Below are 224,570 nucleotides of genomic sequence, written 5' to 3' on the forward strand. Positions count from 1 at the left end.
TCACCCCTGCGTCGGATCAGCTTCCCGGTTTTTGACATGACGCGATCCGGCAATCCGCGACGAGTTCTCGTGGCGGGTTTCCGACATGTCGTGGCGGTCCAGGGAAGCAGCGCCCTACGGTAAACGAAAGGTCGCTACATAAGGGAGTCGTCATGAAACGACGGGTCGGCGTTGTCGCCGCGGGTGCCATCGCAGCCGGGCTCCTGTTCGGATCGGCCGGTCTGGTCGCCCAGGCCGGTGGATCGTCCGTCCAAGCAGCCTGTACGGCGCCCGCCTGGGCCGAGGGTGTCGCGTACCCCGCGGGCGCAAAGGTGAGCTACCAGAGCCGGACCTACCAAGCCCGGTCCGCGCACACCGCGCCGCCCGGCTCCGGCTGGAACCCGGTCGCGGCCCCCTCGCTATGGCTCGACCTCGGCGCCTGCGACAGCACCCCGCCGACCGATCCGCCGACCACGCCGCCAACGACACCGCCGACGACTCCGCCCGGCAATGCCACCTGCGCGGTGAAGTCGCGACCGGCCGGCAAGGTCCTGCACGGCTACTGGGAGAACTGGGACGGCTCGTCGAACGGCGTCCATCCGCCCTTCGGCTGGACGCCGATCACCGACTCGCGGATCGGTCAGCACGGCTACAACGTGATCAACGCGGCGTTCCCGGTGATCCTCTCGGACGGCACCGTGAAGTGGGAGGACGGGATGGACGCGACCGTGAAGGTCGCGACTCCCGCCGAGATGTGCGCGGCGAAGGCGGCCGGTCAGACGATCCTGCTCTCGATCGGCGGTGCCACCGCCGGCATCGACCTGAGCTCGTCGACGGTCGCCGACCGGTTCGTGGCGACCGTCGTACCGATCCTGAAGCAGTACAACTTCGACGGGATCGACATCGACATCGAGACCGGGCTGACCGGGAGCGGCAACATCAATCAGCTGTCGACCTCACAGGCGAACCTGATCCGGATCATCGACGGTGTGCTCGCGCAGATGCCGTCGAACTTCGGGCTGACGATGGCGCCGGAGACGGCGTACGTGACCGGTGGCAGTGTCACCTACGGCTCGATCTGGGGTTCGTACCTCCCGATCATCAAGAAGTACGCCGACAACGGGCGGCTGTGGTGGCTGAACATGCAGTACTACAACGGCAGCATGTACGGCTGTTCCGGCGACTCGTACTCCGCCGGAACCGTGCAGGGCTTCGTCGCCCAGACCACCTGCCTGAACAACGGCCTGGTCATCCAGGGCGTCACCATCCGGGTCCCGTACGACAAGCAGGTCCCCGGACTGCCGGCCCAGAGCGGCGCCGGTGGCGGCTACATGTCGCCGTCCCTCGTCGCCCAGTCATGGAACAGCTTCAACGGCCAGCTCAAAGGCCTGATGACCTGGTCCATCAACTGGGACGGTTCGAAGAACTGGACCTTCGGCGACAACGTCAAGTCACTGCAGGGGCGTTAGCCGAACAGGCCGGGGTGGTCGGCCAGCCAGGTGGTGAAGCTGCGGGCGGTGTGTCCGGTCAGCAGCTCGACACCGGGCTCGATCGAGGCCGGTGTGCCGACGCGGGACGCCCAGTAGGCAAGGAGCGTTTCGCGCTGGCCCTCGTCGCGCATCTGCATCTCGGCGCGGGCCTGGTCGGGGGTGAGGTCGACGGCCTCGATCGGTACGCCGGTGGTCTCGGTGACGAGCGCGATCTGACGCCGGCGAGTCATCGACTCGGGACCGGTGAGCGGGTACGCACGACCGTCGTGGCCGTTGCCCGGTCCGTCGAGCAGCACCCGCAGTACGGCGTCCGCGATGTCCTGCTCGTGGATCGGCGCCTCCTCGGCATCGAGGTACGGCAGGCGGATCTGACCGGTCGCGCGGGCCTGATAGGCCCAGTACTTCGCATTGCTCATGAAGGCGCCTGGCTGCATCCGAGTGGTCGCGTAACCGCCGGATGCGATCACCTGCTCGGTCTTGGCGTGCGGATCCTCCGGTCCGCCGGCCGCGGACAGCGAGGAGAGCAGGACGACCTGCTTCACCCCAGCGGCGTCGGCAGCCGCCACGAAAGCCGGTGCGGAATGCGGGTCGGCGTACAGGAAGACCTGGCTGACGCCTTCGAGGGCGGGGGCCGGGTCGGCCGCGTCGTACGCGACGGTGTCGGGTCCGAGCGCGCCCGGCTCGCGGCTGGCGATCCGGACGTCTTGGCCGGCGGCGGACAAGCCGGTGCTGACGGCGCGGGCGATCGCGCCGCGGCCGCCGGTGACGAGGATGGTCATTGGTTCAACTCCAAACATGTAGCGACTACAAGATTGGGATCAGTAAACCAAGATGCTCTACGGTTGTCCAATGGAGCTCGGCCGGCGGGAGCGCAAGAAGCAGCAGACGAAGGCCGCGATCTCGGAGATCGCGACCCGGCTGTTCCTCGAGCGCGGGTTCGACGCGGTGACCGTGGCCGAGGTCGCGCGGGCCGCGGACGTCGCCGTGCAGACGGTCTTCAACCACTTTCCGGCGAAGGAGGATCTGTTCTTCGACGAGGAGGGCTGGTGGCTTGGCCCGGCGCGCGCGGTACGGGAGTCGTCCGGTGATCCGCTGGACGCGCTCGAAGCGCATTACCTGGCGTCGATCCGGGAGCGGGTCGCGGTGGGACACCTGGCGACCTGGAAGCAGTTCGTCGCCACGATCGAGGCCAGCCCGGCCTTGCTGGCACGCCGGCGGATGCAGATCGACGAGATGATCCGGACGGTGGCCGCGGCGCTCGACGAGCGATCGGATGAGCGGGTGCGCAACCGCCTGCTCGCCGCCCAGTACGCCGCCGCTCAGAACCTGCTCGAGGAGGAGCTGATGCGGATGCTGCCGGACGATGCCTCGCCCGGCGAGCTGGTCGCCGCTCAGGAGCAGCTGGAACAGGTCGTGGCCGAGGTGTTCGGCATCCTTCGAAACGGTTTAACGGCCCCACCGGGTTAGCGGGTAGGCTGCATTGTTGTGGCTGGACTGGATTTTGACGCCGAGCTCAAGCAGCTCGACGCGACGCTGACCTCGATCGAGAAGGTGCTCGATCTCCCCGCGATGCGCGCGGAGATCGCCGAACTCGGCGAGGCTGTCGCCGCGCCCGATCTGTGGGACGACCAGGCGAACGCGCAGAAGGTGACGTCACGGCTGTCCAGGCTGGAGGCCGACGTCGATCGCGTCACGGGGCTGCGGTCCCGGGTCGAGGACGTCGGTGTCCTGATCGAGCTCGCCCGCGAGGAGAACGACCCCGACGTCGTCGCGGAGGCGGAGAAGGAACTCGCCGCGGTCGCGAAGCTGATCCAGTCCCTCGAGGTCCGCACGCTGCTCTCGGGTGAGTACGACGAGCGCGACGCCCTGGTCACGATCCGTTCCGGCGCCGGTGGCGTCGATGCCGCGGACTTCGCCGAGATGCTGCAGCGGATGTACCTGCGCTGGGCCGAGCGGCACGGCTACGGCACCGAGGTCTACGACACGTCGTACGCCGAAGAGGCCGGGCTCAAGTCGACCACCTTCGCGGTCAAGGCGCCGTACGCGTACGGGACGCTGAGCGTGGAGTCCGGGACGCACCGGCTGGTCCGGATCTCGCCGTTCGACAACCAGGGCCGGCGGCAGACGTCGTTCGCGGCGGTCGAGGTGGTTCCGGTGCTCGAGCAGACCGACGAGATCGACGTACCGGACGAAGAGATCCGGGTCGACGTGTACCGGTCGTCCGGCCCGGGTGGTCAGAGCGTCAACACGACCGACTCCGCGGTTCGGCTCACGCACATCCCGACCGGCACCGTGGTCTCCTGCCAGAACGAGAAGTCGCAGCTGCAGAACAAGGCCTCGGCGATGGTCATCCTGAAGGCGAAGTTGCTCGCGCTGAAGAAGGCCGAGGAGCGCGCCCACCTCGATTCGCTGCGCGGCGACGTGCAGGGTTCGTGGGGCGACCAGATGCGTTCCTACGTCCTGCACCCGTACCAGATGGTGAAGGACCTGCGGACGCAGTTCGAGTCCGGGAACACCTCCGGCGTCTTCGACGGCGAGATCGACGACTTCGTCGAGGCCGGCATCCGCTGGCGCCGGACCGGCCAGACAGTTGCCGACCAGAACTGAGCTCCGCGCCGACTGCGGTAGTTGCTTCGGCCTCTGCTGTGTCGCACTGACGTTCAGCCGGTCGGCCGACTTCGCGATCGACAAACCGGCCGGCGAGGCCTGCCGGAATCTCGACGACGACTTTCGCTGTGGCATTCACACGCAGCTGCGGCCCAAGGGTTTCCAGGGCTGCACGGTCTACGACTGCTTCGGCGCCGGCCAGGAGATCTCCCGTCGCGCCGGCCGGAGCTGGCGGGAGCAGCCGGGTGCCGAGATGTTCGCCGCCCTGCCGATCCTCCGCCAGCTCCACGAACTCCGCTGGTACCTCACCGAAGCCCTGACCTACAAGGCCGCAGCGGCCCTCCACGCAGACCTCCGTACGGCGCTTACTCGCGTCGAGGAGGTCAGCCGTACGACCGATCTCACGACGGTCGACGTACCGGCCGAGCGAGCCCCCGTCAACGAGCTGCTCCTGCGGACCAGCAAGCTTGTCCGAGGCAACCAACCCAAGTCCAAGGAACGCCGAGGCGCCGACCTGATCGGCAAACGCCTCCGCGCCGCCGACCTGTCGAACGCCAATCTCCGCGGCGCCTACCTGATCGCCGCCGACCTGACCAACGCCAACCTCCGCGGCGCGGACCTCATCGGCGCCGACCTCCGAGACACCAACCTCCGCGGCGCCGACCTGACCGGCGCCCTCTTCCTCACCCAGCCCCAACTCAACGCCGCCCAAGGCGACACCCGAACCAAACTCCCAGCAGCCGTCACTCGGCCAGCGCACTGGTAGGCGCTCACCTGCGTACAGAAGGACTGGTGATGCGCTGCCTTGAACGCGTTGGTGGGCTTGCTTCCACGCTCAGGGTGCTCACGGCGATGCCCTGTACCAGTCCTTCTGTACGCCGACGTCAGGCGTGGGTCCGGCGGAGTTGGTTGGTGATGGGGGCCATCAGGATGGCGATGGCGGCCAGGGCGAAGGCGATGGCGGCTAGTGCGCCGCCGAAGCCCCAGGAGGTGGAGGTGAGGGCCAAGAACGCAGTGCCTACGGTGGCGGCGCCTAGGGCGAGGCAGGTTTGCTGACTGGTGAGGAGGATGCCGCTGCCGAGGCCGGCTTGGGCTGGTGGGACCTGGCTGACTACTACGCCGATCATGGGGACCATGACGAGTCCGCCGCCGAAGCCGATCACGGCCATCGGGAGTGCCAGGCGGAGGACGGTGATGTCGGGCCAGAGGGCGAGGGCTGCTACGGCGAGGAGGGCGTAGCCGGCGCCTTCGATGATCCAGCCCCAGACGATCATGGCGACGCCGTACCGGCGTTGGAGGGCAGGGCCCCAGATGCAGGTGATCAGGAAGCCGATGGCCAGCGGCAGCAGGCTCAGACCGCCTTCCAGGGCAGACATGTGGGCACCTGCCTGGGTAGCCAGCGCGAACACGAACATGAAGCCGCCGAAGCTGGTGAAGAAGCCGACTGCCATCAGCAGACCGATCCGCATCGCGCGGTGCTCCAGAACCGACGGCGGAATCAGCGGTGCGTGCCCCGCCTGCTCGGTCCGGTGCTGGTGCAGTGCGAGCAGACCAACAGCCGGTACGACGGCAATCAGGCTGATCCACGTCCAGAGCGGCCAGTGGAGCGCGCGACCCTCGGTGAGCGGCAGAAGCAGCAGCACCAGACTCAAAGCGAGCAGTGCCGCGCCAACGAGGTCCACCCGCTGTGCCACTGCGGCCTTGGTGTCAGGCACAGTCGCAGCAACCGCAATCAGTGCGATGAGCGCACCAAGCGCCAGGACAACGAACACCGACCGCCAGCCGAGCCCGAACGGGTTGGCATCAGTCAGCACCCCACCGAGGATCTGACCGAGTGCAGCGGAGATGCCGTTCGCGACACCGAACAGCGCCATCCCGCGAGCGCGGTGCTCGCCCGTCAGCAGACTGGTGATCGACGCGAGTACCTGCGGCGTGACGGCTGCGGCAGCGGCGCCCTGCACGACCCGGGCGATCAGCAGCACAACAACCGACGGTGCGATCGCACAGATCGCGGAGGCGATCAGAAACCCGGTCAGCCCGACGAGCAGCAGCCGGCGGCGGCCGAGGCCGTCACCGAGCCGGCCACCGACGACGAGCAGAGTCGCGGCCGCGATGCCGTACGCACCGACCACGAGCTGCAGGGAACCGGCGCTGGCGTGCAGATCGGCGCCGATCGCGGGGAGCGAGACGTTGACCATGAAGAACGAGAGCATCGGCAACAATGAGCCGAAGAGCAGTGCGGTGAGCGCAACCGGTGCCAGCGAAGTGGCCGGCGGCCGGGTGGCGGTGAGCTGGTCTGTCATGAGTACCAGGTTGCGCGGCTCCGGATCCTGGTGGTGAGAGCCTGGTTATCCTGGTATTCACAGCACCTGGCACCAGCTTGCGCGCCGGTGCACCATGAGAACATGACAGAGAGCCAGGACGCACGTCGCCGAGAGCTCGGGCTGTTCCTGCGCACCCGCCGGGAGCGGATCCAGCCCGGAGAAGTCGGCTTCGCTCCGGGACTCCGCCGCCGTACGCCGGGGTTGCGCCGCGAGGAGGTCGCGCTGCTCGCCGGAGTCGGCGTGACCTGGTACACCTGGCTCGAGCAGGGCCGCGACATCAACGTGTCGGCGCAGGTCCTGGAGGGGATTGCCCGCACGCTCCGTCTGGACCGGCTGGAGAGGAATCACCTCTACACCCTGGCCGGGCTGCAGATCGGCCCGACGCCGGGGGACTGCACGCTGCTGACTCCGGCGATCCAGAAGATGCTCGATGCGGTCACGCCGTACCCGGCGATCGTGATGAACGAGCGCTACGACATCCTCGCCTTCAACCAGGCCTACTGCCAGGTGGTGCTGGACCTGAACCAGATCGCGGTCGAGGAGCGCAACATCCTCTGGCTCAACTTCGTCTCCGACAAGTGGAACTGCACCTTCCTGGACGGCGAGTCGATCAGGCGCCACATGGTCGCCTCCTACCGCGCCGCGCTGGCCAGCCACTTGAGCGAACCGTCCTGGCAGGAGCTGACCCAGGGCCTGCTGGCCCGGTCCCCGGAGTTCGCGGCGATGTGGGAGCGGTACGACGTCGCCTCGCCGAGTACGCGGGTCAAGATGATCGATCATCCCGAGGTCGGGCTCATGCGGGTGGATCCGGCGATCCTGTGGCTGACCCAGGGCGGACAGTTCCGCGCGAACGTCTACACCGCCGCCGACGAGGAGACCGAGGCGAAGCTCCGGATGCTCGTCGACGATGCCCCGAAGGTCTCCGCCGGCCGCGGGGCGGTGCGGCCGGCGGAGGCTCGCGTGGGCCCGGGACAAAGCCCACGCGAGCAGGTCTTCAGCTGATCGGTCAGAGGCTGCGGTTGATGATGCGGTCGCGGATCCAGACGCCGGCCGGCTTCAGGTTCGCCGTGCCGGTGAAGCTGCTGCCCGCGCAGGTGCCGGACTTGAAGACGGCGCCGCTGCGCCAGTCGTCGGAGAAGTTCCAGTTGGTCCACCCGATCTGCTTGCTCTTCAGGAAGTCCAGGTACTTCTTCGACCAGGTGAAGTCGTTGGCGCCCTCACCCTCGTAGTTCTGGGTGCCGAACTCGGTGATGAACAGCGGGATCTTCGTCGACGCGCGGGACAGGGCGTCGAAGTACTCCTGGTGGTGGGAGGCCGCGTAGAAGTGGAACGTGTACATCAGGTTCGTGGCGTTGATCTTGTTGTTCACCACGTCGGACTCGTCGCTTTCCTCGGAGACTCCGAGCGACGACCAGCCCTTGGTGCCGACGAAGATCACGCTGTCGGGGTCGTTGGCGCGGATGGTCGGGATGACCTTCTCGGCGTACGACTTGATCGACGGCCAGTCGACGCCGTTCGGCTCGTTGGCGATGTCGTAGATGATGTTGTTCTTGTCCTTGTGCCGGCTGGCGATCTCGGCGAAGAACGTCTTGGCCTTCTCGGTGTAGATGTTCGGGTCGCCCGGGTCGAGCTGGTGCCAGTCGACCAGTGCGTACATGCCGCGCTTGGTGGCCTCCTCGATGTAGCCGTGCACCATGTCGGTGAACTTGCGCGGGTTGGTCTCGTAGCCGTCCTCCTTGGCCGCGACGTACATCGAGATGCGGAGGATGTCGGCCTTCCAGTCGTAGGCCAGCGCGTCGAGCGAGGCGGTCTTGATACAGCTCGAGTACCACTGAATGCCGTGCGTGCTCATGCCGCGGAGCTGGACCGGCTGGTTGTTCTGGTTGCAGAGCTTCAGGCCGCAGACGTGCAGCTGGCCGTTGCGCGAGACCGGGGTGTCGGCGGTCACCGCGGCGGGCGCGGAGTCCACCGGTACGGCGGTCGCCGGCAGGTTGGGGAGCAGAGCGGCCGCGGCGAGCAGAGCGCCGGCGGTCAGGGAGCGAATCATCGACTGCCTCCTGGAACATTGGGCGGGGGAGGGCTGGGAAGCGTTGGTGTCCTGCAACTAATAGGAAAGTTTCCTTATAGTTTCAGAGGAACCTAATATCGGCGCTGTGTGTTGTCAACAAGTCGCACAAAGTGATCGCCATTGATCACGCGGTAGTGCGCTCCGGCCAGGCTTGTTTGAGCGCTGAGAGCGTGACCACCAAGGCGGGACGGCGCGATGTGACGTTCCGCCAGACGGCATAGATCCGCCGGCTCGGCGCGGGCTGCAACGGTACGGCGACGACGCCGTCGGGCACCGGACCCCTGCCCAGCCTGGGAAGCAGCCCGATGCCGATGCCGCGGGCAAGCATTGCCAGCTGGGTCTGGTACTCAGCCACTGAATAGGCGACGTCGGGTTCGACGCCGGCCCGGCGCATCGTCCGCATCAGCCACTCGTGGCAGATCGATCCCGGAACCTGGCAGATCCAGCGCTCGCCGACCAGGTCCTCGGCGCGGACGAACTCCTTACCTGCCAGGCGATGCGACGCCGGCACCAGTACGTCGGCCGGATCGGAACCGAGCTTGACCCGGGACAGTCCCTCGGGCAGCGCCAGCGGGGTGTTGTGCCAGTCGTGCACCACTGCGAGCTGCGCATCACCACGGTTGACCGAGGCAACGGCTTCGAACGGATCGATCTCGCTCACCCGTACGTCGAGCGCCGGGTGATCCACGATCAGCCGGCTCAGCGCCGTCGGCAACAAGCCGCGAGCGGCGGTCGGAAACGCCGCGATCCGCAGCGTCCCGATCGCCTCGCCACGCTGCTCTTCCAGCGTCAGTTCGGCTTCCTCGACCAGCGCAAGCACGCGTTCCGCGGTCGCCGCGAGCTGCAAGGCCGCGTCGGTGAGGGCGATCCCACGACCTTGCCGCTCCACCAGGGTGGTTCGCGTTTCGCGCTCGAGCTTGGCCAACTGCTGCGAGACCGCGGAGGGCGTGTAGCCGAGCGCCTCGGCCGCCCGATTGACCGATCCGTACTGCGCGACGGCGTACAGGGCACGCAGGCGGCCGAGATCGATCATGTAGCACTCCTACAGAGATGGCGGTAGCAATCGGTGCTGGTCCTTAAGTCTAAACCGCCCGCAGACTGACGGTATGAAACCTCGTGACCTGCTGCTGGCGCTCGCCGTCGTCATCGCCTGGGGCGTGAACTTCGTCGTGATCGAGGTCGGCCTGGAGAATTTCCCGCCCTTGTTCTTCTCGGCGCTGCGATTCTTTTTCGCCGCCGTTCCGGCAATCTTCTTTCTCGGCCGGCCACGGGTCGCCTGGCGTTATGTCATCGGGGTCGGGCTGGCGCTCGGCGTCGCGAAGTTCGGGCTGCTGTTCATCGCCATGGATCACGGCGTACCGGCCGGACTCGCCTCGCTGGTTCTGCAGAGCCAGGTGATCTTCACGGTGCTGTTCGCGATCTCGGTCCTCCGGGAGCGGCCGCGGCCGGCGCAGCTCGCCGGGATCGCGATCGCCTGTGGCGGGATGCTGCTGATCGTGTTCGATCGCGGTCTGTCGGCGCCGCTCGGAGCGCTCGCGCTGGTGATCCTGGCCGGCGCGTGCTGGGGAGTCTCGAACACCATCACCCGGTACGCCAAGCCACGGGACACGCTGCGGTTCATGGTCTGGGTGAGCGCGGTCGCCGTCGTACCGCTGACGCTGTTGTCGCTGCTCACCGAAGGTCCGCGGGCCGACGTCGACGCGCTGCGGGGGATCGACCTCACGGGCATCGGCGCACTCGCCTACCTCGCGGCCGTGGCCACCCTGTTCGGCTTCGGAGTCTGGGGCTACCTGCTCCGCCAGTACGACGCCAGCACCGTGGCGCCGTTCTCGCTCCTGGTACCGATCGTCGGGATGGCCGCGGCCTGGGTCCTGCGCGGCGAAGCGGTCGGCCTGCAGCAGGCCATCGCCGCCGTCCTGGTGATCGGCGGGATGGCGTGCACGGTCATCCGATTCTCAAAGGCGGCATCTCCCAGCCCCGAGCCAGTGACGACTCGTACGCCGGTGCTCCCCCAGCGAAGTACTCGGTGAACTTCATGATCAGCGGGTCCCAGCGCAGCGGATCGATGTAGCGGTCGTTGCTCATCAGCAGGTCCTCGCTGACCTGCACCTGCTCGACCTTCATCGCGAGCGCACACAGATGATCCTCAGGCCCGCCGATCGCGTGGATCGCCTCGATGTGGCCCTCGAGCGTGATCGGGCTCTCCTCGACGAGGTCCAGCCCGGTCACCGCGCCCGGCGTCGGCGTCAGGCCGGCAGCGGTGAACTTGTCGGGCTCGAAGCGATAGCCGCGAGCGCGCTTCGCGTCCGACATCTGCTGCGAACCGGTCAGCAGCGCGATCCGGTCCAGGGCGGCGACCATGGCCGGGTCGACGAGGTTGAGGGCGATCTCGGGACGATCGACGAGGTTCTTGACCGTCTGCGAGCTCGTCCCCATCCCGAGCATGGCGTGGTAGCCCAGCCACCACGCGGACGACATCGGGGCGAGGTTGGTGGAGCCGTCCGCGTTCCGGGTGCTGATCAGGACAACCGGCGTACCGAAGTAGAGGACCTTGGGCTCGACTGTGCGCTTCATGGGGATGGAACGCGCGAGCCCGCGGATGTGTGAGGGCGGCCCTACTCGTACGGGTTGGCGGGCGCGGTGACCGTCTTGACCGTGTCGACCGTCAGGGCGGCGACGTCACCGTCGGCACGCTTGCTCGGCTCGGCCCACTCGCCGGTGACAGTGACCCACTGGTTCTTCGGCGGGGCGGCCTGTCCACGGGCCTCGACCATGAAGGCCGTCGCGTCGGCGACACAGCAGGTCAGCCCCATCCGGGTCACGTACCAGTTGCCGTTCTTGGCCGGGGTGACGAAGCCGGTGAGTGAGAAGGAGCGGCCCTTCATGCTCTCCTTCTCCCAGACGGCCCAGACCGCGTAGTCGCGGACCGCGAGATTGACCGGCCCGCCTTGCGGGTTGTCGGCCAGCCAGGAGTTGCTCTTCGGCTGGATCGGCTTCGACGCCACCGGTGACTGACGTGCGGCCGCTGCGGCGCCGAGCGCGGGCGGGTCGACGACCAGCAGCGCGAAGATCGGGATCAGCAGCAGCCAGGCGGCTCTGGGCAGGCCGTGGTGGCCGTGCCCGTCGTCGCTGTGGTCGTGTTCGTCCTTCTTGCGGGTGTCCATCAGTACGTCGGCCACCGCGAGCGCGATCAGGATCAGTCCGGCCGCGAGCAGCATCCACCGCATCCCGGGCTTCACGTACCGCAGGTAGGTGTTCGACACCGCGAGCTGAACCACCGCGGCCCCGACGAACACGATCACCAGCCCGGCCACATTGCGCTTCACAGCAACCACCACCCCACTCCGAGACTGGCCAGTACGGCGACCACGAACGTGGCCGGCGCGAACCGGACGGCGAACTTCGGGCCGAACGTTCCGGCCTGCAGAGCAATCAGCTTCACGTCGACGATCGGGCCGACCACCATGAACGCGAGCCGCGCGGTCAGCGAGAACTGCGTCAGGCTCGCGGCCACGAACGCGTCCGCCTCCGAGCAGATCGCGAGCAGTACGGCGAGCAGGCCGAGGACGAGCACCGACAGCAGCAGATTGCTGGCGACGTGGTCGAGCCAGGCCCGCGGGACGACGACGTTCAGCGTGGCCGCCGCGGCGGCGCCGACGACCAGGAAGCCGCCGGCGTGCAGGAAGTCGTGCAGCATCGACGAGCGGAACACCTCGAACTTGGGGGTGCCCTCGGCGTGCCGGGTCTTCGGCATCTTGAACCAGGCGCCGCCCTTACCGGTCAGCAGCCACAGCCAGCCGAGGATCATCGAGACCGCGATCGAGGTGACCGCGCGGGCCACCACCACCTTCGGCTGACCGGGAAACGCCACCGCGGTGGACGCCAGTACGACGGGGTTGATCGCCGGCGCGGAGAGCAGGAAGGCGATCGCCGCGGCCGGGGTGACGCCGCGCGCCATCAAGGCGGCCGACACCGGCACCGAGGCGCACTCACAGCCCGGCAGGATCACGCCGGAAGCACTCGCGACCGGTACGGCGAGGGCCGGGTGCTTCGGCAGTGCCTTCGCGAAGAACGACGCCGGGACGAACGCGGTCAGCGCGGCCGACAGCAGCACGCCGAGCACCAGGAACGGCAGCGCCTGCACGGTCACGCCGACGAACATCGTCGCCCAGGTGCGAACGCCCTCGTCGGTGAACGCCCCGGCGAAGATCCGGCGCCCGAACAGCGCCAGCCCGACCAGCAGGATGAGCGTCGCGGTGAACGCGATCGACGATCCAACCGGTTCTTTCGGCGGCTTCTCGGCCTTTTCGGCGACATCGGCGGGGGCGCTCATGGGCGGAATCCTGACACAACAGAGCGCGTTCGAACGAGGACTCCCTGCGCTTGCTTAATGAAAATCAGCGTCGTTCCGCCAAATACTGATCCTGCCTCAGGCTGGCCCTTACATGGCAAGGTGGAGGGTATGGATGCCGACGTCGTACGTGCAGTGAACGACCTCACCGGCCGCTGGGTGCGGAGCCTGCCGCCGGGCAACTCGGTCGTCTCCGGGCTCGGCCTGTGGCCGCTGCTGGCGATCCTCGCCACCGCCGCCGACGAACCCGGCCGGTCCGAGCTCGCCGGCGCCGCGGGTATCGCTGCGCCGGACGGTTCGCGCTTCGCCGTCCAGCTCATCGAAGCGCTGGGCGAGTCACCGGACCTGCACGCGGCCCTCGGCGTCTGGGTGCACGAGCAGCTCAAACTGGCCGAAACCTTCGGCGACGTCGTACCGGCTCCGCTGGTGGGGATGCTCACCGGCAAGCCGTCCATCGACAAGCCCAAACTCGATGCCTGGGCTGCCGAACACACCGACGACATGATCCGCGAGATGCCGGTCGACCTCGACCCTGACGTGATGCTGGTGCTCGCCTCCGCGCTCTGCCTGCGCACCACCTGGGCCCGGCCGTTCACCGAGCAGGTCAAGCACCTCGAGGGTTCGTGGGCCGGATCCTGGCGCTGGCTCGAGCGGACCGACACCGACCTCGACTCCGTCCGCCGGTACGGCGATCTGACCGTGATCACGGTGCGCGGAGACGCGGATGTCGACGTACTGCTCGGGATCGGGGCTGGGGATGTGATCGGCGGACTGCTGGACGCGGCGGCGCGGCCGGCGGACGGCGTACCGGGAAGTGAGTTGGTCGACGGCCGCCGCGAGGTCGCACCGGGAGTGCGGATCGGAAAGACGACGGCTCCGCGGCCTGATGTGTGGTTGTCGCTGCCGTCGTTCGAGGTCTCGTCGTCGCATGACCTGCTGGAGTTGTCGGAGGTATTCGGGCTGACGGCGGCGACGTCGAATTCTGGTTCGCAGGGGCACTTCAGCGCGATCAGCCCGGCGCCGCTCGCGATCGGGCAGGCCAAGCAGAAGGTGCTCGCGCGGTTCTTCGCGACCGGGTTCGAGGCCGCGGCGGTGACGTCGATGGCGATGACGCGGGCTGCGATGGTGACGAGCCAGGCGCCGCGGCTGGACGTCGTACTGGATCGGCCGTTCGCGTTTGCCGCTGTCCTGCGCGAGTCGCGGCTGCCGATCGTCGCAGGCTGGATCGAATCGCCTACCCAGGCAGGCTGAACAGCCGGTTGAGCAGTTTAGTTGCCTCGTCGACGTTTTTCCGGTCACCGGTCAGGAGCAGGTCGAAGAGGAGTCCGCGCGATGCTGCCAGGCCGAGGCGCGCGTAGTTCGGCGCCTCGGCCGCGGGGATGCCGGCTTTGATGCAGAGCTCGGTGAGCGGAGGCAGCCAGACGTTGATCAGGTCGGCCTTCAGTGCCGCGGTGTGTGGTTGATTCTGCATCGCATGCGCGGAAAGCTCGAAGAACAAGGGCCCATAGACCATCGTTGCCTCGGTCACCTTTCGCCAGAACTGCTCCGCCTGCTCGGCGACCGGCAGCTCGGTCAGCTCTTGGAGCAGATCGCGCTGCTGTTGCTCGACCGTCCGAACCACCTCCGCGAGCAACCCCTCGCGAGACCCGAAGTGGTAGATCAGCATCCGATGGCTGGTGCCGAGCTCCGTGGCGATCCCGCGCAGGCTGGTCTCACCGATCCCGTTCTTCGCGAAGTACTCGACCGCGTCGGTCAGCAGCGTTTCCTTGCTCACCGCTCCGCGAGCTCCTTCAACTTCTCGGTCTCGGTCGCGATGTAGCGTCGCGTCAGCCCGGCGTACAGCTTGCCGAACAGCCAGCCGAGCGGCCCCTCCTGAACGATCGTCGCCGTCGCGACCGTGCCTTCCGGCGTACTGGTGACGCGGTGACCGCCAGTCGTCCTGATCCCGGGCGCTGTCGACGTCCACTCGAAGTACTGACCCTCCTCGAGCCTCGTCACCTCCCACACCGCCACCGGAAGCTTCGGCTGCCGGATCCTGGTCCGCGAGCCCGGTCGGAGCGGTCCCTCGTCGAGCCGCTCCACACTCTCGACCGTCGGCGTCCACTCCGGCCACCGCTCGACATCACTGAACACCGCCCAGACCCGCTCGGCCGACGCCTGGATCGTCACCGCGTGCTCGAATCTCATGTACCAAATGGTACATGGACCGCCCCCACTCACCAACCTCGTCTCCGCCCGTCGTCGAGCCAGGTGCTGAGCGTGAAAGGCCGGCCCGAGAGGGAGTTGGTGAGTGTTGGCGGTCCGCCTTACCGGTACGCTCAGGAGCCATGGCAGACCAGAACCTCCCCGAGAACGAGCAGGACCCGGGCGCGAACACGCAGATGTTCAAGGCCTTCGTCAACGAGGGCGAGACCACCGCCCCCGCCAAGCCGAACGGCCGCATCATCGCGATCGCCGCCGCGGCCGTCCTGCTGGTCGTCGTGATCGTCCTCATCGCGGTCCTCTGACCCGTTGACCGACATCCCGGTCCACGTCGTCAAGGTCTTCACCGACCCCGACGGCGCCTTCGGCAACCCCTTGGGCATCGTCGACGGCCGCCTCGTCCCACCGGTGGCCCGCCAGCCCCTAGCCGCCCACCTCGGCTACAGCGAGACCGTGTACGTCGACGACGCGGCGACTGGCACGATCCGCATCTACACCCCCACCCGCGAAATGTCCTTCGCCGGCCACCCCACCGTCGGCGTCGCCTGGTGGCTCCGCTCCCAGGGCCACGCCGTACCGTCCCTGCAGTGCCCAGCCGGCGAAATCCCCGTCACCTTCTCCGGTGACCTGGTCTCCGTCCAGGCCGACTCCCGCTGGGGCAGCAGCTGGAACTGGACCGAGCTCCCCACCCCCGCCGACGTCCTGGCCGCCGACCCCGGCTCCTACCCGGCCGGCCACACCTACCTTTGGTCCTGGCTCTCCGAGCCCGACGGCGTCATCCGCTCCCGCGCCTTCGCCCCCGCCATGGGCATCGCCGAGGACGAAGCCACCGGCTCCGCCGCCACCCAACTGACGGCCTTGCTAGGCCGCGACCTGCACGTCATCCAAGGCCGCGGCTCGCACCTCCACACCACCCACCTGCCACCCACCCAAGCCACCGTCGGTGGCCGGGTTGTATGGGTCGAATAGGCCTCTGACCTGCGCGAACGCGGTTCCTGAGGACTTCACCAGGTACTTTCGCGAAGTCTGTCAGTTGCTGCAATTTTCTTGACCCGGCTCCGCGCCGACGGTCAGTCTTGCGCTGCCCTCGGCCGACCTCCGAGTGGCGCGCCTCGGGGGAGGTTCGCGTTTTCGGCGGTCTGAGTTCAGGGGTGAGGCATGTCGTCCAACAGGTGGTCTTTGCGCGCGTTCACGCGCTCGATCAGCGTTCTCTCGATCACATCGGTGCTGGCCGCGGGGCTGGCGGCGATTCCGGTGATCGCGCAGGCGAAGCCGGAGGTCGCGCCGTCGTCGGCGAAGACCGTGGCCGACGCCTCGCGACTGGCGGCCAAGTTCAACACCTCGGTGGAGGTGGAGGAGAAGACGACGCCGTACAGCCGAACCGTCGCCACACCGGCGGGTACGTTGAAGGCGGAGGTCTCGAACGAGCCCGTCCGGGTCCAGAAGAACGGCGCCTGGACCGCCATCGACACCACCCTGGCCGCGCGCGGCGACGGGATGATCGCCCCCAAGGCGTCGACCACGGACATCGCCTTCTCCGCCGGCGGCAACGGGCCGCTGGCGCGCTTCACCCGGGACGGTGGTTTCTTCGAGCTCAAGGCTCCTTGGTTGCTCCCGGCACCTACCTTGTCCGGCTCCAAGGCGACGTACGCCGCTGTCCTGCCCGGCGTCGACCTGGTCGTCGAGGCCACCGACAGCAGTTTCAGCTACAACCTGGTTGTCCAGAACCGTGAAGCCGCCTCGAACCCCGCGCTCCGCAGCCTGACCTTCCCGGTCACCACCAAGGACCTGCATCTCCGGACAACGCTGCCCGGCCGCCCGTCGTACGTGGACTCGAACGGCCGCCAGGTCATCACTGTCGGCGAACCGGTCATGTGGGACGCAGGTGGCACCAGCACGAAGACGAAGGTAGCCGCCACCGAGGCTGTCGAGCGCGGACCGTCCGGCAGGTCGAAGCGCGCCCTGATGGCCCTCTCCGGCACCGCCCGGGGTCTGACGGTGACGCCTGACCAGAAGTTGCTGACGGCAGCGGACACAGTCTTCCCGGTGGTCATCGACCCGACTACGAGCCTCGAGGTGACGCGCGATCGCAACGCCTGGACCGCTGTCTGGGAGCTGTACCCGACCACCTCGTTCTGGAAGACCACCCACAGCCTCGGCGTCGGCTACGAGGGTTTCGAGCAGAACAAGATCGTCCGCTCGTTCTTCCAGTTCGACGTCGCGGCCTTCACCAACAAGCACATCATCAAGGCCTCGTTGAAGACCTACGAGATCCACTCCGCGAGCTGCGCGGCGCGCTCGGTCACGGTGTCGCGCACCGGAGCGATCTCGACGGCCACGACCTGGAACAGCCAGCCCGCGGTCCAGGCCACCGTAGCCAGCGCGAACGTTGCCAAGGGCTACAACTCGACCTGCCCGGCCGGCGGTGTCGAGTTCCCGGTGACCAGCTCGGTTCAGGCGACCTCGAAAGCCAACGGCAAGATCGCGACCTTCCGGCTGAGCGCCACGAACGAGTCCGACGAGATCGCCTGGAAGCAGTTCAACAGCACCGGCCAGCTGATCGTCGAATACGTCGCCTACCCACTGCCGGCCTACGGGCTCGGCGTGGCGACGGACACCGATCTGCCGAGCCCGTGCGCTCCGTCCACCAATCCGACTATTGTGGCGTCCCTGCTGCCGCAGGTGTCCGCCAAAGGCCTGGTCGGGGCCGGCGAGCCGAGCGCGTCGATCTACGTTCAGTTCCAGCTGGTCACCCCGTCGCAGGTCGTGCAGGAGTTCCAGAACGCCGCTCCCGTCACTCCCAACGTCCTGGTCAAGCTGAAGCCGAGGACCGCACTGACGACCGGGATCATGTACACCTACCGGGCCCGGACGATCCGCGCAGTCCCCGGCCAGACGTTGGTATCAGCCTGGTCGCCGTCGTGCTACTTCAAGGTCGACACCACCCCGCCACCGGCGCCGGTCATCACCGCAAAGTACAACGGAGTGACCCTGACCGACTGCCTGACCAGTACGACGCCGGACGTCTGTCCCGAGGTGGTGCCGTTCGGCGCCAAGGTGACCTACACGATCTCGTCCGGCAGTGCGGACGTGGCTGCGCTGAGCTACGGCTTCAACGGCAAGATGACGCGCGTCAGCGGTCGATCGGTGACGGTCAACCTCCTCACCCCCGGCCAGACCCTGATGACGTTGGGGGCCGTCAGCCACGACGCCGCAGATCATACGAGTACGACGAAGTACCACCGGATCAACGTCGGCCCCGGCCTGCCGCCTTCGGGGGCCTGGAACCTCGACGAAGGATCCGGTACGACGGCTGCCGACTCCTCCGGTAAGGGTCACCCGCTGGCCGTGACCGGTGCGCAGTTCGACGACGCCGGGCGCGTCGGCGGATCGCTGACCTTCGACGGAAACAACTCCGGCAACAACCGGGCCACCGTGGCCGGCGCCGCGAGCGTCGTGGACACCTCGCAGAACTTCACCATCTCGGCCTGGGTCCGCCCGACCGCGGCGAAGGACGGCGGTGTCGTGGCAGTCACCGGAACGCAGGCGTACGGCGGCCTGCTGCGCTACTCCGCCCCGAACAACCGCTGGGCCTTCGTCCAGAACGTCTCCGACGCCAGCACCGCGGGCCAGGCCCGGGTGGATTCTCTCGCGGCACCCGTCCTGAACGTGTGGACACATCTGCTGGGCGTCTTCAACGTGACCGACAAGACGATCTCGCTCTACGTCAACGGGCGCCTGCAGGGGACTGCGGCCTTCACGCACACGCCGTGGAAGGCGAACGGCACGATCGAGGTGGGGTCGTACCAGACGGCGTCCAGCATCGGTGTCCTGTCCGGGGCGGTCGACGACGTGAAGATCTACCCCCGGGTGATGTCCGCGACCGAAGCCAACAAGGTGGCCGACCCGCGCATCGGTCCGTCCGGAAACGACGAGCCGATCGCCTCGCCGGCCGCGAAGTACCCCTTCGACAGCATGGTTGCGCAGAGCAACGGCCTCTGGACGACCGAGGACACCGTGTACGGCCAGAACCTGACCGTCTCCGGCTTCGCCGGTTCTCCGGACCAGTCGTCGGCGATCGTCGAGGATCCCGAGCGCGGCAACGTCCTGGCCACCACGGGCACGGCCTCCGAGCTCCTCGCCGTCAACCGGGCGCTGGTGGACTCCTCGGCCAGCTTCACCGTGACGTTGTGGGTGCGGATCCAGGATCCGACCAAGCGGCAGGTGTTCATCCGGCAGGTGGGGGCGAACCGCGACTCCTGGCGGATCGAGTACCGGCCGGGCGCGGACGACAGCGCCGACTGGGTCTTCAGCCGGGCCACGAGTGACACGACCACCGGCGCGTACACCGAGGTCACTCAATCGACCAATCAGACGACGGCGGGAGAGTGGACGGCTTTGGCGGCTCAGTACAACGCCGCCACCGACCAGGTGACGCTGCTGGTCGCCGACCGGTCCGGTGATGGCGGGGTCGCCTCCTTCAGCACCCCGTTCCAGGGCACCGCGAACGTTCTCTCCTGGGGTCCGCAGGGCGACACCACGTTCGCTCCGCTCAACGCCGCGCTGGACGACCTTCGCGTCTACACCGGCGTCGTACCGCAACGCCAGCTGTGCATCGAATTCGGTGGCGACCCGACGGAGTGCTCCTGATGAACCTCACCCTGAGAAAACGCGCCCTTCCGATCCTGCTCGCCCTGTCGCTGACCGCGACAGTGGCGGTCGTCGGACCCACCAGTTCGGCCGAAGCCGGCAGCCCGAACCGGCCGAAGCCGGTCAAGGCGAAGAGCGTCAAGGTCAAGGACGTCCCGCCGATCGCGCCGCCGGCGGAATCGGCGGACCTGAAGAAGGCGGTCGACAAGACCGCCGAGTTCGCGAGCCGTCCGGTGCACTGGCCGGCTCCCGGGCGCCAGAGCGTCGCGGTCAACGCGACGGGCAAGCCGGCCGGGCCGGTCGCCGTACGATCCGCGAAACGTACGGCGCCGGCCACGGTCGACCTCGACTTCCTCGACCAGGCGGCCAGTACGCGCGCCGGGGTGAGCGGCGTACTGGTCAAGGCGAGTACGGCGGCCAAGTCCGACGTACAGCTGACCTTCGACTACGCCGGCTACGAGAACGCGTACGGCGGGGACTGGGCCTCGCGACTCGAAGTCGTCGCGCTCCCGGCCTGCATCCTGACTACGCCCAAGGCGGCGGGCTGTTCGACCAGCACGCCGTTGCAGACAGCGAACGATCCGGCGGCGAAGACCGTGACCGCCACTGCGCCGCTCAGCGCGCAGCAGTCGGTCTTCGCGATCACTGCCGGTTCGGACTCGAGTGCCGGCGACTACTCGGCGACCAGCCTCTCGGCGTCCTCGAGCTGGGCGGGTGGCGGGTCGAGTGGTGACTTCACCTGGTCGTACCCGCTCCGCGTGCCACCCGCCGCGGCCGGCCCGTCGCCTACGCTGGCCTTCTCCTACTCGGCGCAGTCGGTCGACGGCCGGACCTCCGCCACCAACAACCAGGTCTCGTGGGTCGGCGAGGGATTCGACCTGACGGAGTCCTTCATCGAGCGCAAGTACACGAGCTGCGACGAGGACGGGAAGGCCGGCAAGTACGACCAGTGCTGGAAATACGACAACGCGACGCTGACGCTGAACGGCAAGTCCAACGAGCTCGTCCGGGCCTCCGGCGGCGCAATCGGCGCCAGCACCTGGAAGCTCAAGAACGACGATGGGTCGAAGGTCGAGAAGCTCATCGGCACCGACGACAACGGGGATGCCCTCAAGGAGTACTGGAAAGTCACCACCACCGACGGGACGCAGTACTTCTTCGGCAAGCACAAGCTGAAGCCAGGCCTGACCGCCGTCACGAACTCGGTCTTCACCGCCCCGGTCTACGGCGACGACGCGGGTGAGCCCTGCAACACCACGGCCACCGGCTGCAACCTGGGCTGGCGCTGGAATCTCGACTACGTGGTCGACCTGCACGGCAACGCGATGTCGTACTGGTACACCAAGGAGCTCAACAACTACGCCAAGAACGGCGTCGCCTCGCCCGGTACGTCGTACGTCCGCGGCGGCTACCTCAACCGGATCGACTACGGTCTGCGGGACGCGTCGCTGACCGACACCACCAAGGCGCCTCAGCAGGTTGTCTTCACCGCGGCCGAACGTTGTCTCGCGAACTGTTCGGTGCTCAATGCAACGACCAGGGCGAACTGGCCGGACGTACCGTTCGACCAGATCTGCGAAGGGACAGCGGCCTGCACGAACAAGGTCTCGCCGACCTTCTTCACCCGCAAGCGTCTGTATCAGATCCAGACCCAGGTGCTAAACGGCTCGACATACCAGGCGGTCGACTTCTGGCAGACCAACCTGACGTTCCCGACCCCGGGGAGCAGCAGCGACGGCAGGCCGATGTGGCTCAACGGCATCTCGCACAGCGGCAAGGTCGGTACGGCGCTGTCGGTGCCGGATGTGACCTTCAAGCCCGTCGGTCTGGCCAACCGGGTCGACACGACCTCGGACGGGCTACCGGGACTGGTGCGGTACCGGGTCGGCGAGATCAACACCGAGACCGGCGCCAAAGTGCTGGTCAACTACGCCGGCAAGGAATGCATGTCCGGCGAGCGGCCGGCCAAGGACTCCAACACCAAGCGCTGCTACCCCGTGAGATGGAAGCCACCGCTCGAGGTCGAGCGCGAGGACTGGTTCCACAAGTACGTCGTTGACAGCGTGGTGACGTCGGACCCGACGGGCAACGGTGCGACGATGATCACGCAGTACCTCTACTCCGGCGGCGGCGCTTGGCACTACCAGGAGTCGCCGATGCTGAAGGACGCCGACAAGACCTGGTCGGAGTGGCGAGGCTACAGCCTGGTCACGACCTACACCGGTGACGCTGCCGACACCACCTCCCCGCGCAGTCGCTCCGTCACGAAGTACTTCCGCGGCATGGACGGCGACAAGCGCGAAGGCACGACCGCCGTCAAGAACGTCGACGTCACCGACACCACCGGCGGCGTACGAGCCGACGCCGAGGCGCTGGCCGGTAGCCCGCGTGAGCAGATCACCTACCAGCATGCGACCTCCAATACCGAAGTCGCCGGCCTCATCACCGACTACATCATCACTCCCAAGGCCTCCTACGCCGTCCCGGGCGGAACACTGAGGTCGAACTTCGTCGGCTCCTCGGCGACGCAGAGCCGGATCGCCCGCGACGGCGGCCGCCCGGACCTGGTCAGTGCGACGTCGACGCAGTACGACGCGGACAACACACTGCCGACCAGGGTCACCGACCACGGTGACTCCGGCAAGTCCGGCGACGAGACGTGCACGGTCACGAACTACCTGAAGAAGCCGGCTCCCTGGCTGGTCGCGCTGCCGATCCGCAACGTGACCTCGACCGGAGCCTGCGATGCGGACTCTGCGAACCCACCCGAGGATCGGGTCCTGACCGACGTCCGGACCTTCTACGACGGCAGGCCGTACGGCGACGCCACCCTCGGCGACGCGACGCTGATCCAGCGACTGCACCACTACACCGACGGCCTTCCGGTGTACCAGAACACCGGGTCGAAGGGATACGACGCCCTCGGTCGGGTCACCTCGTCGGGTGACGCTCTCGGCCGGGTCACCACGACCGCCTACACGCCGGCTGCGATCGGCCCGTTGGCGCAGATGGTGGTCAAGCAGCCCACCGTCAACAACTTCAGCGGTACTCCGGTGAGCTTCACCTCGTCGACGACGTACAAGGCTGAATGGGGCGTGCCGTCGAAGACGACGGACGTGAACGGCAAGGTCACCGAACTGGCGTACGACGCGCTCGGCCGGCTGACCGGCGTTTGGCTCCCGAGCCAGGCACCGGCGTCGACCAACCTCGCCAACACCAAGTACACCTACACGATCTCCAACACAGGCCCGTCAACGATTCGCACCGATCAGCTGAACATCGAGGCGACCGGGTACACCACGTCGTACCAGCTGTTCGACTCGTTGCTGCGGGACCGCCAGAGCCAGGCGCCCGCGGCCGATGGCGGACGGGTGATCAGCGAGACGCGGTATGACTCGCGTGGTCAGCCGATCTACGCCAACAGCGATGTCTGGAACTCGGCAGCGCCGTCGGCCGCTCTCGTCGCGATTCCGAATTCCTCCGTGGCGAACCAGACGTACAACGAGTACGACGGCGTGGGCCGAACGGTCAAGTCGACGTTCATGAGCATGCTGCAGCCGCGGTGGTCGACCAGCACGGTCTACGGCGGTGACATCACCACGGTGCTGCCGCCGCAGGGGAGCCCGGCGACCGCGACAGTGACCGATGTCCATGGTCAGGTCACCGAGCGGCGCGAGTTCAAGGGCAACACCGCGACGGGTACACCGGACGTCACCAAGTACGCCTACGACATGGCCGGCCGGCCGACCCGGATGGAGGGTGCGGGTGGCGTCTGGACCTACAAGTACGACCTGCGCGGCCGCAGGATCGACAGCACCGATCCGGATGCGGGCAGGTCGATCTCGACGTACGACGAAGGCGACCGCCTGGTGTCGACCACGGATTCGGCGAACAACACCCTCATCACGACCTACGACGCCCTCGATCGCAAGACCGGGCTGTACAAGACGAGCGTTGCACCCGAGAACCTGCTGGCGGACTGGAGATACGACAAGACCGATCTGCTCGGGCAGGTCGCGGAGTCCGCGAGCTACACGGCGGGCAAGGCAGGACCGGCGTACCGCACGATGATCAACGACCGGAACGTGCTGTACAAGCCGACCCAGGTCACCAGAGTCATCCCGTCCGTCGAAGGGTTCGAGATCGACGGCAGCTACTGGACGAACTACGGGTACAAGCCGGACGCGAAGACCCTCGAGATGACCTCGTTGTCCGGGGGCGGTGGGCTCGGTGCCGAGGACGTCCACTACGAGTACAACGCGCTCGGTCTGCCGCTCAAGATGCACAGCGACCGGACCTATGTGAACGGAACCGAGTACAACCCGTTCGGTGATGTCACGAAGCTCATGCTCGGCTCGAGCTTCGACATGGAGATCAACAACATCTACGAGGACGGCACCCGGCGGCTGGCCCGGACCACCGCGGGCAAAGCGAAAATCTTCGCCGATCACCTGTACACGTACGACCCGACCGGCAACGTGATGAAGGACCACAACCTGGTCGATGGTGGCGACGCCCAGTGCTTCGACTACGACGGCCAGCGCCGCGTCACCGAGGCGTGGACTCCCGCCAGTGCCGACTGCACCCAGGCCCCGAGCTCACTCGGTCTCGGCGGAGTAGCGCCGTACTGGCAGTCGTGGACCTACACCCCGATCGGCCTGCGCAAGACCCAGGTCGACCACTCGACCGCCGGTGACGTCACCAGCACCTTCAACTACAACACCGCCCAGCCGCACACCCTGGCCAACGTCACCCAGACCGGCGCCCCGACCAAGACCTACGACTACGATGCCCGCGGCAATACCACGGTCCGCCCCGGCCAAACGCTGAACTGGAACCCCCAAGGCAGGCTGGAGAAACTGTCCGGTTCCACTGGAGACACGAATTACGTCTACGACGCCGAGGGGGCTCTGCTGGTCCGTCGTGGTCCGGCCGAGACCACGCTGTTCCTGGGCGAGCTCGAGCTCACCCTGGACAAGGCCACCCACAAGGTCTCCGGCAAGCGGCAGTACGCCTTTGCTGGCCAGACCATCGGCGTACGCTCGGCCAACGGCACCGCCGTCTCGGACATGTCTTGGCTGGTGACCGATTATCACGGCACCTCGCAGGTTGCCGTGGACGCCGACACCCAGATCGCCACCAAGCGCTACGCCAAACCCTTCGGCGACCCGCGAGGGTCGGCCCCAGCAGCCTGGCCCGACGACCACGGCTTCCTGAACAAACCCGAGGACAAGAACACCGGCCTGACGACTGTCGGCGCCCGTGAGTACGACCCGGCCATCGGTCGCTTCATCAGCGTCGACCCGATGCTGGATACCGGCGATCCCCAGCAGTTGCTCGGCTACACCTACGCCAACGACAACCCGGTCTCCGGCTCCGATGCGTCCGGCCTGATCAACGCCGACGATGGCGGCCGCGGCGGAGACGGCCGCGGCACCGTCATCGTCACGACCCCGGAGACTCCCGAAGCTTCCACCGGTGACAACGGCAATCAAGGCAACGACGGTGGCACCAACAACAACAACGACGACGGCCACAAGAAGAAGAGCGGCATCGGTGGCTGGTTCAAGAAGCGCGTCAGCGACGTGGCGGACAAGGTCGACGAAGCCCACGACTGGGCCAAGGACCACGCGTCCGACATCGGCAACGCCGTAGCCATCACCGTCGCCGTCGTGGGCGTAGCCGCCTTCTGCGGTGCCACTGCCGGTATCGGTTGCCTGATCGCGGCCGGAGCTGTCATGGGTGCCGCTGGCGCCAGCCTCGGCTACGGCGCCCGAATAGCCCTCGACGATCAAGAGTCCTTCAGCACCTCGAACTACGCGAAGGAAGTCGTCGGAGGTGCCGTCTCCGGCGCCGCAGGCAGCGCCCTGGGCATAGTCGCCGGTGCCGCCGCCGGGGCTGCCGCCGCAGGCATCGGCAAAGCTCTGGTCGGTAAGACAGCCGGCGAAGCTGCCGCCAAGACCCGCACCCTGTTTCGAGGCGATACCCGGGGCCCCGGCAAGCTTCACAATCCCACGGGCTTCGAGGCGAAGGGCGGCGATGCGAGCTATCGTGACTATGTGTTCGGCAAGGGCGACGGCAACTGGGTAGCGACCTCGAGGTCCGTCAGGGTCGCCAAGGATTTCTCGTCCAAGGACAAGACCAACGGGCGTCGTGGCTGGGTCTACGAGATCGCCGACCCCGGCAACGGAGTCGAGCCGCGCAAGCTCATCAAGCGGCTCCCATGGATCCTGCGGGTCGAGAAAGAGGTCAGCTTTGAGGGCGGTATTCCGGGCAAGTACATCAAATCCGCCAGACCTACCCGCTGGGGCGAGTGGGACGGCCCGGCGATCCAGAATCCGTACTTCCAGAAATGACCGACCAGGCTGAGTTCCACGGCGTGGAGCCGATCGCCGTCTCGATCGATGGAATCGAGACGGTGTGGTCCCTCGACCAGCGAGCGGATCAAGAGTCGCGGTGGACGCTGATCCTGACGGCGCCTGACGGTCGGTCGTGGACGGCCACCGCTCAAGGGCTGTGGAACGCGTTCACCGACCTCCGGCAGCAGACCGACCCGCTCGGTTACAAGCTCTGCTGCGCAGCTGCGAGAGTCGAGGCGGTCATGCGTAAAGGCCGCGATCGGAACAATGACGAGGTCTACCTCCTCACCCGCCGAACCCTCCTGGGACTGCCCCACAAGGCCTCGATGCTCGACCATGCTCCGGCGACCAAGATTGCCACCGTCGACGAGCAACAAGCCCGTTACGACCGCTGGCTCGCCACTCCCTGGTGGCGAGCCCTTCTCCCCGGCGATCCCGTCGGCTGAGCACCACCTCACCCCAGGCATCCGGGCTGCCACGAAGCGGCCCGGCTGCGAGGTATGCCAAAACATCCGTTGACTCTCCTGTGGCGCGGATGCAGGATGAGTGCTCGGCGACTCGGGAGGTTCTCGTGGCGGAGGTTGTGCGGGCGGCGTTGGTGCAGACTTCTTGGACTGGTGACAAGGAGTCGATGATCAAGGCGCATGAGGAGTACGCGCGGCAGGCGGCGGAGGCGGGGGCCAAGGTCATCTGTTTTCAGGAGCTGTTTTACGGGCCTTACTTCTGTCAGTTGCAGGATCCCAAGTTCTACGAGTACGCCGAGAGTGTGCCGGGACCGACGACTGAGCGGTTCCAGGAGCTCGCCAAAGAGCTCGGCATGGTGATGGTGTTGCCGATGTACGAGCAGGAGCAGCCGGGAGTGCTGTACAACACGGCTGCGGTGGTCGATGCTGACGGCAAGTATCTGGGGAAGTACCGGAAGAACCATATTCCGCAGGTGAAGGGGTTCTGGGAGAAGTTCTATTTCCGGCCTGGGAACCTTGGGTACCCGGTGTTCGACACCGCGGTGGGCCGCATCGGCGTGTACATCTGTTACGACCGGCACTTCCCGGAGGGGTGGCGGGCACTCGGCCTTGCCGGGGCGAAGATCGTGTTCAACCCGAGCGCGACGAGTCGCGGGCTGTCGGCGTACCTGTGGCAGCTGGAGCAGCCGGCGAGTGCGGTGGCGAACGAGTACTTCATCGGGGCGATCAACCGGGTGGGGATCGAGTCCGACTACGGGGACAACGACTTCTACGGTACGTCGTACTTCGTGGATCCGGAGGGGAAGTTCGTGGGGGAGGTCGGGCACGACCATGACCCGGAGCTGATCGTCAGGGATCTGGATCTCGGACTGCTGGACACGGTGCGGGACCGGTGGCAGTTCTACCGGGATCGCCGGCCGGATGCCTACGGGGATCTGACGAAGCCATGACGTTACTGGTCAAGGGCGGGACCGTTGTCGGACCGACCGGATCGCAGAAAGCCGATGTGCTGGTTCAGGGCGAGAAGATCGTGGCCCTGCTGGATCCGTTGTTCAGTACGACCATCACCCCGGACGAGGTGATCGATGCAGGAGGCAAGTATGTGATCCCGGGCGGGATCGACGCGCACACGCACATGGAACTGCCCTTCGGTGGTACGGCGGCCAGTGACACGTTCGACACGGGGACGCGGGCGGCGGCGTGGGGCGGGACGACGACGATCATCGACTTCGCCGTCCAGAAGACCGGCGATGTCGTGCAGGACGGGCTCGCGGCGTGGCATGCCAAGGCCGAGGGCAACTGTCATATCGACTATGCGTTCCACATGATTCTCGGTGGGGTCGACGACGATGCGCTGAAGGCGATGGATCAGCTCGTCACCGACGAGGGGATCACGAGTTTCAAGCTGTTCATGGCGTATCCGGGGGTGTTCTACTCCGATGACGGCAAGATCCTGCGCGCGATGCAGACCGCGCGGGAGAACGGCGCGATGATCATGATGCACGCCGAGAACGGCATCGCGATCGACGTCCTGGTGCAGCAGGCCTTGGCGCGGGGCGAGACGGATCCGATCTATCACGGGATCACGCGGCCGGCGGCGCTGGAGACCGAGGCGACGAGCCGGGCGATCACGCTGGCCGAGGTCGCGAAGGACTGCCCGCTCTACATCGTCCATCTGAGCGCGAGTGGCGCCCTCAAAGCGGTGGCGGAGTCGAGAGATGCTGGGCGCAACGTTTTCGCCGAGACGTGCCCGCAGTACCTGTATCTGACGCTCGAGGATCAGTTGGGCGCGCCGGGCTTCGAAGGCGCCAAGTGGGTTTGCTCAACACCCCTGCGCAGCAAGCACGAGAGCCACGCGAAGGATCTCTGGAAGGGTCTCCGGAGCAACGATCTGGCGATCGTCTCGACCGACCACTGCCCGTTCTGCATGAAGGACCAGAAGGAGCTCGGGCTCGGTGACTTCTCGAAGATCCCGAACGGGATCGGCGGGGTCGAGCACCGCGTCGACCTGATCTACCAAGGCGTCGTCGACGGGCAGCTGTCGCTGGAGCGCTGGGTGGAGACGATCGCGACCACGCCGGCCCGGATGTTCGGGCTGTACCCGCAGAAGGGGATCGTCGCGCCGGGCTCGGACGCGGACCTGGTGATCTACGACCCGAACGGTACGACGCGGATCGGCGTCGAGACGCATCACATGAACATGGACTACTCGGCGTACGAAGGGGTCGAGATCCAGGGCAAGGTGGACACCGTCGTCTCGCGCGGCGAGGTGATCGTGGCTGATGGCAACTACCATGGCCGGAAGGGCCGCGGCCGGTACCTCAAGCGCGGGCTGTCGTCGTACTTGGTCTAAGGGGTGGGCTGTGGACTTCGGAGTGGTGTTCCAGTGTGATCCGCCGGCGTCCGCGGTCGTGGAGCTGGCGGCCAAGGCGGAGGACGCCGGGTTCGACTACGTGTGGACGTTCGACTCGCACCTGCTGTGGCAGGAGCCGTTCGTCATCTACAGCCAGATCCTGGCGGCGACCCGGCGGGTGATCGTCGGCCCGATGGTGACGAATCCGGGCACGCGGGACTGGACGGTGATCGCGTCCCAGTTCGCGACGCTGAACGAGATGTTCGGCAATCGCACCGTGTGCGGGATCGGACGCGGCGACTCGGCCTTGCGCACGCTCGGTGCGCAGCCGGGCACGATCGCCGACATGGTGCAGTGTGTCGAGGTGGTTCGCTCGCTCGCGCGGGGCGAGACGGTCAAGCACCGCGGGCAGGAGTTGAAGCTCGGCTGGGTCAAGGACGGCGCCCTCGAGGTGTGGGTGGCGGCGTACGGGCCGCGGGCGCTCGCCGCGACCGGGCAGGTCGGCGACGGCTACATTTTGCAGCTGGCCGACCCGGACATCGCTGCCTGGATGATCGCCGCCGTACGGCGTTCTGCAGCGGAGGCCGGCCGGGATCCGGACGCCATCAAGTTCTGCGTGGCGGCCCCGGCGTACGTCGGCGACGATCTCGAGCACCAGCGTGAGCAGACCCGGTGGTTCGGCGGCATGGTCGGCAACCACGTGGCCGATATCGTCGCCCGGTACGGCGACAGTGGCGGCGTACCGAAGGCGCTCACCGACTACATCGAGGGCCGTAAGGGCTACGACTACAGCCAGCACGGCCGCGCCGGCAACACCCACACCGACTTCGTCCCGGACGAGGTGGTCGACCGCTTCTGCATCCTCGGCCCGGTCGAGAACCACCTTGCCCGCTTGGAAGAACTCAAGGCGCTCGGCGTCGACCAGTTCGCCGTCTACCTCCAGCACGACGCCAAGGAAGCCACCCTCGCCGCCTACGGCAAAGACATCATCCCGGCCTTCTCCTAGGGCTCCCAGCGGTAGCCGGCTGGGAGCAGCTCGGTGATGGGGGCCCAGCCCGGACCGTCGGGGCCGGGCAGGATCACGCGGATGTCGGGGTGATAGTCCAGCAATACTTGGCGATCCCGGCCGCAGGGAGCTTGGACGCCGCGGTTGTCGTTGCCTACGGCGACGATGGTCGTCAGCTCACGGGCGCCCGAGGCGCGAGCGTGGCCGAGGGCAACGAGTTCGGCGCAAGGACCGCCGGTGAAGTGGTAGAGGTTGATCCCGGCGAACACGCCGCCGTCGGCGCTCTGGACGGCCGCGCCCATCGTGTGGATGCCGTCCGGGCCGTCGGTGTTCTCGTCGACGGTACGGCGGGCCAGCTCGACGAGCGCGTGGTCGTCCGGAGTCAGCGGTCGCAGGTCCATCAGCCGTTGATCCGCTTGAGCTCGGCTTCGACGACTGCCTTGACGGCCTTGATCTCGGTGGCCGGGTCAGAGCCGCTGCGAATGATCCGGTTCAGGGCGTCGGAGTACGCCGTACCGGATTTGGGGGACCAGAGCAACGGTGTCTGGGCGTGGCCGTTCTCGTTGACGAACTTAGCGGCCTCGGCGGCGGGGCCGGACTTCAGTTTCTCGGCCTTCTCGACCAGGGATTTGCGGGCCGGGATGTGGAAGCCGTAGGACTGGGCGAAGTCGAGCTGCTTGTCGGTCTGGTCGACCCACAGCCACTTGACGAACTTCTTCGCGGCGTCGACGTTCTTCGACTTCGAGCTGACGCAGGAGGCGTAGGCGCCGACCGGGACGCTCGGGGCGCCGGTGGTGGCGTTGAGCTTCGGCCAGGGCAGGACACCGTAGTCGTCCTTGAACGCCTTCTCGATCGCGGGCAGCGTCCACAGGCCGGTGAGCTGCATCGCGGTCAGCCCCTGGGTGAACGCCGATGGGTCGGACCAGTCGGCGGGAGCACCGAGCAGCAGGGCCTTCGAGGTGAACAGCTCACGGAGCTTCTTCAGGGCCTCGGCCGCCAGCGGGTCGTCGAAGCCGAACTTGCCGTCGTCGGTCAGGTAGTCGAGCCCTGCCGACCACAGCGCCGGGCCGCCGAGGATGCCGACGCCGCCGTCGTTGCCGACGAAGAGGCCCTTCACCTTGTCGGTGGTGAGCTTCTTCGCCGCGTCGAGCAGTTCGTCGAAGGTCTGCGGCGGCTGGACGCCGGCCGCGCTGAGCAGGCTCTTGCGGTACACGAGCAACTGCATGTCGGAGACCTGCGGGATGCCGTAGAGCTTGCCCTCATACGTCATCCGGCTGATCAGCGCCGGCGTGAAGTCCGCCTTCGCATCGCCCGGTACGTCGCTCAGGTCGACCACCTGGCCGGCCTTGATCATGTCGATCGTCGGGCCGTTGCCGTACTCGAAGACGTCCGGACCCTGCTCGGTGAGCAGCGTGGTCGCGACCTTCTTGTCGTAGTCGCCGGGCGACCACTGGACCGTGACGGTCGCGTCCGGGTACTCCTTCGCGTACCGCTCGACCGCCTGCTGCGTGCCGGCCTCGCCGTACTGGTGGTACCACTGCGACAGCGTGGCCTTGGATCCGTCGCCGGTGCTCGACCGTCCGGTGTTGGAGCCGCACCCGGCCACGGCAAGCGCGGCCAGACCGCTGCCGAACCCCAGCACCTGCCGCCTGCTGAATCCACTCATCACGCCGCCTCCATAGCCATCTGGTTCCCCGAGCCTACGGCTCTCAGGGTCTTGCCGTAAGAAAATTTCAGGCGTCGGACAGCCGGGCGATGGTCGCGGAGGCGCGGCGGACGATGGGCACCGGACCGGCCGGCAGTACGTCGCCGATGAAGGTGTAGTGCTTGAGGATCTCGGGGTCGACGCCGCCGGGGCGGTGCCGGCTGTGGTCGCGCACCCAGTCGATGATGTCGCCCCAGCCGGGCGCGGCCAGCGAACCGCCGAAGTGCTGGACCGACAGCCCGGCGCACAGGTTGCCGAAGGCGAGGCGATGCGCCAGCGGCCAGCCGCGGAGCGTGCCGAGGACGAGCGAGGCGAGGAAGACGTCGCCCGCGCCGGTCGGGTCGTAGGACCGCACCGGAAGCGCCGGGATGTGCTCCTCCTCGCCGGTCGCGGAGTCGATCGCCAGTACGCCGTCCGCGCCGTTCGTGACGACTGCGAGCGGCACTCGGTCGGCGAGCTTGTGGAGCGCCTCCTTCGGCGTACCGGTGCGGGTGTAGGCCATCGCCTCGGCAGCATTCGGGGTGAAGGCGTGGAAGCCGTCCAGTACGTCGAGCACCGCCGGCGACCATGCGTCGGTCGGATCCCAGCCGACGTCGCCGAAGAGCAGCGCGCCGGACTGCTTCGCCTGCTGGACCCAGTCGGGCAGGTCGTCGGCGACCGGAACGATCGCGGACCGGGTGTTGAGGCCAGGACCGACCAGTTTGCTGGGGTCGCCGGGCGCCTCGTGGGCGTGCGTGACCATGGCGCGGTCCCGGTCGATCGACATCGACACGGTGACGGGGGAGTGCCAGTGGCCGATCCGGCGCGAGTGCGACAGGTCCACCTTCTCCTGGTCGGCCAGGGTCCGCCAGCAGAAGTCGGCGTACACGTCGTCACCGAAGACCGCGGCCAGGCCGCTGCGCAGCCCGAGCCGGCTGGCGGCGATCGCGAAGTTCGCCACCCCGCCGGGGCACGAGCCCATCCCTTCGGCGAAGATCTCGGTCCCGGTGGTCGGCGCGGACTCCAGTCCGGTGAGCACGATGTCCAGGAACACCGTCCCCTGGACGAACACGTCGTACGCCTCGGGCTCGTCGATCACGGTGACCTCGTTCCTTGTCATTCTGGGCCGACCGCGGGGGCGCGCAATTTGTCGGTGCGGGATGGAATGCTCCTACGTAACATCATCGACCGGTCAACACGGCAGAACTGGGGAGGAACCCGATGGTTTGGGGGGTGTGTCGGTGATTCCGAACTGGATGGTGGTCATCGGAGTGGTGATGACCGCTCTGAGCCCGTTGCTCGCGCTCGGCGGCGTCGCGCTGGGCGCCTACCTGACCCGCAAGTCCGATCGCGAGCTGGACACCTGGCGGCACCGCGAGGAGACGATGCGGATGGTGCGCTGGGCCGTCGAGCAGATCCTCGACGACGACGCGGCCGGCACGGACGCCGGTGTGGTCACGCTCCGCTCACTGATGAGATCGGAGCTGTTACAACCGGAGGACTACGACCTGGTCGCCGCGCTGACCGCCGCCGTGGCGATCGACCGCGTCGGCCCGGCCGCGTACGCTGAGATTGCAGACGCCGAGATCGAGGTCGTCGAGGGAGACGGTGAGCATGGCTGACAAGAAGACCGTCAAGGTCTCCCGGCAAGCCGTAGAGCTGGCCCGCTTGCACGTCGAGGCGGCCCGCCGCGCCGGCCGCAAGCCCGACGCGGGCGTGGCCCGCATCGCCGGCGCCCGCCCGGCCCCCGGCAACGGAACAGCACCCGCCCCGGCCTGATCCACAGCCGGAGCCCGGACTTCGCCGTACGCCGGGTATCGGACGCCGCTGGTCCGCGGCGCGCCGGGGACCACCTAGACTGACCGCGGCCGCCTTGGTGGCGTACGGTGCCCCTCGTGGTTACCGTCGCGTCGCTTCCTGTTCCCGACCACGGCCGGATGATCCCGTGATCCGCTTCGAGAATGTTTCCAAGACGTACGAGGGCCAGACCAAGGCCGCTCTGCTGAACGTCAACGTCGAGATCGAGAAGGGCGAGTTCGTCTTCCTGGTCGGTACCTCCGGGTCCGGCAAGTCGACGTTCCTGCGCCTGGTCCTGCGCGAGCACCGGACGTCCAAGGGCCACATCATGGTGGCCGGCAAGGACCTGAACCGGCTGGCGAGCTGGCGGATCCCGCAGATGCGGCGCCAGATCGGGACGGTCTTCCAGGACTTCCGGCTGCTGCCGAACAAGACGGTCGCCGAGAACGTCGCCTTCGCGCTGCAGGTGATCGGCAAGCCGCGCTCGCACATCCGCAAGACCGTGCCCGAGGTGCTGGAGCTGGTCGGGCTCGAGGGCAAGCAGGATCGGCTGCCCGACGAGTTGTCCGGTGGTGAGCAGCAGCGGGTGGCGATCGCGCGCGCGTTCGTGAACCGGCCGATGATCCTGATCGCCGACGAGCCGACCGGAAACCTGGACCCGGCCACGTCGGAGGGCATCATGAAGCTGCTCGACCGGATCAACCGGACCGGGACCACCGTGGTGATGGCCACCCACGACGTGTCGATCGTGAACCAGATGCGCAAGCGCGTGATCGAGCTGGAGAACGGTCATGTCGTCCGCGACGAGTCGCGCGGCGTCTACGGCTACCAGCACTGACCGCTGCCGACCGGGCCAAATACAGGGACTGACTGAACAATGCGTTTGAACTACATCCTCTCCGACCTCGGCATCGGCCTGAAGCGGAACCTGTCGATGACGATCGCGGTCGTCGTCACCATCTGGGTCTCGCTGGCACTGTTCGGCAGCGCGCTGCTGGCCAACGAGCAGGTCGGGCTGATGAAGGGCAACTGGTACGGGAAGATCCAGATCTCGGTCTTCATGTGCACCAAGGACACCGGCGGCCGCGGCTGCTCGGGTGCCGAGGTGACGCAGGACCAGAAGAACCGGATCCGCCAGGTGATCGAGTCGAACCCCGACACCGCCCCCGACGGCGTCTTCGGCGAGTCGAAGAAGGAAGCGTTCGCGCAGTTCCAGAAGCTCTACAAGGACTCGCCGATCGCCTCGACCGTCACCGTCGACCAGATGCAGGAGTCGTTCCGGGTCAAGCTCCGTGACCCCAAGCAGTACCAGAACCTGGTCAGCGCGGTCGCCGGCCTGCCCGGGGTCGACAACGTGCAGGACCTGCGGCAGTACCTCGATCCACTCTTCAAGGCTCTCGAAGGCGTCCAGTACGGCGCGTACATCTGTGCCGGTCTGCTGCTGATCGCCGCGCTGATGCAGATCTCGAACACGATCCGGCTGGCGGCGTACGCCCGACGGCGGGAGATCGGGATCATGCGGCTGGTCGGCGCCTCGAACTTCTACATCCAGCTGCCGTTCCTGCTGGAAGCGATCCTGGCCGCGCTGATCGGCGCGGTGCTTGCCTGCGGCACCTTGTGGCTCGGCGTGTACTTCGTCGTGATGCGACGCGCCCAGGAGACGTTCAAGGTCTGGCAGTGGGTCGGCGCCACCGAAACCTTCCGCGCCACGCTCATCATGGTCGTGGTCGGCCTGGTGCTCGCGGTGATCCCGACATTCCTGACGACGCGGAAATACCTCAAAGTCTGAGCCGGGTGACTTATCGTGCAGTAGAAGTACCTGCACGACACCTCAAACTCAAGACGCAAGGGGTCGACCTGTGGTCCCGCACTTCCCCGGTGCAGACCCGCGCGAGCGGGCGAGCATCCAGCGAGACGACAGCACCGGCACCCCGGCCACACCGCGCCCGCGGTCCCGCACGAGATCGCAGGGGCGGCAGACGGTCGTTGCCGCATGCTGCCTTGTCCTGTCCCTGTCCGCCGGAGTCCTGGCGGCGGTCCCGTCTGCCCAGGCGGACCCGCCCGATCCAGCCCAGAAGAAGAAGGAACTCGACGCCCAGATCGGCAAGTCCAAGGCCGACCTGGCCGAGGCCTCCGATCAGCTCAGCAAGTCGGTCACGGCGTACACGAACGCCGACGCCAAGCTGAAGGTCGTCCAGACCCGGTACGCCGCGGCCCAGGGCCGGCTCGCCGCCGCCAAGGCCGCCGATGCCGTTGCCGCGGGCAAACTCGCCCAGGCCGAGCGGGCACTGCGGGCGGCGATGGCCGATGTCGAGGCAGGACAGCGGGAGATCGCGGAGAAGCGCGCCCTTGCCGGCCGCGCCGTACGGTCGGCGTACCAGCAGCAGAACAGCCTCGTCGGGTTGAGCATCGCCCTGCAGGGAGCGTCGCCGAGTGATGTTGCCACCGGCATCCAGGTCCAGCGGAACGTGTTCGGCATCCAGGGCAACGCGATCACCAACCTGAACAACGCGCAGGCGCAACTGGCCAGCAAGCAGGTCAAGGTCGCCGCCGCCGAGCAGTCGGCGGCGGCCGCGCGCGCCGAGGCCGCCCGGACGGTCAAGGAAGTGACCGAGCTGACTCGGCAGGTCGCGGCGGATCGCGCCGAGGCGCAGGCGGTCACGACCGAGACGCAGATCCTCTACAAGCGGGCCGAGCGGGAGAAGATCTCCGAGCAGGGCCAGTACAACGCATTGCTTGCCGAGCGCAACCGGGTCGAGCAGATCCTGATCGCCCGGGCCCGCGCCGAGAAGGCCGCGGCCGCCCGCCGCAAGGCGGCTCGGGAGAAGGCCGAGCGTGACCGAGCCCGCCGCGAGCACCGACCGCCGCGCCCGGTCCCGAACGACCCGGACGAGGGCGGCGGCCGGCTGAGCAAGCCGATCGACACCTACATCACGTCGCCGTTCGGGATGCGGTTCCACCCGATCCTGCACTACTGGAAGCTGCACGACGGCACCGACTTCGGCGCCGGCTGCGGTACGCCGATCCGCGCCGCGGCCAGCGGCCGGGTGACCGACAAGTACTACAACGGCGGTTACGGGAACCGGCTCTTCATTTCACACGGAGTGATCGACGGCTCGTCCATCACCACCGTCTACAACCACCTGTCCCGCTACAAGGTGCGCGCCGGCGAGCGCGTCACCCGCGGCGAAATCATCGGGTACGTCGGTACGACGGGGTACTCGACCGGTTGTCACCTGCACTTCATGGTCTACCAGGACGGCCGGGTGGTTAATCCGATGAAGTGGTTATAGCGGTCTGAGATACTGGTCGGATGGTGAAACAGACCGGCCAGCAGAAGCCGATCGCGCAGAACCGGAAGGCGCGACACGACTACCACATCGAGGATGTCGTGGAGGCCGGCCTGGTGCTGACGGGGACCGAGGTGAAGTCCCTGCGGCAGGGCCGGGCCTCCCTCGTCGACGCGTTCGCCGCTGTCCGCGGCAGCGAGCTGTGGCTGCAGGGAATGCATATTCCGGAGTACAAGCACGGCACCTGGACCAACCACGAACCCCGCCGTACCCGCAAGCTGCTCCTGCACAAGGACGAGATGGCGAAGCTGGTGAAGGCGGTCGAGCAGCAGGGCGTCTCGCTGATCCCGCTCTCGCTGTATTTCAAGGACGGCTACGCCAAGGTCGAGCTGGCCACCGGCCGCGGTAAGAAGGACTACGACAAGCGGCACGCCCTGGCCGAGCGCCAGGCCGGTCGCGAGGCGCAGCGCGCGCTGTCGGAGCGCACCCGCCGCCGCGACTGACCCCGGGTCCGCTCAGGGGTTCATCCGGGGCGAACCCGATGGGGTGGAGGCCGTCCGGCGGAGACAGTGGACACATGTCCACTTCAGAGCTGCGGGTGACGACCGACCAGCGGGATCGCGCCGTCGAGATTCTCCAGGAAATGTACGCCGATGGCCGGGTCGACAAGTTCGAGTTCGACACCCGCCTCGAGCTGGCACTCAACGCGAAGACCCGGGCCGAGCTGAACGGCACGTTCGACGGCCTGCTGGCTCGTCCGGTCCCGACGCACGTCCCGGCGGCCTTCAGCCGGCCGATGCCGCTCCAGCGTCGCCCCACCGACGGCCGCGGTCTGGGCACGGTCGCGCACTGGCTCGGCTACCCGACCTCCTTCGTCGGCCCCGCGCTCGTCGTCGCCACCGCCGGTCAGAAGAACCCCGCCGTACGCCGGCATGCGGTCGAGGCGCTGAACTTCCAGCTGACCGCGTTCCTGGCCTTCGCCCTGCTCGGCGTCGCGACCGGCGTCGTCGGCTCGTTCCTCGGCTTCGCCTTCCCGATCCTCGGCGTGATGTGGTTCATCCTCACCGGCGTCGGCGGCCTCGCCACCGCGGCCGGCTCCGACTTCCGCTACCCGTTCACCCTGCGCCTGATCAAGTAGGGAATCCCAGGTGCGAGCAGCTTGTTGGACTTGGTAGTGTGGAGGCTCCACCGCGGCCCTCGGGCTGAGGTGGGAGTTTGACAACTCAACAGGGGGTGAACGGTTTCGACTTTGGACGTTAGTTTCAAGAGAAGCGAGCCGAGGATCCAGGGTTATCTCGTAAACGATCTCTGGAAAACAATAACTGCCAACGCTAACGCGCGCAGCAGCTTCGCTCTCGCCGCCTGACGGCCTGAGCACTTAAAGAAGCGGTCAGCCCGGGAGTGCTTCCGGCCCGGTTCCTGGCCTCAGCTAGGAAGCTTGCTTTGTTAACCCGGTCACGGGGTTAGCACGGGACATTTACAGTGACTGAGTCTGTCAGCGACATGTCTGTATGAGCGCTGGGACTGAGAAAACGACTTAACAGACTGCGCTCGGAGAAGTCTTGAGGCAACGCTGAAGGACGCGGGTTCGATTCCCGCCACCTCCACCCCTTGAAAAGACCGGCCCTTCGGGGCCGGTCTTTTGCTTTCTGCCCGCAAGGGTTGATGCGAGGTAGCGCCTCGCCTGCCCGCTCGAGGTCGACCAGGCAGGCCGCGATCTGCTCCTGCGACAGCTTCGCGAGCTGCCGGTGTTCTCGCAGGAGTGCGCCGAAGCCCTGGTGAACCACCTGCGCGGTGTTGGACGGCCAGTTCAGGGCAGGCGGTCGAGGAGGCGTCTGGTTTCGCTGAGGGAGGCGCCGATGTGGGCGCGGAGGAGTTTGGCCGCGTGGGTTGGTTTGCGCTGGTCGCGGAGGAGGAGGACCTCGGCGAGGGTGGCGTCGTCGGGGATCTGGTGCGGGGCGAGGGTGGTGCCGGCGATCGAGCGGGCCAGTTCGAGGCGGACCGGGTCGATGGTGGGTGGGGCCGAGCCGGTGAGCTGCTTCGCGGATCTGCCGGGGCCGAAGAGGCGGAAGGCGAGGGCGGAGAGGGCGATCAGGGCCACGGGGCCTACGGACAGGAGCAGGCCGAGCTCCGTGGTGCTCACAGTCGCTCGACTTGCGTCCGGTTGAGGTTCATCGCAGAACTTTAGCTGCCGTTGGGGGTGCAGAAGGTGGCGTTGACGAGGTTGGCGAGGGCCTTGGGGAACTCCTTGGTGACGTCGATGTCCTTGTCGCCGGTGGTGACGGAGGCGGTGAGGGTCTTGGTGCCGTCGGGGGAGCTGTACATGATCGCGCCGTAGCCAGCGGGTGGGCTGCCGTTGTGCTGGTAGATGGTGCCGCCGCAGCTGGGGCCGAGGTCTTGGACGAAGAGGCCGAGGCCGTAGCCGAGTTTGCCGTGCGGGTCACGCATCTGAGCCAGGAGCGGGGCGGGGAGCAGTTTGCCGCTCATCAGGGCGGAGATGAAGATCTGCATGTCCTTGGTGGTGGAGGCCATGTCGCCGGCTCCGGCGAGCAGGGACATGTTCATGCGCGAAACGTCGACCACCTTGGTCACGCCGTTGTCGGTGTAGCGGTAGTAGCCGTGCGCGTACGGGCCGGGGAGTTGCGTGCGGTTGCCCGGTACGACGGTGCCCGTGAGCTTGAGCGGCCGGATGATGCGGCGGCGTACCTCGTCGGCGTACGAGTGGCCGGTGACCTTCTCGATCAGGAGCAGGGCCAGGGTGTAGTTGGTGTTGGAGTAGTTCTGGTCGGTGCCGGGGGCGAAGCGGGCGGGCTTGGAGAGCGCGAAGCGGACGAGGCCTTCCGGCGTGTAGCGGTGGAAGCGGTTGTCGACCCACTCCTGACCGACGACGGGGATGCCGGGCACGATCGTGCCGTCGTCGTAGTACTCGCCGGTGTACGCGAACAGCCCGCTGGTGTGCTGCAGCAGCATGCGCGTCGTGATCCGCCGGTCCAGGCCCAGCCCCGGCAGGTAGCCGGCCACCGGAGCGTCCAGCTTCACCTTCCCCTCGGCAACAAGCTGCAGCACGACGGTCGCCGTGACGGTCTTGGTCACGCTGCCGACCCAGAACGACCCGTCCGTCGACGGTTTAGCTTGCGAACCCAACTTCCGGGCGCCCGCGCTGCCGACCCACTCACCCTTCTGGTCGTGCACCCGCACCTGGACGCCAGCGAACCCGGCATCCACAAACGCCTGCATCGCCGCCTGCACGCCGGGTCGCTCCACCGGTACGGCGTTCGCCACGCTCGGCACGGCCAACACCACGAGAGCCGTCGCCGCCACCATCAGTTTCTTCACTCGACTGGTCATGCGACAACACTCGCGCGCCACGCGGACGCCGTACTGACAGCGCCCTGACATGGATCGGAGGAGACCTGCCGACATGCCTGAACGGGTCCTCCGGGCGTCGACGTGGTGAGCTTGTCCGTAGCGAGTGATCCCGGCGTGCTGTTGGCTGAGCAGTGACACCGATCGAAGAAGTGGGGCCGGCAAGTGCAGACGATCCTCAAGTACCGAGGTGTGCGCCTCAACCAACGCACCATCGACATGATCGAAGCCGCGGAGTGGCTCTGTGGGCTGACGTTCGTGCTGACTCAGGGCTCCTACAATCCGGGTGGCGTCCAAGGGTCGGCCGGCACCCACGACGGCGGCGGCGCGGTGGACATCTCGCTCAAGGACGCGAGGACCGGCGCGTTGTTCCCGAAGGTCAGGCGGGAACGCATCCGCAGTGCGACCCGGCAGGTCGGGTTCGCGTCGTGGATCCGCGATCCTTCCCAGGCCGACTGGCCGTGGCACCTGCACGCGATCGCCATCGGGGACCCGGACCTGTCCGGCGCTGCGCGCGACCAGATCGCCGACTACAAGAACGGCCGCAACGGCCTCGCCTCGAACGGCCCGGACGACGGGCCGCGCAAGTGGGTCACCATGACCTGGGAGAAGTGGGAGAAGGCCCACCCGACCTGGCGGGAGCCCTTCACTCCGGCCCAGTACGAGAACCTGCTGCGGGAGATGAAGACCCAGGACATGGCGACCCGCCAGGAGATTCGCGGGCAGTCGCTCTGGATGCTGCGTTACGCCGCGCAGACTGTCGACGAGCGTGTGGCCGCCAGGAGGGCGTTCGACGACGCGATCGCGGCTGGTCAGTCCCTCGAGCAGGCGATGGCCGCCGCGACCGCGGTGATGGCGCCGCTCGCCGCCCATCTGGCCGAGGTCGCGAGGAAGAACGGTTGAGAGCCTCGCACTAGCGGAGAGGACGGAAGGTCGTTCTGAGGTCGGTGGTCCATTCGGTGGGGGTTTCCCAGGGGATGAAGTGGCCGCCGCGGGGGTGGGCGGTGAGGTTGGTGTGGTTGTACCAGGAGGCTCGGTCGCTGGCGAGGAAGTGGTTGACGCGGGCTTCGGGCGTGGTGATGCCGGGTGGGTTTTCGTAGCCGACGAAGGTGATGCCGGTGGGGGCCTCGATGGCCGGGTGGCGGTCGTGGGACGGGGTCCAGGGGTAGCGGTTGTTGTTGGCGTAGGTGCGGATCGAGGTGTCGATGGCGTTGCCGGCCCAGTAGATCGTGGCGTGGGTGAGGATGTCGTCGGGGGTGAACGGGTCGCCCTCGGACCAGCTCTGCCAGCGTTCGAGGATCCAGGCGAGCATGCCGGCGGGAGAGTCGGCGAGGCTGAAGCCGAGAGTGCTCGGGTGCAGGACGTGGGCGGCGAGGTGGGCGGCGAAACGGCGTTCGAAGGCGATGATGCCGTCGTGGATAGCCGGTGGCAGATTGTCGGGGAGCGGGTTGCCGCCGGAGAGGTCCCAGGCGCGGTCGCCGTTGAAGAAGTCCAGCTTGAGGCCGGAGCCGATGTGGATGCCGTACAGCTCGTCGGCGTACTTGTGGCCGAGCTGACCGCACACCAGGGCGCCGACATCGCAGCCGCCGGCGGCGTACTTCTGGTGTCCGAGGACGCCGGTCATCAGCTCGTGCCAGACGTCGGCGATCTTCCAGAAGTTCATGTCCGGGCTGGTCGGCGTCGAGAAGCCGAAGCCCGGCAGCGACGGCACGATGACGTCGAACGCGTCCGTTGGATCGCCGCCGTACGCGGCGGGGTCGGCGAGCTGGTCGATCACCTTCGACCAGTGCCAGAACGTCCACGGCCAGCCGTGGCTCAGGATCAGCGGGATCGGCGCCGGTCCGACGCCGGGCTTGTGCAGGAAGTGCACCGGTACGCCGCCGACGTCGACGCGATAGTTGTCGTAGGCATTGATCGCGCGTTCGGCGGCTCGCCAGTCGTAGCCGTCGGCCCAGTAGTCGACAAGCGGTTGCAGGTCGGTACGACGTACGCCGTAGAAGCCGTCGTCGTTGCCGGTGTCGAGCGGCCACTTGGTGTTCCGGAGGCGATATCGCAGGTCGTCGAGGACCTCGTCGGGGACGTGGATCGGGGTGGGTTCCAGGTTCATGGTTGCCTTAGGCCCCTTCGGCGGCGATCGCGGTCAGGCGGGCGAGGACGTCGACGGACTCCGCCAGGACGCCGCGTTCGGCGTCGGTCAGGTGGTCGACGAGTTCGGTCAGTTTGGTGACGCGGTTGGTGTGCCGGGAGCGGACGACGCGTTGGCCGGCCGGGGTGAGCGACAGGAGCATCGCGCGACCGTCGGTCGGATCCGGGCGGCGGCGTACCAGGCCGTCCTGCTCGAGTTTCGCGACGAGACTGGTGAGGGCGGGTTGCTTGAGCTGCTCGGTCGCCAGGAGGTCGGTGAGCCGGAGCGGACCGCTGCGGGAGAGCGTGTGCAGCACCGACAGCGTGGAGAAGTTGAAGCGCTGGACGGTGGGCAGCCGGATGAAGATCGTGTTGAAGTCCTCGATCACGCGGGTCAGGCGCTCGGTGTCCACCTCGGTCATGGACCGAACATATCAAAAATCGATCTAATTCAACGGCTTCGAGGACGGCGCCTAGTTGCTGAGCGGGATGCTGCTCAGGACGATCGGCGGGTCGCCGGGGCGGAGCGTGAGGATCGCGGTCTTGAGTCCCATCGGGAGATGACCCTTGAAGACGATCGTGCCCTGCTGGGTCGTGCCGACGGGGAACTTGTCGGGCCAGTTGCTGCGCGAACCGTCGGCGCGGATCGAGTTGCCGTCGGCGCTGGTGAAGGTCGCGTTGCCGTCGAGGGGGAGGCTGATCGCGCCGTCGCCGTTGTTCGTGACGGTGAGGCGGATCCGGGTGAAATGGCTGGTGTTGGTGACGTTGTCGACGGTGATCGCGAGACCGGCGGTGGTCTTGCCGACCGGCTTGATCAGACGGTCCTCGCCGGTCTCGTTACCGCTGAGATAGCCGGCGGCGTACTCGGCTCCGGACGTGATCGCGAACCCGCCGATGCCGACACCGACCAGTACGGCGGCGATCGCGACGACGACTGAGACGTCGAGCCGGCTCGGTGGGCGTTCGTTGGGGCTGACCGCGTCGAGGACGGCGAACGTCATCGCGCCGAGGAGCGCGAGGATGGGTGCGATCAGCCAGCGGAGCATTCCGCCGGGACCGTCGGCGAGGAACGTCGCGATCAAGTTGATGACGAGGCCGACGGCGAGCATGGCGCCCGCGATCGCGAGCACGCGTGCGAGGCGGACGCGGCCGGCCTCGTCGGCGTTCTCCCGGGGTCGGCGTTCGGGACGCTTGGGCTTCTTGGGGCCGCCGATGTTCGGTTCGTCGGGGTAGTCGGGGTACTCCACCCGCTCCGGATACGGGGTGCGGGGGGTCTCGATCTGCGCGCGCTCGTCGCCGGACCACGGGGAGCGGGCGGACTCGAGGTAGTCCGCCGACGGGTAGCCGGGCCAGGATGCGCTGTTGCCGGCGTCGGCGGGGTTCGGCTGGCTGATGCTCGCGCGGTCTGCCGGGTACGGGTCGTTGCGTGGTGCTTCGGGGTGCGGCGAGCTCGGCGCAAACGGGGAGTCGCCCGGTACGTCGTCTGGTGCCGCGGAAGTAGTTCCGGCAGCTGGTGAGCGTGGGGGAGCTGGGCGGGGTGTGAGTGGTGCTCGGGCGGGCGCCGGTGGTGGCGGGGTGGTGGACGCGGGGCCCAGCTCGCCGGGGTGTTCGTCGGACGAGGATGCCGAGCCCGGGTGTTCGTCGGACGGGGATGCGGGGCCCGGGCGTCCGTCGGACGGGGATGCGGGGCCCGGGCGTCCGTCGGACGGGGATGCCGGGTCCGTGGAAACGGGCGGATGTGAGTCGGCGGGGTTCGGGTTCGCGTCCGCCTGGTCGGCTGGCGGGCGCATGGTCCACCGGTTCGGCTCGTCGTTCCACTCGCGCTGGTACGGCGAGGCCTGGGCGCCCGCTGAGCCGGACGGTGGGAAGGCGGCGGGCGCGCCTGGCTGGACGCCTTGGGCAGGCGGCCCGTCGGGCGCGCTGGGCGGCGTACCGGGTGCCGATTGGGCGCCAGGACCAGCGGGCCTGTCGAAGGAGCTGGACGGCGTGCCAGGGCTGGCCTGCGCACCGGAGGTGCCGTGTCCGGGTGCAGCTGGGGCGGGCGGCGAGCTGGCCGCCGGGGGCTGCGCCGTGGAAGACGTGCCGGCCGCGGCGGGGATGGCGTGGAACGTCAGGACCGAGCGGCCGATGTTGATCTGGTCGTTGTCGGTGAGCTGCGTCGGCGCGGTGAGGCGGCGGCCGTTGAGGCCGGTGCCGTTGCGGGAGGCGTCGTGGAGGGCCCAGGTGGGGCCGGTGCGGATGAGACGGGCGTGGATGCGGGAGATCTGGTCGTCGGGGGGCAGGCGGACGTCGGCGTTGGCGGCGCGGCCGAGCGTGATCTCGTCGGCGGTGGCGGGCAGGGGCCAGCGCTGTGTGCCGAGCGAGAGCGCGAATTCCGTTTCCACCAATACCCCACCCGGCAGCCGACTTCCTCGGCGCGATTCTGCCTTTCCGACCCGTTCCCGGTCCAGGGCCCCCACCCTGATGAGACTCGCAACACTAGTGCATTAAGGCGGTACGGCGACCTGACGGGGCAGACCGCCGTACCGAGACGGTGTAGTCCGGAATTAACCAAGTGTCATGCGTGGTTCCCCGTTCACGAGGCCGGTGCCGGCGATGGAGCAGGTGCCGCCGCGGTTCTGGGTGTAGGTCTGGCGCAGGCAGGAGCGCAGCGCGAGTTGCGCCCAGTAGTTCGGGTGCAGCGATTCCTGGATGAAGTAGTTCGAGCCGACGGTGGTGACGGTGCGGATCTGGTTGATCCATTCGGTCTTGTCGACGGCAGTGGGCTGGGTCCAGGACGAGAGGCCAACTTCTTCGTAGAGGCCGACGGATTTCTCGCAGAGGCGCCGGCCGTTGAAGGCGGACTGCAGTTCGAGCAGGCGAATGTTCGTGAGGCCGGACTGGGTGATCGCGGCGCGGACGGTGGCGTTGATCGTGGTCAGCGCGGTGCTGTTGGCCCAGTCGGCGTCGGCGCTCCAGAAGCCGCAGCCGCCGACGCTCTGCCGGGTGAAGCCGGTCTGGCCGTAGCGGAAGCCGCTGCCGTTCGGGATCGGCGACGGATAGGTCTGTACGACGAGGGTCCAGTCGGTGTCGCCGTACCCGGCGTTGCGCATCGCGGTGCGGACGTTCTGTAGCGCGGTGGCGATCTTGCCGCGGACGGCGGCCACGTTCGCGGTGGTGAAGTTGGCGACCACGGAGGAGTCGTCGCGACAGTAATCGGGCGACCACGACGGCGAGAGCAGGAAGTTCTGCACACACTGGGTGACGATCGCGGCGAAGTTGAAGTCGTTGCCGCCGATCGAGACCGCGACCTGCCGGACGTTGTGGGCGGCCGCGAACTGCTGCAGCGCCTTCGCCTGACCGAGCCGGCCGGAGCCGTTGTCGTAGAAGTCGATCCCGGGCTTGAAGTCGTCGCCGTTGCTGGTCGTGGTCCGGGCGCCGGAACACGACAGGTTGAGGCCGCCGACGCCGCCGCCGACGAATGCCTCGGCCGACCGGCTGCGATGGCACTTCGGGATCGCTTCCGCGGTACCGCTCGCGTTGTCGTGGTAGGCATGCGCGCCGAGGGCGTCGGCGGGCGCCTCGGAGTTGTTGGAGCTGCCGGCCCAACGGCCGGCCTCCCCGGAGATGTAGGAGTCGCCGAGCGTGACGACGTACGGCGTGCCGGTGCCGGGGCCGTCAGCGTGGGCCGGGGCGGCGACCAGGCCGAGCCCGGTCATGGAGAGCGCAAGGATCAGGACGAGCCGGAGCGAACTGGGCGGATTCTTCACCGGGGTGACCTCTCTTGCCGGAGGGACCCCTATGTACTCACAGGTAACGTGCGAAGAACAGACCGAGCGTGCTGGCACGTTTGCGTACTGTCACCACTGGGTCAGTCGGGATAGCGCGCCGACCACCAGGCGCGCCAGTGCGCGTCCACCTTGTCGCGGTCGACCGCGCCGTACAGGGAGAGGACGGCCATGCTCGCGCCGTCCGGCTTCTGATCGCCCGGCGGGATGTGGCTGAGCACGAGGAAGCCGTTGCCCCAGGCATCTACTTTCACGCCGACCTGGTGGTCGGAGGTGTAGAAGGTCGAGGCCTTGGTGTGCCCGTCCGGCAGGTCGAGCTCGTCGGCCGGAAGGCCGAGCTCGATGATCGGGGACACGGCGCCGGTGCCGGAGTAGAACAAGGTCCGGCGCGGCTCGCCCGGGTGGTGCTCGACCGCGAACCGCAGTTGGTGGAGAAAGGTGATCCAGCCCTCGGTGATGTCGTCGTAGTACGCGTCCCAGTCGGGGTTCGCGCCCAGCGGCGCGCGGGTCAGCGTGATCCGGCTGCCGGTCTCGGTCGGTTCGACGACGAACTCGTCGCCGTTCCCCAAGGTCAGCGTGGTCCCGTCCTCAGTCGTGTCGGTGAAGTAGATCTGGTCGATCTCTTCGTCCAGACCGCCTTCCGGGCCGGCGTACTCCCAGCCGTGCCAGTGCCGGATCTTCTCCTTGTCCCGCAAGGCGTCCCACACGGCTTCCACGGGGGCCGCCACAGTCACCACGATCTTCTTCATGATTCTCCTTCGGTACGGCGGGGTGCCGGGTGGCCGCCGGCGATCAGGCGATAGGGCCGTCCGCCCTCGGTGTCGAACTGCTCGACGACCTGCCGGACCGCCTCGGTCAACGCATCGGTGAACCGGTGGACGTCGCCGGGCTCGGCGAACCGCACCTCGGTCTCGAGCGTGAACGTGAGCAGCCGCTTGCTGCCGGCCGCGCTCTGCATCCGCGCCACGTTCTGCACGGTTCCGGCGGCGACCTCGATCAGGTGCTCGGCGGCGTACTGGTCCTGGATGCCGGTGAACGCCTGGCCCATCACGGCCGGATCGATCACCAGCGTCGCGGCGCGGAAGATCCGCTCGGTGAACCCACGCCGTTGCCGCTCCTCGACCAGCTCCACCAGCCCGGCCTTCTCCAGCTCCCGCAGGTGATACCCGACCCGCTGCCGAGGCAACTCCAGTGCGGCCGCGAGCTGAGTCGCTGACGACGGCTCGCGCAGCAGCTCCAGCAATTGCCGCCGGATCGGCGACAACGCCACCCGCGCCTTCTCCGGTTCCTCGACATATCCGAGCATGCGCCCCATCAGACACTTGACAGGAAAATCTGTCAATACGGCTGGGGGAGGATGGCGGCATGTCTGTTGAGGGGCCGCAGCTGCCGGTGGGGACGCAGGTGGTGGTGCGGGTGGCTGCGCCCGACGATCGCGGCGGTACGGCGCAGCGCGGGGCTACCGGGCGGGTTGCCGGCATCACGGCGGACGGGCGGTACGCCGTGAAGCTGGTGGATGGGCGGGAGACGGTTGCTCGGCGGGACCAGCTGAGCCTGCGGACGGCGTATCAGGACGAGGCGCTGGAGCTCGTGCAGCCTGATGGTGATGTGTTGGTGCGGGAGTACACGATCTATGCGGCCGTGGTGGGGTCGCGGGCGTTCGGGTTGGACACGGAGACCTCCGACACCGATACGCGTGGCGTTTACGTCGCGCCGACGGAGTCGTTCTGGTCGCTGGCGAAGCCGCCGATGCATGTGGACGGGCCGGAGCCGGAGTGGTTCTCGTGGGAGATCGAGCGGTTCTGCGAGCTCGCGCTGAAGGCGAATCCGAATCTGCTCGAGGTGCTGCATTCGCCGCTTGTGGTTCAGCAGACTGCACTCGGCAAGGAGCTGGTCGAGCTACGGGAGGCGTTCCTGTCGCAGCTCGCCTACCAGACCTACTCGGGCTATGTACTGAGCCAGTTCAAGAAGCTGGAGGCGGACTTCCGCCGAGATGGCGCGCCGAAGTGGAAGCACGTCATGCACTTGATCCGGTTGCTGCTGTCGGCGCGTGCGCTGTTGCTCGACGCAGAGCTGGTGGTTGATGTCGGTCCCCATCGCGAGCGTCTGCTTGCGGTGAAGCGCGGCGAGCTCCCGTGGGGCGAGGTCGAGCAGTGGCGCCTCGGTCTCCATGCCGACCTCGACGACGCCCTTCGTCGCACCGTCCTGCCGGCCACGCCGGACGTGGCGCGAGTGGACGACTGGCTGCGCTCGGTCCGCAGGCGTGGCCTCTCCCGCTGATTGCAGCGTTGTAGAGACCCTGGCCGAGGCTTAGGGTACTTACTTAACTTCGTGAAGCATTGACATCGAGGCTGACGGGGTAAATAGTTTCGTCTTGAAATCAATCAGAAAGCAGAGTGAATCAACAGTGTCGAACATTGAGGTGCTGCAGCTACGGGCTGCCGGGGTGAGTTTGGTGCTGGACTGCTCAGGACCGGCCCTGCCGTCCGTGCTGCACTGGGGCGCGGATCTCGGCGAGCTGAGTGAGCGGGCTCTGCTGGAGCTGCGGCGCGGTGCAGGCGCGGTGCAGGACGGCAACGGGCTGGACGAGAACCAGCCGATCGCGATCGTGCCGGAGTACTCGGCGGGCTGGTTCGGCCTTCCGGGGCTTAACGGGCACCGCGACGGGCAGGACTTCTCCGCGAGCTTCAAGATCACCAGCGTCGCGCAGACCGACAACACCGTGGTCGTCGACGCGGCCGACGGCGAGGCCGGGCTGATCATTCGCCTGACCGTCGAGCTGACCGACGCCGGGCTGGTTCGCGCCAAGGCGGATCTCACCAACACCGGCGAGACGGCGTACACGCTCGACGGACTGACCCTCGCGCTGCCGGTGCCGACCGAGGCGACCGAGCTCCTCGACCTCACGGGCCGGCACATCGGCGAGCGGCACCCACAACGGCACGCGTTCACGCAGGGCGCGCACATCCGCGACAACCGCCGCGGCCGCACCGGCGCCGACGCGACGCTGCTCTTGGTCGCCGGCACCCAGGGCTTCGGCTTCCAAGACGGCGAGATCTGGGCCGTCCACACAGCGTGGAGCGGCAACCACCGCTCGTACGCCGAGCGCGGGATGAGCGGGTACGCCGTCATCGGCGGCGGCGAACTGCTGCTGCCGGGCGAGGGCCGCATCGCATCCCAGGGCACGTACAGCACCCCGTGGCTCTACGGCACGTACGGCGTCGGCCTCGACCAGATCTCGACTCGCTTCCACGAGTACCTGCGGTCCCGCGAGAACCACCCGAAGACCGATCGGCCCGTCGTGCTGAACACTTGGGAGGCCGTGTACTTCGACCTCGACCTGGACAAGCTGAAGGCGCTCGCGAACGCGGCCGCCGAGGTCGGGGCCGAGCGGTTCGTGCTGGACGACGGCTGGTTCCGCGGCCGTCGCGACGACCACGCCGGCCTTGGCGACTGGTACGTCGACGAAGGCATCTGGCCGAAGGGTCTGCACCCGCTGGTCGACCACGTCCGCGGTCTCGGTCTGCAGTTCGGCCTCTGGGTCGAGCCGGAGATGGTGAACCCGGACTCGGACCTCGCCCGCGAGCACCCGGAGTGGATTCTTGCCACCGGCAACCGCCTCCCGCCGACCGCGCGGCACCAGCAGGGGCTGAACCTCGGCGTACCGGCGGCGTACGACTACATCCTCGAGCGGCTCGACAGCCTGCTGAGCGAGTACGACATCGCCTACCTGAAGTGGGACCACAATCGCGACTTCGTTGACGGCGGCAACCAGCTGACCGGTACGGCGGGCATCCACGAGCAGACGCTGGCCGTGTACCGGCTGATCGACGAGCTGAAGCGCCGGCACCCGGGTCTCGAGATCGAGTCGTGTTCGTCCGGTGGTGCGCGCGTCGACCTCGGCATCCTGGAGCGCACCGACCGGGTCTGGGGCAGCGACAGCAACGACGCGCTCGAGCGCCAGACGATCCAGCGGTACACCCAGTTGCTGCTGCCGCCGGAGCTGATCGGCTGCCACGTCGGCCCGCCGAAGGCGCACACCACCGGCCGCACCCAGGCGCTGTCGTTCCGCGCGATCACCGCGCTCTTCGGGCACTTCGGGATCGAGTGGGACATCACGCTTGCCTCCGAACAGGAGCGGGCGGAACTCGCCGGGTGGGTGGCGCTGCACAAGGAACTGCGACCGCTGCTGCACACTGGCCGCGTGGTTCGGGCCGACCGCGGCCCGAGCGACTTCCTGCTCCACGGTGTGGTCGCCCAGGACGCCTCCCGCGCCGTGTACGCCGCCGTCCAGCTGACGCAATCCGTCACCTCGGCCGTCGGCCGGGTCCGGCTGCCGGGCCTCGACCCGCGGCGTACCTACCGCGTTTCCCGGATCGCCACCCCTGGCCCTGAACCTCGTTCGGTGCCTGCCTGGACCGACGCCGTCGAGCTGAACGGCGCCGCGCTCGCCGCGGCCGGCGTCCAGTTGCCGGCGCAATGGCCCGAGCACGCGCTCTTGCTGGACGTGACCGCGATCGACTGATCCGCCAGTCGATCGCAGACCGACAAAGGAGATCCCCGTGACCGCTGCTACCAACGCACCACCCGACATCGAAGTACGTCACGGGGATCAGTCGCCGGCGCCGACGAAGCGCCGGCGGCTGGGCGACCTCAAGGTCGCGATGATCTTCCTGTTGCCGGCCACGATCGGCTTCGTGGTCTTCTACATCTGGCCGACCCTGCGCGGCGCCTACCTGAGCTTCACCGAGTACTCGTTGCTCGAGGCACCGAAGTTCAACGGCCTCGACAACTACGACCGGATGATCCACGACAGTTTCTTCTGGAACGCCCTCGGCGTGACGCTGGAGTACGTCGTGATCAACATCGGCGCGCAGACCGTCCTGGCCGTGGCCATCGCGATGGTGATGTACCGGCTGACCCGCTCGATCACCGTCCGGGCCGCGATCCTGCTGCCCTACCTGGTCGCGAACGTGGTCGTCGCCCTGGTCTGGTACTGGATGCTCGACTTCCAGGTAGGCATCGTGAACCAGGGCCTGACCTGGCTCGGCATCGACCCGATCGCCTTCTTCGGCGACTCCCACTGGGCGATCCCGACGATCGCCGGCATCAACGTCTGGCGGCACATGGGCTACACGGCGCTGCTCGTGTTCGCCGGTCTGCAGACGATTCCGTCGTACGTCTACGAGGCCGCCGAGGTGGACGGCGCGGGCGAGATGAAGACGTTCTGGCGAATCACGCTGCCGCTGCTGCGTCCCGTTCTGGTGATGGTCCTGGTGGTCACCATGATCGGCTCGTTCCAGATCTTCGACACCGTCGCCGTCACCACGCAGGGTGGCCCGATCAACTCGACGCGGGTCATCTACTACTACATCTTCGAGCGGGCGTTCACCCGGTTCGACTTCGGCTACGCGTCCGCGATGGCGATGGTGCTGTTCGCGATCCTGGCGATCGTCTCGCTGCTGCAGCTGCGGTTGCTGCGCGCCAAGGAGAGTGACCTGGCATGAGAAAGCCTCTGAATTTGGGCCGGATCCTGGCCTGGGCCTTCCTGATCATCCTGCTGATCCTGACGCTGTTCCCCTTCTACTGGATGCTCCGTACGGCGCTCTCGAACAACACCCAGCTCGCCGCACACCCGAACTCGTTGCTGCCGGTGGAGACCACGCTCGGCGCCTTCAAGCGGGTGCTCGGGCTGTCGACGATCGAGGAGGCCCAGGCCCAGGGCGGCTCCGGTGCCTCGGTCAATTTCTGGCTCTACCTGCGCAACTCGTTGGTGGTGGCAACGGTCACCACCGCCTGCCAGGTCTTCTTCAGCGCGATGGCGGCGTACGCGTTCGCCCGACTGCGCTGGCCCGGCCGGGACAAGGTGTTCGCGGTGTTCCTGGCCGCGCTGATGGTGCCGCCGATCTTCACCACACTGCCGAACTTCGTGCTGATCAAGAACCTCGGCCTGCTGAACAGCTTCGCCGGCATCATCCTGCCGGGGGCGTTCATGACGCCGTTCGCGATCTTCTTCCTGCGCCAGTTCTTCCTCGGGATCAGCCGTGAACTCGAGGAGGCGGCGATGATCGACGGCGCCGGGCATCGGCGGATCTTCTTCGGAATGATCATCCCGATGAGCGCCGCGCCGATCACCACGCTGGCGATCCTGACCTACATCAACTCCTGGAACGACTACTTCTGGCCGTTGCTGGTCGGCCAGCAGGAGAACGTCCGGGTGCTCACGGTGGCGCTCGGCGTCTTCCGCTCGCAGACCCCGCAGGGCGGCCCCGACTGGGCCGGCCTGATGGCGGCCACACTGATCGCGGCACTGCCGATGATCATCCTCTTCCTGGCCTTCGCCAAGCGGATCACCAACTCCATCGGCTTCTCCGGGATCAAATGATGACACTGTCACGCAGGACCTTGCTGAAGGCCGGGCTCGCCGCGCTCGCCGTACCGTCGCTTGCCGCATGCAACAACGGGGCGGCGGCGCGTGGCCCGGGCGAAGTCATCTACTGGCTCTGGGACTCGGCCCAGCTACCGATGTACACCGAGTGCGCGAAGGTCTTCCACGAGCAGAACCCGCGGTACACCGTGCGCATCGAGCAGTACGGCTGGAACGACTACTGGTCGAAGCTCGTCACCGGGTTCATCTCCGAGACCGCTCCGGACGTGTTCACCGCGCACTCGGCGAAGTACCCGTTGTTCGCGGACAAGGGGCAGGTGCTGGCGATCGACGACTTCGTCACCAAGGACAACGTTGATCTGGGCATCTATCAGAAGGGTCTGGCCGACCGCTGGATCGGTGCCGACGGCAAGCGGTACGGCCTGCCGAAGGACTTCGACTCCGAGGTGTACTTCTACAACAGCGCCTTCACCGAGGCGGCCGGCATCACCGCCGAGCAGCTCAACGCGATGACCTGGAACCCGCAGGACGGCGGCACGTTCGAAGAGATCATCCGGCGGCTGACGGTCGACTCGAAGGGGCGTCGCGGCGATCAGCCGGGGTTCGACAAGAACAACGTCAAGGTCTACGGCCTCGGGTACGGCGACGCCGGCGGCGCGGACGGTCAGACCAGCTGGAGCTGGTACGCCGCCTCGAACGGCTGGAAGTACTCCGAGGGCGAACCGTGGGGGACGAAGTTCTTCTACGACGACCCGAAGTTCACCGACACGATCGGCTGGTGGCGCGGACTGATCACCAAGGGATACATGCCGACGTACGCGCAGGCGAAGTCCGGGGTGGACGTGACCACCTCCTTCGGTGCGGGCAAGTACGGCATGACCCCGAACGGCTCCTGGATGCTGGGCACCTACCAGACGCTCAAGGGGGTCAAGACCAAGCTGGCCCGGCTGCCGATCGGCCCGATCGGCAAACGGATGTCGATGATGAACGGACTGGCGGACACCATCTGGGCCGGGACCACCCGGCGGGATGCGTCCTGGGCCTGGGTGAAGTTCCTGGGCTCGCAGACCGCGCAGGACATCGTCGCCAAGGCCGGTGTCGTCTTCCCCGCGGTGTCGGCGAGCCTGCCGGCGGCCAAGGCGAAGTTCGCGGAGAACGGCTGGGACGTGACGCCGTTCCTGGAGACCGTCGAGGCGGGTGACGTCTTCCCGTACCCGGCCAATCCGAACGCGGCCGACGTCAGCGCCGTGATGACGCCGGCGATGGACGCAGTGATGTCGTTCGACGCGCCGCCGTCCTCCCTGGCCAAGGCGAACGCGGATGTGAACAAGATCCTCGCCGCCAGCGCCTAGGGGTTCGCCCCGGTACGCCGTACTCCGTGGGGAGTACGGCGTACTGCGTCGTACGGGGTGGGGTGCGCCTGCGGGGGTAGGCGAGGAGCCGCCGTCGAGCCGACGCGGTGCGGGGTGCTGTCGCGACACGATCGGTGCAGTCGAACAACTGCGAGCACCGAGGGAGTGTCATGAGCGACATGCGGATTGGGGACGCCGAGCGGGAGGAGGCGGTCCGGCGGCTGGGGGAGCACTACGAGGCCGGACGGCTGAGTGCGGACGAGCACTCGGAGCGGGTCGAGGCCGCACTGCGAGCCAGGACGAACGACGAGTTGGGGGCGGTGTTCGCGGACCTGCCGTTCGAGCAGCAGCAGGCCGAGGCGCCGCGTCAGGCCCGGCCGGGTAGTTCGTTGTTCGGAACGCTTCCGCGGCCGCTGCTGGTGGCGTTGGGGGTCGTCGCGGTGCTGGCGTCGGTCGCGTGCGCGGTGTTCGCGGGTCATCCGCATGCGGGGGTCTGGGGCGGCGGCCACCCGCACGGGGGGCCCTGGGGTGCTGGGCATCCGCATCCGCCGGTGTTGCCGATCCTGGCGGTCGTGGCCGGTGTCCTGATCTACCGGAAGCGGCGGACGGCATGAGAAACGTGTATCGAGTGGTCGCGATCCTGATCTCGGTCGCGGTCGGGCTGCAGGTGGCGTCGATCGCGCTGTCCGGATTCACCGTGGCCAAGGATGCGAACGACGGGGCCGCGATCGGCGCCGACTACAGCAACTTCGGGCAGACCTACCACAGCGTGGCCGGGATGGTGATCGGGCTGCTGGCGCTGATCCTGCTGGTGGTCTCGTTCCTGACCGATGTGCCGCGCGGGCGGATGCTGGCCGGGGTGATCGTCGGGTTGGTGGCGGTGCAGTTCGTGCTCGCGACAGTGTCGTTCGGGCTGCCGGCGCTGGGCGTGCTGCACGGGCTCAACGGGCTGGCGATCGGTGCGGTGGCCGGGGCGGCCACTGGTCGGGCCGCAGCGCCGCGGCCGCTCGCGACCAGTGCGTAAGAGACGAGGGCGGCTGGTCGCTCTGGGGATCGTCATGGCGGTGCTGATACCGCTGGGCTATCTCTGGGCGACCAGCCTTGTCCCGGGCACGTACAACCCCGCCGACATGGGGTACGCCGACTACGGCGGCGGGGTGGCCGGTGGGCACGAGCACCACCACCAGGCCGCGAGCATTGCTGAGCTGACCGGACCCAAGACCGGTACGCCGGACGTCGCGGTCACACTCGTTGCTCGCAAGGAGAAGAAGGGCCTGGCCGGGTACACGCTCAACGGCAGCTCGCCGGGACCACTAATCCGTGCCGAGAGCGGCGCTCTCGTTCAAGTGACGCTGGTCAACGAATCCGTCCCGGACGGCGCGACTCTGCATTGGCACGGCATCGACGTACCGAACGCGGAGGACGGTGTCGCCGGGGTGACGCAGGACGCCGTACCGATCGGTGGGCGGCATGTCTACCGCTTTCGCGCCGAGGACGCGGGGACGTACTGGTATCACTCGCATCAGGTGTCGAGCGATCAGGTCAAGGGTGGTCTGTTCGGTCCGATCGTGATCGCGCCGAAGGCTCCTGGTGAGGTGCTGGCCACGATCCACACGTACGACGGCAAGCGGACGATCAACGGCCAGATGGGTTCGCAGCGCGTCGAGTTGCCGGCCGGAACGACGGCGCGGCTGCGGGTGATCAACACCGACAACGCGATTCTCCGGGTGGGCGTGACGGGGGCGGCGTACAAGGTGGTTGCGGTGGACGGGCGGGAGGTCAAGGGGCCGACGCCGGTGACCAAGGCCTATGCGCTGGCGGCGGGCGGTCGCGTGGATCTCGAGGCTGTAGTCCCCGCGGGTGGGATGAGCTTGGTGGCGGGCACGAGTGCTCTGTCGCTCAAGATCGGACCCGGCGACGGACCGGTGGGTGAGTTGCCGGCTGAGACGGTCGATTTGTTGAGTTATGGAAAGCGGGCGCCTCTTGGCTTCGACCCCGCGAAGGCGGACCGGCGGTTCGAGTACCGGATCGGCCGGCGGATCGGCTTCCTGGACGGCGTTCCGGGGTTGTGGTGGACGATCAACGGTCACAAGTTCCCCGACGTGCCGATGTACATGGTTGCCGAGGGCGACATTGTCCGGATGACCATCAGCAACACCAGTGGACAGTCCCACCCGATGCACCTGCACGGCCATCACGCCGTCGTACTGACTCGCAACGGCACTCCGTCGACCGGTTCACCCTGGTGGACCGACACCGTTGAAGTCGGCAACAACGAGACCTACGAGATCGCCTTCCGCGCCGACAACCCCGGCCTCTGGATGGACCACTGCCACAACCTCCCGCACGCCTCCGAAGGCCTCATGACCCACCTCATGTACGCCGGCTACACCACGCCGTACCAAATAGGCGGCACCACTCACAACGAGCCCGAGTGAACCTCCTCCGGTACGGCGGGGACCGGGCGGAGCAGTTGGCCGCGGAGCATCACGGCCAGGTACACGACCGCTCCGGTGATGACGACGGCCATCATCGCGAAGATGACGTGGTAGCTGATCAGCGAGACGAGCATGGCGCCGAGGGCGAGGCTGATGGCTTGGGGGCTGCCCATGACGACTTCGGCGGCGGTCGAGACGCGGCCCATCAGGCGGAGCGGGGTACGCCGCTGGATCAGGGTCATGAACGAGACGATGATCAGCGGGATGGCGTAGCCGAGGAGCGGGACGTCGATCAGGAAGACCGTCAGGTTCTCGGTGGCGGCGATGACGGCGAGGGAGGCGGCGAGGGCCAGGGCGCCGACGGCGAAGGCGCCGACCTCGCCGATGCGGCGTACCCACCAGGTGGCCGTGAGGCCGCCGAGCAGGGCGCCGATGCCTTGGACGGTCACGATGACGCTGACGAACTCGACCGGTTTGCCGAAGACGTCGACGATCGCGTAGATCGAGGCTTCGGTGAAGCCGAGGACGAGGAGCAGCAGGCCGAGGCCGACCAGGGTGTGGCGCAGGATGCGGTCGGACCAGAGGTGTTTGATGCCGCCGCTGAGTTCGTGGAACCAGTTGCCGTGGGCGGGTTCGGGTTTGCGGTCCGGGAGCGTCATCGAGCCGATGATGATCGCGGCGGCGAGGAAGGTCGCCGCGTCGACCAGGGCGACTGCCCAGCCGCCGATCCAGGCGAAGAGGCCGGCGCCGATGATCGGGCCGATCAGGCGGAAGCCCTCCTTGACGGTCTGCAGTGAGGAGTTCGCCGAGACGAGTTGCTCGTCGGCGACGATCTCCTTGAGCAGGCCGTTCAGTGCGGCCGGCAGCACGATCATCGAGATGCCGTAGAGGAACGCGACGACCCAGACGATCCAGACGTCACCCGCGTCGCGGACCAGCGTGAGCGGCAGGACGGCGATCGCCGAGGCCAGGCTGCCCCAGGCGAGCACGCGGCGCGGCGGCAGCCGGTCGACGTACAGGCCGAAGAGCGGAGCGAGGAAGGTCGGGACGACCATCCAGAAGAAGGTCAGGCCGGCCTGGGCGTTGGAGCCGGTCAGGCTCTTCACCCACATGCTCAGGACGAGCAGCATCACCGAGTCGCCGAACATCGACGTCGACATGCCGGCGAACAACCGGCGGAACGCGGGCTGGGCGAACATCGCGCGCATCGGACTACCTCACTGTGCGGAAGGGGTCGGGTCGGCCAGGCCGTACGTCGGCACGCCCCAGGACATGAACGCGCAGAGCCGGGATCCCGGCGGGCGGAGCGACGGGTCCTGGTGCCGGTCGAAGTGCTCCATCAGGGCCTCGCGAACGGCGAGGTTCGCCGCCTCGAGCTCCTCGGCGGTCAGCCACATCATCGACTGTGTGCTGGTGGCGGCAGTGCGCCACTCGGCAGGCTCGTCGGCGGCGCGCGCTTGGCTCTCCATCAGCCGATCGACCTCGCGGGCGACCAGCACCTCGGTCAGCGCCTGACCGGCGAGCTGCAGGTCCGCGCCCTGCGGACCGTCCGCCTCCTCGCCCCAGGTCATCCCGAGGTGCGTGACCTGCCACGGCCGCTGCCGGCCGGTACCGCCGGCCGCCTCCTCGACGAACCCGTACTCCGCCAGCTTGCGCAGGTGCCACGAGCAGTTCGCCGGCGTCTCGTCGAGCCGCTCACCGACCTCGGTCGCGGTCATCGCGCCGTTCACCGACAACTGTTCGATGATCGCGATCCGGACCGGGTGTGCGACCGCGCGCAGCGTCCGGGCGTCAGTGATCCGCCTTTGAGTACTCTCGTCCATGCGTCGAAAGTACTCTTTCGAAAGAGGTGTTGCAATAGGTTAGGAGGCTTGATCCTGGACGGCGGGTGGGCGCCGGCGCATCGCAGCGATCCGGCTGCAGGCGGCCTCGATCGCAGCCCGCTGGCTGGCGTAGGAGCCGCACCACAGCGGGTTGTCGGGTTGCGGAAACAGTCCGTCGTCGATGTCGGCGTACCACTCGTCCGCCGTCCGGAAGATCCGCGCGTGCAGGTGCAGTTGCTCGTCCGACTCGTTCACCGCATCACTCCTGCTAGCTCACTCCTGCAGGGAGAACCGTGTCCTCCTCCAGAATGTGCCGCCGGTAGGGCCGAAGCCGCCAGCGACACGCGGTCAGGTGACGAGGACGGTCAGCCGCTGCGCGCTGTTGTTGGCGAACCCGCCGCGGTTCCACGGCGCCTCAACTGGTTGCTCACGGCCACTTCTGTCGACGGCGCGCACCGTGAGCACGTGCTCGCCCGGCGTCGCCTTCCAGTCGTAGCTGAACGACCGCCAGGCCAGTGCGTCGTTGCCCAAAGCATCGAGTTTGGCCGGACTCCAGGTGACGCCGGCGTCGGTGCTCACCTCGACCCGCTCGATCGGCGCCCAGCCGGACCACGCCTTGCCTTCGAGCGTGACGGTGCCGGCGGCAACGAACCGGTGCCGGCTCATGAAGTCCGGGAACCCCGGCGGGATCAGCAGCGCCCGCGGCTCGATCCGGGTGACCGCCGTACCGAGCTCGTCGGCTTCCTGCCGGATCCGGTAGGCGACCGCGTTCTGGAAGCCGTCGAACTCATGGTCGATCAATTCGATCGACCGCAACCACTTCACGCTGGCCATCCCGTACCACCCCGGTACGACGAGTCGCAGCGGATACCCGTGTTGCGGTGGCAGCGGATCGCCGTTCATCTCCCAGGCGACGATCGCATCGGCCTTCATCGCCTCGCCGAGCGACAGGCCACGCTGGTAGTCCTGCTCGACCCCGCGCTCGATCCCGTGATCGGCTCCCGTGAACACCACATCCACGGCGTCCGGCCGCACCCCGGCATTCCGCAGCAGGTCGGCCAACGGCACGCCGGTCCACTCCGCCGTACCGACTGCTTCGTTGAGCCAGGGCTGGCTGATCGGCCGCGGCTGCAGCGACGCGCGCCCGTTGCCCGCGCACTCCAACGTCACCCGAACCGTCCGTCGCCCCATCGCGCGCAACTCGGTCAGCCCGAACGACATCGGTTGCTCAACGCACCCGTCCACCTCCAGCCGCCACGTCGCCGCGCTCCCCGCCGGAATGTCGTAGTGCACCAGCACGTAGTGCAGCCCCGCCGGCGTCACGTCGTACCGCAGCGCCTCCAGCGGAATCCCATGATTCCGCGCCGCCAGCTGCAACTCGTCCCCGGTGATCCCCTCACCGGTGTCCGCCAACCGCCCCCGAACACTGAAGCCCTCGATCGACATGATTCCTCCCTGTCATCACCCTAGGTGGGCAGGGGCATCAGAGCCAGCCGTTGTCTAGGGCTATGCGGGCGGCCTCGGCTCGCGTTCGGGCGCCGGTTTTGCCGATGGCGGCGGAGAGGTGGTTGCGGACGGTTCCTTCGGAGAGGTGGAGATCTTTGGCGATATCGGCGACGGTGCCGCCTTCGCGGGCGGCGCGGAGGACGTCGGACTCGCGGCCGGTGAGGGGGCTGGTGCCGGCGACCAGGGTTTCGGCGGCGAGCGAGGGGTCGACGACGCGGAGGCCTTGGTGGACTCGGCGGACGGCGTCGGCGAGTTGGGCGGCGGGGGTGTCCTTCACGACGAAGCCGGCGGCGCCGGCCTCCATGGCGCGGCGGAGGTAGCCGGGGCGGCCGAAGGTGGTCACCATCAGGATCCGAACCCCCGGTACGGCGGCGCGCAACGCGGCCGCGGCCTCGATGCCGTCGAGCCCGGGCATCTCCACGTCCAGCAGCGCGACATCCGGCGTACTGACTTTGGCGGCGGCGATCACCTCGTCACCGCGGCCGACCTCGGACACGACCTCGAGATCGGCCTCGAGATCCAGCAGGGCCGCCAGCGCTCCGCGGACGAGCGCTTGGTCGTCGGCGATCAACAAGCGAATGGTCATGGGGTCACCTTGACAGCCAGGCGGAATCCGCCGGTCGGGGCCTGGCCTACCTGGAGGGCGGCGCCGGCTTGGTCTGCTCGTTCGCGGAGGCCCATCAGGCCGTGGCCGGAGGGGGGCGAGTCGGGGGTGGGGCCCTTGCCGTCGTCGAGGACCTCGATCTGGCGGGCGGCGAGCCGGATGGTGCAGCGTTTGGCACCGGAGTGCCGGATGACGTTGGTGACGCCTTCGCGGACGACCCAGGCGAAGAGTTCGCGGTTCTCCTCGGGGACCTCGTCCATGGTGGTCGGGAGGTCGGGCTTGATCTCGGCAGCCTGCAAGGCGGTCCGGGCCGAGACGAGTTCACCGGCGAGACTCAGCTCGCGGTAGCCGGCGACGGCAGCCCGTACGTCGGCGAGCGCGGCGCGGGCGAGGCTCTCGACGTCGGCGACCTCGGCCGCCGCCTTGTCGGGGTTGACCTCGATCAGCCGACCGGCCAGCTCGGCCTTGACCGTGATGACGGTCAGCGAGTGGCCGAGGATGTCGTGCAGGTCGCGAGCGAACCGGTTGCGTTCCTCCTGCACCGCGAGCTTGGCCATGTCCTCCCGCGTCCTGGCCAGTTCGGAGGCGCGCTGCATCGACAGCCGCATCGCGAAGACGGCGAGACCGCCGAGGAAGATCGCGAATCCGTAGCTACCGTCGTCCGACCAGCCGGGCACCACGCGCATCGCCAGTTCGGCGCCGCCGAGCAGCAGCAGGACGGCCACCACACCCAGGGGCAACTGCAGCGTGAGCACCGCGGTCGCGGCGATGTAGACGATGCAGGTGAGCGCGGTCTGCCCGGCGGTCAGGGTCAGGAGCAGCGCCAGTGCCAGCATGAAGACCAGATAGCCCAGCCGCTGCCACAACGGTGACGGATTCGGCCGGAACTTCTGCCAGCGCAGTACGCCGAAGAAGGCGACGTACGAGAGCGCGAAGGCGAGCAGGTTCAGCAGACCGAGGATCCGGGTGACGCCGTGCTGGGTCTGCCAGATCTCGGTCAGTGGCTGGACGAGGTAGAACAGCCAGACCGCCACCGCGAGGAAACCCCACCGGCCGGGCGGCCGGCCTTCCTCGGCGATGACGGCCGGCAGGGTTCGTTTCATGGAACTCACGGTAGGCGATCAGGCCCGCGCGGTGTCGGCGCGGAACCGGCGCAGCGCGACGAAGCCGAGGACGACGGTCCAGCCGAGGACCACCAGCAGCGCCTGAGTGTCGACGCCGCCCGCGGTCAATGCGCTGCGCGAGGTCAGCCCGGTCCAGTACGCCGGGGTCAGCTGCGCGATGTGCCTCATTGCCGACGGCATCTGCTCGACCGGGAACCACAGTCCGCCGAAGGCGGCGATCAGCATCGTCGCCAGTCCGGTGATCGGCTGGACGCTGTCCGGCTTGGCGACGTACCCGATGACGAGGCCGATCGCGGCGAACGGCAGGGCGCCGAGCCAGGAGACGAGCGCGACGGTGAGCCACTGGCCGGCGTCGAGGTGGACGCCGCCGACGATCATCCCGAACAGGAACACCACCAGCAGCGGCGGGATCGAGATCAGCAGCGACAGGACCACCTTGCTGATCACGTAGGCCTGCGGCTTCAGTGGGGTGAGCCGCAGCGTCCGGTTCCAGCCGCCGTCGCGTTCGGCCGCGATCACGCCACCGCTGCTCATCGCGGCCGACATCGAGCCGAACATCGCCATACTGACCATCACGTAGGCGATCGCGGAGATGCCGCCCTCGGTCGCGTCCTTGGGGATGTTCAGGCCGAAGACCGCGAACAGGACCAGGGGCATCAGGATCGCGAAGATCATCACCCGCCGGTTCCGCAGGGTGCGGCGGATGTCGAACATCAGATAGGTGCGGTTCATGCGAGGCTCTCCTCTTGCGCACCGATCGCGAGTACGGCGTCCTCGAGGTCGGCCGACGTCACTTCGATGTCATGGGCGTTGGTCTTGGTGATCAGGTAGCGCAACGTGTTGTCGGAGTCCGCGCACTGCAGTAGCACGACGTCGCCGCGCGTCTCGACGTTGCGTACGCCGGGCAGCGACGCGAGCGTGCCGAGATCGGCGCCGGGAACCGTTGCGCGGATGGTGCGGCCGGAGACGCCCGCCTTGATCTGCGCGGCGGTGCCGTCGGCAACGATCTTGCCGTTGCGCATCAGTACGATGCGGTCGGCGTACGCGTCGGCCTCTTCGAGGTAGTGGGTGGCGAAGAGGACGGTTCGGCCGCGGGCGGTCTCGGCGTGCATCGACGCCCAGAAGTCGCGGCGGGACTCGACGTCCATGCCGGTCGTCGGTTCGTCCAGCACGATCAGGTCGGGCTGCGGGATGATCGCCATCGCGAACCGCACCCGCTGCTTCTGACCGCCGGACAGACCCTTCATCTTGCGGTCGTAGAGATCGCCGATGCCCGCGCGGTCGAGCGCCTCGCTGACCGGCATCGGCTTGGTGTGCAGGCCGGCCACGAGGTTCAGCAGTTCGCCGACCTTGGCGTCCTCGATGATGCCGCCGCTCTGCAGCATCACTCCGACCTGACCTTTGGCGATCGCTTCCTCCGGCGTAGTGTCGTACACGCGGACGCTGCCCTGGTCCGGTCGCACCAGCCCGAGCAGCATCTCGATCGTGGTCGACTTCCCGGCGCCGTTCGGCCCCAGCAGCGCCACGACCTCACCGGCCCGGATGCTCAGATCCACCCCGGCGACCGCCTGCACCGCCCCGTACTTCTTGGTCACGCCCGTCAGGCTGACCGCAGTCGTTGTCGTCATACGAAAAGTCTCTGGCTGGACGCCGTCGCACCCCTCGCTCAGCCGTCACGACAACCCCGTGACATCCGTCAGACCGCTCTCAGGGTCGGTTCTCAGGGTTGGGCTTCAGGGTTCGCCCACCAAGGGATCGGCGGGCGCGAGGCCTGGTCGCCGTTGATCGTGATGATCACCCGGATCGCGAGGAAGGCGGCGATGCAGCAGAGGATGCTGCTGAGGCTAGCCAATGCGGCCGCGGTCTGTAGACCGGTGACCACGGCGGAGCCGGTTCCCGACACGGCGGCGTTGGTCAGCATCGCCGCGAGCCAGCCGGTGACGGCTTGCAGGATCCAGAAGACCCACCAGCTCGACACCTCGGGAGAGCGCCGGGTCTTGAGCCACACGCCGCGCGTCGAGGTCCACGGGTCGCTGGCCACGGCGACGTCGTTGACCACGTGACGCGGCATCCAGAACGAAGCGATGGGAACGAACCAGGCGCCGATCACCCACCCACGCCCGTACCGGTGCCGGGCATCGCAGAAGAACTCGGCGTTCTCGCGGGCGCGCCACAACCAGATGATGAACAGCACAGCCGCAATCAGCAGTGTGCCGAGATAGATGGCGGTCGTCAGCAAGGTGAAACGGTCGGCAGCTTCCAGCTCCGCTGTGCCGGTCGGTGCATCGACATACCGCGCGACAACGGACGCCGTGCGCCAGTCGGCGACGTTCGTCACGACGTTGGCCACCGTGGCCAGCGCAATCGCCACGGACGCGGCGACGCCGTACCCGGGGTCCTGACGGAAACGCGGTCCTCGCGCGACCTGAGGTTGTTGTGCACTGGCTGGATACATGACCAGCTCCCTTCGTCCGTTCCTATCCTGCGGACGAAGTCCTCGGCAGAGGCGGCCGCGACCGGAAGCTGTCACGCGATACTGGCTGGCGTGACTCCTCCTGTGCCGTTGCGGCTCGATCGGTTCCCCGCGGGGGAGGTGCGGCGTACGGCGTTGGTTGGTGGGATCACGTCGCCGTCGGTGGAGTTGGTGCGGATCGGCGAGTTGGAGCTAGTCGCGAAGCGGGCTACGCCGGCTGAGGCGGTGGCGTTGCGGTTGTTGCCGGGGGAGCCGAGGTTTCCACGGTTGTACGACGCGGGGGTGGATGAGGACGGGGATTGGGTGGTGACGTCGTACGCCGCGGGGCAGGTGCTGGATTGGCAGGCGGAGCCGCCGGGGGAGGTTTATGCGGCGTTGGCGCGGCTGCATGTCCGGTACGCCGGATGCGAGCTGCCGGACGTGCTGCCTCGGGTGGACGCGGAGTTCTTGCGGATGTCGTTCGGGAGGTTCGCGTGGGACGGCGTTCTGAGGGTCGACCATCCGGTTCGTGAGCAGGCGTTGGCGATGCTCGACCTCTTCGGGACGGATGAGCGGTTGATCGCGGCGCTCGACGTACTGCCGACGACGTTGCTGCACGGTGATGTGTACGGCGGCAATGTCGTGGGGACGCGGCTGATCGACTGGGGGAGCGCGCGAGTCGGGCCGGCCGAGTTGGACGTGACGATGGCAGGCGGTGAGCGGGCGCTGGCGGCGTACCGGGCTGCTGGTGGCGTGGTTTCGGAGTTGGGACTCGCGTGGGGGCGTGCGGTGAACAGTGCGATGTTCGTCGGGGTGGTTGCGCAGCGGTCTGCCGAGCAGGCGGAGCTGATGGTGCGGGAGGGGCTGCGGGCGTTCGACGAGGTCGGTCCGGGGACCACCTGAGGGGGTCCCCGGACCGATCGATCAGGTCAGGCCGGGAGCGTCCAGATCTGGTTGCTGCTGGCCGCGCAGTCCCAGATCTGCAACCGGGTGCCGTCGGCCGAGCTCGGTCCGGTCGCGTCGAGGCAGCGGCCGGAGCTCGGGTTGCGGAGGTTGCCGTTGCTTTGCGCCTGCCAGCTCTGGGCGCCGGTGCCGTTGCAGTCGTAGAGCTGCGTGACGGTGCCGTTCGCGGTTCCGGCCGCGGCGATGTCGAGGCACTTGCCGAGGGCGCGGATCGTGCCGTCGGAACCGACCGTCCAGGTTTGGGCGGCCGAGCCGTTGCAGGTCCAGAGCTGGACGGCGGTCGAGTTCGCACTGTTGCCGCCGGCAACATCAACGCACTTGCCGGCGATGCCGGTGATCGGGCCGGTCTTGCCGGTCGGCGGGTTCTGGGTGCCGCCGGCGGCGTCGAAGATCGCGCTGACCAGCGAGAGGCTGCCGGTGGCGTCCTGGGACAGCTCCCAGTTCATGATGCCGCCGGCGTTCGCGACCGCCCACTGGGTCTTGCGCTTGATGGTCGGAATGCCGTTGTAGCACTGCTGACCGCCGTTGTTGTAGCAGTCCACGTTCGCGTTGGCGGGGTTCGCCGCGACGATGTCCTTGTAGGCCACGTAGGTCGGCCGGCTGTAGAACGGGACGCCGAGGACGGTCTTGGCCTTCGGCAGACCGCGGTTCTTCCAGAAGTTCGCCGAGGCGATCGACCAGTCGTAGTTCGCGTGCGGGCTGCCGCCGTCGTACGCCATGATGTTGAGCCAGTCGACGGCGTTGAAGACGGCCGGCTGGATGCCGTTCGCGGTCGAACCTTCGGAGACGACGGCGGCGGTGAGCAGCTTGCCGTTGTTGTGCAGCGTGGTGCTCAACTGCTGCATCAGCAGCGTGTAGCGATCGCCCGAGGTGCCCGGATCCGGGTACTCCCAGTCGATGTCGACGCCGTCCAGGTCGTACTGGTTGATGGCGCCCATGACGGCGTTCACGAACGTGGTGCGGGACCCGGAGTTCGCGGCGAGCGCCTCGAAGTTGGAGTCGTTGCCGTCGTTCCAGCCGCCGATGGCCAGCGACACCTTGACACCGTTCTGGTGCGCGAGGCTGACCAGCTGGTTCAGTTTGCCGGGGTCGGGGATGGCCTGCAGCGAACCGTTGGAGTTCGGCAGTGCGAACGAGTAGTTGATGTGGGTGAGCTTGCTGTACTGGATCGCGGTGACGCTGCCCGACCAGGACGGCATGTAGCCGACGCTCTTGAATCCGGCCGGCAAGGCGGCGGCAGCGGTGGCGGCGGCCGGAGCGGCCTCGGCCTCCGGGGCGGAGGCGGTGTTGATCAACCCGGCGGTACCGGTGACCAGGGCCAGGGCTGCGAGAGCCAGGCGACTTCGGGAAAACTTCATGGGGGCGGTGTCCTTTCGGAGGGGACCCCCGGGCAGCAGCCAGCGAACGGTCGACTCGGCACCTTCCGGGGGCAGTTGTTGCGAAGGCGAAGATAAGAAAAGATCTGACCGAAGTGCCGCTAGTTTGCTGGTCGTGCCCACCGTCGTCAAGGTGTCGTGACAAGCCAGAATGCGCATTCTCGCGCCGGATGGAAAACCCCGCTGGGAAAGCGGTACCGGGTTCGGACAACGATTGCCGGTTAGGTCGTGCTGAGGGTTTTCAGGCCTTGCCAGAGGAGTTCGTGCAGGGTGCGGGCGACCTTTTCCGGGGGCGGCGGATTCGGGGTGCGGGTGCGCCAGACGGCGAGGCGTTCGGTGGCGCCGGAGATGGACTGCGCGAGGATCTCGATCTCGTCGGTGTCGGCCGGGCGGTTCGGCGGCAGGTTGAGGCGGACCATCGTGGAGATGAGTTCGACGAAGGCGTTGCGCACTTCGTCGGTCGCCGCGGCCATCGGTCCGGCGGCGAGCATGCCTTCGTCGATCAGCACCGACCAGGCCTGCGGGTGGTCGTCGAGGAACTGGAACCACGCGACGAAGCCGGCGTACAGGGCGTCCTCAGCATCGGTGGCGGCCGGTACGGCGTCGGAGACGGTCTCGAGCAGGTTCGCGCGGAGCCGCGCCAGGCAGGCGAGGAATAGTCCGTCCTTCGAGCCGTAGTACTGGTAGATCAGCGGTTTCGAGACCCCGACCGCGGCGGCGACATCGTCCATCGAGGTGCCCTGGTAGCCGCGTTCGCCGAAGATCCGCTCGGCGGCGGCGAGGATCTCGCGCTCGCGGGCGGCGCGGTCGCGGCGGCGTTTCGGCGGCTGCTCGGTGGTGGACGTCACTTGCGTAGCGTAACTGACTCCGAGTAACTTACTGCGAGTAAGTTCGCTCCCGAGGAGGTCGGTCATGGAGAACAGGCACCGGATCGTGGTGATCGGCACCGGCTTCGCCGGCATCGGCATGGCGGTCCGCCTCAAGCAGGCCGGGTACGACGACTTCGTGGTGCTCGAGCGGGCGCACGACGTCGGTGGCACCTGGCGCGACAACACCTACCCGGGCTGTCGCTGCGACGTACCGTCGCATCTGTACTCGTTCTCCTTCGCGCCGAACCCCGAGTGGTCGTCGACGTTCTCCCCGCAACCCGAGATCGAGCAGTACCTCCGCGACGTCACCGACCGGTACGACGTTCGCCGGCACATCCGGTTCGGGCACACCGTCGAGTCGGCGTACTGGGCGGACGGCGAGTGGCGGATCCGCACCGACCAAGGTGATTTCGTCGCCCAGTTCCTGCTGTCCGGGATGGGCCCGCTGGCCGAGCCGGCGGTCCCGAAACTCCCTGGGATCGAGGACTTCGAGGGTGAGGTCTTCCACTCCGCGCGCTGGAACCACGACCTCGATCTCGCCGGCCGCAAGGTCGCCGTGATCGGCACCGGCGCCTCCGCGATCCAGTTCGTGCCCGCCATCCAGCCCGAGGTCGAGGAACTGCACCTGTTCCAGCGGACGCCGCCGTGGGTGATGCCGCGGCCGGACCGCAAGATCACCGCGACCGAGAAGTCGGTCTACCGCAAGTTTCCCCTGGTGCAGAAGGCGGTTCGGACCGCGATCTACTGGGCGCGCGAGTCGATGGTGCTCGGCTTCACCAAGCTGCCCGCGATCATGAAGCAGGCGCAGAAGGTCGCCGAAAAGCACCTCGAGCACCAGGTCCGCGACCCGAAGCTGCGCGCCAAGCTGACCCCCGACTTCACCCTGGGCTGCAAGCGCGTGCTGATTTCCGACGACTACTACCCGGCGCTCGCGCAGCCGAACGTCGAGGTCGTCACCGACGGCATTGCCGAGGTCACGCCGACCGGCGTGGTCACCGATCAGGGCGTGAAGCACGAGGTCGACACGATCATCTACGGCACGGGCTTCCGGGTGACCGACCTGCCGGTGATGGACATGGTGCACGGCCGCGACGGGCTGTCCCTGCGCACCGCGTGGTCCGACGGCATGGAGGCCCACCTTGGTACGGCGGTCGCCGGCTTCCCGAACTTCTTCCTGCTGATCGGCCCCAACACCGGCCTCGGTCACAGCTCGATGGTCTTCATGATCGAGTCCCAGATCGCCTACATCCTGGACGCGCTGAAGACGATCGACGCCCGCGGTCTGCGCGAGGTCGAGGTGCGGCCCGAGGTGCAGCGCGCCTTCGTCGACGGCGTCCGGTCCTCGATGAAGAACACGGTCTGGACCCGCGGCGGCTGCACGAGCTGGTACCTCGACGCCCAGGGCCGCAACACGACGCTCTGGCCGACCTTCACCTTCCGGTTCCGGCAGCTCACCCGGCAGTTCGATCCGGCCGATTACCAGACCCTCGCTATGTGACATCGTGCGTGTTACATTCGATCAGTCAGATAGCTGATCGGAGGGTGCCGCGTGCTGGAGCTCCTGGTGCCGATGCATGGGATCGGCGGTCGCGGCGACCTGCCGGTCCCGCTCTGGCTGGCGATCTACTCGGCCGGCGCCGCGGTGGCCGTTTCGTTCTTCGCGCTCGCGGCCTTCTGGTCGCGCCCGCGTTTCGAGCCCGCCGGCGGTACGGCGCTCACTCGGCTCACCCGCCTCGTCGACAGCAAGCCGGTGCGCTGGTTGCTCAAGCTGGCCGGCCTGCTGGCTCTGGTTCTGCTGATCGGCGCCGCGTGGTTCGGTAGCGACTCACCCGCGCAGAATCCGGCGCCGACCTGGCTCTACGTGTGGATCTGGGTCGGCATCATCCCGCTCTCCCTGCTCTTCGGCCCGATCTGGCGGCTCGCCAACCCGCTGCGCACCATCGCGGGCCTGGTACGGCGAACGTCGTACCGGCGGTTGCCGGAGGGGATCGCGTACTGGCCGGCGGTGGCTGGGCTGGCCGGCTTCCTCTGGCTGGAACTCGTCTATCCGGATGCCTCCGAACCGCTCGTGGTCGCGGCCTTCGTCACGGTCTACGCGGTGGCGAATGTTGCCGCAGGCATCGTTTATGGACCGGCCTGGTTCGGCATCGGCGACTCCTTCGAGGTGTACGCCGAGGTCCTGGCGCGGTTGAGCCCGCTCGCCCGCAGCGCCGACGGGCAACTGGTGATCCGCAATCCACTGGCCGGATTGGCGACACTTCCGCAACGGCCGGGGATCGTTGCCCTGCTCTGTCTGTTGCTCGGGTCAACAGCTTTCGATGGGATTTCTCGCTGGTCCGCTTGGACGAGCCGTACCGGCGAACTGAACCATGTTGTCGTCTACACGCTCGGGCTGCTGGTTGCGGTGGCGATCGTGACCGCCCTCTTCGTCTTCGCGGCCCGCACCACCGGCACGGCGGACATCCGGCCCGGCGCGGTCGGCGACGCCGGACTGCCGGGCGCGTTCGTGCACTCGCTGGTCCCGATCGCTATCGGCTATGCGGTGGCGCATTACTTCTCGTTCGCGATGTTCCAGGGCCAGGAGGGTCTGCTGCTCGCGACCGACCCGTTCGGCCGCGGCTGGGATCTGCTTGGGACCAGCGGAACGCGGATCGACTACGCGTTTCTCGGGACCGGCGTGATCGCCGGCGTACAGATCGGCGCGATCGTGCTCGGACACGTACTAGGGGTGGTGTCCGCGCACGATCGCGCGGCCGGGCTGTTCCGGCGGCGGCAACTGCGGCAAGCGCAGTACCCGATGCTGGCGGCGATGGTCGCCTTCACCGCCGGCGGGATCGCGCTGGTGACGGCCTCATGATCGCGCTGCACATGGGCGGCATCCCGGAGACCGCGATGGTCCTTGGCCCGATTCTGCTGATCATCGCGTTCATTCGGATTGCCCGCCGCCACGAGGGCCTCGAGGCTGACGACGACTGGAATGCCGACCTCGGTGATCTCCCGCCGGAAGTCAGTGAGGAATCCGGTCCGACTCGATCCGCAGATCGGCCTGAACCACGCTCCGGGTCAACGGACGCTGCAGGAACTCGTGCGGGAAGCCGAGCTCGATCGCGCTGACCGCTTCCAGCTCGGCGAGATCCTCGGCGCCGAGCTCCACGTCGAGTGCGGTGAGGTTCTGCTCGAGCTGCTGGAGGGTGCGGGCGCCGATGATCGGCGAGGTGACGCCGGGGTTCACCAGGGTCCAGGCCAGGGCGACCTGGGCCGGGGTCCAACCGTTGCGCTCGGCAACCTTCTTGACGACCTCGGCGATACCCAGCGTGCGTTCCGTGAGTGCGCCGTTGCCGGCGGCCACGTTCTTCCGGGTCCCGGCCGCGCTCGCCTCACCGCCGCCGTGATCCAGGTCGGCCGCCGTGTACTTGCCGGTCAGCACGCCGCTGGCCAGCGGTGACCAGGGGAGTACGCCGAGGCCCAGTTCGCGCGCCATCGGGATCAGCTCCCGCTCGATGGTTCGCTCGACCAGGCTGTACTCGACCTGGAGCGCGACCAGCGGGCTCCAGCCTCGCAGGTCCGCGATCGCCTGCATCCGCGAGATCTGCCACGCCGGTGCGTCCGAGATGCCGACGTACAGGACCTTGCCCTGGCTGACCAGGTCGTCCATCGCGCGCAGGATCTCCTCGACCGGCGTGGTGAAGTCCCACGCGTGCAGGTAGAGCAGGTCGATGTAGTCGGTCTGCAGGTTGCGCAGACTGCGCTCGACCGAGCGGACCATGCTCTTGCGGTGGTTGCCGCCGGCGTTCGGGTCCTTCGGGTTGGTGATCATCGTGTACTTCGTGGCCAGCACGAGCTGGTCGCGGCGGTTCTGCGTGAGCTGGCCGAGCAACTGCTCGGAGGTGCCGTTGGTGTACATGTTCGCGGTGTCGACGAAGTTGCCGCCGCGGTCCATGTACGTGTCCAGGATCCGCTGGGCCTCGGCCTTGTCGGTACCCCAGCCCCAGTCCTCGCCGAACGTCATCGTGCCCAGCGACAGCGGGGAGACGCGCAGGCCGGAGCGGCCGAGCAGCCGGTAGGTGTCGAGTGTGGTGCTCACTGAAGTCCTCTTTCCGTGGGGTGGTGACACCACCTTCGTCCGGGCCGCGGCCGGGGGTAAGGGAAGGTTCATCCTGGGACTGGCCCTCCCACCTTCCGTAAAGTTGGTTGTATGACCGTCGACGTGGCTCAGGAACTCGCCGTCTTCCTCCGCGCCTGCCGGGAGCGGTTGAGTCCCACGGAGGCAGGCGTGGTCCGCGCCGGCCGCGCCCGCCGTACGCCGGGATTGCGGCGGGAGGAGGTCGCCGAGCTGGCCGGAGTGAGCGTCGACTACGTGATCCGGCTGGAGCAGGGGCGCGGGCTACGACCGTCGGCCGAGGTGCTGGAGGCGCTGGCGCGGGCGCTGCGGTTGTCCGATGACGAGCATGCTTATGTTTTCGACCTGACTCGGCAGTGGACCGCCGTACGACGTCAGCCGCAGCCCGAGTCGGGTTCGCTGGCGGCGCTGGTGCAGGCGCTGTCGCCATTACCGGCGATGCTGGTCAACCACCGCTTCGACATCCGCGCGTGGAACCCGGAGTGCGCCGTGCTGATGCTCGACTTCGCCGGGGTTGCGCCAGAGCGCCGCAACGCGATGATCCTCTGCACGCTCGAACCCGTCTTCCACGAGTACTACACCGACCGCGAGCGCATCCTCCGCGAAGGCATCGCCGACCTGCGCGCGGCCTGGGCGGCCCACCCCGACGACGAGGACCTGGCCGATCTGGTGCGGATGCTCTGCTCCGAGAGCGCCGAGTTCACCGATCTGTGGGAGCGCCGCGACGTCAAGGTGAAGAGCACCGGCCGCAAACGCCTCAACCACCCCGACGTCGGCCGCTTCACGATCGAGTACGACGTGCTGACGCCGCTCGGCGACACCGCCCAGCGACTCGTCGTCTACAAGGCCGTCGACGCGGTCGCCCAGCAGGCCCTCGACCGAATCGCCACCATCGCCGCCCAGAACCACCGCGCCCTGGCCGGCTGATCGGTCAGCCGGTGGAGGGGAGTTCTTTGGGGGCTACGCCTAGTTCCTCGTAGGCGACCAGTTCGATCTCGCGGCCCATTGCTTCGCGGAACGAGGCGACGAGGGCCTGGCCGGCGAGCGGGATGATGCCTTCGAGGGTGCGCTGGATTTCGGGCCAGCCGTCGGGTGGCAGGCCTGCGTCGGCGAACTGGCGCCAGACGGTGCTGCGGAACAGCTCGACGTACACCTTGGCGACGGCGTCGGCGTGGTGGAGGAGCTTGGGCAGCATCTCGAAGATGGCGTCCAGCGGGACGCCGAGCTTGATCACCTCGAGGCCGGTGCGGAGCAGGTCCGGGTTCGGGATCCGGAGGCGGTCGTCCTCCTCGCGCTCGGCGATACCGAGCTCGATCAGCTTCTCGATGGTGGCGGGGTCGTGCGGGATGCCGGCGCGGTCGGCGAGCTGCTGCTCGGTGATCACCTCGGGTTCGGTCGGCGACCAGGGGTTCACCAGGGTCTCGAAGACGCCGAGCGCCATCGCGCCGTCGGGCAGGTCGCTCAGCATCCGCTCGACGGCGGCCAGCGTGTAGCCCTTGTCGAGCAGTTCGCGAACCAGTGTGAGCCGGGCGACGTGGTCGTGACCGTAGTAGCCGGTGCGACCGACCAGCCGCGGCGGCGGGATCAGGCCACGCCCGGCATACGCCCGGACATTGCGCACCGTCATGCCCACCTTGGCGGCGAGCTGGTCGACCGTGAGCTCCTCGTCTGCTTCCACCCTTGACAGTCTTCCAGATCCCACGTTACATAGAGTATGTAACATCTGCCATGGCGCATACTTAATGTCCCGAAGGAGCACCAGATGGCGATCTCGTTGGCCACCACCGGTACGGCGACGTTCGACCAGATCGCGATCGTGACCGGCGTGGTGGGACTGCTGTACGTCTCGCTGGCGGTCTTCCTGTGGCGGGAACGCACCGGGCGCGCCACGCTCGTCGGCAGGTTCGCGGACACCATCGGGCGGCTGGACGGAGTCCCCCGATGGGCCGCGCTCTCGCCGTACCTGCATGTGGTGTCGCTGCTCGCCTGCGCCTTCGGGGTCTGGTGGGACATCGCCGTACACATCGACAAGGGCCGCGACACCGGCCCGTTCGGTACGCCGGCCCACTATCCGATCTTCTTCGGCATCCTCGGTGTGATCGTGACCGGTGTCCTGCCGATCGCGCTGGCCGGGAAGCCGCTGCCGGCCCGGACGATCAAGCTCACCAAGAGCTGGCGGATCCCGTGCAGCGCCGCGCTGATCCTGGTCTGCGGCACCTTCGCGTTGGTCGGCTTCCCGCTGGACGACACCTGGCACCGGCTCTTCGGTGAGGACGTCACGCTGTGGGGCCCGACGCACCTGCTGATGATCGGCGGCGTGGTCTTCTCGATCTTCGCGCGGCTGCTGGCGGTCGCCGAGGTCGAGCAGTTGATGGGGATGAACAAGCGCCGGCTCTTCCAGGAGGTCGCGTCGGTCGGTGCGCTGCTGATCGCGTGGGATTTGTTCAGTACCGAGTTCAACTACGGCGTGCCGCAGTTCCCGCTGATCCTGCACCCGTTGCTGATCGCGTTCGGCGCGGCGATGGGCTTCACGATCCTGCGCGCTCGCCGCGGTCCGGGGATCACCTTCGGCGCGCTGGCGATCTACCTGATCGTGCGCGGCGGGATCGCGTGGGCCGTGAATCAGCCGCTCGGCGAGATCCTCGGGCACTTCCCGCTGCTGATCGTCGAAGCGATCCTGGTCGAGGCGGTTGCGCTCGCCCTTGGCAACAAGAGTCGCTTCCGGCTCGGGCTGGTCGCGGGCGTCCTGATCGGGACCGTCGGCGTGGTCGCGGAGTACGCGTGGAGTCAGGTCTGGATGCCGATCGCGTGGCCGTCGTCGATCCTTCCGTCGGCCCTCGGGTACGGCGTGCTGGTCGGCGCCGGTGCGGGCCTGGTCGGCGCTTGGCTCGCGACCCGGTACGCCGAAGTCGCGGGTGAGAAGCGGGCGACCGACGTACGGAACTCGCGGCCTGAGGTGATTCGCCGGACGCATCAGTTCGGCGCGATCGGGCTGGTGGCGGTCGTCGCGACGATCTTCTTCTGTGTACCGCGGGCGGCCGAGCCGGGCGTGACCGGGACGGTTTCGCTCGAGCGGGTCGCCACGGGGGCCGAGCCGACGGCGTACGTCACGGTCAAGCTCGACCCGGCCACCGCGGCCGACGATGCGCGCTGGTTCGAGGCGCTCGCCTGGCAGGGCGGTGGGATGGTGCTGCAGCCGATGAAGAAGATTGCTGACGGCACCTATCGCTCCGAGGGCGTGGTGCCGATGTACGGCAAGTGGAAGTCGATGGTGCGGCTGCACAGCGGTGCGCGGAACCTGACCGCGCTGTGGATCTACGCACCGGAGGACGCGGCGATCCAGAAGCCGGCGATCCAGGTCTCCGACGGGCAGACCGTTGCCTTCATCAACGAACAGGAGACGCTGCGTCGCGAGGAGCGCACCGACGTGCCACGATGGATGTGGAACGGCGGCTACGCCCTGCTCGGCGTGGTCGGTCTACTGGAGATCGCCGGTATCGCCTGGCTGGTCGGACGTGGCGCCCGCGGCGGGCGGCTGCGCGCGGCCCACCTGGCCGCCGGCGACCGGGAACGGGAGACTGCGTGACAATCCAGGCCGAGCGCTCGGGCGTGACGACCACCGACGGCATTCACTTGAACGTCGAGACCACCGGACCGGCCGACGCACCGGTGACGGTGCTGCTGGTGCACGGCTGGACCTGTTCGTCCCGCACCTGGCATCACCAGGTCGAAGGTCTACCGCGCATCCTCGGGACCAATGCCGTACGGGTCGTCACCTATGACCACCGCGGTCACGGGCAGTCGGACGCCGCGCCGCCCGGTTCACTGCGGATCGAGCAGTTGGCCGACGACCTGGTGACCGTGCTCGACGAGGTCGTCGGCGACGGCCCGGTCGTGTACGCCGGGCACTCGATGGGCGGCATGACGCTGATGGAGCTCGCTCACAAGCGCCCGGATCTCTTCGGCTCCCGCATCCGAGCCGCGGCGCTGGTCAGTACGTCGTCCGGCCAGGTGGCGCGTGGTGCGCTCGGCCTGCCGCCGCGCTTCGAGCCTGCCGCCGTCCGCATCGCGCCGCGCGTCGCGCAATTGGTCGGCACGCGAGTCGATCGTCGCGCCGAGCGCCTGGCCGCTGCAGCCGCTGCAGCGGCGGATACCGCGGTGGTCGCCGCCGAAGGGGTCGCCTCGACCGTCGCTGACGCAGCTGGACGTACGGCGTCGACTGCCGCCGGCGCTGTTGGTGGTGTGGCGATGGGCGCCAGTGGGGTCGCGGGACGAGTTGTCGGCGGGCGCGCTGCGGCTCGTGCTGCCCGGGCCAATGTGGCCGCCTTGCTCCAGCGCCCGGCGTTGCGGCAGGTGGTGTTCGGCAAGAAGGTCGACCCGGCCGAGGTCGCGATCTTCGTGGAAGGGCTCGCGGCGCTGCCTGGGCCGACGTACAGCGGGTTCTTCGAGGCGATCCTGCAGCACGACCGCGCGCAGGTGCTGAAGGTGCTGGACCAGATCCCGGTCGAGGTCATGCACGGAACCCGCGACCGCCTCCTGCCGCCGCGCCACGCGAACCGGATCGCCGCCGAACTCCCGAGCGCACGCGTCTGGATGTACCCCGGCGCCGGCCACATGCTCCCCCAGGAGCGCCCCCGCGACGTCACCCACCGCCTAGCCTCCCTGGCCCGCAAAGCCGCCGCCTAACCCAATTTCGCTGGCTAAGCACGCAAATCGGGGGTTCTCCACCCTGAACAACGGTGCGGAACCCCCAACCGCGGTGCTCAGCCAGCCAAATGGGGCGGGTTGAGGGGTCAGTCTCATTCCGCGCCATGGCGGGGGTGGTGGCCCTAGGCTCAGCGGTATGCAGCTGCTGTCGGATGTCGTCGTGGTGGACCTGACCCGGGCGCTGGCCGGGCCGCATGCGGGCATGATGCTCGGGGATCTCGGGGCTCGGGTGATCAAGGTCGAGACGCCGGCCGGCGGGGACGACAGCCGGGGCTGGGGACCGCCGTTCGTCGAGGGGGAGTCGACGTACTTCCTGTCCGCGAACCGGAACAAGGAATCGGTCACCGCCGACCTCAAGTCCGATGAGGGCAAGGAGTTCCTGACCAAGCTCGTGCGGAAGGCCGACATCCTGCTGGAGAACTTCCGGCCGGGTGTGCTGGACCGGCTCGGGTTCTCGGTCGAGCGGCTGCACGAGCTGAACCCGGGGCTGATCGTGCTGTCGATCACCGGCTTCGGGCACGACGGTCCGGAGGGTGGCCGCGCGGGCTACGACCAGATCGCGCAAGGCGAGGGCGGTCTGATGAGCGTCACCGGCGAGGCCGAGCCGACGAAGGTCGGGGTCCCGATCGCCGATCTCCTGGCCGGCATGTACGGCGCTTATGGCGCGCTCGCCGCGTTGCACGAGCGATCGGTGACCGGGAAGGGACGCGTGGTCCGGACGAGCCTGCTGGCCGCGATGGTCGGCGTACACGCGTTCCACGGCACGAAATGGACGGTCGCCGGGCAGGTCCCCGGGCGGATCGGCAATCACCATGCGCAGATCGCGCCGTACGGGATGTTCAAGACGGCGGACGACAGCGTGCAGGTGGCGGTTGGGAGCGAGGGGCAGTGGCGGACCTTCGCGCCGATTGTCGGACTGGATCCGGCGGACCCGCGGTTCGCGACGAACGCGGAGCGGGTCGGCAACCGGGACGAGCTGATCGCGGCGATCGAGGCGGCGTTCGCTTCGGCACCGGCCGACAAATGGCTGGAAAGGCTTGCCGAGCAGGGGATTCCGGCCGGCAAGGTCCGCGACATCCAGCAGGTCTACGAGTGGGACCAGACGCTGTCGCAGGGCTTGCTGATCGATGTCGAACACCCGACTCTCGGCAACATCCAGCTCCCCGGTCCGCCGCTCCGCTTCGACAACCAGTCGTACGCCGGTGCCCGTGAGACCAACCTCGCGCCGCCGCGGTTGGGCGAGCACAACGAGTCCGTCCGCGCCTGGCTCGAGGAGTAGGCCCGGACCGCCACGCCATCACAACTGCCGCCCGGCGGTCGTGGTAGGCGGGAGCGGCTCCGCACCAGCCCATTTGTGATGGCCTGGGCGTCCGCACCTTTCGATCTCCATCGAAAGGGTGCCGCTGCGGGACCCCTGCCCGCGAAGCTGGGTCACGGTTCGGGCGTGCCGGTTCGTGAGGGGTTGACGGGCTGCGAGGCTGCGGCATAGCGTCCGGGAAATCGATTACTGAGCCGACGCGGAGGCCCCATGAGCGGGAGCGCTGCCCTGGTCCGGATGTCTCGGATCGGGAAGCGGTACGGCGGCGTGCAGGCGTGCCGGGAGGTGGATTTCAGCCTCGGTGCGGGCGAGGTCCATGCGCTGCTCGGGGAGAACGGCGCGGGCAAGTCCACGCTGATGAAGATCCTGTCCGGCGACGTCACCGACTTCGACGGGCAGATCGAGATCGACGGGACGCCGGTCTCGTTCGGCGGACCGACCGACGCGCAGGCGGCCGGGATCGCGATGATCCATCAGGAGCTCGACCTCGTCCCCGGACTGTCGGTCGCCGACAACATCTTCCTCGGCCGCGAACTGCGCACCCCGCTGCGGACCGTCGACCGCCGCCGGATGGACCGCGAAGCACGCACGCTTCTCGAACGCAGCGGCGTACGGATCGACCCGCGCCGCCCGGTCGGCGAACTGCGCGTCGGTGAGCAGCAGCTCGTCACGATCGCCAAGGCGATCGCGCTGGACGCCCGCGTGCTGATCATGGACGAGCCGACCTCGGCGCTCACCACCACCGAGGTCGAGCGCCTCTTCGAGGTCATCCGCGAACTCCGTCGGGCCGGCGTCGGCATCGTCTACATCTCGCACCGGATGGAAGAGATCGCCCAGATCACCGACCGCGCGACCGTCCTGCGCAACGGCGAGATCGTGGCCGGCTTCGACCCACGCACCCTCAGTACGGCGGAAGTCGTCGAAGCGATGGTCGGCCGCCCGGTGCAGACGCTGTTCACCACTCCGGACACCGACACCGGTGACGAACTGCTCCGCGTCGACAACCTCAAGCTCACCGCGCGACGCCCGCGACCCGGTCGCCGCGATCCCGACGGCATCTCGCTGACCGTCCGCGCCGGCGAGATCGTCGGCCTTGCCGGACTCCTCGGCGCAGGCCGGACCGAACTCCTCGAAACCTTGTACGGCGTCGCCCCCAGCGGAACGCGATCGGGCCGAATTCTCCTGCACGGTAAGGAGATCAGACCGCGGAGCCCACGCCAGGCGCTTGCCCGCGGCATCGGTCTGGTCCCCGAGGATCGGCGCACCTCCGGGCTCGTGCTCTTCCACAGCATCCTGGCGAACACCGTCCTGTCGAGCCTCCCGGCGTACGGGCGGCTCGGGGTGATCGCGCGCCGGCTCGAGCGGGGGGCATCCGTCGGGATGGCCGAGCGGTTGCGGCTCAAGTTCGGACGGTTGCAGGACGAGGTCGGAACGCTGTCCGGTGGCAATCAGCAGAAGGTGGTATTCGGCCGGATGCTGCTCACCGAGCCCAAGCTCTTGCTCCTCGACGAACCGACCCGCGGCGTCGACGTGGGCGCGAAGGCCGAGATCTATCGGCTGCTCGGCGAGCTCGCCGGCCAAGGCCTCGGCGTACTGCTCGCGTCGTCGGAGCTGCCCGAGCTGATCGGTGTGTGCGATCGAGTCGTCGTACTGCGCGATGGGCGGGAGGTCGCCACGTTCAGTACGGCGGACTCGGGTGAAGGGGATCTGCTGGCAGCTGCAATGGGAGAAGCCCGGTGACTGAAAAGCCATCTGTTGTCGCGACGCTGTTCCGGTTCCAGAGCGTGTTCGGGCTGCTGGCGGTGTTCGTCGCGGCGATCATCTTCTCGCCGCGCAAGAACGGCGCGATCCTGTTCGTCAGTGCGGACAACCTCGCCAACGTCGTCCGTGCGGTCTCGGAGATCGGCATCATCGCGGTCGGGATGACGTTCGTGATCCTGATCGGCGGCATCGACCTCTCGGTCGGCGCGGTGCTCGGTCTCGCGGCGGTCGGGTCCGCCGTACTGATGATCGAGAACGACTGGGGTTTTCTTCCGTCCGTCCTGCTGGTGCTGGTGATCGGCCTGATCTTCGGAGCATTGCAGGGCGTCGCGACCGCGATGATCGGCATCCAGTCCTTCATCGTCACGCTGGCCGGGCTGCAGATAGCGCGGGGGCTGGCGCGGATCTGGTCCGGCGGTCAGGGCGTCGCGATCGCGTACGGCGAGGGGCCGCACGAAGCGCCGGCGTCGTTCGCGCTGCTCGGCGAGCGGACGTTCGGCGGACTGGTCCCGATCCCGGTACTGATCTTCGCGGTGGTCGCGATCGCGGCCGTGGTCTTCCTGCGGGTCAGCGCGTTCTCCCGGCATCTGTACGCCGTTGGTGGCAACGAGAAGGCGGCGCGGCTGTCCGGCGTACCGGTGGTGCGGGTCAAGATCGCGGTCTTCGCGATCTGCGGTCTGCTGGCCTCGCTGGCCGGCATCGTGCATGCGGTCCAGCTCAATCAGGGCAGCCCGAACGACGGCATCGGCTACGAGCTGGACGCGATCGCGGCCGTGGTGATCGGCGGTACCAGCCTGGCCGGCGGTCGCGGTTCGGTCGCCGGAACGGTGGCGGGGGCGCTGCTGCTCGGCGTACTGAACAACATCCTTGCCCTGAACAACATCGACTCGAACATCCAGCTGTTGATCAAGGGTCTCGTGATCGTTGCCGCTGCTGCGCTGCAACGACTCCGGCCCGCCTCGTGAGGAAGGTTCTCCCATGCGTTCTGTGAAGATTTCGCTGGCCGCCGCGGCGGTCGCCGCACTGGTGCTGGCGGGCTGCGGCACGACCAGTGACCGGACGTCGGACAGTCCGTCGGCCGGCTCGTCGAAGTCCTGCAAGGGGGCCGACGGCAAGTACACGATCGGGATGAGCCAGGCGAACGTCGCCGAGCCGTACCGGCAGCGGATGGACGACGACATCCGCGCGGCGGCGAAGGAGGTGCCGCAGTTCGACGTGAAGTTCGCCGACGCGGCGCAGGACAACGCCAAGCAGGTGGCAGACGTCGAGAACTACATCACCCAGCAGATCGACCTGCTGATCATCAGCCCGAACGAGGCCAAGCCGCTGACTGCGGTGGTCAAGAAGGCGTTCGACAAGGGCATCCCGGTGATCGTGCTGGACCGCAAGGTCGAGGGTGACGCGTACACCGGCTTCATCGGCGGCGACAACGTGCAGATCGGTTCCGAGGCCGGCAAGTACGTCGCCGAGAAGCTGCTGCCGAACGGCGGCAGCATCGTGGAGCTGAAGGGCCTCGCCGGCGCGACCCCGCAGGCCGAGCGGCACCAGGGCTTCGTCGAGGCGATCAAGACGAACCCGAAGATCAAGATCGTCGCGGACGCCAGCGGCGACTGGTTGCGCGAGAAGGGGCAGGCGCAGATGGACGCGCTGCTCAAGGCGAACCCGAAGATCGACGTCGTCTACGCGCACAACGACCCGATGGCCGAGGGTGCGTACCTGGCGGCGAAGGCGGTCGGCCGGGAGAAGGAGATGAAGTTCATCGGCATCGACGCGCTGCCGATCCCGTCCGGCGGCATCAAGGCGGTCGAGCAGGGCCGGCTGAGCGCCACCTTCACCTACCCGACCAACGGCAAGGAAGCGATCGCGGCCGCGAAGAAGATCCTGGTCGACTGCGGCGCGATCGAGAAATCCCAGATCCTCCCCACCCGCCTGATCGACAAGGCGAACGCCGCCAAGATCTACGCCGAGGAGAACCCCAACGGCTAGCGTCGGGAGCTGGCGCGTTCGATCAGGCGGGCGCCGAGGGTGGTGACGGTGGGCGGGCGGGTGTTGTCGGCGATCCGCGCCAGCAACAGCCGCGCCGCCACCGTCCCGATCTCGTACGCCGGTTGTGCGACCACGGTCAACGGGGGATCCAGCAGCTCGGCCCACGGGGCGTCGTCGAACGCGACCACGCCGACGTCCCGGCCGGGGCGGAGGGTGAGTTCGCGGAGGGCTTGGAGGACACCGACGGCCATGGCGTTGTTGGCGACCAGGAGCGCGTCGGGTGGTTCGGGTTGCGACAGCAGGTCGAGGGCGGCCCGGCGGGCACCGGCCGCCTTGTACTCGGCCCGCCGGACGAGCCGGGTGCTGCCGCGGTGCTTCGCCGTGCGGAGAGCATCGCGGTATCCGGCCAGGCGGTCGTCGGCGGTCCGGACGCCCGCCGGGCCGCTCAGGCAACCGATCCGCTTGTAGCCTTCGGCAACCAAATGCGCGGTCGCCTCGGCGGCGGCGAGCCGCGTGTCGACGAGGACCAGGTCGCTGGCGTGGTCCGCGAGCGGGCGGTCGATGGCGACGTACGCCGTACCGCGGGCGGCGAGTTTCGCGACGCCGGACGCCGGGCCGCTGGGGGAGAGGATGACGCCGGCGACCCGCTCCTGGATCGCGATGTCGATGTAGCGGTTCTCCTTCTCGGCGCTCTCGTCGGAGTTGCAGAGCACGACCGAGTAGCCGACCTCGTGCGCGACGTCCTCGACCCCGCGGGCGATCGCGGTGAAGAACGGGTTCTCGACGTCGGAGATGATCAGCGCGACCACGGCCGCTTCCTGACGACGCAGGTTCCGGGCCGGGCCGTTGGGCTGGTAGCCGAGCTCGTCCGCCGCCTGGCGCACCCGCGCGGCCAGCTCCGGGTCGACGGTCGCCTTGCCGTTGAGTGCCCGGGACACGGTCGCGGTCGAGACTCCGGCCCGCGCAGCCACATCACTGATCGTCGGCACAGTCCGCACCCTAACCGCTCGGGTAATGGATTTCCCAGAGGCCTGTCATGCACTTTACTTACGGAACTCCGGCGCCTTACCAGTGACATGAGAGGATCACCCGCGTGACTGCCTTGCCGAGTGTTTCGTACTCCATCACCGTTCGCCTCGAGGTGCCCGCGGGCGGCTCGACGGTGAGCAAGCTGACGACCGCGGTCGAGCAGGCCGGTGGCCTGGTCAGTGCGCTCGACGTGACCGCGTCCGGCCACGAGCGGCTGCGGATCGACGTGACGTGTGCCGCCGCCGACACCGAGCACGCCGGCCGGCTGGTCGAGGCGATGCGCGCCGTACCGGGGGTCGAGATCGGCCGGGTCTCGGACCGGACCTTCCTGATGCACCTCGGCGGGAAGATCTCGATGGAGGCCAAGCACCCGATCCGCAACCGCGACGACCTCTCGATGATCTACACGCCCGGTGTGGCGCGGGTCTGCCTGGCGATCGCCGCGAACCCCGACGACGCTCGCCGGCTGACCATCAAGCGGAACACGGTCGCCGTCGTCACCGACGGCTCGGCGGTGCTCGGGCTCGGCAACATCGGCCCGAAGGCCGCGCTGCCGGTGATGGAGGGCAAGGCCGCGCTGTTCAAGCGGTTCGCCGACATCGACGCCTGGCCGCTCTGCCTGGACACCCAGGACCCGGACGCCATCGTCGAGATCGTCAAGGCGATCGCGCCGGGCTTCGCCGGGATCAACCTGGAGGACATCTCCGCGCCGCGCTGCTTCGAGATCGAGGCCCGGCTGCGCGAGGAGCTCGACATTCCGGTCTTCCACGACGACCAGCACGGTACGGCGGTCGTCGTACTGGGCGCGCTGTACAACGCGCTGCGTGTGGTCGGCAAGGACATCAGCGACGTGAAGGTGGTCCTGTCCGGCGCCGGTGCGGCCGGTACGGCGATCCTCAAGCTGCTGATCGCGGCCGGCGTGAAGGACACCTGCGTCGCGGACATCGGCGGCGTCATCCACACCGAGCGCGAGGGCCTGTCGCCGGAGCTGCGCTGGATCGCGGAGAACACCAACGCGGCGCAGTACAGCGGTGACCTGAAGGGCGCGCTGGCTGGAGCCGACGTGTTCATCGGGGTCTCGGCGCCGAACATCCTGACCGGCGCGGACATCGCCACGATGAACGAGAAGGCGATCGTCTTCGCGCTGGCGAACCCGACGCCCGAGGTCGACCCGGCCGAGGCCGGCGAGCACGCCGCCGTGGTCGCGACCGGCCGCAGCGACTACCCGAACCAGATCAACAACGTGCTGGTCTTCCCAGGCGTCTTCCGCGGTCTGCTCGACGCGCAGTCGTCGAAGGTGTCGATCGACATGGAGCTCGCGGCCGCCAAGGCGCTGGCCGGCGTCGTCACGGACGACGAGCTGAACGCGACGTACATCGTGCCGAGCGTGTTCCATCCCGAGGTGCACAAGCGGGTCGCCCACGCCGTCCGGGAGGCCGCGGGCGGCAAGGCGCCGGCCGCGGAGCTGTTCCCGGACGACTCGCCGGTGCTGTGAAGTCGTCGGTCTGGGTGTGGCGGGTCGCGTTCGTCGCGGCCTGCGCACTGCAGCTGTACGGCGTGTACTCGCCCGAGGAGGCCGGTCCGTCGACCGGGATCCCGGGGATCGACAAGGTCGCGCACTTCTGCCTGTTCGCGGCGGTCGCGTTCACCGGGCTGAAGGTCGGCGTACCGGCTCGGTGGTTGCTCGGTGCGCTGGTGCTGAACGCGATCGGCAGCGAGTTCGTGCAGCACTACCTGCTGCCGCACCGCGACGGCGATCCGTACGACGCGCTGGCCGATCTGATCGGTGTCGCGGCCGGCGCGTGGGCCGGTTTCCGGGTGGTCCGTGGTCGCCGGACCGGCGAGCACGACATGATGGGGGTATGACGGCCACGACCCTCACCGGCTCACTGCTGGTGGCGACCCCGTTGCTGGACGAGCCGCCCTTTCGCCGTTCGGTGATCCTGCTGCTCGATCACGACGACGACGGCGCGCTCGGAGTGGTCGTGAACCGCGCGGCCGACCTGACCGTCGACCGGGTCCTCCCGGACTGGTCCGCCACGGTCAACGAACCCGGTGTGCTCTTCATGGGCGGCCCGGTCGGCACCGACAGCGCGCTCGCCGTCGCCGAGGTGATCGACTCCGCCGACCCGCCCGGCTGGCGCGAGTGTTTCGGCCGGATCGGTCTGGTCGATCTCGACGTACCGCCGGAGCTGCTGGCCGGCGCGATCCAGCGGATGCGGATCTTCGCCGGGTACGCCGGGTGGTCGTCCGGGCAGCTCGAGGGTGAGATCACCGAGGGCGCCTGGTACGTCGTCGAGTCCGAACCCGACGACGTGTTCAGCCTGGAGCCGGAGACGCTGTGGCGCCGCGTCCTGCGCCGCCAGACCGACGAGGTGGCCTACGTGGCCACCTACCCCGACGACCCCACGCAGAACTGACTCAGGCGGCTACTCGCCGCCGCCGTCACCTTCGTCGTTCTTCAGCGTGTCCCAGATCTCCTGGCACTCCGGGCAGACCGGAAACTTCTGCGGGTCGCGGCTGGGCACCCACACCTTGCCGCACAACGCGACCACCGGCGTGCCCATCACCATCGCCTCGGTCAGCTTGTCCTTCGGCACGTAGTGCGAGAACCGCTCATGGTCCCCACCCTCCAAAGGCTGGGTCCGCTCATCGACGACGGTGTCCGCTCCCGGACTCAACTGCGTACTCATGCCCCGAGTGTAAGCCGCCCCACCAGCCCAAGGGCAGTTATCCACAGCCGGGGCATCCCGGGGCAGCACCCCATCTGCCCTGTACGGCGCTCGCCTCGGAAACCACCATCGAATCCATGAACACACTCCCGTGGAGCCGCCCCCTGACCCGAGCGGACCTCGATGCTTGGCCCGAAGACGGGCGCAGGCACGAACTGATCGACGGTTGCCTGCTTCTGACCCCAGTCCCCACGCTCGCCCACCAATCCGCGGTCGGGGAACTCAGCGTCTGCCTCCATGAGGCGCGGAGGAGTGGTGATCTTGTGCTTCACGGACCGTTCGACGTGGTGTTGGCTGCGGACACCGTGGTTCGACCTGACCTCGTGGTGGCACCCCGCGCCGCGTACACGGAGCGTGATCTGCCGGTGGCTCCGGATCTGATCGTGGAGGTGCTGACCACGAACACCCGGTGGATCGACCTGCACGTGAGGTTCCATCGGTACGAGCAGGCGGGTGTGGCGGCGTACTGGTGGATCCCGACACGCCGAGTCTCATTGCGTGGGAACTGCAAGACGGGGCATACGTGCAGGTCGCGAAGGTCACCGGCGACGAAACGGCAACGCTGACGAGTCCGTTCGAGGTGACCGTCGCGGCGGCGAATCTGTTCTGTCGGTGATCTCGGGTAACGTTCCTGTACGGCTTACCTGTCGTCGATTCGGGGGAGTTCCGCCTGTGGAAATGCACGTGCCCGGCTCGTCCGGCGTGCTTCCTCCGGCCTATCCGGACCGTGCTGCTTGGGGTACCGCGAGCAAGCTGCGGGCCTGGCAGGCGGAGGCGCTCACGTTGTACATGGAGACCAATCCGCGTGACTTCCTGGCGGTCGCGACGCCTGGAGCGGGAAAGACGACCTTCGCGCTGACCGTGGCTGCGGAGCTGCTGCAGCGGCGGCAGATCGACCGGATCACGGTGGTGACGCCGACCGAGCACCTGAAGGTGCAGTGGGCCGAGGCGGCGGACCGAGCGGGGATCGCGATCGATCCCGCCTTCGCCGGGCGGCGCGGGAAGACCAACCAGGACTTCACCGGGGTCGCGGTGACCTATGCAGGCGTCGCGGTGAACCCGCTGGCGTTCCGGGTCCGGACCGAGCGGTTCAAGACGCTGGTGATCCTGGACGAGGTGCACCACGGCGGCGACGCGCTCAGCTGGGGTGAGGGGGTGCGGGAGGCGTTCGAGCCCGCCGCGCGCCGCTTGTGCCTGACCGGTACGCCGTTCCGCAGCGACGACAACCCGATTCCGTTCGTCACGTACGAGCACGGGCCGGACGGGCAGCTGAGGAGCAAGGCCGACTACACGTACGGCTACGGCCACGCGCTGCGCGACCACGTCGTACGGCCGGTGATCTTCATGTCGTACTCCGGTGAGATGCGGTGGCGGACCAAGGCCGGAGACGAGGTCGCGGCGCGGTTGGGTGAGCCGCTGACCAAGGATCTGACCGCGCAGGCGCTGCGGACCGCGCTCGACCCCACTGGCGAGTGGATGGGCGCCGTACTGGCTGCCGCGGACAAGCGGCTGACCGAGGTGCGGCGGCACATGCCGGATGCCGGCGGGCTGGTGATCTCGGGCGATCAGAACTCCGCCCGGGCGTACGCCAAGACCTTGCGGGAGATCACCGGCGAGGCGCCGACCGTCGTACTGTCCGACGAGAAGGCGGCGAGCAAGAAGATCGCGAAGTTCTCCGCGGACGAGTCGCGGTGGATGGTCGCGGTCCGGATGGTCTCCGAAGGTGTCGACGTGCCGCGGCTGGCGGTCGGGGTCTACGCGACACCGACCTCGACGCCGCTGTTCTTCGCGCAGGCGGTCGGGCGATTCGTGCGAGCCCGGAAGCGGGGTGAGACGGCGTCGGTCTTCGTGCCGTCGGTGACCCGGCTGCTGAGTTTCGCCGCCGAGATGGAGGTCGAGCGCGACCACGTCCTCGGCCGCAAGAACACAGGAGAGGACGGCGACATCTTCGCCCTCGAAGACGACCTGCTGAAGAAGGCGAACGAGGCCGAGGGCGCCAGCGACGAGCTGGACGCGAAGTTCGAGGCGCTCGGGTCGGATGCGAGTTTCGACCGGGTCGTCTTCGACGGCGGTGACTACGGGACCGGTGGGGATCAAGCCTCCGACGAGGAGCTGGACTTCCTCGGGCTCCCTGGCCTGCTGGAGCCCGACCAGGTGCGCGACCTGCTGCGCAAGCGGCAGGCGAAGTCGATCGCCGCGCAGAAGAAGTCGCAACGCGGCACCAACGAGCGTGAGGACCCGACGCCCACCGAGCTCGCCACCCACGAGCAGATCGCGCTGCTGCGCCGCGAGCTCAACGGCCTGGTCGCCGCCTGGCACCACCGCACCGGCCAGCCGCACGGCGTCATCCACAACGACCTCCGCCGCAAACTCGGCGGTCCTGCGGCCGCCCAGGCGTCTTCCACCCAGCTGAAGGAGCGGATCGAGCTGATCCGCGACTGGGCCAGCCAGCGCCGCGCCTGATCTCTTCCCGCTGACACCCCGCCCGGGCTCCGGGGTGGGGTGTTTTGGCGTGCGCGAGCTGTTGACCTCTCGGACGAGGTGCTGCAACATGCGACTACCGTCGTGCAAGAAATTGGCAAGCTGGTGAAAATTTCAGATCACACGGTGCTGTCCGTCGTATCCGCCCTCTGACGGAGGAGCCCTTATGCAAGGGAAGAGAAGTCCTGTCCGCCGGATCCTGACCGGGGTCCTGGTGGCGGTGGTGGTCGCAGTGGGTCTGGTGCCTGCTGCGACCGCGGCCGTGACCGCCAACCTCGCCAAGACCTTGTCATCCAGCAGTTCGGTCGGGGGATACCCCAGCACCAACGCCGGTGACGGCAACCAGAGCACGTACTGGGAGAGCAGCAACAACGCGTTCCCGCAGTGGATCCAGGCCGATCTGGGCTCCACCACCGACGTCAACCAGGTCACCCTGAAGCTGCCGACCGGTTGGGGCGCCCGCACCCAGACGCTGTCGATCCAGGGCAGCACGAACGGGACGACGTACGGCACGATCGTCACCGGGACGGCGTACAACTTCACCGGCACCAACGTGGTCACCATCGACTTCAGCACCACCTCGGCGCGCTACGTCCGGCTGAACTTCACCGCGAACACCGGCTGGCCGGCCGCTCAGCTCTCGGAGTTCGACCTGGCCGGGCCCGGCAGCGGACCGGTCGACCCGCCGACCGGCACCGACCTCGCCGCGAACAAGCCGATCGAAGCCTCCAGCGCGGTCTTCAACTTCGTCGCCACCAACGCGAACGACGGCAACATCGCCAGCTATTGGGAGTCGAACGGCTTCCCGGCGACCCTGACCGCCAAGCTCGGCGCCAACGCCGACCTCAGCTCGGTGGTCGTCAAGCTCAACCCCGACTCTGCCTGGGGCGCTCGCACCCAGAGCATCGAGGTCCTCGGCCGTGAGCAGTCCGCGACCGCGTTCACCTCGATCAAGGCCCGTGCGGACTACCAGTTCACCAGCGGCAACGTCGTCACGATCCCGGTCACCGGCCGGTACGCCGACGTACGGCTGCAGGTCTTCTCCAACACCGGTGCCCCCGGCGGCCAGGTCGCAGAGTTCCAGGTCTTCGGCGCCGCGGCTCCCAACCCGGACCTGGTCGTCACCGCGGTCAGCTGGTCCCCGGCTAGCCCGTCCGAGACCACGCCGATCACGCTCTCGGCCACGGTCAAGAACACCGGTACGGCGGCCGCGCCCGCCAGCAGCCTGAACTTCCTCATCGGCGGTTCCGTCGCCGGTACGGCGTCCGTCGGCGCACTCGCCGCCGGAGCCTCGACCACCGTCACGGCTAACGCCGGAACGAAGCCGCAAGGCAGCTACACCGTCGCGGCGGTCGCCGACGCCGGCAACGCGGTCACGGAGCAGAGCGAAACGAACAACACGCTCCAGGCCACCAGCCAACTGCAGGTCGCCCAGGCTCCTGGCCCGGACCTCCTGATCACTGGTGTCACCTCGAACCCGTCCAACCCGGCGCCGGGTGCTGCTGTCTCGTTCACAGTTGCCGTGAACAACCGTGGTACGACGGCAGCCGGAGCCAGTACGACGCGGCTGGTCGTCGGCTCCACGACATTGAACGGCGCGACCGGCACGATTGCGGCCGGAGCCACGGTGAACGTCGCGCTGTCGGGCACGTGGACCGCGGTGAACGGCGGCGCCAACCTGGTCGCCACGGCCGACGCTGCCGGTGCGGTGGCCGAGACCAACGAGAACAACAACACGTTCACCAAGGCGATCGTGGTCGGCCGCGGGGCCGCCGTACCGTACACGTCGTACGAGGCGGAGGCAGCGGCGTACACGGGCGCACTGCTGACCTCGAATCCGCTGCGGACCTTCGGGCACACCAACTTCGCGACCGAATCGTCCGGCCGGCAGTCGGTCCGGCTCGCCTCGACCGGTCAGTACGTCGAGTTCACGTCGACCGTGCCGACCAACTCGATCGTCGTCCGCAACTCGATCCCCGACTCGGCCAACGGGCAGGGGCTTGAGGCAACTATCAGCCTGTACGTCAACGGCACCTTCAAGCAGAAGCTGAACCTGTCGTCGCACCACAGCTGGCTCTACGGCAACAGCGACGGACCCGAGGCGCTCACCAACACCCCGGGCGGCGACGCCCGCCGGCTCTTCGACGAAGCGCATGCCCTGCTCGGTACGTCGTACCCGGCCGGAACGAAGTTCAAGTTGCAGCGCGACTCCGGCGACACGGCGTCGTACTACATCGTCGACTCGATCGACCTCGAGCAGGTCGCTCCCGCCCTCAACCAACCAACCGGTTGTACGTCGATCACGCAGTACGGCGCGGTCCCGAACGACGGTATCGACGACGCCGACGCGATCCAGCGTGCGGTCACCGACGACCAGAACGGCGTGATCAGCTGCGTCTGGATCCCGGAAGGCCAGTGGCGGCAGGAGAAGAAGATCCTCACCGACGACCCGCTGAACCGCGGTCAGTTCAACCAGGTCGGGATCAGCAACGCCACCATCCGCGGTGCGGGCATGTGGTACTCACAGCTCTACTCGACCATCGAGCCGCAGAACGCCGGCGGCATCAACCACCCGCACGAAGGCAACTTCGGCTTCGATATCGACAAGAACGTGCAGCTGTCGGACATCGCGATCTTCGGCTCCGGCCGGATCCGCGGCGGTGACGGCAACGCCGAGGGCGGCGTCGGCCTGAACGGCCGGTTCGGTACCGGTACCAAGATCACCAACGTCTGGATCGAGCACGCCAACGTCGGTGTCTGGGTCGGCCGCGACTACGACAACATCCCCGACCTCTGGGGTCCGGCCGACGGGCTCGAGTTCTCCGGGATGCGGATCCGCGACACCTACGCCGACGGCATCAACTTCTCCAACGGCACCAGGAACTCCAAGGTCTTCAACTCGTCGTTCCGCACCACCGGCGACGACGCGCTGGCGGTCTGGGCCAACAAGTATGTCAAGGATCAGGCGGTCGATGTCGGTCACGACAACTCGTTCACCAACAACACGGTCCAGCTGCCCTGGCGCGCCAACGGCATCGCGATCTACGGCGGCTACGGCAACAAGATCGAGAACAACCTGATCTACGACACGATGAACTACCCCGGCATCATGCTGGCGACCGACCACGACCCACTGCCGTTCTCCGGCACCACGCTGATCGCCAACAACGCGCTCTACCGCTGCGGCGGCGCCTTCTGGAACGAGGACCAGGAGTTCGGCGCGATCACGCTGTTCCCGTCGAACCTCCCGATCCCCGGGGTCACGATCCGCGACACGGAGATCTATGACTCGACGTACGACGGCATCCAGTTCAAGACCGGCGGCGGTGAGATGCCGAACGTCCAGCTCACCAACCTCCGCATCGACAAGTCCAACAACGGTTCCGGCATCCTCGCCATGGGCGGCGCCCGCGGCAGCGCGACCCTGAACAACGTCGTCATCACGAACTCGCGTGACGGCGACATCTTCAAGGAGCCCGGCTCCAGCTTCACCTTCACCGGGCAGTAGTCCGCCTCGGCCTCGCACTCCGCTGCCCCGGAGTGCGAGGCCTTTGGACCCGTCCGCCAAACTTGACCCGTGAAGCGGCTCGTGCGGGTGCTGCGGCGAATCTTCGTCGTACTGGTGGTGATCTGGCTCGTCGTCACCGGAGCCTCGTTCACCTACAACTTCGCCACCCGCGAGCGAGCTCTGCCGCCACCGGGACTGCGCTTCGTCCAGACCGCGGACCTGCAGACCAGGTACGAGTCGTGGGGTACGACGGGATCGCCGGTCGTGCTCGTGCATGGGTCGGCCGAGTCGGTCGAATCGTGGTCGGCGCTTGTGCCGATCCTCGCTCGCAACCACCGCGTCTACGCGTACGACATCACCGGCTACGGCTACAGCGAGCGCAAAGCGCCGTACACGATCGAGCACTTGGCCGCCCAGCTCCTCGGCTTCGTCGACGCGATGAAACTGGTGAAGCCCGTCCTCGTCGGCCACTCCCTGGGCGCCGGTGTCGTGGCCGAGGCCGCTCTCGAACAACCCGCTCGCATCGGCGGCGTCATGTTCCTCGACGGCGACGGCCTCCCGCTCCCCGGCGGCGGCCCACCCCGAGCCCTCGTCAACACCCTCATCGTCGACCCCTACCGAACCACCGCCCTCCGCCTGGCCCTGGGCTCCGACCGCCTCATCCGCAGCGTCTACAACAACGCCTGCGCCAACCGCTGCGCCCCGCTGACCCACGACGAGGTCCAAGTCTGGACGCGCCCCTTCCGCCAGCCCGGCGCCGAAAAAGCCCTGTGGCAAATGGTCGGCCGCGACTTCCCCTCAGTCCAACCCGACCGCCTCGCCCTCCTCAAGAACCTCCCCCTTCCGAAAGCGGTCCTCTTCGGTGCCCTCGACAACCAAGGCGGCTCCGCCGAACAAACCGCCACCCGCATCGGCGCACCCCCACCCACAATCCTCCCCAACCAAGGCCACCTGACCCTCATCTCAGCCCCGAACGAAGTAGCCGCCGCCATAGAACAGCTGGTCGCCCGCGTCTAACCCCCGCGACCGACTACACCCGGAGGAAGCGTGGTGATGGCGAGAGGCCGTCGTACACCGGCATCCCGGCTTCTCCGTCCAACCGGGTTTGTTGCGAGCGACCGCCTGGAGAGCTGGAACTCCACGGGCGACAGGGCGAACTCTGCGTGAGAATGCAGCATGGCTGTGAACTTCGGACCAGCCGATGCGTAGCCGATATTGCGCGGCAACCTAAGGAGGACGAATGGGCCGAGTCCTTGGTGTGGACGCCTGTAAGAAGGGCTGGATCGGGATCACCGACGATCTGCGCGCGTACTTCGGGGCGACGATCGATGCGTTGGTGTCTGCCGCCGAGAGGGACAGCGGTCTGGCCGTGGTGGCGATCGACATCCCGATCGGGCTGTCGAGCAGCGGGCCGAGACCGGCTGATCTGCTCGTGCGTGGGCTGGTCGGGCGGCGTGCGTCGTCCGTGTTCGGAACACCCGTCCGGCAGGCGCTGGAGACCGACGACTACCGCGAGGCCTGCGCGGCGAGTATCCGGATCACCGGTAAGTCGATCAGCCGCCAAGCGTTCGCGCTGCGGGAGCGGATCCTCGACGTCGATGGGTGGGCACGGAGAACCGATCGGCCCGTGATCGAGGTGCATCCGGAGCTGTGCTTCGCCACGATGGCAGGTAGCCCGCTTCCGCACCCGAAGTCGACCTGGGCCGGCATCGAGCACCGTCGGCAGTTGCTGCGGGACGTCGGCGTGATCGTGCCGTCGGACCTGGGATACGTCGGATCGGTCGCGGCCGTCGACGATGTGCTCGACGCGGCCGCCGCCTCGTGGACGGCAGCACGGTTCGCGGCAGGCCGAGCGGTGTCGTACCCGGCCCGCGATGCATCCGTGAGTGAGGATCAAGCGGCCATCTGGGCCTGACGGCCGCAGGTAAGCCCAATGGGTGTGAGGATCTGGCCTATGAGCTATGACTTGGTGGTGTGGGCGGGGGAGCGGCCGGCGGATGCTGATGCGTTGGAGGAGCTCTACGAGGAGCTGATGGAGCTCCAGGAAGACAACGACGACGACGAGACACCGCCGAATCCGCGGCTGGTCGAGTTCGCGAACGCATTGCTGGATCGGTGGCCGGAAGCGTCGGCTGGCGGCCCTTGGGCGGTCGAGCCGTTGATCGCGGATGCGGTGGGTGATCTGTTCCCGTTCGGGGTGAAGTTCGAGTATGCCGGCGAGGTTGCGGAGTACGCGGCGGTCCTGGCGGAGAAGCACGGTCTGGTGATCTTCGACCCGCAGGAGATGTAGGGCCGCCCGTCGTAGTGCGGTAATAAATCGGCGCCATTTGACGAAAAAGTACCGTCTAACGACGTGGCTTGTACGGCGCTCAGTCGGCTCGGCGCGAGATGCCGGCACGGCCACCGCGGAACCCCGCCGACTATCCACCAGCCCATTCGACTCAGTGGGTGACGGGCGTCCGGTGATGCGGACCCCAGAGCCATCACAACTGGATGCTCTCGGCCCGCCCCCGCGTGGGCGTCGGCGATCGGAGCATTTGTGATGGCCTGGCGGTCCGACGTAGCCAACCGCGTGGGGGATCAAGCGAGCGACTGGGTGCCGATCACGTCCAGCAGCCGGAGGGCCTGCTCCGACGGTGAACCAGGTTCGGCGGTGTAAAGCACCACCCGCTGATCCCGATCGGGCACCACGAGAATCTCGCACACCACATCGATCCGGCCGACCTCCGGATGCAGCACGGTCTGGCACAGCGTCTGCTGGCGGGCTACCTCGTGTTGCGACCAGAGGTCGGCGAATTCAGGACTTCCGGCCAGGAGGTCGGCGATCAGGCGGGCGAGGCCGGGGTCGTCGGGGTAGGTGGCGGAGGCGGCTCGTAGGTCGGCGGCCGCCTCGCGGGCGAACTCGAGTGTGGCTTCGGGACTGAAGCGCACCTCGCCGCTGTGCAGGAAGCGTTGGCGCAGGAGGTTGCGGTCGCGCGGCACGAGGGCTGAGAAGTCACCGAGCAACGCGGCGGCCTGCCGGTTCCACGCCAGTACGTCGTACTTCGCGTCGAGGACGATCCCGGGGATGTCGAGCCGACCGAGCATCCGCAGCACGCCATCGCGGACGTCGGTGGGTGGGCCTGGGGGCGGACCGGGTTGTTCGCCGGCGAGGCGGAAGAGGTGGGCTCGTTCGTCGTCGGTGAGGCGGAGGGCTCGGGCCAGGCCGGTGAGGACGGGGCGGGAGGGGCGGGGAGCGCGGGCCTGTTCGAGGCGGGTGTAGTAGTCGGTGGACATGGTGGCCAGGGCGGCGACTTCCTCGCGGCGCAGGCCTGGCGTACGGCGGCGGAGGCCGGCGGGGAGGCCTACGTCGGCGGGGGTGAGGCGCTCGCGCCGTACCCGCAGGAACTCTGCCAACTGTGCTCGGTCCACGCCTCCATGGTCGCAGCAGGACCGAAGCCTAAACAGGGACCGCCGGTCCCAGGGTCGGCTCGCTCTGCCACGCGGGCCGCCGGCACAGCAGCCTGAGAGACATGACTGAGAAGAAGATCGCGCTCGTCACGGGCGCCAACAAGGGCATCGGCAAGGAGATCGCGCGGCAGCTCGCAGAGGCGGGTTATCGAGTGCTGGTCGGCTCGCGCGACTTGGGTCGCGGACAACAGGCAGCTGCGGAACTCAACGAGGCGGCAGGCGGCGGGCCCGACCTGCGCGCGATCCAGCTCGACGTGACCGACCCGAAGTCAGTTCAGGCCGCTGCGGACACGATCGCGAACAACCACGGCCGCCTGGACGTGCTGATCAACAACGCGGCGATCCTCCCGGCCGAGGACAGTGCGGTGTCGGAGATCGATCCGGACGTACTGCGGACAGCCTTCGAGACGAACGTCGTCGGACTGGTCGCAGTGACGCAGGCGCTGCTGCCGTTGTTGCGGAAGGCGGAGCGGGCGCGAGTGGTCAACCTGTCGACGTCGCTGGCGTCGTTCACGCTGGTCGGCGATCCGAGCTCGCGGATGTCGACCAGGCGCACGTTCGCGTACAACGCGACCAAGGCGGCGGTGAACATGGCGACCGTCATGCTCGCCAACGAACTCCGCGGTACGGGCATCGTCGTCAACGCCGCCGACCCCGGCAACTGCGCGACCGACATGGGCGGCTGGGAGGCCGCCCGTACGCCGGCCCAGGGTGCCGCCGTGGCAGTCCGGCTGGCCACCCTCGACGCCGACGGCCCCACCGGCCAGGTGCACGCCGAAGAGGGCCAGCTCCCGTGGTAGCCGAACCGAACTAGCTGAGTACGCCGGACCAGGCCAGCGCCTGCTTGAGCAGCTGGCCGCGGCCGCCTTCGAGGTCCGCCAGCAGGGACGGGGCGAGGGCTTCCTCCGGGGTGAGCCAGGTGAGCTCGAGGGCGTCCTGGCGGGGGTTGCACTCGCCCGTCACCGGTACGACGTACACCAGCGCGACGGCGTGCTGACGCGGGTCGTGCAGCGGGGTCAGGCCCGGGAGCGGGAAGTACTCGGCGACCGTGAACGGGACCGGGCTGACCGGGAGCCGCGGGAAGGCGGCCGGGCCGAGGTCCTTCTCGATGTTGCGCTGGAGAGCGTCGCGGATGGTCTCGCCGTGGAAGACGCGGCCGGAGACCAGGGTCCGGACGATCTGGTTCGTCTGGGTCGAGCCGCGGAGCAGGACTCCGACATGCTCGATGTTCCCGCCCGAGTCGACGCGGGCCGGCACGGCCTCGACGTACAGGATCGGGACCCGCGAGCGGGTCTCCTGCAGGGCCAGGTCGGACAGCCAGCCAGGGTTCGGGTCAGGCGTACGCACGGAAGTCACCCGCACATCTTTACCTACGGCCGAAATGCCTCTCGGTAGCGGGTTGGACTCAGACCGAAATGGGCGCGGAAGCGGCGGGTGGCGTGGCTGGGATCGGGCCAGCCGACGAGGGCTCCGATGGTGGCGATCGGGAGTTCGGTCTCGATCAGGAGGCCGGCGGCGCGTTCGGCGCGGATCCGTTGCAGGTAGGCCATCGGGGAGGTGGCGACGGCACGGCCGAAGAGGCGGACGAGGTAGCCGGGAGCGAGGTTCACGGCCGCGGCGAGGCGGTCGAGGGTCCAGGTGGTGGCGAGGTCCGCCTCGAGCAAGCGCATCGCATGCTGGACAGCTGGATGCGGGGTCGGCCCGCCGGGTCCGAGAGAGCCCGAGAGCAGCCCGAAGACGTCCGTCCCGAGGTAGGCGTTCCGGACGACCAACCCGGAGCAGTCCGAGTACCCGTGCCACTGTCCGGGCCGCAGCACCACCACCGAGCCGGCCGACAGTTCCCGCGACCCGTCCGCCGACACATGTACGCCGCTCCCGCCGACCACGACCGCGATCTCGAAGAAGGCGTGGCTGTGCGGAGCGACGTCGGCCGTCAACTCGACCAGCTCGCCGGCGACCGGCAACCGCGGGTCGGGGAAGACTTCGTTGGTGAGGATCTTGTGCATCCGAGGTCATTTCTGGTCAAGGACTGGTGAGGGATCGTCTGGTGCCGGAGTCAGGTGAGCGGCGAGGCTGAAGATGCCTTGCAGACAACAGCTTTCGAGGAGTTATCGATGACGACTACTGAGCCGGTGCCGACCGCGATTGTCGACGAAGAGACCATTTCAGCCTACCGCCGGGACGGCGTGGTGCGAATCCGCAACATCATCACGGCCGACGAGGCAGCCCGGTTCCGCGACGCGGCGATCGCGGAGAGCGGGATCGCGAGCGACTACGCGCCGAGCTCGGCGATCTTCAATCAGTACGTCAACGTCTGGCAGCAGAACGCCGTACTGAAAGACCTCACCCTGCACCCCAACCTCGCCAAGGCGGCGACCGCGCTGGCCGGCGTACCGCTGCGGATCTGGCACGACCACCTGCTGATCAAACCGCCGCACAACGGCGCCGCGACCGAGTTTCATCAGGACGCGCCGTACTGGCCGCACAGCGGTTCGCGGCACTCGCTGTCCGCGTGGGTGGCGCTGGTCGACGTACCGGTTGAGCGCGGGTGCATGACGTTCATCCCCGGCTCGCACGATCACCACGGGCTGCGGGCTCAGGACCTTGCCGACCGCGACGACCTCTTCCGCGTCGCGCCGGATCTGCGCTGGGAGCAGCGGCTGACGATCCCGCTCCGAGCCGGCGACTGCACCTTCCACAACGCCTACCTCGCGCACTCCGCGACCCCGAACCTCACCGACGACCCGCGGATCGCCCACGTGACGATCTTCATCGACGCGGAGACGACCTACACCGGAGGTGCTCACGTGGTCAGCGACGGCCTCGGCATGACGCCGGGTACATCGTTGGACCACGCCCGGTTCCCGCGGGTGTCATGACCTAAAGTGAGGGTTCGTGCCGCTTCTCACCGATATCCGACCGCTGCGGGAGTCCGCCGATTTCCGCCGGTTGTGGATCGGGTCGACGGTGTCGCAGCTCGGGCAGCAGATGACGGCGGTGACCGTCTCGATCCAGGTGTACGCGCTCACGCACTCGACGTTCTCGGTCGGGCTGGTCGGGTTGTTCTCGCTGGTGCCGCTGGTCGTCTTCGGCCTGTACGGCGGCGCGATGGCCGACGCGATCGACCGGCGACTGCTCGCGCTGATCTCGTCCAGCGGACTGTGGCTGCTGTCGATGGTCCTCGTCCTGCAGTCCCAGTCGCACTGGAACCAGACCTGGGTCCTGTACGCCGTGGTCGCCTGCCAGTCGGCGTGTTTCGCGGTGAACAACCCGGCGCGGTCGGCGATCATCCCGCGGCTGATCCGGCCGGAGCTGCTCCCGGCCGCGAACACGCTCAGTCAGGCCTCGTTCAACCTGGGCTTCACGGCCGGCCCGCTGCTCGGCGCCGCGGTGATCGCGTGGCACGGCTTCGCGGCGGCGTACCTGGTGGATGTGGTCACCTTCACCGCGGCGCTCTACGCGTTGCTCAGGCTGCCGCCGGTGCCGCCGACCGGGCTGGTACGGCGGGCCGGGATCCGGTCGGTGCTGGAGGGGTTCACGTTCCTGCGGGCGGCGCCGGCGCTGCTGGCGACGTTCCTTGCGGACATCCTGGCGATGGTGTTCGCGCAGCCGCGGGCGCTGTTCCCGGCGGTCGCGGGCTCGTTCTTCGCCGGGGGAGTGAAGACGGTCGGGCTGCTGCAGGCTGCGCCGGCGATCGGTGCGCTGCTCGGCGTGCTGTTCTCGGGCTGGGTGACGCGGATCCGGCGGCAGGGGATCGCGATCGTGGTCGCGATCACGGCGTACGCGACGGCGGTCGGGTTGTTCGGGCTCGCCCGGACCATCTGGCTGGGCGTCGCGTTGCTTGCGTTGTCGGGCGCCGCTGACATGGTGAGTTCGGCGTACCGGAACACCGTGCTGCAGTCAGCGGCTCCGGACGCGATGCGCGGCCGGCTGCAGGGCGTCTTCATCGTGGTCGTGGCCGGCGGCCCACGCCTCGGAGACTTCGTCGCCGGAACGACGGCCTCCCTCACGACCCCGACCATCGCCCTGCTCGGCGGCGCCACGGTCTGCATCATCGGGCTGCTCGTCCTGCTGGCCCGCAACCGCCCGTTCCGCGTGTACGACTCGGAAGTCCGGGCGCTGAGTTAGCCGCCGGTCACCAGCTTGCCGAGGACCTTCGGCCAGGAGGCGACGTCCGGGGTGATCCGCTGCATCTCCTTGTCGCCGACCGTGACCAGCTTGCGGTTGGCGAGCGGCTGCTTGAGCTTCACCGCGGTCAGCGACACGCCGGTCGACGGCGGGCACGGGGCGTCCGCGTCGATCATCACGGTGATCTTGTCGTCGTGCTCCTCGAGGCGCAGGTCCATCGCGCACTCGATCGACGTACCGAGCAGGATCGTGTCGTTCTCGTACTTCGGCGGGTTCTGGATCCACCGAAGGTACGTCGGGCGCTTCTTCTCCACGACCTGGTAGACGGAGACGGGCTGCGGGTGGTCCTCGAACGAGGGGCCGGTGCCGTCGCCGATGAAAGTGCCGAAAATCATCGAGATGCAGGGGTCCTTGGACGCCTTGCTGTCGATCGCGCCGAAGGCGTGCGCGGCGGTGTAGCAGGCGTTGGCCTCGCGGTTCAGGCTGACGTTGAAACCGACCAGTGCGAGCGCGCCGACCACCAGGAACGCAGCCAGCATCCGCCGTGACCTGATCTGCTGCGGCCCGAGCACCCCGGCCGGCAGCCCGGCCTCGGCCTGCTCGTCCTCCGGGTGCTGCCGGAACAGGTTCAGGACGGTCTTGGTCCACTGCGGATTGATCAGCGTGGGGATCGCGTAGAGCAGGATCAGCCCCACGATGACGGCGATGGCGGGGAGGAGCGCCCAGTAATTTCGCACGGCAGCAAGATACGGGGCCACGGGTTCCCATCCGAACAGTGCTGTCTCCTCGGGCTCTGCCCGCAAAGCGGATAGGCTTCTGGAGTGCCCGCAGAGACCTCCCAGACGCTCGACCGAGGACTCACCGTCCTCGAGTTGCTGGCGGACGCGCCGGACGGTCTCTCGATCACCGAGCTGGCGGCCGCGCTCCGGGTCAGCCGGACGGTCGTCTACCGCCTGGTGAACACCCTCGAACTGCACCGCCTGGTCCGCCGCGACAGCGAGGGCCGCGCCCGGCTAGGCCTGGCCGTCCTCCACTACAGCCGCCGCGTGCAGCCCACCCTCCGCGACGCCGCCCTCCCCGTACTGCGCTCCCTCGCGGAAGACACCGGCGCCACCGCGCACCTGACCGTCGCCGACGGTGACGAAGCCCTGGCCATCGCCGTCATCGAGCCCTCCTGGACCGACTTCCACGTCTCCTACCGGATGGGCTCCCGGCACGCCCTCGACCAGGGCGCCGCCGGCAAGGCGATCCTGGCCGGCCGCCGCAAACCCGACCCCGCCGGCCGCCCCTTCGTCGTCACCTCCGGCGAACTCCAGGCCGGCGCCCAAGGCGTCTCGTCCCCGGTCCTCGGCGTACCAGGCGTCGAAGCCTCCATCGGCGTCGTCGTCCTCGGCAAACTCGACCGCGACTTCGTCGGCCCCCGCGTAGCCCGCGCCGCGGTAGAAGTAGCCAAACGCCTCGCCTGACCCATCCGCCGTACAACCGCGAACCCCCACCGCCGCCTGAGGTGCATTTGAGGGGATATCCGTCCGGCTTGCCCCTTCTCGGCTCGTATACGACCGGGAGAAGGGGCAATACCAGCGGATATCCGTTGGTGTTGCGAGGGCGGGCTCCGCGGGGGTGGTGCGCGGGTCAGGGGGTGGGGCGGGTGGCGGCGTTCACCAGGGGGAGGACTCGGTGGGGGATTTGTTCGGCTAGGGCGATGACCGTCGAGGCGCGTTGGATGCCGCTGACCTTCACGACCTGGTCGATGACGCGTTGGAGGTCGGCGTTGGAGCGGGCGACGATGCGGCACCAGAGGTCTTCGGCGCCGGTGATGGTGTGGACCTCGAGGACTTCGGGGATGCGGGCGAGGGCGGCGGCGACGCCGGCGTGGCCGGAGCCTTGCTCGATCTGGAGGGTGGCGAAGGCGGTGACGGGGTAGCCGATGGCGGTGGTGTCGATGTCGGGGCCCCAGCCGCGGACGACGCCGTCGCGGTGCAGGCGGTCGAGGCGGGCCTGGACGGTACCGCGGGCGACGCCCAGGCGGCGGGATGCTTCCAGTACGCCGACCCGTGGCTCGGCCGCGAACAGCTCGAGGATCCGGGCGTCGAGTGCGTCCACCGACATGTCGCCTCCCAGGATGGTCAGACTGACCAAATAGTCCAGCCGTCTCCCAACCATACTGGTCAACCTGATCAGTGAAACAGAGAACTGTTGCGCAACCTGCATGCCTGCGGCGAGGCTCGGCTCACTGTTTCGACTCCAGGAGGCCCCATGACCAGCACCGACCTCACCCCCGCAGAGCTCGACGCCGATCTCGACCTCGACCAGCTCAAGCAGCTTGTCGGCCTGGTGCCGTACGACGAGAGCACCGACCCGTTCCCGGTGACCTCGATGGACGCCGTGGTGTTCGTGGTCGGCAACGCGACGCAGACCGCGAAGTACTACCAGCTGGCCTTCGGGATGGACCTGGTCGCGTACACCGGTCCGGAGCACGGCACCAAGGACCACAAGGCGTTCGTGCTGAAGGCCGGTTCGGGCCGGTTCGTGATCACCGGCGGGGTCACCCCGGACAGCCCGCTCAACGACCACCACCGCAAGCACGGCGACGGTGTCTCCGACATCGCGCTTGAGGTTCCGGACGTCGACAAGTGCATCAAGCACGCCCGCGAGCAGGGTGCGATCGTGCTCGAGGAGCCGAACGACGTCAGCGACGAGCACGGCACGATCCGCCGGGCGGCGATCGCGGCGTACGGCGACACCCGGCACACGCTGATCGACCGCAGCCGCTACAACGGCCCCTACCTGCCCGGGTTCGTGGCGGCCGAGACCCAGGTCGTGCGGCCGGAGGGACACCCGAAGCGGCTGTTCCAGGCGATCGACCACGTGGTCGGCAACGTCGAGCTCGGCCGGATGGACGAGTGGGTCACCTTCTACAACAAGGTGATGGGCTTCGTGAACATGGCCGAGTTCGTCGGCGACGACATCGCCACCGACTACTCGGCGCTGATGAGCAAGGTGGTGGCCAACGGCAACCACCGGGTCAAGTTCCCGCTGAACGAGCCGGCGATCGCGAAGAAGAAGTCGCAGATCGACGAGTTCCTGGAGTTCTACGACGGCGCCGGCGCGCAGCACATCGCGCTGGCCACCAACGACATCCTGCGCACCGTCGACATCATGCGGGCCAACGGCGTCGAGTTCCTCAACACCCCGGACTCGTACTACGAGGACCCGGAGCTGCGGGAGCGGATCGGCCACGTCCGCGTCCCGATCGAGGAGCTGCAGAAGCGCAAGATCCTGGTCGACCGTGACGAGGACGGCTACCTGCTGCAGATCTTCATGAAGCCGCTCGGCGACCGGCCGACGGTGTTCTACGAACTGATCGAGCGGCACGGCTCGCTGGGCTTCGGCAAGGGCAACTTCAAGGCGCTGTTCGAGGCGATCGAGCGCGAGCAGGAGCGTCGCGGCAACCTCTGACGTCCAGTCGCGGCCACCTCTAACGCTTGCCGGTGGCAACAGGTCACGGCGACACGCAGCGTACGGCGTGTCGCCGTCCGATTACCGGAATGACTGTCAAGGCAGGGGCTGTTCGCGTAGTGTGCGTTCCTGAGCGCGCGTCGGGGCGTGTGCTCAGGAAGGGTTTCGCCATGAAGACTCTGGGCATTCTGCTCAGCACCGCGGGCCTTGCCGGGGTGGGCGCGATCGCGCTCGTCACCGTGCCGGCCCAGGCCGCCGAGGCGGCCAACTGCTCGATCGTGAGTCAGGACAGCGCGCCGATGCTGCGCGGCAACCAGCCACCCAGCTGGGGCAAGGTCTACGTGTTCAAGGACAGTTGCTCCCGGTTCTGGGCCGAGGTCCGGATGGACTCGCCGCTGCCGGCCAACGCGAAGGCCAACGCCTTCCTGGTCCGGCGCGACGGCCAGAAGTGGAGCTGCAACAGCAGCGGTGGCAACGACGAGGTGGTCACCGGCCAGCGCAGCTGCCGGACACCGAAGATCAGATCCACCAACGGGTCGAGTTTCCGTGCCTACGGCGCCGAGTACCAGAACTACGGCGGCGGCTATTCGGAGCTCGGCAAGAACTACACCGGGTACATCCGCTGATCCGGACACCGTGACCAGCGCACAGCGCCCCTCGGAACACTAGGCTCAGAGCTATGAGTGAGGTGGTCGACGAGCTGCGCCGGGTGCTACCGCCCGAGGCGCTGGTGACGGATCCGGACCGGATGGAGAGCTACCGGTACGACCGGGCCATGTTCTGCCCGGCCGGGATGCCCGCTGCCGTCGTACTGGCGCGGGAGACGGCGCACGTGCAGGCAGCCGTGCGGGTCGCGGCCGCGGCCGGGGTGCCGGTGGTTCCCCAAGGAGCGCGGTCGGGGCTGTCGGGTGCGGCGAACGCACTCGACGGCTGCATCGTGATCTCGCTGGAGAAGATGGACAAGATCCTCGCGATCGAGCCCATCGACCGGTACGTCGTCACGCAGCCGGGCGTCTTCAACGCGGTGCTGTCGCGGGCGGTGGCCGAGCAGGGCCTGTTCTACCCGCCGGATCCGTCCAGCTGGGAGTTCTGCTCGATCGGCGGCAACCTCTCCACGAACTCCGGCGGTCTGTGCTGCGTCAAGTACGGCGTCACCACCGACTACGTGCTCGGTCTCGAAGTGGTGCTGGCCGACGGCCGGATCCTGCGCACCGGGCGGAAGACCGTGAAGGGCGTGGCCGGCTATGACCTCACCAAACTGATCGTCGGCAGCGAGGGGACGCTCGGCATCATCACCGAGGCGACCCTTGCGCTGCGGCCGGAGGCCGCCCGGCCGCGGACGATGGCGGCGCTGTTCAGCTCCGGTGTCGCGGCCGGCGAGGCGATCGTCGAGATCATCCGCAGCGGTGTCTCGCTGAGCCTGCTGGAGATCATGGACCGGACGACGATCGCGGCGGTGAACTCGTACAAGCGGATGGACCTGCCGACCGAGGCGGCCGCGATGCTGATCGCCCAGTCCGACGCCGGCGGCGAGGCGGGCGCGGCCGACGTCGCCGCGGTGGCCAAGCTCTGCCGTGACCACGGCGCGATCGAGTGCATCGAGGCGGACGACCCGGCCGAGGGGGAGCTGCTGCTGGAGGCCCGGCGGGCGGCGCTGATCGCGCTCGACCAGCTCGGGACGACGATGATCGACGACGTCTGTGTGCCGCGGTCCCGGCTGGCCGACTTCATCGGCGCGGTCGAGGCGCTGGCCACCGAGCTGGACATTACTGTCGGTGTCCTCGGGCATGCTGGTGACGGCAACATGCACCCGACGGTGGTCTTCGATCCGGCGGATCCGGGCCAGGCCGAGCGGGCGCAGGTGGCGTTCGACCGGATCATGGAGGTGGGCTTGGAGCTCGGTGGCACTATCACCGGTGAGCACGGTGTCGGCGTCCTGAAACGAGCCTGGCTGGCCGAGGAGATCGGTCCGGTCGCGATCGATGTGCACCGGGCGATCAAGGCCGCGCTGGACCCGGAAAATCTGCTGAATCCCGGCAAAGTCGTGGCGGGCTGACAGCTGTGACCCAACCGCAACGGAACTGCCGGGGCCATTGGACGTCCATGGCCGTCGAATGTGACGTGCGGCCAGCACTATGGAAGGTAGTTGTCTGAATCTCCGGGGGGAATCGTCGATGAGGCCGGGTAGGAGGCGCCCTATGCGTATGCAGCGCCTGCTCGGCCCTGCCGTCGCGGCCGTGGCCGCGCTGGGCCTGCTGGCCTCCTGTGGAAACGGGAGCGGCCTGCGGGTCGAGGGCGCGGAGCCGGCTGACACCACGTCGGTGACGCCGGCCCTGCCATCGGCCGCGGCGACCACCACTCCCGGCTACCGGACAACGCCCGTACCGGCGATCTCCCTGGCTCAGGTCAGGACAAAGTTGCTCGCCGACAAGGGCATCGAACCGAACGCGCGCACAGTGCTCGCGAAATGTACGGTGATTTCGCGTTGCCTCAGGCAGGGTCCGACCGTTGATGTTATGCACAACGGAGTTCCCCAGCAGGTCGTCTACATCCACACCCTGGAAAAGTTCGTGTTCGGCGTGTTCCTGATCGCGCTCGAACCGACCGGACCGCGGCGGATCTGGAGCCTGAAGGTGGACCAGCCGACGATCAACGCTAGTCCCCAGGGCGACCTGGTGGTCGAATCCGAAAACTTCCAGGCGGACGACAAGCCCTGCTGCCCCTCCGGGCGCAAGGTGGAGGTCTACCGTTGGGACGGTCGGCAGATGACCAGGGTGAGCACGACGGGACAAAAGGGAGACTGAAGTTCGTGGTACCGGAAGAACCGGCAGCGCGCATTCTCATGGTCGAGGACGACGCGGTGATCCGTGAGGCGACGCAGTTGACCCTCGAGCGGCACGGCTACGACGTCACCACGGCCGAGGACGGCCTGGAGGCGATCGAGCGTTTCGAGAAGATCCATCCCGATGTGGTGATGCTGGACATCATGCTGCCCGGGCTGGACGGGATCTCGGTGTGCCGCCGGATCCGCGAGACCAGCACGGTCCCGATCGTGATGGTCTCCGCGCGCGGTGACGCGCTGGACGTCGTGCTCGGGCTCGAGGCAGGGGCCGACGACTACGTCACCAAGCCCTTCGACACCCAGGTCCTGGTGGCCCGCCTGCGCGCGGTGCTGCGGCGGGCGGTCTCCGACCCCGAGCGTCCGGCCCCGGCCGCGGGCTCCGGCGTGGAGTCGTTCGGCGACCTGGAGCTCGACCGCGAAGCCCTCGAGGTGCGGCGCAGCGGCGCGACCGTCCAGCTGACGCCGACGGAGCTGAAGCTGCTGATCGAGTTCGCGAACAACCCGGGCGTCGTGCTCAGCCGGTCCACGCTGCTGCAGCGGGTCTGGGACTACGAATGGGGTGGCGACGGCCGCCTCGTCGACGTCCACCTGCAGCGTCTGCGGACCAAGATCGGTGCCGACCGCATCGAAACCGTCCGCGGATTCGGATACAAACTCCGGGCCTGACATGGGCCTGAGAGGCAAACTCGGGCTGATCTTCCTGCTGGTTTCGGCGCTCGCCATTCTGGTGCTCTGCGTGGCGGTTTACACGCAGGCCCAGTCGGCGCGGCTGGACCGGACGCGGAGCTTCGCCGACGAGCGGGTGCAGCTGGCGGCGCAGAGCTACGACCAGACCACGATCCCGGTGTTCGGGTCGAAGCTGGACGATCCGGAGCTGCCCCCGCAGTTGCGGGCGGCGGTCAGGGACGGGAAGCGGGCGACGTTCAAGACCGGGTCGCCGAACGCGAAGATGTGGGCCGCGGTCACCGTCCGGGACGGCAAGATCCTTTCGATCGTGCAGGACTACGAGACCACCGACGAGTCGATGCGGGCGCTGCAGCGCGCCCTCATCTTCGGTGGCCTCGGTACGGTCGGCCTGGTCGCGCTGGTCAGCGTGATCCTGGCCGGCGGGCTGTCCAAGCGGATCGTCGCGGTCGCGGGCACGGCTCGCCAGATTGCCGCTGGTGGTCTGGACGCGTCGGCGACCGAGGCGGTCGGCCGCGGCAAGGACGAGGTGGCGTCGTTGGCCGCTGCCTTGGACACGATGGCCAGTTCGCTGCGCGGTCAGCTGGAGGCGGAGCGCCGGTTCACCGCTGACGTCGCCCACGACCTCCGTACGCCGGTCACCGGGCTCACGACCGCGGCGGAGTTGCTGCCGCCCGGCCGGCCCAGTGAGCTGGTGCGGGACCGGGCCAAGGTGCTGCGGCGCTTGGTCGAGGATTTGCTGGAGATCGCCCGGTTCGATTCGGGCGTGGAGCAAGCCGATCTGGAGCTGGTCGGGCTCGGGGCCTTCGTCGGTTCGGCGGTCGGCCGGTTGCGGATGCAGCAGTCGCTCGCGCCGGACAGCGTCGTCGTCCACCTGAACGGGAAGGACGAGACCGTCTCGACCGACTCCCGCCGGATCGAGCGCATCCTGGCGAACCTGATCGTCAACGGCCTGCGGCACGGCCGCCCGCCGATCGAGGTGACGGTGACCGGCCGGACCGTCGAGGTCGTTGACCACGGCAACGGCTATCCGGAGGAACTGATTGCCGAGGGCCCCCGCCGGTTCCGCTCCGGGATGGCCGAGCGGGGCGTCGGCCATGGTCTCGGCCTCACCATCGCGGCCGGCCACGCCAAGGTGCTCGGCGCCGAGCTCACCTACGGCACCGCGCCGGACGGCGGCGCGCTGGCCCGGCTGGTGCTCCCGGCCCTCGAGAGCGACGACTGAATTCCCCAGCACAGGCAGGGATTTCGGCTGTGACGAAGTCTTAACACAACCTCTCGCCGAGTCCGGGCGTCTCCTGGAGTGAAAGGCTCACCGAGGGCCTGGACAACGAGGGGAAAACTAACATCATGCGCAACCGTTCGCAGTTCGTCCGCCGTACCGCCGCCACCGTCGCGGGTCTCGCCCTGGCCGCCACCGGCTTCGGCGTCGCCGGCGCACTGCAGGCCAACGCCGCCGGCCCCAAGCCGGTCGCGGCCACCCAGCCCGCCGTCGCCAAGTCGGTGACCATCAAGGCCGACAAGACCACCGCGAAGGCCTGGGCGAAGGTCTCCTTCAGCGGCAAGACCACCGGGATCGCCAAGAACACGGTCGTCCAGGTCCAGCGCCTCGAGAACAGCAAGTGGGTCAACTTCCCGGCCACCACCAAGGTCACCGCGAAGAGCACCTACTCGGTCTGGGTCCAGAGCGGCCGCACCGGCGTGAACAAGTTCCGCGTCGTCACCGCGAAGACCGCCAGCGCCGCGGTCGCCGTCACGATCACCAAGTGATCTGAAAACACCAGCGGCGCCTGGCCTCTCGGGGAGGAGCCAGGCGCCGCCTGTTGTCTTGACTAGTGCGTGCCGTACACGTTCAGCTCGGCGGCGGAGCCGAAGACTGCGCCGTTCAGGGAGCTTGTGCCGACGAACTTCACGTAGCGGCCGGCGACGGCGGGGAAGTCGACCCGCTGGACCGCGATGGAGTTCGGGAACTGGCCGGTGGCGACCGGCGTACCCCAGGTCTGTCCGTCGGCGCTGACGTAGATCTCGTAGCCCTTGAACATTCCGTTGGTTCCCGATTGCCGGGGCAGGTAGCTGAGCCCGTTCACCTGGTACGTCGACCCCAGGTCGAGGGTCAAGTGGTGCGGGAAGGTCGCCGGAGTGCTGACCTCGGACCACGCGGAATGCCAGAGGGTGCTGGGGTTTCCGTCCAGGGCCGCGGTCGCCGCGCCACCGGTGCCGACGTCCTCGCTGCTCACGTCCGCGACCTTGATCCGCGACTGCGGCACGATCCCCGGCGGCAACACCGTCGCCTCCGCGGTGGCCACAGACTGACCGCCCGTTGCCGTCAGCACGTACTTGCCTTCGGTAGTGCCGGCCGGGGGCGTGACGTCCCACGTCGTGTTCACGGTGGCCCCGGCCGCAACCGAGGTGTACGTCGCCGGTGAGGTCGGAGTGATCGTCCATCCGGCCGGGCCGGTGAGGCCGAGCATGATGTTGTCAACGGCAACCACATCGTTGTTCGTGAACGAGGTCGTGATCGTGTTCGCCTCACCGGAGACCAATCCACTCGTACCGGTGACCGCCACCGAGGTGCAGTCGGCCGGCTCCGACGTTGCGCCGAGATCGGTCACCGCGAAGTTGTCGATGATGAAGTCGGTCTGGTCGCCGCCGTCGGTCAACTTGCGCAGCCCGACCCAGGTGTCGCCGCCGCAGCCGGCCACGAACTCCTGGCTGAACGCCGCCTTGGACCGCTGTTCACCGATCGGCGTCGCCTTCACCTCGACCGAGTCCGGTCGATCCACGCCACGCACCCAGGCGTACTGCCCGGCCCGGCCGCTCGCGTAGTCGAAGCTGACCTTGTACTTGTGTCCTGGCTGGAAGTTCACCGCCCAGGGCGCGGTCCGATAGACGAGTCCCTCGTTCTCCTCGTGCGACTTGAGCGACCACTCACCGTCCAGTACGTCGTCGACCAGCTTCCCGTTCCACCCGGCCTGCGTGTACGGCGCGTGCTTGCGCGCGAGCACGGTGCGCGGATCGGTCACGCCACCGGCGTCACCCTTCACGAACGGTCCCCAGCCCTGGTCGACGTTCTCGAAGCTTTCGGTAGTGGTCTTCGTGGTCTCCACCACCCGGACGTCGTCGATCCGCACCTTCGCCGTACCGGCCGATGCCCCGATGCTCAGCGCGGCGGTCGATCCCTTGGCCGTGAACACCACGCGGGCCCGCTGATAGAAGGCGCCTTGTTTGTCGTCCGAAGCGACCTGGTTCTTCGCGGTCGACCGTACGACGGTGTTGCGCACACCATCGACGCTGATCGTGGTCGGGCGGGACTTGCCGGGCTCGACCTCGATCCACGCCGAGGCGCTGTAGGTCTTGCCGCGCATCAGCCCGGTGATCGACTGCCGCAGTGACGACGAACGCGTCCCGAGCGAGGCCACGTGCTGCCCGTTCGCCAGCGTGTCGATCGTCGCGCCGCCACCCGCGTTCCACGCGTTCAGATTGCCGGCGTTGAAGCCGGGGTCCTGCAGATGGGTGCCCTCACCGAACTTCGCCGGCTTCGGGGCCGGCGCGGCGATCGGGTACAGCACGTAAGGCTGACCGGCTGCCGCGTCGAGAGTCACCGAGCCACGCGTGGCGCGGACAGTCCCGACCTTCACGCGGCCGGTGTCGGTGAGCTTGTAGACGCCGTACGACGGGACTCCGGCGAGCGCGGCCGGGACCTGCCAGGTGCTGCGGCCGCCGGCCGGGTTGTAGTGGTAGAGCTTCTTGTTCCCGTCCCACGGCAGCAGGTACTTGTCGCCGTCGAGCACCTTCGCGTTCCCGACGTACAGGGTGCGCTTGCCGTCCTCGACCGCGCCGCGAACGCCGCCGGTGAAGCTGATCGCACCGGTGTTCCAGTCGGTGATCTTCTGCTGCTGCAGGAACTTCGCCGGCAGGTTCTTCTGCCAGATGTTGGCGTAGAACTTGTTCCAGTCGACCTCGCCGGTCCAGCCCTCGAACTCGACCAGGCTGGCCTGACCCAGGATCGGGTCGTTGTTCCAGACGTCCTTCTCGTGGTTGCGGACGAACCGGATGATCTGCGAGTTCAGGCCCTTGTTGGTCGGGCCGCCGTAGTCGAGGTCGTTGGCCCAGTGCGACCAGAGCGAGGTGCGCTCGTGCCGGTCGGCCCACTCGGTGGCGATCTGCCAGCCCTGGTCGCCGAGCTGCCGGGTCAGGCCGTCGGCCAGCCAGCCGGACTGGTAGTAGACGTCGATGTACAGCTCCTGCAGGTTCTTGTCGGTCTCTTCGCGCAGCTGCTGGAACCGCTTGATGATGTTGCCCGAGGCAAGATCAGGACGCTGCTTGATGTAGTAGCTCTGGTTCAGCCAGTTCCAGCCCTTGGCGCTCTTGTCGACGAGATCCTCGCTGAACGCGTTGGCTTCCGGGTAGGACTCAGTGGCGTTCACGTGGACGCCGAAGCCGGCGTTCCAGCTCTTGCCCTGCTGGAGCAGCTTGTTCAGATCGGCCAGCCCGCCGGCGCGGATGTTGTAGTTGCCGCCGTAGTCCGGATGCGCTGAGTCGTGACCCTCGGAGCCGTAGCCCTTCAGGATCGCCAGCTGCCCGAGCCCGTCGGTGGCCAGCGAGATCCGCTTGACGTCGTCCAGCGTCCGCAGGAACGGATGCGATGCCTGGCTCGCGAAGTTGAACGGGATGTGGGTGATCACGCGGTTCTTGACCTGGTCGCCGCCCTTCGGCTCGGTCATGATCGAGCGGAACGCGATCGCGCCGTCCTGCCAGTCGACGGTCTGGTCCTGGTTCGCGTCCGGGGTCACGACAACCTTTGCCCACGGCAACGGCTCCGGGTACGGCGAGGTGTCCGCGCGATAGGTCCATTGCCCACTCCAGACGCCGACCCGGGTACTCCCGTCGGTCCCCTTCCGGGCGCGGTGCCAGAACCGGGCACCGTCGTCGACGGACTGCCCGGCCGGCTTGTCGTAGACCGAGTTCGACTCGATCCCCGCCGCCAGCCCACTGGTGTTCACGAACGCGTACGTCGCTCCCACCGCGGCGGCGTCGGCGGGCGTCGTACCGGTGACCGGGGCGATCTTGTCCGCGGTCCGGGTGGAGTCGGGATCCAGCGTGGTGAAGGCGGTGGTCGCGCCGGCATCCGTACTCGCCACCGACACCAGATCGTGGTCCGGGATGTCGATCGTGTGCACCCGGCTGGTCTCGGTGTCGCGGACCGCGTCGATCCGGAACGTCGTGACCCGTCCGGCGACGCTCAGACTCGCGTCGAGCTCCACACCCGGCAGCGCGTCGAAGGCCAGCTTGTACGACGCCGTCCCGCCGCTGATCGTCGGTGGACCGGACAGGTGCGCGGTTCGCGCGACTCCGTCGATCGTGACCGCCGACAAGGGCTCGGCCCGGCCGCCCAGCGCCTGGCCGGACGCGTTGTCGACGTACTTGATCACGCGGGGGAAGTCGGCCCCCACCGTGACCGTGAGCTCCGGCGACCGAAGCGTCAGGTCATCCGCGGCCTGCGCTCCCGTCGGCACCGTGAGCACCCCAGCGACGAGCAGTACTCCACACCCCACTGAACGTTTCATGCGCAGCAAGTTCGCACGTAAGCGCAAGCTAGTCAAGAGAAACGAACACTTATGAACAAGTCTAGACCGCATCGGCCGTGGAATATTTTTTGCCGTTGTCCACCTGGACAACGGTTGAAAGCTTCCCGCGACGGTGTTTAGCTATCGCGGTACGTAGCCGACCGGCTACGCGTTCCGAGCGAAGGGTCACCACCATGAGCCTCACCGCATTCGAGCTGGACATCGACGTCGTACCCGCCTCCGACCCGTCCCTGACCCGCCCCGGCCGACCCGAGGATGCGCGCGAGGTGGACGAGAAGAGCGGCCTGACGCCTGGCACCAGGAACACCTACGCGGTCGGTATCGCCGCGTGCGTCCCCTGCTGCTGAGGCCCGGCGCGTTCGCGGTGCTGCGGCTGGCAGGCGCACCAGCTGCCGCCGCAGCACCCACGCGAACGGCGCCCGACCCGAACGCCGCCACGGTTGCGCAGCTCCGCGACTACCTCGCCGGCCTGTACGCCGACGAGTCGCTCCGCGAGGCGATCGAACTCTCCAGCCCCTCCCTGGCCACTGCGGTCAGCAAGCTGCTGGCCGGCGGGGCAGTGCCCGACCGCGGCAAGCTGGAGCGAGCCGTCCTCGCCTCGTCGCGCTACCTGTTGCGAGTGACCGGACGGCCGACCCCGTTCGGCTTGATGGCCGGCGTGGCGCCGGTGCGGTTCGGAGCATCGACGAAGGTCCGGGTCGGCACCGAGCACGCCCGGGTCGTGCACCCGGACTCCGGCTGGCTGTTCGAGCAGCGGCGTACCGAGTTGCCCGAGCGAGTCGTGCTGAACAATCTCGCCGAGGTCCGCGGCGATCGGATTGTCCTGCAGTACCTGCGCAAGCTCGGCGGCGACCGTCCTGGGCGTCAACTTTCCATCGCTGACTCACCGATCGTCCGCCTGATCCGCACCGCCGCGCGGCGTCCGATCGAGTACGTCGTACTCCGCGATCAGCTCGTGGCCGCGCATCCGGACGCGACGGCCGACGATGCGGACCAGATCCTCCGCCAGCTTCTGGATCGAGAGATCCTGCTCCCCGAACACCGGCCGAAGGCCGCCACCGGAACCGTGCAGGTCGATCTCCGGATGGATGTGGAGCTGCAGCTGCCGCAGGAGGTCGCGGCGGAGGCGGCGCGGGCCGCCGAGGTGCTCTGGCGGCTGTCTCCGCCGGGAGACGGTCTGCCTGATCTTGCGGCGTACCATCTCGAGTTCCTCGATCGCTACGGCACCGATCGAGTGGTTCCGGTGCTGGAGCTGCTCGACCCGCATGTTGGGCTCGGTCCGCCGGCCGGCTACCGCATCCCCTTCGGCGAGCGCGCCGGTGCGCGCGCGGCCGCGACCCACTCCGAAGCGCGCGACCAGATCCTCGCCGCCGCGCTCACGGAGGAGGAGCTGGTCCTCGACGATGCCCTGATCGACCAGCTCGCCGGTACGTCGGACGACCGGCCGCCAGACTCGCTCGACCTGTGCGCGCAACTGTTCGCCGACTCGGCGGCAGCGGTCGACCGCGGTGACTTCTTGCTGTCGGCAACCAGCGGATCGATCGCCGCCGGGGCGATGCTCGGCCGGTTCGCGAGCATGCTCGGTCTCGAGGACGAGCTGTCCGGTCTGCTCGGCGCAGCGACGGATCCGTCGTCCGGTCTGCCCGGCACAGCCGCAGGCCCGTTGCCGGTGCAGCTGGAGTTCCAGCCGTTCGAGCCGCGCTTCGGCAACGTGCTGCGCGAACCCCGGTTGCTGCCGCACCTCCTCTCGGTCGGCACCTTCGCCGACCCCGAGGACCCTACCGTGATCGACGTCCGGGATGTTGCCGTCGGCACGACCGGCGAGCGCCTCTACCTGTTGTCGACCAAGCTCGGCCGTGAGCTGTCTGTCGTTCGGCCGAACATGATCAACATCGTCGACGCCGCGCCCAACGCAGCCCGCTTCCTGGCTGCGGTCGGACTGGCCGGTCGCCGGTTCTGGACGCCGTGGCAGTGGGGCAGGCTGGCTGTCCTGCCGAGACTTCCTCGGGTCCGTTCGGGCCGGACGATTCTCGCTCCGGCCTTGTGGCGCGCGGATCCCGCCTTGTCAGGAGCCGGCCCTGACACGTGGGACGCGGTCCTCGATCGCTGGCGGGATCGGTGGCAAGTGCCGGACGTCGTCCGGGTAACGGTCTTCGACCACCACCTCGACCTCGATCTCCGTGTCCCGCTGCACCGCCGGCTGTTCCGCGATCAACTGCGCAAGGAACCGTCGTCGGTGGTCAGCGAGACCCCCGCACAGTACGGCGTCGGTCTCGGCGTGACCGGCGGTCATGCCAACGAACTCGTCGTACCGATCGTCTCGACTGCCCAGCGCGAGGCCGTGCCGCCGAATCCGTCGTGGAAGACCGCGACCGCGACAAGGATCAGGCATCTGCCGGGCGGCGAATGGCTCTACGCCAAGGTCTACCTGATGTCCGACCTGCACGACGCCTTCCTGGCCGGGCCGGTCAGCCGGCTCGTCGAGCGGATGAACGTCGACCGCTGGTTCTTCCTCCGGTACGCCGACCCCGACGCGCACCTGCGCCTGCGCTTCCAGCACGGCGATCCCGCGATCTTGCACGACTGGGCTCGCGAGGTTGCCGACGCCGGGCTGATCCGCACGATGGTCCTGGACGAGTACGAGCCCGAGACCGTCCGGTACGGCGGTCCCGAGGTCCTCGCGGCGGCTGAGGACTTGTTCTGCGCGGACAGTCGTGCGGTCGTCGACCAACTGCAACAGCGATCCCGCGGGCAACTGAACATGCCGATCGAGTCGCTGACCGCGCTGAACCAGCTCGACCTGCTGCGGAGTTTCGGCGACCTCGAGCAGTGGTTCGTCGACACCTATCCGATCGCGCTGTCGAACGACGTACCGGTGGCCGAGCGGACGGCGTTTCTCCAGCTACAGAAGGAGTTTCGGTCACTCGATTGCTGGCGGCAACGAGCTCCCGTAGCTCGCGCGTACGGGGAGGCTGTCGAGCGCAATAAGCAGGCGGTGATGAGCATCCTGCATCTGCACTCCAACCGGCTGTTAGGGATGGATCGCTCGGCTGAGAACCGTGCGTACGGCTTGCTTCGGGCGGCGCTGCGTCGTGAACTCGACCGAAGGAGGCACGGCCGATGACCAACGACGCCGCCGCGATCATCGCTGAATTGGCCGATCGTCTGCGCGATCCGGAGGCAGTGATCGCCGCGACGACGGCCAACGGCGAGGTCATCGACGTCGCGGAGCTCCGTTGCCCGCCGTGGGATCCGTCGACGCTCACGCGAGGTCCCGGCGCGCTGGCGGTCCTGTTCTCCGAGCTCGGCGAGCGCGAGGTGGCCCACGAGTACCTGCAGCGAACGGTTGTCGCGACTCGGGGGAGTAGCGTCGACGGTCCGCTGGAAGGACTTGGGGCGCTGGCGACGGCGACCCGGCTCGCCGCGCATGAGCCCGGCGACTATGCGGGCATGCTGGAACGGCTCGATGGGCGGATGATCGAGCACGCCCGCTGGCTTGTCAGCGTTCAGGCCGCGACGCGGGAGGCCGGCGTGCCGACGTGTGCGGGTGTCGTCGATGTGGTGAGCGGCCTCAGCGGGGTTGGCCGGTATCTGCTGGCGCGTGAGCAGTACGACGTACTCCGCGAAGTGCTGACGAGCTTGTCGTCGTTGCGGGAGCCGGTCGTTGTCGACGGCATCCAGGTCCCGGGCTGGTGGTTCGACGGAACGACGAAGACGGCGGTCGGACCGGAGTTCGCGCGAGGTCAGGTCAACTTCGGTCTTGCGCATGGAACCCCGGGGCCGCTGGCTCTGTTGTCACTCGCGTGGTCGGCAGGCATTCGCGTCGATGGTCAGGCGGAGGCCATCGAATCGATGGCGGACTGGCTGCTGGCCTGGCGGGAGAAAGATGCCTGGGGCCACTATTGGACCGCCTACCTGCCACTGGCCTACTACGCCGACCGCGCTGCGGCCGCCGCTCCCCAACCGGCCCGCGCCTCCTGGTGCTACGGCGCTCCGGCGATCGCCCGCGCGCTGGACTTCGCGGCGGTCGCGATGAATCGGCCGGACTGGTCGGCTGCCGGCCTGGACGCGTTCCGCTCCCTGCTCACCAGACCGCGCGCGCAGTGGGGGATCACGGACGACGCGCTCTGCCACGGCTGGGCCGGGATGCTCTACCTGTGCACGCTGTTCGACCGCGCGCACCCCGGTGAGGGCTTCGGGCAGGCCGCCGACGAGATCGCCGCCGGTCTGGTCGAGCGGTTCGATCCGGCCACGCCGTTCGGCTATCGCTATCACCAGCCGATCGCGAACCTCTCGCTCGACCTGCCCGGCCTGATGGAGGGCGCAGCCGGTATTGCGCTGGCCCTCGCCGCCTACACCGCTCCGCCCCGAACCGGTTGGGACTCCGCGCTCCTGCTCAGCTGACCGCCGAGGTGATCCGGCCGGTCACCTCGCCGAGGTCGAGGTCGCCGGCGCGTGCTGTGATGCTGACCTCGTCGCCGTCCTGGAGGAACGTGTAGTCCTTGCCGTCGACGGTGATGGGTTCGCGGCCCGCCTTGGTGAGCTCGATCAGCGAGCCGAGCTGGTCCCGCTCGGTGCCGCTGACCGTGCCGGAGGCGTAGAGGTCACCCGTGCGAACGGAGGCACCGTTCACGGTCATGTGGGCGAGCATCTGCGCGGGCGACCAGTAGATGTCCCGGTACGGCGGCGTGCTGACCAGGTGCCCGTTGATGCGGACCTCGAAGGTGATGTCGTAGTTCACCAGGTCGGGGCTGTCGAGGTAGGGAAGCACTTGCGGGTCCTGCTTCGGCAGCGGGACCGTCGCGGCTTCCAGTGCGTCGAGCGAGACCACCCACGGCGAGATCGAGGTGGCGAACGACTTGCCGAGGAACGGCCCGAGCGGCACGTATTCCCAGCCCTGGATGTCGCGCGCCGACCAGTCGTTCACGAGCACCACGCCGTACACGTGCTCGCGGAAGTCCTCGACCGGCACCGGTTTGCCGAGCGTGGACGGCGACCCGACGACATACCCGAGCTCGACCTCGATGTCGAGCCGCTGCGACGGCCCGTACGTCGGTACGGCGGCGTCGGGCGCCTTGCGCTGACCGGACGGGCGGACGATGTCGGTGCCGCTGGCAACGACCGTGCCGGCCCGTCCGTGGTAGCCGACCGGGAGGTGCTTCCAGTTCGGCAGCAGGGGCTCGGCATCGGGGCGGAAGAGCCGGCCGAGGTTCGTCGCGTGCTGTTCGGAGGCGTAGAAGTCGACGTAGTCGGCGACCTCGAACGGCAGCAGCATGGTCACCGCGGACTGCGGGATCAGGTGCGGTTCGACCGCGTCGCTGCGAACGAGTTCGAGTAGCTCGGCGCGGATTGCCGTCCAGGCCGGGCGGCCGAGCGCGAGAAACGCGTTCAGCGTCGGCTGCGCGAAGGTGTCCGAGAGACCGAGCGACGTCAGGTCGATGACCTGCTCACCGAGTGCGGCGCCGACCCGCGGCTGCTCGTCACCGCGCCGGAAGACGCCGAGGGGCAGAGTGTCAGGGCCGAACGTGCTCACAGGTCCTCCGTCAGGTTCAGGGTGTTCAGATCGGCACGCGGTTCGTCGATGCTGCAGGAGCCGAACGAGTGGAACCACCGCCGCGTGCTCGCCGCCTGGTCCTCGGTCAGCTCACGCACCCGCGCGACCAGCTCGAGGCTGTCGCGCCACTGCAGCAGCTGCACCACTTCGTCGTGAGAGGCGCTGTCGAGCGACGCTCGGGTGGCGAGCAGCACGTTCAGGAAACCGTGGTGTTCGAAGCCGGTGGCCGGATCGGTGTGCGCGACCGCGTTGTGCAGGCCGGCGGTGCACTTGAACGGCACCTCGACGTCCAGGCAGCGGGTGATGTACGTCGCCACCTGGTCGGCCGACGGAAACAGGTGGGCGTCGAGACCGCCGGTCCGCAGCTTGGCGGCGTACCCGGCCTCGGCGATCGTGCCGAGCGCCTGCTCCCAGGCGCCGTCCAGCCCGGTCTCGACGTACACGGTCTGGTCGTCGATGCAGTCCTCGGCGGCCCGGACCACGCGCAGCGCGTTCCGGCTCAGGTCACCCTCGTCCCGCAACCGCACCTCGACGGCGGCCAGCTCGATGTCGGGGGAGCGCTCGGACCAGCGCACCGCGGGTTCGATCGCGCCGGCGCCGCCGGTGATCACCACCGAGACCCGAAGCGGGTCGCCGCCGGTGCGCGCGGCGGCCTCGGCGACCTTCATCAGGTCGTCGTCGGTGCACACGAACGGACCGACCAGATCGGCGTACGGCGCGCTGCGGTGCGCGCGGTGGGCAGTGACGGCCTCGATCAGCGGGAGCTCGCCGGGTGGGAACATCGCCGCGTCGTCGACCAGGTGCCGGTACAGGGCAGGGACGGTTGACATGGCTCCGAGCCTAACGGATGCTTTCGGTAAGCGGACGCAAGCGTTCGATTATCGTACTCGGGAGTCTGAGAAATGACGTTCTACCGGCAGGTCGGGGAGATTCCGCCCAAGCGGCACACGCAGTTCCGGAACGCCGACGGCGCGTTGTACTACGAGGAGCTGATGGGCGAGGAGGGGTTCTCGTCGGACTCGTCGTTGCTCTACCACGCCGGGGTCCCGTCGGCGATCGTCGACTCCCAGATCTGGGAGCTGCCCGACCTGGCGACGGTTGCGAACCACCCGCTGACGCCGCGGCACCTCAAACTCCACGACCTGTTCACGGACGCCTCGGCGACCAACGTCGTCGAGCACCGGCGACTCGTGCTCGGCAACGGTGACGTCCGGATCTCGTACGTCGTCGCCGACCAGCCCTCGCCGTACTATCGCAACGCCATCGGCGACGAGTGCGTGTACGTCGAGAAGGGCACCGCCACGGTCGAGACGGTCTTCGGGGTGCTGAACGCGGTCGAGGGCGATTACGTGATCATCCCGCGCGCCACCACGCATCGCTGGCTGCCCGGTCCGAACGGCGTTCACGCGTACTGCATCGAGGCGAACTCGCACATCGCACCGCCGAAGCGGTACCTGTCGCGGTACGGGCAGTTCCTGGAGCACTCGCCGTACTGTGAGCGGGACTTGCACGGACCGACCGAGCCGTTCACCGTCGAGGGGACGGATGTCGAGGTGCTGGTGAAGCACCGCGGCCACGGTCCGAGCGGGATCGTCGGCAGCCGGATGACGTACGCGACGCATCCGTTCGACGTGGTCGGCTGGGACGGGTGCCTCTACCCGTACACGTTCAACGTGAGCGACTACGAGCCGATCACCGGGCGGATCCACCAGCCGCCACCCGTGCACCAGGTCTTCGAGGGCTACAACTTCGTCATCTGCAACTTCGTGCCCCGCAAGGTCGACTACCACCCGCTGTCCGTGCCGGTGCCGTACTACCACTCGAACGTCGACTCCGACGAGGTGATGTTCTACTGCGGCGGCGACTACGAGGCCCGCAAGGGGTCCGGCATCGGTCTCGGCTCGATCTCCCTGCACCCCGGCGGCTACGCGCACGGCCCGCAGCCGTCCGCGATCGAGGCCTCCCTCGGCGCCGAACGCTTCGAGGAACTAGCCGTCATGGTCGACACCTTCCGCCCCTTGGAGCTAGGCGAAGGCGGCCGAGCAGTAGACGACGGCGTTTACGCGTGGACCTGGGCCGGCCGCCGCCTCCACCCCTAACATCCCCTCGCCACCTCACGCCACCCCCTCGCCACCTCACCCCTCGCCATCCCACCCCCTCGCCACCTCGCTCCCAAAGAGCAGCCCTCCGTCCCCCAAAACCCACGCTGCTCTTTGTGCACCCAGCTCAACTTTGTGCACCCACCAACCACGTGGTGCCCACGAAACTGACTGGTGGGTGCACAAAGTCGGATCTCGTGCACAAAGAGGAGGCGACCCACCTTTGGGCATCCGGTGGCGGTTTCGCGGGGGGATCTGTGGGTGAACGGTGCTCAAGGTGGTGGGGGATGTCGGGGGTGGGCCGGTGGGATGGGATTCTTACCGGATGAGCGAGGAGGCGGGGTTCGTCGTCGGGGTGGATCGGCAGGCGGTGATGCGGCGGCGTGAGATCGTCAGCACGGTGTTGCGCCGGGGGGCTTGGGCGACGCTGGCGATCGGTGCCATCGGCATCATCGGCGCGGTCTACGTGCTGATCACGATGCGCTACTCCGGCCTGTGGCCGTTCGCCGTACTGCTGATTCTGGCCATGCTGCCGCTGGTGGTCAGTACCTTCTTCGCGCTCCGGCTCGATGCCGAGCGACAGCGCTGGTACGCCGCTTTCCCGCTGCAGCCGGTCGCGATGCGGATGACCGAGCGGGGGCTCGAGCTCGCCTGCGACGGCGCCGGCTACCCGGTGATGCTTCCGTGGGCGACCGTCCACGGGTTCCGGCAGAAGAAGCTCTTCGGTCAGTACATGCTCGAGCTGAGCCTCGCGCCCGGCGTCGGCGCCACCACGGCGGGCGTTCGCGGCCTCGACCAACCCGCCGTACGGGCCGTGGTCAAGCCCAGCCCGCTGCTGCACCCCATCGGCATGTTCCTCGTCAAAGCTCTCGACCAGCCGGTCCACGTCATCGACCAGGCCCTCCAGCACTACTCAGGCGGGAAGGCCGCCGTACGGCAGTAGGTCAGCAGGGGAGGGCGTGGAAGGTGTAGCCCTGGCGCTGGAGTTTGGTGAGGGCTCGCTCGAGGGCGGCGACGGTTTGGGCGCGGTTGCCGCCGCCGTCGTGCATCAGGACGATGGCGCCGGGGCGGGCGCCGATCAGGATCGCGTGCTCGATCGCGGCCGCGCCGGGCTTCTTCCAGTCGTTGGTGTCGACGTCCCAGAGCACCTGGCGCTGGTGGTTGGCCTTGGCGGTCGCCTCGACCTTCGCGTTGGTGTCGCGGAACGGCGGCCGGAAGCACTTGGAGGCCACCCCGGAGAAGATCTCCTGGCGCATCTTCGCGGCCGGCAGCCGGGTCAGCATCGGGTGGTCCCAGGTGTGGTTGCCGATGTGGTGACCGGCCGCGCGGGTCTGCTCGACCAGGTCGGGTCGCTTGGCGGCCTCGGCGCCGAGCACGAAGAACGTCGCCTTGGCGTGATGCTTGCGCAGGATCTCCAGCACCTTCGGCGTCCAGCCGGCATGCGGCCCGTCGTCGAACGTGAGGTACAGCACCTTGCCGTGCTTGGCCAGGTTCCAGTCGTCGACGGACTGTCTGGTGTGCGTCGACGGCTGCCCCTGGCGCTTCGGTCCCGGTGCGGCCGGCTTGGCCGCGAACGGACTCCGGCTCAGCGGGCCCGCGGCCATCGTGCGGACGGCAGGCGAGGACGACGACACGGGTACGTCGGAAGGCTGGGCGGCCTGGGCGAGAACGGCACCGCAGAGCAAGGCGGCGACCAACGGCAGCAGTTTGCCGGGCGGCTTGGTCATGAGCTGCATCCTCTCCCACGGGGAGGGCCATCTCCGCATCGGGTCGCACGTAAGGTGTCGAGTGCCAGACCCAACGACGCGTGAGGCGGACCATGAACGACAACGGGCGGACCACAGTGACCAGGCGGACAGCGATCGGTGGCGCGGCGGCGGCGCTGGCGGCGGCCGGCTTCCAGGCGGCCCCGGCGTACGCCGGCAGCGGTCACGGCCACGACAAGACCGTGCGGCTGAGCGTGCTCGGCACCACGGACCTGCACGGCAACGTCTTCAACTGGGACTACTTCAAGAACGCCGAGTACGACGACTCCGCGCACAACGACATCGGTCTGGCCAAGATCTCCACCCTCGTCACCGCGTTCCGGGAGAAGGTTGCCAAGGACCGGCATGCCCCGCGACCGCTGCTGGTCGACGCCGGCGACACCATCCAGGGCACCCCGCTGGCGTACCACTTCGCGAAGATCGAGCCCATCACAGGCGGGCACCTCCACCCGATGGCCGCTGCGATGAACGCGATCGGGTACGACGCCGCCGCGCTCGGCAACCACGAGTTCAACTACGGCCTGGACATTCTCCGCCGGTTCCAGCGCCAGCTGAGGTTCCCGCTCCTCGGCGCGAACGCGCAGGACTGGACCACGGGCCTGCCGGTCTTCCCGCCGTACGTGCTGAAGCGGGTGCACGTGCCCGGCCGGGCGCCGATCACGGTCGGCATCCTCGGCCTGACCAACCCCGGCATCGCGATCTGGGACAAGGCGAACGTCGAGAACAAGGTGAAGTTCGGCGGGATCGTCGAGCTGGCCAAGCTCTGGGTCCCGCGGGTCCGCAAGGCCGGCGCCGACATCGTGATCGTCTCCGCCCACTCCGGCATGGACCTCTCCTCGTCGTACGGCGACGCGCTGCCGGTCCCGGAGAACGCATCGGTCCTGATGGCCGAGACGGTTCCCGGCATCGACGCCGTACTGGTCGGACACGCGCACCAGGAGATCCCCGAGCGGCTGGTGACGAACAAGGTCACCGGCGAGCAGGTCGTACTGACCGAGCCGCTCAAGTGGGGCATGCGGCTGTCCGTGATCGATCTCGACCTGCAGCACGTCCGTGGCCAGTGGAAGGTGGTCAGCCGGCACAGCCAGGTCCTGAACGCCAACACCGTCGCCGCCGACCCGAAGGTCGTCGACGTCCTGCAGAAGGACCACGACACCGTCGTCGGCTACGTGAACTCGAAGATCGGCACCAGCAAGCAGGCGATGTCCGCGGCGACCGCGCCCTGGGAGGACACCGCCGCGCTCGACTTCATCAACTTCGTCCAGGCCGACGCGGTCTCGAAGGCCCTCGCCGGTACGCCGCAGGCCGCGCTGCCGGTGCTGGCCATCGCCGCGCCGTTCAACCGGGCGGCCAACATCCCGGCCGGTGACGTCTCGGTCCGCGACGTGGCCGGGCTCTACATCTTCGACAACACCCTGCTCGGCGTGACGATGACCGGCGTCCAGATCAAGGCGTACCTGGAGTTCTCCGCGCAGTACTACAAGCAGGTCAGCGGCACCGGCCCGTTCGCCTCCGGCGATGTCACCAACGCCCCGACGGCGACCGCGCCGTCGGGCACGCCGGACTACAACTACGACGTGATGGGCGGCCTGACCAAGCCGCTCACCTACAAGATCGACATCGCCAAGCCCGTCGGCAGCCGCATCCTCGACCTCCAGTACGACGGCGCTCCGGTCACCGACGACCAGCAGTTCGTCGTCGCGGTGAACAACTACCGCCAGTCCGGCGGCGGCAACTTCCCGCACGTTTCGAAGGCCCCCGTCGTCTACAACCGTCAGGTCGAGATCCGCCAGCTGATGATCGACTACGTCACCGCCACCGGCGAGGTCGACCCGGCCGCCTTCCACACCGTCGACTGGTCGCTCGTCTCCAACGGTGCACCCATCGTCGTCAACCCTTGAGGTAAGAACGCGTCATACCCGGACATCTACCGGGTATGACCGACTTGCTGACGAGAGGGGTCCGGCGCGTGACCGAGTCTCCGCCGGACCCCCGGCTAGCCCGTTTCGAGGACCTGTTCGCCTGCCACCACGACGACGTACTGCGCTATTTCGTCCGCCGGCTCGACATCCGTGCGGACGCGGCCGACCTGGTGGCCGAGACGTTCCTGATCGCCTGGCGCCGGCTGGACGGCGTACCGGACGGTGAGGTACTGCCCTGGCTGTACGGCGTCGCCCGCCGGGTCCTGAGCAACCACTACCGCGGTGAGACCCGCCGCCACGGCCTCGCCGACCGCCTTCGCGATGACCTGCGGACCGCGCCGGCCGCGGAGCCTGCCGCTTCCGAACTGCACCATGCAGCCGAGTCGTTCCGGCAGTTGTCGGAGACCGATCGCGAGGTGCTCTCCCTGGTCGCCTGGGAGGGCCTGGACGCGACCCAACTCGGTGCAGCGCTCGGGTGTTCGCGCAATGCCGCAACGGTTCGCCTGCACCGCGCCCGCCGCCGCCTCGAGCGACTGCTGGACAACACCCCGCACCCGGTTTCGATCCGAGGAGACCAGTCATGACCAACCACACCCTTGATCTCCTCCGCCGCCTGGACCCGGTCGCGACGGACGATCCGGCCGACGCCGTCCGTCCCGAATCCCGGGCCGAGCTCCTCGACGGAATCACCGCGACCACGCAGGTCGCGGTGCTCAGGAAGAAGCGGCGGCGGGTCGTGCCGCTACTGGCTGCCGCGGCGACGGTGGCCGCGCTGTCCTTCGGCGTTCTCCAGGTCCCGGACGGGAAGGGCGGGCAGCAGCCCGTGCTCGGGCCGGCGTTGGCCTTCGCCACCGAGGGCAAGACGCTCAAGATCCGGGTGCTGGACGCGCAGGCCGAGTCGGCGAGGTTCAACCGGGAGCTCAAGGAGCACGGCCTGAACATCACGCTGGAGCTCAAGCCGGCGTCGCCGGCCCTGGTCGGGGTGCAGTTGGGCATGGGAGTCGGGTTCGCGCACCCCCCACGCCTTACGAAGGACATCGACCGTGATCCGTTCAAGACGACGGTCTACCCGGCGGACTGCCGCCCAACGCATGTGCCGTGTGTGCCGGAGTTCACCATTCCGCTGAACTACCCGGACAAGGCCACCCTCGTCTTCGGCCGCACCGCCAAGCCCGGTGAGAAGTACCTCGCGGCGACCAGCATCGACCGGCGGGGTGAGGTGCTCGAAGGGGTGCGCTTCCAGGGCCGCCCGGTCGGCCAGGTCACCAAGCTGCTCGCGGCGCGCGGGCGCACCGTCGAGTACGTGCGGGCCCGAACCTATGACTCTGCGGTGCCCAACCCGCCGAAGACGTGGAAGGTGGACGACGGGGTGGCCGTCAACGATCATCACGTCCGGCTCTACGTCCGTCCCTAGCGGTACGCCGCCTCCTGGGCGTTGCGCTTGCCGACCAGGAACCACAGCGCGCTACCGATGAACGGCGCGATCACGATGAAGACGATCCAGACCAGCTTCATACCGCCGGAGGCGGACGAGAAGAGAGCGCTGAAGAAGGCGCCGATGACGAGCAGGGCGTAGGCGGCCAGGACGGCGATGATGCCGGCGGCGCCGAGGAAGCCCCAGGTCTGGTCGGTCGACGTGGTGGTGTGAGCGATGAGGGTGATCATGCCTCCAGCATCTCGGGGATGGATGCTGGGGGCATCGGTCGTGCGGCTTCACCTGCGCTAGTACGAAGGTGTTAGACGCTGCGTCGTTCGTCGGTGACGCTACGGTTTGGGTATGCGACTCGCGTGGTGGGACGGTAAGCGCCGGATCCTGGCGTTCGACGTCCTGTTCGCGGCGCTGGTGGCGACCGGCCTGGTGCTGGAGATCACCAAGAACGAGGAGCTGCGGTGGTACACGGTCCCGTTGGTCACGGTGCCGTTCGTAGCAATGATCGTCCGGAGGCGGTTCCCGCTGCTGTTCATGGCGATCACGCCGGTCGCGCAGTGGTGGCCGAGTGTCCAGGTGACGATCGCCGCGTACACCGTTGCCAGCCGCAAGGGATTGCACTGGCAGACCGCGGTCTCCTTCCTGTACGGCGCTGCCGTGCTCGTGCTCTGGCCGTTGAACCGCCAGATCAGCATTCCCGAGTCTGTCGGGTACGTCGTGTTCTTCGACCTGGTACCGATGCTGATCGGTCTCTGGATCTATCAGCGCCGTGCGTTGCTGGCCGCGTTGCGGGACCGCGCCGAGCAGGCCGAGCGCGAGCGTGACCTGCGTTCGGAGCGCGTGGTGGTGGCCGAGCGCCGCCGGATCGCGCGGGAGATGCACGATGTCGTCGCGCACCGGGTCAGCGCGATCGCCTTGCAGTCAGGCGCGCTGACGATGACGGCGCCGGACAAGCAGACCGAAGAGGTCGCCGAGGTGATCCGCAAGACCAGTACGGCGGCGCTGACGGAACTCCGCGAGATTCTCCAGGTACTGCGGGACGAGCTGCCCGGCGAACCGGGACACGTCGCGCCGGCGCTGGACGCCGTACCGGTGCTGGTGGCGGATGCGATCGCTACCGGGCTCAAGGTCGAGCTTCGGTTGCCGGATCCCCTTCCGGACGTGTCGCCGGCGTCCGGGCGAGCGGCGTACCGGGTGGTGCAGGAGGCGCTGACGAACGCGACCAAGCACGCGCCCGGCGTCGTGGTGACGGTCGACATCACCGCCAATCAGGAGAATCTGGCGGTCGAGGTGAGCAATCCGCGCGGTGTCCGGTCGGCGGAGGTGCCGGGGTCCGGGTTCGGCCTGGTGGGGATGCAGGAGCGGGTCTCGCTGGCGGGTGGCACGCTGCGGACCGGCTGGGACGACGGCGTGTTCAAGGTTCAGGCAACCCTCCCGACGAAGGCGGCGGAATGATCAAGGTGCTCCTGCTCGACGACGAAGGGCTGGTCCGCAACGGCATCCGGCTCATCCTGCAGGCCGGCGGGACCGCCGAGGTCGTTGCCGAGGACACCAATGGCGCGAACGTGGTGGAGCTGGTCGAGAAGTACCGCCCGGACGTCGTGCTGACGGACATCCAGATGCCGCAGGTGAACGGGATCGAGGTGACTCGGCGGGTGACCGCGCTGCCGGATCCGCCGGCGGTCGTCGTACTGACCACGTTCGACCTGGACGAGTACGTGTACGAGGCGCTGCAGGCTGGTGCCACGGGATTCTTGTTGAAGGACATCGCGCCGCGGGCCCTGGTCGAGGCGGTGGAGCAGGCGGTCCGCGGCGATTCGATGCTCTCGCCACGGATCACGAAGCGGCTGATCAGCTCCTACACCGCCCGGCCGGCGCCCGGTTCGGCCGAGGCGGCCGCGGATCCGCTGAAGGAGCTCACCCCGCGCGAGCGGGAGGTCGCGATCGAGGTCGCCGAAGGGCTGAGTAACGCGGAGATCGCCGGCAAGCTGGGACTGAGCGAGTCGACGGTGAAGGTGCACATCACCCACATCATGGCCAAGCTCGGCCTCTCGAACCGGACCAAGCTGGCCCTGCTGGTGCACGACATCGGCCTCGCCTAAGACCTCAGGATGACAGACGGTCCCACCCGCGGGCCGACGATCTCCGGGCCTGCGCTGCCTAGGTTCGAGGCATGTTGAAGAGATCCGTCGCAGCAACCGTTGCCCTGACCACCTTGGCCGCCGTCGGCCTCGCCGTACCGTCGTCTGCCGCACCACCTGGTACGGCGGGCGCTCCCGGGGTCGGTGACACGATCTGGCCGCAGCTCGGCAACGGCGGGTACGACGTGGTCGACCAGCGACTCGACCTGCGCTTCGCGAAGGGGCTGGCGAAGTACACGGCGACCACCACGCTGACCGCGCGAGCGACCCAGAACCTGAGTTCGTTCGACCTCGACCTGCTCGGTCCGACGGTGACCGGTGTTCGGGTGGACGGCATACCGGCGGCCTGGAAGTCAACCCCACAAGGCGAACTGGTCATCACGCCGACGAAGTCCGTCCGCAAACACCTGCGCTTCGTGGTGCGGGTCGACGTTCGCAACGACGTGTCGGAGGTCTCGGAGAACTCCGTCCTGCCGCCTGGACTGGTTCGGTACGAGGGATTCGTCCAGGCGCTCAATCAGCCATCGGGCGCCCGGAAGATCCTTGCCGTCAGCGACCATCCGGCCCAGAAGGCGCCGGCCACCTTCACCATCACCGCACCCTCCGAGCTCAATTCGATTGCCAACGGCAAGCTGATCGGTACGACGAAGTCCGGCGGCATGACGACCCGCGTCTTTCGCGAGCGCCCCAAGATCGCGCCGGAGTTGATGCAGATCGGGGTCGGCCCGTTCAGCGTCCTGCATCGCAAGGGTCCGCACGGTCTGCCGCTGCGGTACGCCGTACCGACCGCGCAGCTGGGCGCCATCGAGCCGCAGCTGAAGTCGTTCGACGAGTCGGTGCGCTACCTGGAGAAGCTGCTCGGCCGGTTTCCGGGGTCCGAGGCGGGGTCGTACATCACGCCGTTGGGCGGTGAGCTCGAGACGCAGGGCCTGACCATGATGACCGCCTCCGCGATGACCAAGGAGGGCTTCGAGCGCAACGGGACCGCCGGCGTCGTACTGCACGAGGTCGCGCACGAGTGGTTCGGCAACTCGGTGTCGCCGCGCCGCTGGTCGGACCTCTGGCTGAACGAGGGGCATGCGGTCTTCTACGAGCGGCTCTTTGCCGAGGGCAAGTACGGCGCCGACCTGGTCGACGGGATGCGCTCCGACTACGAGAACCGCGGGAACGAGATCCTCGCCCAGGGCCCGATCGCCGCGCCGGACCCGTCGAAGTGGACCGGGCACCTGACCGACATCCGCCCGTACGGCGACGCCCAGTACTCCGGGGGATCGCTGGCGTTGTTCGCGCTGCGGCAGGAGGTCGGCGTACCGACGTTCGAGGCGATCGAGCGGGCCTGGGTGCACCGCTACGCGAACTCGACCGCCGGCACCGAGGACTACATCCGGCTCGCGTCAGCCGTGGCTCACCGCGCTCTCGGGCCGTTGCTGCGCTCCTGGCTCTACGGGAAGACGCTCCCCGCGATGCCCGGGTACCCGGACTGGAAGGTCGGTCCGAAGTCTTGACCACCCCAGAGGCTAAGTGATTTAGTCACTTTGTGACTTACTCAGCATCCGAGGCGCCACCCAGCCTGTCCGACCGGTTGACCGAGTCGATTCTCGGCATCATCCGGGACGGCGGGCTGGGCCCCGGGGACGCCATCCCGTCGGCCCGTGAGCTCGCGAAACGGTTCGAGATCACCACGCCGACCATCCGGGAGGCGCTGCGCAAGCTCGAGGCGACCGGCGCGGTCGAGTTCCGGCACGGCTCCGGGACGTACGTCGGCCCGACGATCAACAACGTGGTCCTGGCCAATCCGCACCGGCCGCCGATCACCAAGGAGTCGGTGCTGCAGCTGATCAGCGCCCGCCTGGTTCTGGAGCCGGCCATCGCCGCCCAGTCGGCGGTTGCCCGGCAGCCGGAGAACCTGGAGCGGCTCGAGGCGGCCGTCACCAACGCGCTGGTCCCGCCCGGTGGGCCGTCGTTCGCGCTGAACTTCCATGTCGAGCTCGCGGCCGCCTCCGGCAACCCGCTGCTCGAGGAGGTACTGGCCTCGCTGCTCAAGGTGCGGGTCCGCGAGCAGCAGCAGATCCGTGCGCTGTACGACAACCGCACGCAGGATCACGAGGAGCACGTCGCGATCCTGGAGGCCGTCCGGGACCGTGATTCCGAGCGCGCCGAGCGGCTCACCCGTGAGCATCTGGACAACATCCGCGGGGCAGTCGAAGCCGCTGCCGCGATCGACTCCGTATCCGATGCTGGGGGCTCCCATGCGGCTCGCTGAGATGACGACCGACGAGGCTGCCGCGGCGGTACGCCGTTCGCCGCTCGTGATCATCCCGGTCGGTGCGCAGGAGCAGCATGGCGGCGGGATGGCGATGTCCACCGACACCGTCCGCGCCGTCGGGGTCGCCGACCGCGTGGCCGAGCGACTGGCCGGACGAGCAGTCGTGGCGCCCGTCGTACCGTATGGCGTCTCGCCGCACCACCTTGCCTTCGCCGGCACGATGTCGTTGTCTCCGGCAACCTTCATGCACGTGCTCCGGGACCTGATCGACAGTCTGCGATCGCACGGCTGGCAACAGTTCCTGGTGGTGACCGGGCACGGCGGCAACAACGCCGCGCTGTCCGTGCTGGCGCAGGAGTACCTCCGCGAGGACCTCACCTTCACCTGGACGCCGGTCACCGAAGTGGTGGCCGATCTGATCACCGATGTCAGCGAGGTGCATGGCCACGCAGGTGAGGCCGAGACCGCGCAGATGCTGTACCTGGCGCCGCACCTGGTCCAGGCCGACCGCCTGGAGCCCGGCGCCACCACGCTCGACGAGCTCTCCGTACCGGCCCGGCTGGCCCGTCGCGGTCGGGGGCCGCGGCTGTCCGTCGGATTCGACGAGTACCACAAGCGTGGCGTCCTGGGTGACCCCCGAACCGCCACTGCCGAAGCCGGCCGTCTCCTCGTGGAGACCGCCGCCGACCGCATCGCCACCTTCGCCGACGAACTCCTCTCGGCCTGACCCGCTGCACCCCACACCCCCCACCCCCGTCCCGCCGCTTCCCCCCGCCGCACCTCATGGGTTCACCCACGAGGTTGTGGGTTATGCACCCGCATGCGGTGGGGGAATCCACCATCTGATGGGTTAACCCATCAGATGGCGGGGCGGGAGGGGGCGCCGTCCCCTGCCTGAGGAGGCACCCTGATGAGACTCGCACGCCCGAAAGTCCTTGGCACGATCGTCGTGGTGGCCGGCCTGGTGACCGCCGCCACTGTGTTGCCGACGGCAACTGCGGCGACCGCCGCGCGCACTGCCGGCTGCGGGAAGGCGGCGACCACCGGCGACTACACGGTGCAGAGTGGTGGTCTGACACGCACGTACCGGCTGCATGTGCCGGACAACTACAAGTCGTCCAAGACCTATCCGCTCATCCTCGTCTTCCACGGCCGCGGCAAGACCGGCGCGCAGACCGAGGCCTTCTCCGACCTGTCGAAGCTCGACGCAGTGGTTGCGTACCCCAACGGAGTCGTGGGTGACGAGGCCAAGCAGGCTTGGCAAGGAGCGCCGTACTCGGCCAAGGGTGTCGACGATGTGAAGTTCACCGCCGACCTGCTCGACCAGCTGGAAGCCAACTACTGCGTGGACACCCGCGCGGTCTACGCGACCGGAAAGTCGAACGGCGCCGGCTTCACCGGCATCCTCGCCTGCAAACTCGCCGACCGGATCGCCGCGATCGCTCCGGTGGCCGGTGCGTTCTACATCGAGGGCGGCAGCTGTACGCCGAGCCGCCCGGTCCCCGTTCTCGACATCCACGGCACCGGCGACACCACGATCCCGTACGGCGGCGACGGTCAGCGCGATCTGCCCGACGTACAGACGTGGGTGCGCGACTGGTCGGTACGCAACCATTGCGATCCGAGTCCGCGCGAAGCGCAGGTCGGCGACGACGTACTGAAGGTTACCTACAAGGGATGCGACGCTGACGTGGTGCATGTCGCGGTCACGGATGGTGGGCACAGTTGGCCGGGTTCGGACGCCTCGTCGGGGCCTGGGTACGTCACGCAGACGTTCGAGGCTTCTGAGCTGATCGGCTCCTTCTTCAAGGCGCACAAACGATGAGTACGGCGACCTCCGACACGAGAGAGCTGCCGCGCCTGGTCCGGGCGATGGCCGTGATCGAGCGGGCCGGGAACGCGTTGCCGCATCCGTTCTGGTTGTTCTGGATCCTGTCCGGGATCCTCGCCGTGGTGAGCGCGATCCTGGCCGCGCTCGACGTGTCGGTGATTTCGCCGAAGGACGGCAAGACGGTCGCCGTGCAGAACCTGCTCTCCGGCGACGGCCTGCAGATGGCCGTCTCCACCGCGATCTCGAACTTCGCCGAGTTCCCGCCGATGGCGACCATCGTGGTCGTCATCATGGGGGTCGCGCTGGCCGAGCGGACCGGCTTCCTGCAATCGCTGATGAAGATCAGCGTCTCCCGGGTACCGACCTCGATGGTGGTCTTCGCGGTCGCCTTCGCCGGCACCATGTCGCACGTCGCGTCGGCGGCGGCGTACATCATCCTGGTCCCGCTCGGCGGACTCGCCTTCCGGGCGGTCGGGAAGTCGCCGATCCTCGGCATCGTCGTCGCCTACACCGCGATCGCCTCCGGGTACGACGCCAGTCCGATCCCGACGCCGAACGACGCGATCTTCGCCGGAATCACCGAGGCTGCCGCGAAGACGATCGACCCGAACGCCTCGGTGTCCCCGCTGTCGAACTGGTTCTTCAACATCGCCTCGTCGGTGCTGCTCGCGCTCGTGATCACGCTCGTCACCAAGCTGGTGCTGAGCAGACGCGCCGACCTCGAGGCCGATTCCGACGCGCCCGGCGACGACCCGAACGCGCTGACGCTGTCCGCCCGCGAGCGGACCGGGTTGCTGCGGGCAACGATCGTGTTCGGGATCGCCGCCGTCGCGATCGTCGCCGTACTGGTGCCGCACAACTCGCCGCTGCGTGGCGAGAACGGCAGTATCGTCGAGTCGCCGTTCCTGGACGGGATCGCGATGGTCGTCGCGGTGCTGTTCGGCCTGGTCGGCATCACGTACGGCGTCACCGTCGGCGCGATCGAGCGGGCGGCCGACGTACCGAAGCTGATGGCCGAGGGGATCAAGCAGATGGCGCCGGTGCTGGTGCTGTTCTTCGCGATCGCGCAGTTCCTGGCCTACTTCAGCTGGAGCAAGATCGGCGACCTGCTGTCGGCCGAATCGGCCCGCTGGCTGGGCGATCTCGGGGCGCCGACGATCGTGATCTTCCTCGGCATCCTGGTGCTGCTGACGCTGATCAACGTCCTCGTCACCAGCGGGTCGGCGATGTGGTCGCTGACCGCGCCGATCCTGGTCCCGATGATGATGCTGCTCGACGTGCCGGCCGAGACCACGCAGGCGCTGTTCCGGATCGCCGACTCGGGCTCGACCGCGATCACCCCGATGAGCCCGTACTTCGTGATGGCGCTGGGGTTCCTGCAGCGTTATCGCAAGGACGCCGGTGTCGGCACACTGGCGTCGTACACGGTGCCGTTGGCGGTCGCGATGACGATCGCCTGGACGCTGCTTTTCCTGGCCTGGTGGGGGCTGGGGATCCCGCTGGGTCCGGGCGCTCCGGTCAGGTGAGTGAAACCCCGGCGGCACGCAGGTCGCTCAGGGCCTGCTCCGTGCTGCCGGGGGCCACGCCGGCGGTCAGTCCGGTGAGGACCGTCGTACTGAAGCCTTCGACGCGGGCGTCCAGCGCGGTCGCCCGCACGCAGTAGTCGGTGGCGATCCCGCAGACATCGACGTCGGTGACGCCGTGCTCGCGCAACCACTCGGCCAAGCCGCGGCCGCCTTCGTGGGACTTGCCCTCGAAGCCGGAGTAGGCCGCCGCGTATTCACCCTTGTCGAAGATCGCGTCGAACGGCTGCGGGTCCAGGTTCGGGTGGAAGCTGACCCCGTCGGTGCCGGCCACGCAGTGTCGCGGCCAGGAGTTCACGAAGTCCGGCTCGTCGGAGAAGTGGTCGCCCGGGTCGATGTGGTGGTCGCGGGTGGCGACGACGTACTGGTACCGGCGCTCGTCCGGCTCGGCCTCGTGCCATTTGTGCACCAGCTCGCCGATCCGGAAGGCGACATCGGCGCCTCCAGTGACCGCCAGGCTTCCGCCTTCGCAGAAGTCGTTCTGCACATCCACCACGATCAGTGCGCGCGTCATGTCCCCACGGTACAACCGGTCACTGCTGCAGCAGGGCACCTCCGGTGACTCGGATGATTTCGCCCTGGATCGCCGGCGTCCGGGGCGAGGTCAGGAACAGGATCGTGTCGGCCACCTCGGTGGTGTGCGGCAACCGCCGTGCGCTGAACGTCTTCGCAATCGCGTCGGTCACCTCCGGCGGGATCACCCGGTGCTTGCCGTCCTCGAGGGTGATTCCCGGCATCACCACGTTCACCAGTACGCCGTCCGCGCCCAGGTCGTAACTCAACGCGGTCACCAGTCCGTGCAGCCCCGCCTTGGCGGCGCCGTACGGCCACGAACCCGGCAGCGGGCGCGCGGTGACGTCGGTCGACACCAGCACCAGCCGGCCCGCTTCGGACCGCCGCAGCGCGGGTGCGACCTGCTGAACGAAGCGGAAGTTGCCCTCGAGGTTCGCCCGCAGCACCTCGGTCCACCAGTCCTCAGGCGCGTCCTCGATCTTCTCCGGCCGCCCGTGGAAGCCCAGACTGCCCCAGTTGACCGCGTTCCCCACCGCGACGTCGAGCCCACCCCAGCGCTCGATCACGGCCGCCGCCGCAGCCTCGATCGACGCCGGTTCGTTCAGATCCATCGGTACGGCGAAGCCCTGGCCGCCGGCCTGCTCGACCTCGGCCACGACCTCCTCGGCCGCCTCCTTCCGCGACCCGTAGGTGATCGCGACCCGGGCGCCTTCCCGCCCGTACCCGATCGCCGTCGCCCGCCCGATCCCGGACGACCCGCCCGTCACAAGCACCGCCGCGTCCCGCAGTCCCAGCTCCATGAACCCACTCCGTGTGATAGTTAGTCGGCTAATAGCTAGAACTTAGCCGACTAACTATCGGGACGCAAGCGGCGTGCGTCCGGTACTGTCCGCGCGGGGGATTCACTCGTTTGGACTAGGTGGGGGATACATGAACATCGATTTCGGGGCCGACGCGACCTTCTCGTGGTACGTCGTGCTGCTGTTCGTCTGTGGCGCCGCGATGGTGGTGATGGCGCTGGTGAAGAGCGTCGAGCAGTCGGACGGGGCGCGGATCCTCAGTGGGATCGTCGGCGCGGCCTTCCTCGGCTACGGCTTCTATCTGAACTTCATCTTCCAGGGGGACAGTTACTGGATGTTCTTCCAGGCCTTCTTCCTGCCGGCGTTGCTGGTGGTCAACTTCGTGCGCGCGATGATCGCGCGGCCGCGGGTGCGGCGGGACTGATCGGATGCGGGTGCTCTGGCACGCCGATCATCGGCGGGTGCCGTGGAAGAACGGGCTGGGGCTCACCTATGAGGTGGCCCGGTCCGAGGCGGCTCACTCCGACGGGGCTCGCTCCGACCTCGAGGACTTCGACTGGCGGGTGAGCTTCGCGGCGGTGGAGCGGCCGGGGCCGTTCTCCAGTTTTCCTGGGGTTGATCGGATCATCACCCTGGCGTCCGGTTCGCGGTTGACGTTGCAGTTGGCGGACGGCGACGTACGGGAGTTGCGGCCGTTCGAGCCGTTCGCGTTTCCGGGTGAGGCCGAGGTTCGGGGTGTGCCGTCGGGGCCGACGATGAATCTCAACGTGATGACGCGGCGCGGCCGTGCGAACGCCACGGTGGTCTGCCGCCGGATCGCTGACCGGTCGACGCTCGACCTGAGCGGAACGACCTTCCTGGTCGTGCTCGCCGGCGTCCTGATGGTCGAGGACGTCATCATCGCTCCGCGGGATGTGGTTCGCGATCTGCCTGACCGGCTGACGGTCACCGGCGACGGCGTGGTCGCACTGGTGGCGATCGATGTATCAGGCAACGGGCCGGCCGACTCCGAACAATGAGCCGGACGCCGTTCGGCGGTTTTGTGCTGCATTCTTGAATTCACCAAACAAACGCTCTGCGTGAACAATTCCTGACATTAGGCTATTGCTCAGAGCTCAGTGTGCGTGTTTGCATTCCCCCAGTAATCGGTCACTATTTCCTTAAGGGGGGAATCCGATGCCACGTCTGTCTTTGCCCGCCCGCTTCGCAGCAAGTCTGTTGATGCTGGCGGGTTTCCTCGCCGTCGTCGTACCCGCGGATGCCGCGGTTCCGGACCGCAAGGGCTGGGCCTTGTGGAACCAGACCTCGGGAGCCGTCGTACCGAGCGGCACCTGGCCCGGCGGCAGCACCGTCGTACCGACTGCTTTCGGTCGGTACCAGGTCAAGCTGACCGGGCAGGGTGCACCTCAGGGTGTCGTCCACGTGACCGCGATCAACAACGCGCCGCACTGGTGCCAGGCCGACAACTGGGGCGTCTCCGGGGCTGACGAGATCATCAACGTCAGCTGCTACCGCGCCGGCGGCGCACTGGACGTCTCGAGCTTCAGTGTCTTCTTCGTCCGCGCCTCCGGCGGGCCCGCGCCCGGTCCGTACGGGTACGTCGACTCGGGTGCGGGTGGCGGAACCATCAGCCAGTACAACTCGACCGGCGCCGGCAACACGTCGACCAACCTCGGCGTCGGCCAGTACCAGGTGAAGTTCCCGAACCTCGTCGCCGGCGGAACCCTCGACGGCAGCCTCCAGGCCACCGCGGTCAACCCCCAGCAAGGCGCCCGCTGCAAGATCCGCAACTGGGTCTCCAGCGGTGCCGGCCAAGACGTCAACGTCCTCTGCTTCAACGCCGCCGGTGCGTTGCTGAACACCCGCTTCACCCTGACCTACCAGTACAAGGTCTCCCTGTACGGCGCCGCCATCCCACCCAAGTACTACGGCTACTTCCTCAACCAGCCGCCCGCCGGCCCACCCTCCACCAACCTCAACTCGGTGCTGGGCCTGGGCGCCAACACCATCATCTCCGCCGGCCCCGGCCTCTCGATGGTCACCTTCCCTCGTATTGCCTTCCCGCAAAACACGGTCCAGGTCACCGCCTACGGCTCCAACTCCAACTTCTGCGGCCTCAACACCTTCTGGACCAACAGCACCTCAGGCCCGGATTTGATCGTCCGAGACGTCAACTGCTTCACCAACGCCGGCGCCCCGGTCAACACCGGCTTCACAGTCAGCGCCAACTCCATCCTCTGAGCACCCGGGGCCCACGCCCCACCAGGCGTGGGCCCGCGGGGTCAGCTACCGCACGCCTGTCCAGACGATGCGGTCGGCGAAGGCGCCGTTGGTCTGGGCTTTGTCGTGGCGGATCTTGTCCAGGTGGTCGGATGACGTGCCCAGGTCCGCGGCTAGGGCGTAGACGACTTCGAGGATGTCGGCGAGTTCTACTACGGCGTCGTCTTCGGTGGCGGCGAGGAACTCGGTGACTTCTTCGGTGAGTTTGGTGCGGAGGCGGTTGCGGAACTCGGCGGGGTCCGCGGTGTAGTACGTCGGGTCTTCGCCGTGGGAGCGGATGATGTCGGGGATGCGGTCGCGGACCAGCTTGCTGGTGTTCGTCACTTGGGCAGGATGGCAGCCGCCGGGGACAGTTTGTTCGGGCGAGAGCGGACCGCCCCCACTCACCAACCTTCGCGAGACCTGCGCCAAGACGCTCAGCCGCGGGCCGGAGGCAGCCGCCGACGGCACTTGGTGAGTGGCGCAGGTCCGCCTTCACTCCAGGCCGGCGGCTTTCAGGAGCAGGTCTCGTACGGCGGTGGCCGCGACCGGGCCTTCGCCGACCAGATCGGGGTCGGTGCTGAGGAGGACTGGGCCGTCTTCGGGGTCGGCGGGGAGGCGGCCGTGGGAGCCTCGGACGGGGGAAGGATCGAGAGGGACGACTTGCATGGTGTAGCGGAAGCCCAGCTTCTTGCGGAGGAGGTAGGAGGCGGCGCGGGGTTTGACGAGCGGGTCCGCGGGGTCGAAGAAGAGCTCGGCGGGGTCGTAGCCGGGTTTGCGGTGGATCTCGACGGCGCGGGCGAAGTCGGGGGCGCGAGCGTCGTCCAGCCAGTAGTAGTAGGTGAACCACGCGTCGGGCTCGGCGACGACTACCAGTTCACCGGCGCGCTCGTGGTCGAGTCCATACTGTTTCTTGCCCTCGGCATCTAGTACTTCGGAGACACCGGCCAACCCGGACAAGAGCTTCGCAACGGCGTCGATGTCGGCGGAGTCGCGCACATACACATGGGCAACCTGATGATCAGCAACGGCGAACGCCCGCGAAGCCCACGGATCCAGGTACTCCATGCCGTCCTGCGTATGTACCTCCAGCAACCCCTCACGACGCAGCAACCGGTTGACGTCGACCGGCCGACTCACATCCGTGATCCCGTACTCCGACAGTACGACGACCGTCGCATCCCGCGCCGCCGCATCGTCAAGCAGCGGAGCCAGTACGCCGTCCAGTTCGATCGCAGCCCGAGTCGCCTCGACGGACGAGGCGCCGTACCGCTGCAGGTCGTAGTCCAGATGCGGCACATAGGTCAGCAGCAGATCCGGCGAATCCGACGCGAGGATGTCTCGCGCCGCGTCGACGATCCACTGACTGGACTTCATGCTCGCCGTCGGACCCCAGTAGTGGAACAGCGGGAAGTCACCCAACCGCGACGTCAACCGGTCGTGCAACGCCACCGGCCGCGTGTAGCAGTCCGGCGCCTTGCGCCCGTCGGCGTAGTAGATCGGCCGCGGCGTCACCAGCAGATCGGTCTCGGCGCCCATCGCGTACCACCAGCAGACGTTCGCCACCTTGTACGACGGGTTGCTGCGGCGGGCGATGTCCCACACCTTCTCGCCCTGGATGAGCCGGTTGTGCTGCCGCCACAGGAAGACCTCGCCGAGATCCCGGAAGTACCACCCGTTCCCGACGATCCCGTGCTCGGACGGCATCGCGCCGGTCAGGAACGTCGCCTGTGCCGAGCAGGTGACCGCGGGCAACACCGTCTCCAGATTCCTTGTCAACGGCAACGAACGCAGCCGCGGCATCTTCCGCAGCAGCCGCGGCGTCAACCCGACGACGTCGATCACCACTACCTGCCGGGTCATAGCGTCTCCAAACCAAGAGCAGTGATCCGCGACCGCAACCAGGCGAGCTCGCCGGCGATCCCCTCGGCAAGCTCGGCCGTATCGCGAGGCGAGGACGGAAGCACCGACCACGTATAGGTCTCCGACTCCAGATGCTGCGTCCGCGGATGAGCACCACCCACCAGCTCAGCCAACGACTCCTCCAGTACGTCGGTCGTGCTGCTCAACGGCGGTCGCGGCGCAGCATGCACCGGCACATGGAAATGCACCCGCCAGGCATCGGCGCCTGCCAGCTGATCGAGCTCATCCAGGTTGTCGATTCCACGACCACCTCGCTCCCGCGTCTGATGCAGGAACTTCGGTTCGGCGAACTCCGCCAGCAACCGCCGCGCCTCGGCATCGCCCGGGTCGGCCACGTGCAGAGCCGCCGACACCTGGCTCTTCACCACCGGCACTCCGGCGCGATCGAGATCAGCGAACGCCGACGCGGGTTCCTCGAACTGCACGGCGAGATGACACGTGTCGAGGCACAACCCGATCCGGCCGCCCGCGGCGTACGGGCTGAGCCACTCCGCACCCTGCGGGACCAGCTCGATCACACAGCCGGGCTCGGGTTCGAACGCGACGCGGATCCGTCGGCCGGTCGACTCCTCGGTGCGCGCCAGATGCATCTCCAGCCGACTCACCGCGGCTCGCGCCAGCGTGTCCTGATCGGCCGACCACGGCGTTCGCCAGGCCAGCGGCAACGTCGAGATCGAGCCATACGCGGCATCCGCCGGCAGCAACCGCGCCAGTACGTCGACCAGGTTGCGCGTGTAATGGAGTCGCTCGGGCTGCGTCCAGTCGGGCAGGTACACCTTCTTCCCGACCACCTCGTCGTGGAACCCGGCGTACGGGAAGCCGTTCAGTGTCACGACCTCCAGGCCGTTGCGCAGCAAGGCTTGCTGCAGCCGATGCAGCGCGTCGGACGAGTTCGCGAGTTGCTCGGCGAGTTGGTGCGCGAGCCAGAGCCCGACCCCGAGCACCGGTACGTCGAGCTCCTTCCGCACCAGCGCGGAACAGCCGTCGAGCTGTGCGATCACGCCGTCGAGATCCTCGGCCGGATGGACGTTCGTGCAGTACGCGAGGTGGACGAGCGAGCCGTCGGGATGCCGGAACCTCATGCCGGTGCTCCCCGCAGAATCGAGTTGCCGGCATAGGTCTCGGCCTGGTCGATCGCGCTCAGATCAAGGCGACCCGACTGGCTGTAGAAGGCGACCGGGTTCCGCCAGAGCACCTGGTCGACGTCGTCGTCGGTGAAGCCCGCGGCGAGCATCGCCTGGCCGGTCGCGTAGGTGCGCAGCGGATCGGAGCGACCCCAATCGGCGGCCGAATTCACCAGCACCCGCTCGAGCCCGAACCGCTGCAGGATCGCGACCATCCGGTCCGGGTCCATCTTCGTGTCCGGGTAGATCGAGAAGCCCATCCAGCAGCCCGAGTTCGCGACCTCTTCGACCGTCACCTCGTTCAGGTGGTCCACCACGACATGCTCGGGCGCTATCCCGGACTCGCGCACCACGGCGAGCGTTCGCGTCGTACCGGTTGCTTTGTCGCGGTGTGGCGTGTGCACGAGCGCGGGCAGACCGAACCGGACGGCGAGCTCGAGCTGGTGAGCGAACACCTCGTCCTCGGCCGGGGTCATCGAGTCGTAGCCAACCTCGCCGACCGCGACCACACCGTCCTTGGCCAGGTACCGCGGCAGCACCTCGAGGATCTCGCGGCAGCGCGGGTCGTTCGCCTCTTTCGGATTCAGGGCGATCGTGCAGTGGTGCTTGATCCCGTACTGCGCGGCCCGGAACGGCTCCCAGCCGATCAGGCCGTCGAAGTAGTCGACGAACGACGCGGCGCTGGTCCGCGGCTGACCGAGCCAGAAGGCCGGTTCGACCACGGCCTGGACGCCGTGCGCGGCCATCGCCGCGTAGTCGTCGGTGGTCCGGGACGTCATGTGGATATGCGGGTCGAAGATGCGCATCGGTCGAGTTACCTCTCGCTCGAATGGTTGAGGTACGGCGTCAGATCGGCGGGGACGGCGCGGCCCGCGGCCCTCCTCTCGGCCGCGAAGTCGGACATCATCCGGATCAGCTCGGCGTCCACCCGGTCCGGCAGGCCGTCGACCTCGGCCAGCGGGATTCCGGCGAAGACGCATTTCAGGACCGCCTGCCGAAAACTTGCCATCGGCAACTTCTCGGTGGCGTACGGCGATCCGAGGGCGGCGGTGATGAGCCGCGGATCGTTGGTGCGGATCGCGTCGTCGAGGAGGCCGACACCCTGTGCGCTCATGGTGGCGGCGACCTCGTCCAACGCGAGGGCTTTCAGGACGGCGCGCTTCTCGGCAGCATCGCCGTACCGGTAGAGGTCGGTGATCTCGGCAGCGCTCGCGGTCGCGAGCAGGACGGCCCGGGCGGCCTCGTCGGTGGTCCAGCCGTTGCCGAGCAGTTCGCGACCGACGATCCGGCCGACGGCCGGAAACACCTCGGCCAGCGGCCGGTCGCGGAGCGCGGAGACGTCAACGGAAAGGTCGGCGGCCTTCATCGCTGGGCCTCTTGGAGGAAGCGGATCGAGTCGCGTGCGACGGTCGGCGCGGCGTGGGAGTGCCGGGGGAGTTCGACGGCGACGAGACCGTGGTAGCCGATCTCGCGGAGGGCGTCGAAGACCGGTGGGAAGTCGACCTCGCCGGTCCCGAACTCGAGGTGTTCGTGCACGCCTCGGCACATGTCGTCGATCTGTACATTCACCAGGTACGGCGCTCCGGTGCGGATGCAGTCGGGTGGTGACTGCGGCTCGTTGCAGACCAGGTGGCCGATGTCGAGCGTCAGCCCGAGGGCGTCGCTTCCCACCTCGGCGCGGAGCTTGAGATAGCCGGCCAGGTCGTCGACGAGCATCCCCGGCTCCGGTTCGAATCCGAGTCGCACGCCGCGGTCGGCGGCGTACCCGGCGAGGTGTTGGCAGCCGGCGACGAGCCGCTGCCAGCCGACGGCCGGTTCCACGTCGGGTGGCAGGATGCCGGACCAGAACGAGACCGCCTCAGCGCCGAGGTCGGCGGAGATCTGGATCGCGCGCTGCAGCAGGTCGATCCGCTGCTCGGCGCCGTCGGTGTGCAGGAGCGTTGGTGCGTGCTTGCGGAACGGGTCGAGTACGTAGCGAGCGCCGGTCTCGATCACCACGCTCAACCGATGCCGCTCCAGCAACCGCCCGACCTCGGCCGTCCGCTCGCGCAGTCCTGGCTCGAACGGGTCCAGGTGGTTGTGGTCGAGCGTCAGTGCGACCCCGTCGTACCCGAGGTCGGCGATCACGCTCAGCGCGTCGGCCAGCCGGTGATTCGCGAACCCGTTGGTCCCATAACCGAGTCTCATGTCGACGACACCCGCTTCGCCAACGCCTTCACCAGCGGAAACGCCAACGCCAACCCGGCTCCCAATCGAGGCGCTCCCGCCCGAGCCACCCAAGCCGCCTGCAGCGGAACCAGCCCGTGGATGCCAGCCCCCACAGCACTCCGCACCCGCGAAGCATCGGGCTCACGAGCCGCAGCCAGCTGAGCCGGGGCCACCCCACGCGCAAACCACCCCGCAAGGCCAATTGCAGTAGCCCAAGCGAGACGGCTGTTGAGTGGACGAGAGGCGAGCGCGCCGATGGTGGGGGTGTGGGTCGGAGAGGAGAGCGCGCAGCCGATAGCTCGGGTGGGGGCATGGGCGATCGCCACCCGAGCAGCCGCGCTGGCGGGCACGCCCCAACCCATTGCACCTGCTCGGGGAGTTGCGGCGGCGAGGGCCAGCGCGGTGGTAGTTGCGAGGCTGGCTCGGGCGGGGGTCGGCGTACCGCCGTGGACTTCGCCTCGCGACAGCGTGGTGACGCCGAGGATGTGGGCGCCGACGGCTAGTGCGGGAGCGAGCGCTCGGCGGCGTTCGGCACCGGCGCCGACCAGTACGTCGAGCGCCCGGGCGGACGCCATCACGGCGGGACCGGCGATCGTGTTCTTGGCGACGACGTCGTACGTCCAGGCGGTGGCGGCGAGTGCGGTGGACGTGGCCAGCGTGGACTTGCCGCCGCTGAGTGCGGACAGCATCAGCCCGCCCACGGTCAGACCGGCCGCGAGGTTGAACGCGGTCTGCGCGGGCACGCGTCCGGACGGGATCGGTCGCTCCGGCCGCTCGACCGCATCGAGCTCGCGGTCGGCCCAGTCGTTCAACGCCATCCCGGCCCAGTAGATGCAGATCGACGAAGCCGACAACCCCACCAAGCGCCCGACCCGCAGATCCCCAACTGCAGCAGCCCCCGCCAACACATCCCCAGGCACGGTCAACCCAGCCGGCGCCCGCACCAGCTCCACCAGCGCCCTCAACACGATGCCGCCCACCCGCGACCGAACCCACCGTGCGCCCGCGACTGAACCCACTCGGCGCCCGCCACCGAAGCCACTGTGCAACTCGCCGTACGGCGCCAGCGAGTGGAAGCACCGTGTCGCCGGCAATCGATGTCCGACGACACACTCCGCGCACTCAAGCGCGAGCCGCAGACTGGCGCCACTCGCGGCGGCGCGACTGAAGTCACTCGCGGGGTCACGACTGGACCCACTCGACGAGGGCGTCGTACTGGGTGGTGAGGGCGTGTTCCGTGGAGTCGATGGGGTCTTTGAAGTAGAAGCCGAGGAACGGCATCGCGCCGACGTGGCCGCGTTCCAGGGCGAGGGCCGACAGGCGGGCGAGGTCGAGTACTAGCGGAGCGGCGAGGGCGGAGTCGCAGCCTTGCCAGGTGAACTGCAGGGTCATGCGTACGCCGAGAAAGCCGGAGAACAGAATGTGGTCCCAGGCCGTCTTCCAGTCGCCGAGGGGATCGACGTAGTCGATGTGGACCTGACCGGCCACATCCGGGCCGAGCATGTCGGTGAGACCGCGTTCCTTCGAGACGTTCTTCGACTCGGCTGCGCGCGGATCGGCGAGGGTGGCGCCGTCGCCGCCGCCGAGGAGGTTGGTTCCGGACCAGGCGTGCACGGGCAGCGCGCGAGCGGTGAACATCGGCGCGAGCACGCTCTTCACCAGCGTCTCGCCGGTCTTCGCATCCTGACCGCCGAACGGCAGTCCGCGCTCGACTGCCCAGTCCCGGATCACCTGCGGCCGGATCGACGTCGACGGCGTGAAGTCGACGAACGACGCACCCGCCTCGAACGCCGCCAGCGCCGCGACACAACTCGCCGGCAACGGATTCCCGCTCCGCAGCGCTGCTCGCAGCTCGGCCACGTCGTCGTACAAGACCTCGTACGGCGGCTCGGTCGACGCGACGTTGATCGCGACGACCTGCGACAGCGAGTGCCGGTCCCGGAACGCCTGAATGTCGGCGGCCGTCTGAGAGATCAGCTCCGCCTGGGTGGCAGCGACCGGGAGGACCACCAGGTTCCCCTCGGCCGCGGCCAGTTCCACGGCGATCAGCCCGTCGAGCCCGGGGGGAAGAACCCCGCCCGCGACGAGCCGCTCGACTTGTTTGGCGAGGGGCGTGTCGGTGACGTCGTGACCGCCGAAGACCAGGCTCTCGATCGGAACCAGGCCGGCATCGCGGAACGCGGGTCCGGCGGTGACGACCCCGGCCGGCGGCGCGCCGTGAGCGAGCGCGGCGGCACCGGCGACGGTCGTGGTCGCGACCGATCCCCGGGCTCCGAACAACCAGACACCAACACGTGGACGCATGGAAGCTCCTCACGCCACGGACGGTGATGGACGGCGAACTATCCGTGGCAGCGGCACTCTAAGGTCCACGAATGCTTCCTGGGAAGCGCTTGTCTCGACTTTGTTGGGTCAACCGCCGAAGTCGAGTGAGGCGGCGGCGGCGCGGTCGGCCGACGGCGGTACGCCGAACATCCGGCGGTACTCGCGGCTGAACTGCGACAGCGAGTGGTAGCCGACGTCGTGGCCGATCCGGGCGACTTCGGTCCGGGTCGACAGCAGCGCGAACCGGGCTCGCTGCAGACGGAGCGCCTTCTGGTACTGCAACGGGCTCAGCTGGGTCACCGCCCGGAAGTGCCGGTTGAGCGTGGAGACACCGACCCCGACACGGGCTGCGAGTTCGTCGATCCGGAGCGGCTGGTCCACGTTCTCCTGGATCCAGCGCACGGCCGCCGCGACGAGCGTCGTACCGGACTCGGTGTCGCCGAGCTGCCGCACCAGCGACTGCTGCGAACCGGTCAGCAGCCACCAATGGATCTCGCGGATGATGCCCGGCGCCAGCACCTGGTAGTCGGCCGGTCGACGATGCAGCCGGAGCAGGCGGGTGATCGCATCGAGCAAGTACTCCTCGGCCGTGCTGACCGCGAGCCCCGGCGCCGAGCGTGCGGCAAACCGCCGAAACTCGCCCGGCCCCTCCAGCAGCAGTTCGGCGATCAGCGGCGCCCGCAGCGGCATCCCGAAACCGACGAACGGCTTCTCGTCCGACGCTTCGGTGATGCGGCCGATCAGCGGCAGGTCGACCGTCACGACGAGGAACTGTCCGGCCGCGTAGTCGTAGGACTGGCCTGCGAGCAACGACTGCTTCGCACCCTGCAGTACGACGGCGACCGTCGGCGTCGTGGTCGAGCCCATCGGCTCGGTGGTCCGCGACAGCTGGGCGAGCGTCATCCCATCGACGTCGATGATTCGGTCCGGGGCACCCGTCATCGACAGCACGAGATCCCGCAGCGAAGTCAGCGCGTCCATCTCGCCAGTAAACCTCGCTTTGCCCGATCGCCGCCGTACCGAGCGGATCGGGCAAGAAGCCGGGCGGATCGGTCTACCCGCCGCGGTGGCTGCGGCGAAGACTCGAAGACATGACCACTTTGGATTCCTATCGCACCGTCCCCGGCTCGGGACTACGGATCAGCCCGGCGACACTGGGCACGATGACGTTCGGCGAGGACCACGGCTGGGGTGCCTCGGTCGCCGACTCGGAGCGGATGCTCACCGAGTACGTCGAGGCCGGCGGCAACTCGATCGACACCGCGAACATCTACACCAACGGCCACTCCGAAGTCATCATCGGCGACTGGCTCACCAGCCGCCCCGGTCTGCGCGACCGGCTCGTCCTGGCCTCGAAGTTCTTCGTCAACCTGCACCCTGGGGACCCGAACGGCGGCGGCGCCGGCCGGAAGGCGATCCTGCATCAGGTCGAGGATTCGCTGCGCCGGCTGCGCACCGACTACCTGGACCTCTACTGGCTGCACAACTTCGACCCGGCCACTCCGCGCGAGGAGACCTTGCGTGCACTCGACGACCTGGTCACCGCCGGCAAGATCCGGTACGTCGGTTTCTCCGACGTACCGGCGTGGGCGACCACCGAGGCGATCGTGCTGGCCCGGGTGCACGGCTGGGCACCGGTGATCGCGATCCAGGCGGAGTACTCGCTGCTCGAGCGGACCGCGGAAGGTGAGCTGCTGCCGATGGCCCGGTCGCTCGGCGCCGGCGTGCTGCCATGGTCGCCGCTCAAGGGCGGCTGGCTGTCCGGCAAGTTCCGGACCGGCGCGAGTGAGCCCGAGGACACGATCCGGAGCCGGGACCTCCGGCCGCCGGCGTCGGCGTACCCGGTGCTGGACGCTGTGCACGCCGTGGCCGAAGAGCTGGGGACGACACCGGCCGAGGTGGCACTCGCCTGGGTGCGCGGGACGCCGGGCGTGACCTCGACGATCCTCGGTGCGCGGCGGCCCGAACAACTGCGGGCGAACCTGCGATCCCTGACGGTCGAACTGCCGGCCGAGGCGCGCGCCCGGCTCGACGACGTCTCCACCCCGCAGCTGAATTTCCCAGCCGCCAACAATGCGCAACTCGCACCCATGCTGCAATACGCCGGGGCGACCGTCGACGAGGTCGCGCATTCCGTCTATCCGTCGTTGATTGCCGCCGAGCGGTACTGATTCTCATTCGAGGGTTTGAAAAGGCACCGAAATCATCGGGATTTCCCCCATGCCCCGGACGGGAAATCGATGGTTCACTGAGGCTCGCGGTGGGCCCGCCGTTTCCTGCAGTTGCCGCCCAACGAAGAGGGGAAACCGTCATGGAGAAGGTCGAGACGAAGCCGGAGCCGCGCAAGATCATGGTGCGCCGGCTGGAGAAGCTGGAGACCACCGCGATCATCGTGACCGATCCGGGCTGCCGTAACGAGCTCTGCGGCTAGTCGTCAGCTGATCAGGACCGGGACGTGGGCGACCGCGTCCCGGTTCGCGGTTGAAGGGGAGGGCTCGGATGGAGCGACCGCGGATCAAGGGGATCCACAAACCGACGCGGCTGACGCCGACGCTGGTGACGGTGGGCGGCCGGCAACAGGGGATCGGCGCCGAGATCGACGACGAGGACGGCATGGTCTGGCGGCTGCTCGGCCTGATGGACGGAAGCCGAACGCGGGTTGAGATCGTCGAGGCATTGTGTGCCGAGGGCAACGACCTGACGGAGGCCGAAGCGGCCGAAGCACTGCAGGCCATCATCGACGCCGGGTACGTCGAGGACGCCGCCGCACCACCGCCGGACAGTCTGAGTCCGGAGGAGATCGAGCGCTACGACCGCGCGCTCACCTACTACGCCTGGGTCGACCTCACCCCGCGCCCGTCCCGGTACGACGTACAAGCGCGGCTGAAGGCGAGCAAGGTCGTCGTACTGGGTCTTGGTGGCACCGGATCGGCGGTCGCCGCGTCGCTCGTCGCGGCCGGGGTCGGTGCGGTGCATTGCGCCGACTTCGACGTGATCGAGGCCGGTAACCTGACCCGCCAGCTGCTCTACACCGAGGACGATCTGGGCAAGCCGAAGATCCCCGTCGCAGTCGAGCGTTTGAGCAAGATCAACAGACATGCGGTGGTCACCGGCGAGGAGCTCAAGGTCGATTCGGCCGACGCCGTGGCGTACCTGATGGACCAGGCCGATCTGATGATTCTGTGCGCGGATCAACCGATGCACACGATTCGCGAGTGGACCAATGAGGCCGCGCTGCGCACCAGGACGCCGTGGATGCTCGCCCAGTACGCCGGTCCGATGGCCGTCGTCGGACTGTTCGTCCCGGGCGAGACCTGCTGTCCGGACTGCCTGCCGAGCGTCCGCGACCGGCTCCGCGATCAGTACGGGCAAGAGCCTGAGGACCTGTTCCCGTTCACCGGGCACGCGGTGATCGCGCCGACCGCGAACCTGACCGGGCACCTCGCCGCGCTCGACGCGGTCTACCACCTCGGTGGAATCCCGACCACGACGCGCGGCCTGATGTTCCACCTCAGCCTGACCGATCTGACCTACCACTACACCGTCCGCCCGACCCCAGGCGTCACGTGCCCGACCTGCGGGTGGACATGAGCCTCGCGCACGTCGTTGTCCGGAAAGAGGGCGAGGACGAGTACGTCGTCGGCGATCCGGCCAGCGGCAACTTCGTCGTCGTACCGGAGCTTGGTGCCCGCCTGGTCGAGCTGTTCGTCGCTGGCCGCAGCGCCGAGGAGGCGGCCGCGCAGCTCCATCGGGAGACCGGTGAGGTGATCGACGCGGCCGACTTCCTCGAGGTACTGCGCGAGGCCGGCATCACGCGAACCGCGGAGGAGTCGCGGCACTGGTCGGTCTCCCGCATTCCGGCCCGCTGGGTGCGGCCGTTGTTCGGGCCGATCGCCTGGACCCTGTACGCCGCTTGCCTGGCCGTGACGCTGGTGATGTTCGTGATCGAGCCGTCGCTGCGGCCGACGTACGAGGACACGTTCGTCTTTCCCGACATCGTGCTGAGTCTGCTGGTCACCAATGTCGTCGTGATCGCGCTGACCTTCCTGCACGAGAGCTGGCACGCGTTCGCGGGCGCGGCTGTCGGCGTACCGTCCCGGCTTCGGCTGGAGCGCCGCGGCATCTTTCCAGTCCTCGAAACCGATCTGTCGGGTCTGTGGGCGCTGCCGCCGGCCAAACGCTACGGCCCGTTCCTGGCCGGGATGGCGATCGACAGCGTCGTCCTGTTCTTCGCGGTCGCGCCGCGCTACGCCTGGTCGCGCGGCTGGATCGACCTGCCGCCGATGCTGATCCGCATCCTCGCGATGGTGGTGCTCAGCCAGGTCGCCAAGCTCGCCTTCCAGACCCTCGCCTACCTCCGCACCGACATGTACCTCGTGATGGCCACGGCCACCGGCTGCGGCAACCTGCACCAGGTCACCCGGCTGTCGCTCAAACGGCTGGTACGCCGCCTCACCCCGGCCGAGCAGAACGTCCTGACCACGGCCCACGACCGCGATCTCCGGGTAGCGCGCTGGTACCGGCTGCTCTATCTCACCGGGCTGATCTGGATGGTCTGGTTCACCGTCCACTTCCTGCTGCCGAGCGCGAAAGTTACGTTCGGCTGGGCGTTCGGCGTACTGCTGCAGGCCCCACCGCTCAGCCTCTACTGGTGCGAAGGCCTTGTTTTGCTGGCCTTCACCTCGCTGAACGTCTTCCTGCCCCTGGGCGTTGCGATCCGCAACCGGAGAAGGGCCACCGCATGAAGAAGCGCGTCGGTCTCGCTGTCGGCATCCTCGTCACGACCCTCAGCGTCCTCACCATGTCCAGCTTCGCCTTCGGCGTCCTGCTCGGCCAGTTCAACGACCGTGTCGCTCTGCCCTGCGCCGAGGTCCCCGGCACCCCGCAGCCCTTCGAAGGCAATCGCCACCTCGCCTACCAGAACGCCCCGCACGATCCCTATCGCACGAGCCCACCCACCTCAGGACCGCACTCGCCTCGGGTCGTGATCCCCGGCATCTACCGGGCTCCCATCCCACCCGAACTCCAGGTACACATCCTCGAACACGGCCACGTCCTCCTCCAGTACGCCGCCTCCACGTCGCCCGCCGAGATCGACCGCCTGGAACGCATCGGCCGCCGTCATCCCCGCGACGTGGTTGTTGCCCCGTACCCCGATCTCCGCTCCGGCATCGCCCTCACCGGCTGGCAACGCCTCGAGAAACTCGATGCCGTCGACAACGACCGGATCGAGTCCTTCGTCACGAAGGTTGCCGGCCGCTACAACCACGGATGGCGCGACAACGCCACCGAGTGCCTCACCCCGTGAGCGTTACCATCCCGGCGCCACCAGTGCGGCCCAGACCAGGAGCGGGCCGACGACGACCACGATCACGCTGTAGGTCAGGATCTGCTGGTAGTACACGGGTTCCGCGATCGTATCCGGGCGGTTCGCGAGCATCAGGGCGCCGTTCGTGGAGAACGGGCTGACGTCGACGATGGTCGAGGCGACCGCGAGCGCGGCGACGAACAGACCGGCGTTCAGATGGCCGTGCGCGATCAGCGGCAGCGCGATCGGGATGATGACCGGCAGCAGCGCGGTCGACGACGCGAACGCCGAGACCACACCGCCGACGTAGCAGAGCACGAGCGCACCGATCACGGCCGCGCCGAGCCCGGCCGCCCACTTGCCGACGAACTCCGGCGAACCCGCCTCGGTCAGGATCGCGGCGTACGTGCTGACCCCGGCGACCAGCAGGACGGTCGGCCACGCAACCTGCTTGGCGGCGTCCTTGTTCTTGGCCGGCGAGAGGATCGCGAGGATGACGGCGGCGGTGATCGCGACGAAGCCGATGTTCTTGTCGAAGGCCAGCGCCACCACCGCGACGCCGAGGAAGGCGATCAGCGTCAGAATCTGGTCGCGGCGCGCGCCCCGCGGCTCGTCATCGGTGGCTTCCGGCAGCTCGATCTGATCGGCCCGCTGGGCGAGCAGCTTCCGCCCGCCGAAGACGACGTACAGGATGGCGGCCATCACCAGGTTGACCGCCAGGCTGGAGAAGAAGACGGTCAGCTCGCTGTTCGGGAGGCCGTTGTCGGCCATCACCGAGTTTGTGATCGTGCCGTAGATGCTGATCGGCGAGAACCCGCCGCCTTGGGCGCCATGCACGACGAACATGCCCATCATCAGCGGGTTGATCTTGTACCGCGCCGCGAAGCCGAGGGCGATCGGGCCGATGATCGCGCAGGCCGCCGGGCTGGCCGCGCCGATCGCGGTCAGTACGGCGGTGACGGCGAACATCACCCACGGGATCAGCGCGACCCGCCCGCGGACCGCTCGGACCGCGCCCGCGACGATCAGGTCGACGGTGCCGTTGTTCTTCGCTATCCCGAACAGGAAGGTGACGCCGATCAGGGTGAGGACCAGGTCCCCGCTGATCCCGGCGAGGATCTCCTTCTCCGACAGGTGCAGCGAGTACATGCCGACGAGCCACGCGGCGACGTACGCCAGCGCGCCCATGTTGATCGGCAGGACAGTTCCCACGACGAACAGCGCGATCAGCGCGAGGATCGCAACCCACTCAGGTCCCATGGGGTCAATAGAGTAGTGCGCATGAACCTGCCTTCGGCGGAGCAGATCGCGGTGGTCGCGACCGGATTCGGTGCGGGCATTCTGACGACGACGGTGGGGGTCGCGTCGTTGCTGAGTTTCCCGGTACTGATCGCGTTGGGCGTTCCGCCGGTGGTCGCGAACGTCTCGAACACGATCGGGTTGCTGCCGGGGTCGATGTCGGGTTCCGTCGGCTACCGCCGCGAGCTGCGGGAGGTACCGCGGCCGATCACGATCGCGGTGGTGGTGCTGTGTGCGATCGGCTCGATCGGCGGCGTGGTGCTGCTGCTCGCGCTACCGCCCGGCGTCTTCGCGGCCCTGGCACCCTGGCTGATCCTGTTCACCTGCCTGATTGTCGGTGCCCAGCCGCGGATCTCCCGCTGGCTGCGGGAACGCAGCGACCAGCCACACGTTCTGCGCACGTCGATGTCCCCGGCAACCTACGTCTTCACCGCCCTCACCGGCGTGTACGGCGGCTACTTCGGGGCCGGCGCCGGCGTCATGATGATGGCCGTCCTCGGGCTCGGTCTCGACCTGGAGCTCCGCGTGGTCAACGGCCTCAAAACGCTGTCCCTGCTGGCCGCCAATATCGTCGCAGGGGCGATCTTCGTCGTGATCGCCGATGTCGACTGGACCGCAGCCGCACTGCTCGCGGTCGGCTCGATCATCGGCGGCTACGTCGGCGCCCACATCGGCCGCCGGATCCCCGGCGGTCTGCTCCGCGCTCTGATCGTGATCGCGGGCGTGGCGGCCGCCGTCCTGATGCTGACCTAGACGAACTGGACGAACGGGATCGCGAACAGGACCCCGCAGATGATGCCGTTGATCCACTTGTGGCTGAACAGGATCGCGGCGAACTCACGGATCGTTGCCGTCGGCCAGTAGTAGCGCGCAGTCGGCGAGCCGACCACCTGGCCGTTGACCTTCACCTTGCGGGCGGTCAGTGCGGCGCGGAACGCGTGGAAGTTGTTGGTGACGATCAGGCACCGGTACTTCGGCACCAGGGCGACCATCAGTTCGCGGCTGAAGGTCAGGTTCTGCGTGGTCGAGGTCGACCGATCCTCGCGCAGGACCCGATCCGCAGGCACCCCGCGCTCGATCAGGTACGTCGCCATCGCGTGCGACTCCGGGATGTCCTCACCGGGGCCTTGACCGCCCGACGTGATGATGATCGGGTCCCGGCCCTTGCGGACGGCGCGGTCGTAGATGAGCTTGCCGCGATCGAGCCGGCTGGCCAGCAGCGGCGGGACGCGGGATCCGCGCAGCCCCGAACCGAGCACGACCACGAAGTCGATCTTCCGCGACGACCGGACCCGGCTGTAGACGAACGCGTAGATCAAAAAACACACGAACAGGAACGAGACATAGGTCAGTACGCCGATGATCGACGTCCGCAACGCGGCCAGCAGCGGCCAGTTGAGCTGCTGCACGGCGAGCCCGAAGATCACCAGGCCGAAGATGCCGAGCCCGGCCGCCAGTGACAGCAGGTTCTTCGGCCGCCGGCCCTCGCGGCGCAGCATCGTGACCCCGTTGACGACGAGGAAGACGGCCAGCACGGCGATCGTCAACGGAATCAGGAAGATGATCCCGTAGGCGAGCAGTTCGGCCAGATCACGGCTCACCGACGCGACGGCGAAGAGCGCGCCGAGGCCGGCGAACATCAGGGCCAGCACCAGGAAGATGCTGTTGCGGAAGAGCCGCCGGTCGTACAGGAAGCTCGCCAGGAAGATCAGGAACCAGAACCCGGCGATCGAGAAGCAGATGGTCATCGGGCGCCATCCAACCATCGGATGGCGCCCGGTCACGTCACGCCAGGCTGGTCAGTGACGAAATCGATGCCTTGTGGAGATGGGTGATCACGTTCTTGGTCTTCGGGTCCGAGCGGTACGGGTAGGACCCGGACTCGAACACCAGGTACGCGCGGCCGCCGAACTCCGTGATGCCCTCGGACATGCTCGGGGCCCGGAAGCAGGACAGCTTCGCCTTGTCCAGATCGGTCTGGCCGCGGCGGACGACGTACAGGTTGCTGAGCTTGTCGCGCCCGTACGACGTGCTGTAGATGAAGTGCGACTTGGTGACGAGCAGGCCCTGGGTCTTGGTGGGGATCTCCCACGCACGGTTGACCGTGACGAGCGTGCCGTTGCTCTTGATCTTGTACTCGTACATCTTGTCGCGGCCCTTGTCGTTGAACTTGCCCGACCAGAGCGAGTCGCCGTAGCTGGTCAGGAACGACGCGCCGTAGACCTTGCGCTCCGAGCCGACCGCCTTGACGTACGGCGTACCGGCCTTCTTCATCGCGGCCGCGAGAGTGGACAGCTTGTACTTGCGGATGCCGTTGGTGCTGCCCTGGACGAAGGCCCAGCCCATCGACGTGGTGATGCCGCCGCCGTGGGTCTCGGCGATCGCGACGTCGCCGACGACCTTGTTGGTGGCCGGGTCGATGCCGACGATCAGCGACTGCTTGCCCGTGTGGTACATCGTCACCAGCAGCAGGTTCTTCTTGCCGGACCAGTTCCACCAGGTGCCGATGCCCTGCGGCACGTAGGAGCCCAGCTTCGGCAGCGCGGCGCTGTTGCTGAACCGGCTGTCGTACTTCGTCGAGGCAGCCGGGCCGTCGTAGTTGAAGCTACCGCCACCGGTCTTGGTGTCGCAGCTGATCGCGCGGGTCGCGGCCGCGGTCGCGGTGCTCGCGTTGGTCGCGGCCTGCGAGGCCTCCGGGCCGGTCAGGGCGACGGTGGTGGCGGTGCCGGCGGCGAGCAGGCCGGCCAGTCCGAGGCTGAGCGCGACCCGGCGACGGGTCATGTCGAAACGCAAGATGATTCCTCTCCAAGGGACGATTCCCCGACCTTAACGTCGAGGGGTGTGAAAGAGTCGGCTGGGATCGGTACGACGGAAAGGGACGCACCGTGGTTGCAAACTGGGCCGGAAATGTTGAATTCGCCAGCGTGCTCGAACGACCACGATCCGTGGCCGAACTGCAGGAGCTGGTGGCGCGGTCGGAGAAGGTCCGGGTGCTCGGCACCGGGCATTCGTTCAACCGGATCGCCGACAGCAGCGGCACGCTGGTCACGGTCGCGGACCTGCCGAAGGTGCTCGAGATCGGTACGTCGGGCGCGACCGTCTCGGCCGGCCTGCGGTACGGCGAGATCGTCCCGGCCCTGCAGGCCCGGGGCCTCGCGCTGCACAACCTCGGCTCGCTGCCGCACATCTCGGTCGCCGGCGCCTGCGCGACCGGGACCCACGGGTCCGGCGACACGAACCGGCCGCTGGCCGACGCCGTCTACGCGATCAAGTTCATCGACGCCTCTGGTGAGCTGGTCACGCTGACCCGCGACGATCCGGACTTCAACGGCGCGGTCGTCGCGCTGGGCGCGCTCGGCGTGGTCGTCAGCCTCACGCTCAACGTCGAGCGGTCGTACCAGATCAGCCAGGTCGTGTACGACGGACTGCCGGTCCAGCGGCTGCAGTCGGACTTCGACAAGGTGATGGGCAGCGCCTACAGCGTGAGCGCGTTCACCGACTGGGTCGATCCCGGCGTGATGGTCTGGCGGAAGCAGAAGACACCGCAGTTCGCGCCGGAATGGCTCGGCGCGAAGGTTGCCGACGGCCCCCGACACCCGATCAAGGGGATGCCGGCCGACTACGCGACGGAGCAGGGCGGCGTACCGGGTCCGTGGAACGAGCGGCTACCGCACTTCCGGCTGGAGTTCACGCCGAGCAACGGGGACGAACTGCAGTCCGAGTACTTCGTCCCGCGTCGGCGCGCCGGTGAGGCGGTCGAGGTGTTGCGGGCCCTGGGCAAGCAGTTCACCGAGATCATCCAGGTGTCGGAGGTGCGCACCATCGCCGCGGACGACCTGTGGCTGAGCCCCAGCCAGGGCCGGGACACGGTCGCGCTGCACTTCACCTGGGTCCAGGACGAGGCCGCCGTACGGCCGGTGCTGGAGAAGCTGGAGGAAGCTCTCGCGCCGCTCGACGCCCGCCCGCACTGGGGCAAGGTCTTCGCCGCCGACGCCGCGACCCTTGCGCAGCGCTACCCGAAGGTGCGGGACTTCATCGCCCTCGCCAACCGGTACGACCCGGAGGGCAAGTTCCGCAACGAGTACCTGGACAAGTACCTGCCTCAGTGAGCGTCGCGAGGGTCGCCTTCGAGGGTTGTAGTGAGTGTCCAGAGGAGATTGCGGAGCTGGCGGCGGTCCTCGGCGGAGAGGTCGGCCAGAGCGCGGTTGCCGGCTCGGTCGTAGATGTCCTGGACGGTCCGGGCGAGCTCGGTGCCGTGGTCGGTGAGCTCGATGGCGACCTGGCGGGCGTCGGTGGTGTTCTTGACGCGGCGTACGAGGCCGGCGGCCGCCATCCGCTGGGTGGTTTTGGTGGCGGTCGGGACCTCGACGTCGAGGACCTTCGCGAGCTTCGCCACCGGGAGCGAGCCGTGGTGCAGGAGCTTCGCCAGCACCAGCTCCTGCCCGGTGTGCAGGCCGGTGCCGACCAGTTCGGTCGCGATTGCCTTCCGCGCCGCCCGGTCGGCGAAACGGAGGGCGATCAGTACGTCGCGCGGGCCGGCCGGTGAGTCGACCGGCCAGGCATCCTCGGTCATACGTGGCTCCGTGGGGCGAACGGGTTGCCGGAGGTGATGTCGCCGACGTACTGGGTGGGGATGGCGGCTTCGCCGCGGCTGAGCTGGCTGGCGAAGCGCGGGAGCTCGTCGCGAACCTTCAGGTGGTGGGCCTGGGACTCGGCGGGCGTGGTGCGGCCGACGATCTCGCCGCCCTTGACCAGCGGTCGCAGCAGCTCGCGGTCGTCACCGTCGTCCTCGGGCAGGCCGCCGACGCCGATCAGCTCGGCTTCGGCGACGCCTTGGGCGTTCCGGCGGCGCAGCGCCCACTTGCGGCCGCCGATCGAGATCTTGTCCGGGCTCTTCTTAGCCACCGGCTGCAGCTCGCCGCTCGCGTCCTCACGCGCCACCAGCTTGTAGACGAATCCGCAGGTCGGGTAGCCCGAGCCCGTGACGAGCGACGTACCGACTCCGTAGCCGTCGACCGGTGCGGGGGCGAGCGCGGCGATCTGGAACTCGTCCAGGTCGGAGGTGACGATGATTCGGGTCTTGGTGGCGCCGAGCGCGTCGAGCTGTTCGCGGACCTGACCGGCCAGCGACGGCAGGTCGCCGGAGTCCAGCCGGACGGCGCCCAGCTCCGGGCCGGTGAGCTCGATCGCGGTCCGAACCGCCTCGGCGACGTCGTACGTGTCGACGAGCAGGGTGGTGTTCTTGCCGAGGGCATCCACCTGGGAGGTGAACGCCTCCTTCTCGGTGTCGTGCAGCAGCGTGAACGAGTGCGCCGACGTACCGGCGCTGGGGATGCCGTAGCGGCGGGCCGCCTCCAGGTTGGAGGTGGTCGCGAACCCCGCGATGTACGCCGCCAGCGCGGACGCGACCGCGGCCTCCTCGTGGGTGCGGCGGGAGCCCATCTCGATACACGGGCGGCCGCCGGCCCACCAGGTCATCCGGGACGCCGCCGAGGCGACCGCGGAGTCGTGGTTCAGGATCGAGAGGAAGACGGTTTCCAGCAGCACCGCCTCCGCGAAACTCGACTCCACGACCAGGACCGGGGAGCCCGGGAAGAAGATTTCGCCGTCGGCGTAGCCGGAGATGTCCCCGGTGAAGCGGTAGTCGGCGAGCCAGTCGGAGGTAACCTGGTCGACAACACCCCGATCGGCCAGGAAGGCGATCACCTGCTCGTCGAAACGGAACTGCTCGAGCGCGTCGAGCAGCCGGTTCACCCCGGCGACGACGCCGTAGCGGCGGCCGTCGGGCAGCCGGCGGGCGAAGAGCTCGAAGACCGAGCGGCGCTGCGCCGTGCCGTCGGCCAGGCTGGCCTGCAGCATGGTCAGCTCGTAGTGGTCGGTCAGGAGCGCGGTCGAGGTGTTCACAAGGGCAGCCTATTGCGAGACACGATCCGATAGTGGGGAGAATGGTCCGGTGACCACCGCACCGAGTGAGCTCGACAGCCCCGAAGTCGACGAGGCGATCCAGCTGAGCCCACCGTGGGTGACGATCGTCTGGAACGATCCGGTCAACCTGATGGACTACGTCACGTTCGTCTTCCAGACGTATTTCGGCTACTCCAAGGCCAAGGCGGAGAAGCTGATGATGCAGGTCCACGAGGAGGGCAAGTCCGCAGTGTCGAACGGTAACCGGGAAGCCATGGAGCGCGACGTCGAGGCGATGCACTCCTACGGCCTGTGGGCCACCTGCGAGAAGTCGTGACCCGGTTCCGCAAGCGCCGCAAGCTCGTCGCGGTCAGCTTCGCCGAGCACGAGGCCGACATCCTCGCCAACCTGCTCCGCAACCTGGTCGAGCTCCTCTACGACGGCATGCCTCCGCGCGCCACCCAGTCGGCCGACCCGCTGGCGGCCCTGCTCGACTCCGACGGCCCGACCTCCCCGCCCGAGGACATCGTCCTGCAGCGCCTCTTCCCCGACGCCTACGGCTCCGACGACATGGCCTCGGCCGAGTTCCGCCGGTTCACCGAACGCGGCCTGCGCGACGGCAAGATCACCGACGCCAAACGCGTCCTGTCCGCCCTCGAATCCGCCGGCGCCGACGAGATCGCCCTCGAACCCGACGAACAGCTGTCGTGGCTGCGCGCCCTCAACGACCTCCGGCTGGCCATCGGCACCCGGCTCGACATCAAGGACGAGGACGACTACGGCACCTGGGAGAAACTCCCCGAGGACGACCCCCGCCGCCTCACCTACGACCTCTACGACTGGCTCGGCTACCTCCAGTCCGCCCTCCTCCACAACATGCGCTGAAGGACACCGCCTCCGGCGGCGACAGTTCCTTCGGCGGGTACACCCGCGATCCGCCGTACCGCAGTCCGGCAAGCGCACACCTGCGCGAGTGTTCGTTCGATCGGTGGGGTGGACGCCAGGCACTGACCAACCGGCGGATCGAGCGCCTCGCGCGCGTGCTCCAGGCGGGGGAGGTTGGTGCCGTGGTGAGTTGGTGAGTGGGGGCGGTCCGCCGGGGCGGAAGTGCCGGGCCGCCTCGGGGTGCGGGTGCGCCGGGTCGTCGCACCGCGGGACCGGCGTACGGACGGACTGTTAGTACGCGGGGGAGGACGGGGCGTTCAGACGTGGGAGGGGTGATTGGGGCGGTTGGAGGTGACGTATTAACAGTCCTTCTGTACGGCCTGGGGTGCGTAGCATGCGGGGGTGAGTTATCCGAGGACTGGCGGCAGGGTGGGTGGGGCTCCGGACTTTCCTGAGGTCGAGGGGGAGGTGCTGGCGTTCTGGGAGGCGGACGACACGTTCCGGGGGTCGGTGGAGCGGCGGGTGGGGGCGGAGTTCGTGTTCTACGACGGGCCGCCGTTTGCGAACGGGTTGCCGCATTACGGGCATCTGCTGACGGGATACGTGAAGGATCTGGTGCCGCGGTACCAGACGATGCGCGGCTTCCGGGTGGAGCGGCGCTTCGGGTGGGACACGCATGGGTTGCCGGCTGAGTTGGAGGCTCAGCGGGTGCTGGGGCTGAAGACGAAGGCGGAGATCCTCGAGCTGGGGATCGAGAAGTTCAACGCGACGTGCCGGGAAGCGGTGCTGAAGTACACCGACGAGTGGCGGAGTTACGTCACGCGGCAGGCGCGGTGGGTGGACTTCGACAACGACTACAAGACACTGAGTCCTGACTACATGGAGTCGGTGATCTGGGCGTTCAAGACCTTGTACGACAAGGGTCTGGTGTACGAGGGGCTGCGCGTGCTCCCGTACTGCTGGAACGACGAGACGCCACTGTCCAGCCACGAACTGCGGATGGACGATGACGTCTACCAGCAGCGGCAGGATCCGTCGGTCACGGTCGCGGTGGAGCTGGAGACCGGCGAGCGGCTGCTCGCCTGGACCACGACGCCGTGGACGCTGCCGAGCAACCTGGCGATGGCGGTCGGGCCGGAGCTCGACTACGTCGTCGTGAACGACGCGGAGGGCCGCCCCACGATCCTCGCCGAGGCGCGCCTGCACGCGTACGTCGGGCAGCACGGGGACTCGGCCGGGGTGAGCGGCGAGGTGATCCGGCGGCTGAAGGGTGCCGAGCTGATCGGCACGCGCTACACGCCGCTCTTCGACTTCTTCAAAGACACCCCCAACGCGTTCCAGATCATCGCGGCCGAGCACGTCACCACCGACGACGGCACCGGCGTCGTCCACATGGCCCCCGCGTACGGCGAGGAGGACCAACTCGCCTGTGATGCCGTCGGAATCCCCACGATCCTGACCGTGGACGACGGAGCCCGGTTCACGAGCGTGGTGCCGCCGTACCAGGGGTTGCACGTCTTCGAGGCGAACCGCCCGATCATCCGCGACCTCAAGGCAGCCGGTGCGCTGATCCGCGAGGACAGCTACGTGCACAGCTACCCGCATTGCTGGCGGTGCCGGAATCCCTTGATCTACAAGGCGGTGTCGAGCTGGTTCGTCGAGGTGACGCGGATCCGCGACCGGATGGTCGAGCTCAACGAGGACATCACCTGGACGCCGGAGCACGTCAAGCACGGCCAGTTCGGCAAGTGGCTGAGCAACGCCCGCGACTGGTCGATCAGCCGGAACCGCTTCTGGGGCAGCCCGATCCCGGTCTGGCGCTCCGACGACCCGGCGTACCCGCGGATCGACGTCTACGGCTCGATCGCCGACCTCGAGCGGGACTTCGGCGTCGAGGTCAAAGACCTGCACCGCCCGTACGTCGATCAGCTGACCCGGCCGAATCCCGACGACCCGACCGGCAAGTCGACGATGCGCCGGGTGGCCGACGTACTGGATGTGTGGTTCGACTCGGGGTCGATGAGTTTCGCGCAGGTGCACTACCCGTTCGAGAACACGGAGTGGTTCGAGAGTCACTTCCCGGGCGACTTCATCGTCGAGTACATCGGGCAGACGCGCGGCTGGTTCTACACGATGCATGTGCTCGCGACCGCGCTGTTCGACCGGCCGGCGTTCAAGTCGGTGCTGAGCCACGGGATCGTGCTCGGTAGCGACGGGCAGAAAATGAGCAAGTCGCTGCGGAACTATCCGGATGTGCGCGAGGTGTTCGACCGGGACGGCGCGGACGCGATGCGCTGGTTCCTGATGTCGAGCCCGATCCTGCGCGGCGGCAACCTGATCGTCACCGAGGAGGGCATCCGCGAGGGTGTTCGGCAGGTGCTGATCCCGTTGTGGAACGCGTGGTCGTTCTTCGCGCTCTATGCGAACGCCGCCGGCATCGAGGGGCAGGCGGTGAAGCGGCCGAAGGATCTGCTTGATCGTTATCTGCTGGCGCGGCTGCGGCTCTTCGTCACCGATGTTCAGGACAAGCTCGATCGGTACGACATCGCCTCGGCGTGTGACGCGGTCACCGAGTACGTCGATGTGCTCACCAACTGGTACATCCGGCGGTCGCGGGATCGCTTCTGGGCGGGTGAGCGGGCGGCAATCGACACGCTGTACACGGCGCTCGAGACGCTGTGCCGCGCGGTCGCGCCGATGCTGCCGTTGGTTGCCGAGGACATCTGGCGCGGGCTGACCGGTGAGCGGTCGGTGCATCTGACCGACTGGCCGGGTGTCGGCGGACTGCCGGACGATCCGGAACTGGTGGCGCGGATGGAGCAGGCGCGAGAGGTGTGTTCGGTCGCCTCTGCGATCCGCAAGGCGAGCGGGATCCGGGCGCGGCAGCCGCTGGAGAAGTTGACCGTGGCAACCTCCGCTGACCTGCACGCGCTGACCGGGCTGATCGCCGCGGAGGTGAACGTCCGCGAGGTTGTGCTGACGTCGGTGGACGCGGTCGATGCGCCGGTGTCGCAACGGCTGGTGGTGAACGCGCGCGCGGCCGGACCGCGGCTGGGGAAGGCGGTTCAGGAGGCGATCAAGGCGTCGAAGTCGGGCGACTGGACGGTCTCCGCGGAGGGCGTGGTGGTTGCCGGAGGCATCGAGCTGGTCGAGGGGGAGTACACCCTTGAGACGACGCTCGCGGAGGGTGCCGGTGGGTCGGCGGGATCGTCTAGTGGGTTGTTGCCGGGCGGCGGGTTCGTGGTTCTCGACACGACGATCACTCCGGAGCTCGAAGCCGAGGGTACGGCGCGGGACGTGATCCGCTCGATTCAGCAGGCACGGCGTGATTCGGGGCTCGAGGTGACCGACCGGATCCGGCTCACCGTGACCGCGGAACCGGCGATGGCACAAGCCGTCGAGACGCACCGCGAGCTGATCATGCGCGAGACGCTCGCCACGGACCTCGCCGTACAGGAGGGCTCCGAGCTGGAGCTCGACCTCAGGTCCTAGGCTGGCCGTCATGGAGACGCGGAAGCTGGGACGGACCGGTCGGGATGTCGGCGTGGTCGGGCTTGGTGCCTGGCAGTTGGGCGCCGACTGGGGTTCGGTGGACGAGAGCGACGCGCTCGCCGTACTGCGGGCGGCGGTCGAGGGCGGTGTGACGTTCATCGACACCGCTGACGTGTACGGCGATGGTCGCAGCGAGCGGCTCGTCGGTCAGGTGCTGAAGGGGCACGAGGGGCTGGCAGTCGCGACGAAGATGGGTCGCCGGGTCGAGCAGCTTCCGGAGAACTACAACCCGGCCAACTTCCGCGCCTGGAACGACCGCTCCCGGCAGAACCTCGGCGTCGACACGATCGACTTGGTGCAGCTGCACTGCCCGCCGACCCCGGTCTACTCCACCGACGCGGTCTTCGACGACCTGGACGCGATGGTCGACGAGGGCCGGATCGCGGCGTACGGCGTCAGTGTGGAGACCTGCGCCGAGGCACTGACTGCGATCGCGCGGCCGAACGTGGCCAGCGTCCAGATCATCCTGAACGCACTCCGCCTCAAGCCCCTCGACGAGGTGCTTCCCGCCGCCCAGGCCGCCGGCGTCGGCATCATCGCCCGCGTCCCGCTCGCCAGCGGTCTGCTGTCCGGCAAGTACGACGAGAACACCGTCTTCGCCGCCGACGACCACCGCACCTACAACCGCCACGGCGAAGCCTTCGACGTCGGCGAGACCTTCTCCGGCGTCGACTTCAGCACCGGCCTCGAGGCCGTCCGCCGCCTGATGCCCTGGCTTCCCGCCGGCGCCACCATGGCCCAGTTCGCCCTCCGCTGGATCATCGACCAGCCCGGCGTCTCCGTCGTCATCCCCGGCGCCCGCAACCCCGCCCAGGTCGCCGGCAACATCACCGCCGCCACCCTCGCCCCGCTCACCGACGACCACCTCAAGGCCGTCCGCGAGATCTACGACGACCTCATCCGCCCCCAGATCCACGACCGCTGGTAGCCGGCTGTCCGCATTCTGGACTCACCCCCGCGTTGGCGGGGGTGCCGCGGCGCGCGCCGTACCGTGGGTGATGTGTTGATCATCGAGCAGGCGGCGTACGACGCGATCGTGGCGCATGCGCGGCGGGACCATCCGGACGAGGCGTGCGGGGTGGTGGTCGGGCCCGAGGGGTCGGACCGGCCGGAGCGGGTGATGCCGATGCTCAATGCGGCGATGTCGCCGACGTTCTACGAGTTCGACGCGGACGACTGGAAGAAGCTGTACGACGAGATGTGGGACAACGACGAGGAAGCGGTGGTGGTCTACCACTCGCACACGGCCACCGAGGCCTACCCGTCGCGCACCGATGTTGCGATCGCGCAGCTGCCGACGGCGCACTACGTGCTGGTGTCGACGCGGGACGGGGCCGACTCGCTCACGTACGACGGGCCGGTGGAGTTCCGGTCGTTCCGGATCGTCGGCGGCGAGGTCACCGAGGAAGAGGTCAAGGTCGTGCCGGCCTTCGACTCATCAGGCAGCGAAACAGGAGAGAACTGAGATGGCGATCGAGTTGCGGGTCCCGACGATCCTGCGCACCTTCACCGGTGGCGAGAAGCTGGTGACCGGGGCGGGGGACACGCTGGCGGACTTCATCGACAACGTGGACGGCAGCCACCCGGGCATCAAGGAGCGGATCGTCGAGGGTGAGCCGGAGGAGCTGCGCCGGTTCGTCAACGTGTACGTCAACGACGAGGACGTGCGGTTCACCGGTGGGTTGCAGACCGGTGTGAAGGACGGCGACGTGGTCGTGGTCCTGCCTGCGGTGGCCGGCGGCTGACCGTGCGTTTCGACAGCCTGCTCGACTCGGTCGGGGGTACGCCGCTGGTCGGCCTGCCTCGGTTGTCCCCGTCCGCGGACGTCCGGTTGTGGGCCAAGCTGGAGGACCACAACCCGACCGGTTCGATCAAGGACCGGGCGGCATTGCGGATGCTGCTGGACGCGGAGAAGGACGGCCGGCTGCGGCCGGGGAACACGATCCTCGAACCGACGTCGGGCAACACCGGCATCTCGCTGGCGATGGCCGCCAAGCTGCGCGGCTACCGGATGGTGTGCGTGATGCCGGAGAACACCTCCGAGGAGCGCCGCCAGATCCTGCGGATGTGGGGCGCCGAGATCATCTCGTCGCCGGCCGCCGGTGGATCGAACGAAGCGGTCCGGGTGGCGAAGCAGGTCGCGGAGGACCACCCGGACTGGGTGATGCTCTACCAGTACGGCAACCCGTCGAACGCAGCCGCGCACTACGACGGCACCGCGCGCGAGATCCTCGACGACCTCCCGTCGGTGACGCACTTCGTCGCCGGCCTCGGCACGACCGGCACGCTGATGGGTGCCGGCCGGTTCTTCCGTGAGCACAAGCCCGAGGTCCGGATCGTCGCCGCCGAACCCCGGTACGGCGAGCTCGTCTACGGGCTGCGCAACCTCGAAGAGGGCTTCGTCCCGGAGCTGTACGACGCGTCGCTGATCGATGCCCGGTTCTCGGTCGGCCCGCGGGACGCCGTCCGGCGGGTCCGCGAACTGCTCGACAACGAGGGCATCTTCGCCGGGGTCTCGACCGGCGCGATCCTGCACGCCGCGCTCGGCCAGGCAGCCAAGTGCGTGCGGGACGGACAGCGGGCCGACATCGCCTTCGTGGTCGCCGACGGCGGCTGGAAGTACCTGTCGACAGGCGCCTACGAGGGCACGGTCGACGAGGCGGAGGACCGCCTCGAGGGCCAGCTCTGGGCCTGAGAACCCGTGGTTGCTAGGGAGACTTGAACAGGATCCGGCGGCCGATGCGGGGATGCACGCCGCGTCCCTTGCAACTGGTGCAGGGGCGTTGTGCGTAGCTGAAGATGCCACCGTGATGACGGCCGGCGCCCTTGCAGCGGTTGCACTTGGCGTTCGGGTGCAGCGACAGCGAGACGACGTACATGAAGAACGTCGCCATCAGCAGCAGCAACAGCATGCCGGTCGGCCCGAGGGTCGAGGCGATGTCCGCGGCGGTGCTGTTGGTTTCGGCAGCCTGACTCGCGGCCTGCCCGGAGGCTGCGACGTGATCGGGCTGCGGATTCGGTCCGGCGGTGACCAGGACCGCGATGTGGTGCGCCAGGTTCATGGCTTCTCGATGGGCGGTAAGACGAACATCGACCCAGAGTGGCGCGGATCACGTCTGTTGGCAATTGCATAACGTAAAGATGCGGACAAGGTTCGGCGTGTCGTTTCTCGAGTCGGGACGGGGTGTCTTCTAGAACGACCCGATTCCGGCCCTGGTTACGGGCGCCGGGGGAGTGTCGGCGTGTCCCCGATAGAATGTGCGGCGTGACGGACGCGCCGGTGGGGATCTTCGATTCGGGCTTCGGCGGTCTGACCGTCGCCCGTGCGGTGCTCGACCAACTGCCGCACGAACCGATCCTCTACCTCGGCGACACCGCCCGCCAGCCGTACGGCCCGAAGCCGATCGCCGAGGTCCGTGAGTATGCGCTGGAGTGCCTGGACCACCTGGTCGAGTCCGGCGTGAAGATGCTGGTCATCGCCTGCAACTCGGCCAGCGCCGCGATGCTCCGGGACGCCCGCGAGCGGTACGACGTACCGGTTGTCGAGGTGATCCTCCCGGCCGCCCGGCGGGCGGTTGCCGCGACCCGCAACCAGAAGGTCGGCGTGATCTGCACGCGCGCCACCGCCCAGTCCCTCGCGTACGACGACGCGTTCGCCGCCGCACCGCAGGTCGAGCTGATCACGCGGCCCTGCCCGAAGTTCGTCGACTTCGTCGAGTCCGGCGTGACGTCCGGCCCGGAGCTGCTCGAGGCGGCCCACGAGTACCTGGACCCGCTGGTCGAGGCCGGCGTCGACACGCTCATCCTCGGCTGCACGCACTACCCGCTGCTCACCGGCGTGATCCAGTACGTCGTCGGCGACGCCGTGACCCTGGTCAGCAGCGCCGAGGAGTGCGCCAAGGACGTCTACGGCGTGCTGACCAAGACCGGCCTGCTGCGCTCCGACACCCTTGCCGAGCCCAAGCACCGCTTCGTCACCACCGGCACCCCGGCGGAGTTCGAGGCGATCGGCTCCCGCTTCCTCGGCCCGGTGCTCTCCGGGGTAGACCAGTTCGCCTGGGTCCGCTAGGCCTCGGCCCGCGCCCGGCCCTTCTCGAGCACGGCCAGCAGCAGCAAGGCGACCACGATGATGCCCGCGGCCACGACGTAGCACCACGGCGCGTCCAGGTAGTTGGCGGCGGTGAGCAGGTTCGGGCGCTTGTCGGTCCACAGCCGGAAGATCAGCGCGATGAGGCCCTCCCAGATCCCGAAGACCGCCACCACCAGCATCACCAGTCGATACATTGCCTCGTCCATGGATACGACCGTACCAACGGATGCAGTCGACTTTAGTCGCAGATTTGGCCTTTCATCACGCTTATATTGGAGTCGTGCGTGACGAAAAGTGCCAGGTCTGCGGCGCCGCGCTGACCCCGCCCGAGCGCGGTCGACGGCCGGTGTACTGCTCTCGCGCCTGCCAGGCGAAGGCGTACCGGGCCCGCCGGACGCCGGCCGTCCCACGCGACGCCGCACCCTCGGAACGCCGTACGGCGATCGCCCGGGTCGTTTGGCAGATCGCGGCCGACCACGGGCTCGACGCGGTGAGTATGCGCGCGGTGGCGGCTGCGGCCGGAGTGTCGGTCCGAGTTGTGCAGTACCACTTCGGAACCAAGCACCAACTGCTCGTCGACTCGCTGGAGTTGTTGCATCGCACCAACGAACAGCTCGCCGCTGGACGTATACAAGCCGACCTGGCCGACCCGAAAGCCTTGCTACGCGCGGTTCTGGACGAGTTCCTGCCGCTGGACGCGCACCGGCGGCTGAGCCTACGTGCGCTGGCGGGCTACTACGCGCGGAGCCTGACGGATCCCGCGCTGGCAGCGGTCTTCCTGGCCGGCGACCGCTCGCTGGAGGACTTCGTCGCGCTCGTCCTGCGGTACGCCGAGGAGCAGGGCGAACTACGGTCCGGCGTTCATGTCGCGTCGACCGCCGACCTGCTGGTCTCAGGTGTGACCGGGCTCGCGCTGGATGTTGTCCATGGCACCAGATCCGCCCGTGATGTGCGCGAAATCATTGCCAGGCAACTCGATCAGCTCTTCCGCGACGCGACGCGTTTCCCTGCGAAGCCGGCAACCCGCCGGTAATCTTCAAGATATGAAGCTCACCGTGCTCGGCTGTTCCGGGTCCGTCCCCGGGCCGGACTCGGCCGCCTCGAGCTATCTGGTCACTGCCGAGGACTTCCATCTGGTCCTCGATCTCGGCAGCGGCGCACTCGGATCGCTCCAGCGGCATCTTGCCGTCCCGCAGATCGGCGCGATCGGCCTGTCCCACTTGCATCCTGACCACTGCATGGACCTGTGCGGCCTGTACGTCGCGGCGAAGTACGCACCGGGTTCACCGATTCCGCGCATCCCCGTCTACGCCCCGCCCGGTGCGGCGGAGCGGATGGCGCTTGCCTACGACCTCCCGGTCGATCCCGGGATGGAAGAAGAGCTGGATTTCCATACCTGGCAGGACGTTCAGCAGGTCGGGCCGTTCACGGTCCGGACCGCGGCCATGGTGCACCCGGTCCCGGCGTACGCGATCCGGGTCGAGCATCGCGGCAAAGCGCTGGTCTACACCGGCGACACCGGGCCGAACGACGCACTGATCGAGCTCGCTCGCGGCGCCGACCTCCTGCTGTCCGAGGCCGCCTTGCCCGACGACGAACCGAACAACCCCGTCGACCTGCACCTGACCCCGTCCGACGCCGGCGAGCACGCGAAGAAGGCCGGTGTGAAAAAGCTCGTGATCACGCACGTCCCACCGTGGTACAACCGGGAGACCCAAGCGGAGAACGCCCGGCGCACCTACTCGGGACCGATCGAGATTGCGACCCCTCATGCAGTTTTCGACATCTGACGACGTCTCGTTGTGGACAGCAACAACCGGCCAGACCGGGGTGGTGGGGCGGGGAAGGAATCGGCGCCAGCCGTCCCCTGCCGCCGCGCCGGTGGTGATTCTGCACGGCGGACCGGGCACCTGGGACAGCCATGCAACGCTCGCGAGGATGGTCGACGACCTGACCGTCGTACACCGCTTCGACCAACGCGGCTGCGGCCGCTCCGGCGCGTCCGACAACCTGTCGATGGCGCGCTTCGCCCAGGACATCGACGAACTGCGGGCGTTCTGGGGCCACGACAAGATCGTTGTCGTCGGCCACTCCTTCGGCGCCACGCTGGCGGTCACCTATGGCGCCCTGTACCCCGATCGTGTGGCCGGAGTGGTCTACCTCGACGGTGTCGGCATCGGTGACTGGCGATCCGGCGACCAGAAGGTGCGGGAGAGCCGGATGACGCCCGCGCAAATGGCCCGTCTGGACGAGCTGTCGGAGCGACCGCGCACGTCTGACGAGGAGATCGAGTTCCGGGTGCTGGTCTGGTTCCCCGACTTCGCGGACCCCGACCACGCGATGGAGTGGGCCCTCGAGGACGCTTCCGTCGACCTGCCGATCAGCTGGACCGTGAACCGCGCCCTCAGCAACGAAATCAGCAGCTGGCCGGACAGCCGCAAGTGCGCTGACGTCGCGGCGATCCCCGCGCCCGTCACCTTCATCCACGGCGAAGGCGACCCGCGCCCGTACACCGCCGTACAGGCTTTGGCTGAGCACGCGCGGCAACCGTCCTTCCACCTCATCCCTAACGCCGGCCACTCACCATGGCGCGAGCGGCCTGACGCGGTCCGCAAGATCCTCCGCGACGTGGTTCTCGCGGTCGGCTAGCAGGCCGCTCCGACGGCCTGGCGGGCTGTGATGGGGGCGTCGCCTACCTGCAAGCCGAATTCGGCGGCGGCGGAGCCGCCGCGGATGACCAGTTCGGCGTAGCCCCGGCCGGAGCTGCCGGGGATCAGGCCGGCAGCATTCCGCGGTACGGCGGTCAGGTGCGGATAGCGAGCGACTTCGACGTACTCGGTGGTGCCGTCGGGGCCGCGGCGGGCGACCTGGACCGTGGTGCCGAGGGTGAGGTCTTCGGGCGGGCAGTTGAACTTGCAGTTGCCGAAGTTGTCGATGACGCTCACGATCGGCCCGTCGGAAGGAACCTCCGGGATCGCGGTCGTGGTCGAGGGGACCGGGCGGCCGTCGGCGACCCATTTCGCCAGCAGGGGCAGGTACCAGAGACTGCGGAACTGGGTGGTGACGATCCGCTCGGCCTCCACCGGGTCGAAGTCCAATGCCGCCAGGACCTCGGCGATGTCGGTCACCTCGACCTCGGTGATGCCGAGCTCACGCCGTACCAGGTCCAGCGCGCGCGGGGTGAACGTGCTCGCGACGAGATGCTCGCCGTAGGAGAAGAAGCAGAACGGGACGCCGTTCGGCCAATGCCCGTCGCGCGGCGCGAGGTTGAGCAGGGTGATGGTCGGATGGCCTGGCTCACCGAGGGATTCCGTCGATCTCAGACAGTCGAGCAGGGTGAGCGCGGCGAACGCCTCGGGGTCGGGGCCGTCGAGCGCGATGATCGTGGGGGACTGGCCGAAGAGCGCGCCGATCCGGGTGCTGAGGCGGGCGCGGGCATTCCCGCCGACACAGTCGGTCAGGTAGGTGATCGGGTACATGTGCGAGGTCTCCTGGGATGTGGTTGCAGACATGAGAAGAGGCCCCCCGACAGGGAGGCCTCTCGCTGCAAGCACACGTGACTACGCTGCCGAGGATCCTCCGTATCGAGGGCTCAGCATTCGCATGATGTTCCTGGTCACGTCGCCGATCGTACCTGACCGTTGTCGAAGTAGGCGATCAAGGCCGGATCCAGCTCCGGTACGTCGATCGGTACGCCGTCCGACCGCAGGGACGTCGTGGCCGCGACACCGGCCGCGACGGCGGCGCGGGCGGCGATCGGGGAGGTCAACGTTGTACCGCCGTCCCGGACGAAGTCGAGGAACTCGTTGACCAGGTGCGGGTCGGCGCCACCGTGGTGGTCGCTCTCACCGGCGATCTCGACGACGATGTCGGCGTCCTCGCGGTAGCCGGAGCGGCGGCTGTTCCAGACCTTCACCACGCCGCCCGCGGTGTCGCCGAAGTTCTCCAGCCGGCCGTGGGTCCCGATGACGGTGTAGTTGCGCCAGTAGTCCGGCGTGTAGTGGCACTGCTCGTAGGTGACGAAAACCCCGTTGTCCAGCAGGAGATTCGCCATCGAGAGGTCCTCGACGTCCATCACCGGCGCGAGGCCCTTCTGCTCCAGCGGCGGCCAGTTGTCCGAGCTGACGAAGTCGGAGAACCGCTGACCGGTCCGGTCGAGCCGGTCGTCGATCCCGCCGTACAGGGTGAGTGCGCCCATCGCGTTGACGCGCCGAGTGTAGCCGCCGGCGAGCCAGTGCATCACATCGATGTCGTGGGCCCCCTTCTGCAGCAGCAGGCCGGTGGTCCGGCGGCGGTCGGCGTGCCAGTCCTTGAAGTAGAAGTCGCCGCCGTGGCCGACGAAGTGCCGGCACCAGATCGCCTTCACGTCGCCGATCGCGCCGTCCTGGATCAGCTGCCGCATCGTCTGGACGACGGGCATGTGGCGCATGTTGTGGCCGACGTACAGGCGGGCGCCGGACTCGTACGCCGCCTGCAGGACGCGGTCGCAGCCCTCGGTGGTGATCGCCAGCGGCTTCTCCACGAAGACCGAGACGCCGGCCGTGAGGAAGTCGATCGCCGGCCCCTCGTGCAGGTCGTCCGGGGTGGTCAGGAAGACGCCGTCGAGCTTCTGGTCGAGCAGTTCGGTGTGATCGGCGTACGCGGTCGCCTCGGGGTACTTCTCGAGCGCCAGATCGCGCTGCGCGGCGACGGGGTCGGCCACCGCGACGATCGCGCTGCCCTCGCCAGGATGGTGCGCGTGTCCCGCGAGGGAGCTTCGGGCGCCGAGCCCCACCACGCCGAGTCGAAGATCAGTCATCAGCCAGCAACTCCTGCACATAGTTGTTTGATTCAGCCTAACTCCGAGCAGTTGCGTCCTTCAATCACCCGTCCTCTGTGTGGAATTGCCTTCCTGGTCACCCAGGCAACACCACCGCTCCGCCCGGTGCCGTCACCATGACGGAATGTGAGCCTCCACTACGTGGCACTGGGGGACTCGACCACAGTTGGGGTCGGGGACCCGATGAACGGCAGCAGTACGACCGACCTGTCCGGTGCCGGTGCGCGCCCGGGGGAAGGGTGGCGGGGCTGGGCCTCGCTGCTCGCCGACTCCCTGGCCAGCTCCCACCGTGTGACGTTCTCCAATTTCGCGACCAGCGGCGCGACCACCGACCTGGTCGCGACCCGGCAACTCCCCGAGATCGGCAGCGGACCGATCGACCTCGCCTCGCTGATCGTCGGGGTCAATGACACCCTGCGATCCAGCTTCGACCCCGGCCGGATCCGCGCTGACCTGCAGGTTTGCGCCGAGCAACTGACCGCTCGCGGTGCGCTGCTGCTCACCGTCCGGTTCCACGACCACGGGCAGGTGTTCGGCCTGCCGAAGTGGATGCGCCGGCCGCTGTGGCAGCGGATCGAGCAGGTCAACCTCGCGTACGACGACCTCTACACCCGGTACGGCGGGATCCGGCTCGACATGGCCGATTTCCCGGAGGTGTACCGGCGGGACTTCTGGAGCATCGACCGCCTGCATCCGGGCGAACGCGGTCACCGCAAACTCGCGCGGGTCTTCGCCGACGAACTGACACGCCGGGGCGTGCGGATCGACGTACCGCCGGAACTGGACTGTGCGTCCGAGCCGCCGAGCAAGTGGGCCGACACGGTGTGGATGGTCCGCGAGGGCGTTCCGTGGCTAGGGCGTCGTGCCGGCGACCTGATCCCGTTCGCCGCGCGGATGGCCCTGGCGCAACGCCGCCCGGTCTCCGGAGCACTCACCAATGCGGAGGTCCAGCGCTTGGAGGCTTAGGGTTTGAACCATGGCTCGCATCGACGGACGTACCCCTGACCAGCTCCGCCCGGTAACCCTGACGCGGAAGTGGCTCGACCACGCCGAAGGGTCGGTGCTGGTGGAGTTCGGGAAGACGCGGGTGCTCTGCGCGGCGAGTGTGACCGAAGGTGTTCCGCGGTGGCGGAAGGGTTCCGGGCTCGGTTGGGTGAGCGCGGAGTACGCGATGCTGCCGCGGTCGACGAACACGCGCTCGGACCGCGAGTCGGTAAAGGGCCGGATCGGTGGCCGGACGCACGAGATCTCCCGGCTGATCGGGCGCTCGCTGCGTGCGGTGATCGACTACAAGGCGCTCGGCGAGAACACGATCCTGCTGGACTGCGACGTACTGCAGGCCGACGGCGGGACGCGGACCGCCGCGATCACCGGCGCGTACGTCGCGCTCGCGGACGCGGTGTCGTACCTGCGCGACCGCAAGCTGCTGAAGAGCGAGCCGCTGACCGGGACGGTTTCCGCGGTGTCGGTCGGGATCATCGACGGCGCCCCGATGCTCGACCTCTGCTACGAGGAAGACGTTCGGGCCGAGACCGACATGAATCTGGTGATCACCGGCGACGGCAAGTTCATCGAGGTGCAGGGCACGGCCGAGGGCGCGCCGTTCGACCGCACCGAACTGGACAGCCTGCTCTCGCTGGGCCTGGCCGGCTGCGCGGACCTCGCGAAGCTCCAGCAGGAGGCGCTGGCCTGATGACCAAAGTTTTGCTTGCCTCGAACAACCAGAAGAAACTCGAGGAACTGCGGCGGATCCTGACGCCGATCGTGCCCGGGATCGAGGTGCTCGGGCTCGGCGACGTCCCGGCGTACCCGGAGCCGCCGGAGACCGAGCCGACGTTCGAGGGCAACGCGTTGCTGAAGGCGCACGCCGCGCTGGCCGCGACCGGGCTGCCGTCGATCGCCGACGACAGCGGGATCTGCGTCGACGCGCTGAACGGGATGCCCGGCGTACTGTCGGCGCGCTGGTCGGGACCGGCCAAGGACAACGACGCGAACAACCAGCTGCTGCTGGGTCAGCTCGAGGACGTACCGGACGAGCGGCGGGGTGCGTCGTTCGTGGCGGCCGTCGCCTTTGTCCGCAAGGGTGCTCCGGACGAGCTGGTGCTCGGCGAGATGCGCGGTTCGGTGATCCGCGAGGTCCGCGGCACCGGCGGTTTCGGGTACGACGTACTGTTCCAGGCCGAGGGCTACGACCGGACCACGGCCGAGCTGTCGATCGCCGAGAAAGACGCGATCAGCCACCGTGGCAAGGCGCTGCGGGCCCTGGCTCCGATCGTCGCGAAAGCATTGGGGGCCTAGCGCATGTTGTTCGCCGGACGTGACAAGGAAGGCGTCGAGGACGGCTGGATCACCTCGGCCTATCGCCGCTGGTCGGAGGCCCGGGTCGTCGAGGGGCGGATCTACCGCACCAACGCCGGCCGGATCCAGATCGACAGTGTCAGCGAGATCAACCCCGCCCTGATCGCCGACAACGACCCCGACGTGGCCCGCGCCGACCGCAGCAACGCCGGCGACATCCTCCGCCGCCTCCGCGGCGACGAGTCCTGGCCGACGTTCCTGATCCGTTTCCACCGCGTCGAAGGCCCCGACCCCCGCGAAGAGCTCGCCGCCCAGACGGACTTCACCGACGCGGACCTCGCCGACCTCACCGAACGCCTGGCCCGCTTCGACGCCTCCAACCCGAACGGCCCCTGGACGATCCAGACCCTCCGCCTGATCCAGTCCAAGCCCGCCACCCGGGCGGCCGACCTGGCCGCCACCCTCAACCGCGAAACCGCGCCGTTCAAGCTGGACGTCCGCAAACTCAAGAACCTCGGCCTCACCCACAGCCTGGAAACCGGCTACGAGCTCACGCCGCGCGGAACGGCGTACCTGAAGACTCTCGACTAGCCGAGTTGGTCTCGGCGGCGGGTGAGGAAGGCGGCCTCGGCGGTGTTGCCGGCGAGGGCGATGGCCTGGTCGTAGGCGGCTCGTGAGTCGTCGCTGCGGCCCAGGCGGCGCAGCAGCTCGGCTCGGGTGGCGTGGAAGGCGTGGTACGTCGTCAGGGCCGGTTCCAGGGTGTCGACGGCGCCCAGTGCCACGTCGGGGCCGTCGAGTTCGGCGACGGCGATGGCGCGGTTGAGGGCTACGACCGGGGACGGATCGACGCGGACGAGTTGGTTGTAGAGGGCGACAATCTGGGACCAGTCGGTGTCTCGGACGTCGCGGGCCGAGGTGTGGACGGCGTTGATGGCGGCGAGGATCTGGTAGCGGCCGGGCGGCAGGCCGGTGGCGAGGCGTTCGCGGACCAGGTGGTGGCCTTCGGCAATCAAATCCGTGTCCCAGGCGGCGCGGTTCTGGTCGCCGAGGGGGACGAGTTCGCCGGTCGTCGAGACGCGCGCCGTACGGCGGGCCTCGGTCAGCAGCATCAGCGCCAGCAGACCGGCCACCTCGCCGTCGGTCGGGAGCAGGCCACGGATCAGCCGGGTGAGACGGATCGCCTCGGCGGTGAGATCGGAGCGGATCGGGTCGGTGTCGGGTCCGGTCGCGAGGTAGCCCTCGTTGAAGACCAGGAAGAGCACCGCGAGCACGCCGGAGACGCGAGCGGGCAAGTCCTCCGCGGCTGGGACCCGGTAGGGGATCCGAGCCGCCTTGATCTTCGCCTTCGCGCGGGTGATCCGCTGGCCCATCGTGGTCTCCTGCACCAGGAACGCGCGCGCGATCTCCGGCACGGTCAGCCCGCCGACCATCCGGAGCGTCAGCGCCACCCGCGTCTCCGGCGCTAGCGCGGGGTGGCAGCAGGTGAAGATCAGCCGGAGCCGCTCGTCGTCGATCACGCCGAGAGGCTCGGCAGGTTCGTCGTACGCCATTTGAGCCTCCTTCTGCCGGTCGTCGCGTTTGCTCTCCCGGCGGAGCCGGTCGATGGCCTTGCGGTTGGCGGTCGTGGTCAGCCACGCGCCGGGATTCGGCGGTACGCCGTCACTCGGCCACCGCTCGACCGCGACCGCGAACGCCTCGGCCGCTGCCTCCTCGGCGATGTCCAGGTCGCCGAACCGCCGGGTCAGTCCGGCGACCACCCGGGCCCACTCCTCGCGGTGGACCCGGGTGATCGCCTCGCTCACAGAAACGGCCGCACCTCGATCTTGCGGTGGCAGTGCTTGGATCCCTCGGCGGCCAGTTTCAGCGCGACGTCGAGGTCGGGTGCCTCGATGACCCAGAAGCCCGCCAGGTGCTCCTTCGACTCGCTGAAGGGCCCGTCCGTGATCAGCCCCGCGTCGTCGCGGTTGTCGACCACGGTCGCCGACACGGGCGCGCCCAGCCCGCCGGCGAAGACCCAGTACCCCTGCTCGCGCAGGCGCTCGTTGAACGCCTCGGTCGCGACCGCTTCGTCCGGCGTGGCGAACCCGGCCGTGTCATCCAGCACCGACAACAAGTACTGCACCTGGACCATCTCCTGTCAGCTCGGCGTCCCTACACCCCTGCTACGAAGGGGGCCGCCCGATTTCGACACGCTAGTGCCCCGCGTCGAAAGTTCTTTGGCGCTTGCGGCGCCCAGGCACGCACCTCGCGGCACCGGAGGAACAGCCACGATGGAAAAGCATCGAGGCCGCCCCTCCGCCACCACGATGCACGCACCTGAACACCGCAATCACTCAAACAACCTCCGACGCGGGACACTAGTGCACCAGAGGCGCGAATAAACTGAGCGGATGGCGACGGTCAGGCAGTTCCAGGTGACATTCGACTGTGCGGATCCCGAGCGGGTTGCCCGGTTCTGGTGCGAGGCGCTCGGGTACGTCGTACCGCCGCCACCACCGGGGTTCGAGTCGTGGACCGCGTTCGACCAGTCGCTTCCGGCGGAGAGCCAGGGCTCGGCCTTCGCCTGTGTCGACCCGACCGGCGTCGGTCCGCGGCTGTTCTTCCAGCGCGTGCCCGAGGGCAAGGTGGTCAAGAACCGGGTGCACCTCGACGTCCGCGTCGGCACCGGACTTGTGGGCGACGAGCGCCTCGCCACGCTTCAGGCCGAGTCCGACCGCCTGGTCGCGCTGGGCGCCGTACAGGGTCAGGTGCTGCTGGCCGACGGCTTCAACGAGTCGTGCATCAACATGCAGGACGTCGAGGGCAACGAGTTCTGTCTCGACTAGGCCACCTTCGAACGCTGCAGCTTCCGGGTCGTCGGCCGGCCGCCTTCGTCGAGCCGTACGGCGATGTGGTCGTCCCAGCGATGGTCGGCGTGGGGATGGTCGGAACGCCAGTGGCAACCGCGACTGTCCTGACGTGCGGTCGCTGCCACGATGACCGACCGCGCCACCGTCGCGAGCGGTCCGGAGCCGGCGGTCTCGAGCTCTTCCGCAGCGGCGTTCAGACCAGCGCCGTCGCGACGGATTCCGGCGTACCGGCTCAGGATCGCGCGGATCCGCTCCGGATCGCGATCCTCGCCCAGTGCGACCTCGTGTGAGCTGCCGTGGCTCGCCGCGGGGAGTTCGAGGGTCAGCGCCGTAGCGACGCGGCGCCCGAAGACCAAACCCTCCAGCAGACTGTTGGAGGCAAGCCGGTTGGCCCCATGGACGCCGGTCGCGGCGACCTCGCCGACGGCGTACAGGCCCGGTACGTCGGTTGCGCCGTTGCGATCGGTCCGAACGCCACCGCACAGGAAGTGTTCGGCCGGCGCGACGGGGATCTGCTCGGACACCATGTCGATGCCGATCTGCGCGCAGGAAGCCATGACGGTTGGGAATCGCCGCTCGAGCACGTCGGGCGCGACGCCGGTCGCGTCCAGCCAGACATGGTCGGTTCCGTCCCGGCGCATCGTCGCCTCGATCGCGCGTGCGACGACGTCCCGGGGAGCGAGATCGGCTCGCGGGTGCAAGCCGTCCATGATCCGGCGGCCCTGAGCATCGCGCAATACGGCGCCTTCGCCCCGGACAGCCTCGGTGACGAGGCGCAACTGACCACTGGTCTCGCCGGTGTAGAGCGCTGTCGGGTGAAACTGGACGAACTCCATGTCCACCAGCGATGCGCCGGCCCGCAACGCCAGCGCGATGCCGTCACCGCGCACCGACGACGGATTGGTGCTCGCCAGGTAGGCATTGCCGATACCGCCAGTGGCCAGTACGACGGCGCGCGCGTGGATGTGCATGACCTGGTCGCCGGTCTCGACGAGCGCACCGACGACGCTTCCGGAGTCCGACCGGATCAAGCCGACGGCCCGTCCGGTCATCGTCTGGACACTGGTTCGCTGCACCGCGGTACGAAGCGCGCGATGCACTTCCGCCCCGGTCGCGTCGCCGCCGGCGTGCACGATCCGGGGACGGCTGTGGCCGCCCTCCAGGGTTCTCGACAGCGATCCATCGGCGTTGCGGTCGAACCGGGCGCCGTGGCCGATCAGCTCGGCGAGTCGCTGCGGTCCTTCCTCGACCAGGAGCCGAAGGTTGCGCGGATCGCAGAATCCCGCGCCCGCGATGTCGGTGTCCCGCCAGTGATCGAGCGGATCGTCCGCGCCGTACGCGGCCGAGACGCCGCCCTGCGCCCAGGGCGTGCTGCCGTCACCCGCGCTGAGCAGGAGTACGTCGCGGGTCGCGGCGAGACCGAGCGCGGTGGACAGCCCCGCAACGCCGTCACCGATCACGACCACGTCGACGGCGCGCGTCATCGAGCACCCGCAGGCTTGCCGATGGCAACCATCCGCTCGACCGAACGCCGGGCCCGCTCGACGATCTCGGGCGGCAGCTGGATCTCGTCGCGGCCTTCCCGCAGGCACCGCACCAGCAGTTCCGGGGTGATCATCTTCATGTAGCGGCACGAGGCCTTCGGGTTCACCGGCACGAAATCCGTTCGCTGGTTGACCTTTCGGAGCTGATGGAGCATGCCGATCTCGGTCGCGATCAGGGCCGTCTTCGAGGTCAGGTCGCGGGCTACGTCCAGCATCGCGCCGGTGGAGAGGATGTGGGTCCGCTCGGCCGGCAGATCACCCACGCCGGCGAGCCAGATCGCGGACGACGCGCAGCCGCACTCGGGGTGGACCAGGACCTCGGCCTCAGGATCGGCCGCGACCTGAGCGCGCAGGTCGGCCGCAGTGATACCGGCATGCACGTGGCACTCGCCCATCCACACCTCGATGTTGTCCCGGCCGGTCTGCCGCCGGACGTGTGCGCCGAGGAACTGGTCGGGCAGGAACAGGATCGGCCGATCCGCCGGAATCGAGTTCACCACGTCCACCGCGTTGGACGACGTACAGCAGATGTCGGCCTCGGCCTTCACCGCCGCGGTGGTGTTGACATAGGCAACGACCACGGCATCGGGGTGCTCGGCCTTCCAGGCCCGGAGCTGGTCGGCGTCGATGGTGTCGGCCAGCGAGCAGCCGGCCCGTGCCGTGGGGATGAGCACGGTCTTGTCCGGGCTGAGCAGCTTGGCGGTCTCCGCCATGAAGTGCACGCCGCAGAACACGATCGTGGAGGCCTCGGTGTCGGCAGCGATCCGCGACAGTGCGAGTGAGTCGCCGACGTGGTCGGCGACGTCCTGGATCGCCGGCTCCTGGTAGTTGTGGGCGAGGATCACCGCGTCGCGCTCCCGGGCGAGGCGGCGTACCTCGTCCTGCCAGGTGATCGCTGTGTTCTGACCAATGGTCACAACGGTTCCTTCTTCCTCAGTTGACGCCGTGATCGCGGACGACCAGCAGGCTGATGTCGAGTGCCGTGGGGGAGTGGGTCAGAGCGCCGACCGAGACGGCGTCGACACCGGTGGCGGCGACGTCTGCGACGGTGTCGAGCGTGATGGTGCCGGAGGCCTCGAGGCGGGCGGCGGACCCGGAGGCGTTGCGCCGCTCGACGATCCCGGCCATCTCGGCGGGCGGCAGGTTGTCCAGCAGGAGCCACTCGACCTGGCAGTCCAGCGCCTCGTAGGCCTCCGCCGCGGTGGTGACCTCGACCTCGATCGGCAACCCTCTGCCTTCCGCGGTCATGCCGTCCCGGACCGCGCGGACGCCCGCGCGGATGCCGCCGGCCGCGGCGAGGTGGTTCTCCTTGAGCAGGACCATGGCGGCCAGGTCGAGCCTGTGGTTCGTACCGCCGCCGCAGTGGACGGCGTACTTGTCCATGGCCCGGAGGCCGGGCGCTGTCTTGCGGGTGTCGAGTAGCCGGACCGGGCGCGCTCCGATCGCGGCCACGAAGGCTGCCGTCAGCGTCGCGATGCCGGACATCCGCTGGACGAAGTTCAGTGCCACCCGCTCGCCGGTGATGATCGAGCGCGCCGTACCGCTGATCGACGCGAGTGCCTGTCCAGGGCGGACCGGATCGCCGTCGGCAACCGCCGGCCGCACCGTGACGCCGGGATCGATCGTGGCGAACACGCCTTCCAGGAGCGACAGACCGGCCACGCGCCCCGCCTGCTTGGCGATCACCGTCGCCTCGACCTGGAGCTCGGCCGGGACGCTCCATCGCGTCGTGACGTCGTCCACCGCCTGGTCCTCGGCCAAGGCGGCTGTCGCTGCGGCCCGGACCACCTCCGTCGTCAGTTGCATCGCGTGCTCCGCCCGCTCGGGATGTTTTCGCCTGAGAGGCGATAACTAGCTGCACGCTACCATCGGCCTCGTGCCCGCAGCCAAGAAAGGTGATCCGGTTAACTTCCCCAGCTACCCGCACGAGGTCCTGTCGGTGGTCCTCTCGGTCCGCGACCACACGTTGTGCGTCCTGCTCTGGAAGCGGGCACGGGACCCGTACCGCGGTCGCTGGGCGCTGCCGGGCGGCGGGGTCGAGCCGACCCAGCGGCTCCGCGAGGCCATCACCACGCACCTGGCGACCAAGGTCGACGTCCGCGACGTCGCGCACCTCGAACAGCTGGCCACCCACAGCGCGATCGATCGCGATCCGCGAGCCCGCGTCCTGGCGACGGCATACCTCGGCCTGGTTCCGTCCGACGTCCAGCCGGTGCTTCCGCCCGACACGGTCTGGCATCCGGTCGACGACCTGCCGCAGACCGCGTTCGACCATCACTACTTCATCGAGGCAGCGGTCAGCCGGCTCCGCGCCAAGCTGTCCTACACCAACATCGGCTTCGCGCTGGCTCCCCTGGAGTTCACCATCGCCGAGCTGCGCGACCTGTTCTGCGCCGCGCTGGGCTACGAGCTCGGCGCCACCAACCTGACCCGCGTCCTGACCCGCCGCCACGTGATCGACCCGACCGAGCGCCGAGCCGCTCCCGGCCAGAGCGGCGGCCGCCCCGCGACCGTCTACAAGTTCGTCGCCCGCGAACTGACCGTCACCGACCCCTTCGCAGTACTCAGACCGCCGCGCTGAGTGCGACGATGGCGTCATGAGCGAGGTTTCGAGGTTCTACGGGGGGCCTGGCGGACTCCTCGCGACGATCAGTTCCGTCTTCGCTGCGGCCGGTCTGGACCGGGCGACGCTGCGACCCGCCGACCTCGCCCCGGTCGACGAGTTCCACATCCGTGGTCGCGCCGCCTCTCTGGAGATCGTCGAGGCGCTCGGCCTCACGCCCGGATCGCGCGTGCTCGACCTCGGCAGCGGCCTCGGCGGGCCCGCCCGGACGCTCACCGAGCTGACCAGCTGCACGGTCGTCGGTGTCGACCTGACACCGGAATTCTGCGAGGTGGCAACGGCACTCTCGGACTGGACGGGGCTGTCGGATCGCACCCGCTTCCAGGTCGGCGACGCAACGAACACCGGCCTTCCCGACGCGAGCATGGACGCGGCGATGACGGTCCATGTGGCGATGAACATCGCGGACAAGCCCGGACTGTACGCCGAAGCCTTCAGAGTGCTTCGTCCCGGCGGCAGATTCGTCGTGTACGACGTACTGCAGGGTGAAGGCGGTGCCGTCCACTATCCGGTGCCGTGGGCAACTGATCCCTCGACCAGCTTTCTCGCCACCCCCGAAGAGATGCGCGAACTGCTACCGGCAGCAGGTTTCGAGATCAGCGCCGAGGTCGACTCGTCGGACGAAAGCCTCGCCTGGTTCCAGCAGTTGCGCGCCCGCATCCAGCACGACGGACCACCACCCGTCACCTTCGCGGCCTTCCTCGGTGACGCGTTCGGCCAGATGGCCACGAACCAGGTGGCCAACCTCGCGGAGCGACGCATTCGCACCGTCATGTACACCTGCTCGCGACCGCTCTGATCACCCTCGAACCCGCTCGACTGCCACTGCTGACACGATGCCGGGCATGGACTTCATCAAGGGATTCAGTGCCGAGCAGTACGCGGTCGCGCTCGAGTCATGGGGATGGCTGGACCTGGCCGGCAAGAAACCGGTCAGAGCCACGCTCTTCGGCCACGTTTTCCTCGCCTCCGACGACGGCTTCTGGCTCCTCGATCCGATCGAGGGCACCTTGACGCGCCGCTGGGACGACGTCGAGCACCTCCAAACCGGCCTCGCCGACCCCGAGGTCCAGCAGGAGCTGCTGACCGATCTCGCCGCCGAGGCGCTGCGACGCGGCCTGACGCCCGGCCCCGACGAGATCCTCGACTTCATCCAGCCCCCGGTTCTCGGCGGCCCGATCGACCCCGAAAACCTGGAACCGACGGACTTCGTGGTCGGCGTGAACCTCGCCGGCCAGATCCACGCCCAAACCACCCACCTCGCCGGCACGCAGTAGCAGTACGCGCCTGATGGGTGCCAGAGGCGGGACTCGAACCCGCACGCCCAAGGGCACCGGCACCTAAGGCCGGCGTGTCTGCCGTTCCACCACTCTGGCTCTCGAGAAAGCGAAGCTCCCCTAGGACAGACATCCTAGGGGAGCCGAGGGGGTCAGCGGTTCTGCAGGGCGTCGATGAAGACCTCGCGGAGCTTGCCGGGGTCCGCGGCGACGTAGGAGCGGCCGCCGGTGGCCTTGGCGAGCCGGCTGAGCTCGTTCGGGTTGGCGTCGGGGCCCATGCCCAGGGCGATGATCCGGACCGGGCGGTCGGGGTCGTTGAGGCTCTGCAGGCTGCGGATCGTGGCCTCGAGGTCGCCGCTGCCGGGGTCGTCGTTCTTGCCGTCGGTGAACAGCAGGACCGAGTTGACCGCGTTCGCGTCGTACTCGGCCCGGACCGCGCGGACGGCCGCGATCGCGGTCTCGTAGAGACCCGTGCCGCCGTTCGGGATCGGCTTCTGGGCCTTCAGGACGTTGCCGATCGTCTTGCGCTGCTTCGCGTCCAGCGACCTGATCGGGACCAGCTTGTTGTAGTCGGCGCCGTCCTTGGTGATGTTCGAGGAGAACGTCCAGAGGCCGAGCTTGGCGCTGTCCGGGAACAGCGACAGGCCGCCGGAGGCCGCCTCGATGGTCAGCTGCATGCGGGTCTTGTTGCCGACCTTCTCCGCCATCGATCCGGAGATGTCGATCACCGCGAGCGAGTGGGTGGACAGCGAGAGCCGGCTCCAGGTGCCGAGTGTGCGGTCGATCGACTCGGCGTTCGGCTTCGGGAGCTGGTCGATGTCACCGACTCCGCGGCCGCCGCTGAGCTGGCTGAGCAGCTGGTCGCGGAAACCGGCCTGGTCCCGGGCCTGTCCGGCGGCGTCGCCGATCATCTCCGCGCCGAGGGCCTTGCCGGCCTCGGTGGCCTTGCTGGTGTCGCCCTTGCCGGCGACCACGATCGGATAGTCCAGCGAGAGCGTGCCGGTGGCCGGCAGGACCGCCTTGAGCTCGCTCTCGGGGTGCTCCTCCTGGTACTTCACGAAGGACTGCTCCGACGCCGGCACGATGACCTTGCTGCCGTCCTGGCCCGCGCGGCCGAAGAGCGCGCTCACATCGGTGTACGGCTTGGGCATGGAGCCGAGCCGCTGCGCGAGCGGTACGACGACGTTGCTCGTGTCGGTGTCGCTCGCCGAGGTCTTCTGCCGCTCGGCCTGGATCGCCAGCAACGCCAGCGCGCCGGGCGACGTACCCAAGGGGTCGAGCAGAGCCGGCTCGGCGCCACCGAAGGCCCGCAGCCAGCTCGACGTGTCGGCGAAGTTCGAGCTGCGGCCGACCAGGACCATCGGCGAGCTCGCCACCGACGGTACGGCGATCGACGGCACGGTCTCGCCGTCGTCGGCCTGCGAGACCCACAGCGACGAGTCGGGGATCCAGAGGTCGGGGCGGCCGTCGGCCCCGCTGGCCAGATCCTGGGCCACCTTGTACGGCGACGCGGCGGTGATCGCGAACTGCAGACACGGAACACCGTCCTTGCCGCCCTTGACGGCCAGCGACTTGGTGGCCGTCTCCAGGGCGGGCTGCAGCTCCGGTGCGGTGCTCAGCTTGATCTGGGTGGGGTCGGAGCAGGCCTTGCCGCCGAGTCCGTCGGCACCTGCCTCCGATCCGAAGGACCGGACCACGAAGACGCCGCCGATCGCCAGCACCAGTAGTCCGACCGCGGTGATGTACACCGGACGGCGATTGTTGTTGCTCGTGTTACTTCGCGTTACCGCTGAGGAATGCTTTCCCATCGCGGTTGGTCCCTCCCTCCCAGAGGCTCACTGCGCGCGCAATGTACCCGGTTTGGGCAGGTCAGGGCGAAGTTCGCGCCGAACCGAAACGAGTCCTCCGGAAGACTGCAACGGCTCTCGCAGTACTGGTCGTCGGCGGGAAAGCGGGAAATCTCACCGTCCGTGATGTCAGCGCTGCGGACCGCTGAACTCACGGTGTGATCCAAATCACACCGACTCGCTCGGTGTCTGGACCGCTTGCATGAAACGGTCGAAGGTTTCCCTCCGGAATTGGTCCGGAACAGTCAATGAGGACCGGAGCTCTACAGCCCCAGGTCGCGCCGCAGCTTGGCGACGTGCCCGGTCGCCTTCACGTTGTACTGCGCGACCGCGATCCTGCCGTCCGGGTCGACGACGAAGGTCGACCGGATCACCCCGGTGACCTTCTTCCCGTACATCGTCTTCTCGCCGAAGGCGCCGTACGCGGTCAGCACCTCTTTGTCGGGGTCGCTGAGCAGCGGGAACGTCACGCCGTCGCGCTCGCGGAACTTCGCCAGCTTGGCCGGCTTGTCCGGCGAGATCCCCAGTACGGCGTACCCGGCGGCCTGGAGCGAGTCCAGCGAGTCGCGGAAGTCGCAGGCCTGCTTGGTGCAGCCGGGCGTCATCGCGGCCGGGTAGAAGTAGACGATCACGTTCTTGCCGCGCAGGTCCTTGAGCGCGACCTCGTTGCCGTCGGCATCGGAGAGGGTGAAATCGGGTGCGGTGTCGCCGACGGCGAGGCGTTCGGACATCAGGCCCTCCACGGATCGAGTGAGATGCCCGCAATGTTACGTGCGTGAAAACTCTGGCCGGGTTGCGGGGGCGCACCCGTGGATCCAGGTGCGGACATGGCTCGCGTTGCGTCAGGATGCGCAGATGAGCCGCGCTCCGTCCCGCTCCGCGGAACCACCTCTGTTCGCCGGATATCTCGATCCGCGGCGGCCGCACGCCGACGCGTACGACGAGATGTTCGATCCGGTCGAGGGCGTTCGGCCGGCGTACAAGCGGCTGCACGACTCGCTGAGTCCGCTGCAGGCCGCCGACCTGACGACGCGGTCCGAGGCACTTGACCGGGCGCTGGTCGATCAGGGCATCACCTTCAGCCTGTCCGGTCAGGAGCGGCCGTTCCCGCTGGATCTGGTTCCGCGGGTGATCACCGCGTCGGAGTGGGCGCGGCTCGAGCGTGGGATCGTGCAGCGGGTCCGCGGGCTGGAGGCGTTCCTCGCCGACATCTACGGGGACCAGCAGATCGTGAAGGACGGCGTCCTGCCGCGCCGGTTGATCACCTCGTGCGAGCACTTCCATCGGCAGGCCGCCGGCATCGCCCCGCCGAACGGCGTCCGCATTCATGTGGCCGGGATCGACGTCGTACGGGATGAGCAGGGTGACTTCCGGGTGCTGGAGGACAACCTGCGCAGTCCGTCCGGGGTGTCCTACGTGATGGAGAACCGGCGAACCATGGCTCGGGTGTTCCCGGACCTGTTCGCGAAGCATCGGGTGCGGCCGGTCGGCGACTATGCGGTGCACCTGCTCCGAGCGCTCCGCGCTGCGGCGCCACCGGCAGCTACTGATCCGAACGTCGTCGTACTGACACCGGGCGTCTTCAACTCGGCGTACTTTGAGCACTCGCTGCTGGCGCGTCAGATGGGCGTCGAGCTGGTCGAGGGCCGCGACCTGTTCGCCCGGAACAACGTCATCTACCTGCGGACCACCGAGGGCGAGCAGCGGGTCGATGTGATCTACCGGCGGATCGACGACGAGTTCCTCGACCCAGTGCACTTCGTACCGGACTCCGTGCTGGGTGTCGCCGGGCTGGTGAACGCGGCGCGGGCCGGCAACCTGGTGATCGCCAACGCGATCGGCAACGGCGTCGGTGACGACAAGCTCGTCTATACCTATCTGCCGGAGATTCTGAAGTACTACCTGGGCGAGGCGCCGCTACTGCCCAATGTGGACACCTACCGCTGCTGGCTGCCGGCTGAGCACGACGAGGTGCTGGACCGGATCGACGAGCTGGTCACCAAGCCGGTGGAGGGCTCTGGCGGCTATGGCATCGTCTTCGGACCAGATGCCTCGCCCAAAGAGCTGCAAGCCCAGCGGCGCCGGATCAAGACGAATCCACGCGGTTGGATCGCGCAGCCCGTCGTACAGCTGTCGACTGTGCCGACCAAGGTGGGTGGGCGGCTCCAGCCGCGGCACGTGGACCTGCGGCCGTTCGCGGTGAACGACGGCGACTCCGTCTTCGTCCTGCCGGGCGGACTGACCAGAGTCGCGCTCCCCGAAGGCAGTCTGGTCGTCAACTCGTCGCAGGGCGGTGGCTCCAAGGACACCTGGGTGCTGGCGCCCCGTGCGTCGGCCGGGATCGCCGAGCTCGGCGGCGCCGGGCTCGGGGTGACCTCGGAGGACACGGCCACGCCGGAGCGCGGTCCGGAACTCAATATCGCCCAGCAGCAGCAACAGTGATGGGGAGGTGCTGACGATGCTCGCACGCAACGCCGAATCGCTGTACTGGATCGGCCGGTACGTCGAACGTGCGGACGACACCGCGCGGATCCTCGACGTGTCGGTGCACCAACTGCTGGAGGACGCCTCGGTCGACGCCGACACCGCCAGCCGGACACTGCTGCATGTGCTCGGAATCAACCCGCCGGACGGCGCACCGCTGGACGTGTGGGGCCTGACCGAGCTGGTCGCGATGTCGCCGGAGACCGGCTCGATCGTCTCCTCGATCTCCAGTGCTCGGGAGAACACCCGGGTCGCCCGTGAGGTGGTGTCCAGCGAGCTGTGGGAGTGCATCAACGCCACGTACAACGCCGTACCGGAGCGGCAGCGTGCCGCGCGCCGGATGGGGCCGCACGGGTTCCTGACGTTCGTGGAGAACCGGGCGGCGATGTTCGCCGGGCTGGCCGACTCCACGATGAGCCGGGACGACGGCTGGCGGTTCCTGGTGCTGGGGCGCTCGGTGGAGCGGGTCGACATGATCGTTCGGTTGCTGATGTCCCGCGTGGGTGACAAGCCCACCTCTCCGGGATGGGTGACCGTACTGCGTTCCGCGGGTGCTCATGACACGTATCTACGGACCTACCGGGGCGCGCTGGACGCCTCGCGGGTCGTGCAGTTCCTGTTGCTGGACCGGCTGTTCCCGCGGTCGGCGTTCCATGCGCTGCTGCAGGCCGAGGCTTGCTTGGAAGAGCTCGACCGCGGCCCGACCGCTCGGATCGGCACCGGCGCAGAGGCTTCGCGGTTGTTGGGGAAGGCGCGCAGTGATCTGGAGTTCCTGCGGCCGGCTGAGTTGCTGGACAACCTCACTGGTCGGCTGCAGGCGTTGCAGACCACAGTGCGCGATGTCGGCGAGGCAGTGTCGCGGCAGTACTTCCATGCGGTGCCGTGGATCGAGTGGAACAACGCGGAGGTGAACCTGTGAGATGGCGGCTGCGTGTTGTGCACACGACGGGCTACCGGTACGCGAGTGCGGTGGCCCAGTCCTACAACGAAGCCCGGCTCACCCCGCGCAGTGACGACCGGCAGAACCTGATGGTCGCCCGGCTGGAGACTGTTCCGGCGACGCGCGCCTACAAGTACACGGACTACTGGGGCACTGAGGTCAACGCCTTCGACCTGTTCACTCCGCACACCGAGCTGAAGGTTGTGGCGTCGTCTGTGGTCGAGACGACTGGACAGCCACTCCCTTCAGACGAGGCGACCTGGACCGAGGTGCGGTCGCCGGAGTGTGTTGACCTGTACGCCGAATACCTCGAATGGACGGCGTACGTCCCGAAGCACCGCGAACTGACCAGTGTGGCCCGCGGACTGCGCAAAGGCCGGACACCTCAGGAGACAGTGCTTGCAGTGTCCAAGTGGGTGCACGACACCCTCAAATACCAGCGCGGTACGACGGGAGTGCACTCGTCCGCCATTGACGCATGGCAAGCCGGTGAGGGCGTCTGCCAGGACTACGCGCACCTCACGCTGGCCATGCTGCGTGCGATCGGCGTACCGAGCCGCTATGTCTCTGGCTACCTGCACACCAAGCCCGACGCGGCAGTGGGCGAGACGGTCGTCGGTGAGAGCCACGCGTGGATCGAGGCCTGGACCGGCGACTGGTGGGGCTTCGACCCGACCAACGACCTTCCGATCGGGCACCGGCATGTCTGGGTCGCGACCGGCCGGGACTACGCCGACGTGTCGCCGCTCAAGGGCATCTACTCGGGCGGCGCGGCGACAGCCATCGAGGTGACCGTGGACATGACGCGACTAGCCTGAACCCATGCGGGCCATGACCGTCACACCGGGGACGTCTGATTCAGCGCGGTTGAGTGAGGTGGCAGAGCCGTCGCCCGACGACGGATCGATCCTCGTCGAGGGCCTGCTGACCGGCATCTGCGGGACTGACCTGGAACTGGTGTCGGGTCACTTCGGAACCGGTCGGCCGGGTGCTGAGCAACTGGTCATCGGCCATGAGTCGCTGGGCCGAGTCCTGGAAGCACCTGCAGGCTTCGGCTTCGCACCGGGTGATCTGGTCGCCGGAGTGGTGCGCCGGCCGGATCCTGTGCCGTGTCCGGCTTGTGCGCGCGGTGAGTGGGACTTCTGCCGCAACGGGCGCTACACCGAGCGCGGCATCAAAGAGATGGACGGGTACGGCGCTGAGCGCTGGCGCGTCGACCCGTACTTCGCCGTACCGGTCCCGGCTGAGCTCGGAAACAGCGGCGTACTGGTGGAACCGGCCAGTGTGCTCACCAAGGCCTGGGAACAGATCGATGTGGTCGGGCAACGATCCTGGTACGGACCGGAGCACGTCCTCGTGACCGGGGCCGGGCCGATCGGGCTCCTGGCTGCCATGGTCGCCAGACAACGCGGGTACGACGTACACGTGCTCGACCGGATGTCCGACGGACCGAAGCCGGAGCTGGTCCGGGCACTCGGCGCCACCTATCTGACCGACCTCAGCGAGCTGACCGTCGTACCGGATGTGGTCGTCGAGGCGACCGGTGTCGGGCAGGTCGTCTTCGACTGCGCCAAGCTGCTGGGGCCGGCCGGGGTGATGTGCCTGATCGGCATCTCGCTGGAGTCGGCGCCGATCGGCGTCCAGCTGGATGCGCTGATCCGGCAGCTGGTGGTGCGCAACGTGGCGCTGATCGGCGTCGTGAACGCAGGTAAGCGGCACTATGCCGACGCGGTGGACGTGTTGCAGGCCGCGGACCCCGAGTGGCTGGGACGGCTGATCACCAGGACCGTTCCGCTGTCCGACTGGCCGTCCGCGCTCACCCGAGAGCCGGACGACATCAAGGTGGTCGTGGACATGCGGGGCTGACCTGCGAGGATGGGGGTATGTCGGAGACGAAAGCTCGGACCGCCGAGCAGATCGAAGCGGACATCGCCGCCACCCGGGCGCGGCTGGCCTCGACCGTGGACGAACTGGTCGACCGCGCGCACCCGAAGAACGTCGCCAAGCGGCAGGTCGAGCAGGCCAGGTCGCAGGTGTTCGACGAGACCGGTCAGCTGCGCACCCAGAAGCTGGCCGCGGTCGCGGGCGCGGCCGTCGGTGTCGTCGCCGTCCTGCTCCTGATCCGTCGCCTGGTGGGACGCCGGTGACCGCTCGCAAGAAGCTGTCCGACGACAAACTGCCGGTCCGGATGCTGCATGACCGCGTTTTGGTCTCGCTGGAGGCCGAAGGCGAGCGCAAGTCGTCGGCCGGCATCCTGATCCCCGCCACCGCCCAGATGGGCCGCCGGCTGGCCTGGGCGAAGGTGGTGGCGATCGGCGCCAACGTCCGGACCGTCGAGGTCGGCGACCGGGTCCTGTTCGACCCCGAGGACCGGGCCGAGGTCGAGGTCCGGGGCGACGACTACATCCTGCTCCGCGAGCGGGACCTGCACGCCGTCGCCTCGAACCGGCTCGAGGACGGCCAGACCGGCCTCTACCTCTAGAAGCTGTTCGGGCCGAACCGGAAGATCGCCACGACCAGGGCGAGCACCAGCACGACGGCGTTGATGACGATCGGCTGGTACTCCTTGCGGCGGCCGTGCGTGACGATCGCGCCGAGCATGATCACGGCCAGCCCGACGGCGGCCAGTGGGGTCAGGATCGGCGCGATGCCGAGCAGCGCCGGCAGGATCAGCCCGATCGCGCCGAGCACCTCGGCCGCGCCGATCAGCTTGATCGTCCCGGCCGGGAAGTCCTCGACCCACTGCATGTTCGGGTTCGAGAGCAGCTTCCGCCGCGACTGACTCAGCTTGGTCGCGCCCGCGGCCAGGAAGAACAGCGCCAGCACGCCGGCCACGATCCACAGAAAGATGTTCATGTCCCACTCTCGGTGATGAGTTGATGTTTCAACTCAAAATAGAGGGTGCTGACTTGATGCGTCAACTAACCGCGTAAACTGTGGGTGTGGCGGATGTGAACAGAGGCACCCGATGGCTCGAGCCGGATGAGCTCAAGGCCTGGATGTCGCTGGCCGGGCTGATGTTCAAACTGCCCGGCGCGCTCGACGTCCAGCTGCAGCGCGACTCCGGGCTGACCCATTTCGAGTACCTCGTGCTCGCCGGACTGTCGGAATCGCCCGGCCGGTCCCGGCGGATGAGTGACCTGGCCGGGTTCGCCAACGGCTCGCTCTCGCGGCTCTCCCATGTGGTCAAGCGGCTCGAGCGCCGAGGCTTCGTCGTACGGCGCCCTGCCGAGGACGACGGCCGGATCACCGTGGCCACGCTGACCGACGCGGGTTACGAGTTCCTGGTGGCCGCAGCGCCCGGTCACGTCCAGACCGTTCGCGAGTACGTGATCGACGCGCTCACGCCCGAGCAGCTCGGCCAGCTGAAGGCGATCGCCGACCAGATCCTCCAGAGAGTGGACCCGGGCAAGCCCTGCAGTGAATGAGCGGGGGAGAATGGCGGAGTGAAATTCGAGACCTCCAGCCGGTTGCCCGACTTCCCGTGGGACAAGCTCGCCCCGTACAAGGCCAAGGCGGCCGCCCATCCGGACGGCATCGTCGACCTGTCCGTGGGCAGTCCGGTCGACCCGGTGCCCGCACTGGTGCAGAAGGCGCTGGCTGACGCGGCGGACGCACCGGCGTACCCAACCACTCTCGGTACGTCGTCCGCCCGGCAGTCCGCGGTCGACTGGATGGCTCGCCGGCTCGGAGTGGTCGGTGTCGATCCGCAGTACGGCGTACTGCCGGTGATCGGGACCAAAGAGCTGATCATGATGCTGCCGACGCTGCTGGGCGTGGGTGCTGGCGACACTGTGCTGATCCCAGACCTGGCGTACCCGACCTATGAGGCCGGTGCGGCGCTGGTGCGCGCGACGAGCGTGCCTGTGGCGGACCCGACGGCGTACGAGGGTGGTCCGGTCAAAATCGCCTACCTGAACTCGCCGCGCAACCCGTCCGGGCAGATCACGCCGGCTGATGACCTGCGCCGGGCGGTCGAGTGGGCGCGGGCGAACGACGTACTGCTGGTGAGTGATGAGTGCTATGCCGAGTTCGGCTGGGACGAGAAGCCGGTATCGGTGCTGCATCCGGACATCTGCGGCGGGAGCTTCGACAACCTGCTGGCGGTGCACTCGCTCTCCAAGCGCTCGAACCTGGCTGGCTATCGCGGCGGATTCGTCGCCGGTGACGAGACGGTGGTCGCTGAGCTGCTCGCAGTCCGCAAGCACGCCGGTCTGATGGTGCCGTCGCCGATTCAGGCAGCCATGGCTGCTGCGTTCGCCGATGACACCCATGTGGACGAGCAGCGTGAGCGCTACCTGCGCCGCCGTACTCTGCTCCGCGATGCGCTCACCGGTGCGGGCTGGAACATCACGCTGTCCAACGGTGGGCTCTATTTGTGGGCCGACCACCCGACGTACGACTCGTACGGCTCGGTGGCCGCGCTGGCCGAGCACGGCATCCTTGTCGCGCCCGGAACCTTCTACAGCCCGGAGGCCGATCACCACATCCGGGTGGCGCTGACCGGTACCGACGAGCGCGTTGAGGCGGCCGCGGCCCGACTTCGAGGCTAAAGGTGTATTACCTTTCAGTATTTATTCGCTTACACTCCCAGAATGGGTGAGTTCGAGCGGTACGGGCGGCTGACCGCGGGCCTGGATGCGCCGTTCGCCGTCGTGGATCTGGCGGCGTTCCGGCGCAACGCGGACGATCTCGTCCGTCGTGCGGCCGGAACCCCGATCCGGGTGGCGTCCAAGTCGGTGCGGTGCCGGGCGCTGCTCGCGGCCGCGCTGGAGCGGCCCGGCTTCCAGGGCGTGATGGGCTACTCGCTGGTGGAAGCCCTCTGGCTGGCCGAGAACGGTGTCGACGACATCCTGCTCGGCTACCCGACCACGCATCGCGCCGCGCTCCGGGCGCTGGCCGCCAACCCCGAGGCCGCCGCGAAGATCACGCTGATGATCGACTCGCCCGAGCACCTGGCGTTCATCCGCTCGGTGACCGGCGGCGGCGCCAAGATCCAGGTCGCGCTCGACATCGACGCGTCGCTGCGGGTCTTCGGTCAACACCTCGGCGTACGGCGTTCGCCGCTGCGGACCCCGGACGACGTGACCGCGCTGGCCCGGCAGGTCGTGGCGGACGACGCGTTCGAACTGACCGGCGTGATGTTCTACGAGGCGCAGATCGCCGGCCTACCGGATACCTCGCCGGCTGTGCGCTGGGTGAAGCGTCGTTCCGCGGCTGAGCTCGCCGACCGGCGTGGTGCGGTCGTCGACGCGGTCAAGCAGCTCGGTCCGCTGCGGATCGTCAACAGCGGTGGCACGGGCAGCCTGGAGATCAGCAGCGCCGACCCGGTCGTCACCGAGGTCACCGCCGGCTCCGGCCTCTACGGCCCGACGTTGTTCGACAAGTACGACATCTTCCAGCCCGAGCCGGCGGTCGCCTACGCGCTCGACGTCGTACGGCGTCCTGCGCCGCGGATCGCCACGCTGTTCGGCGGCGGGTACGTCGCGTCCGGCCCGGCGAAGAAGTCGCGGCTGCCATCGCCTGCCTGGCCGACCGGATTGAAGCTGTTGGGCACGGAAGGTGCCGGAGAAGTGCAGACTCCGGTCCTTGGAAAGTCCGCCGACGGGCTGCATCTTGGAGACCGGGTCTGGATGCGCTACGCGAAGGCGGGGGAGATGTTCGAGCGATTCGAGGTCGTCCACGCGGTCGACGGCGACCAGGTGACCGAGCTGACGACGTACCGAGGTGAGGGGCGGAACTTCGGATGAAAGAGACCTGGAGGAACTGGTCGAGCACCGAGGTCGCGACCGGGGTCGAGGTTCTCAAGCCGGGGTCGGTCGATGAGCTGGCGGCGTCGGTCAAGAGTGCTGCTGAGCAAGGGAAGAAGCTCAAGGCGGTCGGCTCGGGGCACTCGTTCACCGGCTGCGCCGCGCCGGAGCAGGTGATGGTTCGCCTCGACGGCCTGTCCGCGATCACGAACGCCGACCGGGAGTCCGGTCGGGTGGCCGTCGGCGCGGGAACCGGGCTGCACAAGCTGAACCTCGGCCTGGCCGCGTTCGACCTTGCGATGGCGAACCTCGGCGACATCGACAAACAGACCATCTCCGGCGCGATCTCCACCGGCACCCACGGCACCGGCGCCCGGCTCGGCGGGATCGCCACTCAGATCGCCGCGCTCGACCTGGTCACCGCGGACGGCTCGGTCCTGCACTGCTCCCCGGAGGAGAACGCGGACGTCTTCAACGCGGCCCGGGTCTCGGTCGGCGCGCTCGGCGTGATCAGCTCGATCACGCTGCAGACCGTCCCGGCGTACCTGCTGCGGGCGCAGGAGATGCCGCTCCCGCTGGCCGAGGTGCTGGACGGCTTCGATTCGTTTGCCGATGGCAACGATCACTTCGAGTTCTACTGGTTCCCGCACACCGATGTCGCGCTGACCAAGCGCAACAACCGGGTCGCCGCGGGAGTCGCCGCGTCACCCGTCGGAGCCATCCGGGGCTGGATCGACGACGAGCTCCTCTCGAACCGGGTCTTCGAGCTCACCAACCGGCTGGCGTTGCGACGGCCGGCTCTGGTGCCGCGGATCAACCGGCTCGCGAGTCGTGCGCTCTCCGCCCGCGAGTACGTCGACGCGTCGTACAAGGTGTTCTGCGCCGAGCGCAACGTCGTCTTCCGCGAGTCGGAGTACGCCGTACCGCGCGAGCATGTTGTCGAGGTGCTGCACCGGCTGCGGGAGTGGATCGACGGCTCGGGCCATCACTTCCCGTTCCCGATCGAGGTTCGGGTGGCGGCGGCCGACGACATCTGGCTGTCCACCGCGTCCGGCCGCGACACGGCGTACATCGCGATCCACCAGTACCACCGGCTGCCGCACGACCACTACTTCCAGGCCTTCGAGCGGATCGTCGCGGAGTACCAGGGGCGTCCGCACTGGGGCAAGCTGCACACGCTGGGCGCCGAGCAACTGCGGGCGGTCTACCCGCACTTCGACGACTTCCTCGCGGTGCGCGATCGGGTAGACCCGGGCCGCACGTTCAGCAACCCGTACACGCGAAGGGTCTTCGGGGACTAGCCTGCAGTCCATGAGTGCTTCGGAGGGTTTGCAGGCAGTCGACGAGGACTGGCAGAAGGCGCTGGCCGTGGTCGCGCATCCGGACGACCTGGAGTTCGGGTCGGCGGCGGCGATCGCGCGCTGGACCGCGCAGGGCAAGGAGATCGTGTACTGCCTGCTGACGTCGGGCGAGGCCGGCATCGACGGCATCGCGCCGGCCGAGTGCGGGCCGCTGCGCGAGGCCGAGCAGATCGAGTCGTCGCGGATCGTCGGGGTGTCGGCGGTCGAGTTCCTCGGCCAGCCCGACGGCACCATCGAGTACGGCGTCCCGCTCCGCCGCGTGATCGCCGAGGTGATCCGCCGGCACCAGCCGGAGATCGTGATCACGAACAACTTCCGCGACACCTGGGACGGCGACGTACTGCTGAACCAGGCCGACCACATCAACACCGGCCGCGCCACGCTGGACGCCGTCCGCGATGCCGCGAACCGGTGGATCTTCCCGGACGTCGGCGAGCGCTGGGCCGGCGTCAAGCAGGTGTGGGCAGCCGGCTCGCCGAGCTCACGGCACGCCGCCGACACGACCGACACCTTCGCCATCGGCGTCGAGTCGCTCAAGGCCCACAAGGCCTACATCGACGGCCTCAACTGGCCGCACTTCGACGCCGAGGAGTTCCTCGAAGGGACGTCGCGTCCGACCGGCACCCTCCTGGGCACCAAGTACGCGACCCGCTTCGAGGTCTTCACGCCCTAGGGCCTAGTCGATCGGCAGGTCCCGAGCGGCCCGCAGCGATGGCGGCGTCGGCTTCGGCCGGCGCGGCTCGCGGTCGCCGGCGGTGCCGCCGGGACCTTGCGGGCTGATCCACGACCGCACCAGCGTGCGGCCGTGTTTGCGGCTGATCCGATGCAGGTCGACGCGCTCGATCTCGGGTGCCGTGATCCCGAGCTGGAACAGCGTCCGGTGCGCCATCGCGCAGGCCTGGTCCTGTTTGCGGGCCGAGGTCTTGTGCTGGAGAACGATCGCGACCTTGCCGTCGGGCAGCTCGTCGAGTCGCTGGAACCGCAGCCCGCGGTCGAGCGGGTACGAGGTGAGCGACAGGGCGACGTACTCGGGCTCGGACAGCCGGCGGGCCGGCTTCGCGTGAGCAATCACTTCGTACCTGGACATGGTTCGATCATGCGTCGCCGGACGACGGAATTCCAGGAAACGGCGGCAGAGCCTTGTCAGAGCTGGAGGATTCGCTGCGCTTCCGACAGCACGGACGGTGAGGTCAGCGACTGCCAGCGCGGGATCTGCTCCTGCAGGAACGGCCGCAGCTTGGAGTCCAGCTCGGGAGCGTGGTCCAGGACGTCGAGCTCGTTGACGATCGTGAGGTCGACGAACTCGCGCAACTCGTCGCCGCCGAGCTCCTCTGACGTCCCGGTGAAGCGATCGGTGACCGTGCGGTGCTCGGACAGATCACGCCAGCTCGTTTCGCGGTCACAAGCGCCGTACCGATAGACGAGCAGCTCGGCCTCCGGACCGATCACCGACTCGAGCACCGGCCGCTCCGTCTGCCAGTCGAACAGGTGGGTCGGGAAGCCGTCCGTCCCGTAGGCCGCGTGCGCCAGCCCGGCCACGATCAACGTGTCCGAAGCGCCCAGCGTGGTGAGCCGCTTGGCGACCCGGTGCAGGTGCACATAGAGGCTGCCGCCGGCGTGCTCGATCTCGTCGGCGCCCCGGACCAGCAGCAGCGAACTCAAGTCCTGGAAGGTGCTCATCTGACCCCTTTTCGGCGCCGTTCAAGGCCCCCACCGTAAGGCCCCCGGCTGTCGCGCGCCCACCACTTCGGCGTGCCGATTCCGTCACACCCCATTCACCCGCCGTTCGCGCCCAAGGGACCTCCCGGACCACACCCCGGACCCGCCCCTGAAACCAGCCGTCCAGCCTTCCACTCGGTCCCCGCCACGAGCCACGATTCCCTCATGAGCAACACCACAGCCCGCTGGACCCTGGTCGCGGCCCTAGCCGTCCTCACGCTCCTCACGATCACCATCACCACGCGCCTCGACGGCGCCCTCGACCCGCCGCAGCACACCACCTCCACCGGCCGCTGACCGCCGCCGCGCACCGCCGTACGCGACACCCGCGGAGCGCCGCCGCACGCCGACCCGCCGCCACCAGCCGGAGGTGTGGAGACCTGGTCGGGGCTTGAACAGGTAATTCCTTGTTCCACCCCCACTGGTACTTGCTCAAACCAACCGGAATAGCAGCCGGCGGCAGCGAGCATGCGCGACCGAGCCGAGTCCAGAGCCGGATCTACCCCAGACCGGTTTGGGGAGGGACCGGTCCGGTTTCGGGTGGTGGATCCGCCCCGAATCGGTTTGGGGAGGAGCCGGGCCGGTTTTGGGTGGTGGATCCGCCCCGAATCGGTTTGGGGAGGAGCCGGGTCGGTTTTGGGTGGTGGATTCGCCCCGAATCGGTTTGGGGAGGAGCCGGGTCGGTTTTGGATGGTGGATTCGCCCCGAATCGGTTGGGGAGCTGGGTGGGGGCGGGGCGGTTGTGGCGTGGCTGGGTGGGTGTGGGCGGGAACGACCGCAGCCCAGGTGCGCTGGCACCTGGGCTGCGGGCGATGTGCATCCTGGGAAGAGGACGCACATCGATGGGTCGTGGTCGCCAGGGAAGGTGGCTGCCAGGACCGGAGGTCGGGCCGGCGAGGGCCAGACGACGTGCGGGTGGGTCAGGAGAGGTCGGCGAGGGCCTGGCGGGCGGCTTCGAGCTCGGCTTCGAGGGCGGCGACCTTGGCGGCCTGCTGGGCGCGGGCCTCCTCGATGACCTCGTCGAGCGGGGTCGAGAGGTCCTCGTGCAGTTCCTTGGCGGCGCGGGAGACGGCCGCGGCGGCGACCGCGACGCCGCGGGCCAGGTAGGTCGAGCCCTGCTTGAGCTCGGCCGTCCACTCGCCGTCGGCGGTGCCGGTGACGGTGAGCGTCAGCTCGATGGTCTTGGACTTCTTCGCGGCAGCCTTTTTGGCCGGCGCCTTCTTCGGGGCCGGGGCCTCGGGCGCCTCAACAGCGGGGGCTTCGTCGGCGAGCGGGGCCGTCTCCGCGGAGGTGACGGGAGTGTCGACGTCGTCCGACGGCGCTTCTACTGCCAGAGTGTCTACAGTCATCGTTGCGGCGATCTCCTTCTAGAACATCGCCCGCGGTGAGCGGGCCTTGGCGCTGTGCGAACATTAGAACATACGTTCGACCCCAGCGCCAATCCGCCCCGCCGCTAGAACCTCAGGACTGCGTCTCCGAGCGGTCGCCCGACCACTCCAGGTGGAAGGTGCCCTCGCGGTCGACCCGCTTGTAGGTGTGCGCGCCGAAGAGGTCGCGCAGACCCTGGATCAGCGCCGCCGGGAGCCGGTCCGCCCGCAGGCCGTCGTAGTACGACAGAGCCGCCGAGAAGCCCGGTGCCGGTACGCCGGCCGTGGCCGCGGTGGCGACCACTCGCCGCCAGGCGTCCTGGCCGTTGGCGACCGCGTCCTTGAAGTAGTCGTCGACCAGCAGTGACGGCAGCGCCGGGTTCCGGTCGTAGGCCTCCTTGATGCGGTCGAGGAACCGGGCCCGGATGATGCAGCCGCCGCGCCAGATCGTCGCCATCGCGCCGAGGTCGACGTTCCAGTCGTACTGCTCGGAAGCGGCCCGGATCGCGTCGAAGCCCTGCGCGTACGCGACCAGCTTGGACGAGTACAGCGCGTGCCGTACGTCGTCGATGAACGCGTCGCGGTCGACATCCACCTTCGCCGACGCCGGCCCCGGCAGTACGCCGGCCGCCGCCTCACGCCGTACGACGTCGCCCGACAGCGAGCGGGCGAACACGGCCTCGGCCATGCCGCTGACCGGGATGCCCAGGTCGAGGGCGGACTGCACGGTCCAGCGGCCGGTGCCCTTCTGCTCCGCCTGGTCCAGTACGACGTCCACGAACGCACCGCCGGTGGTCGGGTCGACCTGGCTGAGCACGTCGGCGGTGATCTCGATCAGGAAGGATTCGAGGTCGCCGGTGTTCCACTCGCGGAACACGTCGGCCAGCTCGGCCGGGGAGAGTCCGAGCACCCGGCGGAGCAGGTCGTAGGCCTCGGCGATCAGTTGCATGTCGGCGTACTCGATGCCGTTGTGCAGCATCTTCACGAAGTGACCGGCGCCGTCCGGGCCGACGTGCACGCAGCACGCCTCGCCGTTCACGTGGGCGGAGATCTTGGTCAGGATCGGGCCGAGTGCCTCGTACGACTCCTTGGAGCCACCGGGCATAATGCTCGGGCCGTTCAGTGCGCCCTCCTCACCGCCGGAGACGCCGCTGCCGACGAAGTGCAGGCCCTTCTCGCTCAGTGCCTTCTCCCGGCGCCGGGTGTCCAGGAAGTGCGCGTTGCCGGCGTCGATGACGATGTCGCCCTGGTCCAGCAGCGGGACGAGCTCGTCGATCACGGCGTCGGTCGGCTCGCCGGCCTTGACCATGATGATGATCTTGCGCGGCTGCTCGAGCGCCTCGACCAGTGCGGGCAGGTCGGCGGCGGGGGTGAAGTCACCCTCGTGCCCGAACTCCTCGATCAGCGCGTCCGTACGGCCCTGGGACCGGTTGTGGACGGCGACGCGGAACCCGTTGCGCGCCAGGTTCCGGGCCAGGTTGCGCCCCATCACGGCCAGGCCGGTGACGGCGATCTCGGCTTTCTCAGAGCTCATCGAATCTCTCCCGCGTCTCAAGTTGTGTGCGGACCCATCTTCGCGCGCTTGGCAAGCCGTTGCCGCAGTGGCCCGCCTCCCGGACAAACAACTGCCTGGAGCCGAGCTCTTCTCAACCCGCGTCGATCGATGGTAGACACTGAGAAATCGATTTCCCGCCATCCATTCCGCCGGAGGGCTCGCCCATGTTCCGTCGCATAGTCGCGGTGGTCGCCGCCGCCGTACTGGTGCTCCCGACCGCCACAGCCACCGCCGGTACGACGCCGCTCCCGAGCGGCAACGGTCCCGTCGGATGGGACGTCTACCGCCACCTGGACCGCCTGCCGGAACTCACTGCCGGTGTCCGTACCAAGCAGTTCTCGAGCTTCGGCCGGGACGGCACCAACAACGACGGCTTCGACGGCACCTACTCCTGTCTCCGTACGACGGAAGCCGGCTGCGTGATCGCGGAGGACAGTGGCCCTGGTGAGGTCGCTTCGATCTGGTTCACGCGCGACGAGGGCAACGTGACCAAGACCGGCACGATCACCGTCGAGCTCGACGGCAAGCAGGTGCTGCACGGCTCACTGCAGGACATCGTCGACGGCAAACTCGGTGCGCCGTTCAGCTATCCACTGGTCGCGAACGCCGCCCAGACCAGCGGCGGCGTCTACATCCGCGTCCCGATGCCGTACCGGAGGTCGATGCGCATCACGACCCAGAGCAACCCGTACTTCTACCACGTCGACTACCGCGAGTTCCCGGACGCGAACGGCATCCACACTTTTGACGGCAAGGACAAAGCCGAGGACGTGCTGGCGCTGCTCACGGCAGCCGGCACCAAGGACCCCAAGCCCGCGCAGCCGAACAGCCGCACCACCAAGAGCACGATCAACCTTGCCCCCGGCAAGCGAATCACCCTGGCCGACACCTACGGTCCGGGTGAGCTCAGCGCGCTTCGCCTGAAGCTTCCGGAGATCGTCGGGCTCGACCTGTCCGAGTTCGCGGACGACGGTCGGGCCTTCACTGGCAGCAGCAAGTTCACGCTGAAGATCGACCCGGCCAACACCGGCGTGAAGCTGACGCGCCGGATGGACCTGCGGATCGGCAACCAGCGCGCCAAGATCTTGGTCGATGGCGTCGAAGCAGGGGAGTGGGCGCCGCTGAAGGCAGCCGGGGCGCAGTGGCACGACCAGACCGTCGACCTCCCGGCCGCACTCACCGCGGGCAAGTCGCAGATCACCGTCACGAACCAGTTCATTTCCTCCGACCTCGACTTCAACGAGTTCACCTACTGGGTCGATTCGCCGCAGCGCACCGACACCCTCGACGTCGGACCGAACCACATCGCCGACGAGCAGGCGCACGGCTACGAGATCACCAAGCAGGCTTGGAGCGGCTCCCACTCCATGCCGTACGCCGCCACTCCGGCCGACGGTGCTCGCGTCAAGCCGAGTGATTCGCTGCTCGCGGGTGTCCGCGTCGAGGTCACGATCGACGGCCAGAAGCGGGTAGACGCTCCGATCGGTGAGTTCTTCGGCTCCGGCCTCGGTGAGAACCCGGTCCGCTCGCTCTTCTTCGCCATGGACCCCAACGGCTGGTACACCGCTTGGTGGCCGATGCCGTACGTCGCCCGCGCCACGGTCAGCCTGGTGAACCAGTCGGCGTACCCGCTGACCGGCCAGTCCGAAGTCACCGCAGCCCGGGACGCGCGTAAGGCGGTCGACCTGCTGACCGGCAAGAGCGGCTACTTCAGCGCGATCTCGAAGCGCGGCGAGACCACACAGGGCAGCGACTGGACCTTCGCGCAGACGTCGGGTCGCGGCAAGTTCGTCGGTGTTGTCCAGACCATGGAGGGATTGCTTGCCGACGGCAACACTCGCGGCTACCTCGAAGGCGACGAGCGGGTATACGTCGACGGCGAGCGCACCCCGGCGATCCATGGCACCGGCACCGAGGACTACTACGAATCCGGCTGGTACTTCAATGCCGGCACCTACTCCACGCCGTTCCACGGCAACTCTGCGCACGAGGTCCAGGCCGGCTTCTGCACCAACGAGTGCGACGGCGCCTGGCGACTGCACATCACTGACTCGATTGCCTTCAGCAACCAGCTCGACATCGGTATCGAGCACGGTCAGCAGGACGACCATCCGGCGATCTACGGCTCGACGGCGTTCCTCTACACGTCGGCCGGGTTCGGTGCGCGTGAGACCGATCGCGTCGAGGTCCCAGGCACCGAGCTCACCTCGGTCTACGAAGGCGATCACGACGACATCCAGCTGACCGACCAGGTCGGGGCGACCACGAAGTTCACCGCCAGGGTCGACCCGGCGAACCGCGGTGTGACGCTACGCCGTACCAGCGATCAGAAGGTGGCTCAGTCGGCGGAGGTCTACGTCGACGGGAAGCGGGCGGGCACGTGGTTGCAGCCGCTCGCCAATCCGCATCAGCGCCGGCTCGACGACAACTACCAACTCCCCGCGTCGCTCACCACCGGCAAGAGCCGCCTGGCCATCGAGCTTCGTCCCACAGGTCCCTGGAACGCCAGCCGGTACGTCGTCCAGTCGCTCGTCACCCCGTACGCCGACCACCGCGCCCCCGGCGCGGTCGCGGACCTGAAGGCAACCGGCCAGACCGGCAACGCGATCACTCTGAGCTGGTCGGATGCGGTGGACGAGTCGGGAATCGCGCACTACAACGTGTACGGCAGGAAGCGCGCAGGGGGTGGCGGTGAGGTGTTGCTTGGGGCGACGCCGCTCCCCGGATTCGTGCACCGCGACCTCGGGCTTCACGAGACATGGAGTTATCGGGTGGCGGCAGTTGACCTTGCGGGCAACGTGGGTCCGAAGTCTCCGGCGGTGGAGGGGACAAGCGGCAACACGATCCGCATCGAGGGCGAGGCGATGCTGCCCCCGGTCTCCTCGACCGTCCCGGTCGACCCGCAAGGCAACTGCTGCGGAGTGAACTGGTCAGGCGGCGCCCAGGCCTGGATCCACGGCACCAAAGCCGGCGACAAGACTGTCCTGTCCTTCACCGTCCCGACAACCGGCACCTACGAGATAGCCGCCGTACTGACCAAAGCCGCCGACTACGGCATCGTCGACCTCCAACTCGACAACAACCCACCAACGAGCTTCGACGGGTACGTCGCCTCCGGCGTCACCACCCAACGCGTCGGACTCGGCACCCGCCAACTCACCGCCGGCAAGCACCAACTGACCCTCACCCTGACCGGCAAGAACCCGGCCGCGACCGGCTTCCTCGCCGGCCTCGACCTCCTGGACCTGGAATTGAACAGCACCCGGATCACGCCGTACACGAAGACCGACACAGTGGTTGCGGCCGGCAAGTTCACCAAGGTCTACGACCCGAGCACCGGCGAGACCGGCCCCTGGTACTACAACGACCACACTTTGATCCAGGACCGCGCCACCGGCACCTGGCACGTCTACGCGATCACGCATGCCGAGCCGGCCAACCCGCTCGACGAGAAGAGCTTCGGCCACGCCACCGCTCCGACCCCGAACGGTCCCTGGACCAAACAGCCGCCGGCCTTGATCGCCGACCCGGCTGCCGGCGAGAGCCACATCTGGGCTCCGCACGCCATCTATGACAACGGCACCTACTACCTCTTCTACGCCGCCGGTACGCCGGACCACACGGCGTACCGGATGCATCTGGCGACCTCGACCGATCTGAAGACGTGGACCCGCGACGCGGCGAATCCCTTGTTCACCGACGGTTTCGACGGTCGCGACCCGATGGTGCGCAAGGTCGGTGACCAGTGGGTGATGTACTACACCGCCAACTCGACGCCGTCCGGCGGCAACCACATCGTTGCCTACCGCACCAGCCCGGACCTGCGGCACTGGAGCGCGCGGCAGACGGCGTTCCAGCACCCCGCGACCGGCACGTACGGCGGTCCGACCGAGTCGCCGTTCGTCGTCCAGCGGGGGACCGACTGGTACCTGTTCGTCTGCTGCGACGGCGGCTACGAGTCGACAAAGGTCTACAAGAGCAAGGATCCGCTGCACTTCACCATCGATCAGCTCGCCGGCACGATCCAGGCGCACGCCGCCGAAGTCGTGCAGGACGGCGACGACTGGTACGTGACCGGCGCGGGCTGGGGCAAGGGCGGCCTGTTCCTCGCGCCACTCGACTTCGCGAAGGAAGAGGTGACCAAGGGACAAGTCGTGACGAACGAGCACTACCGGGCCACGATTCAGACCAGCCCGCGGGCGGCAGTCACCAGTCTCGAGGTTGATCCGACCGGCCAGAGCCAATACCGGCCGGCACTCGACTCGACCGGTCGCGCGACCGCGCCGTACTTGGGAGTGGGCGGTTTCGGCGCCACCGACATCACCGGACCGGCGGCTCAGGTCGAGACGACCGCAACCAGCGTCAAGCTGACCGGCATCCCGTTCGGCGACGAGCCGGTGACGGCGGACTGGACGTTCGACTTCGGCAGCCGGACCTTCGACACCGGACTGACCTGGCACGTCAACGGTGCAACGAATGCCACGCTGTGGGAGGTCGCGTTCAACGTCGATTCGGTCCTTCCGGACCAGGGCGATCCCGGTGGCTTCGGCCGCGAGGGCGACGTACCGGGCCTGCCGAAGTGGTCGATGGCGACCGGTCCTGGCCTCAGCCTTGTCACCGCACACAAGGGAGCTTGGTCGAACGACAACCACTGGTACGACCCGGTGAGTGACGGCGTCGCCTGGCAGCCGCTGTGGCAACCCGGCGGTCGCGCCTGGCCGCAGGGTACGTACGACGGCGGCACCTGGCGTGTCGGCTTCTCGAGCACCGAACGGGACGTGGCCTTCGCGAACTCCTTGGCGGCTAGTCTCGGCGGGTGACCTCACTGAAGCTTGATCCCCGACGTACGGCGCTCGTCCTGATCGACCTGATGCCGCGCATCGTCGCTCTGGACACCGCGCCGCAGAAGGGCGAAGAGGTGCTGGCGCGCTGCGCGGCGCTGGCGAAGGCCACCCGCTCGGCCGGCGGTCTGGTGGTCAACGTCCGGGTTGAACGCCCGGGCGTCGATCACCAGCCGGAAGGCAGCGGCTTCGCGCTCGATCCGGAAGCAGGCGACCTCGAGATCGTGAAGAACACCCTGGGCGCCTTCGGCCGCAGCCCGCTCGACGCGGAGCTCCAGCGTCGCGACATCAACACGCTGGCCCTGGCCGGGATCGCCACCAACTTCGGTGTCGAGTCCACGGCCCGGGCCGCCGACGACCTCGGGTACGAGACCGTCTACCTGACCGACGCGATGACGGGCCTCGATGAAGAGGCCCACAACTTCGCGCTCAGTCAGATCTTCCCCCGGCTCGGCACACTCTGCACCGGCACGGAGTACGTCGCCGCGCTCAGCTGAAGCGCCCGGGGTTCTCCTGCGCCCACTGCTGCAGGGTCCGAGCCGGTTGCCCGGTGACCTCGGTGACGGTGTTGTTGACGGTCGTCTCGTCGACGGTGCCGTCACCGAAGAAGCCCTCGATCGCACTCGCGTACGGCGCCGGCATCGCCGCGAACAGATCGTCATGCGTCTCAGCGCGGGTCATCGGGTACGCCGTCAGCGACCGCCCGAGTGCGTCGGCCAGAATCGCGACCTGCTCAACCGGGGTGAGCGCCACCGGCCCGGTCAACCGGTACGTCGCATTGCCGCCGCCACTGGTGAACGCCTGAACCGCCACGTCACCGATGTCGCGCGGGTGAATCGTCGAGACCGGCACGTCCGGGAACTGAACCCGCACTGTGTCGCCGGCCCGCAGTTGGTCGAGCCAGCGCAAGGTGTTGGACATGAAGGAGTTCGGCCGCAGGAAGGTCCATGCCAGCCCCGACTTCTGCACCGCTTCCTCAGCAGCCTGGTGGTACGCCGCCACCGCGTTCGACAGGTCGGCACCGGTCAAGGAACTGCTCGACAGCAACACGATCCGCTCCACCCCAGCGTCCCGCGCCTTGGTCAGCAGATCCTCGACCCGGTTGTATCCGCTGAGCAGAAAGATCCCGGAGACTCCGTCGAGGGAGAAACTGTCCGGATCGTTCAAGTCGCCGTACACGGGCGTGATTCCCGCCGGGAGTTCGGTTTCGGAGCGCACCAACGCCTTGCCCGGCAGCCCGGCCGCAGCAAGGGACTGCAGGACCGCGCCGCCGGCGTTCCCGGTCGCACCCGTAATCAGGATCGTCATGTCCCACCCCTTCTGGAAGAAGCCGCCAGCTTGCCAGTCCGACGGGGCAACCAGGTCCACGCCCACCCCACGACCCGAGCGCGGACTCCCAGGCCATCACCCGTTGCTCGGTACGCCGGTGCCGGTCCGGGGGTGGACTCGGTGCCAGGTTCGGGGGCCGGAGCGGACGATGAGCTCGACCGGGTCCACGGGGGAGGTCGGATCACTGACCCGCGCATCGTTGATGGTGACGGCGCCTTGCTGGACCAGGCGACGCAGTTGGGAACGAGTGTCGGCCGGGCGGATCGCCGCGAGCAGGTCGAGAACCGTGGCGACCGGTTGCTCGAGGACGACCGTGGGGATGTCGGCGGGCAGTGACCGGCCCGAGAACGTCTCCTGGAACGCCGTCAGCTCAGCCCGCGCCGCTCCGGCGCCGTGGTAGCGGGTGACGACCGCAGCGGCCAGGCGAAGCTTGGCGTCCCGAGCAGCCGGCCCGCCGGTCGCCGCGGAGGCAGCCAGTGCGGCGACGGTGTCCAGAGGGAGCTCGGTGTAGACGTGAGCGTAGGGCTCGACCAGGTGGTCGGGGATGCTCATCAGCTTGCCGAACTTGTCCCGCGGGGTGTCGGTCAGCGCGATGTAGTTGTTCAGCGATTTCGACTGTTTGGCGCGGCCGTCGAGACCGGGCGTAATCGTGGTGGTGATGACCACCTGCGGCGGCATGCCCAGACGTTGCTGGAAGTGCCGTCCCAGTTGCTCGTTGAAGAGCTGGTCCGAGCCCACGATCGTCAGATCGCTGCGCATCGCGAAACTGTCGTAGCCCTGCAGCACCGGGTACACCAGCTCGTGGACGGCGATCTCCCGGCCGGCCTCGATCCGGGCGCGAAACATGTCCCGGCTCACCAGTTGCGCATGCGTGACCTGGCCGAACAGTCCGAGCAGTTCCGCGATCTTCATCCCGTCGTACCACTCGGAATTCCGCCGCACTTCGAGGAGCGATGGTTCGGTCCGCAGTACCAGCGAGGCCTGATCCAGGAACGACGACGCGTTCGCCTCGATCGCTTCGGGTGTCAGCACCGGCCGGGTGTCGGATCGGCCGGTCGGGTCGCCGACGCGGGTGGTGAGATCGCCGAGCAGGAAGACGACCTGATGGCCGAGGTCCTGCAGCTGGCGCATCATCCAGAGGTTGACCGCGTGACCGAGGTGCAGATGCGGCGCGGTCAGGTCGACGCCGTACTTGATCCGCAAGGGCCGGCCGACGGCCAGGCGTTCGCGCAGATCGGCCTCGCCGACGATGGCATCGGTGGTCCGGCGTAACCGGTCGATTACCGCGGACGGTTCCATAGGGGTGTGCTCCAAAAGAATCATGGAGACACCCTTGCCAGCGCCTCCGGAAACGGAAGGCCCTGGGACGGAGCGAGGTGGGTACTACCGAACGCCGGCTCCTCCCAGAGCCGGTCGATACGCCACGCAACGCTTGATCACGGCAAGAGGCTAACACGCACCCATTCGGCTCGCAGGCGGATATCCGCATACCCTCAAGGGGTGACGCAGGAGCTGGTGGTACTACTCGACGAACAAGGCCGGTCGATCGGGACCGAGGCCAAGGCGACGGTCCACCATGCCGACACCCCACTGCATCTGGCCTTCTCGAGTTACGTCGTGGACGACCGCGGCCGGGTGCTGCTGACCCAGCGTGCGTTCGGCAAACCCACCTGGCCGGGCGTCTGGACGAACAGTTGCTGCGGGCACCCGCTCCCCGGCGAGCCGATCGAGCAAGCCGTCGTACGGCGGCTGTCGGACGAGCTCGGAATCAGCGACGGCACGACCGAGCTGGTGCTGCCCGGTTTCCGGTACCGCGCCGAGATGCCGAACGGCGTCGTCGAGAACGAGCTCTGTCCGGTCTACCGGGTCCGCTGGTCCGGCGAGCCGGAACCCGCACCCGCCGAGGTCGCGGCGTACCGCTGGGTCGAGTGGTCCGAGATCCGCGGCGTCCCCGGGTTGTCCCCGTGGGCCGTGCTTCAGCTCGACGAGCTCGACCACCTCGGACCGAAGCCCGCCGACTGGGCAGTCGCCGACGAAAACCTGCTGCCCCCGGCCGCCCGGCCCTGATACAACCGATCGAGCCGGCGCACGCATCCAGCTGCCCGGACCGAGAGGACGGCAGCATGGTGGAGATCCGGCAGGCGCGGACCGACGCGGACTACGAGGCGTGGCGGGAGGTGCGGATCGCGACCCTGCCCTACGAACGCTGTCCGAGTGTCGCGGAGCTACGCGCGATGGAGACGCCGGAGCGGCTGCTGCTCCTGGCCGAGGTCGACGGCAAGATCGTCGGCCATGGCTTGGCCGATCGCTCGTCGGAGTCCGGCCGTGCCGTCCTTGCTCCCCGGGTGCGGCCGGAGGCCCGGCGGCAAGGCGTCGGCAGCGCGGTACTGCGCGAGCTGGTCGATCATGCCGTTGCCCACGGCTACAAGTTCGGCGGGTGCAGTGTCGACGACGAGGGGTCGTTCGCGTTCGCGCGGCGGTTCGGGTTCGCCGAGACCGGGCGCCAGGTCGAGCAGCTCCGCGCGATCGGCACTGAACCACGCCCGCCCGCGCCCACGGCGTACCGGATCGTCTCGGTCGCCGAGCGGCCGGAGCTGTGGGCGCAGGCCTATCACCAGGTCGCGCTGCCGACCTTCCCCGATATGGATCTGGCCTGGCCGATGCAGGTGACTGCCGAGGAGTGGGCCGGCGAGTGGATCGGCGATCCGGCGGCGATGTTCCTGGCCCTGGACGGTGACGAGGTGATCGGCCTGGCCGGGCTGATCTCGGATCCCGACCAGCCGCAGCGTGCCGAGGTCGGCTACACCGCCGTACGACGGGATTGGCGCGGCCGCGGCGTCGCGTCGACGCTGAAGCGAATGAGCGTCGCTTGGGCCGCCGAGAACGGGCTGACCGAGATCTACACCTGGACGCAGGAAGGCAACGCGAACATGCGGAAGCTCAACGAACACCTGGGGTTCCGGTACGGCCTGACCAGCATCACCGTGCGCGGACCGCTACCCCTGCAGCTCGCGGAGTAGCTCCGGCCCGGACCACGCCCGCCGCTCGACCTCGGCCGCGCGGATCAGGCCGACGAGCTTGGCATTCACCGGCGCGGTCCGGCCGAGCTCGGCGGCCAGGCGGACGACCTCGCCGTTCAGATAGTCGATCTCGGTGGTCCGGCCGGCCTGCAGGTCCTCCCACATCGAGGTCCGGGCGAGCGGATCGATGGCGAGCATCGTGGCGGCGAGCCGGCGGAAGAGGAAGTTCGGGAACCGCAGGATCATCGGGAAGCGCCGCATTGGAACGCGAAGGATCTGCGCCGGCTCGATTCCCTTGGCGGCCAGCAACTCCAGTGTCTCGGCCTGTGCCGCGGCCAGACAGCGCCGGTACGCGCGATCCGACAGTTCGTCACGCAACGGTACGTCGGCCAGTGCGTTGATCGGATTGTTGAGATTCAGCAGGAGTTTCGCCCATTGCACCGGCAGGATGTCGTCGTGCTGCTTCAGCGGCAGCCCGGCCTGCTCGAAGGCAGCGACGTACGGCGACAGCGCGGAATCCCGCTGAATGTCGAGCGCACCCTCGGTGCCCTGATGGAAATGCCCGCCGCCACTATTGAGCACATTGAATGGAACCATCCCCGTCAGCACGCGCGCCGAGGTCAGTCGGGCCGCGAGGATCTGGCCGTTCCGAATCCCGTTCTGAAAGCTCACGACGACCGCACCAGGCTTGAGCACCCCGGCGAGCTCCTCGGCCGCGGTGTCGGTAGCGGCCGACTTCACCGTCACCAGAACGAGGTCGGCATCAGCCGCCGCGGCCGGGGATGTCTCGTACCGGATGGCGCTCGGCTCGACCCGCAGCTCCGCGCCCAGGTAGTCGGTCAGCCGGAGGCCGTGCGCGGCCAGCTCCGCGGCCATGCGCGGTCGCCCGACAAACGTCACCGGGCTCCCGCTCGCCGCGAGCCGGCCGCCGACATAACATCCGATCCCACCCGCGCCGTACACGGCGATCCGCTGCTCCACCGGCCCAGTAAATCAGTGCAGGCGGACCCGCGGGTCGAGGAAGGCGTACGCGACATCGACGAGGATGTTCGCGACCACCACCGCGGCCGACGCGAACAGCACGATGCCGATGATGACCGGGAGGTCCTGCCGGTTGATAGCGGTGACCACAGTCTGGCCCAGGCCCGGCAGGCTGAACACGGTCTCGGTCACCACGACACCACCGACCAGTTGGCCGAGGTCGATGCCGAACTGCGTCACCACCGGCGTGAGCGCACTTCGTAACCCGTGCCGGACGATCACTCGACTCTCGCGGATGCCCTTCGAGCGCGCCGTCCGGATGTAGTCCTCGCCGAGTACGTCGAGCATCGAGCCGCGCGTCAAGCGCGTGTACGTCGCCGCCAGCAGCAACGCCAGCGCGATCCACGGCAGCACCAAGTGCTGCAGCCACGCCCCAGGCCCGTCGCCGAACGCCGTGTACCCACCGGCCGGGAACCAGTTGAAGCCCGCCAAGGTCAGCTTGAAGTACAGGAAGTACAACAGCAGCAACCCGAGCAGGAACGACGGGAACGAGTAGAAGAACAACGCGAACATCGTCAGCCCACGATCCGCGAGCGATCGCGGATGCACCGCCGAGATCACGCCGTTCGTCACCCCGAGCAGCAGCCACAGTACGGCGGCGCCGAGCGCCAGCGACAACGTGACGGGCAACGCCTGCCCGATGATCGTTGTCACTGGCACCTGGTGGTAGTAGTCGTAGCCGAGGTTGCCCTGAAGGGCGTTCGTGACGAAGTTCAGGTACTGCTTCCAGACCGGCAGGTCGAGGCCGAGCCGGTGCTGGATCAACGCGACTGTCTCCGGGGTCGCCTGCCGGCCGGCCAGCGTTTGCGCAACGTTGCTAGGAGCAACGAAGAACAGCGCGAAGACGGCCATCGAGATCAGCCACAGCACCAGCAGACCGTGGCCGAGGCGACGGATCAGGAACTTAGCCATCACAGCCTCCTAGGTCCGGTCCGCGCGCGGGTCGAACGCGTCCCGGACACCGTCGCCGAACAGGTTGAACGCCAGCGTCGTGATCAGCAGGGCGAGACCGGGGAAGAGGATGAACCACCAGGCCGTCGTGTAGTAGTTCTGCGACGAGTTGATCATTCCGCCCCAGTCGGCGGTGGGTGGCGGCAGTCCGAGCCCGAGGAACGACAACGTCGCCTGGGTCACGATCACCACCGGTACCAGCAGCGTGGTGTAGACGATCACCGGAGCGAGCACATTCGGCAGGACATCGACGAACATGATCCGGCCGTCGCTCGCACCGAGCGATCGGGCCGCCTCGACGAACTCGCGTTCGCGCAGCGACAGCACCTGACCGCGGACGATCCGGGCCACCGACGCCCAGCTGAAGCAGCCGATCACCAGCACCGTCACGGTCAGGCTGGGCCCGGTGATCGAGACCAGGGCGATCGCCACCAGCAGGAACGGGACCGACAGCACCACGTCGATCAGCCGGGTCAGGACAGTGTCGGTGATCCCCCCGAGGAACCCCGCGGCAAGTCCTAGTACGACGCCGACCACGACCGTGATCGCCGTCGCGAACACCCCCACCAGCAGCGACACCCGCGCGCCGTACGCGATCCGGACCAGGATGTCGCGGCCCAGATCGTCGGTGCCGAACCAGAAGGTGCCGTTCGGTCCCCGTGGCAACCCCTCCGGCGTGAGCCCGATATCGCGGTACTGCTCGTTCGGCGGATGCCCGGTGATCGAGGCAAAGACCGGTGCGAACACCGCCATCAGCACGATCAGCACGATCACCACCAGCGAGATCATCGCCACCTTGTCCCGCCGCAGCCGCCGCAACGCGAGCACCAGCGGGCTCCGCCCCTCGATCGCCTGCGGCTCATCCAGGACGTCCACCAACTCGAGCGCGGCCGTCATGATGCCTTCAGATCCGGTACGGCGGTGGACAGGTCCTCGCCCAGCGTCAGCGGATAGAAGCAGGCGGTGCGGTGGTCGGCGGTGTCATCCAGTACGGCGGCCAGCGGCGGCTGGGCCGTCGCGCAGTCGGCCCGCGCCTTCGGGCAGCGCGTGTGGAACCTGCACCCCTCCGGCGGGTTCGTCGCGGACGGGATGTCACCACCGAGGATGATCTGCTCCCTGCTGTCGGCGGTGTCCGGGTCGGCGACCGGCAACGCCGACAGCAGGGCCCGGGTGTACGGATGCCGAGTCTGGCTGAACAACTCTTCGGTGGGTGCCAGTTCGGCGATCTTGCCCAGGTACATGACCGCGATCCGGTCGCTCACGTGCCGGACCACGGAAAGGTCGTGCGAGATGAACACGTAGGTCAGGTCCAGCTCCCGCTGGAGATCGGCCAGCAGGTTGATGATCTGGGCCTGGATCGACACGTCCAGCGCGGAGACCGGTTCGTCGCAGATGATCAGCTTCGGGCGCAGCGCCAGTGCTCGCGCGACCCCGATCCGTTGCCGCTGGCCCCCGGAGAACTCGGCCGGGAACCTGTTGTAGTGCTCGGGATTGAGCCCGACCAGCTCCATCAGCTCCTGGACCTTCTTCTTCCGTTGGTTGCGGGAGGCAATCCCGTGGATCGCGAACGGGTCGCCGATGATCGAGCCGACCCGGCGGCGCGGGTTCAGCGATCCGTACGGGTCCTGGAAGATCACCTGGATCTCGCGCCGGATCGGGCGCATCGCCCGGCGGGACAGCGTCGTGAGGTCGGTGCCGTCGAAGTGCACCGAGCCCGACGTCACGTCGTACAGATGAGCCATGCAGCGGGCCAGCGTCGACTTGCCGCAGCCGGTCTCGCCGACCAGGCCGAGCGTTTCGCCCTTGAAGACCTCGAGCGAGACGCCGTCGACGGCTTTGACCACCTCCTTCGAATGGGTCGGGAACTCCTTGCGGACCTCGTCCACTTTCAGCAGTAGGTCATTCATGACGCGATCGCCTCGTTCGCCTGAACAGGGAGCCAGCAGGCCGACTGGTGCCGCGGACCGATCTCGGCCAGCGGCGGCGCCTCGGTCCGGCACTTGTCGAACACATGCGGGCAGCGAGACGCGAACGGACAGCCCTTCGGCAGGCTGATCAGACTCGGCGGGCTGCCCGGGATCGGAGTCAGCCGGCCGCCGCCACGCGCCGGCAGTGACGCCAGCAGTCCCTGGGTGTACGGGTGGTGGTTGCGGTAGAAGATGTCCCGGCGCGGCGCCCGCTCCATCACGGTCCCGGCGTACATCACCACGACCTCGTCGGCCATCTCGGCCACCACGCCGAGATCGTGAGTGATCAGCACGATCGCCGTACCGAACTGTTGCTGCAGCCGGCGCATCACGTTCAGCACCTGGGCCTGCACGGTCACGTCGAGAGCGGTGGTCGGCTCGTCCGCGATCAGCAGCGCCGGGTCGAGCGCCATCGCCATCGCGATCATCACCCGCTGCCGCATCCCGCCGGAGAACTGGTGCGGGTAGTCGTCGATACGCTCCGCGGCCCGCGGGATGCCGACCAGCGTGAGCAGTTCGGCGGCCCGCTTCCGGGCGTCCTGCTTGCTGATCACCTGGTCGTGCGCGCGGATCATCTCGACGATCTGCCAGCCGATCCGGTAGTGCGGATGCAGACTCGACAACGGGTCCTGGAAGATCATCCCGATCCGCGCGCCACGCAGGTGCCGCAGCGTCGACTGGTCCGCGGTGATCAGGTCCGTTCCGTCGAAGTACGCCGTACCGGAGACCGTGGCACCGCGCGTCAGCCCGGTGACCGTTTGCGTGGAGACGCTCTTGCCGGATCCGGACTCACCAACGACCGCGAGCGTCTGGCCCGCCTCGACATCGAACGACAGGCCCCGGACGGCGCGGACGGTGCCGTCCGGGGTGTCGAAGGAGACCTTGAGGTCCCTTACTTCAAGCAGAGCCATGAGGTCAGCCGCCCTGCTTGTCCTTGGAGAGCCAGACGTTGGCAGGGTCGAAGTTCTGCAGGGAGGGCACGTAGACCGCGTTCTGAACCTGGGCCGCGTGGTAGTTCGCCTGCTTGTTGTTGGTGAGCGGGAAGAACGGCGCCTGGTCCATCACCCGGGCGTCGGCCTTGGCCCACAGCTCGGCTGCCTCGTCCTGCGTCTGCGCGGCGGCCGCTTGCTGGATCAGCGTGTTCGTCTCGGCGTCGTCGTACAGGCCGAAGTTGCTGCCGACCGGCGGGAACGCCTTCTTGCCGTAGAACAGCGGCTTGAAGAACGACAGTGCCGCGTTGCCGTACCAGTCCGCACCCCAGCCGGCCAGCGAGATGTCCCAGACACCCTTCTGAGCGACACTCGGCACCTGCAGGTACTTCACGTAGAAGTCCGAGTTCGGCGACGGTACGCCGGTCACCGTGATCCCGGCCTTGGTCAGGTCCTGCTGGATCGTCTGGAACGACTTGCTACTGCCCTCGGACGCGTTGCGGTACAGGAACTTCAGCGTCAGGTTCGGGAAGCCGGCCTCGGCGAGCAACTGCTTGGCCTTGTCCGGGTCGTACGGATACGGGTCGATCTGCTTCGAGCCGACGATGACGTCGGGCAGCACGTGGGTCAGCGGCGGGGCGAGTGTCTTGCCGCCGAGCACCTGCAGGATGTGGTCGCGGTTGATCGCGTAGCTGATCGCTTGGCGGACCTTCGGGTTCGCCAGCGCCTTGTTGTTGTTCGGCGAGACCGTGTTGTAGATGACGTACGGGTTGGAGCCCGCGGTGTCACCGATCTGCAGGTTCGGGTCCTTCTTCGCCTGCAGCGCCGGCAGCTGGGACGGCGGCGGCGCGACATCGAACTCCATGTCGGCGTTCGGCGTACCGGTCTGCAGCTGCTGCTGGATCGAGTCCTGGGTCAGGCCTTGCGTGACCACGACCTTGTCGACGTACGCCTTGCGGACCGGGTCGCTGGCCGGGTCCCACGCGGGGTTGCGGGAGTAGTTGATCGACTTGCTCGGCACCCAGGAGTCGACCTTGTACGGCCCGTCGGACGGGAAGTTGTTGCCGAGCTCGGTGCTGGCCGGGAGGTACTTCAGCGCCTCGACCGGAGCCGGCGACAGCGCCGGCAGCGTGAGCATGTCGACGAAGTAGCTGGCCGGTTGAGTGAGGTGGAAGACGACCGTGCTGTCGTCCTTCGCCTCGACCCCGGGCAGCGGCGTCTTGTCGATGTAGGCCTGGATCCCGGCGACGGTCTTCGGCGCCTTCGCGAACCCGTCGGCGAACTTCTGGTAGCCGTCGATCAGTTCGGCGAAGTCCGGCGTACCGCCGAACGGCTGGACCGGGTTGGCGGTCCGCTTGAACCCCCGGACCACGTCGGCCGCGGTGACCTGGCGGGCCGGCGTCGTTCCCCACTTCACGCCCGGGCGGATCTTGATCGTGTACGTCTTGCCGTCCGCGCTGATCCCGCCGTTCGCGGTGGTCGGGATCTCCGGCGCGATGTCCGGGACCGGCGAGGTGTTCTTGCCGTTCGGGTCGGCCGGGTAGGTGAACAGCTGGCGGCTCCACAGCCGCAGGCTCAGATAGCCGACGGAGTAGTAGCTGATATTCGGATCCATGTAGTCGACGTCCTGGACGCCGAGCATGTTCAGCGTTCCGCCGCTGACCGGCGTACCGGCTGTGCCGCCAGAGCCCGTCGGCGACGTGCCGTTACTGTTGCAGGCGGCGAGCGTCAAGCTCGCCACAGCGGCAAGGGATACTGCCGCCAGCCATCGTCTGGCCATGGATCCTCCTGATTGCGTCTGGTGGCCCGAAGTTAGGCTTTGCGGACCCAGCCGGAACCGCGATCACCGAAGCGTCAAAGAGTTGTCATTTGGCTCCGGGGCGAACATGACGGATTCATGACAGCCGTAACCGCCGTGCGGACCGCTGGTGAGCGACACTGGGTGCGTGGCACACAGCCTGTTGCTGGTCGACGACGAGCCCCGCATCCGCCGGGTACTGCGGCTCGCCCTGGAAGACGAGGGCTACGAGGTCGCTGAGGCGGCCAACGGCTTCGACGCGCTCGCGGCGTTGCGCCGCCAGCCGCCGGACGTGGTGCTGCTCGACATCATGCTGCCGGACCGGGACGGCTTCACCGTCTGCCGGGAGATCCGGCGGACCAGCGACGTACCGGTGATCATGGTGACCGCACGGACCGACAGCCACGACGTGGTCGCCGGGCTGGAGGCGGGCGCGGACGACTACGTGACCAAACCGCTGGTCGCCAAGGAGCTCTCCGCGCGGATCCGCGCGCTGCTGCGCCGGGTCGAGCCTGCCAACGCGCGGCAGCCCGACGTACTGGTCGTTGGCGATCTGACCATCGACATACCGGGGGCCGAGGTGACCCGCGGCGACACCGTGCTGCCGTTGACGCGGACCGAGTTCAAGCTGCTCGCGGAGCTGGCCGGTGCGGAGGGGCGCGTGCTGTCGCGCGAGCAGTTGCTGTCCAAGGTGTGGGGCTACGGCTACTTCGGCGACAGCCGCATCGTCGATGTCCACATCCGCCGGCTCCGCCTCAAGGTCGAGCACGATCCGGCCAGCCCCAAACACCTCGTCACCGCCCGCGGCCTCGGCTACCGACTGGTGAACTGAGTTGCGGCTTCTGGGCGGCACGAGTCTGCGGGGGCGGGTGACGATCGCCTACGGGCTGCTCGCGCTCGGACTCTCCGCGGTGCTCGCGATCGTCACGTGGAGCATCGTGTCGAACTACCTGACCGAGCAGCGCCGCGAGTCCGCGATCAACCAGACCTCCGACAACGCGGCCGCTTTCCGCTTCGGCCTGTACGGCGCTCCGGCGCCGTGCACGCCGGCCCGGCTGCGCGCCGAGTGTGTTCCGGCCGAGCCTCGTCCGGGCGTGACGGTGATGGATGTGGTGAACAGCTTGCCGACAAGTGATTCGGCCGCCTCGATGGTCTATGTCGATGGCACCTGGTATTCGCTGACCGGCCGGCCGGAGGACCTGCCGCAGGACCTGATCCAGTCGGCCCGGACGGGAGCGACGGCCGATCAGCGCATCGTCGTCAGCGGTCAGCGGGTGCTCGCGGTCGGCGTTCCGCTGGAACAGCCGGGAAATGCTCTCTTCGAGTGGCATCCGTTGGCGGGTCTGGACGACACCCTGCAGACGCTGCGGCTCACGCTGATCGCCGCGACGATCGCGACCCTGCTGATCGGGCTCGCGGTCGGGCGGCTCGCGAGTACGCTCGCGCTCCGGCCGCTGGCCGAGCTGACCAAGGTGGCGGACGCCGTCGCGCGCGGCCGGCTGGATGCGCGGCTCGAAGCCGAGAACGACCACGACCTCGGCGGGCTGGCGCGTTCGTTCAACCAGACCGCGGCCAACCTGGAACGCCGAGTCGCGGCCGACGCCCGGTTCGCCGGCGATGTCAGCCACGAGTTGCGGACACCGCTGATGACGATGCTGAACTCGATGCAGCTGATCCAGAACCATCGCGGTGAACTGCCCGAGGCCGTCCGCGAGCCGGTCGACCTGCTCGGCGACGACCTCGATCGGTTCCGACGGCTGGTGATCGACCTGCTCGAGATCTCTCGCGACGACGGCGGCGACCGCGGCAGCCGCGAGATCGTCCGGATCGCCGACCTGGTCCGCGCGGCCGCCGACGCGACCGCGGGCCGAGCGATCACCACGGTCGAACCACGCGCCGAGTTCCTGGTCATGCAGGCCGACAAACGCCGCCTCGAACGCGTCATCGCGAACCTGGTCGAGAACGCCGAGGACCACGCCGGCGGCTGCAAGGGCGTCACCGTCGCCCCCGGCGGCCTCGGCGTCGTCATCACCGTCGACGACGCCGGCCCCGGCATCGCCCCCGAAGACCGCAACCGCATCTTCGAACGCTTCGGCCGCGGCGAGACCAGCGGCCGCGGCCGCGGCGTCGGCCTGGGCCTCGCGATCGTCGCCCGCCACGTCATGTGGCACCAAGGCACCATCCACGTCACCGGCAACCCCGCCGGCGGCGCCCGCTTCGTCATCGAACTCCCCGCCAAGTAACCCTCGCGCCCCCTCCCCGCCCCACCACCTTGAGCACCCCTCAACCACGCGTCGCCGCGAATGGTGGTTGAGCCGTGCACAACGTCGTACGGCGCGGTGGTGAGCTGTGGCGCCGACCTTGAGCACCCGTCGACTGCCGCGGCGGGTGGAAATTGGTTGGTGCGTGCACAAGGTGCGCGTCTACTCTGGCGGCATGGCTACTTGCCTCTGTGTCTAGGTACGCAACCCGCTTCCGCACCAGAAGTGTGTTCGCTTACCATCACAGAGAGTTACAGTCATGATCACCGTCAGTGGTGTAGATCTTCGCGCCGGCGCCCGTCTGCTGCTGTCCGACCTCGCCTTCCACGTCGGCCCGGGGGACCGGGTCGGGCTTGTCGGCCGCAACGGCGCCGGCAAGACCACCTTGCTGAAGACGCTCGCCGGGGAAGAACGTCCGGCGGCTGGGACCATCACGGTCTCCGGCTCGGTCGGCTACCTGGCACAGGACCCGCGGGCAGCTGACCCCGAAACGACGGTCACGGACCGGATCCTGTCCGCCCGTGGCCTCGACACGGCCATCCACGACCTGCGCAAGGCCGAGGCCGCCATGAGCACCTCGACCGGTACGGCGCTCGAGCGCGCAATGGCGGCGTACGCGCGTGCTGAGACGCGGTTCCAGGCCGGTGGTGGCTATGCCGCCGAAGCCGAGGCGGCCCGGCTCGCCGGAGGCGTCGGCCTGCCGGTGCGTGCCTTGGAGCAGCCGGTGGGCGAGCTGTCCGGCGGGCAGCGCCGTCGCGTCGAGCTGGCCCGGATCTTGTTCGCACAGCACGACACATTGCTGCTCGACGAGCCCACCAACCACCTGGATGCGGACTCGGTGCTGTGGTTGCGGTCGTTCCTGCTCGGCTACCCGGGCGGGCTGATCGTGATCAGCCACGACCGAGAGTTGCTCAAGGCAACGGTCAACCGGGTGTTCCACCTGGATCCGCAGCGGACCACGATCGACGTCCACAACACCGGCTGGAACAAGTACCTGCAGCAACTCGAGCTCGACGAGCGGCGCCGGACGCGGGAGCGCGCGACCGCCGAACGCAAGGCGGCAACCCTGCACGCCCAGTCCCGCAAGATGATGGCCGGCGCCAACACAACCGTTGCCGCACGCAACATGGCTCGGCGCGCCGACAAACTCCTCTCGGGCCTGGAGCCGGTACGCCGTACCGACCGGGTGGCGAAGATCCGCCTGCCCGAACCGGTGCCGTCCGGCAAGACGCCACTCACCGCGCACGGCCTCAAGAAGGCGTACGGCGCTCTGCAGGTGCTCGACGGCGTCGACCTGGCGATCGACCGGGGGAGCAGGGTCGTCGTACTGGGCCTCAACGGCGCGGGCAAGACCACGCTGCTGCGGCTGCTCGCCGGGCGGGAGGAGCCGGACGCGGGTCGCGTCGTACCGGGACATGGTCTGCGGCTCGGCTACTTCGCGCAGGAGCACGACACTCTCGACCTGGCCGGTACGGTCCGGCAGAACCTGGCGGCGGTCGCGCCCGGCCTGACCGATGGCGAGGTCCGCAACGTGCTCGGCTCGTTCCTGTTCAGCGGTGACGACGTCGACAAGCCGGCCGGTGTCCTCTCCGGCGGCGAGAAGACCCGGCTCGCCCTGGCCGGCCTGGTGCACTCCGGCGCCAACGTCCTGCTCCTCGACGAGCCGACCAACAACCTGGACCCCGCCTCCCGCGACGAGGTCCTCGGCGCGGTCGGCAGCTACCCCGGCGCGATCGTCATGGTCACCCACGACGAAGGCGCCATCGAAGCCCTCCGCCCCGACCGAGTCCTCATCCTCCCCGACGCCGACGAGGACCTCTGGTCCGACGACTACCTGTCGCTGGTCTCGTTGGCCTGATGGTCGGATAGCTTCGGCGCGTGATGAAGCGACTGGCGACGCTGGCCCTCGTGCTGGCGTCGCCGACCGGCTGCGGTGCCGGGTGTGCCGCCGAACTGTCGGTGGATCCGGTGACAGTCAACGGGCACGGCCGACCGACGGTCGACCTCTCACTGGCCGCCCGACTGACCGACGACGGCAACCCCGTGGTCGGTGCCAAGATCGAGTTCTTCGCCCAAGGACCCAACGGCGTCCTCCTCGGAGCCGCCAGCACCGGCCCCGACGGGGTCGCCCACCTACAAGCTCAGCGTGCTCTGGGTCCGGACTCCGTCAACGGCCGCCAAGCTCCTACCTGGACCAGCTACGCGGCTCGGGTCGCCGTCCTGCAGCAGACCGACGAGGCTGCCGACGCGATCTGCGCTGGCCAAGTGACCGCTCCGTTCCGGTTCACGCCCTGATCTCAACCCCAGGGTTGAGGTGGAGGTTCCACCTGGGAGCGAACTGTGGGCTGACGTCGGCCGGGTCCTTTCCGAGGAGATTGGAGGCAACGAAAACTCCTCGGAAGGGATCCTCACATGTCGGCCCACGTCGTACTGGCGGTCTTGGTGGCGGGCTTCGTGCTGGTGCGGGTGGTCGGGCGGCAGCTCGTCGGCTCACTGGTCACGCAGCGCTCGTTGTTCGTACTACCGGGCGCGCTGCTCGCCCTCGGGCTGTTCTCGCTGTGGCCGGTGCTTCACCAGGCGTCGGTCGGGGAGCTCGCGTTCCTGCTGCTGGACTGTGTTCTGCTGCTCGGGTTCGGGGTGGCTCGCGGCGCCAGCCTGCGGCTGACCCGGACTCCGGAGGGTCTGTGGCAGAAGGGCACCACTGCGACGCTCCTGCTGTGGCTGCTCACGATCGCACTCCGGGTCGCCGGTGCGTTCGCGTCCCAGGCGCTGTGGCCGCACAACCCCGTGAGTCAGGCATCGCTCGTCTTCACCATCGGCCTGACGATCGCCGCGCAGAGCGCGACCGTCTACCAGCGAGCCCAGAACCAGCACATCCCGCTGGCCACGCAGCAGGCATGATGAGACTGTGCAACTGACGCTTCAGGACCAGGTACGGCGCCTCCCCGGCCCGGCCCTGTTCCTGCGCGCGCTACCGAGTCTGCTGGTCGTGTTCACCGTCGTCACCAGCTACGGCGGCAGCGACGTACGCCGGCTGCCGGATCCGGTGATCGTCGCGCTCGCCGTGATCGTTGTCATCAGCAACGGCTGGCTGGTCGTCCTGCGCGACGGTGAACCGCTCGGCCGCGCGGTGATCGCCTTGCTGGTCTTCGCGGTCGCCGGCTCGCTGCTCTGGTTCGCACTTCCGGGAAGTGCGCTGATCGCGCTTCCGTACTGGGTGACACGGATCGCGGTCCGCTACCACCGGCCCGGGCCGGCCGAATGGGTGGCGGTGGGAATCGGAACGCTCGGAGCGAGCGTTCCGTTCTACCTCGGCACCCACTCGGTCGGCGCCGTACTCGGCGTGGTCTTCAGCGTGGTGGCGTTGGTGCTCGCATCGACCAACCGGCGCAATCGCGAGACCCAGCGGGAAGAACTCGAGGTCTCGCTGGCCCGCAAGCAGACCGCGCTCGAGGAACACGGGCGAGCTGCCGCACTGGCCGAGCGGGCGCGCATCGCGCGGGACGTGCACGACGTACTGGCGCATTCGCTCGCGGGGTTGTCGCTGAATCTGCAGGGCGCGCGGTTGATGCTGGTTCGCGACGGTGCTTCGCCGGAGGCGATCGAGCAGGTGACGCGGGCGCAGGACCTGGCGGCCGAAGGACTGGCCGAGGCGCGCCGGGCGGTCGCGGCATTGCGCGAGGACTCGGTGCCGGACGAGCGAGCGCTCGCCGACCTGGTCACGACGTACCGGCTGGAGAGCGGCGCCACGGCAACCTTCGAGACCTCCGGTACGGCGCGGGAGCTGCCGGCCGAGGTGATGAACGCCCTGTACCGGACCTTGCAGGAGGCGCTGGCCAACACCCGCAAGCACGCGGTGGGCGCGCCGGTAGCGGTGAGACTCGAGTACGGCGACGGTGTGCGGCTGACCGTGGCGGACCGGCCGGGAAGGCGCCCGGAGCGCGCAGCGCCGGGCGGCTACGGTCTGGTCGGGATGCGCGAGCGGGCCGAGCTGCTGGGTGGGTCGCTGGAGGCCGGGCCGGTCGCGGACGGCTGGCGAGTCGAGCTGAAGGTGCCGGGATGAGTGTGCGGGTGGTGGTCGCCGACGACCAGCGGGTGGTTCGCGACGGTCTGGTGACGTTGCTGAAACTGCTGCCCGGGATCGATGTGGTCGCGGCCGCGTCCGACGGTGCGGAGGCGGTCGAGTTGGTTGCCGAGCACAACCCGGACGTGCTGCTGGTCGACCTGCGGATGCCGAACGTCGATGGTGTCGAAGCGACCCGTCAGGTCCGGGCCGAGTATCCCGGGACAGAGGTCGTCGTGCTCACGACGTACAGCGACGACGACTCGGTGCTGTCCGCGCTCCGCGCGGGTGCGCGCGGCTTCCTCACCAAGGACGCCGACGCGGAGTCGATCGGTCGCGCGATCGAGGCGGCCGCCGCCGGTCAGTCCATCCTCGACGCCGACGTCCAGCGCCGCCTGATCGAAGGCGCCACGACGCCCCCGAAGCCGCCCGGCACCGGGCTGACTCCGCGCGAACTCGACGTACTGCGCCTGATCGCCGAAGGACTCTCGAACACCGAGATCGCCCGCCGCCTGGTCGTCAGCGAGGCGACCGTGAAGACCCACATCAACCACCTCTTCGCCAAGGCCAATCTCCGCGACCGAGCCCAAGCAGTCGCCTACGCCTACCGCCTCGGCCTGGCCTGACGGTCACCGGTCGATGGTGACGGTGCCGACGATGATGCGGTGGTCGGAGCAGGGGCCGGCGCAGTTCTGGGCGATGGCGAGGGAGTCTTCGGTGTAGGGGCCGGTGAGGTGGTTCTTGCGGACGAAGATCAGGTCGATCTTCTTCGATTGGCCCGCGCACCCTTCGGTGTTGTTCTCGGTGGTCTTCTCGCCGTAGCCGGGGCAGATCGGGTCCAGGTCGTCGAGTTCGCGGTACTGGCCGCGGTTCTGCTTGTTGACGTCGGTCACCAGCGCGGCGTCGTACCAGTCGTCGAGGCGCCCCCAGCTCGGCTGGGCGTTGAAGTCACCGGCGATCAGCGTGGTGTCGCCGTTCGCGTTCTGCTGCTCCAGCAAGGACAGCACCTTCTGCAACTGCTGGACATTCGTGCTGTACGGCGTGATGTGCGCCGTGCAGAAGCGCAGTTGCGGCCGCGCGACCAGTGGCGCGCACAGCAGTTGGCGCTGCTCCTTGGTCTCGTCCTGGGGGAGCAGCACCTTCTGGGCCGTCCCCAGCGGGAACTTGCTGAAGATCGCCTCGCCGAAGGCTTCCCCGTTGCAGACATCGGCGCGCTGTTCGGCGAACCGGGAGAAGTTCGTCGTGTCCTGCGGCCACCCGGCCGCCGCGAGCCTGCTCTGGATCTCCTTGTACTGCTGCCAGCAGATCTCGTTCAGCGCCACGAACTGCGCTCCCCGCGCCTGGATCGAGGAGACCGCGCCGCTCACCATCCCGTTGCTGATCGACGCCTTGTGCATCGCCCAGCCGGCCACGTTCCAGCTCCAGACGTTGTACGTCGCGGTGGTGCCGGCCGCGGTCGCGGGTGCGGCGGTGGCGAGCATCAGAAAGGCAGACAGGACGGCAACGAGACGACGCATGAGGCTGCTCCTGGGGCGGGGGAGAGGGCGTGGTCAGTAGCCTACCGAGGAATTCATCACCCCGTGTATTTCTCACCGAGTCCCCTCATGGGTTAGCCTCGACATATGAACAGTTCTGCAGATGTGCAGGGTCTGGACGAATGTGCGGTCCGGCTCGTCGATCCCGAGCGCGTCACGAGCGTCAACGCGCGGATGCCGGCCGAGGACGACATCGTCGACACCGCCGACGTCTTCAGTCTGCTCGGTGATCCGCGCCGGCTGAAGTTGCTGGTCGCGCTGCTCGACGGTGAGCTCTGCGTCTGCGATCTGGCCGCGGTCACCGGCCTCAGCGAGTCGGCGACCTCGCATGCGCTGCGGCTGCTCCGTGCGCACCGGGTGGTCGCCGTACGGCGGGATGGGCGGAACGCGTTCTACCGGCTCGACGACGCGCACGTGCGGATGCTGGTCGACCTCGCGGTCGCGCACACCGAGCACACCGACGCCATCCACCCGGAGCGCTGAGATGGCTGAAGCGGGGCACGGCCACGGTCACGGGCACGGCCATGCGGTCAGTGGCAACGCGGACCGGAAGTTGCTGAGCGGTGCATTGGCGCTGATTGTCGGCTTCATGCTGGCCGAGGTGGTGGTCGGGTTCGCGGCCGGTTCGCTGGCGCTGATCACCGACGCCGCGCACATGCTGACCGATGCGATCGCGATCGTGCTCGCGCTGGTCGCGATCCGGCTCTCCGCGAAGCCGCCGGCCGGTGGCTTCACCTACGGGTTCAAGCGGGTCGAGATCCTGTCCGCCCAGGCGAACGGGATCACCCTGCTGCTGCTCGCGGCGTACTTCGTCTACGAGGCCGTGAACCGGATGATCCACCCGCCGGAAGTGAAGGGCGCGCTCGTCCTGATCACCGGTGTGGTCGGCATTGTCGTGAACCTGTTCGCCACCTGGCTGATCAGCAAGGCCAACCGTTCCAGCCTGAATGTCGAAGGCGCCTTCCAGCACATCCTCAACGACCTGTTCGCGTTCATCGCGACCGCGCTCGCCGGTCTGGTGGTGCTGCTGACCGGCTTCGCCCGGGCGGACGCCATCGCCGCGCTGGTCGTCGCTGCGCTGATGCTGAAGGCCGGTGTCTCGCTGGTGCGTGACTCAGGCCGGATCTTCCTCGAGGCGGCCCCGGCCGCGATCGACCCGCAGGCGCTTGGCGCCGAGCTGTGCGCGATCGAGGGCGTCGTCGAGGTGCACGACCTGCACGTCTGGGAGATCACCTCCGGTGAGCCGGCGGCCTCGGCGCACGTGATGGTTGCCGAAGGCCTGGACTGTCACCAGATCCGCGTGAAGATCGAGACGCTACTGGCCGAGCGCCACTCGCTGACTCATTCGACGCTGCAGGTCGACCACGCCAGCGACAGCGACATCGCCGCGCACTGCTCGGACGCGCATGGCACCGTGCACCGCTCGATCACAGACGCTGGACGAGGACCTGACCTGGCCAGTCCGGGGCATTCTCCCGCTGCACACTGAAGCTCACATCGCGCGTGAAGCCCTGCGATTCGTAGTACCGGATCAACGCCCCGTCGTTGCCCGCGAAGCAGTCGAGCCGGACAACCTTCACGTCGGCCTCCCGGGCCAGCTCGCGCGCATGGTCGAGCAGTACGCCGCCCAGGCCGTGGCCGGTCAGCGCGCGGTCGGTGACGAGCAGCCGCACGAAGACCTCGGGTTCCGCGGCCGGCGGTACCGGCGGCTTGGCCTCTCCGATGGCCAGCGCGCCGACCAGGCGGCCGTCGTACTCCGCGATCCAGAGGCCGCCCTCGGCGGCGTACCCGGAGATCTGTCCGATCCGCCACGGGCTGGTCGAGTGCGGCTGGGTGCCCCACTGGTCGGTGCGGCCCTGCGCGACCAGCCACTCGGTCGCTCCGTCGAGCAGGGCGAGCACTGCCGGTACGTCGCTCGCGCCGCCTGGCCGCATCGTGATCTGCACGTTGTCAGGATAGATGTCGAAAACGCTCTGTCAGTCTCTACCAAGGGGTGGAGAGAGGAGCTCACCATGAGCGCACAGAAGCTGGACAAGACCTTCACCGCACCGCTGCTGAAGAGCCCGGCCAAGGGCGGCTGGACCTACGTGCAGCTGCCGGGATCGGCGGAGTACTTCGGCACCCGTGGGCTGGTGAAGGTGCGCGGGACGATGGACGGACACCCGTTCGAGAGCTCGTTCATGGCGCTGGGTGACGGCACCCACAAGCTGCCGGTGAAGGCGGATCTCCGCGCCCTTTTGGCGAAAAACCCCGGTGACGAGATCACCGTGCACCTCACGGAGCGGCTCTGAACCGGCCAGCATCTCGTGGCGATGGTCACAATCTGTCATGTTCTGAGTAAGGACTCTGTGAAGAATCGCCGCTGACAGCCTCCTCGACTGTGGTTCATCCGGTCCGGACCGTAAGTTCGGGTCGGGTGGTCCGTCGAGATGTGGGGTGAAGGAACGTGCAACGGGGCTCGTGTGCGGTGCCGTCGGCCTGCCCGGACGCGTCGGAGCGGACATCGTGACGGCGCTGAACAGGGTGCTGGTCGTCGCCGGGGTCGTGGTGATGATCGGTGGAGTCGCGCTCGGCTTCCGCTCGGTGTCGTCGAGCGGGACCAATTGCGGCTCGGCCTTCCGCACCGCAGGCGGCATCACGCCGATGACCTGCGACAGCGCACTCAGCACTGCGGGCACGCTGGTCACGGTGGTGATCGCTGCCGGCGCGCTGATGCTGGCGGCCGCGGTGGCCGTCAAGATGCTCGCGGCTCGCGCACACGCAGCTAAATAAGGGTGCGGGCTGCGCCCGGTAGCGCGAAGCTGTGGGGGATGACTATCGAACCCTTCCGGCTCGCTGTGCCGGACACCGACCTGGCTGATCTGCGGACCCGACTCGACCTGGTCCGATGGCCGGACGAGATCCCGGGCGTCGGCTGGGAGTACGGCGTACCGCTGGGGTATCTGCAGGACCTGGTCGCGTACTGGCGGGACACCTACGACTGGCGAGCAGCCGAGGCCCGGCTGAACGAGTGGCCGCAGTTCACCACCACGATCGACGGCGCCCGCGTGCACTTCGCCCACCTGCGCTCCTCTGCACCGGATGCGATCCCGCTGATCCTCACCCACGGCTGGCCGGGGTCGATCATCGAGTTCAGCGAGGTCGCCGGACCGTTGCTCGAGTCGTTCCATCTCGTCATCCCGAGCATCCCCGGCTTCGGCCTGTCCGGCCCGACCCGCGACCGCGGCTGGGAGTACCAGCGCATCGCGCGCGCCTGGGCCGTGCTGATGGCCGACCTCGGCTACGACCGGTACGGCGTTCAGGGCGGCGACTGGGGTGCCGCGATCTCGCGCGAACTCGGGCGGATCCACCCGGAGCGGGTGATCGGCGTACATCTCAATCTGATTCCCGGGGCCGGCGCGACCTCGGAACCGACGGACGAGGAGCTCGCGCCACTCGATGAGGCCGAGCGGGAGCGGACCTGGGCGTCGTGGCGCCGGTATCAGGCCTGGGCCAAGGAAGAGCAGGGGTACGCCGAACTGCAGTCGACCCGGCCGCAGACGCTGGCCTACGCGCTGACCGACTCGCCGGTCGGGCAGCTGGCGTGGATCGCGGAGAAGTTCGCGGCCTGGAGCGATCCGGCGAGCGAGATCGACCGCGATCACCTGCTCACCAACGTGATGCTCTACTGGCTCACCAGGACGGCGGGTTCGGCGAGCCGGGTCTACTACGAGCGCGCGCACGCGTCGTACGGGGATCAGACCTCGACCACGCCGACCGCCTTGCTCGACCTCGCGCACGAGAACTTCATCCCGCTGCGGCACAAGGTCGAGCGGACCGACAATGTCGTTCGCTGGACGAGTCATCCGCACGGCGGGCATTTTGCGGCCATGGAGCAGGCGGCCGTTTTTGTCGGGGACGTCCGTGCCTTCTTCGCCGACCTCTCTTAGAATAGTGGCTGCTATGGGCTGGGGGGCCATCAAACGGGCGTGACCGATCGAGGCATCGGCTGCGCCATGGGGGGCGGGGCGGTGATCCGAGTGCTGCTCGGACACCGGGGCGCATTGCTTCGCGGAGCATTGGCCACGGTGTTCGCGACCGAAGATGACCTGGATGTTGTTGCTGTGCTCGAGCACGCCGACGAGGTTCTGCTCGCGACCGCGCGGCTGCAACCCGACGTACTGGTGTTGGATGCGCAGTTCGACCTGCGGGTCGAGACGGTGATCCGGCGCGCGCCGGCGACCGACGTACTGGTGTTGTCGGAGCCTGATCTACCGGCGGCGGTGAGCCTGCGACTGGCTCGCCAGGTGCCTCGGATCGGGTTGATCGCGACCGATGCGTCGCCCGGCGAGCTGGTCACGGCGATCCGGCAGTTGGCGTCCGGGGAGACCGTTCTGGATCCGGGGCTGGCGCTGGCCGCACTACGGGCCGGCGACAATCCGCTGACCGATCGCGAGCGCCAGGTGCTGCGACTGGTGACAACAGGCGCGACCGCGCAGGAGATCGCGCGCAAGCTGTGTCTGAGCGCGGGAACGGTGCGCAACTACCTGTCCCGCATCCTCACCAAGACCCACGCCCGGTCCCGGATCGATGCCGTCCGCAAAGCCGAACGGGCAGGCTGGATCTGAGGCTGCCGACGGCCGGACTAGGGTTGCCGGTATGGGTTTCACCGGCTTCCCGGCGGCAGCGCTGGACTTCTACGACGACCTCGAGATGGACAACACCAAGTCCTACTGGACGGCCAACAAGCACATCTACGAGGAGTCGGTCCGAACGCCGATGGCCGCGTTGCTGGCCGAGCTGGAAGCCGAGTTCGGCAAGGCCAAGCTCTTCCGGCCCTATCGTGACGTCCGCTTCGCCAAGGACAAAACGCCGTACAAGACGCACCAGGGCGCGTTCATCGACCTAGCACCCGCCACCGGCTGGTACGTCGAGGTGTCGGCCCCCGGGGTACGAGTGGCAGCCGGCTTCTACGAGGCCAACTCCGAACGCCTCGCACGCGTCCGCACCGCCATCGACGACGACCGCCGAGGCAAACAACTCGAAGACCTACTGGCCGACCTCACCAAAGCC

General features: G+C 68.2%; 221 protein-coding genes, 1 tRNA gene and 1 other RNA gene (1 of these 223 cut by a window edge). 135 read left to right on the plus strand and 88 right to left on the minus strand.

The genetic code is table 11. The features are described 5' to 3' along the window. The first annotated feature begins 152 nt into the window (after nt 1-152). Complete coding sequence (locus ABZS29_RS15005) at nt 153-1,448, plus strand: glycosyl hydrolase family 18 protein (protein ID WP_355462114.1); 1,296 nt, start codon at nt 153-155, stop codon at nt 1,446-1,448. Here the strand turns inward: ABZS29_RS15005 and ABZS29_RS15010 are convergent. Then, entirely contained in the window at nt 1,445-2,248 is an 804-nt protein-coding gene (locus ABZS29_RS15010; protein ID WP_355462116.1) for a hypothetical protein, read from the minus strand. The genes ABZS29_RS15005 and ABZS29_RS15010 overlap by 4 nt on opposite strands. Before the next feature lie 70 nt (nt 2,249-2,318). On the opposite strand from ABZS29_RS15010, the gene ABZS29_RS15015 reads away from it, so the two are divergent. The 3 genes from ABZS29_RS15015 to ABZS29_RS15025 are packed head-to-tail and all read left to right on the plus strand — an operon-like array spanning nt 2,319 to nt 4,842. Further along, nucleotides 2,319-2,936, plus strand: a complete 618-nt coding sequence (locus tag ABZS29_RS15015) for a helix-turn-helix domain-containing protein (RefSeq protein WP_355462118.1) — start codon at nt 2,319-2,321, stop codon at nt 2,934-2,936. An 18-nt stretch (nt 2,937-2,954) separates the two neighbouring features. After that, nucleotides 2,955-4,076, plus strand: a complete 1,122-nt coding sequence (gene prfB / locus ABZS29_RS15020) for a peptide chain release factor 2 (protein WP_355462120.1) — start codon at nt 2,955-2,957, stop codon at nt 4,074-4,076. Further along, entirely contained in the window at nt 4,060-4,842 is a 783-nt protein-coding gene (locus tag ABZS29_RS15025; protein WP_355462122.1) for a pentapeptide repeat-containing protein, read from the plus strand. The genes prfB and ABZS29_RS15025 overlap by 17 nt, the downstream gene beginning before the upstream one ends. Before the next feature lie 118 nt (nt 4,843-4,960). Here the strand turns inward: ABZS29_RS15025 and ABZS29_RS15030 are convergent, their stop codons facing one another. Beyond that, on the minus strand, nt 4,961-6,379 hold the full coding sequence (locus ABZS29_RS15030) for an MFS transporter (RefSeq protein WP_355462124.1): 1,419 nt from the start codon (nt 6,377-6,379) through the stop codon (nt 4,961-4,963). A gap of 102 nt (nt 6,380-6,481) precedes the next feature. On the opposite strand from ABZS29_RS15030, the gene ABZS29_RS15035 reads away from it, so the two are divergent. After that, nucleotides 6,482-7,402: a helix-turn-helix transcriptional regulator gene (locus tag ABZS29_RS15035; RefSeq protein ID WP_355462126.1), complete on the plus strand. Its 921-nt coding sequence runs from the start codon at nt 6,482-6,484 to the stop codon at nt 7,400-7,402. 4 nt (nt 7,403-7,406) lie between these two features. Here ABZS29_RS15035 and ABZS29_RS15040 read toward each other — a convergent pair whose 3' ends face one another. Together ABZS29_RS15040 and ABZS29_RS15045 are read right to left on the minus strand one after the other, a co-directional pair. Beyond that, nucleotides 7,407-8,447, minus strand: a complete 1,041-nt coding sequence (locus ABZS29_RS15040; RefSeq protein WP_355462128.1) for a glycoside hydrolase family 5 protein — start codon at nt 8,445-8,447, stop codon at nt 7,407-7,409. A gap of 145 nt (nt 8,448-8,592) precedes the next feature. After that, nucleotides 8,593-9,501: a LysR family transcriptional regulator gene (locus ABZS29_RS15045; RefSeq protein ID WP_355462130.1), complete on the minus strand. Its 909-nt coding sequence runs from the start codon at nt 9,499-9,501 to the stop codon at nt 8,593-8,595. Nucleotides 9,502-9,574: 73 nt separating this feature from the next. On the opposite strand from ABZS29_RS15045, the gene ABZS29_RS15050 reads away from it, so the two are divergent. Next, complete coding sequence (locus ABZS29_RS15050) at nt 9,575-10,498, plus strand: EamA family transporter (RefSeq protein ID WP_355462132.1); 924 nt, start codon at nt 9,575-9,577, stop codon at nt 10,496-10,498. Here ABZS29_RS15050 and ABZS29_RS15055 read toward each other — a convergent pair. From ABZS29_RS15055 to ABZS29_RS15065, 3 genes are read right to left on the minus strand one after another with little or no spacing between them, the layout of a single operon-like run. Continuing rightward, on the minus strand, nt 10,413-11,042 hold the full coding sequence (locus ABZS29_RS15055; RefSeq protein WP_355462134.1) for a flavin reductase family protein: 630 nt from the start codon (nt 11,040-11,042) through the stop codon (nt 10,413-10,415). The genes ABZS29_RS15050 and ABZS29_RS15055 overlap by 86 nt on opposite strands. A gap of 41 nt (nt 11,043-11,083) precedes the next feature. Beyond that, the gene (locus ABZS29_RS15060) at nt 11,084-11,794 is read right to left on the minus strand and encodes a TIGR03943 family protein (protein WP_355462136.1); all 711 of its coding nucleotides are present in this window, start codon (nt 11,792-11,794) and stop codon (nt 11,084-11,086) included. After that, nucleotides 11,791-12,801, minus strand: a complete 1,011-nt coding sequence (locus ABZS29_RS15065) for a permease (protein WP_355462138.1) — start codon at nt 12,799-12,801, stop codon at nt 11,791-11,793. The genes ABZS29_RS15060 and ABZS29_RS15065 overlap by 4 nt, the downstream gene beginning before the upstream one ends. 129 nt (nt 12,802-12,930) lie before the next feature. Between ABZS29_RS15065 and ABZS29_RS15070 the strand changes: the two genes are divergently transcribed. Beyond that, a complete protein-coding gene (locus tag ABZS29_RS15070; protein WP_355462140.1) occupies nt 12,931-14,070 on the plus strand; it encodes a serpin family protein in 1,140 nt (379 codons plus the stop codon). Here ABZS29_RS15070 and ABZS29_RS15075 read toward each other — a convergent pair. Next, nucleotides 14,054-14,593 carry a TetR family transcriptional regulator gene (locus ABZS29_RS15075; RefSeq protein ID WP_355462142.1) on the minus strand — a complete coding sequence of 180 codons (540 nt, stop codon included), beginning with the start codon at nt 14,591-14,593 and terminating at the stop codon, nt 14,054-14,056. The genes ABZS29_RS15070 and ABZS29_RS15075 overlap by 17 nt on opposite strands. Beyond that, on the minus strand, nt 14,590-15,006 hold the full coding sequence (locus tag ABZS29_RS15080) for an SRPBCC family protein (protein ID WP_355462144.1): 417 nt from the start codon (nt 15,004-15,006) through the stop codon (nt 14,590-14,592). Before ABZS29_RS15080 ends, ABZS29_RS15075 begins: the two co-directional genes overlap by 4 nt. 140 nt (nt 15,007-15,146) lie before the next feature. Between ABZS29_RS15080 and ABZS29_RS15085 the strand changes: the two genes are divergently transcribed. The 8 genes from ABZS29_RS15085 to ABZS29_RS15120 all read left to right on the plus strand — a co-directional run bounded on the left by ABZS29_RS15085 (nt 15,147) and on the right by ABZS29_RS15120 (nt 29,853). Continuing rightward, nucleotides 15,147-15,326: a hypothetical protein gene (locus tag ABZS29_RS15085; RefSeq protein ID WP_355462146.1), complete on the plus strand. Its 180-nt coding sequence runs from the start codon at nt 15,147-15,149 to the stop codon at nt 15,324-15,326. A gap of 4 nt (nt 15,327-15,330) precedes the next feature. After that, nucleotides 15,331-15,990 carry a PhzF family phenazine biosynthesis protein gene (locus ABZS29_RS15090; protein ID WP_355462148.1) on the plus strand — a complete coding sequence of 220 codons (660 nt, stop codon included), beginning with the start codon at nt 15,331-15,333 and terminating at the stop codon, nt 15,988-15,990. Between the two features lie 189 nt (nt 15,991-16,179). Then, nucleotides 16,180-19,671: a LamG-like jellyroll fold domain-containing protein gene (locus ABZS29_RS15095; RefSeq protein ID WP_355462150.1), complete on the plus strand. Its 3,492-nt coding sequence runs from the start codon at nt 16,180-16,182 to the stop codon at nt 19,669-19,671. Continuing rightward, the gene (locus ABZS29_RS15100; protein WP_355462152.1) at nt 19,671-26,027 is read left to right on the plus strand and encodes an RHS repeat-associated core domain-containing protein; all 6,357 of its coding nucleotides are present in this window, start codon (nt 19,671-19,673) and stop codon (nt 26,025-26,027) included. The genes ABZS29_RS15095 and ABZS29_RS15100 overlap by 1 nt, the downstream gene beginning before the upstream one ends. Further along, on the plus strand, nt 26,024-26,476 hold the full coding sequence (locus tag ABZS29_RS15105; protein WP_355462154.1) for a hypothetical protein: 453 nt from the start codon (nt 26,024-26,026) through the stop codon (nt 26,474-26,476). The genes ABZS29_RS15100 and ABZS29_RS15105 overlap by 4 nt, the downstream gene beginning before the upstream one ends. Nucleotides 26,477-26,601: 125 nt before the next feature. Beyond that, complete coding sequence (locus ABZS29_RS15110; RefSeq protein ID WP_355462156.1) at nt 26,602-27,444, plus strand: nitrilase-related carbon-nitrogen hydrolase; 843 nt, start codon at nt 26,602-26,604, stop codon at nt 27,442-27,444. Next, on the plus strand, nt 27,441-28,847 hold the full coding sequence (gene hydA / locus ABZS29_RS15115; RefSeq protein WP_355462158.1) for a dihydropyrimidinase: 1,407 nt from the start codon (nt 27,441-27,443) through the stop codon (nt 28,845-28,847). Before ABZS29_RS15110 ends, hydA begins: the two co-directional genes overlap by 4 nt. Before the next feature lie 10 nt (nt 28,848-28,857). Beyond that, the gene (locus tag ABZS29_RS15120) at nt 28,858-29,853 is read left to right on the plus strand and encodes a TIGR03842 family LLM class F420-dependent oxidoreductase (protein WP_355462160.1); all 996 of its coding nucleotides are present in this window, start codon (nt 28,858-28,860) and stop codon (nt 29,851-29,853) included. Here the strand turns inward: ABZS29_RS15120 and ABZS29_RS15125 are convergent. The 3 genes from ABZS29_RS15125 to ABZS29_RS15135 form a co-directional block, all read right to left on the minus strand. Beyond that, nucleotides 29,850-30,254 carry a cytidine deaminase gene (locus ABZS29_RS15125; protein WP_355462162.1) on the minus strand — a complete coding sequence of 135 codons (405 nt, stop codon included), beginning with the start codon at nt 30,252-30,254 and terminating at the stop codon, nt 29,850-29,852. The two genes, ABZS29_RS15120 and ABZS29_RS15125, sit on opposite strands and share 4 nt — an antisense overlap. After that, nucleotides 30,254-31,519, minus strand: a complete 1,266-nt coding sequence (locus ABZS29_RS15130; protein ID WP_355462164.1) for a sugar ABC transporter substrate-binding protein — start codon at nt 31,517-31,519, stop codon at nt 30,254-30,256. Before ABZS29_RS15130 ends, ABZS29_RS15125 begins: the two co-directional genes overlap by 1 nt. Nucleotides 31,520-31,586: 67 nt before the next feature. Then, nucleotides 31,587-32,657: a PfkB family carbohydrate kinase gene (locus tag ABZS29_RS15135; RefSeq protein ID WP_355462166.1), complete on the minus strand. Its 1,071-nt coding sequence runs from the start codon at nt 32,655-32,657 to the stop codon at nt 31,587-31,589. 121 nt (nt 32,658-32,778) lie between these two features. On the opposite strand from ABZS29_RS15135, the gene ABZS29_RS15140 reads away from it, so the two are divergent. The 8 genes from ABZS29_RS15140 (at nt 32,779) to ssrA (ending at nt 38,234) form a co-directional block, all read left to right on the plus strand. Continuing rightward, complete coding sequence (locus ABZS29_RS15140) at nt 32,779-33,159, plus strand: hypothetical protein (protein WP_355462168.1); 381 nt, start codon at nt 32,779-32,781, stop codon at nt 33,157-33,159. Then, nucleotides 33,152-33,316 carry a hypothetical protein gene (locus tag ABZS29_RS15145; RefSeq protein WP_355462170.1) on the plus strand — a complete coding sequence of 55 codons (165 nt, stop codon included), beginning with the start codon at nt 33,152-33,154 and terminating at the stop codon, nt 33,314-33,316. The genes ABZS29_RS15140 and ABZS29_RS15145 overlap by 8 nt, the downstream gene beginning before the upstream one ends. A gap of 166 nt (nt 33,317-33,482) precedes the next feature. After that, nucleotides 33,483-34,172, plus strand: coding sequence for a cell division ATP-binding protein FtsE (ftsE, locus tag ABZS29_RS15150; RefSeq protein ID WP_132407842.1), 690 nt, complete (start codon nt 33,483-33,485; stop codon nt 34,170-34,172). Nucleotides 34,173-34,211: 39 nt separating this feature from the next. Continuing rightward, nucleotides 34,212-35,123 carry a permease-like cell division protein FtsX gene (ftsX, locus tag ABZS29_RS15155; RefSeq protein ID WP_355462172.1) on the plus strand — a complete coding sequence of 304 codons (912 nt, stop codon included), beginning with the start codon at nt 34,212-34,214 and terminating at the stop codon, nt 35,121-35,123. A gap of 70 nt (nt 35,124-35,193) precedes the next feature. Next, nucleotides 35,194-36,627 (plus strand): M23 family metallopeptidase, encoded by a 1,434-nt coding sequence (locus ABZS29_RS15160; RefSeq protein WP_355462174.1) that lies wholly within the window; start codon nt 35,194-35,196, stop codon nt 36,625-36,627. Nucleotides 36,628-36,647: 20 nt separating this feature from the next. Further along, nucleotides 36,648-37,127, plus strand: coding sequence for an SsrA-binding protein SmpB (gene smpB / locus ABZS29_RS15165; RefSeq protein ID WP_355462176.1), 480 nt, complete (start codon nt 36,648-36,650; stop codon nt 37,125-37,127). Nucleotides 37,128-37,201: 74 nt separating this feature from the next. Continuing rightward, nucleotides 37,202-37,762: a DUF1707 and DUF4870 domain-containing protein gene (locus tag ABZS29_RS15170; protein WP_355462178.1), complete on the plus strand. Its 561-nt coding sequence runs from the start codon at nt 37,202-37,204 to the stop codon at nt 37,760-37,762. A gap of 91 nt (nt 37,763-37,853) precedes the next feature. Continuing rightward, nucleotides 37,854-38,234: a transfer-messenger RNA gene (gene ssrA / locus ABZS29_RS15175) on the plus strand. Nucleotides 38,235-38,434: 200 nt separating this feature from the next. On the opposite strand, the gene ABZS29_RS15180 is transcribed toward ssrA, so the two are convergent. Further along, the gene (locus ABZS29_RS15180; RefSeq protein ID WP_355462180.1) at nt 38,435-38,767 is read right to left on the minus strand and encodes a hypothetical protein; all 333 of its coding nucleotides are present in this window, start codon (nt 38,765-38,767) and stop codon (nt 38,435-38,437) included. A 41-nt stretch (nt 38,768-38,808) separates the two neighbouring features. After that, the gene (locus ABZS29_RS15185; protein WP_355462182.1) at nt 38,809-39,972 is read right to left on the minus strand and encodes a serine hydrolase domain-containing protein; all 1,164 of its coding nucleotides are present in this window, start codon (nt 39,970-39,972) and stop codon (nt 38,809-38,811) included. Nucleotides 39,973-40,155: 183 nt separating this feature from the next. On the opposite strand from ABZS29_RS15185, the gene ABZS29_RS15190 reads away from it, so the two are divergent. After that, nucleotides 40,156-40,893, plus strand: coding sequence for a hypothetical protein (locus ABZS29_RS15190; RefSeq protein WP_355462184.1), 738 nt, complete (start codon nt 40,156-40,158; stop codon nt 40,891-40,893). 10 nt (nt 40,894-40,903) lie between these two features. Here ABZS29_RS15190 and ABZS29_RS15195 read toward each other — a convergent pair whose 3' ends face one another. The 6 genes from ABZS29_RS15195 to ABZS29_RS15220 form a co-directional block, all read right to left on the minus strand. Next, the gene (locus ABZS29_RS15195) at nt 40,904-42,097 is read right to left on the minus strand and encodes an epoxide hydrolase family protein (protein WP_355462186.1); all 1,194 of its coding nucleotides are present in this window, start codon (nt 42,095-42,097) and stop codon (nt 40,904-40,906) included. 7 nt (nt 42,098-42,104) lie between these two features. Next, entirely contained in the window at nt 42,105-42,536 is a 432-nt protein-coding gene (locus ABZS29_RS15200) for a MarR family transcriptional regulator (RefSeq protein WP_355462188.1), read from the minus strand. 51 nt (nt 42,537-42,587) lie between these two features. Then, entirely contained in the window at nt 42,588-44,498 is a 1,911-nt protein-coding gene (locus ABZS29_RS15205) for an FHA domain-containing protein (protein WP_355462190.1), read from the minus strand. Between the two features lie 162 nt (nt 44,499-44,660). Further along, the gene (locus ABZS29_RS15210; protein WP_355462192.1) at nt 44,661-45,863 is read right to left on the minus strand and encodes a hypothetical protein; all 1,203 of its coding nucleotides are present in this window, start codon (nt 45,861-45,863) and stop codon (nt 44,661-44,663) included. A gap of 101 nt (nt 45,864-45,964) precedes the next feature. Then, nucleotides 45,965-46,630, minus strand: a complete 666-nt coding sequence (locus ABZS29_RS15215) for a hypothetical protein (RefSeq protein ID WP_355462194.1) — start codon at nt 46,628-46,630, stop codon at nt 45,965-45,967. Next, complete coding sequence (locus tag ABZS29_RS15220) at nt 46,627-47,187, minus strand: winged helix-turn-helix domain-containing protein (protein ID WP_355462196.1); 561 nt, start codon at nt 47,185-47,187, stop codon at nt 46,627-46,629. Before ABZS29_RS15220 ends, ABZS29_RS15215 begins: the two co-directional genes overlap by 4 nt. 59 nt (nt 47,188-47,246) lie before the next feature. Here ABZS29_RS15220 and ABZS29_RS15225 point away from each other — a divergent pair, with 59 nt between their 5' ends. From ABZS29_RS15225 to ABZS29_RS15260, 8 genes are all read left to right on the plus strand, one after another. After that, nucleotides 47,247-48,161: a nucleotidyltransferase domain-containing protein gene (locus ABZS29_RS15225; RefSeq protein WP_355462198.1), complete on the plus strand. Its 915-nt coding sequence runs from the start codon at nt 47,247-47,249 to the stop codon at nt 48,159-48,161. A gap of 127 nt (nt 48,162-48,288) precedes the next feature. Further along, nucleotides 48,289-50,406, plus strand: coding sequence for an alpha-galactosidase (locus ABZS29_RS15230; protein ID WP_355462200.1), 2,118 nt, complete (start codon nt 48,289-48,291; stop codon nt 50,404-50,406). A 37-nt stretch (nt 50,407-50,443) separates the two neighbouring features. Further along, entirely contained in the window at nt 50,444-51,388 is a 945-nt protein-coding gene (locus tag ABZS29_RS15235) for a sugar ABC transporter permease (RefSeq protein ID WP_355462202.1), read from the plus strand. After that, nucleotides 51,385-52,266, plus strand: coding sequence for a carbohydrate ABC transporter permease (locus ABZS29_RS15240; protein WP_355462204.1), 882 nt, complete (start codon nt 51,385-51,387; stop codon nt 52,264-52,266). The genes ABZS29_RS15235 and ABZS29_RS15240 overlap by 4 nt, the downstream gene beginning before the upstream one ends. Continuing rightward, nucleotides 52,266-53,621 carry a sugar ABC transporter substrate-binding protein gene (locus ABZS29_RS15245; protein WP_355462206.1) on the plus strand — a complete coding sequence of 452 codons (1,356 nt, stop codon included), beginning with the start codon at nt 52,266-52,268 and terminating at the stop codon, nt 53,619-53,621. Before ABZS29_RS15240 ends, ABZS29_RS15245 begins: the two co-directional genes overlap by 1 nt. Nucleotides 53,622-53,791: 170 nt before the next feature. Beyond that, complete coding sequence (locus ABZS29_RS15250; RefSeq protein ID WP_355462208.1) at nt 53,792-54,235, plus strand: DUF1707 domain-containing protein; 444 nt, start codon at nt 53,792-53,794, stop codon at nt 54,233-54,235. Beyond that, on the plus strand, nt 54,232-54,645 hold the full coding sequence (locus ABZS29_RS15255; RefSeq protein WP_355462210.1) for a DUF6220 domain-containing protein: 414 nt from the start codon (nt 54,232-54,234) through the stop codon (nt 54,643-54,645). Before ABZS29_RS15250 ends, ABZS29_RS15255 begins: the two co-directional genes overlap by 4 nt. Next, entirely contained in the window at nt 54,638-56,059 is a 1,422-nt protein-coding gene (locus ABZS29_RS15260; protein ID WP_355462212.1) for a multicopper oxidase family protein, read from the plus strand. Before ABZS29_RS15255 ends, ABZS29_RS15260 begins: the two co-directional genes overlap by 8 nt. On the opposite strand, the gene ABZS29_RS15265 is transcribed toward ABZS29_RS15260, so the two are convergent. The 9 genes from ABZS29_RS15265 to ABZS29_RS15305 form a co-directional block, all read right to left on the minus strand. Then, on the minus strand, nt 56,041-57,267 hold the full coding sequence (locus tag ABZS29_RS15265; RefSeq protein WP_355462214.1) for an MFS transporter: 1,227 nt from the start codon (nt 57,265-57,267) through the stop codon (nt 56,041-56,043). The two genes, ABZS29_RS15260 and ABZS29_RS15265, sit on opposite strands and share 19 nt — an antisense overlap. Nucleotides 57,268-57,276: 9 nt before the next feature. Then, the gene (locus ABZS29_RS15270) at nt 57,277-57,882 is read right to left on the minus strand and encodes a helix-turn-helix domain-containing protein (RefSeq protein WP_355462216.1); all 606 of its coding nucleotides are present in this window, start codon (nt 57,880-57,882) and stop codon (nt 57,277-57,279) included. A gap of 39 nt (nt 57,883-57,921) precedes the next feature. Continuing rightward, a complete protein-coding gene (locus tag ABZS29_RS15275; protein ID WP_355462218.1) occupies nt 57,922-58,137 on the minus strand; it encodes a hypothetical protein in 216 nt (71 codons plus the stop codon). 93 nt (nt 58,138-58,230) lie between these two features. Further along, nucleotides 58,231-59,328 (minus strand): sulfite oxidase, encoded by a 1,098-nt coding sequence (locus tag ABZS29_RS15280; protein WP_355462220.1) that lies wholly within the window; start codon nt 59,326-59,328, stop codon nt 58,231-58,233. 37 nt (nt 59,329-59,365) lie between these two features. Then, the gene (locus ABZS29_RS15285; RefSeq protein ID WP_355462222.1) at nt 59,366-59,974 is read right to left on the minus strand and encodes a response regulator transcription factor; all 609 of its coding nucleotides are present in this window, start codon (nt 59,972-59,974) and stop codon (nt 59,366-59,368) included. Next, on the minus strand, nt 59,971-61,095 hold the full coding sequence (locus ABZS29_RS15290; protein WP_355462224.1) for a sensor histidine kinase: 1,125 nt from the start codon (nt 61,093-61,095) through the stop codon (nt 59,971-59,973). Before ABZS29_RS15290 ends, ABZS29_RS15285 begins: the two co-directional genes overlap by 4 nt. Before the next feature lie 18 nt (nt 61,096-61,113). Next, entirely contained in the window at nt 61,114-61,848 is a 735-nt protein-coding gene (locus ABZS29_RS15295; RefSeq protein ID WP_355462226.1) for an ABC transporter permease, read from the minus strand. Next, nucleotides 61,845-62,744, minus strand: a complete 900-nt coding sequence (locus tag ABZS29_RS15300; protein ID WP_355462228.1) for an ABC transporter ATP-binding protein — start codon at nt 62,742-62,744, stop codon at nt 61,845-61,847. The genes ABZS29_RS15295 and ABZS29_RS15300 overlap by 4 nt, the downstream gene beginning before the upstream one ends. A 92-nt stretch (nt 62,745-62,836) precedes the next feature. Beyond that, nucleotides 62,837-63,571 (minus strand): DUF4328 domain-containing protein, encoded by a 735-nt coding sequence (locus ABZS29_RS15305; RefSeq protein ID WP_355462230.1) that lies wholly within the window; start codon nt 63,569-63,571, stop codon nt 62,837-62,839. 90 nt (nt 63,572-63,661) lie between these two features. Here ABZS29_RS15305 and ABZS29_RS15310 point away from each other — a divergent pair, with 90 nt between their 5' ends. After that, nucleotides 63,662-64,471 carry an aminoglycoside phosphotransferase family protein gene (locus tag ABZS29_RS15310; RefSeq protein WP_355462232.1) on the plus strand — a complete coding sequence of 270 codons (810 nt, stop codon included), beginning with the start codon at nt 63,662-63,664 and terminating at the stop codon, nt 64,469-64,471. A 26-nt stretch (nt 64,472-64,497) separates the two neighbouring features. On the opposite strand, the gene ABZS29_RS15315 is transcribed toward ABZS29_RS15310, so the two are convergent. Then, nucleotides 64,498-65,889 carry a glycosyl hydrolase family 18 protein gene (locus tag ABZS29_RS15315; protein ID WP_355462234.1) on the minus strand — a complete coding sequence of 464 codons (1,392 nt, stop codon included), beginning with the start codon at nt 65,887-65,889 and terminating at the stop codon, nt 64,498-64,500. 239 nt (nt 65,890-66,128) lie between these two features. After that, complete coding sequence (locus tag ABZS29_RS15320) at nt 66,129-66,755, minus strand: TetR/AcrR family transcriptional regulator (protein WP_355462235.1); 627 nt, start codon at nt 66,753-66,755, stop codon at nt 66,129-66,131. 64 nt (nt 66,756-66,819) lie between these two features. Between ABZS29_RS15320 and ABZS29_RS15325 the strand changes: the two genes are divergently transcribed. After that, complete coding sequence (locus tag ABZS29_RS15325) at nt 66,820-68,274, plus strand: NAD(P)/FAD-dependent oxidoreductase (protein ID WP_355462237.1); 1,455 nt, start codon at nt 66,820-66,822, stop codon at nt 68,272-68,274. A gap of 51 nt (nt 68,275-68,325) precedes the next feature. Then, nucleotides 68,326-69,633 carry a hypothetical protein gene (locus ABZS29_RS15330; RefSeq protein ID WP_355462239.1) on the plus strand — a complete coding sequence of 436 codons (1,308 nt, stop codon included), beginning with the start codon at nt 68,326-68,328 and terminating at the stop codon, nt 69,631-69,633. A 150-nt stretch (nt 69,634-69,783) separates the two neighbouring features. Here ABZS29_RS15330 and ABZS29_RS15335 read toward each other — a convergent pair whose 3' ends face one another. Beyond that, nucleotides 69,784-70,860 carry an aldo/keto reductase gene (locus ABZS29_RS15335; protein WP_355462240.1) on the minus strand — a complete coding sequence of 359 codons (1,077 nt, stop codon included), beginning with the start codon at nt 70,858-70,860 and terminating at the stop codon, nt 69,784-69,786. Between the two features lie 111 nt (nt 70,861-70,971). On the opposite strand from ABZS29_RS15335, the gene ABZS29_RS15340 reads away from it, so the two are divergent. Continuing rightward, complete coding sequence (locus ABZS29_RS15340; RefSeq protein WP_355462242.1) at nt 70,972-71,823, plus strand: helix-turn-helix transcriptional regulator; 852 nt, start codon at nt 70,972-70,974, stop codon at nt 71,821-71,823. 4 nt (nt 71,824-71,827) lie between these two features. Here ABZS29_RS15340 and ABZS29_RS15345 read toward each other — a convergent pair whose 3' ends face one another. Further along, entirely contained in the window at nt 71,828-72,574 is a 747-nt protein-coding gene (locus tag ABZS29_RS15345) for a MerR family transcriptional regulator (RefSeq protein ID WP_355462244.1), read from the minus strand. A gap of 84 nt (nt 72,575-72,658) precedes the next feature. Here ABZS29_RS15345 and ABZS29_RS15350 point away from each other — a divergent pair, with 84 nt between their 5' ends. The 6 genes from ABZS29_RS15350 (at nt 72,659) to ABZS29_RS15375 (ending at nt 80,668) form a co-directional block, all read left to right on the plus strand. Next, complete coding sequence (locus ABZS29_RS15350) at nt 72,659-74,482, plus strand: hypothetical protein (protein ID WP_355462245.1); 1,824 nt, start codon at nt 72,659-72,661, stop codon at nt 74,480-74,482. Then, entirely contained in the window at nt 74,479-75,582 is a 1,104-nt protein-coding gene (locus ABZS29_RS15355) for an alpha/beta fold hydrolase (RefSeq protein WP_355462247.1), read from the plus strand. The genes ABZS29_RS15350 and ABZS29_RS15355 overlap by 4 nt, the downstream gene beginning before the upstream one ends. Nucleotides 75,583-75,739: 157 nt before the next feature. Beyond that, nucleotides 75,740-76,882: a CoA transferase gene (locus tag ABZS29_RS15360; RefSeq protein WP_355462248.1), complete on the plus strand. Its 1,143-nt coding sequence runs from the start codon at nt 75,740-75,742 to the stop codon at nt 76,880-76,882. Nucleotides 76,883-77,131: 249 nt separating this feature from the next. Then, nucleotides 77,132-78,661: a sugar ABC transporter ATP-binding protein gene (locus tag ABZS29_RS15365; RefSeq protein WP_355462250.1), complete on the plus strand. Its 1,530-nt coding sequence runs from the start codon at nt 77,132-77,134 to the stop codon at nt 78,659-78,661. Next, nucleotides 78,658-79,647, plus strand: a complete 990-nt coding sequence (locus ABZS29_RS15370; RefSeq protein WP_355462252.1) for an ABC transporter permease — start codon at nt 78,658-78,660, stop codon at nt 79,645-79,647. Before ABZS29_RS15365 ends, ABZS29_RS15370 begins: the two co-directional genes overlap by 4 nt. 13 nt (nt 79,648-79,660) lie before the next feature. Beyond that, on the plus strand, nt 79,661-80,668 hold the full coding sequence (locus ABZS29_RS15375) for a substrate-binding domain-containing protein (protein ID WP_355462253.1): 1,008 nt from the start codon (nt 79,661-79,663) through the stop codon (nt 80,666-80,668). Here the strand turns inward: ABZS29_RS15375 and ABZS29_RS15380 are convergent. Beyond that, complete coding sequence (locus ABZS29_RS15380; RefSeq protein ID WP_355462255.1) at nt 80,665-81,657, minus strand: LacI family DNA-binding transcriptional regulator; 993 nt, start codon at nt 81,655-81,657, stop codon at nt 80,665-80,667. The genes ABZS29_RS15375 and ABZS29_RS15380 overlap by 4 nt on opposite strands. A gap of 104 nt (nt 81,658-81,761) precedes the next feature. Here ABZS29_RS15380 and ABZS29_RS15385 point away from each other — a divergent pair, with 104 nt between their 5' ends. The 3 genes from ABZS29_RS15385 to ABZS29_RS15395 are packed head-to-tail and all read left to right on the plus strand — an operon-like array spanning nt 81,762 to nt 84,117. Continuing rightward, the gene (locus ABZS29_RS15385) at nt 81,762-83,192 is read left to right on the plus strand and encodes an NAD-dependent malic enzyme (protein WP_355462256.1); all 1,431 of its coding nucleotides are present in this window, start codon (nt 81,762-81,764) and stop codon (nt 83,190-83,192) included. Then, entirely contained in the window at nt 83,189-83,563 is a 375-nt protein-coding gene (locus ABZS29_RS15390) for a VanZ family protein (RefSeq protein ID WP_355462257.1), read from the plus strand. Before ABZS29_RS15385 ends, ABZS29_RS15390 begins: the two co-directional genes overlap by 4 nt. After that, nucleotides 83,560-84,117, plus strand: a complete 558-nt coding sequence (locus tag ABZS29_RS15395; RefSeq protein WP_355462259.1) for a YqgE/AlgH family protein — start codon at nt 83,560-83,562, stop codon at nt 84,115-84,117. Before ABZS29_RS15390 ends, ABZS29_RS15395 begins: the two co-directional genes overlap by 4 nt. A gap of 9 nt (nt 84,118-84,126) precedes the next feature. Here the strand turns inward: ABZS29_RS15395 and ABZS29_RS15400 are convergent, their stop codons facing one another. Continuing rightward, a complete protein-coding gene (locus ABZS29_RS15400; protein WP_355462261.1) occupies nt 84,127-84,390 on the minus strand; it encodes a DUF3039 domain-containing protein in 264 nt (87 codons plus the stop codon). Between the two features lie 116 nt (nt 84,391-84,506). Between ABZS29_RS15400 and ABZS29_RS15405 the strand changes: the two genes are divergently transcribed. From ABZS29_RS15405 to ABZS29_RS15430, 6 genes are all read left to right on the plus strand, one after another. Beyond that, on the plus strand, nt 84,507-84,995 hold the full coding sequence (locus ABZS29_RS15405) for a Uma2 family endonuclease (RefSeq protein WP_355462263.1): 489 nt from the start codon (nt 84,507-84,509) through the stop codon (nt 84,993-84,995). Nucleotides 84,996-85,107: 112 nt separating this feature from the next. After that, a complete protein-coding gene (locus tag ABZS29_RS15410; RefSeq protein WP_355463194.1) occupies nt 85,108-86,892 on the plus strand; it encodes a DEAD/DEAH box helicase in 1,785 nt (594 codons plus the stop codon). A 184-nt stretch (nt 86,893-87,076) separates the two neighbouring features. Next, nucleotides 87,077-90,418 carry a CARDB domain-containing protein gene (locus tag ABZS29_RS15415; protein WP_355462265.1) on the plus strand — a complete coding sequence of 1,114 codons (3,342 nt, stop codon included), beginning with the start codon at nt 87,077-87,079 and terminating at the stop codon, nt 90,416-90,418. Between the two features lie 69 nt (nt 90,419-90,487). Beyond that, a complete protein-coding gene (locus ABZS29_RS15420; protein ID WP_355462267.1) occupies nt 90,488-91,435 on the plus strand; it encodes an alpha/beta hydrolase in 948 nt (315 codons plus the stop codon). Nucleotides 91,436-91,658: 223 nt separating this feature from the next. Continuing rightward, the gene (locus tag ABZS29_RS15425) at nt 91,659-92,333 is read left to right on the plus strand and encodes a DUF429 domain-containing protein (RefSeq protein WP_355462269.1); all 675 of its coding nucleotides are present in this window, start codon (nt 91,659-91,661) and stop codon (nt 92,331-92,333) included. A gap of 39 nt (nt 92,334-92,372) precedes the next feature. Further along, nucleotides 92,373-92,708, plus strand: a complete 336-nt coding sequence (locus ABZS29_RS15430; protein ID WP_355462271.1) for a hypothetical protein — start codon at nt 92,373-92,375, stop codon at nt 92,706-92,708. Nucleotides 92,709-92,998: 290 nt separating this feature from the next. On the opposite strand, the gene ABZS29_RS15435 is transcribed toward ABZS29_RS15430, so the two are convergent. Beyond that, nucleotides 92,999-93,829, minus strand: a complete 831-nt coding sequence (locus tag ABZS29_RS15435; RefSeq protein ID WP_355462273.1) for a helix-turn-helix transcriptional regulator — start codon at nt 93,827-93,829, stop codon at nt 92,999-93,001. Nucleotides 93,830-93,930: 101 nt separating this feature from the next. On the opposite strand from ABZS29_RS15435, the gene ABZS29_RS15440 reads away from it, so the two are divergent. Next, nucleotides 93,931-94,668, plus strand: coding sequence for an SDR family oxidoreductase (locus tag ABZS29_RS15440; protein ID WP_355462274.1), 738 nt, complete (start codon nt 93,931-93,933; stop codon nt 94,666-94,668). 10 nt (nt 94,669-94,678) lie between these two features. Here ABZS29_RS15440 and ABZS29_RS15445 read toward each other — a convergent pair whose 3' ends face one another. Then, nucleotides 94,679-95,224 (minus strand): NUDIX hydrolase family protein, encoded by a 546-nt coding sequence (locus ABZS29_RS15445; protein WP_355462275.1) that lies wholly within the window; start codon nt 95,222-95,224, stop codon nt 94,679-94,681. Nucleotides 95,225-95,238: 14 nt separating this feature from the next. After that, nucleotides 95,239-95,874: an AraC family transcriptional regulator gene (locus ABZS29_RS15450; RefSeq protein WP_355462276.1), complete on the minus strand. Its 636-nt coding sequence runs from the start codon at nt 95,872-95,874 to the stop codon at nt 95,239-95,241. Nucleotides 95,875-95,982: 108 nt separating this feature from the next. On the opposite strand from ABZS29_RS15450, the gene ABZS29_RS15455 reads away from it, so the two are divergent. Then, entirely contained in the window at nt 95,983-96,747 is a 765-nt protein-coding gene (locus ABZS29_RS15455) for a phytanoyl-CoA dioxygenase family protein (RefSeq protein WP_355462278.1), read from the plus strand. A gap of 16 nt (nt 96,748-96,763) precedes the next feature. Next, complete coding sequence (locus tag ABZS29_RS15460) at nt 96,764-97,996, plus strand: MFS transporter (protein WP_355462280.1); 1,233 nt, start codon at nt 96,764-96,766, stop codon at nt 97,994-97,996. Here the strand turns inward: ABZS29_RS15460 and ABZS29_RS15465 are convergent. Beyond that, nucleotides 97,993-98,733 carry a hypothetical protein gene (locus ABZS29_RS15465; protein WP_355462281.1) on the minus strand — a complete coding sequence of 247 codons (741 nt, stop codon included), beginning with the start codon at nt 98,731-98,733 and terminating at the stop codon, nt 97,993-97,995. The genes ABZS29_RS15460 and ABZS29_RS15465 overlap by 4 nt on opposite strands. Before the next feature lie 84 nt (nt 98,734-98,817). Here ABZS29_RS15465 and ABZS29_RS15470 point away from each other — a divergent pair, with 84 nt between their 5' ends. Further along, nucleotides 98,818-99,462: a helix-turn-helix domain-containing protein gene (locus ABZS29_RS15470; protein ID WP_132409924.1), complete on the plus strand. Its 645-nt coding sequence runs from the start codon at nt 98,818-98,820 to the stop codon at nt 99,460-99,462. A gap of 166 nt (nt 99,463-99,628) precedes the next feature. Here ABZS29_RS15470 and ABZS29_RS15475 read toward each other — a convergent pair whose 3' ends face one another. Then, nucleotides 99,629-100,159: an Lrp/AsnC family transcriptional regulator gene (locus ABZS29_RS15475; RefSeq protein WP_355462283.1), complete on the minus strand. Its 531-nt coding sequence runs from the start codon at nt 100,157-100,159 to the stop codon at nt 99,629-99,631. A 93-nt stretch (nt 100,160-100,252) separates the two neighbouring features. On the opposite strand from ABZS29_RS15475, the gene hppD reads away from it, so the two are divergent. The 7 genes from hppD to ABZS29_RS15510 all read left to right on the plus strand — a co-directional run bounded on the left by hppD (nt 100,253) and on the right by ABZS29_RS15510 (nt 106,751). Next, nucleotides 100,253-101,455 (plus strand): 4-hydroxyphenylpyruvate dioxygenase, encoded by a 1,203-nt coding sequence (gene hppD / locus ABZS29_RS15480; protein WP_355462285.1) that lies wholly within the window; start codon nt 100,253-100,255, stop codon nt 101,453-101,455. Between the two features lie 170 nt (nt 101,456-101,625). Then, nucleotides 101,626-102,081: a hypothetical protein gene (locus ABZS29_RS15485; protein WP_355462287.1), complete on the plus strand. Its 456-nt coding sequence runs from the start codon at nt 101,626-101,628 to the stop codon at nt 102,079-102,081. Nucleotides 102,082-102,134: 53 nt separating this feature from the next. After that, on the plus strand, nt 102,135-103,511 hold the full coding sequence (locus ABZS29_RS15490; protein WP_355462289.1) for an FAD-linked oxidase C-terminal domain-containing protein: 1,377 nt from the start codon (nt 102,135-102,137) through the stop codon (nt 103,509-103,511). Between the two features lie 142 nt (nt 103,512-103,653). Further along, nucleotides 103,654-104,259 (plus strand): hypothetical protein, encoded by a 606-nt coding sequence (locus ABZS29_RS15495; RefSeq protein WP_355462291.1) that lies wholly within the window; start codon nt 103,654-103,656, stop codon nt 104,257-104,259. Between the two features lie 5 nt (nt 104,260-104,264). Further along, the gene (cseB, locus tag ABZS29_RS15500) at nt 104,265-104,963 is read left to right on the plus strand and encodes a two-component system response regulator CseB (RefSeq protein WP_132409936.1); all 699 of its coding nucleotides are present in this window, start codon (nt 104,265-104,267) and stop codon (nt 104,961-104,963) included. Between the two features lies 1 nt (nt 104,964). Next, entirely contained in the window at nt 104,965-106,206 is a 1,242-nt protein-coding gene (locus ABZS29_RS15505) for a HAMP domain-containing sensor histidine kinase (RefSeq protein ID WP_355462293.1), read from the plus strand. Between the two features lie 125 nt (nt 106,207-106,331). Next, complete coding sequence (locus ABZS29_RS15510) at nt 106,332-106,751, plus strand: hypothetical protein (RefSeq protein WP_355462295.1); 420 nt, start codon at nt 106,332-106,334, stop codon at nt 106,749-106,751. Nucleotides 106,752-106,813: 62 nt separating this feature from the next. Here ABZS29_RS15510 and ABZS29_RS15515 read toward each other — a convergent pair whose 3' ends face one another. Continuing rightward, nucleotides 106,814-110,548: an endo-alpha-N-acetylgalactosaminidase family protein gene (locus ABZS29_RS15515; RefSeq protein ID WP_355462296.1), complete on the minus strand. Its 3,735-nt coding sequence runs from the start codon at nt 110,546-110,548 to the stop codon at nt 106,814-106,816. A gap of 194 nt (nt 110,549-110,742) precedes the next feature. Here ABZS29_RS15515 and ABZS29_RS15520 point away from each other — a divergent pair, with 194 nt between their 5' ends. From ABZS29_RS15520 to ABZS29_RS15530, 3 genes are read left to right on the plus strand one after another with little or no spacing between them, the layout of a single operon-like run. Beyond that, nucleotides 110,743-110,916: a hypothetical protein gene (locus ABZS29_RS15520; RefSeq protein WP_355462298.1), complete on the plus strand. Its 174-nt coding sequence runs from the start codon at nt 110,743-110,745 to the stop codon at nt 110,914-110,916. Then, nucleotides 110,898-113,693: a lantibiotic dehydratase gene (locus tag ABZS29_RS15525; protein WP_355462300.1), complete on the plus strand. Its 2,796-nt coding sequence runs from the start codon at nt 110,898-110,900 to the stop codon at nt 113,691-113,693. The genes ABZS29_RS15520 and ABZS29_RS15525 overlap by 19 nt, the downstream gene beginning before the upstream one ends. Next, a complete protein-coding gene (locus tag ABZS29_RS15530; protein ID WP_355462301.1) occupies nt 113,690-114,973 on the plus strand; it encodes a lanthionine synthetase C family protein in 1,284 nt (427 codons plus the stop codon). The genes ABZS29_RS15525 and ABZS29_RS15530 overlap by 4 nt, the downstream gene beginning before the upstream one ends. Here the strand turns inward: ABZS29_RS15530 and fahA are convergent. After that, nucleotides 114,966-116,102 (minus strand): fumarylacetoacetase, encoded by a 1,137-nt coding sequence (gene fahA / locus ABZS29_RS15535; protein ID WP_355462303.1) that lies wholly within the window; start codon nt 116,100-116,102, stop codon nt 114,966-114,968. The genes ABZS29_RS15530 and fahA overlap by 8 nt on opposite strands. Next, nucleotides 116,099-116,953, minus strand: a complete 855-nt coding sequence (locus tag ABZS29_RS15540) for a hypothetical protein (protein WP_355462305.1) — start codon at nt 116,951-116,953, stop codon at nt 116,099-116,101. Before ABZS29_RS15540 ends, fahA begins: the two co-directional genes overlap by 4 nt. Before the next feature lie 72 nt (nt 116,954-117,025). Here ABZS29_RS15540 and ABZS29_RS15545 point away from each other — a divergent pair, with 72 nt between their 5' ends. Beyond that, nucleotides 117,026-118,222 (plus strand): homogentisate 1,2-dioxygenase domain-containing protein, encoded by a 1,197-nt coding sequence (locus tag ABZS29_RS15545; protein WP_355462306.1) that lies wholly within the window; start codon nt 117,026-117,028, stop codon nt 118,220-118,222. A gap of 325 nt (nt 118,223-118,547) precedes the next feature. Further along, nucleotides 118,548-119,165, plus strand: coding sequence for a hypothetical protein (locus tag ABZS29_RS15550; RefSeq protein ID WP_355462307.1), 618 nt, complete (start codon nt 118,548-118,550; stop codon nt 119,163-119,165). 1 nt (nt 119,166) lies between these two features. On the opposite strand, the gene ABZS29_RS15555 is transcribed toward ABZS29_RS15550, so the two are convergent. After that, nucleotides 119,167-119,949 carry a polysaccharide deacetylase family protein gene (locus tag ABZS29_RS15555; RefSeq protein WP_355462309.1) on the minus strand — a complete coding sequence of 261 codons (783 nt, stop codon included), beginning with the start codon at nt 119,947-119,949 and terminating at the stop codon, nt 119,167-119,169. Nucleotides 119,950-120,041: 92 nt separating this feature from the next. On the opposite strand from ABZS29_RS15555, the gene ABZS29_RS15560 reads away from it, so the two are divergent. From ABZS29_RS15560 to ABZS29_RS15570, 3 genes are all read left to right on the plus strand, one after another. Beyond that, entirely contained in the window at nt 120,042-121,889 is a 1,848-nt protein-coding gene (locus ABZS29_RS15560; RefSeq protein ID WP_355462310.1) for a 5'-nucleotidase C-terminal domain-containing protein, read from the plus strand. Nucleotides 121,890-121,957: 68 nt separating this feature from the next. Then, a complete protein-coding gene (locus ABZS29_RS15565) occupies nt 121,958-122,494 on the plus strand; it encodes a sigma-70 family RNA polymerase sigma factor (RefSeq protein ID WP_355462312.1) in 537 nt (178 codons plus the stop codon). After that, on the plus strand, nt 122,491-123,324 hold the full coding sequence (locus ABZS29_RS15570) for a hypothetical protein (RefSeq protein ID WP_355462314.1): 834 nt from the start codon (nt 122,491-122,493) through the stop codon (nt 123,322-123,324). The genes ABZS29_RS15565 and ABZS29_RS15570 overlap by 4 nt, the downstream gene beginning before the upstream one ends. Here the strand turns inward: ABZS29_RS15570 and ABZS29_RS15575 are convergent. Next, nucleotides 123,321-123,575, minus strand: coding sequence for a PLD nuclease N-terminal domain-containing protein (locus ABZS29_RS15575; RefSeq protein ID WP_355462315.1), 255 nt, complete (start codon nt 123,573-123,575; stop codon nt 123,321-123,323). The two genes, ABZS29_RS15570 and ABZS29_RS15575, sit on opposite strands and share 4 nt — an antisense overlap. Nucleotides 123,576-123,687: 112 nt before the next feature. On the opposite strand from ABZS29_RS15575, the gene ABZS29_RS15580 reads away from it, so the two are divergent. From ABZS29_RS15580 to ABZS29_RS15610, 7 genes are all read left to right on the plus strand, one after another. Next, the gene (locus ABZS29_RS15580) at nt 123,688-124,794 is read left to right on the plus strand and encodes a histidine kinase (protein ID WP_355462317.1); all 1,107 of its coding nucleotides are present in this window, start codon (nt 123,688-123,690) and stop codon (nt 124,792-124,794) included. Beyond that, nucleotides 124,791-125,441: a response regulator transcription factor gene (locus tag ABZS29_RS15585; protein ID WP_355462319.1), complete on the plus strand. Its 651-nt coding sequence runs from the start codon at nt 124,791-124,793 to the stop codon at nt 125,439-125,441. The genes ABZS29_RS15580 and ABZS29_RS15585 overlap by 4 nt, the downstream gene beginning before the upstream one ends. Nucleotides 125,442-125,512: 71 nt before the next feature. Then, nucleotides 125,513-126,985 (plus strand): M1 family aminopeptidase, encoded by a 1,473-nt coding sequence (locus tag ABZS29_RS15590; RefSeq protein ID WP_355462321.1) that lies wholly within the window; start codon nt 125,513-125,515, stop codon nt 126,983-126,985. Between the two features lie 32 nt (nt 126,986-127,017). Then, entirely contained in the window at nt 127,018-127,743 is a 726-nt protein-coding gene (locus tag ABZS29_RS15595; RefSeq protein ID WP_355462323.1) for an FCD domain-containing protein, read from the plus strand. Continuing rightward, complete coding sequence (locus ABZS29_RS15600; protein WP_355462325.1) at nt 127,730-128,473, plus strand: creatininase family protein; 744 nt, start codon at nt 127,730-127,732, stop codon at nt 128,471-128,473. The genes ABZS29_RS15595 and ABZS29_RS15600 overlap by 14 nt, the downstream gene beginning before the upstream one ends. 183 nt (nt 128,474-128,656) lie before the next feature. Then, complete coding sequence (locus ABZS29_RS15605; RefSeq protein ID WP_355462327.1) at nt 128,657-129,571, plus strand: PHB depolymerase family esterase; 915 nt, start codon at nt 128,657-128,659, stop codon at nt 129,569-129,571. Then, a complete protein-coding gene (locus tag ABZS29_RS15610) occupies nt 129,568-131,103 on the plus strand; it encodes an AbgT family transporter (protein WP_355462329.1) in 1,536 nt (511 codons plus the stop codon). The genes ABZS29_RS15605 and ABZS29_RS15610 overlap by 4 nt, the downstream gene beginning before the upstream one ends. On the opposite strand, the gene ABZS29_RS15615 is transcribed toward ABZS29_RS15610, so the two are convergent. Together ABZS29_RS15615 and ABZS29_RS15620 are read right to left on the minus strand one after the other, a co-directional pair. Beyond that, nucleotides 131,096-131,674 carry a nicotinamidase gene (locus ABZS29_RS15615; RefSeq protein ID WP_355462330.1) on the minus strand — a complete coding sequence of 193 codons (579 nt, stop codon included), beginning with the start codon at nt 131,672-131,674 and terminating at the stop codon, nt 131,096-131,098. The genes ABZS29_RS15610 and ABZS29_RS15615 overlap by 8 nt on opposite strands. A 19-nt stretch (nt 131,675-131,693) precedes the next feature. Beyond that, the gene (locus ABZS29_RS15620; RefSeq protein WP_355462332.1) at nt 131,694-132,473 is read right to left on the minus strand and encodes an SDR family oxidoreductase; all 780 of its coding nucleotides are present in this window, start codon (nt 132,471-132,473) and stop codon (nt 131,694-131,696) included. 130 nt (nt 132,474-132,603) lie between these two features. On the opposite strand from ABZS29_RS15620, the gene ABZS29_RS15625 reads away from it, so the two are divergent. The 3 genes from ABZS29_RS15625 to ABZS29_RS15635 all read left to right on the plus strand — a co-directional run bounded on the left by ABZS29_RS15625 (nt 132,604) and on the right by ABZS29_RS15635 (nt 134,714). Beyond that, complete coding sequence (locus ABZS29_RS15625) at nt 132,604-132,897, plus strand: hypothetical protein (protein WP_355462334.1); 294 nt, start codon at nt 132,604-132,606, stop codon at nt 132,895-132,897. Nucleotides 132,898-132,901: 4 nt separating this feature from the next. Continuing rightward, on the plus strand, nt 132,902-133,492 hold the full coding sequence (locus ABZS29_RS15630; protein ID WP_355462336.1) for a HutD family protein: 591 nt from the start codon (nt 132,902-132,904) through the stop codon (nt 133,490-133,492). A gap of 157 nt (nt 133,493-133,649) precedes the next feature. Continuing rightward, on the plus strand, nt 133,650-134,714 hold the full coding sequence (locus ABZS29_RS15635) for a hypothetical protein (RefSeq protein WP_355462338.1): 1,065 nt from the start codon (nt 133,650-133,652) through the stop codon (nt 134,712-134,714). Nucleotides 134,715-134,759: 45 nt separating this feature from the next. Here ABZS29_RS15635 and ABZS29_RS15640 read toward each other — a convergent pair whose 3' ends face one another. The 9 genes from ABZS29_RS15640 to ABZS29_RS15680 all read right to left on the minus strand — a co-directional run bounded on the left by ABZS29_RS15640 (nt 134,760) and on the right by ABZS29_RS15680 (nt 143,293). After that, nucleotides 134,760-135,077, minus strand: coding sequence for a nucleoside triphosphate pyrophosphohydrolase (locus ABZS29_RS15640; RefSeq protein WP_355462339.1), 318 nt, complete (start codon nt 135,075-135,077; stop codon nt 134,760-134,762). A gap of 150 nt (nt 135,078-135,227) precedes the next feature. Further along, entirely contained in the window at nt 135,228-136,595 is a 1,368-nt protein-coding gene (locus tag ABZS29_RS15645; RefSeq protein WP_355462341.1) for a nucleotide pyrophosphatase/phosphodiesterase family protein, read from the minus strand. Continuing rightward, nucleotides 136,592-137,737 (minus strand): metabolite traffic protein EboE, encoded by a 1,146-nt coding sequence (gene eboE / locus ABZS29_RS15650; RefSeq protein ID WP_355462342.1) that lies wholly within the window; start codon nt 137,735-137,737, stop codon nt 136,592-136,594. Before eboE ends, ABZS29_RS15645 begins: the two co-directional genes overlap by 4 nt. Beyond that, nucleotides 137,734-138,585: a TatD family hydrolase gene (locus ABZS29_RS15655; RefSeq protein WP_355462344.1), complete on the minus strand. Its 852-nt coding sequence runs from the start codon at nt 138,583-138,585 to the stop codon at nt 137,734-137,736. Before ABZS29_RS15655 ends, eboE begins: the two co-directional genes overlap by 4 nt. An 8-nt stretch (nt 138,586-138,593) precedes the next feature. Next, the gene (locus ABZS29_RS15660; protein WP_355462346.1) at nt 138,594-139,145 is read right to left on the minus strand and encodes an EboA domain-containing protein; all 552 of its coding nucleotides are present in this window, start codon (nt 139,143-139,145) and stop codon (nt 138,594-138,596) included. After that, the gene (locus ABZS29_RS15665) at nt 139,142-139,966 is read right to left on the minus strand and encodes a sugar phosphate isomerase/epimerase family protein (RefSeq protein WP_355462347.1); all 825 of its coding nucleotides are present in this window, start codon (nt 139,964-139,966) and stop codon (nt 139,142-139,144) included. The genes ABZS29_RS15660 and ABZS29_RS15665 overlap by 4 nt, the downstream gene beginning before the upstream one ends. Then, nucleotides 139,963-140,955 carry an SCO3242 family prenyltransferase gene (locus tag ABZS29_RS15670; RefSeq protein WP_355462349.1) on the minus strand — a complete coding sequence of 331 codons (993 nt, stop codon included), beginning with the start codon at nt 140,953-140,955 and terminating at the stop codon, nt 139,963-139,965. The genes ABZS29_RS15665 and ABZS29_RS15670 overlap by 4 nt, the downstream gene beginning before the upstream one ends. Nucleotides 140,956-141,169: 214 nt before the next feature. Next, nucleotides 141,170-142,291 carry an inositol-3-phosphate synthase gene (locus tag ABZS29_RS15675; protein WP_355462350.1) on the minus strand — a complete coding sequence of 374 codons (1,122 nt, stop codon included), beginning with the start codon at nt 142,289-142,291 and terminating at the stop codon, nt 141,170-141,172. A 108-nt stretch (nt 142,292-142,399) separates the two neighbouring features. Next, nucleotides 142,400-143,293 (minus strand): AraC family transcriptional regulator, encoded by an 894-nt coding sequence (locus ABZS29_RS15680; protein WP_355462352.1) that lies wholly within the window; start codon nt 143,291-143,293, stop codon nt 142,400-142,402. A gap of 110 nt (nt 143,294-143,403) precedes the next feature. On the opposite strand from ABZS29_RS15680, the gene ABZS29_RS15685 reads away from it, so the two are divergent. From ABZS29_RS15685 to ABZS29_RS15700, 4 genes are all read left to right on the plus strand, one after another. Then, on the plus strand, nt 143,404-144,483 hold the full coding sequence (locus tag ABZS29_RS15685) for an aldo/keto reductase (RefSeq protein WP_355462354.1): 1,080 nt from the start codon (nt 143,404-143,406) through the stop codon (nt 144,481-144,483). 328 nt (nt 144,484-144,811) lie between these two features. Next, complete coding sequence (locus tag ABZS29_RS15690) at nt 144,812-145,903, plus strand: ThiF family adenylyltransferase (protein ID WP_355462356.1); 1,092 nt, start codon at nt 144,812-144,814, stop codon at nt 145,901-145,903. Then, nucleotides 145,900-147,057: a hypothetical protein gene (locus ABZS29_RS15695; protein WP_355462357.1), complete on the plus strand. Its 1,158-nt coding sequence runs from the start codon at nt 145,900-145,902 to the stop codon at nt 147,055-147,057. The genes ABZS29_RS15690 and ABZS29_RS15695 overlap by 4 nt, the downstream gene beginning before the upstream one ends. Beyond that, nucleotides 147,054-147,620 carry a DUF3105 domain-containing protein gene (locus tag ABZS29_RS15700; protein WP_355462359.1) on the plus strand — a complete coding sequence of 189 codons (567 nt, stop codon included), beginning with the start codon at nt 147,054-147,056 and terminating at the stop codon, nt 147,618-147,620. The genes ABZS29_RS15695 and ABZS29_RS15700 overlap by 4 nt, the downstream gene beginning before the upstream one ends. Nucleotides 147,621-147,623: 3 nt before the next feature. Here ABZS29_RS15700 and ABZS29_RS15705 read toward each other — a convergent pair whose 3' ends face one another. Next, entirely contained in the window at nt 147,624-148,880 is a 1,257-nt protein-coding gene (locus ABZS29_RS15705) for an SLC13 family permease (RefSeq protein WP_355462361.1), read from the minus strand. A gap of 21 nt (nt 148,881-148,901) precedes the next feature. Between ABZS29_RS15705 and ABZS29_RS15710 the strand changes: the two genes are divergently transcribed. Continuing rightward, a complete protein-coding gene (locus tag ABZS29_RS15710) occupies nt 148,902-149,672 on the plus strand; it encodes a sulfite exporter TauE/SafE family protein (protein ID WP_355462363.1) in 771 nt (256 codons plus the stop codon). On the opposite strand, the gene ABZS29_RS15715 is transcribed toward ABZS29_RS15710, so the two are convergent. Next, nucleotides 149,669-150,667, minus strand: coding sequence for a YdcF family protein (locus tag ABZS29_RS15715; RefSeq protein WP_355462365.1), 999 nt, complete (start codon nt 150,665-150,667; stop codon nt 149,669-149,671). The genes ABZS29_RS15710 and ABZS29_RS15715 overlap by 4 nt on opposite strands. Before the next feature lie 37 nt (nt 150,668-150,704). Then, nucleotides 150,705-151,700, minus strand: coding sequence for a hypothetical protein (locus ABZS29_RS15720; protein WP_355462367.1), 996 nt, complete (start codon nt 151,698-151,700; stop codon nt 150,705-150,707). A gap of 143 nt (nt 151,701-151,843) precedes the next feature. On the opposite strand from ABZS29_RS15720, the gene ABZS29_RS15725 reads away from it, so the two are divergent. Then, nucleotides 151,844-153,028, plus strand: coding sequence for a D-arabinono-1,4-lactone oxidase (locus tag ABZS29_RS15725; protein ID WP_355462369.1), 1,185 nt, complete (start codon nt 151,844-151,846; stop codon nt 153,026-153,028). Here the strand turns inward: ABZS29_RS15725 and ABZS29_RS15730 are convergent. Both ABZS29_RS15730 and ABZS29_RS15735 read right to left on the minus strand, forming a co-directional pair. Further along, on the minus strand, nt 153,022-153,492 hold the full coding sequence (locus tag ABZS29_RS15730; RefSeq protein WP_355462371.1) for a MarR family transcriptional regulator: 471 nt from the start codon (nt 153,490-153,492) through the stop codon (nt 153,022-153,024). The two genes, ABZS29_RS15725 and ABZS29_RS15730, sit on opposite strands and share 7 nt — an antisense overlap. After that, complete coding sequence (locus ABZS29_RS15735; protein ID WP_355462373.1) at nt 153,489-154,823, minus strand: nicotinate phosphoribosyltransferase; 1,335 nt, start codon at nt 154,821-154,823, stop codon at nt 153,489-153,491. Before ABZS29_RS15735 ends, ABZS29_RS15730 begins: the two co-directional genes overlap by 4 nt. A gap of 49 nt (nt 154,824-154,872) precedes the next feature. Here ABZS29_RS15735 and clpS point away from each other — a divergent pair, with 49 nt between their 5' ends. The 7 genes from clpS (at nt 154,873) to ABZS29_RS15770 (ending at nt 161,955) form a co-directional block, all read left to right on the plus strand. Continuing rightward, on the plus strand, nt 154,873-155,160 hold the full coding sequence (gene clpS, locus ABZS29_RS15740) for an ATP-dependent Clp protease adapter ClpS (protein WP_355462376.1): 288 nt from the start codon (nt 154,873-154,875) through the stop codon (nt 155,158-155,160). Further along, nucleotides 155,157-155,708: a DUF2017 domain-containing protein gene (locus ABZS29_RS15745; RefSeq protein ID WP_355462378.1), complete on the plus strand. Its 552-nt coding sequence runs from the start codon at nt 155,157-155,159 to the stop codon at nt 155,706-155,708. Before clpS ends, ABZS29_RS15745 begins: the two co-directional genes overlap by 4 nt. A gap of 402 nt (nt 155,709-156,110) precedes the next feature. Next, on the plus strand, nt 156,111-159,200 hold the full coding sequence (ileS, locus tag ABZS29_RS15750) for an isoleucine--tRNA ligase (RefSeq protein WP_355462380.1): 3,090 nt from the start codon (nt 156,111-156,113) through the stop codon (nt 159,198-159,200). 10 nt (nt 159,201-159,210) lie between these two features. Continuing rightward, nucleotides 159,211-160,188: an aldo/keto reductase gene (locus ABZS29_RS15755; protein WP_355462382.1), complete on the plus strand. Its 978-nt coding sequence runs from the start codon at nt 159,211-159,213 to the stop codon at nt 160,186-160,188. 72 nt (nt 160,189-160,260) lie between these two features. Continuing rightward, complete coding sequence (locus ABZS29_RS15760; protein WP_355462384.1) at nt 160,261-160,725, plus strand: M67 family metallopeptidase; 465 nt, start codon at nt 160,261-160,263, stop codon at nt 160,723-160,725. Between the two features lies 1 nt (nt 160,726). Further along, nucleotides 160,727-161,005 (plus strand): MoaD/ThiS family protein, encoded by a 279-nt coding sequence (locus tag ABZS29_RS15765; RefSeq protein WP_355462386.1) that lies wholly within the window; start codon nt 160,727-160,729, stop codon nt 161,003-161,005. Between the two features lie 2 nt (nt 161,006-161,007). Further along, nucleotides 161,008-161,955 (plus strand): cysteine synthase, encoded by a 948-nt coding sequence (locus tag ABZS29_RS15770; protein ID WP_355462388.1) that lies wholly within the window; start codon nt 161,008-161,010, stop codon nt 161,953-161,955. A 13-nt stretch (nt 161,956-161,968) separates the two neighbouring features. Here ABZS29_RS15770 and ABZS29_RS15775 read toward each other — a convergent pair whose 3' ends face one another. Further along, nucleotides 161,969-162,322 carry a hypothetical protein gene (locus ABZS29_RS15775; RefSeq protein ID WP_355462390.1) on the minus strand — a complete coding sequence of 118 codons (354 nt, stop codon included), beginning with the start codon at nt 162,320-162,322 and terminating at the stop codon, nt 161,969-161,971. Between the two features lie 194 nt (nt 162,323-162,516). Between ABZS29_RS15775 and murI the strand changes: the two genes are divergently transcribed. Beyond that, a complete protein-coding gene (murI, locus tag ABZS29_RS15780) occupies nt 162,517-163,329 on the plus strand; it encodes a glutamate racemase (RefSeq protein WP_355462392.1) in 813 nt (270 codons plus the stop codon). Here the strand turns inward: murI and ABZS29_RS15785 are convergent. Further along, nucleotides 163,326-163,556, minus strand: a complete 231-nt coding sequence (locus tag ABZS29_RS15785; RefSeq protein WP_355462394.1) for a hypothetical protein — start codon at nt 163,554-163,556, stop codon at nt 163,326-163,328. The genes murI and ABZS29_RS15785 overlap by 4 nt on opposite strands. A 74-nt stretch (nt 163,557-163,630) precedes the next feature. Here ABZS29_RS15785 and ABZS29_RS15790 point away from each other — a divergent pair, with 74 nt between their 5' ends. Genes ABZS29_RS15790 through ABZS29_RS15800 form a run of 3 tightly spaced genes read left to right on the plus strand, consistent with a single transcriptional unit; the run spans nt 163,631 to nt 165,999 of the window. Next, nucleotides 163,631-164,383 carry a TetR family transcriptional regulator C-terminal domain-containing protein gene (locus ABZS29_RS15790; RefSeq protein ID WP_355462396.1) on the plus strand — a complete coding sequence of 251 codons (753 nt, stop codon included), beginning with the start codon at nt 163,631-163,633 and terminating at the stop codon, nt 164,381-164,383. A 10-nt stretch (nt 164,384-164,393) separates the two neighbouring features. Further along, complete coding sequence (locus tag ABZS29_RS15795; protein WP_355462397.1) at nt 164,394-165,140, plus strand: MBL fold metallo-hydrolase; 747 nt, start codon at nt 164,394-164,396, stop codon at nt 165,138-165,140. Continuing rightward, nucleotides 165,121-165,999, plus strand: coding sequence for an alpha/beta hydrolase (locus tag ABZS29_RS15800; protein WP_355462399.1), 879 nt, complete (start codon nt 165,121-165,123; stop codon nt 165,997-165,999). The genes ABZS29_RS15795 and ABZS29_RS15800 overlap by 20 nt, the downstream gene beginning before the upstream one ends. On the opposite strand, the gene ABZS29_RS15805 is transcribed toward ABZS29_RS15800, so the two are convergent. Both ABZS29_RS15805 and ABZS29_RS15810 read right to left on the minus strand, forming a co-directional pair. Beyond that, nucleotides 165,996-166,862 carry an SAM hydroxide adenosyltransferase gene (locus tag ABZS29_RS15805; RefSeq protein WP_355462401.1) on the minus strand — a complete coding sequence of 289 codons (867 nt, stop codon included), beginning with the start codon at nt 166,860-166,862 and terminating at the stop codon, nt 165,996-165,998. The genes ABZS29_RS15800 and ABZS29_RS15805 overlap by 4 nt on opposite strands. Nucleotides 166,863-166,966: 104 nt before the next feature. After that, the gene (locus ABZS29_RS15810; protein ID WP_355462402.1) at nt 166,967-168,148 is read right to left on the minus strand and encodes a Gfo/Idh/MocA family oxidoreductase; all 1,182 of its coding nucleotides are present in this window, start codon (nt 168,146-168,148) and stop codon (nt 166,967-166,969) included. A gap of 147 nt (nt 168,149-168,295) precedes the next feature. On the opposite strand from ABZS29_RS15810, the gene ABZS29_RS15815 reads away from it, so the two are divergent. From ABZS29_RS15815 to ABZS29_RS15830, 4 genes are read left to right on the plus strand one after another with little or no spacing between them, the layout of a single operon-like run. Continuing rightward, entirely contained in the window at nt 168,296-169,135 is an 840-nt protein-coding gene (locus ABZS29_RS15815; protein ID WP_355462404.1) for an SGNH/GDSL hydrolase family protein, read from the plus strand. Nucleotides 169,136-169,145: 10 nt separating this feature from the next. Further along, on the plus strand, nt 169,146-169,862 hold the full coding sequence (gene rph, locus ABZS29_RS15820) for a ribonuclease PH (protein WP_355462406.1): 717 nt from the start codon (nt 169,146-169,148) through the stop codon (nt 169,860-169,862). After that, the gene (gene rdgB, locus ABZS29_RS15825) at nt 169,862-170,467 is read left to right on the plus strand and encodes an RdgB/HAM1 family non-canonical purine NTP pyrophosphatase (RefSeq protein WP_355462408.1); all 606 of its coding nucleotides are present in this window, start codon (nt 169,862-169,864) and stop codon (nt 170,465-170,467) included. The genes rph and rdgB overlap by 1 nt, the downstream gene beginning before the upstream one ends. Before the next feature lie 3 nt (nt 170,468-170,470). Beyond that, the gene (locus ABZS29_RS15830; protein WP_355462409.1) at nt 170,471-171,058 is read left to right on the plus strand and encodes a hypothetical protein; all 588 of its coding nucleotides are present in this window, start codon (nt 170,471-170,473) and stop codon (nt 171,056-171,058) included. Here the strand turns inward: ABZS29_RS15830 and ABZS29_RS15835 are convergent. Together ABZS29_RS15835 and ABZS29_RS15840 are read right to left on the minus strand one after the other, a co-directional pair. After that, nucleotides 171,055-172,269, minus strand: a complete 1,215-nt coding sequence (locus tag ABZS29_RS15835) for a sigma-70 family RNA polymerase sigma factor (RefSeq protein ID WP_355462411.1) — start codon at nt 172,267-172,269, stop codon at nt 171,055-171,057. The genes ABZS29_RS15830 and ABZS29_RS15835 overlap by 4 nt on opposite strands. Then, nucleotides 172,266-172,589, minus strand: a complete 324-nt coding sequence (locus ABZS29_RS15840) for a YciI family protein (protein WP_355463196.1) — start codon at nt 172,587-172,589, stop codon at nt 172,266-172,268. The genes ABZS29_RS15835 and ABZS29_RS15840 overlap by 4 nt, the downstream gene beginning before the upstream one ends. A 268-nt stretch (nt 172,590-172,857) precedes the next feature. On the opposite strand from ABZS29_RS15840, the gene ABZS29_RS15845 reads away from it, so the two are divergent. Next, nucleotides 172,858-173,292, plus strand: coding sequence for a VOC family protein (locus ABZS29_RS15845; RefSeq protein WP_355462413.1), 435 nt, complete (start codon nt 172,858-172,860; stop codon nt 173,290-173,292). Here the strand turns inward: ABZS29_RS15845 and nadB are convergent. Genes nadB through nadC form a run of 3 tightly spaced genes read right to left on the minus strand, consistent with a single transcriptional unit; the run spans nt 173,289 to nt 176,666 of the window. Continuing rightward, nucleotides 173,289-174,800 (minus strand): L-aspartate oxidase, encoded by a 1,512-nt coding sequence (gene nadB, locus ABZS29_RS15850; RefSeq protein ID WP_355462415.1) that lies wholly within the window; start codon nt 174,798-174,800, stop codon nt 173,289-173,291. The two genes, ABZS29_RS15845 and nadB, sit on opposite strands and share 4 nt — an antisense overlap. Beyond that, nucleotides 174,797-175,777 carry a quinolinate synthase NadA gene (nadA, locus tag ABZS29_RS15855; RefSeq protein ID WP_355462417.1) on the minus strand — a complete coding sequence of 327 codons (981 nt, stop codon included), beginning with the start codon at nt 175,775-175,777 and terminating at the stop codon, nt 174,797-174,799. Before nadA ends, nadB begins: the two co-directional genes overlap by 4 nt. A 16-nt stretch (nt 175,778-175,793) precedes the next feature. Next, complete coding sequence (gene nadC / locus ABZS29_RS15860; RefSeq protein ID WP_355462418.1) at nt 175,794-176,666, minus strand: carboxylating nicotinate-nucleotide diphosphorylase; 873 nt, start codon at nt 176,664-176,666, stop codon at nt 175,794-175,796. A 70-nt stretch (nt 176,667-176,736) separates the two neighbouring features. Here nadC and ABZS29_RS15865 point away from each other — a divergent pair, with 70 nt between their 5' ends. From ABZS29_RS15865 to ABZS29_RS15875, 3 genes are read left to right on the plus strand one after another with little or no spacing between them, the layout of a single operon-like run. Next, nucleotides 176,737-177,441 carry an NUDIX domain-containing protein gene (locus ABZS29_RS15865; protein WP_355462420.1) on the plus strand — a complete coding sequence of 235 codons (705 nt, stop codon included), beginning with the start codon at nt 176,737-176,739 and terminating at the stop codon, nt 177,439-177,441. A 16-nt stretch (nt 177,442-177,457) separates the two neighbouring features. Then, nucleotides 177,458-178,282, plus strand: a complete 825-nt coding sequence (locus ABZS29_RS15870) for a class I SAM-dependent methyltransferase (RefSeq protein WP_355462422.1) — start codon at nt 177,458-177,460, stop codon at nt 178,280-178,282. A 46-nt stretch (nt 178,283-178,328) separates the two neighbouring features. Then, nucleotides 178,329-178,760 carry a T6SS immunity protein Tdi1 domain-containing protein gene (locus tag ABZS29_RS15875; protein ID WP_355462423.1) on the plus strand — a complete coding sequence of 144 codons (432 nt, stop codon included), beginning with the start codon at nt 178,329-178,331 and terminating at the stop codon, nt 178,758-178,760. An 18-nt stretch (nt 178,761-178,778) separates the two neighbouring features. Here the strand turns inward: ABZS29_RS15875 and ABZS29_RS15880 are convergent. From ABZS29_RS15880 to bcp, 3 genes are all read right to left on the minus strand, one after another. Continuing rightward, nucleotides 178,779-178,859 (minus strand) — tRNA-Leu (locus ABZS29_RS15880). 53 nt (nt 178,860-178,912) lie between these two features. Beyond that, nucleotides 178,913-180,508 carry a VWA domain-containing protein gene (locus ABZS29_RS15885; protein WP_355462425.1) on the minus strand — a complete coding sequence of 532 codons (1,596 nt, stop codon included), beginning with the start codon at nt 180,506-180,508 and terminating at the stop codon, nt 178,913-178,915. 362 nt (nt 180,509-180,870) lie between these two features. After that, nucleotides 180,871-181,338, minus strand: coding sequence for a thioredoxin-dependent thiol peroxidase (bcp, locus tag ABZS29_RS15890; RefSeq protein WP_355462427.1), 468 nt, complete (start codon nt 181,336-181,338; stop codon nt 180,871-180,873). A 214-nt stretch (nt 181,339-181,552) separates the two neighbouring features. Between bcp and ABZS29_RS15895 the strand changes: the two genes are divergently transcribed. From ABZS29_RS15895 to ABZS29_RS15920, 6 genes are read left to right on the plus strand one after another with little or no spacing between them, the layout of a single operon-like run. Further along, on the plus strand, nt 181,553-183,049 hold the full coding sequence (locus ABZS29_RS15895) for a circularly permuted type 2 ATP-grasp protein (protein ID WP_355463198.1): 1,497 nt from the start codon (nt 181,553-181,555) through the stop codon (nt 183,047-183,049). A gap of 16 nt (nt 183,050-183,065) precedes the next feature. Then, complete coding sequence (locus tag ABZS29_RS15900) at nt 183,066-184,010, plus strand: alpha-E domain-containing protein (protein WP_355462429.1); 945 nt, start codon at nt 183,066-183,068, stop codon at nt 184,008-184,010. Beyond that, nucleotides 184,007-184,849, plus strand: a complete 843-nt coding sequence (locus ABZS29_RS15905) for a transglutaminase family protein (protein WP_355462431.1) — start codon at nt 184,007-184,009, stop codon at nt 184,847-184,849. The genes ABZS29_RS15900 and ABZS29_RS15905 overlap by 4 nt, the downstream gene beginning before the upstream one ends. Nucleotides 184,850-184,853: 4 nt before the next feature. Next, nucleotides 184,854-185,897 (plus strand): glucose 1-dehydrogenase, encoded by a 1,044-nt coding sequence (locus ABZS29_RS15910; protein WP_355462433.1) that lies wholly within the window; start codon nt 184,854-184,856, stop codon nt 185,895-185,897. Between the two features lie 17 nt (nt 185,898-185,914). Further along, on the plus strand, nt 185,915-186,178 hold the full coding sequence (locus ABZS29_RS15915) for a DUF3618 domain-containing protein (protein WP_355462434.1): 264 nt from the start codon (nt 185,915-185,917) through the stop codon (nt 186,176-186,178). Next, complete coding sequence (locus ABZS29_RS15920) at nt 186,175-186,513, plus strand: co-chaperone GroES (protein WP_355462436.1); 339 nt, start codon at nt 186,175-186,177, stop codon at nt 186,511-186,513. Before ABZS29_RS15915 ends, ABZS29_RS15920 begins: the two co-directional genes overlap by 4 nt. Here the strand turns inward: ABZS29_RS15920 and ABZS29_RS15925 are convergent. After that, nucleotides 186,510-186,887 carry a DoxX family protein gene (locus ABZS29_RS15925; RefSeq protein WP_355462438.1) on the minus strand — a complete coding sequence of 126 codons (378 nt, stop codon included), beginning with the start codon at nt 186,885-186,887 and terminating at the stop codon, nt 186,510-186,512. The two genes, ABZS29_RS15920 and ABZS29_RS15925, sit on opposite strands and share 4 nt — an antisense overlap. 86 nt (nt 186,888-186,973) lie before the next feature. On the opposite strand from ABZS29_RS15925, the gene ABZS29_RS15930 reads away from it, so the two are divergent. The 5 genes from ABZS29_RS15930 to ABZS29_RS15950 are packed head-to-tail and all read left to right on the plus strand — an operon-like array spanning nt 186,974 to nt 191,815. Next, nucleotides 186,974-187,459: a MarR family transcriptional regulator gene (locus ABZS29_RS15930; protein ID WP_355462440.1), complete on the plus strand. Its 486-nt coding sequence runs from the start codon at nt 186,974-186,976 to the stop codon at nt 187,457-187,459. A gap of 18 nt (nt 187,460-187,477) precedes the next feature. Then, nucleotides 187,478-188,584 (plus strand): succinyldiaminopimelate transaminase, encoded by a 1,107-nt coding sequence (dapC, locus tag ABZS29_RS15935; protein WP_355462442.1) that lies wholly within the window; start codon nt 187,478-187,480, stop codon nt 188,582-188,584. 42 nt (nt 188,585-188,626) lie between these two features. Beyond that, the gene (locus ABZS29_RS15940; protein WP_355462444.1) at nt 188,627-189,781 is read left to right on the plus strand and encodes an amino acid deaminase/aldolase; all 1,155 of its coding nucleotides are present in this window, start codon (nt 188,627-188,629) and stop codon (nt 189,779-189,781) included. After that, nucleotides 189,778-191,082: a D-arabinono-1,4-lactone oxidase gene (locus tag ABZS29_RS15945; protein WP_355462446.1), complete on the plus strand. Its 1,305-nt coding sequence runs from the start codon at nt 189,778-189,780 to the stop codon at nt 191,080-191,082. The genes ABZS29_RS15940 and ABZS29_RS15945 overlap by 4 nt, the downstream gene beginning before the upstream one ends. A 10-nt stretch (nt 191,083-191,092) precedes the next feature. Continuing rightward, nucleotides 191,093-191,815: a PIG-L deacetylase family protein gene (locus ABZS29_RS15950; protein WP_355462448.1), complete on the plus strand. Its 723-nt coding sequence runs from the start codon at nt 191,093-191,095 to the stop codon at nt 191,813-191,815. Nucleotides 191,816-191,818: 3 nt separating this feature from the next. Here the strand turns inward: ABZS29_RS15950 and ABZS29_RS15955 are convergent, their stop codons facing one another. Next, the gene (locus tag ABZS29_RS15955; protein ID WP_355462449.1) at nt 191,819-192,229 is read right to left on the minus strand and encodes a hypothetical protein; all 411 of its coding nucleotides are present in this window, start codon (nt 192,227-192,229) and stop codon (nt 191,819-191,821) included. Between the two features lie 56 nt (nt 192,230-192,285). Further along, complete coding sequence (locus ABZS29_RS15960) at nt 192,286-192,822, minus strand: DUF6817 domain-containing protein (protein WP_355462450.1); 537 nt, start codon at nt 192,820-192,822, stop codon at nt 192,286-192,288. 204 nt (nt 192,823-193,026) lie between these two features. On the opposite strand from ABZS29_RS15960, the gene ABZS29_RS15965 reads away from it, so the two are divergent. Further along, on the plus strand, nt 193,027-193,158 hold the full coding sequence (locus ABZS29_RS15965; RefSeq protein WP_355462452.1) for a hypothetical protein: 132 nt from the start codon (nt 193,027-193,029) through the stop codon (nt 193,156-193,158). A gap of 623 nt (nt 193,159-193,781) precedes the next feature. Here the strand turns inward: ABZS29_RS15965 and ABZS29_RS15970 are convergent. Together ABZS29_RS15970 and gndA are read right to left on the minus strand one after the other, a co-directional pair. Then, nucleotides 193,782-194,210 carry a DUF6319 family protein gene (locus ABZS29_RS15970; protein ID WP_355462454.1) on the minus strand — a complete coding sequence of 143 codons (429 nt, stop codon included), beginning with the start codon at nt 194,208-194,210 and terminating at the stop codon, nt 193,782-193,784. A gap of 112 nt (nt 194,211-194,322) precedes the next feature. After that, entirely contained in the window at nt 194,323-195,762 is a 1,440-nt protein-coding gene (gndA, locus tag ABZS29_RS15975; RefSeq protein ID WP_355462457.1) for an NADP-dependent phosphogluconate dehydrogenase, read from the minus strand. 185 nt (nt 195,763-195,947) lie between these two features. Here gndA and ABZS29_RS15980 point away from each other — a divergent pair, with 185 nt between their 5' ends. Continuing rightward, entirely contained in the window at nt 195,948-200,603 is a 4,656-nt protein-coding gene (locus ABZS29_RS15980; protein WP_355462459.1) for a DUF2961 domain-containing protein, read from the plus strand. Beyond that, nucleotides 200,600-201,121 (plus strand): isochorismatase family protein, encoded by a 522-nt coding sequence (locus ABZS29_RS15985; protein ID WP_355462461.1) that lies wholly within the window; start codon nt 200,600-200,602, stop codon nt 201,119-201,121. Before ABZS29_RS15980 ends, ABZS29_RS15985 begins: the two co-directional genes overlap by 4 nt. Here the strand turns inward: ABZS29_RS15985 and ABZS29_RS15990 are convergent. Both ABZS29_RS15990 and tyrS read right to left on the minus strand, forming a co-directional pair. Further along, the gene (locus ABZS29_RS15990) at nt 201,114-201,932 is read right to left on the minus strand and encodes an NAD(P)H-binding protein (RefSeq protein WP_355462463.1); all 819 of its coding nucleotides are present in this window, start codon (nt 201,930-201,932) and stop codon (nt 201,114-201,116) included. The genes ABZS29_RS15985 and ABZS29_RS15990 overlap by 8 nt on opposite strands. Before the next feature lie 96 nt (nt 201,933-202,028). Further along, the gene (gene tyrS, locus ABZS29_RS15995) at nt 202,029-203,276 is read right to left on the minus strand and encodes a tyrosine--tRNA ligase (protein ID WP_355462465.1); all 1,248 of its coding nucleotides are present in this window, start codon (nt 203,274-203,276) and stop codon (nt 202,029-202,031) included. Between the two features lie 177 nt (nt 203,277-203,453). On the opposite strand from tyrS, the gene idi reads away from it, so the two are divergent. Next, nucleotides 203,454-204,020, plus strand: a complete 567-nt coding sequence (gene idi / locus ABZS29_RS16000) for an isopentenyl-diphosphate Delta-isomerase (RefSeq protein WP_355462467.1) — start codon at nt 203,454-203,456, stop codon at nt 204,018-204,020. Nucleotides 204,021-204,076: 56 nt separating this feature from the next. Next, nucleotides 204,077-204,973 carry a GNAT family N-acetyltransferase gene (locus ABZS29_RS16005; RefSeq protein ID WP_355462469.1) on the plus strand — a complete coding sequence of 299 codons (897 nt, stop codon included), beginning with the start codon at nt 204,077-204,079 and terminating at the stop codon, nt 204,971-204,973. Here ABZS29_RS16005 and ABZS29_RS16010 read toward each other — a convergent pair. The 6 genes from ABZS29_RS16010 to ABZS29_RS16035 are packed head-to-tail and all read right to left on the minus strand — an operon-like array spanning nt 204,950 to nt 211,641. After that, entirely contained in the window at nt 204,950-205,954 is a 1,005-nt protein-coding gene (locus tag ABZS29_RS16010; RefSeq protein WP_355462471.1) for a 2-dehydropantoate 2-reductase, read from the minus strand. The two genes, ABZS29_RS16005 and ABZS29_RS16010, sit on opposite strands and share 24 nt — an antisense overlap. A 12-nt stretch (nt 205,955-205,966) precedes the next feature. After that, the gene (locus tag ABZS29_RS16015) at nt 205,967-206,926 is read right to left on the minus strand and encodes an ABC transporter permease (RefSeq protein ID WP_355462473.1); all 960 of its coding nucleotides are present in this window, start codon (nt 206,924-206,926) and stop codon (nt 205,967-205,969) included. 9 nt (nt 206,927-206,935) lie between these two features. Further along, nucleotides 206,936-207,862 carry an ABC transporter permease gene (locus ABZS29_RS16020; RefSeq protein ID WP_355462475.1) on the minus strand — a complete coding sequence of 309 codons (927 nt, stop codon included), beginning with the start codon at nt 207,860-207,862 and terminating at the stop codon, nt 206,936-206,938. After that, nucleotides 207,859-208,872 (minus strand): oligopeptide/dipeptide ABC transporter ATP-binding protein, encoded by a 1,014-nt coding sequence (locus tag ABZS29_RS16025; RefSeq protein WP_355462476.1) that lies wholly within the window; start codon nt 208,870-208,872, stop codon nt 207,859-207,861. The genes ABZS29_RS16020 and ABZS29_RS16025 overlap by 4 nt, the downstream gene beginning before the upstream one ends. Further along, nucleotides 208,869-209,843, minus strand: coding sequence for an ABC transporter ATP-binding protein (locus tag ABZS29_RS16030; RefSeq protein WP_355462478.1), 975 nt, complete (start codon nt 209,841-209,843; stop codon nt 208,869-208,871). Before ABZS29_RS16030 ends, ABZS29_RS16025 begins: the two co-directional genes overlap by 4 nt. 4 nt (nt 209,844-209,847) lie before the next feature. Next, entirely contained in the window at nt 209,848-211,641 is a 1,794-nt protein-coding gene (locus tag ABZS29_RS16035; protein ID WP_355462480.1) for an ABC transporter substrate-binding protein, read from the minus strand. A gap of 166 nt (nt 211,642-211,807) precedes the next feature. Between ABZS29_RS16035 and ABZS29_RS16040 the strand changes: the two genes are divergently transcribed. The 7 genes from ABZS29_RS16040 to ABZS29_RS16070 all read left to right on the plus strand — a co-directional run bounded on the left by ABZS29_RS16040 (nt 211,808) and on the right by ABZS29_RS16070 (nt 218,609). Continuing rightward, complete coding sequence (locus tag ABZS29_RS16040; RefSeq protein ID WP_355462481.1) at nt 211,808-212,491, plus strand: response regulator transcription factor; 684 nt, start codon at nt 211,808-211,810, stop codon at nt 212,489-212,491. Nucleotide 212,492: 1 nt separating this feature from the next. Continuing rightward, the gene (locus tag ABZS29_RS16045) at nt 212,493-213,902 is read left to right on the plus strand and encodes a HAMP domain-containing sensor histidine kinase (RefSeq protein WP_355462483.1); all 1,410 of its coding nucleotides are present in this window, start codon (nt 212,493-212,495) and stop codon (nt 213,900-213,902) included. Between the two features lie 277 nt (nt 213,903-214,179). Further along, on the plus strand, nt 214,180-215,778 hold the full coding sequence (locus ABZS29_RS16050; protein ID WP_355462485.1) for an ABC-F family ATP-binding cassette domain-containing protein: 1,599 nt from the start codon (nt 214,180-214,182) through the stop codon (nt 215,776-215,778). 20 nt (nt 215,779-215,798) lie between these two features. Beyond that, nucleotides 215,799-216,215 (plus strand): hypothetical protein, encoded by a 417-nt coding sequence (locus ABZS29_RS16055; protein WP_355462488.1) that lies wholly within the window; start codon nt 215,799-215,801, stop codon nt 216,213-216,215. Between the two features lie 117 nt (nt 216,216-216,332). Beyond that, a complete protein-coding gene (locus ABZS29_RS16060; RefSeq protein WP_355462490.1) occupies nt 216,333-216,821 on the plus strand; it encodes a hypothetical protein in 489 nt (162 codons plus the stop codon). Nucleotides 216,822-216,828: 7 nt separating this feature from the next. Beyond that, nucleotides 216,829-217,983 carry a histidine kinase gene (locus ABZS29_RS16065; protein WP_355462492.1) on the plus strand — a complete coding sequence of 385 codons (1,155 nt, stop codon included), beginning with the start codon at nt 216,829-216,831 and terminating at the stop codon, nt 217,981-217,983. After that, complete coding sequence (locus ABZS29_RS16070; RefSeq protein ID WP_355462493.1) at nt 217,980-218,609, plus strand: response regulator transcription factor; 630 nt, start codon at nt 217,980-217,982, stop codon at nt 218,607-218,609. Before ABZS29_RS16065 ends, ABZS29_RS16070 begins: the two co-directional genes overlap by 4 nt. Before the next feature lie 3 nt (nt 218,610-218,612). Here the strand turns inward: ABZS29_RS16070 and ABZS29_RS16075 are convergent, their stop codons facing one another. Beyond that, entirely contained in the window at nt 218,613-219,500 is an 888-nt protein-coding gene (locus ABZS29_RS16075) for an endonuclease/exonuclease/phosphatase family protein (RefSeq protein WP_355462495.1), read from the minus strand. A gap of 105 nt (nt 219,501-219,605) precedes the next feature. On the opposite strand from ABZS29_RS16075, the gene ABZS29_RS16080 reads away from it, so the two are divergent. Together ABZS29_RS16080 and ABZS29_RS16085 are read left to right on the plus strand one after the other, a co-directional pair. Further along, nucleotides 219,606-220,001: a metalloregulator ArsR/SmtB family transcription factor gene (locus ABZS29_RS16080; protein ID WP_132403857.1), complete on the plus strand. Its 396-nt coding sequence runs from the start codon at nt 219,606-219,608 to the stop codon at nt 219,999-220,001. Between the two features lies 1 nt (nt 220,002). Next, nucleotides 220,003-221,007: a cation diffusion facilitator family transporter gene (locus tag ABZS29_RS16085; RefSeq protein WP_355462497.1), complete on the plus strand. Its 1,005-nt coding sequence runs from the start codon at nt 220,003-220,005 to the stop codon at nt 221,005-221,007. Here the strand turns inward: ABZS29_RS16085 and ABZS29_RS16090 are convergent. After that, nucleotides 220,946-221,464 carry a GNAT family N-acetyltransferase gene (locus tag ABZS29_RS16090; protein WP_355462498.1) on the minus strand — a complete coding sequence of 173 codons (519 nt, stop codon included), beginning with the start codon at nt 221,462-221,464 and terminating at the stop codon, nt 220,946-220,948. The genes ABZS29_RS16085 and ABZS29_RS16090 overlap by 62 nt on opposite strands. Nucleotides 221,465-221,530: 66 nt before the next feature. Here ABZS29_RS16090 and ABZS29_RS16095 point away from each other — a divergent pair, with 66 nt between their 5' ends. The 5 genes from ABZS29_RS16095 to ABZS29_RS16115 form a co-directional block, all read left to right on the plus strand. Then, complete coding sequence (locus ABZS29_RS16095; protein WP_355462500.1) at nt 221,531-221,809, plus strand: DUF1905 domain-containing protein; 279 nt, start codon at nt 221,531-221,533, stop codon at nt 221,807-221,809. A 145-nt stretch (nt 221,810-221,954) separates the two neighbouring features. Then, a complete protein-coding gene (locus ABZS29_RS16100) occupies nt 221,955-222,290 on the plus strand; it encodes a hypothetical protein (protein WP_355462501.1) in 336 nt (111 codons plus the stop codon). 38 nt (nt 222,291-222,328) lie between these two features. Then, nucleotides 222,329-223,447, plus strand: a complete 1,119-nt coding sequence (locus ABZS29_RS16105; protein ID WP_355462503.1) for an epoxide hydrolase family protein — start codon at nt 222,329-222,331, stop codon at nt 223,445-223,447. Between the two features lie 39 nt (nt 223,448-223,486). Further along, nucleotides 223,487-224,125, plus strand: a complete 639-nt coding sequence (locus tag ABZS29_RS16110) for a response regulator transcription factor (RefSeq protein ID WP_355462505.1) — start codon at nt 223,487-223,489, stop codon at nt 224,123-224,125. Nucleotides 224,126-224,156: 31 nt separating this feature from the next. Beyond that, nucleotides 224,157-224,570, plus strand: the 5' portion of a protein-coding gene (locus ABZS29_RS16115) for a DUF2461 domain-containing protein (protein ID WP_355462507.1). It continues 213 nt past the right edge of the window; 414 of the gene's 627 nt are visible here — the first part of the coding sequence; its start codon is at nt 224,157-224,159; its stop codon lies off the right edge, out of view.

Origin of the sequence: Kribbella sp. NPDC005582, from assembly GCF_040605415.1 — a bacterium.
Classification (GTDB): Bacteria; Actinomycetota; Actinomycetes; order Propionibacteriales; family Kribbellaceae; genus Kribbella.

What these genes read in the sequence shown, in the direction of transcription:
- ABZS29_RS15005 (WP_355462114.1), top strand. Translation starts at nt 153, where the DNA reads ATGAAACGACGGGTCGGCGTTGTCGCCGCGGGTGCCATCGCAGCCGGG.
- ABZS29_RS15010 (WP_355462116.1), bottom strand. Translation starts at nt 2,248, where the DNA reads ATGACCATCCTCGTCACCGGCGGCCGCGGCGCGATCGCCCGCGCCGTC.
- ABZS29_RS15015 (WP_355462118.1), top strand. Translation starts at nt 2,319, where the DNA reads ATGGAGCTCGGCCGGCGGGAGCGCAAGAAGCAGCAGACGAAGGCCGCG.
- ABZS29_RS15030 (WP_355462124.1), bottom strand. Translation starts at nt 6,379, where the DNA reads ATGACAGACCAGCTCACCGCCACCCGGCCGCCGGCCACTTCGCTGGCA.
- ABZS29_RS15035 (WP_355462126.1), top strand. Translation starts at nt 6,482, where the DNA reads ATGACAGAGAGCCAGGACGCACGTCGCCGAGAGCTCGGGCTGTTCCTG.
- ABZS29_RS15040 (WP_355462128.1), bottom strand. Translation starts at nt 8,447, where the DNA reads ATGATTCGCTCCCTGACCGCCGGCGCTCTGCTCGCCGCGGCCGCTCTG.
- ABZS29_RS15045 (WP_355462130.1), bottom strand. Translation starts at nt 9,501, where the DNA reads ATGATCGATCTCGGCCGCCTGCGTGCCCTGTACGCCGTCGCGCAGTAC.
- ABZS29_RS15050 (WP_355462132.1), top strand. Translation starts at nt 9,575, where the DNA reads ATGAAACCTCGTGACCTGCTGCTGGCGCTCGCCGTCGTCATCGCCTGG.
- ABZS29_RS15055 (WP_355462134.1), bottom strand. Translation starts at nt 11,042, where the DNA reads ATGAAGCGCACAGTCGAGCCCAAGGTCCTCTACTTCGGTACGCCGGTT.
- ABZS29_RS15065 (WP_355462138.1), bottom strand. Translation starts at nt 12,801, where the DNA reads ATGAGCGCCCCCGCCGATGTCGCCGAAAAGGCCGAGAAGCCGCCGAAA.
- ABZS29_RS15070 (WP_355462140.1), top strand. Translation starts at nt 12,931, where the DNA reads ATGGATGCCGACGTCGTACGTGCAGTGAACGACCTCACCGGCCGCTGG.
- ABZS29_RS15080 (WP_355462144.1), bottom strand. Translation starts at nt 15,006, where the DNA reads ATGAGATTCGAGCACGCGGTGACGATCCAGGCGTCGGCCGAGCGGGTC.
- ABZS29_RS15085 (WP_355462146.1), top strand. Translation starts at nt 15,147, where the DNA reads ATGGCAGACCAGAACCTCCCCGAGAACGAGCAGGACCCGGGCGCGAAC.
- ABZS29_RS15095 (WP_355462150.1), top strand. Translation starts at nt 16,180, where the DNA reads ATGTCGTCCAACAGGTGGTCTTTGCGCGCGTTCACGCGCTCGATCAGC.
- ABZS29_RS15100 (WP_355462152.1), top strand. Translation starts at nt 19,671, where the DNA reads ATGAACCTCACCCTGAGAAAACGCGCCCTTCCGATCCTGCTCGCCCTG.
- ABZS29_RS15105 (WP_355462154.1), top strand. Translation starts at nt 26,024, where the DNA reads ATGACCGACCAGGCTGAGTTCCACGGCGTGGAGCCGATCGCCGTCTCG.
- hydA (WP_355462158.1), top strand. Translation starts at nt 27,441, where the DNA reads ATGACGTTACTGGTCAAGGGCGGGACCGTTGTCGGACCGACCGGATCG.
- ABZS29_RS15125 (WP_355462162.1), bottom strand. Translation starts at nt 30,254, where the DNA reads ATGGACCTGCGACCGCTGACTCCGGACGACCACGCGCTCGTCGAGCTG.
- ABZS29_RS15130 (WP_355462164.1), bottom strand. Translation starts at nt 31,519, where the DNA reads ATGAGTGGATTCAGCAGGCGGCAGGTGCTGGGGTTCGGCAGCGGTCTG.
- ABZS29_RS15135 (WP_355462166.1), bottom strand. Translation starts at nt 32,657, where the DNA reads ATGACAAGGAACGAGGTCACCGTGATCGACGAGCCCGAGGCGTACGAC.
- ABZS29_RS15145 (WP_355462170.1), top strand. Translation starts at nt 33,152, where the DNA reads ATGGCTGACAAGAAGACCGTCAAGGTCTCCCGGCAAGCCGTAGAGCTG.
- ftsX (WP_355462172.1), top strand. Translation starts at nt 34,212, where the DNA reads ATGCGTTTGAACTACATCCTCTCCGACCTCGGCATCGGCCTGAAGCGG.
- smpB (WP_355462176.1), top strand. Translation starts at nt 36,648, where the DNA reads ATGGTGAAACAGACCGGCCAGCAGAAGCCGATCGCGCAGAACCGGAAG.
- ABZS29_RS15170 (WP_355462178.1), top strand. Translation starts at nt 37,202, where the DNA reads ATGTCCACTTCAGAGCTGCGGGTGACGACCGACCAGCGGGATCGCGCC.
- ABZS29_RS15185 (WP_355462182.1), bottom strand. Translation starts at nt 39,972, where the DNA reads ATGACCAGTCGAGTGAAGAAACTGATGGTGGCGGCGACGGCTCTCGTG.
- ABZS29_RS15195 (WP_355462186.1), bottom strand. Translation starts at nt 42,097, where the DNA reads ATGAACCTGGAACCCACCCCGATCCACGTCCCCGACGAGGTCCTCGAC.
- ABZS29_RS15200 (WP_355462188.1), bottom strand. Translation starts at nt 42,536, where the DNA reads ATGACCGAGGTGGACACCGAGCGCCTGACCCGCGTGATCGAGGACTTC.
- ABZS29_RS15215 (WP_355462194.1), bottom strand. Translation starts at nt 46,630, where the DNA reads ATGAAGAAGATCGTGGTGACTGTGGCGGCCCCCGTGGAAGCCGTGTGG.
- ABZS29_RS15220 (WP_355462196.1), bottom strand. Translation starts at nt 47,187, where the DNA reads ATGCTCGGATATGTCGAGGAACCGGAGAAGGCGCGGGTGGCGTTGTCG.
- ABZS29_RS15225 (WP_355462198.1), top strand. Translation starts at nt 47,247, where the DNA reads ATGTCTGTTGAGGGGCCGCAGCTGCCGGTGGGGACGCAGGTGGTGGTG.
- ABZS29_RS15240 (WP_355462204.1), top strand. Translation starts at nt 51,385, where the DNA reads ATGAGAAAGCCTCTGAATTTGGGCCGGATCCTGGCCTGGGCCTTCCTG.
- ABZS29_RS15245 (WP_355462206.1), top strand. Translation starts at nt 52,266, where the DNA reads ATGACACTGTCACGCAGGACCTTGCTGAAGGCCGGGCTCGCCGCGCTC.
- ABZS29_RS15250 (WP_355462208.1), top strand. Translation starts at nt 53,792, where the DNA reads ATGAGCGACATGCGGATTGGGGACGCCGAGCGGGAGGAGGCGGTCCGG.
- ABZS29_RS15255 (WP_355462210.1), top strand. Translation starts at nt 54,232, where the DNA reads ATGAGAAACGTGTATCGAGTGGTCGCGATCCTGATCTCGGTCGCGGTC.
- ABZS29_RS15265 (WP_355462214.1), bottom strand. Translation starts at nt 57,267, where the DNA reads ATGCGCGCGATGTTCGCCCAGCCCGCGTTCCGCCGGTTGTTCGCCGGC.
- ABZS29_RS15270 (WP_355462216.1), bottom strand. Translation starts at nt 57,882, where the DNA reads ATGGACGAGAGTACTCAAAGGCGGATCACTGACGCCCGGACGCTGCGC.
- ABZS29_RS15280 (WP_355462220.1), bottom strand. Translation starts at nt 59,328, where the DNA reads ATGTCGATCGAGGGCTTCAGTGTTCGGGGGCGGTTGGCGGACACCGGT.
- ABZS29_RS15285 (WP_355462222.1), bottom strand. Translation starts at nt 59,974, where the DNA reads ATGACCATTCGCTTGTTGATCGCCGACGACCAAGCGCTCGTCCGCGGA.
- ABZS29_RS15290 (WP_355462224.1), bottom strand. Translation starts at nt 61,095, where the DNA reads ATGAAACGAACCCTGCCGGCCGTCATCGCCGAGGAAGGCCGGCCGCCC.
- ABZS29_RS15295 (WP_355462226.1), bottom strand. Translation starts at nt 61,848, where the DNA reads ATGAACCGCACCTATCTGATGTTCGACATCCGCCGCACCCTGCGGAAC.
- ABZS29_RS15300 (WP_355462228.1), bottom strand. Translation starts at nt 62,744, where the DNA reads ATGACGACAACGACTGCGGTCAGCCTGACGGGCGTGACCAAGAAGTAC.
- ABZS29_RS15305 (WP_355462230.1), bottom strand. Translation starts at nt 63,571, where the DNA reads ATGTATCCAGCCAGTGCACAACAACCTCAGGTCGCGCGAGGACCGCGT.
- ABZS29_RS15315 (WP_355462234.1), bottom strand. Translation starts at nt 65,889, where the DNA reads ATGAAGTTTTCCCGAAGTCGCCTGGCTCTCGCAGCCCTGGCCCTGGTC.
- ABZS29_RS15325 (WP_355462237.1), top strand. Translation starts at nt 66,820, where the DNA reads ATGGAGAACAGGCACCGGATCGTGGTGATCGGCACCGGCTTCGCCGGC.
- ABZS29_RS15340 (WP_355462242.1), top strand. Translation starts at nt 70,972, where the DNA reads ATGACCGTCGACGTGGCTCAGGAACTCGCCGTCTTCCTCCGCGCCTGC.
- ABZS29_RS15350 (WP_355462245.1), top strand. Translation starts at nt 72,659, where the DNA reads ATGGCGATCTCGTTGGCCACCACCGGTACGGCGACGTTCGACCAGATC.
- ABZS29_RS15360 (WP_355462248.1), top strand. Translation starts at nt 75,740, where the DNA reads ATGCAGCTGCTGTCGGATGTCGTCGTGGTGGACCTGACCCGGGCGCTG.
- ABZS29_RS15365 (WP_355462250.1), top strand. Translation starts at nt 77,132, where the DNA reads ATGAGCGGGAGCGCTGCCCTGGTCCGGATGTCTCGGATCGGGAAGCGG.
- ABZS29_RS15375 (WP_355462253.1), top strand. Translation starts at nt 79,661, where the DNA reads ATGCGTTCTGTGAAGATTTCGCTGGCCGCCGCGGCGGTCGCCGCACTG.
- ABZS29_RS15395 (WP_355462259.1), top strand. Translation starts at nt 83,560, where the DNA reads ATGACGGCCACGACCCTCACCGGCTCACTGCTGGTGGCGACCCCGTTG.
- ABZS29_RS15400 (WP_355462261.1), bottom strand. Translation starts at nt 84,390, where the DNA reads ATGAGTACGCAGTTGAGTCCGGGAGCGGACACCGTCGTCGATGAGCGG.
- ABZS29_RS15405 (WP_355462263.1), top strand. Translation starts at nt 84,507, where the DNA reads ATGAACACACTCCCGTGGAGCCGCCCCCTGACCCGAGCGGACCTCGAT.
- ABZS29_RS15410 (WP_355463194.1), top strand. Translation starts at nt 85,108, where the DNA reads ATGCACGTGCCCGGCTCGTCCGGCGTGCTTCCTCCGGCCTATCCGGAC.
- ABZS29_RS15415 (WP_355462265.1), top strand. Translation starts at nt 87,077, where the DNA reads ATGCAAGGGAAGAGAAGTCCTGTCCGCCGGATCCTGACCGGGGTCCTG.
- ABZS29_RS15425 (WP_355462269.1), top strand. Translation starts at nt 91,659, where the DNA reads ATGGGCCGAGTCCTTGGTGTGGACGCCTGTAAGAAGGGCTGGATCGGG.
- ABZS29_RS15430 (WP_355462271.1), top strand. Translation starts at nt 92,373, where the DNA reads ATGAGCTATGACTTGGTGGTGTGGGCGGGGGAGCGGCCGGCGGATGCT.
- ABZS29_RS15440 (WP_355462274.1), top strand. Translation starts at nt 93,931, where the DNA reads ATGACTGAGAAGAAGATCGCGCTCGTCACGGGCGCCAACAAGGGCATC.
- ABZS29_RS15450 (WP_355462276.1), bottom strand. Translation starts at nt 95,874, where the DNA reads ATGCACAAGATCCTCACCAACGAAGTCTTCCCCGACCCGCGGTTGCCG.
- ABZS29_RS15455 (WP_355462278.1), top strand. Translation starts at nt 95,983, where the DNA reads ATGACGACTACTGAGCCGGTGCCGACCGCGATTGTCGACGAAGAGACC.
- ABZS29_RS15475 (WP_355462283.1), bottom strand. Translation starts at nt 100,159, where the DNA reads ATGGTTGGGAGACGGCTGGACTATTTGGTCAGTCTGACCATCCTGGGA.
- hppD (WP_355462285.1), top strand. Translation starts at nt 100,253, where the DNA reads ATGACCAGCACCGACCTCACCCCCGCAGAGCTCGACGCCGATCTCGAC.
- ABZS29_RS15485 (WP_355462287.1), top strand. Translation starts at nt 101,626, where the DNA reads ATGAAGACTCTGGGCATTCTGCTCAGCACCGCGGGCCTTGCCGGGGTG.
- ABZS29_RS15490 (WP_355462289.1), top strand. Translation starts at nt 102,135, where the DNA reads ATGAGTGAGGTGGTCGACGAGCTGCGCCGGGTGCTACCGCCCGAGGCG.
- ABZS29_RS15495 (WP_355462291.1), top strand. Translation starts at nt 103,654, where the DNA reads ATGCGTATGCAGCGCCTGCTCGGCCCTGCCGTCGCGGCCGTGGCCGCG.
- ABZS29_RS15505 (WP_355462293.1), top strand. Translation starts at nt 104,965, where the DNA reads ATGGGCCTGAGAGGCAAACTCGGGCTGATCTTCCTGCTGGTTTCGGCG.
- ABZS29_RS15510 (WP_355462295.1), top strand. Translation starts at nt 106,332, where the DNA reads ATGCGCAACCGTTCGCAGTTCGTCCGCCGTACCGCCGCCACCGTCGCG.
- ABZS29_RS15515 (WP_355462296.1), bottom strand. Translation starts at nt 110,548, where the DNA reads ATGAAACGTTCAGTGGGGTGTGGAGTACTGCTCGTCGCTGGGGTGCTC.
- ABZS29_RS15520 (WP_355462298.1), top strand. Translation starts at nt 110,743, where the DNA reads ATGAGCCTCACCGCATTCGAGCTGGACATCGACGTCGTACCCGCCTCC.
- ABZS29_RS15530 (WP_355462301.1), top strand. Translation starts at nt 113,690, where the DNA reads ATGACCAACGACGCCGCCGCGATCATCGCTGAATTGGCCGATCGTCTG.
- ABZS29_RS15540 (WP_355462305.1), bottom strand. Translation starts at nt 116,953, where the DNA reads ATGTCAACCGTCCCTGCCCTGTACCGGCACCTGGTCGACGACGCGGCG.
- ABZS29_RS15545 (WP_355462306.1), top strand. Translation starts at nt 117,026, where the DNA reads ATGACGTTCTACCGGCAGGTCGGGGAGATTCCGCCCAAGCGGCACACG.
- ABZS29_RS15550 (WP_355462307.1), top strand. Translation starts at nt 118,548, where the DNA reads ATGAGCGAGGAGGCGGGGTTCGTCGTCGGGGTGGATCGGCAGGCGGTG.
- ABZS29_RS15555 (WP_355462309.1), bottom strand. Translation starts at nt 119,949, where the DNA reads ATGACCAAGCCGCCCGGCAAACTGCTGCCGTTGGTCGCCGCCTTGCTC.
- ABZS29_RS15560 (WP_355462310.1), top strand. Translation starts at nt 120,042, where the DNA reads ATGAACGACAACGGGCGGACCACAGTGACCAGGCGGACAGCGATCGGT.
- ABZS29_RS15570 (WP_355462314.1), top strand. Translation starts at nt 122,491, where the DNA reads ATGACCAACCACACCCTTGATCTCCTCCGCCGCCTGGACCCGGTCGCG.
- ABZS29_RS15575 (WP_355462315.1), bottom strand. Translation starts at nt 123,575, where the DNA reads ATGATCACCCTCATCGCTCACACCACCACGTCGACCGACCAGACCTGG.
- ABZS29_RS15580 (WP_355462317.1), top strand. Translation starts at nt 123,688, where the DNA reads ATGCGACTCGCGTGGTGGGACGGTAAGCGCCGGATCCTGGCGTTCGAC.
- ABZS29_RS15585 (WP_355462319.1), top strand. Translation starts at nt 124,791, where the DNA reads ATGATCAAGGTGCTCCTGCTCGACGACGAAGGGCTGGTCCGCAACGGC.
- ABZS29_RS15590 (WP_355462321.1), top strand. Translation starts at nt 125,513, where the DNA reads ATGTTGAAGAGATCCGTCGCAGCAACCGTTGCCCTGACCACCTTGGCC.
- ABZS29_RS15600 (WP_355462325.1), top strand. Translation starts at nt 127,730, where the DNA reads ATGCGGCTCGCTGAGATGACGACCGACGAGGCTGCCGCGGCGGTACGC.
- ABZS29_RS15605 (WP_355462327.1), top strand. Translation starts at nt 128,657, where the DNA reads ATGAGACTCGCACGCCCGAAAGTCCTTGGCACGATCGTCGTGGTGGCC.
- ABZS29_RS15610 (WP_355462329.1), top strand. Translation starts at nt 129,568, where the DNA reads ATGAGTACGGCGACCTCCGACACGAGAGAGCTGCCGCGCCTGGTCCGG.
- ABZS29_RS15615 (WP_355462330.1), bottom strand. Translation starts at nt 131,674, where the DNA reads ATGACGCGCGCACTGATCGTGGTGGATGTGCAGAACGACTTCTGCGAA.
- ABZS29_RS15620 (WP_355462332.1), bottom strand. Translation starts at nt 132,473, where the DNA reads ATGGAGCTGGGACTGCGGGACGCGGCGGTGCTTGTGACGGGCGGGTCG.
- ABZS29_RS15625 (WP_355462334.1), top strand. Translation starts at nt 132,604, where the DNA reads ATGAACATCGATTTCGGGGCCGACGCGACCTTCTCGTGGTACGTCGTG.
- ABZS29_RS15630 (WP_355462336.1), top strand. Translation starts at nt 132,902, where the DNA reads ATGCGGGTGCTCTGGCACGCCGATCATCGGCGGGTGCCGTGGAAGAAC.
- ABZS29_RS15635 (WP_355462338.1), top strand. Translation starts at nt 133,650, where the DNA reads ATGCCACGTCTGTCTTTGCCCGCCCGCTTCGCAGCAAGTCTGTTGATG.
- ABZS29_RS15645 (WP_355462341.1), bottom strand. Translation starts at nt 136,595, where the DNA reads ATGACCCGGCAGGTAGTGGTGATCGACGTCGTCGGGTTGACGCCGCGG.
- eboE (WP_355462342.1), bottom strand. Translation starts at nt 137,737, where the DNA reads ATGAGGTTCCGGCATCCCGACGGCTCGCTCGTCCACCTCGCGTACTGC.
- ABZS29_RS15655 (WP_355462344.1), bottom strand. Translation starts at nt 138,585, where the DNA reads ATGCGCATCTTCGACCCGCATATCCACATGACGTCCCGGACCACCGAC.
- ABZS29_RS15660 (WP_355462346.1), bottom strand. Translation starts at nt 139,145, where the DNA reads ATGAAGGCCGCCGACCTTTCCGTTGACGTCTCCGCGCTCCGCGACCGG.
- ABZS29_RS15665 (WP_355462347.1), bottom strand. Translation starts at nt 139,966, where the DNA reads ATGAGACTCGGTTATGGGACCAACGGGTTCGCGAATCACCGGCTGGCC.
- ABZS29_RS15675 (WP_355462350.1), bottom strand. Translation starts at nt 142,291, where the DNA reads ATGCGTCCACGTGTTGGTGTCTGGTTGTTCGGAGCCCGGGGATCGGTC.
- ABZS29_RS15680 (WP_355462352.1), bottom strand. Translation starts at nt 143,293, where the DNA reads ATGGACGCGCTGACTTCGCTGCGGGATCTCGTGCTGTCGATGACGGGT.
- ABZS29_RS15685 (WP_355462354.1), top strand. Translation starts at nt 143,404, where the DNA reads ATGACCACTTTGGATTCCTATCGCACCGTCCCCGGCTCGGGACTACGG.
- ABZS29_RS15690 (WP_355462356.1), top strand. Translation starts at nt 144,812, where the DNA reads ATGGAGCGACCGCGGATCAAGGGGATCCACAAACCGACGCGGCTGACG.
- ABZS29_RS15695 (WP_355462357.1), top strand. Translation starts at nt 145,900, where the DNA reads ATGAGCCTCGCGCACGTCGTTGTCCGGAAAGAGGGCGAGGACGAGTAC.
- ABZS29_RS15700 (WP_355462359.1), top strand. Translation starts at nt 147,054, where the DNA reads ATGAAGAAGCGCGTCGGTCTCGCTGTCGGCATCCTCGTCACGACCCTC.
- ABZS29_RS15705 (WP_355462361.1), bottom strand. Translation starts at nt 148,880, where the DNA reads ATGGGACCTGAGTGGGTTGCGATCCTCGCGCTGATCGCGCTGTTCGTC.
- ABZS29_RS15710 (WP_355462363.1), top strand. Translation starts at nt 148,902, where the DNA reads ATGAACCTGCCTTCGGCGGAGCAGATCGCGGTGGTCGCGACCGGATTC.
- ABZS29_RS15715 (WP_355462365.1), bottom strand. Translation starts at nt 150,667, where the DNA reads ATGACCATCTGCTTCTCGATCGCCGGGTTCTGGTTCCTGATCTTCCTG.
- ABZS29_RS15720 (WP_355462367.1), bottom strand. Translation starts at nt 151,700, where the DNA reads ATGACCCGTCGCCGGGTCGCGCTCAGCCTCGGACTGGCCGGCCTGCTC.
- ABZS29_RS15730 (WP_355462371.1), bottom strand. Translation starts at nt 153,492, where the DNA reads ATGACCGAGGATGCCTGGCCGGTCGACTCACCGGCCGGCCCGCGCGAC.
- ABZS29_RS15755 (WP_355462382.1), top strand. Translation starts at nt 159,211, where the DNA reads ATGGAGACGCGGAAGCTGGGACGGACCGGTCGGGATGTCGGCGTGGTC.
- ABZS29_RS15765 (WP_355462386.1), top strand. Translation starts at nt 160,727, where the DNA reads ATGGCGATCGAGTTGCGGGTCCCGACGATCCTGCGCACCTTCACCGGT.
- ABZS29_RS15775 (WP_355462390.1), bottom strand. Translation starts at nt 162,322, where the DNA reads ATGAACCTGGCGCACCACATCGCGGTCCTGGTCACCGCCGGACCGAAT.
- murI (WP_355462392.1), top strand. Translation starts at nt 162,517, where the DNA reads ATGTGCGGCGTGACGGACGCGCCGGTGGGGATCTTCGATTCGGGCTTC.
- ABZS29_RS15785 (WP_355462394.1), bottom strand. Translation starts at nt 163,556, where the DNA reads ATGGACGAGGCAATGTATCGACTGGTGATGCTGGTGGTGGCGGTCTTC.
- ABZS29_RS15795 (WP_355462397.1), top strand. Translation starts at nt 164,394, where the DNA reads ATGAAGCTCACCGTGCTCGGCTGTTCCGGGTCCGTCCCCGGGCCGGAC.
- ABZS29_RS15800 (WP_355462399.1), top strand. Translation starts at nt 165,121, where the DNA reads ATGCAGTTTTCGACATCTGACGACGTCTCGTTGTGGACAGCAACAACC.
- ABZS29_RS15805 (WP_355462401.1), bottom strand. Translation starts at nt 166,862, where the DNA reads ATGTCTGCAACCACATCCCAGGAGACCTCGCACATGTACCCGATCACC.
- ABZS29_RS15810 (WP_355462402.1), bottom strand. Translation starts at nt 168,148, where the DNA reads ATGACTGATCTTCGACTCGGCGTGGTGGGGCTCGGCGCCCGAAGCTCC.
- rph (WP_355462406.1), top strand. Translation starts at nt 169,146, where the DNA reads ATGGCTCGCATCGACGGACGTACCCCTGACCAGCTCCGCCCGGTAACC.
- rdgB (WP_355462408.1), top strand. Translation starts at nt 169,862, where the DNA reads ATGACCAAAGTTTTGCTTGCCTCGAACAACCAGAAGAAACTCGAGGAA.
- ABZS29_RS15830 (WP_355462409.1), top strand. Translation starts at nt 170,471, where the DNA reads ATGTTGTTCGCCGGACGTGACAAGGAAGGCGTCGAGGACGGCTGGATC.
- ABZS29_RS15845 (WP_355462413.1), top strand. Translation starts at nt 172,858, where the DNA reads ATGGCGACGGTCAGGCAGTTCCAGGTGACATTCGACTGTGCGGATCCC.
- nadB (WP_355462415.1), bottom strand. Translation starts at nt 174,800, where the DNA reads ATGACGCGCGCCGTCGACGTGGTCGTGATCGGTGACGGCGTTGCGGGG.
- nadC (WP_355462418.1), bottom strand. Translation starts at nt 176,666, where the DNA reads ATGCAACTGACGACGGAGGTGGTCCGGGCCGCAGCGACAGCCGCCTTG.
- ABZS29_RS15870 (WP_355462422.1), top strand. Translation starts at nt 177,458, where the DNA reads ATGAGCGAGGTTTCGAGGTTCTACGGGGGGCCTGGCGGACTCCTCGCG.
- ABZS29_RS15875 (WP_355462423.1), top strand. Translation starts at nt 178,329, where the DNA reads ATGGACTTCATCAAGGGATTCAGTGCCGAGCAGTACGCGGTCGCGCTC.
- bcp (WP_355462427.1), bottom strand. Translation starts at nt 181,338, where the DNA reads ATGTCCGAACGCCTCGCCGTCGGCGACACCGCACCCGATTTCACCCTC.
- ABZS29_RS15895 (WP_355463198.1), top strand. Translation starts at nt 181,553, where the DNA reads ATGTTCGATCCGGTCGAGGGCGTTCGGCCGGCGTACAAGCGGCTGCAC.
- ABZS29_RS15900 (WP_355462429.1), top strand. Translation starts at nt 183,066, where the DNA reads ATGCTCGCACGCAACGCCGAATCGCTGTACTGGATCGGCCGGTACGTC.
- ABZS29_RS15910 (WP_355462433.1), top strand. Translation starts at nt 184,854, where the DNA reads ATGCGGGCCATGACCGTCACACCGGGGACGTCTGATTCAGCGCGGTTG.
- ABZS29_RS15915 (WP_355462434.1), top strand. Translation starts at nt 185,915, where the DNA reads ATGTCGGAGACGAAAGCTCGGACCGCCGAGCAGATCGAAGCGGACATC.
- ABZS29_RS15925 (WP_355462438.1), bottom strand. Translation starts at nt 186,887, where the DNA reads ATGAACATCTTTCTGTGGATCGTGGCCGGCGTGCTGGCGCTGTTCTTC.
- ABZS29_RS15940 (WP_355462444.1), top strand. Translation starts at nt 188,627, where the DNA reads ATGGGTGAGTTCGAGCGGTACGGGCGGCTGACCGCGGGCCTGGATGCG.
- ABZS29_RS15945 (WP_355462446.1), top strand. Translation starts at nt 189,778, where the DNA reads ATGAAAGAGACCTGGAGGAACTGGTCGAGCACCGAGGTCGCGACCGGG.
- ABZS29_RS15950 (WP_355462448.1), top strand. Translation starts at nt 191,093, where the DNA reads ATGAGTGCTTCGGAGGGTTTGCAGGCAGTCGACGAGGACTGGCAGAAG.
- ABZS29_RS15955 (WP_355462449.1), bottom strand. Translation starts at nt 192,229, where the DNA reads ATGTCCAGGTACGAAGTGATTGCTCACGCGAAGCCGGCCCGCCGGCTG.
- ABZS29_RS15960 (WP_355462450.1), bottom strand. Translation starts at nt 192,822, where the DNA reads ATGAGCACCTTCCAGGACTTGAGTTCGCTGCTGCTGGTCCGGGGCGCC.
- ABZS29_RS15965 (WP_355462452.1), top strand. Translation starts at nt 193,027, where the DNA reads ATGAGCAACACCACAGCCCGCTGGACCCTGGTCGCGGCCCTAGCCGTC.
- ABZS29_RS15970 (WP_355462454.1), bottom strand. Translation starts at nt 194,210, where the DNA reads ATGACTGTAGACACTCTGGCAGTAGAAGCGCCGTCGGACGACGTCGAC.
- gndA (WP_355462457.1), bottom strand. Translation starts at nt 195,762, where the DNA reads ATGAGCTCTGAGAAAGCCGAGATCGCCGTCACCGGCCTGGCCGTGATG.
- ABZS29_RS15980 (WP_355462459.1), top strand. Translation starts at nt 195,948, where the DNA reads ATGTTCCGTCGCATAGTCGCGGTGGTCGCCGCCGCCGTACTGGTGCTC.
- ABZS29_RS15990 (WP_355462463.1), bottom strand. Translation starts at nt 201,932, where the DNA reads ATGACGATCCTGATTACGGGTGCGACCGGGAACGCCGGCGGCGCGGTC.
- tyrS (WP_355462465.1), bottom strand. Translation starts at nt 203,276, where the DNA reads ATGATTCTTTTGGAGCACACCCCTATGGAACCGTCCGCGGTAATCGAC.
- ABZS29_RS16005 (WP_355462469.1), top strand. Translation starts at nt 204,077, where the DNA reads ATGGTGGAGATCCGGCAGGCGCGGACCGACGCGGACTACGAGGCGTGG.
- ABZS29_RS16015 (WP_355462473.1), bottom strand. Translation starts at nt 206,926, where the DNA reads ATGGCTAAGTTCCTGATCCGTCGCCTCGGCCACGGTCTGCTGGTGCTG.
- ABZS29_RS16020 (WP_355462475.1), bottom strand. Translation starts at nt 207,862, where the DNA reads ATGACGGCCGCGCTCGAGTTGGTGGACGTCCTGGATGAGCCGCAGGCG.
- ABZS29_RS16025 (WP_355462476.1), bottom strand. Translation starts at nt 208,872, where the DNA reads ATGAATGACCTACTGCTGAAAGTGGACGAGGTCCGCAAGGAGTTCCCG.
- ABZS29_RS16030 (WP_355462478.1), bottom strand. Translation starts at nt 209,843, where the DNA reads ATGGCTCTGCTTGAAGTAAGGGACCTCAAGGTCTCCTTCGACACCCCG.
- ABZS29_RS16035 (WP_355462480.1), bottom strand. Translation starts at nt 211,641, where the DNA reads ATGGCCAGACGATGGCTGGCGGCAGTATCCCTTGCCGCTGTGGCGAGC.
- ABZS29_RS16050 (WP_355462485.1), top strand. Translation starts at nt 214,180, where the DNA reads ATGATCACCGTCAGTGGTGTAGATCTTCGCGCCGGCGCCCGTCTGCTG.
- ABZS29_RS16060 (WP_355462490.1), top strand. Translation starts at nt 216,333, where the DNA reads ATGTCGGCCCACGTCGTACTGGCGGTCTTGGTGGCGGGCTTCGTGCTG.
- ABZS29_RS16070 (WP_355462493.1), top strand. Translation starts at nt 217,980, where the DNA reads ATGAGTGTGCGGGTGGTGGTCGCCGACGACCAGCGGGTGGTTCGCGAC.
- ABZS29_RS16075 (WP_355462495.1), bottom strand. Translation starts at nt 219,500, where the DNA reads ATGCGTCGTCTCGTTGCCGTCCTGTCTGCCTTTCTGATGCTCGCCACC.
- ABZS29_RS16080 (WP_132403857.1), top strand. Translation starts at nt 219,606, where the DNA reads ATGAACAGTTCTGCAGATGTGCAGGGTCTGGACGAATGTGCGGTCCGG.
- ABZS29_RS16085 (WP_355462497.1), top strand. Translation starts at nt 220,003, where the DNA reads ATGGCTGAAGCGGGGCACGGCCACGGTCACGGGCACGGCCATGCGGTC.
- ABZS29_RS16095 (WP_355462500.1), top strand. Translation starts at nt 221,531, where the DNA reads ATGAGCGCACAGAAGCTGGACAAGACCTTCACCGCACCGCTGCTGAAG.
- ABZS29_RS16105 (WP_355462503.1), top strand. Translation starts at nt 222,329, where the DNA reads ATGACTATCGAACCCTTCCGGCTCGCTGTGCCGGACACCGACCTGGCT.